The 230,686-nt window shown below is 52.2% G+C and carries 201 protein-coding genes, 2 tRNA genes, 2 pseudogenes and 2 riboswitches (2 of these 207 cut by a window edge); of the genes and pseudogenes, 51 read left to right on the top strand and 154 right to left on the bottom strand.

The window, feature by feature from the left end; all coding sequences use genetic code 11:
• Positions 1 to 424, top strand: partial view of a medium chain dehydrogenase/reductase family protein gene (locus tag PDUR_RS09565; RefSeq protein ID WP_081949455.1) — the end only. The gene continues 500 nt to the left of window position 1, outside the view; 424 of the gene's 924 nt are visible here — the last part of the coding sequence; its start codon lies beyond the left edge, outside the window; its stop codon occupies positions 422 to 424.
• A 170-nt stretch (positions 425 to 594) separates the two neighbouring features.
• On the opposite strand, the gene PDUR_RS09560 is transcribed toward PDUR_RS09565, so the two are convergent.
• The 3 genes from PDUR_RS09560 to PDUR_RS09550 form a co-directional block, all read right to left on the bottom strand.
• On the bottom strand, positions 595 to 1,050 hold the full coding sequence (locus tag PDUR_RS09560; protein ID WP_042206074.1) for a DoxX family protein: 456 nt from the start codon (positions 1,048 to 1,050) through the stop codon (positions 595 to 597).
• Positions 1,051 to 1,070: 20 nt separating this feature from the next.
• Positions 1,071 to 1,664 (bottom strand): TetR/AcrR family transcriptional regulator, encoded by a 594-nt coding sequence (locus tag PDUR_RS09555; RefSeq protein ID WP_042206073.1) that lies wholly within the window; start codon positions 1,662 to 1,664, stop codon positions 1,071 to 1,073.
• Between the two features lie 672 nt (positions 1,665 to 2,336).
• A complete protein-coding gene (locus PDUR_RS09550) occupies positions 2,337 to 2,753 on the bottom strand; it encodes a MarR family winged helix-turn-helix transcriptional regulator (RefSeq protein ID WP_042206072.1) in 417 nt (138 codons plus the stop codon).
• Positions 2,754 to 2,925: 172 nt separating this feature from the next.
• Between PDUR_RS09550 and shc the strand changes: the two genes are divergently transcribed.
• A complete protein-coding gene (gene shc, locus PDUR_RS09545) occupies positions 2,926 to 4,848 on the top strand; it encodes a squalene--hopene cyclase (RefSeq protein WP_042206071.1) in 1,923 nt (640 codons plus the stop codon).
• Positions 4,849 to 4,855: 7 nt separating this feature from the next.
• Here the strand turns inward: shc and PDUR_RS27895 are convergent, their stop codons facing one another.
• Positions 4,856 to 5,038, bottom strand: a complete 183-nt coding sequence (locus PDUR_RS27895; protein WP_081949454.1) for a hypothetical protein — start codon at positions 5,036 to 5,038, stop codon at positions 4,856 to 4,858.
• Positions 5,039 to 5,044: 6 nt separating this feature from the next.
• Here PDUR_RS27895 and PDUR_RS27890 point away from each other — a divergent pair, with 6 nt between their 5' ends.
• The 3 genes from PDUR_RS27890 to PDUR_RS09535 all read left to right on the top strand — a co-directional run bounded on the left by PDUR_RS27890 (position 5,045) and on the right by PDUR_RS09535 (position 6,903).
• Positions 5,045 to 5,239: an FMN-binding protein gene (locus tag PDUR_RS27890; protein WP_081949453.1), complete on the top strand. Its 195-nt coding sequence runs from the start codon at positions 5,045 to 5,047 to the stop codon at positions 5,237 to 5,239.
• A gap of 33 nt (positions 5,240 to 5,272) precedes the next feature.
• Positions 5,273 to 6,064, top strand: coding sequence for an EFR1 family ferrodoxin (locus tag PDUR_RS09540; protein ID WP_042206069.1), 792 nt, complete (start codon positions 5,273 to 5,275; stop codon positions 6,062 to 6,064).
• Between the two features lie 410 nt (positions 6,065 to 6,474).
• The gene (locus PDUR_RS09535; protein ID WP_052410144.1) at positions 6,475 to 6,903 is read left to right on the top strand and encodes a substrate-binding domain-containing protein; all 429 of its coding nucleotides are present in this window, start codon (positions 6,475 to 6,477) and stop codon (positions 6,901 to 6,903) included.
• Between the two features lie 723 nt (positions 6,904 to 7,626).
• Here PDUR_RS09535 and PDUR_RS09530 read toward each other — a convergent pair.
• Positions 7,627 to 7,699, bottom strand: a tRNA-Ala gene (locus PDUR_RS09530).
• Positions 7,700 to 7,893: 194 nt separating this feature from the next.
• On the bottom strand, positions 7,894 to 8,370 hold the full coding sequence (nrdR, locus tag PDUR_RS09525) for a transcriptional regulator NrdR (protein WP_042206068.1): 477 nt from the start codon (positions 8,368 to 8,370) through the stop codon (positions 7,894 to 7,896).
• Positions 8,371 to 8,496: 126 nt separating this feature from the next.
• On the opposite strand from nrdR, the gene PDUR_RS09520 reads away from it, so the two are divergent.
• Positions 8,497 to 8,727 carry an alpha/beta-type small acid-soluble spore protein gene (locus tag PDUR_RS09520; RefSeq protein ID WP_025334221.1) on the top strand — a complete coding sequence of 77 codons (231 nt, stop codon included), beginning with the start codon at positions 8,497 to 8,499 and terminating at the stop codon, positions 8,725 to 8,727.
• An 88-nt stretch (positions 8,728 to 8,815) separates the two neighbouring features.
• Here PDUR_RS09520 and PDUR_RS09515 read toward each other — a convergent pair whose 3' ends face one another.
• From PDUR_RS09515 to citZ, 20 genes are all read right to left on the bottom strand, one after another.
• Complete coding sequence (locus PDUR_RS09515) at positions 8,816 to 9,385, bottom strand: lytic transglycosylase domain-containing protein (RefSeq protein ID WP_407944293.1); 570 nt, start codon at positions 9,383 to 9,385, stop codon at positions 8,816 to 8,818.
• A complete protein-coding gene (coaE, locus tag PDUR_RS09510) occupies positions 9,379 to 9,978 on the bottom strand; it encodes a dephospho-CoA kinase (RefSeq protein WP_042206067.1) in 600 nt (199 codons plus the stop codon). Before coaE ends, PDUR_RS09515 begins: the two co-directional genes overlap by 7 nt.
• 9 nt (positions 9,979 to 9,987) lie before the next feature.
• Complete coding sequence (locus PDUR_RS09505; protein WP_052410143.1) at positions 9,988 to 10,713, bottom strand: MntP/YtaF family protein; 726 nt, start codon at positions 10,711 to 10,713, stop codon at positions 9,988 to 9,990.
• Between the two features lie 223 nt (positions 10,714 to 10,936).
• Positions 10,937 to 11,773: a DNA-formamidopyrimidine glycosylase gene (mutM, locus tag PDUR_RS09500; RefSeq protein WP_042206065.1), complete on the bottom strand. Its 837-nt coding sequence runs from the start codon at positions 11,771 to 11,773 to the stop codon at positions 10,937 to 10,939.
• Positions 11,774 to 11,826: 53 nt separating this feature from the next.
• Positions 11,827 to 14,484, bottom strand: coding sequence for a DNA polymerase I (gene polA, locus PDUR_RS09495; RefSeq protein ID WP_042206064.1), 2,658 nt, complete (start codon positions 14,482 to 14,484; stop codon positions 11,827 to 11,829).
• A 199-nt stretch (positions 14,485 to 14,683) separates the two neighbouring features.
• Positions 14,684 to 15,343: a phosphate signaling complex protein PhoU gene (gene phoU, locus PDUR_RS09490; RefSeq protein ID WP_042206062.1), complete on the bottom strand. Its 660-nt coding sequence runs from the start codon at positions 15,341 to 15,343 to the stop codon at positions 14,684 to 14,686.
• A gap of 78 nt (positions 15,344 to 15,421) precedes the next feature.
• Positions 15,422 to 16,201: a phosphate ABC transporter ATP-binding protein PstB gene (pstB, locus tag PDUR_RS09485; RefSeq protein WP_042206060.1), complete on the bottom strand. Its 780-nt coding sequence runs from the start codon at positions 16,199 to 16,201 to the stop codon at positions 15,422 to 15,424.
• 76 nt (positions 16,202 to 16,277) lie between these two features.
• The gene (locus tag PDUR_RS09480; protein ID WP_052410142.1) at positions 16,278 to 17,633 is read right to left on the bottom strand and encodes a methyl-accepting chemotaxis protein; all 1,356 of its coding nucleotides are present in this window, start codon (positions 17,631 to 17,633) and stop codon (positions 16,278 to 16,280) included.
• Between the two features lie 122 nt (positions 17,634 to 17,755).
• Positions 17,756 to 18,484, bottom strand: a complete 729-nt coding sequence (locus tag PDUR_RS09475) for a response regulator transcription factor (RefSeq protein WP_042206059.1) — start codon at positions 18,482 to 18,484, stop codon at positions 17,756 to 17,758.
• Positions 18,485 to 18,628: 144 nt separating this feature from the next.
• Complete coding sequence (gene pnpS, locus PDUR_RS09470; protein WP_042206057.1) at positions 18,629 to 20,425, bottom strand: two-component system histidine kinase PnpS; 1,797 nt, start codon at positions 20,423 to 20,425, stop codon at positions 18,629 to 18,631.
• Between the two features lie 177 nt (positions 20,426 to 20,602).
• Positions 20,603 to 22,222, bottom strand: a complete 1,620-nt coding sequence (locus PDUR_RS09465; protein ID WP_042209215.1) for a fumarate hydratase — start codon at positions 22,220 to 22,222, stop codon at positions 20,603 to 20,605.
• A gap of 144 nt (positions 22,223 to 22,366) precedes the next feature.
• Positions 22,367 to 23,485 carry a 2-iminoacetate synthase ThiH gene (thiH, locus tag PDUR_RS09460; RefSeq protein WP_052410141.1) on the bottom strand — a complete coding sequence of 373 codons (1,119 nt, stop codon included), beginning with the start codon at positions 23,483 to 23,485 and terminating at the stop codon, positions 22,367 to 22,369.
• An 18-nt stretch (positions 23,486 to 23,503) separates the two neighbouring features.
• Positions 23,504 to 24,274 (bottom strand): thiazole synthase, encoded by a 771-nt coding sequence (locus tag PDUR_RS09455; protein ID WP_042206056.1) that lies wholly within the window; start codon positions 24,272 to 24,274, stop codon positions 23,504 to 23,506.
• A 42-nt stretch (positions 24,275 to 24,316) separates the two neighbouring features.
• Positions 24,317 to 25,345, bottom strand: coding sequence for a ThiF family adenylyltransferase (locus PDUR_RS09450; protein WP_042206055.1), 1,029 nt, complete (start codon positions 25,343 to 25,345; stop codon positions 24,317 to 24,319).
• A 5-nt stretch (positions 25,346 to 25,350) separates the two neighbouring features.
• Entirely contained in the window at positions 25,351 to 25,554 is a 204-nt protein-coding gene (gene thiS, locus PDUR_RS09445; RefSeq protein ID WP_042206054.1) for a sulfur carrier protein ThiS, read from the bottom strand.
• A gap of 5 nt (positions 25,555 to 25,559) precedes the next feature.
• A complete protein-coding gene (locus tag PDUR_RS09440; protein WP_042206053.1) occupies positions 25,560 to 26,210 on the bottom strand; it encodes a thiamine phosphate synthase in 651 nt (216 codons plus the stop codon).
• Between the two features lie 113 nt (positions 26,211 to 26,323).
• A riboswitch (TPP riboswitch) is annotated at positions 26,324 to 26,425 on the bottom strand.
• Between the two features lie 138 nt (positions 26,426 to 26,563).
• Positions 26,564 to 27,436, bottom strand: a complete 873-nt coding sequence (locus PDUR_RS09435) for an SDR family oxidoreductase (RefSeq protein ID WP_042206052.1) — start codon at positions 27,434 to 27,436, stop codon at positions 26,564 to 26,566.
• Positions 27,437 to 27,581: 145 nt separating this feature from the next.
• Entirely contained in the window at positions 27,582 to 28,010 is a 429-nt protein-coding gene (locus tag PDUR_RS09430) for a hypothetical protein (protein ID WP_042206051.1), read from the bottom strand.
• A gap of 225 nt (positions 28,011 to 28,235) precedes the next feature.
• Entirely contained in the window at positions 28,236 to 29,531 is a 1,296-nt protein-coding gene (gene icd / locus PDUR_RS09425) for an NADP-dependent isocitrate dehydrogenase (RefSeq protein ID WP_042206049.1), read from the bottom strand.
• A gap of 165 nt (positions 29,532 to 29,696) precedes the next feature.
• Complete coding sequence (gene citZ / locus PDUR_RS09420; RefSeq protein ID WP_042206048.1) at positions 29,697 to 30,809, bottom strand: citrate synthase; 1,113 nt, start codon at positions 30,807 to 30,809, stop codon at positions 29,697 to 29,699.
• A 390-nt stretch (positions 30,810 to 31,199) separates the two neighbouring features.
• On the opposite strand from citZ, the gene ytvI reads away from it, so the two are divergent.
• On the top strand, positions 31,200 to 32,315 hold the full coding sequence (gene ytvI, locus PDUR_RS09415; protein ID WP_042206047.1) for a sporulation integral membrane protein YtvI: 1,116 nt from the start codon (positions 31,200 to 31,202) through the stop codon (positions 32,313 to 32,315).
• A 156-nt stretch (positions 32,316 to 32,471) separates the two neighbouring features.
• Here ytvI and PDUR_RS09410 read toward each other — a convergent pair whose 3' ends face one another.
• From PDUR_RS09410 to PDUR_RS09375, 8 genes are all read right to left on the bottom strand, one after another.
• Complete coding sequence (locus PDUR_RS09410) at positions 32,472 to 32,870, bottom strand: FxsA family protein (RefSeq protein ID WP_042206046.1); 399 nt, start codon at positions 32,868 to 32,870, stop codon at positions 32,472 to 32,474.
• The gene (locus PDUR_RS09405; RefSeq protein ID WP_042206045.1) at positions 32,867 to 33,424 is read right to left on the bottom strand and encodes an acyl-CoA thioesterase; all 558 of its coding nucleotides are present in this window, start codon (positions 33,422 to 33,424) and stop codon (positions 32,867 to 32,869) included. Before PDUR_RS09405 ends, PDUR_RS09410 begins: the two co-directional genes overlap by 4 nt.
• Before the next feature lie 257 nt (positions 33,425 to 33,681).
• Positions 33,682 to 35,103, bottom strand: coding sequence for a pyruvate kinase (gene pyk / locus PDUR_RS09400; protein ID WP_042206043.1), 1,422 nt, complete (start codon positions 35,101 to 35,103; stop codon positions 33,682 to 33,684).
• Positions 35,104 to 35,495: 392 nt separating this feature from the next.
• Positions 35,496 to 36,500: an acetyl-CoA carboxylase carboxyltransferase subunit alpha gene (locus PDUR_RS09395; protein WP_042206042.1), complete on the bottom strand. Its 1,005-nt coding sequence runs from the start codon at positions 36,498 to 36,500 to the stop codon at positions 35,496 to 35,498.
• Between the two features lie 2 nt (positions 36,501 to 36,502).
• Positions 36,503 to 37,396, bottom strand: a complete 894-nt coding sequence (gene accD, locus PDUR_RS09390; RefSeq protein ID WP_042206040.1) for an acetyl-CoA carboxylase, carboxyltransferase subunit beta — start codon at positions 37,394 to 37,396, stop codon at positions 36,503 to 36,505.
• A gap of 72 nt (positions 37,397 to 37,468) precedes the next feature.
• Complete coding sequence (locus tag PDUR_RS09385) at positions 37,469 to 37,657, bottom strand: hypothetical protein (protein ID WP_025693333.1); 189 nt, start codon at positions 37,655 to 37,657, stop codon at positions 37,469 to 37,471.
• A gap of 135 nt (positions 37,658 to 37,792) precedes the next feature.
• A complete protein-coding gene (locus PDUR_RS09380) occupies positions 37,793 to 38,305 on the bottom strand; it encodes a phosphatidylglycerophosphatase A family protein (protein WP_042206039.1) in 513 nt (170 codons plus the stop codon).
• Positions 38,306 to 38,373: 68 nt separating this feature from the next.
• Positions 38,374 to 42,021 (bottom strand): DNA polymerase III subunit alpha, encoded by a 3,648-nt coding sequence (locus PDUR_RS09375; protein WP_042206038.1) that lies wholly within the window; start codon positions 42,019 to 42,021, stop codon positions 38,374 to 38,376.
• Between the two features lie 151 nt (positions 42,022 to 42,172).
• Between PDUR_RS09375 and PDUR_RS09370 the strand changes: the two genes are divergently transcribed.
• Genes PDUR_RS09370 through PDUR_RS09360 form a run of 3 tightly spaced genes read left to right on the top strand, consistent with a single transcriptional unit; the run spans position 42,173 to position 43,438 of the window.
• On the top strand, positions 42,173 to 42,496 hold the full coding sequence (locus PDUR_RS09370) for a YtrH family sporulation protein (RefSeq protein ID WP_042209213.1): 324 nt from the start codon (positions 42,173 to 42,175) through the stop codon (positions 42,494 to 42,496).
• Positions 42,497 to 42,500: 4 nt separating this feature from the next.
• Entirely contained in the window at positions 42,501 to 43,004 is a 504-nt protein-coding gene (locus PDUR_RS09365) for a sporulation membrane protein YtrI (RefSeq protein ID WP_042206037.1), read from the top strand.
• Entirely contained in the window at positions 42,971 to 43,438 is a 468-nt protein-coding gene (locus tag PDUR_RS09360) for a YtpI family protein (protein WP_233277514.1), read from the top strand. The genes PDUR_RS09365 and PDUR_RS09360 overlap by 34 nt, the downstream gene beginning before the upstream one ends.
• Before the next feature lie 97 nt (positions 43,439 to 43,535).
• Here PDUR_RS09360 and PDUR_RS27230 read toward each other — a convergent pair whose 3' ends face one another.
• The 3 genes from PDUR_RS27230 to PDUR_RS09345 form a co-directional block, all read right to left on the bottom strand.
• Positions 43,536 to 44,822, bottom strand: a complete 1,287-nt coding sequence (locus PDUR_RS27230) for a glycosyltransferase family 2 protein (RefSeq protein WP_052410140.1) — start codon at positions 44,820 to 44,822, stop codon at positions 43,536 to 43,538.
• A gap of 65 nt (positions 44,823 to 44,887) precedes the next feature.
• Complete coding sequence (locus tag PDUR_RS09350) at positions 44,888 to 46,429, bottom strand: lipopolysaccharide biosynthesis protein (RefSeq protein ID WP_042206035.1); 1,542 nt, start codon at positions 46,427 to 46,429, stop codon at positions 44,888 to 44,890.
• A complete protein-coding gene (locus tag PDUR_RS09345; RefSeq protein ID WP_042206034.1) occupies positions 46,419 to 47,579 on the bottom strand; it encodes a polysaccharide pyruvyl transferase family protein in 1,161 nt (386 codons plus the stop codon). The genes PDUR_RS09350 and PDUR_RS09345 overlap by 11 nt, the downstream gene beginning before the upstream one ends.
• 247 nt (positions 47,580 to 47,826) lie before the next feature.
• On the opposite strand from PDUR_RS09345, the pseudogene PDUR_RS09340 reads away from it, so the two are divergent.
• Positions 47,827 to 48,258 (top strand): annotated as a pseudogene (locus PDUR_RS09340) (peptidase M28); the annotation flags it as partial.
• 737 nt (positions 48,259 to 48,995) lie between these two features.
• On the opposite strand, the gene PDUR_RS09335 reads toward PDUR_RS09340, so the two are convergent.
• The 3 genes from PDUR_RS09335 to PDUR_RS09325 form a co-directional block, all read right to left on the bottom strand.
• Complete coding sequence (locus PDUR_RS09335; protein WP_042206033.1) at positions 48,996 to 50,330, bottom strand: DRTGG domain-containing protein; 1,335 nt, start codon at positions 50,328 to 50,330, stop codon at positions 48,996 to 48,998.
• 162 nt (positions 50,331 to 50,492) lie between these two features.
• Positions 50,493 to 50,774, bottom strand: a complete 282-nt coding sequence (locus PDUR_RS09330) for a hypothetical protein (RefSeq protein WP_042206032.1) — start codon at positions 50,772 to 50,774, stop codon at positions 50,493 to 50,495.
• 155 nt (positions 50,775 to 50,929) lie between these two features.
• Positions 50,930 to 51,274 (bottom strand): YlbF/YmcA family competence regulator, encoded by a 345-nt coding sequence (locus tag PDUR_RS09325; protein ID WP_036596926.1) that lies wholly within the window; start codon positions 51,272 to 51,274, stop codon positions 50,930 to 50,932.
• A gap of 228 nt (positions 51,275 to 51,502) precedes the next feature.
• On the opposite strand from PDUR_RS09325, the gene PDUR_RS09320 reads away from it, so the two are divergent.
• The 6 genes from PDUR_RS09320 to PDUR_RS09300 are packed head-to-tail and all read left to right on the top strand — an operon-like array spanning position 51,503 to position 57,866.
• Positions 51,503 to 52,870: a YheC/YheD family endospore coat-associated protein gene (locus PDUR_RS09320; protein ID WP_042206030.1), complete on the top strand. Its 1,368-nt coding sequence runs from the start codon at positions 51,503 to 51,505 to the stop codon at positions 52,868 to 52,870.
• 10 nt (positions 52,871 to 52,880) lie between these two features.
• Positions 52,881 to 54,056, top strand: coding sequence for a YheC/YheD family endospore coat-associated protein (locus tag PDUR_RS09315; protein WP_052410139.1), 1,176 nt, complete (start codon positions 52,881 to 52,883; stop codon positions 54,054 to 54,056).
• The gene (locus PDUR_RS09310) at positions 54,057 to 55,430 is read left to right on the top strand and encodes a YheC/YheD family endospore coat-associated protein (RefSeq protein ID WP_042206028.1); all 1,374 of its coding nucleotides are present in this window, start codon (positions 54,057 to 54,059) and stop codon (positions 55,428 to 55,430) included. It begins immediately after the preceding gene.
• A complete protein-coding gene (locus PDUR_RS09305) occupies positions 55,427 to 56,539 on the top strand; it encodes a YheC/YheD family endospore coat-associated protein (protein WP_042206027.1) in 1,113 nt (370 codons plus the stop codon). Before PDUR_RS09310 ends, PDUR_RS09305 begins: the two co-directional genes overlap by 4 nt.
• Before the next feature lie 17 nt (positions 56,540 to 56,556).
• Positions 56,557 to 56,754, top strand: a complete 198-nt coding sequence (locus PDUR_RS28715; protein WP_156130394.1) for a hypothetical protein — start codon at positions 56,557 to 56,559, stop codon at positions 56,752 to 56,754.
• The gene (locus PDUR_RS09300) at positions 56,736 to 57,866 is read left to right on the top strand and encodes a YheC/YheD family endospore coat-associated protein (RefSeq protein ID WP_042206026.1); all 1,131 of its coding nucleotides are present in this window, start codon (positions 56,736 to 56,738) and stop codon (positions 57,864 to 57,866) included. Before PDUR_RS28715 ends, PDUR_RS09300 begins: the two co-directional genes overlap by 19 nt.
• 165 nt (positions 57,867 to 58,031) lie before the next feature.
• Here PDUR_RS09300 and PDUR_RS09295 read toward each other — a convergent pair whose 3' ends face one another.
• The 10 genes from PDUR_RS09295 to PDUR_RS09250 all read right to left on the bottom strand — a co-directional run bounded on the left by PDUR_RS09295 (position 58,032) and on the right by PDUR_RS09250 (position 67,594).
• Positions 58,032 to 58,292 (bottom strand): AbrB/MazE/SpoVT family DNA-binding domain-containing protein, encoded by a 261-nt coding sequence (locus PDUR_RS09295; RefSeq protein WP_042206025.1) that lies wholly within the window; start codon positions 58,290 to 58,292, stop codon positions 58,032 to 58,034.
• A gap of 285 nt (positions 58,293 to 58,577) precedes the next feature.
• Complete coding sequence (locus tag PDUR_RS09290; RefSeq protein WP_042206024.1) at positions 58,578 to 59,636, bottom strand: CapA family protein; 1,059 nt, start codon at positions 59,634 to 59,636, stop codon at positions 58,578 to 58,580.
• 198 nt (positions 59,637 to 59,834) lie between these two features.
• Complete coding sequence (locus tag PDUR_RS09285; protein WP_042206023.1) at positions 59,835 to 60,404, bottom strand: manganese catalase family protein; 570 nt, start codon at positions 60,402 to 60,404, stop codon at positions 59,835 to 59,837.
• A 36-nt stretch (positions 60,405 to 60,440) separates the two neighbouring features.
• Positions 60,441 to 60,707 (bottom strand): spore coat protein CotJB, encoded by a 267-nt coding sequence (locus tag PDUR_RS09280; protein ID WP_042206022.1) that lies wholly within the window; start codon positions 60,705 to 60,707, stop codon positions 60,441 to 60,443.
• A gap of 3 nt (positions 60,708 to 60,710) precedes the next feature.
• The gene (locus tag PDUR_RS30325; protein ID WP_169744950.1) at positions 60,711 to 60,983 is read right to left on the bottom strand and encodes a spore coat associated protein CotJA; all 273 of its coding nucleotides are present in this window, start codon (positions 60,981 to 60,983) and stop codon (positions 60,711 to 60,713) included.
• Positions 60,984 to 61,294: 311 nt separating this feature from the next.
• Positions 61,295 to 62,653 (bottom strand): hemolysin family protein, encoded by a 1,359-nt coding sequence (locus PDUR_RS09270; RefSeq protein WP_042206020.1) that lies wholly within the window; start codon positions 62,651 to 62,653, stop codon positions 61,295 to 61,297.
• Between the two features lie 18 nt (positions 62,654 to 62,671).
• On the bottom strand, positions 62,672 to 63,808 hold the full coding sequence (gene yfkAB / locus PDUR_RS09265) for a radical SAM/CxCxxxxC motif protein YfkAB (protein WP_042206019.1): 1,137 nt from the start codon (positions 63,806 to 63,808) through the stop codon (positions 62,672 to 62,674).
• 250 nt (positions 63,809 to 64,058) lie between these two features.
• On the bottom strand, positions 64,059 to 65,135 hold the full coding sequence (locus tag PDUR_RS09260; RefSeq protein ID WP_042206018.1) for an HD-GYP domain-containing protein: 1,077 nt from the start codon (positions 65,133 to 65,135) through the stop codon (positions 64,059 to 64,061).
• 138 nt (positions 65,136 to 65,273) lie between these two features.
• Positions 65,274 to 66,098 (bottom strand): undecaprenyl-diphosphate phosphatase, encoded by an 825-nt coding sequence (locus PDUR_RS09255; RefSeq protein ID WP_042206017.1) that lies wholly within the window; start codon positions 66,096 to 66,098, stop codon positions 65,274 to 65,276.
• A 56-nt stretch (positions 66,099 to 66,154) separates the two neighbouring features.
• Complete coding sequence (locus tag PDUR_RS09250; RefSeq protein WP_042206016.1) at positions 66,155 to 67,594, bottom strand: bifunctional metallophosphatase/5'-nucleotidase; 1,440 nt, start codon at positions 67,592 to 67,594, stop codon at positions 66,155 to 66,157.
• Positions 67,595 to 67,730: 136 nt separating this feature from the next.
• Here PDUR_RS09250 and PDUR_RS09245 point away from each other — a divergent pair, with 136 nt between their 5' ends.
• The 3 genes from PDUR_RS09245 to PDUR_RS09235 all read left to right on the top strand — a co-directional run bounded on the left by PDUR_RS09245 (position 67,731) and on the right by PDUR_RS09235 (position 70,415).
• Positions 67,731 to 68,453, top strand: a complete 723-nt coding sequence (locus PDUR_RS09245; protein ID WP_042206015.1) for a molybdenum cofactor biosynthesis protein — start codon at positions 67,731 to 67,733, stop codon at positions 68,451 to 68,453.
• A gap of 167 nt (positions 68,454 to 68,620) precedes the next feature.
• A complete protein-coding gene (locus tag PDUR_RS09240) occupies positions 68,621 to 69,655 on the top strand; it encodes an HD-GYP domain-containing protein (protein WP_042206013.1) in 1,035 nt (344 codons plus the stop codon).
• Between the two features lie 337 nt (positions 69,656 to 69,992).
• The gene (locus PDUR_RS09235; RefSeq protein ID WP_042206012.1) at positions 69,993 to 70,415 is read left to right on the top strand and encodes a hypothetical protein; all 423 of its coding nucleotides are present in this window, start codon (positions 69,993 to 69,995) and stop codon (positions 70,413 to 70,415) included.
• A gap of 68 nt (positions 70,416 to 70,483) precedes the next feature.
• On the opposite strand, the gene PDUR_RS09230 is transcribed toward PDUR_RS09235, so the two are convergent.
• From PDUR_RS09230 to PDUR_RS09165, 15 genes are all read right to left on the bottom strand, one after another.
• Positions 70,484 to 71,086, bottom strand: a complete 603-nt coding sequence (locus tag PDUR_RS09230; RefSeq protein ID WP_233277513.1) for a class I SAM-dependent methyltransferase — start codon at positions 71,084 to 71,086, stop codon at positions 70,484 to 70,486.
• A 121-nt stretch (positions 71,087 to 71,207) separates the two neighbouring features.
• The gene (locus PDUR_RS09225; protein ID WP_233277512.1) at positions 71,208 to 72,122 is read right to left on the bottom strand and encodes an IS200/IS605 family accessory protein TnpB-related protein; all 915 of its coding nucleotides are present in this window, start codon (positions 72,120 to 72,122) and stop codon (positions 71,208 to 71,210) included.
• A gap of 111 nt (positions 72,123 to 72,233) precedes the next feature.
• A complete protein-coding gene (locus PDUR_RS29765; RefSeq protein ID WP_233277511.1) occupies positions 72,234 to 72,545 on the bottom strand; it encodes a hypothetical protein in 312 nt (103 codons plus the stop codon).
• 191 nt (positions 72,546 to 72,736) lie between these two features.
• Positions 72,737 to 74,554 (bottom strand): ABC transporter ATP-binding protein, encoded by a 1,818-nt coding sequence (locus tag PDUR_RS09220; protein WP_042209209.1) that lies wholly within the window; start codon positions 74,552 to 74,554, stop codon positions 72,737 to 72,739.
• Between the two features lie 41 nt (positions 74,555 to 74,595).
• Positions 74,596 to 76,356: an ABC transporter ATP-binding protein gene (locus tag PDUR_RS09215; protein WP_042206011.1), complete on the bottom strand. Its 1,761-nt coding sequence runs from the start codon at positions 76,354 to 76,356 to the stop codon at positions 74,596 to 74,598.
• Between the two features lie 307 nt (positions 76,357 to 76,663).
• Complete coding sequence (locus tag PDUR_RS09210; protein ID WP_042206010.1) at positions 76,664 to 77,074, bottom strand: VOC family protein; 411 nt, start codon at positions 77,072 to 77,074, stop codon at positions 76,664 to 76,666.
• A gap of 124 nt (positions 77,075 to 77,198) precedes the next feature.
• Positions 77,199 to 77,780 carry a hypothetical protein gene (locus PDUR_RS09205; RefSeq protein WP_042206009.1) on the bottom strand — a complete coding sequence of 194 codons (582 nt, stop codon included), beginning with the start codon at positions 77,778 to 77,780 and terminating at the stop codon, positions 77,199 to 77,201.
• A gap of 143 nt (positions 77,781 to 77,923) precedes the next feature.
• Complete coding sequence (gene sufB, locus PDUR_RS09200) at positions 77,924 to 79,321, bottom strand: Fe-S cluster assembly protein SufB (RefSeq protein WP_025690805.1); 1,398 nt, start codon at positions 79,319 to 79,321, stop codon at positions 77,924 to 77,926.
• A 23-nt stretch (positions 79,322 to 79,344) separates the two neighbouring features.
• The gene (gene sufU / locus PDUR_RS09195) at positions 79,345 to 79,779 is read right to left on the bottom strand and encodes a Fe-S cluster assembly sulfur transfer protein SufU (protein WP_042206008.1); all 435 of its coding nucleotides are present in this window, start codon (positions 79,777 to 79,779) and stop codon (positions 79,345 to 79,347) included.
• Positions 79,766 to 80,989 carry a cysteine desulfurase gene (locus PDUR_RS09190; protein WP_042206007.1) on the bottom strand — a complete coding sequence of 408 codons (1,224 nt, stop codon included), beginning with the start codon at positions 80,987 to 80,989 and terminating at the stop codon, positions 79,766 to 79,768. Before PDUR_RS09190 ends, sufU begins: the two co-directional genes overlap by 14 nt.
• A complete protein-coding gene (sufD, locus tag PDUR_RS09185; protein ID WP_042206005.1) occupies positions 80,986 to 82,287 on the bottom strand; it encodes a Fe-S cluster assembly protein SufD in 1,302 nt (433 codons plus the stop codon). Before sufD ends, PDUR_RS09190 begins: the two co-directional genes overlap by 4 nt.
• Before the next feature lie 25 nt (positions 82,288 to 82,312).
• The gene (gene sufC, locus PDUR_RS09180) at positions 82,313 to 83,095 is read right to left on the bottom strand and encodes a Fe-S cluster assembly ATPase SufC (protein WP_042206004.1); all 783 of its coding nucleotides are present in this window, start codon (positions 83,093 to 83,095) and stop codon (positions 82,313 to 82,315) included.
• A gap of 226 nt (positions 83,096 to 83,321) precedes the next feature.
• Entirely contained in the window at positions 83,322 to 83,894 is a 573-nt protein-coding gene (locus PDUR_RS09175; RefSeq protein ID WP_042206003.1) for a DUF1802 family protein, read from the bottom strand.
• A gap of 320 nt (positions 83,895 to 84,214) precedes the next feature.
• Positions 84,215 to 84,676, bottom strand: a complete 462-nt coding sequence (locus tag PDUR_RS09170; RefSeq protein ID WP_042206002.1) for a Dps family protein — start codon at positions 84,674 to 84,676, stop codon at positions 84,215 to 84,217.
• 302 nt (positions 84,677 to 84,978) lie between these two features.
• Positions 84,979 to 85,281, bottom strand: a complete 303-nt coding sequence (locus tag PDUR_RS09165; RefSeq protein ID WP_042206001.1) for a YunC family protein — start codon at positions 85,279 to 85,281, stop codon at positions 84,979 to 84,981.
• Positions 85,282 to 85,484: 203 nt separating this feature from the next.
• Here PDUR_RS09165 and PDUR_RS09160 point away from each other — a divergent pair, with 203 nt between their 5' ends.
• Entirely contained in the window at positions 85,485 to 86,030 is a 546-nt protein-coding gene (locus tag PDUR_RS09160) for a hypothetical protein (RefSeq protein WP_042206000.1), read from the top strand.
• Between the two features lie 114 nt (positions 86,031 to 86,144).
• Here the strand turns inward: PDUR_RS09160 and PDUR_RS09155 are convergent, their stop codons facing one another.
• Positions 86,145 to 86,525: a DUF423 domain-containing protein gene (locus tag PDUR_RS09155; RefSeq protein ID WP_042205999.1), complete on the bottom strand. Its 381-nt coding sequence runs from the start codon at positions 86,523 to 86,525 to the stop codon at positions 86,145 to 86,147.
• Between the two features lie 161 nt (positions 86,526 to 86,686).
• On the opposite strand from PDUR_RS09155, the gene PDUR_RS09150 reads away from it, so the two are divergent.
• Positions 86,687 to 87,136, top strand: coding sequence for a hypothetical protein (locus PDUR_RS09150; protein WP_052410138.1), 450 nt, complete (start codon positions 86,687 to 86,689; stop codon positions 87,134 to 87,136).
• A gap of 136 nt (positions 87,137 to 87,272) precedes the next feature.
• On the opposite strand, the gene PDUR_RS09145 is transcribed toward PDUR_RS09150, so the two are convergent.
• Both PDUR_RS09145 and PDUR_RS09140 read right to left on the bottom strand, forming a co-directional pair.
• The gene (locus tag PDUR_RS09145; protein ID WP_042205998.1) at positions 87,273 to 88,178 is read right to left on the bottom strand and encodes a DUF8580 domain-containing lipoprotein; all 906 of its coding nucleotides are present in this window, start codon (positions 88,176 to 88,178) and stop codon (positions 87,273 to 87,275) included.
• 93 nt (positions 88,179 to 88,271) lie between these two features.
• On the bottom strand, positions 88,272 to 89,867 hold the full coding sequence (locus PDUR_RS09140; RefSeq protein ID WP_042205997.1) for an amidohydrolase: 1,596 nt from the start codon (positions 89,865 to 89,867) through the stop codon (positions 88,272 to 88,274).
• Between the two features lie 285 nt (positions 89,868 to 90,152).
• Here PDUR_RS09140 and yhbH point away from each other — a divergent pair, with 285 nt between their 5' ends.
• From yhbH to PDUR_RS09110, 6 genes are all read left to right on the top strand, one after another.
• On the top strand, positions 90,153 to 91,316 hold the full coding sequence (yhbH, locus tag PDUR_RS09135) for a sporulation protein YhbH (RefSeq protein ID WP_042205996.1): 1,164 nt from the start codon (positions 90,153 to 90,155) through the stop codon (positions 91,314 to 91,316).
• A gap of 282 nt (positions 91,317 to 91,598) precedes the next feature.
• Positions 91,599 to 92,639, top strand: a complete 1,041-nt coding sequence (locus PDUR_RS09130) for a LacI family DNA-binding transcriptional regulator (RefSeq protein WP_042205995.1) — start codon at positions 91,599 to 91,601, stop codon at positions 92,637 to 92,639.
• Positions 92,640 to 92,745: 106 nt separating this feature from the next.
• Positions 92,746 to 93,408 (top strand): beta-phosphoglucomutase, encoded by a 663-nt coding sequence (pgmB, locus tag PDUR_RS09125; RefSeq protein ID WP_042205994.1) that lies wholly within the window; start codon positions 92,746 to 92,748, stop codon positions 93,406 to 93,408.
• Between the two features lie 40 nt (positions 93,409 to 93,448).
• Positions 93,449 to 95,767, top strand: coding sequence for a glycoside hydrolase family 65 protein (locus PDUR_RS09120; protein WP_042205993.1), 2,319 nt, complete (start codon positions 93,449 to 93,451; stop codon positions 95,765 to 95,767).
• A gap of 237 nt (positions 95,768 to 96,004) precedes the next feature.
• Positions 96,005 to 96,868: an AraC family transcriptional regulator gene (locus tag PDUR_RS09115; RefSeq protein WP_042205992.1), complete on the top strand. Its 864-nt coding sequence runs from the start codon at positions 96,005 to 96,007 to the stop codon at positions 96,866 to 96,868.
• A 205-nt stretch (positions 96,869 to 97,073) separates the two neighbouring features.
• A complete protein-coding gene (locus PDUR_RS09110; RefSeq protein WP_042205991.1) occupies positions 97,074 to 97,940 on the top strand; it encodes a DegV family protein in 867 nt (288 codons plus the stop codon).
• A 60-nt stretch (positions 97,941 to 98,000) separates the two neighbouring features.
• On the opposite strand, the gene PDUR_RS09105 is transcribed toward PDUR_RS09110, so the two are convergent.
• Positions 98,001 to 99,590, bottom strand: a complete 1,590-nt coding sequence (locus PDUR_RS09105) for a PAS domain-containing hybrid sensor histidine kinase/response regulator (protein WP_052410137.1) — start codon at positions 99,588 to 99,590, stop codon at positions 98,001 to 98,003.
• 319 nt (positions 99,591 to 99,909) lie between these two features.
• Between PDUR_RS09105 and PDUR_RS09100 the strand changes: the two genes are divergently transcribed.
• Positions 99,910 to 101,298, top strand: coding sequence for a SpoVR family protein (locus PDUR_RS09100; RefSeq protein WP_042205990.1), 1,389 nt, complete (start codon positions 99,910 to 99,912; stop codon positions 101,296 to 101,298).
• 87 nt (positions 101,299 to 101,385) lie between these two features.
• On the opposite strand, the gene PDUR_RS09095 is transcribed toward PDUR_RS09100, so the two are convergent.
• Both PDUR_RS09095 and PDUR_RS09090 read right to left on the bottom strand, forming a co-directional pair.
• Positions 101,386 to 103,680, bottom strand: coding sequence for an LTA synthase family protein (locus tag PDUR_RS09095; RefSeq protein ID WP_052410136.1), 2,295 nt, complete (start codon positions 103,678 to 103,680; stop codon positions 101,386 to 101,388).
• A 163-nt stretch (positions 103,681 to 103,843) separates the two neighbouring features.
• Entirely contained in the window at positions 103,844 to 105,739 is a 1,896-nt protein-coding gene (locus PDUR_RS09090) for a PrkA family serine protein kinase (RefSeq protein WP_042205989.1), read from the bottom strand.
• A 244-nt stretch (positions 105,740 to 105,983) separates the two neighbouring features.
• On the opposite strand from PDUR_RS09090, the gene PDUR_RS09085 reads away from it, so the two are divergent.
• A complete protein-coding gene (locus tag PDUR_RS09085) occupies positions 105,984 to 106,841 on the top strand; it encodes a DUF2161 family putative PD-(D/E)XK-type phosphodiesterase (protein ID WP_042205988.1) in 858 nt (285 codons plus the stop codon).
• 82 nt (positions 106,842 to 106,923) lie between these two features.
• On the opposite strand, the gene PDUR_RS09080 is transcribed toward PDUR_RS09085, so the two are convergent.
• On the bottom strand, positions 106,924 to 108,141 hold the full coding sequence (locus tag PDUR_RS09080; RefSeq protein ID WP_042205987.1) for an aminotransferase-like domain-containing protein: 1,218 nt from the start codon (positions 108,139 to 108,141) through the stop codon (positions 106,924 to 106,926).
• 72 nt (positions 108,142 to 108,213) lie between these two features.
• Positions 108,214 to 108,870 (bottom strand): response regulator transcription factor, encoded by a 657-nt coding sequence (locus PDUR_RS09075; RefSeq protein WP_042205986.1) that lies wholly within the window; start codon positions 108,868 to 108,870, stop codon positions 108,214 to 108,216.
• A 280-nt stretch (positions 108,871 to 109,150) separates the two neighbouring features.
• On the opposite strand from PDUR_RS09075, the gene PDUR_RS09070 reads away from it, so the two are divergent.
• Positions 109,151 to 109,558: a hypothetical protein gene (locus PDUR_RS09070; RefSeq protein WP_042205985.1), complete on the top strand. Its 408-nt coding sequence runs from the start codon at positions 109,151 to 109,153 to the stop codon at positions 109,556 to 109,558.
• Positions 109,555 to 110,622 carry a phosphodiester glycosidase family protein gene (locus tag PDUR_RS09065; protein WP_042205984.1) on the top strand — a complete coding sequence of 356 codons (1,068 nt, stop codon included), beginning with the start codon at positions 109,555 to 109,557 and terminating at the stop codon, positions 110,620 to 110,622. The genes PDUR_RS09070 and PDUR_RS09065 overlap by 4 nt, the downstream gene beginning before the upstream one ends.
• Positions 110,623 to 111,012: 390 nt before the next feature.
• On the opposite strand, the gene PDUR_RS27885 is transcribed toward PDUR_RS09065, so the two are convergent.
• The 17 genes from PDUR_RS27885 to PDUR_RS08985 all read right to left on the bottom strand — a co-directional run bounded on the left by PDUR_RS27885 (position 111,013) and on the right by PDUR_RS08985 (position 129,233).
• Positions 111,013 to 111,267 (bottom strand): AbrB/MazE/SpoVT family DNA-binding domain-containing protein, encoded by a 255-nt coding sequence (locus PDUR_RS27885; protein ID WP_081949449.1) that lies wholly within the window; start codon positions 111,265 to 111,267, stop codon positions 111,013 to 111,015.
• Between the two features lie 110 nt (positions 111,268 to 111,377).
• Positions 111,378 to 111,842, bottom strand: a complete 465-nt coding sequence (trmL, locus tag PDUR_RS09055) for a tRNA (uridine(34)/cytosine(34)/5-carboxymethylaminomethyluridine(34)-2'-O)-methyltransferase TrmL (RefSeq protein ID WP_042205982.1) — start codon at positions 111,840 to 111,842, stop codon at positions 111,378 to 111,380.
• 176 nt (positions 111,843 to 112,018) lie between these two features.
• Positions 112,019 to 113,110, bottom strand: a complete 1,092-nt coding sequence (gene serC / locus PDUR_RS09050; protein ID WP_179945200.1) for a 3-phosphoserine/phosphohydroxythreonine transaminase — start codon at positions 113,108 to 113,110, stop codon at positions 112,019 to 112,021.
• Between the two features lie 390 nt (positions 113,111 to 113,500).
• Positions 113,501 to 114,925, bottom strand: a complete 1,425-nt coding sequence (gene glnA / locus PDUR_RS09045) for a type I glutamate--ammonia ligase (RefSeq protein ID WP_042205980.1) — start codon at positions 114,923 to 114,925, stop codon at positions 113,501 to 113,503.
• Between the two features lie 269 nt (positions 114,926 to 115,194).
• Positions 115,195 to 116,238, bottom strand: a complete 1,044-nt coding sequence (gene aroF / locus PDUR_RS09040; RefSeq protein ID WP_042205979.1) for a 3-deoxy-7-phosphoheptulonate synthase — start codon at positions 116,236 to 116,238, stop codon at positions 115,195 to 115,197.
• Between the two features lie 256 nt (positions 116,239 to 116,494).
• The gene (locus PDUR_RS09035) at positions 116,495 to 117,454 is read right to left on the bottom strand and encodes a 4-hydroxy-3-methylbut-2-enyl diphosphate reductase (protein ID WP_042205978.1); all 960 of its coding nucleotides are present in this window, start codon (positions 117,452 to 117,454) and stop codon (positions 116,495 to 116,497) included.
• Between the two features lie 32 nt (positions 117,455 to 117,486).
• Positions 117,487 to 118,938 carry a sensor histidine kinase gene (locus PDUR_RS09030; RefSeq protein WP_042205977.1) on the bottom strand — a complete coding sequence of 484 codons (1,452 nt, stop codon included), beginning with the start codon at positions 118,936 to 118,938 and terminating at the stop codon, positions 117,487 to 117,489.
• Between the two features lies 1 nt (position 118,939).
• Positions 118,940 to 119,629: a response regulator transcription factor gene (locus PDUR_RS09025; protein WP_025694288.1), complete on the bottom strand. Its 690-nt coding sequence runs from the start codon at positions 119,627 to 119,629 to the stop codon at positions 118,940 to 118,942.
• Positions 119,630 to 119,745: 116 nt separating this feature from the next.
• Complete coding sequence (locus PDUR_RS09020; RefSeq protein WP_042205976.1) at positions 119,746 to 121,410, bottom strand: S1C family serine protease; 1,665 nt, start codon at positions 121,408 to 121,410, stop codon at positions 119,746 to 119,748.
• Positions 121,411 to 121,676: 266 nt separating this feature from the next.
• Positions 121,677 to 122,333 carry a response regulator gene (locus PDUR_RS09015; RefSeq protein ID WP_042205975.1) on the bottom strand — a complete coding sequence of 219 codons (657 nt, stop codon included), beginning with the start codon at positions 122,331 to 122,333 and terminating at the stop codon, positions 121,677 to 121,679.
• Positions 122,330 to 123,424 carry a sensor histidine kinase gene (locus PDUR_RS09010; RefSeq protein WP_042205974.1) on the bottom strand — a complete coding sequence of 365 codons (1,095 nt, stop codon included), beginning with the start codon at positions 123,422 to 123,424 and terminating at the stop codon, positions 122,330 to 122,332. Before PDUR_RS09010 ends, PDUR_RS09015 begins: the two co-directional genes overlap by 4 nt.
• Positions 123,425 to 123,427: 3 nt before the next feature.
• The gene (gene liaF / locus PDUR_RS09005) at positions 123,428 to 124,531 is read right to left on the bottom strand and encodes a cell wall-active antibiotics response protein LiaF (RefSeq protein ID WP_042205973.1); all 1,104 of its coding nucleotides are present in this window, start codon (positions 124,529 to 124,531) and stop codon (positions 123,428 to 123,430) included.
• A gap of 229 nt (positions 124,532 to 124,760) precedes the next feature.
• Positions 124,761 to 124,895 (bottom strand): hypothetical protein, encoded by a 135-nt coding sequence (locus PDUR_RS30070; RefSeq protein ID WP_269079206.1) that lies wholly within the window; start codon positions 124,893 to 124,895, stop codon positions 124,761 to 124,763.
• Between the two features lie 151 nt (positions 124,896 to 125,046).
• Positions 125,047 to 125,559 carry a 3D domain-containing protein gene (locus tag PDUR_RS29760; RefSeq protein WP_042209205.1) on the bottom strand — a complete coding sequence of 171 codons (513 nt, stop codon included), beginning with the start codon at positions 125,557 to 125,559 and terminating at the stop codon, positions 125,047 to 125,049.
• A gap of 250 nt (positions 125,560 to 125,809) precedes the next feature.
• Complete coding sequence (gene thrS, locus PDUR_RS08995; protein ID WP_042205972.1) at positions 125,810 to 127,750, bottom strand: threonine--tRNA ligase; 1,941 nt, start codon at positions 127,748 to 127,750, stop codon at positions 125,810 to 125,812.
• A 451-nt stretch (positions 127,751 to 128,201) separates the two neighbouring features.
• A complete protein-coding gene (locus tag PDUR_RS27880; RefSeq protein ID WP_042205971.1) occupies positions 128,202 to 128,378 on the bottom strand; it encodes a type II toxin-antitoxin system antitoxin in 177 nt (58 codons plus the stop codon).
• A gap of 12 nt (positions 128,379 to 128,390) precedes the next feature.
• Positions 128,391 to 129,233 (bottom strand): SPFH domain-containing protein, encoded by an 843-nt coding sequence (locus PDUR_RS08985; RefSeq protein WP_042205970.1) that lies wholly within the window; start codon positions 129,231 to 129,233, stop codon positions 128,391 to 128,393.
• A gap of 195 nt (positions 129,234 to 129,428) precedes the next feature.
• Between PDUR_RS08985 and PDUR_RS08980 the strand changes: the two genes are divergently transcribed.
• Entirely contained in the window at positions 129,429 to 129,608 is a 180-nt protein-coding gene (locus PDUR_RS08980) for a transcriptional regulator (RefSeq protein ID WP_025690660.1), read from the top strand.
• A 199-nt stretch (positions 129,609 to 129,807) separates the two neighbouring features.
• Here the strand turns inward: PDUR_RS08980 and mqnC are convergent, their stop codons facing one another.
• The 3 genes from mqnC to metA form a co-directional block, all read right to left on the bottom strand.
• Complete coding sequence (mqnC, locus tag PDUR_RS08975) at positions 129,808 to 130,944, bottom strand: cyclic dehypoxanthinyl futalosine synthase (protein ID WP_042205969.1); 1,137 nt, start codon at positions 130,942 to 130,944, stop codon at positions 129,808 to 129,810.
• A 275-nt stretch (positions 130,945 to 131,219) separates the two neighbouring features.
• Positions 131,220 to 132,419 carry an aminotransferase class I/II-fold pyridoxal phosphate-dependent enzyme gene (locus PDUR_RS08970; RefSeq protein ID WP_042205968.1) on the bottom strand — a complete coding sequence of 400 codons (1,200 nt, stop codon included), beginning with the start codon at positions 132,417 to 132,419 and terminating at the stop codon, positions 131,220 to 131,222.
• Between the two features lie 67 nt (positions 132,420 to 132,486).
• Complete coding sequence (gene metA / locus PDUR_RS08965) at positions 132,487 to 133,404, bottom strand: homoserine O-acetyltransferase MetA (RefSeq protein WP_042205967.1); 918 nt, start codon at positions 133,402 to 133,404, stop codon at positions 132,487 to 132,489.
• A 114-nt stretch (positions 133,405 to 133,518) separates the two neighbouring features.
• Positions 133,519 to 133,649, bottom strand: a riboswitch (SAM riboswitch).
• Between the two features lie 460 nt (positions 133,650 to 134,109).
• Here metA and corA point away from each other — a divergent pair.
• Positions 134,110 to 135,045, top strand: a complete 936-nt coding sequence (gene corA / locus PDUR_RS08960) for a magnesium/cobalt transporter CorA (RefSeq protein ID WP_042205966.1) — start codon at positions 134,110 to 134,112, stop codon at positions 135,043 to 135,045.
• An 82-nt stretch (positions 135,046 to 135,127) separates the two neighbouring features.
• Here corA and PDUR_RS08955 read toward each other — a convergent pair whose 3' ends face one another.
• The gene (locus PDUR_RS08955; RefSeq protein ID WP_042205965.1) at positions 135,128 to 136,144 is read right to left on the bottom strand and encodes an HRDC domain-containing protein; all 1,017 of its coding nucleotides are present in this window, start codon (positions 136,142 to 136,144) and stop codon (positions 135,128 to 135,130) included.
• A gap of 260 nt (positions 136,145 to 136,404) precedes the next feature.
• Entirely contained in the window at positions 136,405 to 137,286 is an 882-nt protein-coding gene (locus PDUR_RS08950) for an ROK family protein (protein ID WP_042205964.1), read from the bottom strand.
• Positions 137,287 to 137,590: 304 nt separating this feature from the next.
• On the opposite strand from PDUR_RS08950, the pseudogene PDUR_RS08945 reads away from it, so the two are divergent.
• Positions 137,591 to 138,082 (top strand): annotated as a pseudogene (locus PDUR_RS08945) (SDR family NAD(P)-dependent oxidoreductase); the annotation flags it as partial.
• Between the two features lie 160 nt (positions 138,083 to 138,242).
• Here the strand turns inward: PDUR_RS08945 and PDUR_RS08940 are convergent.
• From PDUR_RS08940 to PDUR_RS08895, 10 genes are all read right to left on the bottom strand, one after another.
• A complete protein-coding gene (locus PDUR_RS08940) occupies positions 138,243 to 139,223 on the bottom strand; it encodes a 5'-3' exonuclease (protein ID WP_081949446.1) in 981 nt (326 codons plus the stop codon).
• Positions 139,224 to 139,264: 41 nt separating this feature from the next.
• The gene (locus tag PDUR_RS08935) at positions 139,265 to 139,630 is read right to left on the bottom strand and encodes an arsenate reductase family protein (RefSeq protein WP_042205963.1); all 366 of its coding nucleotides are present in this window, start codon (positions 139,628 to 139,630) and stop codon (positions 139,265 to 139,267) included.
• An 18-nt stretch (positions 139,631 to 139,648) separates the two neighbouring features.
• The gene (locus PDUR_RS08930) at positions 139,649 to 140,647 is read right to left on the bottom strand and encodes an RluA family pseudouridine synthase (RefSeq protein WP_042205962.1); all 999 of its coding nucleotides are present in this window, start codon (positions 140,645 to 140,647) and stop codon (positions 139,649 to 139,651) included.
• Positions 140,644 to 141,213, bottom strand: a complete 570-nt coding sequence (locus PDUR_RS08925) for a cob(I)yrinic acid a,c-diamide adenosyltransferase (RefSeq protein WP_042205961.1) — start codon at positions 141,211 to 141,213, stop codon at positions 140,644 to 140,646. The genes PDUR_RS08930 and PDUR_RS08925 overlap by 4 nt, the downstream gene beginning before the upstream one ends.
• A gap of 15 nt (positions 141,214 to 141,228) precedes the next feature.
• The gene (locus tag PDUR_RS08920) at positions 141,229 to 141,798 is read right to left on the bottom strand and encodes a hypothetical protein (protein ID WP_156130390.1); all 570 of its coding nucleotides are present in this window, start codon (positions 141,796 to 141,798) and stop codon (positions 141,229 to 141,231) included.
• A gap of 155 nt (positions 141,799 to 141,953) precedes the next feature.
• A complete protein-coding gene (locus PDUR_RS08915; RefSeq protein ID WP_081949445.1) occupies positions 141,954 to 142,208 on the bottom strand; it encodes an aspartyl-phosphate phosphatase Spo0E family protein in 255 nt (84 codons plus the stop codon).
• 291 nt (positions 142,209 to 142,499) lie between these two features.
• Complete coding sequence (locus tag PDUR_RS08910) at positions 142,500 to 143,726, bottom strand: aminotransferase class I/II-fold pyridoxal phosphate-dependent enzyme (protein WP_042205959.1); 1,227 nt, start codon at positions 143,724 to 143,726, stop codon at positions 142,500 to 142,502.
• Positions 143,727 to 143,744: 18 nt separating this feature from the next.
• Complete coding sequence (locus tag PDUR_RS08905; RefSeq protein WP_025691884.1) at positions 143,745 to 144,245, bottom strand: Lrp/AsnC family transcriptional regulator; 501 nt, start codon at positions 144,243 to 144,245, stop codon at positions 143,745 to 143,747.
• Between the two features lie 305 nt (positions 144,246 to 144,550).
• Entirely contained in the window at positions 144,551 to 144,937 is a 387-nt protein-coding gene (locus PDUR_RS08900) for a spore coat protein (protein WP_042205958.1), read from the bottom strand.
• A 74-nt stretch (positions 144,938 to 145,011) separates the two neighbouring features.
• Positions 145,012 to 145,245: a hypothetical protein gene (locus PDUR_RS08895; RefSeq protein ID WP_042205957.1), complete on the bottom strand. Its 234-nt coding sequence runs from the start codon at positions 145,243 to 145,245 to the stop codon at positions 145,012 to 145,014.
• Between the two features lie 174 nt (positions 145,246 to 145,419).
• Between PDUR_RS08895 and mscL the strand changes: the two genes are divergently transcribed.
• Positions 145,420 to 145,794 (top strand): large-conductance mechanosensitive channel protein MscL, encoded by a 375-nt coding sequence (gene mscL / locus PDUR_RS08890; RefSeq protein ID WP_042205956.1) that lies wholly within the window; start codon positions 145,420 to 145,422, stop codon positions 145,792 to 145,794.
• Positions 145,795 to 145,913: 119 nt separating this feature from the next.
• Here mscL and PDUR_RS08885 read toward each other — a convergent pair whose 3' ends face one another.
• The 4 genes from PDUR_RS08885 to PDUR_RS08870 form a co-directional block, all read right to left on the bottom strand.
• Positions 145,914 to 147,125, bottom strand: coding sequence for an MFS transporter (locus tag PDUR_RS08885; protein WP_042205955.1), 1,212 nt, complete (start codon positions 147,123 to 147,125; stop codon positions 145,914 to 145,916).
• A gap of 77 nt (positions 147,126 to 147,202) precedes the next feature.
• The gene (locus PDUR_RS08880; RefSeq protein ID WP_042205954.1) at positions 147,203 to 147,736 is read right to left on the bottom strand and encodes a hypothetical protein; all 534 of its coding nucleotides are present in this window, start codon (positions 147,734 to 147,736) and stop codon (positions 147,203 to 147,205) included.
• A 139-nt stretch (positions 147,737 to 147,875) separates the two neighbouring features.
• Positions 147,876 to 148,295 carry a DUF350 domain-containing protein gene (locus tag PDUR_RS08875; RefSeq protein WP_042205953.1) on the bottom strand — a complete coding sequence of 140 codons (420 nt, stop codon included), beginning with the start codon at positions 148,293 to 148,295 and terminating at the stop codon, positions 147,876 to 147,878.
• Between the two features lie 33 nt (positions 148,296 to 148,328).
• Positions 148,329 to 150,698, bottom strand: a complete 2,370-nt coding sequence (locus PDUR_RS08870; RefSeq protein ID WP_042205952.1) for an endonuclease MutS2 — start codon at positions 150,696 to 150,698, stop codon at positions 148,329 to 148,331.
• Between the two features lie 154 nt (positions 150,699 to 150,852).
• Here PDUR_RS08870 and PDUR_RS08865 point away from each other — a divergent pair, with 154 nt between their 5' ends.
• On the top strand, positions 150,853 to 151,200 hold the full coding sequence (locus tag PDUR_RS08865; RefSeq protein ID WP_042205951.1) for a phage holin family protein: 348 nt from the start codon (positions 150,853 to 150,855) through the stop codon (positions 151,198 to 151,200).
• 68 nt (positions 151,201 to 151,268) lie between these two features.
• Here the strand turns inward: PDUR_RS08865 and PDUR_RS27225 are convergent, their stop codons facing one another.
• Positions 151,269 to 152,342 carry a GGDEF domain-containing protein gene (locus tag PDUR_RS27225; protein WP_052410134.1) on the bottom strand — a complete coding sequence of 358 codons (1,074 nt, stop codon included), beginning with the start codon at positions 152,340 to 152,342 and terminating at the stop codon, positions 151,269 to 151,271.
• A 295-nt stretch (positions 152,343 to 152,637) separates the two neighbouring features.
• On the opposite strand from PDUR_RS27225, the gene PDUR_RS08855 reads away from it, so the two are divergent.
• Positions 152,638 to 153,033 (top strand): cupredoxin domain-containing protein, encoded by a 396-nt coding sequence (locus tag PDUR_RS08855; RefSeq protein ID WP_042205950.1) that lies wholly within the window; start codon positions 152,638 to 152,640, stop codon positions 153,031 to 153,033.
• Positions 153,034 to 153,110: 77 nt separating this feature from the next.
• On the opposite strand, the gene zapA is transcribed toward PDUR_RS08855, so the two are convergent.
• The 4 genes from zapA to PDUR_RS28710 form a co-directional block, all read right to left on the bottom strand.
• Entirely contained in the window at positions 153,111 to 155,129 is a 2,019-nt protein-coding gene (gene zapA, locus PDUR_RS08850; RefSeq protein WP_233277553.1) for a cell division protein ZapA, read from the bottom strand.
• 196 nt (positions 155,130 to 155,325) lie between these two features.
• Complete coding sequence (gene pheT, locus PDUR_RS08845) at positions 155,326 to 157,770, bottom strand: phenylalanine--tRNA ligase subunit beta (protein WP_042205948.1); 2,445 nt, start codon at positions 157,768 to 157,770, stop codon at positions 155,326 to 155,328.
• Between the two features lie 140 nt (positions 157,771 to 157,910).
• Positions 157,911 to 158,945 carry a phenylalanine--tRNA ligase subunit alpha gene (pheS, locus tag PDUR_RS08840; RefSeq protein WP_042205947.1) on the bottom strand — a complete coding sequence of 345 codons (1,035 nt, stop codon included), beginning with the start codon at positions 158,943 to 158,945 and terminating at the stop codon, positions 157,911 to 157,913.
• Between the two features lie 93 nt (positions 158,946 to 159,038).
• Positions 159,039 to 159,296 (bottom strand): hypothetical protein, encoded by a 258-nt coding sequence (locus tag PDUR_RS28710; RefSeq protein ID WP_156130388.1) that lies wholly within the window; start codon positions 159,294 to 159,296, stop codon positions 159,039 to 159,041.
• A gap of 391 nt (positions 159,297 to 159,687) precedes the next feature.
• On the opposite strand from PDUR_RS28710, the gene PDUR_RS27220 reads away from it, so the two are divergent.
• Complete coding sequence (locus tag PDUR_RS27220) at positions 159,688 to 161,298, top strand: diguanylate cyclase domain-containing protein (protein WP_052410133.1); 1,611 nt, start codon at positions 159,688 to 159,690, stop codon at positions 161,296 to 161,298.
• An 80-nt stretch (positions 161,299 to 161,378) separates the two neighbouring features.
• Here the strand turns inward: PDUR_RS27220 and pulA are convergent, their stop codons facing one another.
• The 7 genes from pulA to PDUR_RS08800 form a co-directional block, all read right to left on the bottom strand.
• Positions 161,379 to 163,754, bottom strand: coding sequence for a type I pullulanase (gene pulA / locus PDUR_RS08830; RefSeq protein ID WP_042205946.1), 2,376 nt, complete (start codon positions 163,752 to 163,754; stop codon positions 161,379 to 161,381).
• 450 nt (positions 163,755 to 164,204) lie between these two features.
• Positions 164,205 to 165,917 carry a phosphoenolpyruvate--protein phosphotransferase gene (ptsP, locus tag PDUR_RS08825; protein WP_042205945.1) on the bottom strand — a complete coding sequence of 571 codons (1,713 nt, stop codon included), beginning with the start codon at positions 165,915 to 165,917 and terminating at the stop codon, positions 164,205 to 164,207.
• A complete protein-coding gene (locus tag PDUR_RS08820; RefSeq protein ID WP_036598353.1) occupies positions 165,910 to 166,185 on the bottom strand; it encodes an HPr family phosphocarrier protein in 276 nt (91 codons plus the stop codon). The genes ptsP and PDUR_RS08820 overlap by 8 nt, the downstream gene beginning before the upstream one ends.
• Before the next feature lie 91 nt (positions 166,186 to 166,276).
• Positions 166,277 to 168,340 (bottom strand): glucose-specific PTS transporter subunit IIBC, encoded by a 2,064-nt coding sequence (gene ptsG, locus PDUR_RS08815; RefSeq protein ID WP_042205944.1) that lies wholly within the window; start codon positions 168,338 to 168,340, stop codon positions 166,277 to 166,279.
• A gap of 307 nt (positions 168,341 to 168,647) precedes the next feature.
• Positions 168,648 to 169,502 (bottom strand): glucose PTS transporter transcription antiterminator GlcT, encoded by an 855-nt coding sequence (glcT, locus tag PDUR_RS08810; protein ID WP_042205943.1) that lies wholly within the window; start codon positions 169,500 to 169,502, stop codon positions 168,648 to 168,650.
• Positions 169,503 to 170,338: 836 nt separating this feature from the next.
• Complete coding sequence (locus PDUR_RS08805) at positions 170,339 to 171,859, bottom strand: flotillin lipid rafts scaffold protein FloT (protein WP_042209199.1); 1,521 nt, start codon at positions 171,857 to 171,859, stop codon at positions 170,339 to 170,341.
• A 29-nt stretch (positions 171,860 to 171,888) separates the two neighbouring features.
• Positions 171,889 to 172,404: an NfeD family membrane protein gene (locus PDUR_RS08800; RefSeq protein WP_042205942.1), complete on the bottom strand. Its 516-nt coding sequence runs from the start codon at positions 172,402 to 172,404 to the stop codon at positions 171,889 to 171,891.
• A 186-nt stretch (positions 172,405 to 172,590) separates the two neighbouring features.
• Here PDUR_RS08800 and PDUR_RS08795 point away from each other — a divergent pair, with 186 nt between their 5' ends.
• The 4 genes from PDUR_RS08795 to PDUR_RS08780 all read left to right on the top strand — a co-directional run bounded on the left by PDUR_RS08795 (position 172,591) and on the right by PDUR_RS08780 (position 177,643).
• Complete coding sequence (locus tag PDUR_RS08795; RefSeq protein WP_218918452.1) at positions 172,591 to 173,277, top strand: response regulator transcription factor; 687 nt, start codon at positions 172,591 to 172,593, stop codon at positions 173,275 to 173,277.
• Complete coding sequence (locus PDUR_RS08790; RefSeq protein WP_052410132.1) at positions 173,274 to 174,302, top strand: sensor histidine kinase; 1,029 nt, start codon at positions 173,274 to 173,276, stop codon at positions 174,300 to 174,302. Before PDUR_RS08795 ends, PDUR_RS08790 begins: the two co-directional genes overlap by 4 nt.
• Positions 174,303 to 174,410: 108 nt before the next feature.
• Positions 174,411 to 175,109, top strand: a complete 699-nt coding sequence (locus tag PDUR_RS08785) for an ABC transporter ATP-binding protein (RefSeq protein WP_042205940.1) — start codon at positions 174,411 to 174,413, stop codon at positions 175,107 to 175,109.
• On the top strand, positions 175,106 to 177,643 hold the full coding sequence (locus PDUR_RS08780) for an ABC transporter permease (protein ID WP_042205939.1): 2,538 nt from the start codon (positions 175,106 to 175,108) through the stop codon (positions 177,641 to 177,643). The genes PDUR_RS08785 and PDUR_RS08780 overlap by 4 nt, the downstream gene beginning before the upstream one ends.
• Positions 177,644 to 177,743: 100 nt before the next feature.
• Here the strand turns inward: PDUR_RS08780 and PDUR_RS08775 are convergent, their stop codons facing one another.
• The 4 genes from PDUR_RS08775 to PDUR_RS08760 form a co-directional block, all read right to left on the bottom strand.
• Positions 177,744 to 178,907 (bottom strand): iron-containing alcohol dehydrogenase, encoded by a 1,164-nt coding sequence (locus PDUR_RS08775; protein ID WP_042205938.1) that lies wholly within the window; start codon positions 178,905 to 178,907, stop codon positions 177,744 to 177,746.
• Positions 178,908 to 179,064: 157 nt separating this feature from the next.
• Positions 179,065 to 180,648 carry a UDP-glucose--hexose-1-phosphate uridylyltransferase gene (locus PDUR_RS08770; protein WP_042205937.1) on the bottom strand — a complete coding sequence of 528 codons (1,584 nt, stop codon included), beginning with the start codon at positions 180,646 to 180,648 and terminating at the stop codon, positions 179,065 to 179,067.
• Between the two features lie 45 nt (positions 180,649 to 180,693).
• Positions 180,694 to 181,683, bottom strand: a complete 990-nt coding sequence (galE, locus tag PDUR_RS08765; RefSeq protein ID WP_042205936.1) for a UDP-glucose 4-epimerase GalE — start codon at positions 181,681 to 181,683, stop codon at positions 180,694 to 180,696.
• 2 nt (positions 181,684 to 181,685) lie between these two features.
• Complete coding sequence (locus PDUR_RS08760; RefSeq protein ID WP_042205935.1) at positions 181,686 to 182,864, bottom strand: galactokinase; 1,179 nt, start codon at positions 182,862 to 182,864, stop codon at positions 181,686 to 181,688.
• 161 nt (positions 182,865 to 183,025) lie between these two features.
• On the opposite strand from PDUR_RS08760, the gene PDUR_RS08755 reads away from it, so the two are divergent.
• Positions 183,026 to 183,883, top strand: coding sequence for an AraC family transcriptional regulator (locus PDUR_RS08755; protein ID WP_042205934.1), 858 nt, complete (start codon positions 183,026 to 183,028; stop codon positions 183,881 to 183,883).
• 285 nt (positions 183,884 to 184,168) lie between these two features.
• Here the strand turns inward: PDUR_RS08755 and PDUR_RS08750 are convergent, their stop codons facing one another.
• From PDUR_RS08750 to PDUR_RS08740, 3 genes are all read right to left on the bottom strand, one after another.
• Entirely contained in the window at positions 184,169 to 184,909 is a 741-nt protein-coding gene (locus tag PDUR_RS08750) for an NAD-dependent protein deacylase (RefSeq protein WP_042205933.1), read from the bottom strand.
• Positions 184,910 to 184,938: 29 nt separating this feature from the next.
• Entirely contained in the window at positions 184,939 to 185,706 is a 768-nt protein-coding gene (locus PDUR_RS08745; protein WP_042205932.1) for an HAD family hydrolase, read from the bottom strand.
• A gap of 90 nt (positions 185,707 to 185,796) precedes the next feature.
• On the bottom strand, positions 185,797 to 186,543 hold the full coding sequence (locus tag PDUR_RS08740; RefSeq protein WP_233277510.1) for an alpha/beta hydrolase: 747 nt from the start codon (positions 186,541 to 186,543) through the stop codon (positions 185,797 to 185,799).
• 347 nt (positions 186,544 to 186,890) lie between these two features.
• Between PDUR_RS08740 and ilvD the strand changes: the two genes are divergently transcribed.
• The gene (gene ilvD / locus PDUR_RS08735) at positions 186,891 to 188,576 is read left to right on the top strand and encodes a dihydroxy-acid dehydratase (protein ID WP_042205930.1); all 1,686 of its coding nucleotides are present in this window, start codon (positions 186,891 to 186,893) and stop codon (positions 188,574 to 188,576) included.
• Positions 188,577 to 188,697: 121 nt separating this feature from the next.
• Here ilvD and PDUR_RS08730 read toward each other — a convergent pair whose 3' ends face one another.
• A complete protein-coding gene (locus PDUR_RS08730) occupies positions 188,698 to 190,041 on the bottom strand; it encodes a GH1 family beta-glucosidase (protein WP_042205929.1) in 1,344 nt (447 codons plus the stop codon).
• 261 nt (positions 190,042 to 190,302) lie between these two features.
• Entirely contained in the window at positions 190,303 to 191,685 is a 1,383-nt protein-coding gene (locus PDUR_RS08725; protein ID WP_042205928.1) for a polysaccharide deacetylase family protein, read from the bottom strand.
• A 238-nt stretch (positions 191,686 to 191,923) separates the two neighbouring features.
• Here PDUR_RS08725 and PDUR_RS08720 point away from each other — a divergent pair, with 238 nt between their 5' ends.
• Positions 191,924 to 193,117, top strand: a complete 1,194-nt coding sequence (locus PDUR_RS08720; RefSeq protein ID WP_081949444.1) for an AI-2E family transporter — start codon at positions 191,924 to 191,926, stop codon at positions 193,115 to 193,117.
• Here the strand turns inward: PDUR_RS08720 and PDUR_RS08715 are convergent.
• The 12 genes from PDUR_RS08715 to PDUR_RS08660 all read right to left on the bottom strand — a co-directional run bounded on the left by PDUR_RS08715 (position 193,083) and on the right by PDUR_RS08660 (position 208,039).
• Entirely contained in the window at positions 193,083 to 194,924 is a 1,842-nt protein-coding gene (locus PDUR_RS08715; RefSeq protein WP_052410131.1) for a peptidoglycan D,D-transpeptidase FtsI family protein, read from the bottom strand. The genes PDUR_RS08720 and PDUR_RS08715 overlap by 35 nt on opposite strands.
• Positions 194,925 to 195,049: 125 nt before the next feature.
• Complete coding sequence (locus tag PDUR_RS08710) at positions 195,050 to 197,260, bottom strand: methyl-accepting chemotaxis protein (protein WP_042205927.1); 2,211 nt, start codon at positions 197,258 to 197,260, stop codon at positions 195,050 to 195,052.
• 199 nt (positions 197,261 to 197,459) lie between these two features.
• A complete protein-coding gene (locus tag PDUR_RS08705) occupies positions 197,460 to 198,785 on the bottom strand; it encodes a peptidase U32 family protein (protein WP_042205926.1) in 1,326 nt (441 codons plus the stop codon).
• Between the two features lie 45 nt (positions 198,786 to 198,830).
• The gene (locus tag PDUR_RS08700) at positions 198,831 to 199,763 is read right to left on the bottom strand and encodes a peptidase U32 family protein (RefSeq protein ID WP_042205925.1); all 933 of its coding nucleotides are present in this window, start codon (positions 199,761 to 199,763) and stop codon (positions 198,831 to 198,833) included.
• 109 nt (positions 199,764 to 199,872) lie between these two features.
• Positions 199,873 to 200,922, bottom strand: a complete 1,050-nt coding sequence (mltG, locus tag PDUR_RS08695) for an endolytic transglycosylase MltG (protein ID WP_233277509.1) — start codon at positions 200,920 to 200,922, stop codon at positions 199,873 to 199,875.
• A 173-nt stretch (positions 200,923 to 201,095) separates the two neighbouring features.
• Positions 201,096 to 201,401, bottom strand: a complete 306-nt coding sequence (locus tag PDUR_RS08690; RefSeq protein ID WP_042205924.1) for a DUF1292 domain-containing protein — start codon at positions 201,399 to 201,401, stop codon at positions 201,096 to 201,098.
• Positions 201,394 to 201,702 carry a DUF1292 domain-containing protein gene (locus PDUR_RS08685; protein ID WP_025700697.1) on the bottom strand — a complete coding sequence of 103 codons (309 nt, stop codon included), beginning with the start codon at positions 201,700 to 201,702 and terminating at the stop codon, positions 201,394 to 201,396. The genes PDUR_RS08690 and PDUR_RS08685 overlap by 8 nt, the downstream gene beginning before the upstream one ends.
• Positions 201,703 to 201,715: 13 nt before the next feature.
• Positions 201,716 to 202,132, bottom strand: coding sequence for a Holliday junction resolvase RuvX (gene ruvX, locus PDUR_RS08680; protein ID WP_042205923.1), 417 nt, complete (start codon positions 202,130 to 202,132; stop codon positions 201,716 to 201,718).
• Positions 202,129 to 202,404, bottom strand: a complete 276-nt coding sequence (locus PDUR_RS08675; RefSeq protein ID WP_025688687.1) for an IreB family regulatory phosphoprotein — start codon at positions 202,402 to 202,404, stop codon at positions 202,129 to 202,131. Before PDUR_RS08675 ends, ruvX begins: the two co-directional genes overlap by 4 nt.
• Before the next feature lie 449 nt (positions 202,405 to 202,853).
• Complete coding sequence (alaS, locus tag PDUR_RS08670) at positions 202,854 to 205,484, bottom strand: alanine--tRNA ligase (RefSeq protein ID WP_042205922.1); 2,631 nt, start codon at positions 205,482 to 205,484, stop codon at positions 202,854 to 202,856.
• Between the two features lie 393 nt (positions 205,485 to 205,877).
• Positions 205,878 to 206,660 (bottom strand): SDR family NAD(P)-dependent oxidoreductase, encoded by a 783-nt coding sequence (locus PDUR_RS08665; protein ID WP_042205921.1) that lies wholly within the window; start codon positions 206,658 to 206,660, stop codon positions 205,878 to 205,880.
• Between the two features lie 235 nt (positions 206,661 to 206,895).
• A protein-coding gene (locus PDUR_RS08660; RefSeq protein ID WP_218918414.1) for an IS3 family transposase occupies positions 206,896 to 208,039 on the bottom strand; the annotation gives its coding sequence in 2 pieces (ribosomal slippage) (positions 206,896 to 207,766 and positions 207,765 to 208,039; 1,146 coding nt in all).
• Positions 208,040 to 208,206: 167 nt separating this feature from the next.
• Between PDUR_RS08660 and PDUR_RS08650 the strand changes: the two genes are divergently transcribed.
• Both PDUR_RS08650 and PDUR_RS30320 read left to right on the top strand, forming a co-directional pair.
• Positions 208,207 to 208,280, top strand: a tRNA-Pro gene (locus tag PDUR_RS08650).
• 130 nt (positions 208,281 to 208,410) lie between these two features.
• Entirely contained in the window at positions 208,411 to 208,710 is a 300-nt protein-coding gene (locus tag PDUR_RS30320; protein WP_081949443.1) for a phage integrase SAM-like domain-containing protein, read from the top strand.
• A 13-nt stretch (positions 208,711 to 208,723) separates the two neighbouring features.
• Here PDUR_RS30320 and PDUR_RS08640 read toward each other — a convergent pair whose 3' ends face one another.
• The 8 genes from PDUR_RS08640 to PDUR_RS28685 form a co-directional block, all read right to left on the bottom strand.
• Positions 208,724 to 209,077, bottom strand: a complete 354-nt coding sequence (locus tag PDUR_RS08640; protein WP_052410130.1) for a hypothetical protein — start codon at positions 209,075 to 209,077, stop codon at positions 208,724 to 208,726.
• Complete coding sequence (locus tag PDUR_RS29750; RefSeq protein WP_052410129.1) at positions 209,077 to 210,726, bottom strand: zincin-like metallopeptidase toxin domain-containing protein; 1,650 nt, start codon at positions 210,724 to 210,726, stop codon at positions 209,077 to 209,079. Before PDUR_RS29750 ends, PDUR_RS08640 begins: the two co-directional genes overlap by 1 nt.
• On the bottom strand, positions 210,714 to 210,890 hold the full coding sequence (locus PDUR_RS28705) for a hypothetical protein (RefSeq protein WP_156130384.1): 177 nt from the start codon (positions 210,888 to 210,890) through the stop codon (positions 210,714 to 210,716). The genes PDUR_RS29750 and PDUR_RS28705 overlap by 13 nt, the downstream gene beginning before the upstream one ends.
• A gap of 27 nt (positions 210,891 to 210,917) precedes the next feature.
• On the bottom strand, positions 210,918 to 211,055 hold the full coding sequence (locus tag PDUR_RS28700) for a hypothetical protein (protein WP_156130383.1): 138 nt from the start codon (positions 211,053 to 211,055) through the stop codon (positions 210,918 to 210,920).
• A gap of 231 nt (positions 211,056 to 211,286) precedes the next feature.
• Positions 211,287 to 211,991 (bottom strand): Imm3 family immunity protein, encoded by a 705-nt coding sequence (locus tag PDUR_RS08630; RefSeq protein WP_042205919.1) that lies wholly within the window; start codon positions 211,989 to 211,991, stop codon positions 211,287 to 211,289.
• Between the two features lie 23 nt (positions 211,992 to 212,014).
• On the bottom strand, positions 212,015 to 215,056 hold the full coding sequence (locus PDUR_RS28695) for a deaminase domain-containing protein (protein ID WP_156130381.1): 3,042 nt from the start codon (positions 215,054 to 215,056) through the stop codon (positions 212,015 to 212,017).
• A gap of 24 nt (positions 215,057 to 215,080) precedes the next feature.
• Positions 215,081 to 215,221 carry a hypothetical protein gene (locus tag PDUR_RS28690; RefSeq protein WP_156130379.1) on the bottom strand — a complete coding sequence of 47 codons (141 nt, stop codon included), beginning with the start codon at positions 215,219 to 215,221 and terminating at the stop codon, positions 215,081 to 215,083.
• A gap of 135 nt (positions 215,222 to 215,356) precedes the next feature.
• Entirely contained in the window at positions 215,357 to 215,530 is a 174-nt protein-coding gene (locus PDUR_RS28685; RefSeq protein WP_156130377.1) for an ATP-binding protein, read from the bottom strand.
• Between the two features lie 612 nt (positions 215,531 to 216,142).
• Between PDUR_RS28685 and PDUR_RS29745 the strand changes: the two genes are divergently transcribed.
• From PDUR_RS29745 to PDUR_RS08615, 3 genes are all read left to right on the top strand, one after another.
• Entirely contained in the window at positions 216,143 to 216,724 is a 582-nt protein-coding gene (locus PDUR_RS29745; protein WP_081949442.1) for a transposase, read from the top strand.
• Entirely contained in the window at positions 216,667 to 216,819 is a 153-nt protein-coding gene (locus tag PDUR_RS30315) for a transposase (protein WP_269079205.1), read from the top strand. The genes PDUR_RS29745 and PDUR_RS30315 overlap by 58 nt, the downstream gene beginning before the upstream one ends.
• Before the next feature lie 433 nt (positions 216,820 to 217,252).
• Entirely contained in the window at positions 217,253 to 218,125 is an 873-nt protein-coding gene (locus PDUR_RS08615; protein ID WP_042205917.1) for a caspase family protein, read from the top strand.
• An 81-nt stretch (positions 218,126 to 218,206) separates the two neighbouring features.
• Here the strand turns inward: PDUR_RS08615 and PDUR_RS08610 are convergent, their stop codons facing one another.
• The 4 genes in view from PDUR_RS08610 to PDUR_RS08595 are tightly spaced (at most 51 nt apart) and all read right to left on the bottom strand, a layout consistent with a single transcriptional unit that may run on beyond the window.
• On the bottom strand, positions 218,207 to 219,397 hold the full coding sequence (locus tag PDUR_RS08610) for an Acg family FMN-binding oxidoreductase (RefSeq protein ID WP_042205916.1): 1,191 nt from the start codon (positions 219,395 to 219,397) through the stop codon (positions 218,207 to 218,209).
• A gap of 11 nt (positions 219,398 to 219,408) precedes the next feature.
• Complete coding sequence (locus PDUR_RS08605) at positions 219,409 to 228,564, bottom strand: type I polyketide synthase (RefSeq protein ID WP_042205915.1); 9,156 nt, start codon at positions 228,562 to 228,564, stop codon at positions 219,409 to 219,411.
• A complete protein-coding gene (locus PDUR_RS08600) occupies positions 228,561 to 229,739 on the bottom strand; it encodes an MFS transporter (RefSeq protein WP_042205914.1) in 1,179 nt (392 codons plus the stop codon). Before PDUR_RS08600 ends, PDUR_RS08605 begins: the two co-directional genes overlap by 4 nt.
• Positions 229,740 to 229,790: 51 nt before the next feature.
• A protein-coding gene (locus tag PDUR_RS08595; protein WP_233277508.1) for a non-ribosomal peptide synthetase crosses the window boundary here: on the bottom strand, positions 229,791 to 230,686 show its final stretch. 5,170 nt of this gene lie beyond the right edge of the window; only the last 896 of its 6,066 coding nucleotides appear in the window; its start codon lies off the right edge, out of view; it ends in the stop codon at positions 229,791 to 229,793.

The following is a 230,686-nucleotide window of genomic DNA, read 5'->3' as shown; positions in this document are numbered from 1 at the left end:
TGAAATGTTCGGTACTGCCTCGCAAGCCAAGCATGCTTATGTATTAAGTTTAGGCGCCACACCTATCGACTACAAAAATACAGATTTTGTTCGCGAGATAAAAAAATATCACCCTGACGGAATGGATGTTGTTTTTGACTGTATGGGCGGTATAAACTTCAAAAAATCATATCAAATTTTGCGAAAGGAAGGCCGTGTAATCGGTTATGGCTCTGGGCATCTTTTGCATACTATAATGACAATCATGTCTCGGAAATTTATACCCGATGGCAGGAGAGCCTCGCTCTATTTTCTAATTTTATCTAAAAAAACAAAACCTCATTGGTTTAAAGAAGATCTGAATACGTTATTTGAACTGCTTCGTAATCGAACTTTTCAACCAATTATAAACCAAATCTTCCCCCTATGCTCAAGCCGCACATGAAATGTTGGAGAACGGGACTGTAACAGGAAAAATCCTCTTAACGATGAACCCTTAGCAAATCCGTCATTACATAAACACAAAGCGGCCGTCCAGAATATGAAAATCATGTTCCGGACGGCTTTATTTTTCAAACACGGCAGTATAGATCGAAAATAAAATCCCTATTGGTGCTATTGAAGGCTTGATGAGATCGGGGAGGCCAACAGGACTGCTGCGATAAACAGGATCTGCAGTAAAGTCCGGACAAGCAGCTTGGGTACAGGCTTGCCGCCAATCGTCAATTTGTTTCGAGCCGCATATACATTTGCAGGGAACATCGCTATCAGTAGAAGCGTCAAGCCAATCGAAGCAGCTAGGGAAGTACGGGGGAGCATAATTCCGATAGCCCCGGCTATTTCCAGGAGTCCCGTTGCCGTCACGATCCATTCCCTCCTTGGGAAAACAGTAGGAACCATCCGAATCAGGTCAGACCGCCTTTTCCCCCAGTGAGCTGAAGCAGTGAGCAGAAACATGATAGCCACCGCCCCTTGCAGTGATGTGTGCCAATTATCGAAAAAAGACAGTCCTAACAACCCAATCAACCGGAACAATAAAAAAGAGGCAACAAGCGCAATAAATGGTGCCATATCAATCCCCCCGTATTACATTATTGGTCTTTCAAAATGCTGACCATGTATGCTGATAGATCCTGAGCAGTTGCAGAAGTGTTCTTAATGGGAAAAGAAGAACGGACGCGCAGACCCAGAGATAGCAGGACGAACATTTCCGCCGTCTTGTCCGGATCAACCGATTCCAGAATAACCCCGTGCCGCTGGCCGCTCACAATCCATTCCTTAGATAAATATACAGACCGCTCATAATAATTCTTCAGCACTTCCGCGACAGCAGGTTCATCTTCCTTACCTAGCAAGTACATCAGAACCTTGTTCGTCACATCATTTGCATCTTCCAATGCCTCAAGATTACGCGAGATTACTTGCATCGGTCCATCAAAGGTTGTCGGGGCTTGTATCACTTCGTTCATGAAATATTTGTTGATTTCTTCAAGCCGTTCTTGCAGCACCCAGGCAAAAATTTCGTCTTTACTTTTCACATAATGGAAGATAGCCCCCTTAGATAACTCTGATTTTTCCATGATGTCTTTCATTGTGATACCGTGGCAGCCTCTATCCCGCAATAGCTCCTTAGTTGCATTAAGCAGCTGCCCTATTGTTTGTTCTCGGCGTTCCTCTTGTTTCAAAGTGATTCCTCCATAATCGTTTAACAAAATTTATTGCTGCTAATAACCTCATTATATAAACCGACCATCGGTTTGTAAATATCATTATTTTCGAAGGTGATTCCGTAGGGATCGGTGATACTGTCTGAATCGCTAAAAAACGCAACCCTTACCAGGCTGCGTAGATGTTTTATCTCAATAGAAATCGTTATGGTGTTCGTAAGTAAAGGAGACATCTCCGAAGGAAGCGCCTGGTATAAAGGAATGAAATCATCAACACAGCAGCCAGGCACAACCCAAAAGGCAGGCTGAGAGATTCCGGCACAGAAAACCCAGGATAGATGGTCATGCCGATTCCCCTAATTCCAAAGGAACGAAGAACCCCTACAATGACAGCAGTCACAGAGCAAATCAGACTTCCTGCAAACCACACGCTAAGAATAGGGATACAAAATAATCCGATCAGCCCTTTATAGATGTATTTCAACGAGCTCCCTCCTATTTTTCGAGCAGTACGGCATTTTGGACATTCGAACCGCTCTCCTTTCACGCCAATTTATTTTAATAATTAAAATATATAACAACTATAAATTATATTCAATAAAATAAATTAGTTTCCTCAACAAAAAAGTACTGACACCCGTGAGTTTGGTGTGCAGTACTTTCATTTGTATTCCAATATTAGCGGTGCATTTAATGCGCGATTTCTGCCATCAGGTGATTTATTTTTTCCAGTGTCTCGGAGATTTTCATAAGTTCCGAAGCCTCGAAATCGTTGAACAGATCAAGGATCCGTTGCCCGCCTTGTTCCGTAAGCACGATCGTAACGACCCGGCGATCCTCCCTCGTCCGCATTCTTTGCAGAAGACCGAGATCTTCCAGCTTGTCACACATCGAAGAAGCAGCTCCGGGCGTAACGGCAAACCATTCGGCTACATCGGTAATCGTTAGGCTTCCCGAAAGACGAAGCTGCATAAGCAGCATAATCTGGTTTTGGGTCAGCGAACCTGGCTTAATAATCCGTTCAATGAAAGCTTGCGAATTTTGTTGAACAGCAGCCATTTGATTCATAACATTGTGAACGGCTTCTTCCCTGTCTTTGATGCTCATGACAACACTCCATTTAGTTTAGTACTTAAAATATATAGAAATTATAATTTTATTGTCAATCCTCCTTGCAGATTGTTTGTTCTCTGCGTTCCTCTTACTATCGTTAAAAATCGCAATTACCTTTTGCCGCCAAGCATATAATGGTAAAAATGATTTGGGAGGTACCACGTGAATGGGCAGCATTTTAAGCAAAATAGATGAGGCAATCGATCACCTGACATCAACCCTTATCCGGCAGCAGCATCCAGACGGGGCTTGGCATTTTTGTTTTGAGAATGGGACGGCCATAGATGCATACGTAATCATTCTCTTTCGAACGTTGAACATTCAGAGCGAAGCCCTTATTCGGCAACTGCATGATCGCATTCTCGCCGGGCAGCAGCCCGAAGGCTGTTGGAAATTGTATTCCGATGAAGAAGAAGGAAACTTATCCGCTTCGATTGAAGCCTACTACGCCCTGCTCTATTCCGGATACAGCCAACTAACGGACGAACCTATTCAGCGAGCCAAACATTTTATTCAATCCAAGGGTGGTCTTAGAAAAGTTACCAGCACCTTAACAAAGGCAATCCTCGCCGCTACCGGACAAATTAAATGGCCTGCCTCCATCTCGTCCATTCCGCTTGAGGTAATGCTCCTCCCTCCATCTGTTCCAATCAACATTTTTGAGTTTTCAGGTTATGCACGAGTCCATCTTGCCCCCATGCTGATCATGGCCGATCGCCATTTCTCTATGAAGACCGCTCAAACTCCTGAACTGCACGATCTTCATGTGAATCGGATCAACACCGGCGAACAGCATTCCCGGGAACACCAAGAGGCTCTGGACAGCATACGATCCGGACTGAACAGATTTATCGGCTCTCCCCGCTCTATCCATGACGCTGCCGTTAAAAAGGCTGAACAGTTCATTTTGCAGCGGATTGAATCGGATGGAACCTTATACAGCTATGCCAGCAGCACCATTCTGATGATCTTCTCCCTGCTTGCCCTCGGGTATGATAAGCATCATCCTCTCATCACTGATGCGACTCAAGGCATTAAAGCTATGCACTGGAGCTTTGACGGCAAAACTACAATTCAAAATTCGCCTTCTACCGTATGGGATACAGCTCTGGTAGCTTACGCCATGCAGGAATCCGGGGTCCCTGATGATCATATAGCGATCCGGCGGGCTGCTGTGTATCTGCTCTCCAGACAGCATCACAAAACAGCAGATTGGACAATTCATAATCCCGATATCCCTCCCGGGGGATGGGGATTTTCAGAAACGAATACCATCAATCCGGATGTGGATGATACAACTGCAGCTTTACGAGCAATCAAAAGCTTATCCCGTACTGATCCATCCTGCCGGGAATCATGGAACCGCGGTCTTAATTGGGTCCTGTCCATGCAAAATGAAGACGGAGGCTGGCCGGCATTCGAGAAAAACACCAACAAAGAAATACTCACTTGGCTCGCCATAGATGGCGCTAAATCTGCTGCTATAGATCCCTCGGAGGCGGACCTGACAGGGCGAACCTTGGAGTATCTTGGGAATTTTGCCGGGCTAGACAACCGGTACAAATTTATCCAACGCGGCACCCAATGGCTGATTAAGCATCAGGAGAAGGACGGCTCGTGGTATGGAAGATGGGGAATCTGTTACATCTATGGCACGTGGGCTGCGTTAACAGGCTTAAGGGCTACTGGCATTTCCTCCAACCATGAAGCTTTACAAAAAGGAGCCAAATGGCTATTAAGTATTCAAAACGCTGACGGAGGATGGGGAGAATCCTGTAGTAGCGACCGGCTGCTGCGCTATGTGCCTTTGGGAGACAGCACACCTTCTCAAACCGCATGGGCCTTAGACGCACTCATCGCTGTCCACCCACAGCCAACAGCCGAAATAAATAAAGGAATCTATAGACTTATCGCTTCATTACAAGAAGACAAGTGGATGACCACTTATCCAACAGGAGCCGGACTCCCCGGCAGCTATTATTCTCACTATCACAGCTACCGGTACATCTGGCCGCTCCTTACGCTAAGTCACTATAGAAAGAAGTACGAACCCGGGAGATTGGAAATTCAACTCCGTTACACGCCTTGAATTAGTTTCACTGCCCCAAACCATCTGCAAGGGTTTCAATGTCCTTTGCCCAGGTTCTTTTTTCAGTAAGAAAATAAAGTAAAGCTAAAAGCGGCATCACAATACCGATTAGAGATGTGAAACGCCAACCGCCATGGGCATAAGACCAACCGCCCAAAGATGAGTCAATTGCTCCGCCAATGAAGTTCAAGTTACCGTGTCTTCAGGCAAAGTCACACAAATTGCATTGTTAAAGAATACAGAAGGCAGACCTTCTGAATTCACGAATGAGTTGTATGATAAAGTAATTCAGTCACAGTCTTTACAGGTGGACACGATTAGCGGTGCTACCATTACCTCTAAAGCGTATCTTAAAGCAGTAGAAGACGCATTGCTCAAAGCGCAAAAATAGTAATAGACCTATGGATTAGAGAGGATGATAGGTATGATTTTTTATTTTTCCGGAACAGGTAACTCCCTTTATACCGCTAAAAGTATTGCTCTGCACAATAATGAAGAATTAGTTTCCATATCCGCGGCTGTTAACACCGGAAATGAATGGTTTGAATACAGCCTGAAGGACAATGAAAGGATTGGCTTTGTATTCCCAATCTATGCATGGGGGCCTCCCAAATTGGTGCTTGAATTTATAGGAAAGCTTAAGCTGAATCAATACCGCGACAACTACATCTTTTCGGTTGCGACTTGTGGAGGAAACATCGGAAATACGATGAAAATAATGGACGGTCGCTTGAAGAAAAAAGGGATGCATTTAAACGGTCGATTTAGCATTAAAATGCCAAACAACTATATTTTAATGGGTGATGTGGATTCAGAAAAAGTGGAAAAAGAAAAGCGATTGGCGGCCGAAGAAACTTTGAAAAGAATCAATCCTACCATTGAACAAAGAACATCAGGAGAATTTGGATTAGACAAAGGCTTTTTTTCATGGCTGTTAACCGGGGTTGTTAATCCAATGTTTAATAAAAATGCGATGAATACCGCAAAATTTTATGTCAATGATCATTGTACCGGCTGTGGTATTTGTGAAAAGGTTTGTAATTGCAATACGATTCATCTCGTGAATAAAAAGCCGCAGTGGGGGAAACGTTGTGCCCAATGCTTGGCGTGTATCCACTATTGTCCATCCAAAGCCATTCAATACGGAAACGGCACCGAGAAAAAAGGGAGATATACCCACCCCCAAATTAGCATTCATGAAATTTCTATGAAGTAAATTGAGCTCAACCATACCCATTTCCGGTCGTTTATCGGACCGTCTGTCTTTATGGTTTTCACGTTGAACGGGATGGTGATGTCCCTTACTCCTTTGTTCGCCAAAAGTGAGGGACCCCAACATAAATTTCTCATACACCTGATAACGACGTCGCCACTTCACGACTCTTTTAACCCCAATATATTCGATAAAAAATTTTGAAGTCCACTATCGTTAGTTCACTCCATCATTATAATATTTTAATCTAGTAATTGACAAAAAAATACCTGAATGTTATATTTTTTAACGGTACTCATAAATTACATATGTTTAGTAGGAATTAAATTGGCTAACTAGAAAGCTAGAGGCTGGATATTTATATATCCAGCCTCTTTCTTTTAAATTATTTTTTTATAAAGGAGCGTAATGAAATGAAAAAAACAATCGGCTTACTGCTTACACTTACCATCGTATTATTAACTCTCTTTCTTGCGGGCTGTGGGAATTCAACATCTTCCCCATCGAAAGACAGCGAAGAACCGAAATTTGTGAATGGAAAATTAACAAAGGAATTCGAGCTCAAAACACCGACTTTTACCGGATTCAACGAATTTATCATTGCTGACTTGAAAGGCTTTTTCAAAGAAGTGAATATCAAACCGGTATATACCGGAGTTCTGGCCCAAGGCTCAAATCTAGCCCAATCCGTTATTAAAGGAGATAATGATCTGTTTGGCTCCGGGCATCCGACCAATATCGCCGTCGCCCGTAAAGCAGGCGCAAAAATAAAAATTGTACTGCACAGTATGGTTGACAGCCCAGAAAATAATAAACTGCATATGACCTGGCTTGATGGTTGAAGTCTGCCTGAAAGTTTGCAATAAAGGGTCCATATAAAATTCGAATCCTTTAAACCAGCCAATAATCAATCCTAACGGAATCGCTATCAGCAGTCCCAACCCAAAACCTAACAATGAGCGCTGCAGACTGATCAGGATATGTTTCTCAAGCTCTCCGGATAAAATAAGTGAAATAAGGGTTGTTATCACCTTAGAAAATGGGGGAAGAAAAGATTGATCCACCCATCCCAACCGAGGTGATATTTCCCAAATCAGCAAAAACACTGCTACACCTAGTAGCCGTCTTGATTCAAATATCATCGTTTTTATTTTATTAAAGTTCACAATAAAAACTCCTTCCCTATTCTAGTTCCATTATTTAAAATTAAAGAGGCAAAGCCCTATCCACAATAGATAGTAATGCTTTGCCTCCAGTATTCTGGTCAACTTTTTTATAAAGTTTTAGATAATCTTCAGCATTATATTCTCTAAAAATATATTTATACCTAGTATTTTTATAAGTTTTATAAACTATAATTATAGTATTATAAGCTGGAATCTTTGTCAATATATACGTATAAATGGATGATGTGAACTCGACGAAGCAGATCGCTATGGTGGAATGAGACAACCGTACTCGTACGCTGGCGATTCCTGCGCCCGGGCGAACCCTTCGGGTTCGGACCCCAAAACCATGTAGATGAAGAAGAGCCCCACTCCTTGGAGTGAGACTCTTCATCTTTATGGAGCCTAGGGGGATCGAACCCCTGACCTCATCGCTGCCAGCGATGCGCTCTCCCAGCTGAGCTAAGGCCCCATGTTAATATATCCGATATGTATAAATCGGCTTCTTCTTGATGTTCCGCATCATGTTGTCCCGCAGCCGACTTCTATATCATATAAAATTACGAGACCCATGTCAACAGTTTTTTTGAAAATTGTTGGAGACCAAATAAGATTACCGTATCAATAGGAATATGCGATAGACGAAAAGGACTGTTAAGCCTGGGCTTACAGTCCTTCCGTCTCCGCCGGATTTTTGGACAAGAGCGCCTTCAGTTCCTTCATGAACATATTGATGTCCTTGAACTGGCGGTACACGGACGCGAAGCGGACGTAAGCGACTTCATCCACCGGATAGAGCTGTTCCATCACGAGTTCGCCGATCTGCTGGCTCTCGACCTCGGCTACCGCGATGCCGCGCAGCGATTTCTCAACCTCGGAGACGATCATCTCGAGCCGCTCGACGGATACGGGTCGTTTCTCGCAGGCGCGGATCAGGCCCCGAAGTATTTTGTCCCGGCTGAACTCTTCACGGCTTCCGTCTTTCTTGATAACGATCAGAGGGGTTTCTTCCACCATCTCGAAGGTGGTGAAGCGCCGGCTGCACCTCTCGCACTCCCGCCTGCGGCGGATCGATTTATTTTCATTGGCCGGACGGGAGTCAAGCACTTTAGTGTTAGTATGGTCGCAGTATGGGCATTTCATGATCCGATCACTTCCTTTGCTAAGATTATGGGTATTCCTTTTCCAGAAAACACCTTTGATAATAAGTAATGAATGCGGCAAGTCCGGCGCATAATACAGTTACCAACCGATAGGAGGTGAACAGAAATGGCACAAGCAAGCAATGGTCAATCCAGCACCAATAACCTTGTCGTACCAAGAGCGAATGCGGCTTTGGAGCAACTGAAATATGAAGTTGCCCAAGAACTTGGTATCACTCTTTCTCCGGATGGATATCAAGGCAATAAAACTTCTTATGAGAACGGTTCGATCGGGGGTTACATTACGAAACGTCTGGTAACCCTGGCTGAACAACAACTGGCAGGTCAATTCCAATAATCTGCCAACATAAGCTTGCCGAAGAAGTGCCAAACGGTCCAGACGGCCGGTCGGCACTTCTTTTCTCATGGCATCGCTTAATGTACAGCTAAAACACGCCCCCGTAGATCTCCGTATATTGATTGTAGTAATAAATGACACGCTGTACATAGTGGCGGGTCTCGCCAAACGGAATATTTTTGATATCCTCTTGGCTTCCGTTCCATGAACCATCCGCGAGCCAGCGCTGAACCGTTCCGGGTCCGGCATTATAGGCCGCAATGACCGCTGTACGGTTGCCGTCGAACTGCCCGGATAAGGAATGTAAATACCAGGCGCCCAGCTCAATGTTGGCTGAAGGCTCGTTCTTGAGACGGCTCATCGATACATCAGGGAGCTTGGCCTGTTCAAGCGCCCACTTAGCTGTATCGGGCATCAGCTGCATAAGTCCGAGTGCTCCTTTTTTCGACTCGCGTCCGGTCTTGAAATTGGTCTCCACCCGGATGATTGCCGCCACAAGATAGGGGTCGACCTGATACGTGGAGCTGTGCTTGCGAATTTCTTCCTTAAAATAAATCGGATAAAACCAGGACATCCAGTTCGTGCTGAGAAACAATATGGCGGTAAAGCCGAGAAATAACAGCAGCAGCACTCTTTTTTTCAGGAGCCATTTCAGCATGGAAGACCCAGCCTGTCCCACAAAACGGCGATCTGCCGCTCGGTATCGGCAAGATCCCCGCTGTTATCAATGATGTAGTCGGCTTTGGAGCGCTTGAGCTCAATATCCATTTGCGAGTTCAGCCGGGCCTCAGCCTGATCCTGCGTTAACCCGTTCCGTCTCTTCAGACGCTCAAGCTGTACCTCTCGCGGAGCATAAACAACCAAGATCCGTTCAAACATATCATCCAGCCCCGACTCGAAGAGCAGCGGGATATCAACGATGATCAATCGCTCAGGCGTTTCCCGTTCCATTGCCTGCATCCGCTCCCTAGTTTCCCTTCGGATTACCGGATGGGTCAGTCCATTCAGAGCCTTCAGGGCTTCAGGATCGTGAAAGACGATGTCTCCTAATTTCGTGCGGTTCAACGTCCCGTCAGGAAGAAGTATCCCCTCGCCAAAATATTCGGTAACGGCGGCCAGCACTTCGTGTCCGGGGAGCATGATCTCCCGGGCAATGGCATCGGCGTCAATGAGCCTTGCCCCCTTCTTGATGAGAAGGGCGGACACGGTGCTTTTTCCGGAGGCAATTCCCCCGGTTAAGCCCATAATCATGTTTTCACCTCATAACAGCTTCAATATTCCTATTGCAATCAAGAGCAGCGCTGGCAGCACCGAAGCGTGCTTCATCCAGGAGGTTCCGGCAAAACGCAGCCCTGTATGGAGCCCCAGAAGCAATATACTGCCGCTGAACAGGGCGATAACGAGCGACGTCCAAAGCGGATTAAATCCAAGGAGCGCAGCTCCAAGGCCTGTTCCGAAAGCGTCCAGCGATAGGGCGACGCCCAGCACAAGCGCCTCTACCGGGGAAATGCTGCCCGATTTATCCATGTCAGCCGAGGACGGAGTGCGAAGGATTTGAACAACAATCCCGAGCCGCCGCAGCTCCAGGGAAAACACCGCAGATTTCTCCGGATCTTCCTCCCGAGTTTTATCCGTTACTGCCAGGCCATCCGGGCTTTGATTTTCCGCGTTTCCCGGCATCCCGCCAGTTTCCCCTTCCGTTCTCTCATCATCCCTTTGCACTACCAGCTGTACCAGCGACCAGCAGCCCATGATAAGGATAATCACCGCCCCGATCAGGGAAGCGATATGTGGCGAGACGACTTTGGACAGCAGCACGCCAACCTGCATCGAGACGCACATCACAACTCCGGAACAGAGCGAGATAATGAGTACGGAGGGCAGAGGTATTTTCAATTTGCGCAATCCGTATGTAATGCCGACACCGAAACCGTCCAGACTCAGAGCAAATGCCAACAGCAGCAGTGAAAAAATGGGGCTGATCACCCGCAATCCCTCCCGTGAAGAACCGAAACCTCCGATGCATAAAGACGGAAGTCGTCGAGTCACAAATGTAGCATTCTTCACACAGTATATGGGCGGTATGGGCTATGGGTGTCAACCTTTATGAAAGAATGTAAAACGCGAAGAAAACCGGAGGAATTCAGCGAAAAACTCCCCCGCAAAATACGGCTTTTGCCTACAAAATCTTCATCCTAAGCAGAGGTCTTCACATTAAAAGCAGCGGCTGGCAGCTTGGACAAAAATGCGTCCCGCGTCCGCCGACTACGCTCTTCTCAACCACGGACCCGCAGGAATAACAGGCTTGATCTTTGCGGCCGTAGATCAGCAGCTTGTGCTGATAGCTTCCGCTCACTCCCTGGCCGTTCACATAAGATTTGACGGATGAGCCGCCGGCATTTACCGCTTCCGTCAGCGTGGCGACAATCGCCTGATGCAGCCGGTTCAGTTGCTCTGCAGTCAGTGATTTGGCAGCCGTCTCCGGATGAATACCGGCCCGATGCAGGGACTCATCCACATAAATATTGCCGATGCCGACCACATATGCCTGATTGAGCAGCAGAGGCTTGATTTTTGTATTTTTCCCGGCTACCAGATCCTTAAACGCTTCGGGTGTAAATTCCGGGTCCAGCGGTTCCAGTCCCAGCTTGTTCAGCGGAGGAAGGCTGAGATCATCTCCAGGCAGGAACAAATCCATGGTGCCGAACTGCCTTACGTCCGTATAGCGCAGCTCAGTCCCATCCTCAAAATGAAAAATCACATGTGTATGTTTATCTAAAGGCTCTTCCGCAGCATACAATCCGTACCGGCCTTCCATCCGCAGATGGGAGACAAGCACCAGACCGTCCAGCAGAAAGCGCAAAAATTTGCCGCGGCGCTCCACACGCTCGATCGTATGGCCTTCCAGCATAGTTTCAAATACTCGAATATCGTCCGGACGCCGGATAATACGCGGCAGCCGGACGGTGACTTTCTGTATCTTTTTTCCTTGCACCAAGGTGTTCAGTGTTCTCTTGACGGTCTCTACTTCCGGTAATTCCGGCATGATGTCTTCACCTCTACTCCATTATACCGGATAAGCAAGGCATGCGGGGGCTTTTATTTTGCTTCATACCAGTTACTTCCATAACTTACCTCCGCCTTGAGCGGAACCGACAGCTTCAGCGCGCCTTCCATAACTTCAGGCACGAGCTTTTTCATCGTTTCCAGCTCGTCCTCCGGCACCTCGAACACTAATTCGTCATGCACCTGAAGCAGCATGCGGCTCTTCAGCTTACGCTCGAACAGGGCCCGGTCCATATGGATCATCGCCAGCTTGATAATATCGGCTGCGGTTCCCTGAATCGGTGTATTCATCGCCGTCCGCTCGGCAAAAGAACGCAGATTAAAGTTGCTCGCATTGATCTCCGGCAGATAACGTCGGCGTTCCAGCAGCGTAGTGACGTAGCCCGCTTTGCGCGCTTCGCGGACAATCTCGTCCATATATCGGCGTACGCCCTGGAACACCTCGAAATACTGCTCGATGAACCTTCCGGCTTCCTTCCGCGTAATATTCAGGTTCTGGGAAAGGCCATAATCGCTGATACCGTATACGATACCGAAATTGACCGCTTTGGCAGAGCGCCGCATGTTGCCGTCGACCGCTTCGGCAGGAACGCCGAATACGTCCATGGCCGTCTTGGTATGAATATCCATATCATGCAAAAAGGCTTCCTTCAGCCTTGCGTCGTCCGAAATATGCGCAAGCACCCGCAGCTCAATCTGCGAATAGTCGGCCGCCAGAATCGACCAGCCTGGCTCGGAGGGCACGAATACTTTACGGATTTTGCGGCCTTCCTCCAGCCGGATCGGGATGTTCTGCAAGTTCGGGAACTGGCTGCTCAGCCGTCCGGTCGCCGCAATCGTCTGACGGTAGAAGGTGTGCACCTTGCCCGTCGACGGGGCAATTTCCTTCAGCAGCCCTTCCACGTAAGTGGACTGCAGCTTCGCGAGCGTGCGGTACTGCAAAATCTTTTGTACGATTTCATGGTAAGGCTCCAGCTTCTCCAGCACCTCAGCATCGGTGGAATAGCCGGTCTTTGTCTTCTTGATAACAGGAAGTCCAAGCTTATCGAATAAAATCTCACCAAGCTGCTTCGTCGAATTCAAATTGAATTCCGTGCCCGCGATTTCATAGATTTGCTCAACGAGGCCCGAGATCGTGCTCTCAAATTCCCGGCCCAGCTCCTTGAGACCGTCCATATTGACGGCAATCCCCTGTTTCTCCATGTCGGCCAAAATGCGCGAAAGCGGCATTTCCAGATCGTGGAACAGCCCGGACATGGCTGTTTCGGTCAGATCCTGCTCCTGCTTCGGTACAAGGCCAAGCACAGACGCGCTCTTCGAGGCGACATGCGCGCCCAGAATGTCCAGCTCCGGCACTTTGTATTTGGCTCCCTTGCCAAATACTTCTTCGTCCGGCGCAAGGCGCGGCAGGCCGTATTTGGCGACAAGGTCGCTGAGGTTCTGGTTGGCCTCGGTCGGGTCGAGCAGATATGCTGCGAGCTGCACATCATGCGCCGCCCCGGCGAAGGGGATGCCCTGCCAGTGCAGCGCCAAGTCCGCGCGGTGCAGGTCGTAGCCGTTCTTCGGCGCATGCTCGTCGGCCAGCCAATCGCGCAAGCCCGCCGCGGCGCCGCTCTTCAGCAGCTCGAACGGCACAAAATAATGCCGCTCCAGCAGCGATAGCGCCAGGCCGATTACCTCGGCCCGGTGCGGGTTCTCGCCGTTCGTCTCCACATGCAGCGCCTTCACATCCGTCAGCGCGGCCGTAAGCTCTTCAAGCTCCGGCTCACCAGCAATGACGATGTCAAGCTGCACCGCTTTGGAGGACGACTCTTCGTTCACGGGGGCGCTCCCGCTCAAGGAAAGGCGCTCGAGCAGTGACTTGAATTCCAGCTTCGCCAGCGCAGGTCCGGCTGTGTCTTTCTTGAGACCATGGAAAGCCAAATCCTCCCAGGAATGTGTCAGCGGAACCTCACGGTATATGGTCGCCAGCTTTTTGCTCATAATGGCGTCGTCGGCATGCGCCTCCAGCTTCTCCTTCATCTTGCCCTTCAGCTCGCCTGTTCCCGCGATCACTCCCTCTACGGAGCCGAACTGGGCAAGCAGCTTGAGGGCAGTCTTCTCGCCGACACCCGGTACGCCGGGAATATTGTCGCTCGCATCGCCCATCAGCCCTTTGAGGTCGATGATCTGCTGCGGCGTCAAATCGTACTTATCACGGATCTGCTTCGGTCCATACAGCTCGATATCGGTGACACCCTTGCGAATCAGCGCAATGGTCGTATGCTCCGACGCCAGCTGCAGCATGTCCTTATCCCCCGATACGATCATCACCTGGCGTCCCGCTTCGTCCGCCTGCCGGGAGATACTGCCGATAATATCATCCGCTTCATAGTTCTCAATCTCAAACTGCGGCACGCCCAGGTCGCTAAGCAGACCTTTGAGGAGCGGGAACTGCTCCGACAACTCGGGCGGCGTCTTCTGACGGCCCCCCTTGTACTCCTGGTAACCTTCGTGCCGGAAGGTGACCTTCCCCGCGTCGAACGCGACGATCAGATGCGTCGGTTTATGCTCCTCAATCAGCCGAAGCAGCATTGTAGTAAAGCCGTACACGGCGTTGGTCTGCTGCCCTGCTGTATTAGTCAGGGGAGGCATGGCGAAGAATGCACGGTAAATGACATTATTTCCATCTATAAGAATCAGCTTGTCCATTTTGCACCTCGTCTTTTATTGCTTATCCTTTACATCTTACCACACGGCCCGGCAAAATAGCCCATCAAAGTGCCATTAGCGGCTTCAAAGCTTACACATTCTGTGAAAAAAGAAGAAAGCGCCCTCACCGCTTAGCGGCAATGATGCGCTTTCTCTTATAAACATATTCGGCGTATTCACCAAACGGCCTGGCCGTTTACTACATATTTAAATCCGGACGTTTACCTGTTACCAAGTAAACAACGCTTTCCCCAATGTTGGTCGCATGATCGGCGATCCGCTCGATGTACCGCCCAACCAGCGTAAGCAGCATCGCCTGAGAGACCGATTCGGACTTCTCACTCATATAGGTATACAAATCATTGATCATAGAGCTGTACAAATGATCGACCTGATCGTCGTCCATTGCCATTTTATGCGCCAGATCCGTATTCTCGTCCAGATAGGCGGTAATGGCTTCACTGGTCATGAGTGTAACAATTTCAGCCATACGGGGAATGTCAACCAGCGGTTTGATCAGATCCTGGCCTTGGATACGGAGAGTCACCTTAGCCACATCCAGCGCTAAATCGCCCATCCGCTCAAGATCGCTCGATATTCTAAAAGCAACGATTATTCTGCGTAAATCCTTGGCTACCGGCTGCTGCGTGACGATTAGACGCGAACCGATATCCATAATCTTTTCTTCCAATTCATTAAGATGAACATCAGCCTGCACAATTTCTTGTGCCCTGGATGTATCAAGCTTCTGCAAGGAAAGCACGGCTCCTTCGAGCGCGTCAATGACATGCTCAGCCATCTGCCGCAGCAGATTCCGCAGTTCCTCAAGATTTTTATCTAATTCCACTCTTCGAATCATAATTAGAGCGATCCTCCTCGAATCATTAGGTCATCCGGGCAGGCCAAGCACGCACTTCCCCAAGGGAAGCCGGCTTTATTAGCCGAATCTGCCGGAAATGTAATCTTCGGTGCGCGAATCTTTAGGATTCGAGAATAACTGCTCCGTATCCGCCGCCTCGACAATCACGCCGTTCAGAAAGAACACCGTTCTGCCCGAAACTCGAGCGGCTTGATGCATATTGTGCGTAACCATCACAATCGTATACCGGTCCCGCAGTTCCTGAACAAGCTCTTCGATCTTCTGTGTCGATACCGGATCAAGCGCGGAAGTTGCTTCGTCCATCAGCAGAATATCAGGTTGCACGGCAAGGGCTCTGGCAATACAGAGCCGCTGCTGCTGTCCGCCGGACAGACTAAGCGCCGATTTCTTCAGAAAGTCCTTCACTTCGTCCCAAAGAGCTGCTTGGCGCAGACTTTGCTCCACCAGCTCGTCGAGCTCGGCTTTGGGAGGCTTGCCATGCAGTCTCGGGCCGTAAGCAACATTATCGTATATCGATTTTGGAAAAGGATTCGGCTGCTGAAAAACCATCCCCACTTGCTTGCGCAAGCTCTCCACTTCTACATCGCCGCCGTAAATATCCTTGCCGCCGATCAGAACCTTTCCTTCGATCCGCGTTCCCGGGATCATATCGTTCATCCGGTTCAAGGTGCGCAGCAGCGTCGATTTACCGCAGCCGGACGGCCCGATAAACGCGGTAACCGCCTTCTCCGGAATTTGCAAATCCATGCCTTTAAGCGCATGAAAGGACTCGTAGTAGAGATCCAGCTTTTCTATATCAATGATGGTCTTCTTCTCTATGTCAATGACGGACTTCATTATATGTGTGAGTCTCCTTCTCATCATCTTCCGTACAATCATAAGCCATAATTGTAAATACCGCTCCAGAGAATTGTTAACGCTCTGTAAAATCACTCATCGTGAGCAGCTTTCCTTTGACCTCCAGAGCCCGGTCTGCACTCTGACGGACGAGCCGGCAGGCGGCTTCGTCCGCCTTCTCCACTGTGTAAACTGCCGTTTGGAGGCTTGCGAAGAGCCGCTTCGCGGCCGCTATTTCTTCCGCACTGCCGCCAATATCGTCTGCAGCGGCTCCAGTGAGCTCTGCGGTGCGGGCAGCCTGATCCCCAATGGTTCCAAGCAGCGAAGAAATGCTTGCTGTCAACAGCCGGGTATGACGGGCAAGGTTACGCACCTCATCAGCCACGACTTGAAAGCCCCGTCCTTGTTCACCGGCGTGGGCGGCCTCAATGGAGGCGTTCAGCGCAAGCAGTTCGCTGGTTGCGGCAATTCCGTCAATCTCTCCCGTCAAAGAAGCGCTCTCCGTCACATTCTTCAGCAGCTCCTCAACCTGGCTGCGCTGCTCGGAGATTCGCTCCTCAACCCGTAAATACGAAGTATGTACATGACCCAGCTTCCCGGAGCCGGCGCCAATCCACTGCTCCATACGGCTGCACTCTGCACGGGCCGTTTCGGCAGCAGACGCGGCTTCCTGCAGCGCCGACTCCATCTCGCCGACGTGGTCGCAGCTTCCTTCTACGGCAAGGCGGCGTTCCTGCTCCGCCCGCTCCTGAAGCCGTCCGGAGAGCGCCATCAGATCTCTCACCGTCAATACGCCCTTCAGCTTCCCATTCTCGGTGACGATAACGCAGTCGTAGAATTGCTCTTCCTTCCGCCGCAAGGCCCTAGCGATCAATTCGGAAGGGGGAGCCGAAGACTCCACCACAAGCGCATCTTTATCGGCAAAACGGGCTGCCGGACGTGAATAGAACAGCTCCGCCGAGAATCTGCCTGACAGCTTGCGGTGAAAATAATCCCGCATTAGAAGACCGGCTGGCCGATCCTCTTCGTCCCTGACGACCAGGCATGGAGCATTCAAGTTGTCGCGAAATACCGCCAGCGCCTCCAGGCACTCAAGATGCAGGTCGATCTCCGGAACGCTGATGCAGTAATCCTCAAGCGATATGGCGGAAGGTGGCGCTGATGCCGCCTCCCTTGCGAACTTTGCAGTGGCCGCGGAAGGTGGGTCTTGGGTCCGTGAAGCTTTCGTCCGCGCTGCATCGGGATGTACTGCGTCTAATGACAAGGCACCCGTCTGCGCCGCCTTCCTTTTTTGCCTGAGCAGATGTTCATTCCGCCCGATTTCCTGGCGTTTTATTGTAAGCTTGTCTTTTGCCGCCGCACCTTCGCTTATGTCCGTCCCTCCTCCGCTCAGCTTGCCTCTCTCTTCCTCAACCGTTGTGAGTGAACCCAATGCACATTCCTCCTGCATGACTATTATGTCCATAGCGTATCAACCAAATGTCATAGGAATATTTTCTTACCGTTAATGAAATGTGACTAATACTTCCTAATAAAAAAGAACCCCGGGCTCGGTTAAACGACCGGAGTTCTTTTTTTGTTAACAACCAGCTTGTAGCCGACTCCTCGGATAGAGTCGATATGGACCGACTCGGGGTCCAGTTCCAGCTTCTTGCGCAGCGAACTGACATGAACATCCACCGTGCGCTGCCCGCCGATGTAATCGAACCCCCAAACGGCGTTCATCAAATCATCTCTCGTCAATACAACGCCCGGTTTGCGGGCCAAATACAGCAGCACTTCAAATTCCTTCGGACGAAGATTAATGCTCTGTCCGCCCAAAGTCACCTCGTATCGTTCAGGATAAATTTCAAGCTGACCCAAAATAATGGTGGAATCATTCTCTGCGGTTCTGGGCTGCGGTTCTTCCGATATACCCGAGATACGGCGGAGTACGGCGCTGACTCTGGCAAGCAGTTCCGATACGCCGAAAGGCTTCGTCATGTAATCATCCGCTCCCGATTTCAACCCGCGGACGACATCTTCTTCGGTATTCTTGGCCGTCAGCACGATGATGGGCGTTGTAATCCCCTGACCGCGCAGTTTATCCAAAATATCAATCCCGTTCATCCCCGGCAGCATGAGATCCAGCACAATCAAATCAAAATGCTCCCTGACTGCCCGGTCATAGCCTGCCGTTCCGTGATCCTCATGTGCCACCTCATACCCTTCCTGCGTCAGATTGTAAGACAGCAGCCGGGCCAAAGTCGGTTCGTCTTCGATGACAAGCAATCGTTGTGCCATAGTTTCCCCCGTCTTCATAATTTTTGACAAGCCCATCATATCATCGGAATGTTATCACAGTGTAAAACATTTACGTAAGTCGCCCTGTTTACCCCTAAGTTTAACTTTTCGCTTCACAAAACACTGGAAATGCTAAAAGAATGGTCAGATTTCATTCTCCTGCAGCAGCGGCAGCTCCAGGGTGAATGTGGTTCCGATACCGAGATCGCTTTCTACAGAAATAACGCCTCGATGCAAATCCATCAGATGCTTGACAATCGACAATCCGAGTCCAGTTCCGCCTGAACTCCGCGATCTCGCTTTGTCCACCCGGTAAAATCGTTCAAAAATACGCGGCAGGTCCTTGCGGGGGATTCCCATCCCGGTATCTGTGACGGTGAATACAACCGTTTCCGTTCCGTCTTTTTTCTGCCGGTTCATCGCCCTCACCTTGACATTGCCGCCTTCATGCGTGTAACTGATCGCATTCGAAAGCAGGTTGAGGAAAATCTGCCGCAGCTTGTCCTCATCGGCTTCAATGAAGAGCTCTTCCGGCACCTCCGCGCTCAGGCTGATGCTTTTCTTCTCCGCTACCTTACTCATCGTTCCAAGCAGCGAATCGAAGAAGGTTGCCAGGTGGACCGGAGAACATTCCAACTGGACTCGTTTGGACTCGATTTTGGACAATTCCAGAATATCGCCGATCAAGCGGTTCAGCCTTTCGTTCTCATCATATATGATTTGTAAAAAAGAGTTCGCCGTCTTCTCATCCTTCACCCCGCCACCAAGCAGCGTCTCCGCGAATCCCTTGACCGCCGCGACCGGCGTCTTGAGCTCATGCGAGACATTGGCAACGAACTCGCTGCGCATTCTCTCCAGCCTTCGAATTTCCGTTACCTCTTGAAGCAGGAACAGCATGCCTTGATAAGAATCGTCCTGCGTCATCGGCACCCCGTCCAGGCGCATGATTCGCTCTCCCGAATTGTAGAAGCTCCGCTCCTCATGCACCGGCTCCCGGCGGAATAATCCGTCCTCCAAAATACGGGTCAGCTCGTAGTGGCGCTTCAATTCACGGAAGGAGCGGCCGACCAAGTCCTCCGCATTCACGTCCAGCATCTTCTCAGCCGCCTTGTTGAGCAGGGCGATTTCTCCCCGATCATTCACTAGCAAGATGCCGCCGGTCATATTATCAAGCACGCTCTGCAGCAGGTTCTCATTATCGCGTATCGTGCGCAGCTGGGTCTGCAGACTGTCCGCCATCACATTGATCGCGGTCGCCAGCTGGCCGATTTCATCCCTTCGGTTCAGGGATACCCGAGCGTCGTAATCAAGATCGGTAATCCGGCGGGCCACACGGGTGATCTGCTCCAGTGGCGATGTGAAGCTGAGGGAGACACGATAGCTGACAATAGCCGCCGCTATGAACAGCAGCACAAGTCCGCCCGCCATAATCGTCCAAGCCCTGTTCACTCCTTGTTCGACACTGTCAAGGGACAGGGACAGGCGGATATATCCGTTGAAGTTTCCGTTCTGTGAGGATACCTTCTGGGCAACATATAGCATATTTTTCTTCATCGTGTCACTGTATCGGATTGCCCGGCCAATCCCGTCTTTTGCCGCAATAATCTCTTCTTGACGATTGGAGTGATTGTCCATTAACTGCGGATTCCTCTCCGAATCTCCAATTACTTTTCCCTCTTGTGTAATAAAGGTAACCCTCGAATTCGTGAGTTTACCAATACTTTTGGCCTGTCCGGTATAATAATTAATCGCATCCGGAGCGTTCATATCGCGGAATTCCATCGTGCCCACGAGCAGATTTATTTCCCGGGACATATGATCTTCAAGCGCTGCAACATGGGAATTCTTGAACAGATGCGCCATCGTGAAGCCCGCTCCAATCATGGAAATTCCGATCAAAGTCATTAGTATTAACGAAAGACGGACTCGAAATGGTTTCATTCGGCACATGCCTCTTTCTATGCTTTACTATACTGCTTTACTCTATCGTAGCCCGATTTCGGTGAAATTGCCAGTGCAAAAGCATACCATGTAAAACCAAAAATCGGAGCTCCAGACGTTAATACATCTGTGCTCCGATCTGCTACATATGATCATTATCATAGTCCATACAGCGCCTTACTTAAACACCGCTTCACGGAATAACGCCAATTTACTGGCGGAGTCTTTCTCAACGTCGGCATGCAGGCTGTTGCCGTGGGAATCCATGGTCACAATCGCCGCAAATCCGTCTATCGTCAAATGCCACATCGCCTCGGGGATGCCGAATTCGAGAAAATCGACGCCGTTCACTTTCTTGATGCATTCGGCGTAATACTGCGCCGCTCCGCCTATCGCATTCAGATAAACGCCGCCATGATCATGGAGCGCCTGTAGCGTCCCCGCCCCCATGCCGCCCTTGCCGATGACGGCCCGGATGCCGAATTTCTTGATGATGTCGCCCTGGTACGGCTCCTCGCGGATGCTCGTCGTCGGCCCGGCCGCCTTCACATGCCAGCCCTCCTCATCTTTAAGCATGACGGGACCACAGTGGTAAATGACCGCCCCGCTTAGATCAACCGGAGACTCATGGTCGATTAAATACTTATGCAGAGCGTCGCGGCCGGTGTGCATTTCGCCCGACAGGATGACCACATCGCCGACACGCAAGCGGCGTATATCTTCCTCGCTAATCGGCGTCGTCAGTCGGATCTCCCTTGCACCGCCTGCCGTATCTGCGCCAACCGCAGCAGAACTTTCGGCAGCCGCGGGTTGGACGGCCCGTTCGCCGGAGTTTTCGGCTTCCGGAGTATCCATATCTGGCGGCGTTTTCGCTGCGACCGCTCCTACGGTAATGCCGGAGCCCCGCTCATACAGCCACTCCCGGATATCCCCGGTAGCGGTGTCGATCAGTACGCCTTGGCGGCGGAACGCCCAGCAGTTGTAGGCGACAGAAACGAAGAAGCTCGCAGGAAGCCGATTCATCACCCCAACTTTACAGCCGAGCAGAGTCACTTCTCCCCCGAAGCCCATAGTGCCGATGCCGAGCTTATTGGCATTCTCCATAATATAATTTTCCAGCTCAAGCAGCTCCGGGATCGGATTCATATCATCCGCCTTGCGAAACAGCTGCTTCTTCGCCAGCTCATATCCGGAAGTCCGGTCTCCGCCAATACCTACTCCGATAAATCCCGCGCTGCAGCCCTGCCCCTGAGCCTGATAGACAGCATGAAGAATGCATTTGCGGATACCGTCAAGATCGCGTCCGGCTTTACCCAGTCCTTCCAGCTCGGCAGGAAGGCTGTACTGTATGTTCTTGTTCTCGCAGCCGCCTCCCTTGAGGATGAGCCGCACATCAACATGCTCTTCTTCCCACTGCTCGAAATGAATGACCGGTGTGCCTTCGCCAAGATTGTCGCCGCTATTCCCGCCTGTGAGCGAATCGACAGAGTTGGGCCGCAGCTTGCCGTCCCGGGTCGCCCGGACAACGGCTTGACGGATATCACGCTTCATTTCGAGCTGATTCACGCCTATCGGCGTATGTATGACAAAAGTAGGCATGCCCGTATCTTGGCATATAGGGGAGACCTGAAGCTCGGCCATGCCGATATTTTGCGCAATTGTAGCAAGGGCCAGTCCCGAACGTGTATCTTTATCTTCGAGCGCCCGTCCCGCAGCTATCGCCCGGCGAACGTCGCCAGGCAAGTTGGTGGAGGTCTCAACGATCAGATCATACACACTGTCTTCGAACTTCCGCATCATCAATACACTCCTCTTAAGTCCAGGGTTTAGATGGCTTTCATTTTGTATCTATCATATCATACCGGTACAATCCTATAAAAAAAACCAACCCTCCGCAAATAGGAAGGTTGGCTTGAACTCTTAAACTCTTGAACTCCTCCGTCAGCGCACGGAACTTTCGGCAAGAATATCCCAGTCTTTGAACACCGGCTGAAGCCCGCTGCCGTACAGCATATCCCTGATTTCCGGCACGCTTCGGCTGTCGGATATTTCAAACTGCGGCGTTCCGCCGTCACTGGTATGCCCGCCCACCTCTGTCGAGACGCCTGCCGACATTTTGGTTACCCCCAAGTGCACAAGGCGGTCCCGCAATTCAGCGGGTTCTCTTGTGGACAAAGTAATGCCGGAACGGGGCAGGAACAGCCGGTACGCCAGTATAATCTGTACCAGCGCGCGGTCGGTCACGTCCGATTCGGGGTTAAAGCTTCCGAGATAGGGACGGAAACGCGGGGGAGACAGGCTAATCTCACAGCCAGGATAACGGTCCTGAAGATAACTTGCGTGCATCGCCGTCATGAACGCTTCCTGCCGCCAATCGTACAAGCCGAGCAGCGCGCCGATGTTGACGGAGCGGAAGCCTGCTTGACAGCCGCGCTCCGGAGCATCCAGGCGGGCCCGGAAATTGCGCTTCGGGCCTTTAACATGCAGCTTGCGGTACGTCTCCTGGTGGTACACCTCCTGAAATAGAGTTAATCCGTCCACGCCCGCATCGGCCAATTCTTTGTATTCCTCCATCGACAGCGGATTGACCTCGATGCTGATGGAAGAGAAATACTTTCCGAGCACCTTTACGCAATCTTTAACGTAACCGACCGGAGAGTCTTTGCGCGATTCCCCTGTCAGCAGCAGAATATGGCGTAGTCCGCTAGAGGCAATTGCCGCCGCTTCCGCTTCAACTTCTTCCAACGACAGCTTCTTGCGCGGAAAATCATGAATGGCGCTAAAGCTGCAGTACGTACAGTGGTTGACGCAATAATCCGCTACATACATTGGCGTGAACAGCTGAACGGCATAGCCGAAATGCGAGCGGGTGATGCGCTGCGCTTTTTGCGCCATTTCTTCCAAATGGTGGCCGGCGGCCGGTGACAGCAAGGCAAGCAGATCTTCCTTATCCAGCTTCTCCTTGGCCAGCGCCCGCATGACATCGTCCTTCGTGTACTTTTTCCACAATTCCTTAAAGGGAATACGCTCCAAGTTCGTCAGCGACTCAAAAAAGCTCAACAGTCTCAGTCCCCCTTCCTATACGTTCAAGAAACCGGTCAAAGGCGAAGAAGCTTCCGCCTCCTGCTGAACCGGGCCCAGCCCGGCCAGATACGCCTGCCGGCCGGCTGCAACCGCGCCGCGAAAAGCTTCCGCCATGCCAAGCGGATCACGGGCTGTGGCAATCGCCGTGTTCAGCAGCACGGCGGCCGCGCCCATCTCCATCGCTTCCGCCGCCTCCGACGGACGGCCGATTCCGGCATCCACAATGACCGGCAGGCCGGCCTCTTCAATCAAGATGCCGATCAGCTCCTTCGTCCGGAGGCCCCGGTTGCTTCCGATAGGCGCGCCCAGCGGCATCACCGCCGCCGCGCCCGCGTCTCTCAACCGGAGAGCCGCAGACAGGTCCGGGCTCATATAGGGAAGGACGACGAAGCCTTCGGCGGCCAGAATTTCCGTAGCACGGATCGTCTCCAGATTGTCCGGCAGCAAATATCTCTGGTCGTTAATGACTTCGATCTTCACCCAGTTCCCCATCCCTGCCGCTCTGGCCAAGCGAGCGATACGCACGGCTTCTTCTGCGGTCCGCGCACCGGAAGTATTGGGCAGAAGGGTCATCTGCTGCGGAATATGGCTCAGAATGTTCTCCTCCCGCGAAGATGGGTCGACTCTTCGAAGCGCCACGGTAATTACTTCGGAGCCGGAACGGGCGATTACCTCCGGAATCAGCGTATTGCGGCTGTATTTGCCGGTTCCGATGAACAGACGGCTGGATAGGGCTTTGCCCCCGATATGTAATGCATCCTGCATAATAATAATCCTCCCCTATTCGGTTAATAGAATGCTTGATAGTTAGCCAAAATAACGGTGATACAGCGACCGGGCTTCGGCGGGATCACCCGTTCCGTGAACGAGCACCCTGCCATCGGGAAAGATCGCCATACGGTGCTGCTCCAGTGTCAAAGACAGCATAAAGGGATTCCGCTCCGCCCGGCCATAGGCGGACAGCCGCCGCTCCCACTCCTCCAGATCAAGTCTCATCTGGCTTGGCGGGCGAATCTGCACCGTATCCCGCCCGCAGAGTACGGCCGTTCTGGAATGACTGCCCGGCGATAAATAAGGATAAGTGCGTTTAGCGCCGCAGGACGGGCAGTCGGCGCGCTTCAGCTTGGACGTATCTACCGACGAGTAACGGTTCGTCCATAGATCGAAAGAGACCAGTGTCCCGCGCAGCGCGCTAACGTTCCCTGACAGCCACTTCAGCGCTTCGGCCGTCTGGTAGGCAGCCGTCATCTGCACGGCGGGACCGATTATCCCCACCGTGTCGCAGGTATCCCCTCCGGCTGGGACACTGTCCAGCAGACAGTGAAGACAGGCGCTCTGCCCCGGAACAATCGTCATTGAAATGCCGTAGCTGCCGGTGCAGGCGCCATAGATCCAGGGGATACCGTCTCGCGAGGCAATATCATTTACGATCATCCGCACCTCGAAATTGTCCGCCGCATCAAGAATTAGGTCGATCCCTCGGGTATAGAGGCCGATCTCCTCCGCAGTAATATCCGCAACGATGCCTTCAACTTCCACAGAGGAGTTAACGCTGCGAAGCCTGCGGGCGGCAGCTACCGCTTTGGGAATCCGCTCAGCCGCATCCTGCTCGCTGAACAAATTTTGACGCTGCAGGTTGCTCCACTCCACATAATCCCGGTCGACGATGGTCACCTTGCCCACACCCGAGCGCACCATCGTCTCCGCGCATGCGGAGCCAAGCGCCCCAGCGCCAATAATCAGAACCTTCGCCTGCGCCAGCTTTTTCTGGCCCTCGGCTCCAATCCCGTAAAACCGTTCCTGCCTGCTGTATCTGTCCTCTCCGGCGAAATTCACCGGCCTCAGCCTCCTCCCACAAAATGCACCAGCTCGATGCGGTCCCTGTCGGCAAGGGGGACCGTTCCGAAATCATCCCTGCCCACGATCATGCCGTTCAGTTCAACAATCATCTTCCGTTCCTTCCATTCGGGGCGGCTCAGCAGATCCGCAAGCGTAGCGCAAGCCTCGTCCAGCTCGGTCTCGTTCCCGTTGATATAGAGTTTCATTGCCCTCACCTCCTTTCATATCCGGCTTCTTGAGCGGCAGCCCGGACGGCAGCACGGTAAGACTTTGCGGCCGCCACAGGATCGGACGCGCCGCAGATGCCCGAGAGTACGGCAATGCCCGCCGCGCCGCATGAAATCACCTGTCCTGCATTGCCCGGTTCAATGCCGCCAATCGCAATGACCGGAACCCGGCAGGCACGCACGGTTTCCGCAAGCCTGTCCAGTCCCCTCCCCGGGAGACCCGGCTTGCTGGCCGAGGCGTATATATGCCCGAAGAGGCAGTAATCCGCCCCTTCGTCTGCGGCAGCAGCTGCTTCATCCGGGGAATGGACGGAACGGCCAATGCGCAGGCTCTGAGACAGCTTGCGGGCCGCAGCGGCCCGGAGGCTGTGCCCCGCAAGCTGAACGCCTCCGGCGCCAGAGGCCAGCGCAACGTCCAACCGATCGTTTACGACGATTTGTTCAGGGCGTATCCCAAGGCTGCGCATCTTCTCGACCGCTGCGTACAATTCTTCCGCTGTGCGCGTTTTTTCCCGCAAATGAATATAGTCTACAAAGGGACCTACGGCCGCAGCGATAAAGATAAAGCTGTCCATTAACGTCCCGCCGCCGGATATGAGATGAATTTCGGGGTCCTTTGACTTTGGCGGACACATAGCCCTATTCGCCTCCTGTGTTTATTTGTCATAAGCAGCACAAAAAACCGCCCTCCCGAAGGAAGGCGGCCGGAAACTGCAAATGGGATCGAGCCTTGACAGGCCCGGATGCAGATATTCACTCTCCACTTCCCTACGCTGGTATAAACCAGATCAGGTTCAAAGGGTCCGAACCTTGCGTTCGTCTCAGCCTTGCGGCACCCCTAGTGTTCACGCTATGCAACTATTGATCTTTCACAGCGTATCATAAATTTCCTTTTCATACCACCTTTTCATGAAAAAGCCCCAATCCGCGTGATTTGGATCGGGGCTTGCATATTCAGCAGAAATCCTCTGGGATACGTTAAGAGTCGTCAACCGTTAACGATTTCGCCGCCATTCACATGAATAACCTGTCCGGTTACATACGATGAATCATCGGAAGCCAGATAGACAAAAGCCGGAGCCAGTTCTTCAGGCTGTCCCGGCCGTTTCATTGGCTGTGTTCCGCCGAACTCACTGACCTTCTTCTCGTCGAAGGTGGACGGAATGAGCGGCGTCCAGATCGGACCCGGCGCGACCGCGTTGACACGGATGCCTTTATCCACCAAATTCATGGCGAGTGAACGCGAAAAGCTGAGGATCGCCCCTTTGGTGGACGAGTAGTCCAGCAGTTGAGGATTTCCTCTGTAAGCCGTAATCGACGTCGTGTTGACGATCGTCGAGCCATGTTTCAAGTAGGGCATAGCCGCTTTTGTCAAATAGAACATCGAGAAAATATTAGTGCGGAACGTCCGCTCCAGCTGCTCGGAGCTGATATCCTCGATTCTTTCTTGCGGATGCTGCTCCGCCGCATTGTTAATAAGAATATCCAGCTTGCCCAGCCCTTCCACTGTTTTGTTGATAAGATCCTGGCAGAAGACTTCGACGCCGATATCGCCGGAGACGAGAACACATTTGCGTCCTTCCTGTTCGACCTGGCGCTTCGTCTCCTCTGCATCGGAGTGCTCATTGAGATAGGAAATGACTACATCGGCCCCCTCCTTGGCAAAAGCAACAGCTACCGCGCGGCCGATGCCGCTGTCTCCGCCTGTGATCAGCGCCGCTTTACCGAGAAGCTTACCCGCCGCTTTGTATCCCGCCGGTTCGTATTTAGGCCGGGGCGTCATCTCCGATTCCAGACCGGGCCTACGATCCTGATGCTGCGGCGGCAATGTCTTTTGGGCTTGCTGATTACTCTCAGACATATTTCATTCTCCTTTCGAAAAGTTGTAAAATATAGACTTTCCTTAGGATGTCTTTGGGATGTGCAATTATTCGTTCCTGCTCACAATAACCAAACACCCGCCTCCAAATGGAGACGGGCGACGTGGGCCGGGCTTTAGCTAATTTTCAAATAATCTCATCAAAAACCATAAAGAAAACCATAACCAGCAAGCACACCGCGAGCAGCGCGCTTAACGTGCGGATTTTGCCGGTTTCGCGGGAGACGTCTCGGCTCTGCTTTATGCCTGAGGCCGCAAGCCGCAGTGGCTTGCTCATAATGCCGCCCAAAGCGAACATGGCGAGCAGCAGCAGTGTAACTATAATCATCCACGGGACCGAGTACTCGCCTTTGGTCATCATGTAGCCGCCGGTAAGCAGTTGAATGACCAAGCCATATTGGGCAACGCGATTAAACGCGCCGATTGCGCTCAGCGAACCCTCCTTGGCTGCGGAAGAAAGCTTCTCTGTCCGGCCTAGAATGAAAGGCAGCACCAGGTAGAAACCGAGTGTCAGCGTGCCAATCATATGTAAGAACATTAAAACGCTCCAGTTCATACCATATCCCTCCCGATAAATCTATGACATAAGTTATATCAATAAATATTATAAACACTAATTGCTTAATCTCAAAAGAAAAATCCCCATTTTATCATAAATAAAATGGGGATACGTTCATACTTTTGTCAATTCTGAGCGAGCATCAGAGCCGTGTTGGCGCCGGTAAAACCGGCGCCAACGACTGTAATCTTGTAACGTTTGATGCTCAATGAATCGACCTTCCTACATATGCTGGATCACTTGGTCAGCGAATTCGGAGCATTTCAGCTCTGTCGCTCCCTCCATCAACCTTGCGAAATCATAGGTTACCGTTTTGTTGTTGATGGCAGTTCCCATACCTTTGTAGATCAGATCGGCGGCTTCCTGCCAGCCCAAATGCTCCAGCATCATGACGCCGGACAGAATGACCGAACCTGGATTAACAACGTCCTTGTCCGCATATTTAGGCGCCGTACCGTGGGTGGCTTCAAAGATAGCATGCCCGGTCACGTAGTTGATGTTCGCACCCGGAGCAATGCCGATCCCGCCAATTTGCGCCGCAAGTGCGTCGGACAGATAGTCACCGTTAAGGTTCAGCGTCGCAATGACGTCAAAATCGGTCGGACGGGTCAGCACCTGCTGCAGCGCGATATCGGCGATGGCGTCCTTGATAATGATCTTGCCATCCTGCTCCGCCTGCTTCTGAGCCGCATTCGCCGCGTCGGCGCCTTCGCGCTCCTTGATTACATCGTACTGGTTCCAGGTAAACACCTTGTCACCGAACTCCTGCTCGGCCACTTCATAGCCCCAGTTCTTGAACGCGCCCTCAGTGAACTTCATAATGTTGCCTTTGTGCACAAGCGTAACGCTCTTACGGCCGTGCTTAACCGCGTATTCCACAGCGGCGCGAACGAGACGCTTCGAGCCTTCGGAGGATACCGGCTTGATGCCGATGCCCGATGTTTCCGGGAAACGGATCTTGCTTACACCCATTTCTTTTTGCAGGAACTCGATCACTTTCTTAACCTGCTCTGTCCCTTCCTGGTATTCGATGCCGGCGTAAATATCTTCCGTGTTCTCCCGGAAAATGACCATATCGACCAGCTCCGGACGCTTAACCGGGGAAGGTACCCCGTCAAAATACCGCACCGGACGCAAACATACATACAAATCGAGCTCCTGGCGCAGCGCCACATTCAAGGAACGGATGCCTCCGCCGATCGGAGTCGTCAGCGGCCCTTTGATGGCAACGATGTACTCGCGGATCGCTTCGAGCGTATCGTTCGGAAGCCATTCTCCGTATGTATTATACGCCTTTTCTCCGGCAAACACTTCATACCAGGCAATCTTCTTGGTTCCGCCGTAAGCCTTATCCACCGCCGCATCCAGCACCCGTTTGGAGGCTTTCCAAATGTCGCGGCCCGTTCCGTCGCCTTCAATGAAAGGGATAATCGGATTACTAGGAACCTGCAGCTTGCCATTGTCAATTGTGATTTGTTCGCCTTCTGTCGGCAGTTCATACTTTTCGAGTTTCAGCATTAGTGTATAATTCCTCCTTAAATGTTGGTGTGCGGCATACGCTTCTCCCAGCTTTAAGGGTGGGAAAATGAAATCAGGGCTTTAAGAAGCGTATGCCATTATAGCGGCTAATCATCTGTCGCCAGCGTCCTTCCGCTCAGGACAGGCATGCAGAAAAAAGGCTGCTTATCTTTCGTTGACCGGAACGTATTTTTGCTCCACAAGACCCGTGTATTCCGCGCGCGGACGGATAATGCGGTTGTCTTCGTACTGTTCGAGAATGTGAGCGGTCCATCCCGATACCCTGCTGATGGCGAAGATCGGCGTAAACAGCTCGCGGTCTATGCTTAATTGAGTATACACGGACGCGGAATAAAAATCGACATTGGGCTTAAGGCCTTTCTGCCCGGTTACCAATTCTTCAATCTTCACGGACATGTCGTACAGTGTCGTATCGCCCTTGATTACGCCCAACTCGCGCGACATTTTCATCAGGTGCTTCGCGCGCGGATCGCCGTTCTTGTAGACACGATGCCCGAAGCCCATAATTTTCTCCCTGCGGTCCAGCTTGGCGCGGATATAAGGCTCTACATTCTCAAAGCTGCCGATTTCCTCCAGCATTTTCATTACAGCTTCGTTCGCTCCGCCGTGCAGCGGACCTTTAAGCGCACCGATTGCCGAGGTGACTCCGGAGTAAATGTCAGACAGCGTCGCAACCGTTACCCTTGCGGTAAAGGTCGAGGCGTTCAGCTCATGGTCGGCATGCAGCACAAGCCCTGTGTCGAGAGCCTTGACCGATACCATATCGGGCTGCTCGCCCCGGAGCATATACAAAAAGTTCTCGGCAATGGAGGCGCCAGGCTTGGGAGCGACAGGCTCCAGCCCTTTGCGGATGCGCGCCAGCGCCGCCACAATCGTCGGAATTTGCGCCTGCAGCTTCACTGCCTTGATTTCATTGGCGCTGCGGCTCATATCATCGGCAGCCTCATCGTACAGCGCCAGACTCGATATGGCGGAGCGCAAGGCGGCCATCGTATTGGCATCCTTCGGATACAGCTTCATCTGCGCGATAACCTGCTCCGGAATCGCCGCAAAATCGCTCAGGTCCCGCTTCAGTTTCTCCAGCTCGGCCGTGGTAGGCAAGCTGCCGAACCAGAGCAAGAAGGCCGTCTCTTCGAAGCTGGCATTTTCGGCAAGATCATCGATATCATAACCGCGGTAAGTGAGCACGCCGTCCACAATTGAACTGATGGAGGAAGCAGCCGCAACAATGCCTTCCAGTCCCTTTATAACTGTCATTGTAAAATCTCTCCTTTTGCCAACTGAGGGTATTTAGAGGTGAAAACCTGTGAAAACATTTACAATTTAAAGTAGTTAAAAAATGATAGCGTATTAATTAAGCCTGCTGCCCAGAAGGTTGATGAAATAATAGGTCAATCCAAAAAAATAGAGCCTTTAATTATCATACCGGAAATTGTAGATTACGTGAACTATATGGAAGCTTTGCGGCGCATCAAATGATTTTATCGGAGAGATAGAAAATTGCTTCCTTGCGAGCGTTTCATGTATGCACCTTCAGTTTACACGGGCCGAAAAAAGGGATGATTTCCCTTTTACCGGAATATACATTAGGACGAGGACGAGCATTATAAGAGCCGTTCATTTCCGCATAAAGAAAGGAGAATCGGCATGGACAGCCTGACGCTGAAGAGGCTGCTGAGAGGCCTATGGGTCGTTTTGGCCGTCATTCTTGTTCTCTTCTGCCTCTATGTACTGCTTCCGCTGCTGTATCCGCTGTGCCTCGCCTGGCTGCTCGCTTACAGCATACGCCCGGTCGTAGAAGGCCTAAAGCGGCTTCGGCTGCCGTCATGGCTTGCGGTCATCCTCTCGCTTGCGCTTTATATCGGCTCCGCTGGGCTTGTGCTTACCGCGCTTGTTACCCGGCTGGTGAAAGAACTGGCCGTTCTTGCCCAATCCTTCAATCTTCACGCGCCGCAGTGGCATGAACTGCTTCAATCCTGGAGCCGCAGCGACCGCCTTCAAAATATCATTAACCAAATTAACCAGTTCTACAACAGCAATCCGGATTATCACGCCACGATCGACAGCCATATCAGCAAAACGACGGAATCGATCGGGGTTGCCGCGACCAATCTCGTTACCGGCATCTTCAATCTGATTCTTAAAATAATCGCTTCCCTCCCATCGCTCGGAACAGTCCTCATTGTCGTCGTTCTAGCTGCCTTTTTTCTCGCCACAGGATGGGAGCGGCGGAGCCGAATACTGTCAGATTGGCTGCCGGACGGATTTCGCAGCACAGCGGCGAAAATCTTCAGCGATCTGCGGAGAGCGTTCTTCGGTTATCTGCTTGCGCAGCTTGTCTTAATCTCGATTACTGGAGTCATTGTTATCGCCGGCCTGATTCTTCTGGGTGTCAAATCGGCCTTCGTTCTTGGACTGATGATCGGTCTTGTCGATCTGATGCCCTATCTTGGCGTCGGTATCGTAATGATTCCGTGGGCTCTCTATTCCTATATGACAGGTGATATGCCGCTTGGCATCGGTCTTTCCGTGTTGTATGGCATCACTTTGATTACCCGTCAGGTGCTGGAGCCCAAGCTCGTGGCCAGCAGCACAGGTCTCGACCCGCTTGCCATGCTGATCGGCATGTTCGCCGGCCTGAAGCTGCTCGGTGCAGCCGGCCTGATTCTCGGTCCGGTTGCGCTTGTGATCCTTGGCGCCTTGTGGCGGGCGGGTGTCTTCCGAAGTCTCCATTCCTATATTCTAAATGGCAGACTGCACTAAGGAGACGGCCCCGCAAGAGCTGCCTGCCGCTCTAAGCCGGCATAACGCCTCTAAATCTGTACGTGCACAAACGCGGCCATATGAAACGATAAAAAGAGCGAAAGCCGCATGATGATCAGACGGTCTTCGCTCTTTTGGGTAAAGTTTAAGTGCCGGTTATCTCTTATAATAGGTAAACGTGCCGTTCTTCATTTTTTTCTCAATCCACTTCAGCAGAAATCCGAGGTACAGAGGCCGGGTCAGGGGAAAAACCAAGGTGAAGCCAATAATGTCCGTGATAAATCCCGGTATAATCAGCAGCAGTCCCCCGAAAAAGATGCATAACCCGTCCAGCATCGTCCGGCCCGGAATCCTGCCCTCTTGCATTTGCTGCCTGCTGTCCTGCAGTACCTTGCTGCCCTCAAAACGCATCATCAGAAAACCGATGAGTGAAGTCGAGATCAGCAACAGCAGCGTCTTGGACGCTCCGAACCAGGACGATACCAGGATAAAGCCGAATAGTTCTGTAGCGGGAATAATAAACAACGCCGCCCACAGCCAATTTCTTTTAATCATATCGTCCTCTTTTCTTTGCGCAGCGCCGTTACGATTGCACCGTAAACTTCTGGCAGTGTTCTGTCCAGCCGAACGGGCCTGAGCTCCCGGTTTACCCAGGCATGGCCGGTGGAGCCGGTAACCAGCAGTTCTCCGGCAGCCGAGGCTTGAAAGCCCTCAGCAAATGACGCCTCATTATTGTTATGCAGAACAGCGGCATCCGATCCATACAAGCGGGCGCCGGTCAGTTCCGGGCCGGATACCCGCCGCACCTCATACTCGAAAGTTAGCCGAAGGGGCGTAAACGACGACATGCGGGCATAGACGGCGATTGTATCATCATATTTTGCGGACCGTTTGAATTGCAGCTCTGCCGAGGTGACCGGAAGCAGCATGCCCCGGTTCTCCAGTTCAAGATAGGAAAAGCCGAGTTCGCGCAGCATTTCGGTCCGCCCGATTTCAAACCAGTTCAAATAATTGGAATGGTATACCACACCCATCTGATCGCTCTCCTGGTAACGGACCCTCAAGGAGGCGGCATGCCAGGGGCCCGGCAAAAAATCTTGGGTTTCCACGCATGATCTCCTCCTTTCCCTTGATTTAAAATAGCTTATTCAGCCTTAGATTTCAAGTTGCGCGCTAAGTCCTTCAGCTGTCGCAGGCAGCTTTCTGTGGGAGCACCGAAGCCGAGCATCATCCGGATACTCCCATAGGTGGAAATGGTATTGAATCATTTCCAAGCAAAAAGCAATGGCATTTTCTGCCATTGCTTTTTATTTCAAATCTTATAGCTTGCAATATTGCTAGACTTCAATATGCGGGTATCAGCAAATTAGTCGGCAATTTGCTCCACTTTTACCAGGTTCGTAGAACCGGAATGTCCGAGCGGAATACCTGCAGTAATCACAACAAGGTCGCCTGCTTTGACAACACCGGAATCTTTGCCGCCTTGAACAGCGGTTTCCAGAAGCTCATCGGTGGACGAAGCCGGCGATCCCTTAACCGGAGTTACGCCCCATACGAGAGCCAGTTGACGCATTGTTCTTTCCTGAGTCGTTACCGCGATGATCGGAGATACCGGACGGTACTTCGATACTACGCGGGCGGTATGTCCGCTGACCGTGGAGGAAATGATCGCTTTGGCACTCAGATCCAGCGCCGAGATGGCTACGGATTGGCTGATTGCTTCCGTTACTGTCGTTTCTTGAGCAATTTGCTGCTTCAGGAAGATTTCACGGTGATTCAGCGCGGATTCCGCTTTTTCGGCGATACGGGACATTGTCTGTACCGATTCTACCGGGTATTTACCTGCAGCCGTTTCGCCGGACAGCATGATAGCGTCGGTTCCGTCGAAAATGGCGTTGGCCACATCACTCGCTTCTGCGCGGGTTGGACGCGGGTTGCGCTGCATGGAATCGAGCATTTGCGTAGCGGTGATTACCGGTTTGCCTGCAATGTTACATTTTTGAATCATCAGTTTCTGTGCGAGCGGCACATCTTCCGCCGGAATTTCCACGCCAAGGTCGCCACGGGCAACCATCAGGCCGTCGGACACTGCCAGAATTTCGTCAAGGTTATCGACACCCTGTTGATTTTCAATTTTGGAGATGATTTGGATATGGCTCGCGTTATGCTTCGCGAGAAGATCGCGGATTTCCTTAACATCGCTGGCTTTGCGAACGAAGGAAGCGGCGATAAAATCGATGTCCTGTTCGATCCCGAAAATGATATCATTGGTGTCTTTCTCCGTAATACCCGGCAGGGAAATGGCAACTCCAGGGACGTTAACGCCCTTCTTGCTCTTGATCGTACCGCCGTTGACAATACGGGTCTTGATTTCCGTGCCTTGAACGTCGACGACGGTAAGACCGATAAGGCCGTCGTCAATCAGAATGGTGGAGCCTACTTGAACGTCTTTTGGAAGGTCAGAGTAAGTGACGGAAATGCGATTTTTGTCGCCAAGAATCTCTTCCGTAGTCAGGGTCAGGTACTCGTCCTGCACCAGTTCAATCGGTTCCACTTCCAGCTTGCCTGTACGAATCTCAGGTCCTTTCGTATCGAGCAGGATGGCAACTGTCTTGTTCAGTTCCTTACATGCCAGACGGATGTTCTTAATCCGTGCTCCATGCTCTTCAAAGTCACCGTGGGAGAAGTTCAAGCGTGCCACATTCATTCCGGCCAGAATCAATTTCTTGAGGTTCTCCAACGATTCACTTGCAGGACCAATCGTACATACAATTTTACTTTTCCGCATTAGTTTTCCTCCGTTTTTTCGTTTCTCTGTCTACACTTTTTCCAACTACAAAATCTACTACAAAGTTGTCCAAATGAATAGGAACTATGTCATATGCAGTATTGACTGCGCCCTTATGAATATTACTTCAACCGGACAGCAAAATCAATGTTTCTGCGGCTTTTCATATAAATTAGCGGCGGTGCTGCCCAACAAGAAGAAACGGCTGCGCCGTCCTCGGAGGAGGAGGGTACCCGTTTTCTCGTAGAAATATAAGACAAAATGATAAGCGCTCAGCTTATACATTCTTATATTTTAAAAAAATAACCCCGAAGCCGATTCGGGGTTACGGATTGCAAGGTTATTTAGTAAATCGGGCCTCTTGTCGGGCCTCTTGGGTAAAGAAAATGCTGTTACTCCGGACTGAGCGCCGGTTCTTCGGTAAAGACTTCTTCGGCCGCCTTCGATTCCGCGAACTCCCCGATCTTACGGAATTTCCGGTAACGGTCTTCCCTAAGCTCGTCAGCATCCAGACTGGCCAAATCATGCAAATGCCGAATGAGGGCATCCTTAATGGACGCTGCGGTAGTCCCGTAATCGCGGTGCGCGCCGCCCTTGGGCTCGGGGATCATCTCCTCGATGACTTCCATCGCTAGCAAATCGTCGGCGGTAATCTTCATTGCTTCCGCCGCCTGGTCTGCCTTCGCGGCGTCCTTCCACAATATCGACGCGGCGCCGTTAGGTGAAATGACGGAGTAAATGGCATGCTCCAGCATCAGCACGCGGTTGCCTACGGCCATCGCCAGCGCCCCGCCGCTGCCGCCTTCACCGATAACGACGCAGACGACAGGCACGCCAAGTCCGGACATTTCACGCAGATTGCGGGCAATCGCCTCCGATTGGCCCCGTTCCTCCGCAGTGTTGCCGGGATAAGCGCCCTTCGTATCAATAAACGTAATGATCGGACGCCGGAACTTGTCCGCCTGCTGCATCAGCCGAAGCGCCTTGCGGAAGCCTTCGGGATGCGCACTGCCGAAAAATCTGGCGATGTTGTCCTTCGTATCCTTGCCGCGCTGCTGTCCAATCACAGTGACCGGTATTCCCTCCAGCTTCGCGATACCCCCGACGACCGCAAGGTCGTCGCCGAACAGCCGGTCGCCGTGCAGCTCGATAAAATCGGTAAAGATAAGCCCGATCAGATCCAGCGAGGTCGGACGGCCATGGTGCCTGGCAAGATGCATTTTCTGCGAAGGTGTGATATTAGAGTATATCTCCTCCTCCAGCACCTTGTAGCGCTCCTCCAGCCGGGCGATTTCGTCGCTGAAATCAATATCTTTTTCATGCCCAAACTGCTTTAGCTCCGTAATTTTCTTACGCATATCAACGAGAGGTTTTTCAAAAGGCAAGTCCCCCGCCATTTCTAAAATCCCCCCTTCACGTCATGCAGCTCCAAAATTTTGCTAAGCATAGAGCGCATTTCCTTTCGGTGCACCACCAGATCGAGCTGGCCGTGCTGTAAATTGAACTCCGCCGTCTGGAAGTCATCCGGCAGCTTCTGGCGGATCGTCTGTTCGATTACAATGCGGCCCGCAAAACCGAATACGGCTCCCGGCTCAGCGATGTTGATATCGCCAAGCGTCGCAAAGCTCGCGGACACGCCGCCCGTCGTCGGGTCCGTGATAACGGATATGTATAATCCTCCGGACTCGCCAAAACGCGCCAGCGCCGCGCTGGTCTTCGCCATTTGCATCAGGCTCAGGATGCTCTCCTGCATCCGGGCTCCGCCGGAAGTCGAGAATATAATCATCGGCAGCCTTCTTTCAGTCGCTTCCTCGACGGCGCGGGTAATTTTCTCCCCTACCACCGAGCCCATGCTGCCCGTAAAAAATTCAAAATTCATGACCGCCACAATAACCGGATGGCCGCCGATGCTTCCCTGTCCCGTAATAACGGCGTCAAGCTGGCCCGATTTCAGCTTCTGCTGCTCAAGCTTCGTGCTGTACCCCGGGAATTGAAGCGGGTCCACAGATACCATCCCCGCGTCGAACTCGATAAAGCTGCCCGGGTCAAGCGTTATGGCGATCCTTTCGGGAGCGTTCAGCCGCATATGATGGCCGCAGGCCGTACATACCTTGAGATTCTTCTCCAGTTCTTTGCTGTACTGGATCGAACCGCATTTGGGACACTTGCTCATCAGCCCTTCGGGAATTTCCCGCTTGGGCCGCTCCCCTTCCGCCGGTATGTTCGCTTGCTCCAGACGCTGCGAAGGAACTGTCGCATATTTCCGTTTTTTCTGAAACAAATCTTTGAACAAGGTTGCACCTCTTCAGCCGTTTATTTGCTTAGGCAGCATCTACACTTTAATGACTGCTCTAATGATGCCGATCTAGGGATGCAGAATCAGGTTAAGCACTTCCTGCACTTCATCAAGCTCGCCGGAAGGAACCAGAATCTCAAACTGCTGCTTGGACATATTGACAGGACGGCATTTTACCAGAAATCCCTCTTCTGTCAACTTGCTCTTAATCATGTCCGCCACTTTGGCGGTAGGCGCAATATAAATTACCGTCCACATGTCCTGACGAGGCCTCCCCATCTCGATTCCAAAGCCGTATCCCGTATAATGGAACCATGATAACATAGTTTTCTTTTTTACTGCAACAAAAGAGGAAGGAGGGGAACGCGGGAAAGACCGCGCCGGATTTATGCTTTACGGCTCAATTTCCGCCGGATTTACGCGGGCGGGATACACCTTCGCCCCCTCATGCCGATGTGCGATTCTTGCCGAAGCCGCAGCGGCTATGCCTGCGACCAGATCGTCCAGAAAGACATGAATTCCGTCCTTCCGCTCGTTCAGGACTCCGATGACGCCCAGTTTGATTTTGTCCAGATAACCGAATCCTGTCAGACCGATCATACCATAAACGCCTGTAATGCCAAGCGCCAATGTCTCGTCCGCCCCGTAAAGCGACTCATCGGCTTCCATAATCGCCTGAAACGGCTGCGGCAGCTGCTTCTTCTCCGCCAGCTCATCCAGCGTGATGCCCGTCATCAAGGTGTATTGCACCTCTCTTTTGCCCAGGACGGCCTTGACGCTCGCTATGCACTCATCCCCGCTTAAATTCGGATAATAGGATGATTGCAGCTTGTATACAATCTCGGCAATCGAATCGATGGAAACGCCTCTTCGCTCCAATAAATCCACCGCCAGCTCATAGGACATCATCATTCCCCTTTCCGCAAGTGAAGCCTGTGGTTCCCTAATGTATGCGAAAAAGTGGCAAAACGTTCTTATTTTATTCTTATTGTTCCTGGTCCTAGGACCGATTCGACAAGACCGAACAGCTCCGGCGACGGTTTAATCCGAAAGCTGTCGCTTAGCGCGATCAGCTTCTGCTCCCGCTCGTAGAACAGGAGCGTAGGAACCGCTCCGGGATGGCGCTGCAGCAGCTCTTTCAGCTGCGGCAGCAGGCCGCCGGCCTCCGAGGCGGCTGTGATTTTGATGTAGGCGCGCTGGCCGGCGGGTCTGTCCGCCGGCTGCGCCGCCGCCGGGCGCGCAGCCCGTGCGGGAGCCTGCGGGCCGCCCTGCGGCCCGGCGGAGCGGCTGCGGCCTGCGGCCAGGCCGTGGGCCACGGCAGGCGCAGCAGCCGCGCCTGGGCCGGCCGGTGCGGCCCGGCCGTGCCCTTGCGGCCGCGCAGCCATAGCCGCGCGCCGCTGCAGCAGGCCGCGCAGCGTCTCCGGCGACAGCTGCGCCACCTCGTCGGCCAGCAGCTTGAAGCCTTCGTCCTGCTGCTGCACCTTGGCGCGCAGAGCAAGCAGCGCGCCCTTGGCGACAAGCGCCCGGCTGCGCTTCCACACCTCGGGGAACAGCACGACCTCGCAGCGCTCGATCTGGTCTTCCCATTCGACAAAGGCCATCGCCTTGCCGGCCTTTGTCATAATTTCCTTGACGGATACGACCATTCCCGCCGTAACCGTCACGCTCTCATCGGGAGCTTCGCCGAGATCCATCAGCCGCGAAATCCCCGGTTCTTCCAGCAGCTCCGCGAAGTCGTCGAGCGGGTGGCCCGACAGATACAGGCCGAGCAGTTCGCGCTCCAGCTCCAGCTGCTGTCCCGCTGTAAACTTCGGAATATCGGGATACCGGATATCCCAGTTCGGCATTTCGACAAGGTCGTCGAATAGCTGAATTTGCAGCTCCTCACGCTCCTTGCGCCATTTGGCGGCCGCGTCCACCGTCTCGTCCAGCATGGCCAGCAGCTGCGCCCGGTGCCCGGGCAGGCCGTCAAAAGCCCCCGCCTGGATCAGCGATTCCACGACGCGCTTGTTGCAGACTCTGAGGTCAACGCGGCGGCAGAAATCGAGCAGGCTGTCAAAGGGCCGCTCCTTCCGGGCTTCGAGTATACTCTCAACGGCCAGCGTGCCGACATTCTTGATCGCCGCCAGCCCGAAGCGGATATGTCCGCCCGCGCCGCTGCCGCCGTCCACCGGCGTGAACAGAACGCCGCTGTCATTCACATCCGGCGGCAGCACGCCGATGCCCATGCGCCGGCATTCCAGCACGTACTCCGCCACCTTGCGGTGAACGCCCGTCACCGCCGTCAGCATGGAAGCCATAAACTGCACTGGATAATGGGCCTTGAGGTAAGCCGTCTGGAAGGCCAGCACGCCGTAAGCCGCGGCATGGGCGCGGGGGAAGCCGTAATCGGCAAAGCGCACGATCATGTCGTAGACCGCATTCGCGTCGGCTTCCCCGTAGCCATGCTTCAGGCTTCCCCTTACAAAATGGCCGCGCTCGCGGTCCAGCGTCTCGCGCTTCTTCTTGGATACGGCTCTGCGCAGCAGATCCGCTTCGCCAAGCGAAAATCCGGCCATCCCCGATGCGATCTGCATGATCTGCTCCTGATAGACGATGATACCGTAGGTATCGGACAGGATCGGGATCAGATCGGGATGCGGATATTCCACTTCGGCAAGCCCGTGCTTGCCTTGAATATATTTCGGAATAAATTCCATCGGACCCGGCCGGTACAGCGCCAGCACCGAAATGATATCCTCGAACACGGTCGGCTTCAGATCCTTAAGCACCCGGCGAATGCCCGCCGACTCCAATTGGAACACGCCCGTCGTCTCGCCGTGGCCCAGCATCGCATAAGTCGCTTCGTCATCATCGGGAATCTCCCGGAAATCCGGCGCGCTGCCGGTCATCTGTCCGATCCAGTTCATGCACCGCTCGATAATGGACAGCGTTCTAAGGCCAAGAAAGTCCATCTTCAGCAGCCCGATGCTCTCCAAATGCTCCATCGAATACTGGGTTAAGGCCGCCCCTTCATTGCCCTCCTGCAGCGGAACGGCATCAGTAAGCGGCCCCCGGGATATGACGACCCCGGCGGCGTGCGTCGAGGCATGCCTTGGCATGCCTTCCACCTTCATCGCCATGTCCAGCAAATCCCGGGTCTTTGGATTGCCCTGGTACAGCGCCTTGAGATCCGGGCTGCTCTCCAGCGCCCTAGCGATGCTGATGCCGAGTGTCCCGGGGATCAGCTTCGCCGCTTTGTCCACTTCCCCGTAGGGCAGGTTCAGCGCCCGTCCCACATCGCGCACTGCAGCCCGCGCCGCCAGAGTTCCGAACGTAATAATCTGGGCGACATGCTCTTCGCCGTATTTATCCGCCACATAGGATATGACCTCGTCGCGCCGCTCGTCGCTGAAATCAATGTCGATATCGGGCATCGTGATCCGCTCGGGATTCAGAAAGCGCTCGAACAGCAGGTTGTACTTCAGCGGATCGACGTCGGTAATCCGCAGGCAGTAGGCGGTGAGGCTGCCTGCGGACGAGCCTCTTCCCGGCCCTGTCGCAATGTCCTGCCTGTGGCAAAAGGCGATAAAATCCCAGACGATCAGAAAATAATCGGAGAAGCCCATCGTCTCAATAACACCAAGCTCATAGGCCAGCCGCTCCTCCGCAAGCTTCCGGCCCTCCTCCGATTCCCACCGGGGAGTGTCTTTATAGCGTTCCTGCAGGCCCGCTTCGCACAGTCGGCGCAAATAGGCGGCGGCATCCAGTCCTTCGGGCAGCGGAGAGTAGGCGGGCAGTATGTGCTTGCCAAATTCCAGCTCCAGATTGCATTGGTCAGCGATAACAGCGGTATTGGCTATCGCCTCCGGTACATGCGGAAACAGCGCGGCCATTTCCTCGCCGCTCTTTAAATAGAGCTGATCCGTGCCGATTCGCAGCCGTTCTTCATCATCCACCGTCTTGCCCGTGCCAATGCAGATCAGTACATCCTGGACCTCGGAATCCTCCCTAGACAGGTAATGCACGTCATTGGTGACGACCAGGGGGATGCCCGTCTCTTCGGCCAGAGCAATCAGCTTCGGATTCACTCTTTTTTGTTCGGGCATTCCGTGATCCTGCAGCTCCAGATAGAAATATTCGCCGAAAATCTCTTTGTACCGCAGCGCCGCCTTCTTCGCCTCCCCGTCCCGTCCGTGAAGCAGATGCTGGGGCACCTCTCCTCCAAGGCAGGAGCTTAGACAAATAAGGCCCTCCGCGTGCGCGGCAAGGGCTTCCATGTCGATTCTTGGCTTATAGTGATAGCCTTCCAGCTGGCCGATGGAGACGAGTCTCATCAGATTGCGGTATCCTTCTTCGTTCCTCGCGAGCAGAATAAGGTGGTAGATCGGCTGATCCTTGCGGCTGCCGCGCTCGCGGCGCGATCCTGCTGTCAGGTAAGCCTCACAGCCGATGATCGGCTTGATGCCGTTCTCCTTGCACGCTTTATAAAAAGGGATCACCCCGTACATCACTCCGTGATCGGTCAGCGCCAGCGACTTCATGCCGTGTTCGCCGGCCCGGCGCACCAGATCGGCAATGCGCGCCGCCCCGTCCAATAAACTGTATTCGCTGTGCACATGCAGATGCACGAAAGGACTCATGATCCCACTTCCTTTCCCGCCTCGGACAAATTGTCCAGTAATACAACTATTTTATCATATTGAAGGGAGAAAGGCCCATAGAATGAAGGGAGAGTACAGGGACAGGCGAAAAGCGCTTGAGATGGGCCGCGTCCCGGCAAAGGAGGACTATATGAACGTATTTTTAAGCAAGGCTGTCCTCGATTTCTTTATCGCCTTCGGCATCGTGCTGGGCGGCGCCATGCTGGGCGGCATCGGGGCGGTCGTATCGATCCAGCCGCCGACGCAGACAATGCTGGATGTGGCTGACCGGATCAAAATCTGGGCGCTGGCCGCCGCCGTCGGCGGCACCATCGATCCGATGCGGGTCATCGAGAGCAATATGCTGGACGGCAATCTGTCTCCGGCCATTAAGCAGATATTATATCTGGTCTTCGCTTTCCTTGGGGCGCATATGGGCAGCGAGCTGGTCAAATGGGTATGCGGCAGGGGGTAAGGCCATGAGGGTTCCGCCCTTTCAGCAGTTTCGCCGGTTCTCCCGGATGTCGGCCATTTTTGTGCTGGGGATGATCGTCGGCAGCGCGGTGTACAATGCGATTTTTCACCTCGGCTTCAATACGCTGTGGCTGGACAATCAGGATCTGCGCGTGCAGCTGGAACAGAATAAGAGGGATATTCTGACTCTGAAAAAATACAAAAACAGCTCGACGGTCATCAAGGAAATCAAAATCCGGACTGAGGACGGCGGATCACAGGGAAGCGCGAATGAGCTGGATTCGGCAACCGTAAAAGACATTGTCCGCAAAATGGGCGACGACCTCGCGCCGATGCGGGGACGCAGCGTCTTCGAGATCGACGAGGATAGTAAAATGGCCCGTCTACTGCTCAGCGGCAAGGTGTACCTCGTGCGCGACAAGGAATATGCGGTCCGCATCCGGACAATGCTTGTCATGGAAGGCGTCCTGCAGATTTGGATCGAGATCGTGCCGGGCAAGCAGCTCTGATCTTCGGGAAACGCATGGGCAGGCTCCTGAAACCGTGCTACAATATACTAAGAAACCGCTTTACCGCCGTCTTTCAGGCAGCTGCATCCCGGGCGGCAGACGAAGAGTGCAAGGAGGCGCACATGATTCTGTTTATCAAATATCTGCTGTTTCTCCTGCTGACCCTCTCCGTTCTCGGCGCCGCTTATTACAGCGCCGCATCCCGCCGCGCCGAAAGCTCCGAAGAACGGGGACTGAAGCGGGCGGTCATGAATATTTTGCTTGGATCGATGCTCGTACTGCTTGCGCTGATGTCGATGTTTCTATTTCACGGCTCCACCGTCAGTATAATTGTGGAAGCGGTGTTTCTGTTGCTTGGCGCCTTCAACATTTTTTCCGGGCTGCGCAGCTATGGCTATTACAGCGGAGCGGGCAAGTCCCGGCCACAGCGGTGAGGCGGTCATGCTGAAGCGGCGTACCTGGCTTTGAAGACGCTCAAACAGCCCTCCTCCCTTTCGGGACAGGAAGGCTGTTTGTTTCCCCTCTTTCCCATTACCGGCGAATCAGCTTCCGGATAAAGGGAACCTGGAGAATCTGCTTTTTAATCAGCCGCACGCGGAACTCCTGCTTTATTTTGCCGTAGATGTCCGGGCAGTTGCTGCGTATCCATTGATACATGTACATGAAATCGTCCTTCGTTTTGGCCGAATTCCATAGATAATACACGATCGTATCGTAAGCGGTGTTGTTGAACCAGCCGTTCATCTCCTTCTTCTGATAGCTGTACCGCTCGATAGCCAGATTGCGGATGCTGCGCTTCTCTTCCAGATTCCGTACGAGAAAATCCCGGGACAGATTGAATGTAATGTTGTTGCCGTGAATCCGGTATACGCCCACCACCGCATCAATGAATCCCGCGTCGCCGACCAGCAGGGAACGAAGATAGATGGACGCGTCGTTCACCATATTCATTTGAAGAATATCCATGCTGATCAGTGCTTCCCGCCTAAAGAGGGTGGTGAGCGTGGAAGCCGGTTTCCCATAGCCCGGGCGCTCGAAATTCAGAAAATAAGTTCGCCGATCTGTCACCTCGGATAGCCCGATTTCCTGAAGCTTCAGCCGCTGCGAGGCGGAATATTCCAGAAAGACGTTGGCGGCGACGAAGGAAAGACCGGGACGGCTTTCGTGAAAGGCTGCAGCCCGGCTGAAATATCCGCTGTCGATCAAGTAATCGTCGTCGTCCAGGAAGAGAACGTATTCTCCGTCCCCGTGCGCGGTGAAAGCCGCAAGCCGGTTCGCTCCCGGGCCCCGGTTGGTCTCATTACGCATGTAAATGACGTGTTCCTCGTCTCCGAAGCGCTCCTCCATCAGAACCTCCGTACCGTCCGTCGAGGCGTCGTCGATGACGACGATCTCTTTGTTCGGATAATCCTGGGCCAATATGCTTTCAACCGCCTGGCGCAGAAAATCCTTGCGGTTATACGTTGTAATGATGACGCTGATTTTGGGAACCGCTCCGGACCGGGCTTCGCTCTTCGAGCGGTCCCTAAGTGCCGCGAGCTTGGTTTCCAGCAGGCCGGCTTCTTTCGAATCGCCGAGTCCAAACTGGCTGTCCAGGTAGAAACGAAGAACCTCCAAGGCATCCTTACCATCAGCCTGGCGGATGATAACCTGCGACAGCGACGTCAATGCTTCCCGCGCTTCAGGCTTCTCCTGCTGAATATAGGCCTCGCATTTTTCAAGCAAATCCTTTTCCGCAACCGGACCTCCCTCGAGCTTCAAACTCACTTGGTCCAAAAACCTGCGGCAGGCCTGCCTCATGTATTCTTCTTGTTCCATTTTCACACCCCTCCAGTCTTAGCCCCGAAATGCTGCAATATTCTTATCCGATGTCAGATCTGAGGTCAGCCGCTAACCTTGACTTTCCCGGGAACGAACTTGGCCCTCATTTTTACGCCGAGACCCTTGAACAGACTGAGACTATCCATAAATACCTCGCGTTCCAGAATGGACGCCACGGCGATATAGATCGGCAGAATGATGATTCCAAGCACGAAGGCCCCCAAAATAATCGAAAGATAGGAGTCGAATGAATAGTCTACAAGACTGTTCAGATAAATGATTCCCGCAAATACGGCGATATTCGTAAGCCACCTCCGGAACGTGATCCAGGGACTTCGCTCAAGCAGCCTCCGGTTGGCGTACAAAATAATATCCGTGGAGCGGTACAGCAGCGCGGCCACCGTACCCAGCAGCACACCGTAAATGCCCAGGAACTGCACCAGAATCAGCGAAGCGGCCAGATTGATGCCGGATTCGAGCAACGAACGGGTCAGTGTATTTTTGAAATGTCCGGCGATATTGATGACATTGTTGGCGGAAGAACGCGCGTTGATCAGCAGCTTTTGCGCCACGAACAGGATCGGAATCCAGTAGAGCACATAATCGACGTCGTTAACGCCGGATGTGTACAGGGTGATAAACGGCAAAATCAGAATATAAGCGACGGTCATCAGCGAAAAGACGAATGCCATGAAATACAGCTCGTACGCATCGTACAGCTTGATGAATTTCGCCCGGCCCTCGTGATAGCTGTGCCCCAGAGCGAACCGGACGCTCGTATTGACCGTATTGACGATGTTGTCGATGATGGTAAAAATCATGTTATACATCACGTAGACGCTGACGATTTTCAGATTGGTGAAAAAGGTCAGAACCAGCACGTCGGTGTTTCGGAATATCATATAGGACAGCTCATGGACGAGCACGAAATTTTTCTGGTTGATGGCCGCAAGATCCGGCTCCTTGTTAAAATCTATCCATTTGTAATGCCGGTTCTTGTAGAAATGGAAGGCGACCATCTGAAGCAGCGTCACGGCAAAATAGGAAGCCTGCACAAGCACGATATCCACGCTTTGCAGCAGCAGCACGATCCGCACCAGGTTGTTGATGATATTCCCGATGGTGACGACTGAGGTATCCACATAGCTCTTGCCTTCGGCCAACAGGTACACCCTGAATTTGCCCTGATAGTAATAATTGATGGCGCCGCCCAGGCCGTTGAACAGGACAATGCCCATAACCTGCCACATGCCAAGCTCCGACTTTACCGCGAATGGATAAATCGCCGCTATGGCGATAACGGAGAGCAGATAATAAAACCCCGTTTTTTTGTAATACATGGCGGTGGCGGACAGGATGGAATTGATGCTTTCCCGGTTGTTCTGCGCGATCGGCTTGTACAGCGCCTGAAGTGAAGCCGCACCTACTCCCGCTTCCAGCAGGGCCAGGTAGGCAATGATCTGAACGACGGAAGATACAAGACCGTTGGCCTCCGACCCGTAGTTGACCATAATCAGCCGGGGGATGAAGATGCTTAGCACAATGGTGATGAGCTGGCTGCCCAAGCCGAAGACAAGGTTAAGAATGCTGCGTTTAGCTTTCATGGCCCCTCCTTGCAAAAACGGCCGGGGTTAGAGCCGCCGCTTCTTCCGCATTTTTGCTGTTCCCCAAATAGTGATCCAACTTTTCAAAATGTTTCTCAGCCTGTCTGGCGAGAACGGAAACGTTCAGCAGGTTCGTGTCAAAGCTGCGGACGACCGATTCAGGCTCCAGCGACTCCATTGTTTTTAGATCGGCATAGGCTCCCGTAAAATGGGCGTCGTTCATGACATTGATGGTCTTATCGCTGTAGGCGATAGGAAATACGGGTTTGCCGAAGACCCAACCGAGAATCATGGCATGGAACCGCGTCGCGACGATCATACTGGAAGAGGCTAATATTCCAACGGCTTCTTCCAGATTCGTTGTGTAAAAATACGGGGAGGCGTGATCGGCATACGGCTGCGGAATTAAGGAAAGAATCGTTTGGACCGCCTCCTCGTCCCCTTCATGTTGGCAAAAAGACATCAGCTTCACCTCATGCCCTTCCTCAATAAAGGCAACGGCGATATCTTTGATTTTGTTGTAATACAAAGAGTCGAGGCCTTTAAGGCTGTCGCGGGCCGAGGGTTTGATGACGGAAATGACGATATGCTTCCCGCTCTCCGAGTTGCCATGCTTCGGATGCTGAAAGATAATATCCGGCGCCAGTCTCACGTTGCCCAGATCCTTATACAGCTCGTGAGAATATTGGTCCCGGAAGCAGATGTCGGTATATGTGGAGAACAACTCTCTGTACTTTTCGTAGAACAGGTCATCCTTATAGGGGCCAAAATTGGCGCCAAGGACGTAGAATGGCTTTTTAGCATCAAAAACATCCAGCTTCCATGAATAGTCCTTTTTCCAGCCTGCTCCCTGCATATACATGGAACCGCCGATCTGAACGACTCCGTCACAGCGTCCGGCAAGCCTCTTCAGAAGGATCTTTTGAAAATCAATGCCTTTTAACTTTTTCAGAAGCTTTCTGACGCCGCGAACCCATAGCGATTCAATCGGGTATACGGTAAGGTTGTGCAGCGATGCTAAACACTGCTTGTACTCCTTTCGGGCGGGGAGAATAAAGCGGGTGTCCGGATATCTCTCGCAGAGCACCTTGATAAAGAGGTCATCACCCAGATTTAATTTGGCGTAAGCGTGAATCATGATTCTTTTCATTTCTTCATCCCTTCCGTTAATAAATATGGGCGTTCCATATCTTTACGTGTTCGACAACCGAAAATCGGCAACGAATAGGCTCTTCTGCAAGAGAAGGGAAAGCAGATCGGAAAATTTCTGAAAACCGTTTTAACTTTGTTCCAATTCTAAGATAAACTTTCTTACGTTGGCAATAATAATGCAGAAAATGACAACTTTCGGAGCAACGTTCTCCTCCTAAGAGACACCTTGCCACTAATCCTTTAGAGGGTTGCGGGGTGCGCAAACTTCGGTGAACCTCTTTCAGCCGGATATTTTCTTCGGACTTGACGCAAGCGCCGCCTCAGATATGACCGGGGACAAGCAGGCGTTCGGGCGGCTTGGAGAAGGCGCGCTGCTGCGCATCTTTGATCCGACCATGATTACCTATCGCGGGATGCTCTAATATGTGCAGGATACGGCGGATACGCACCGGATCAAATATCAATATTTTCTCTCCCATGGCGGTACGTATGCAGGCCAGGTTCACGTAAGGGGAATCGGCGTGCCTTCCACCGTAATCGTCGGCACCTGTTCCCGTTATATTCATACTTCCGCATCCATGATCCATGCCGATGATATCGACGCGGCTAGCGAGTTGCTGATCAAGCTGGTGGAAGGACTTGACCATACGACGCTGCAGACCCTTATTGAGCGCAGCTACGGTCATGGGGTTGGCGGCGCTGGAACACATGCCGATCTAACACCTGGAGCTGTCCTAGAAGTGAATATACCTGCGGTACGGCCACCTTCCTAAACAAGATAAGAAGCAAGTCTTTCGGTTATTGGAGACTTGCTGGCTTTTGCTTTTCTATTCGGCAATTCCTCCATCAAACCGAGTTAGGAATTCGGGCAATCGCTCTAACATCAAGGGACAGGTCAGGTGGGTGGTGATTTTAGTTCAACATCATTGCAAAACAGCTAAAATGCAGCTTTTTTCGATCAAATATGTTTTTTCTCAAAGTAAACCTGCAATTATACAGGGATTTGAGGCTGTTCTGACTGAATTTGAGGCTGAATGGGAACAAACCTGCATTTTTGCAGGCGTGTTATACAATAGGTGTTCTTAGTCGACCAAAAGATGCACAATTTCAGGTTTTCTGCATTATTTGCTTCACCACGCCCCCTAAACTGAAGAAGAATCCCCCGCTTCCATTCGGGTGGCCCCGTCCACCTACCTAAATTCCACCTACTTAAATCCCACCTAAGAACATCTGGATCGGAGTCTTCTCGAAGAAGTTGACTAATCCCTGATTAGCGGTTGTTTTTCTTGCGATTAAAGAATCGTTCAGCTCCGCTGAAAACTTATAAACTCTTTAATCTAAAAAAAAGGACCCCGTCTTAAGTAAGACGAAGTCCTTAAATGCCCCGGTTCAGTAGAGGAATTCCCTAGCTGGGCTATCCATGATCGATCGATTGCAGCATCAGCACGGATTTGGCGACCAAGCTGTCGTGGTGGGTGATCTCGATTTCCAGCTTGCAGGTCCGGCGGCTGCTCTCGAGCAGCCTTGGCGTCACGATAACGGAGTCCTCAATCTGGACCGGCCGCACAAAATAGGTGGACATATTATCGAGCACATGATCGCTCCCGGTTATATCCTTGGCCGCCTTGAATGCGGAATGCATCATCAGTGTGGAAATAACCCCTTCGGATATCGTACCTAAATCCGTCGCCATCTGCGGAGTGATAAAGCCGTGGAAGAACAGCTTGCCCTCCCCGTTCCGCTCCTCGGCGAACCCGTTCCATATGAGATGGTCGAAGGTCTCCCCGAGCTGCGGCTGATTGCGCACATCCCTCAGGCTCTGGAGCACTTCTTTGCGGGTAAGCGAGCCGACCAGCTTGCGGTTGCGGTCAATGATGGGCAGAAAATCAATGCCCTCCCACATCATGATTTGGGCCGCCGAGGCAAGCGATGTCTGCAGGCCCGCCGTAATAGGACCTCGGACCATCATCTTCTCGATGGTCTGGTCCTTCGGCAGATCCTCCACGTCACGGCGGCCGATGATGCCGATGACGCGGTTCCATTCATCCGTGACGGGAAACCGCTGTTCCCCGCTCTCCTTGGAGAGACGAAGCAGCTCGCCGGCCGTGCTGGATATTTTCAGCGTGTTGATTCGCGGCTTACGGTCGACAATATCCTCGATAAGCATAATCTTTTTCTTGATTAATCTGTCAAAAATCGCGCGGTTGATCATATAGGCCACGGTAAAGGTATCGTGGCGGGAAGAAATGACCGGAAGATCAAGCTTGTCCGCCAGTTCCTTAACCTCGCGGCTCGTCCCGAAGCCGCCGGTCACAAGCACACCCGCGCCCTGCTCCAGCGCCAGCGAATGCACATCGTCGCGGTTGCCGACGATCAGCAGGCTGTCCGCGTCAATATAGCGGATCATCGCGTCGATCTTCATCGCGCCGATTACATATTTATGCAGAGGCTTGTCCAGTCCGTTCACGCCTCCGAGCACATGTCCCTCGACAATGTCAACCACATCGCCGAACGTAAGCTGCTCTGAGATGCCCCGGGGCTTCTTTTCTACCCGGACGGTTCCAATACGCTCCTTGGTAATGACAATACCCAAGTTCTCCGCTTCCTTGACCGCCCGGTATGCCGTTCCCTCGCTGACAGCCATTTCCCTCGCCAGCTTGCGGACCGATATTTTAGAGCCCACCTTTAAGTTTTCAATATGCTGCAGCAGTTGTTCGTGCTTTGTGACTGCATCGCCTTGATTTTCCAACTGTTACACCCCCGACCCCAAAACTGTACTACACTGTATCTGTATTGTAGTCGCAATCGGGTACGAACGTCAAATGATTCCTGAGTCTCATGCCGCCGCGGTTCCGGTTCAACTCAAAAACGGCCCGCCGGATTATGCCGGACAGGCCGTATGCCAAAAGGGCTATAGTCTTTGGGCCGCTCTGCCTTTTTCGTCCCATTTTTCCTGCCACATCTTAAGCTTCGCCTTGCGCACCGCTTCCAGCCGCTTCGCCTTCTCCTCGTCCACCCCGATAATAAAATGGAGATGGGCGGCAATCACGAGCAGGGCAAAAGCGACCCACAACGCCCCGAACACGAACACCGGCGCCGGCCCGTCCGGCGACAATCTCGGCAGCGCATACAGCAGCATGACCAGCGCCAGGATCAGGTAAAGCACATGCTTGAACTTGTTTCTTTTTCTCATTTCTCCAGCCAGCTCCTTCGTAATGAATCTATACTCTACTCTATGAGCGCACGGCCGGGATTATGAGACAAGTCGTACAAAATGCCGCAGTTCGCGGACAAGGACAGGACGGGGAGTTATTGATTAGTAGTCCGCCGCCATTTTCCCGAGGTATCTTAGACGTCCGCTCCGTACAAATGCTCCAGGCTGCCGGAAATAATCTTGTTCACGTCTTCGATGACGACGCTCAGGCGGCGTTCCGCTTCGAACAGGCGGCGGATGCCAAGGTTCAGGTTCAGCACCTCGAACAGCTTCTCCATCTTCTCCATCTCTTCCGGAGCCGGCATTTCCCCGGCCATCATCCGCTCCTGAAGCTCCTGCTGGCTGCTGCGAAAATTGTTCAGCATCCTGCTGCTCTCCGGGTCGGCCTCCACCAGCTTAAGCGCGGCGGTAATGTCCGCCACCTCGCCGCTCTCCTTGATTGCCCGGGCCAATTCATGCGCCTTATCATAGATGTTCATGGCTTTCCCTCCTAAAAGTTGTGTTAGTATAACATCCCGTGTAACTTCGCAAATCCTGCTTAACAAGCCTTCGTTTAGCGCCTTAAATCTATGCCTCCCTTGTGAGTAAGGGACCTCTCGGACGATGGGGCAATCACCAAGGGGCGTATGACTCCATATGATGAATGATATGTAGACCTCAGCTGTCTAACAGCCCGCATCACGCTGCCTATCGGAAGGAGATCCACGATGTCAAAGCTAAAGATCCCGGTCCATACGGTGCACTCGGGCATTCTGCAGGAGAACGCTGTTATGCTCGGCGACCGGCTCATCAAAAAACTCAAAATCCCCGCGCACGGACCGGTCTATCTGTCCTTCGGTTCTTTCCGTCAGGAGGTCACTGTCATACCGGCCCCTAAATCCGACAGCCTGCGCGTCAGCGAAGGCTTGGCGCGAAAGACCGGGTGGAGGGCCCGGAATGTTCTGAACGCCTCCTACAGTTCAGGAAGCCGGATCCTCCGGCTCGGGCCGCTGATCGGCGTGCTCGTCAGCCGGGAGCATCCCGAGCATCCCGAGAGGCTGTTCGGTCCGATCACCCTGTTCTGCCGTGAATTGACGAACGCTTGCCGTGCGCAAGGAGCTTTTGTCTATTTCTTTACGCCCGAAGCGCTGGAAAGCACCGGTTCCACGATTTCGGGCTGGGTGTATGACGAGGGCTGGAAAAGATCGAAGCTGCCCGTCGCCGACGTCATCAATAACAGGCTTACGACGCGTAAAGCAGAGAATAAACCTAGCGTACAGCATTTTTTGGCGGAAGTAAAATCTCGGTACGGCACCCATTTCTTCAATGAAAAATTCCTCGACAAGACAGAGGTGTTCGAAGCTCTGCGGCATGATCCCGCCCTCCAGCGGTACTTGCCGGAGTCCCACTCGCTCAGCGGATTTGCGACCCTTAAGAAAATGTGCGGGCATTACCCCGTTGTGTTCCTTAAGCCCGTCCGCGGCAGCCTCGGCAAAGGCATTCTGCGGGTTTCCCGTGAAGAAGGCGGCGGCTACAGGCTGCAGTCCACAACTCCAATGGGCACCCGCAAGCAGATCTATCCGAGTCTTACCAAATTGTATCAAGCCATCGCCCCAAAGATGAAGACCACCCGCTTTCAGATCCAGCAGGGCCTGCCTCTGATGGAAATCGGACGCAGGCCGGTCGATTTCCGCGCGCTTGTGCAAAAGAACGGCACCGGGAAATGGCATGTCACCTCGATTGTCGCCCGCACCGCCGGGAACAACCACTTCGTCTCGAACCTGGCCCGGGGCGGCAGCCTCAGTACCGTCCGTGAGGCGATTGGCAAAAGCTCTATTCCGCCCGGCACCAAGGAAAGTGCGAATCTTCAGCTTCCGAAGGCGGCACTGGCCATAGCCAAAGGAGTCGAGGCCCACATTCCCGCCCATTTCGGCGAACTGGGCATCGATCTCGGAATGGATCAATCCGGACGAATCTGGCTGCTGGAAGTCAATTCCAAACCATCTAAGAACGACAACACTCCGCTGCACGAAACAAAAATCAGGCCATCCGTCAAACAGATGATCCAATACTGCCGCTACCTTGCCGGTATATAAGGAGGACGCTATGCCTGTGAGCGAACTGGGCTGTCTCGGCGTCCTAAACGGAGGGGGCGGCAAGGATTCACCGGTAGCTGAGCCCCTCTTCTGCAGCCTGCTCTGCCGGGCCGCTCCTAAATACGGTCTGCGCGTTATTATATTCACGCCGGATGGCGTGTCGGAGGATGGACGGACGGTGAGCGGGTTCATCCGGAGCGGCGAAGAATGGCATGCAGCCACATCGGCGGCGCCTGACATTGTATATAACCGGATGTTCTGCCGGAGCCCGGAAGAAAGACGCAGTACCTCCCGGGCCCTGAATGCGCTGGCGAGCAGCCTGGCATGGTCTCGGGGGCTGCCGGACAAATGGAAGGTACATGAAATATTGCAGCGAAACCGCAGAGCATCCGCACTGCTGCCCGAGACTAAACGATATGATGGCAGCCGCGGCCTGGAGCTCATGCTCGCGGAAAGAGAAGACGGGGTCTTTTTGAAACCCCGGGCAGGCACACACGGAAAGCGTACCCTGCATGCGTCGCCCTGGGCAGCGTCGCCCGGAGGACTTCTTGCAAGAGGCCGGGACGGTCAGAACCGCGAGATCATCCGAGGCTTTGAGGACCGCCGCAGGGGGCTTGAATGGATTGACCGCTTTATCGGCGGCCAAGGCTTTATCATGCAGCCGTTCCTGCAATTGAGCGGCACCGGCGGACAGCCGTTCGATGTCCGCGTGCTTATGCAGAAGGACGGCGGCGGACGCTGGACGCTCGCCGGCATGGCGGTCCGCCTTGGCCCGCGCGGGTCGCTTACCTCGAACCTTCACGGCGGAGGAACTGCGGTGCATCCCGCCTCCTTTTTGCGGAAGCAATACGGCGGGGCGGCGGCAGACATTTTAAGAGAGCTTACGCTTACGGCTGCTTTCCTTCCGCCGCTGCTGGAGGCAGGTTGCGGCCGGCTCGGCGAGCTCGGGCTTGATTTCGGCATCGATCCCGGTGGCCGGATCTGGCTGCTGGAGGCAAACTCCAAGCCGGGCCGCTCGGCCTTCACGCTGACTGGCGATCAAGAAGCAGCACGGCGCTCGGCCGAAAACCCGCTTTCTTACGCAAGGTATCTGCTGCTGACACGGCGGCGATCGCTCCGCACCGCCGCAGGCGGGTACGGATTATCCGGAAAATTGATATCTATGGTGCCTAAGGAGGATTCATAAATGGGTCTCACATTTTGCAATGTCCATTTCACCAAGCAGCCCCAAAGGGTCGTATACATCTCGGGGTCGCTGATGAAAAGCCTGAAGCTGTCCGGGAAGAAGAACATCCGGCTGCGGCTCGGCAAAGACGCCATTCCGGCGGTGGTTAAACCAATTAAGCGCGCCGGCAAGCATCTTTTTCTGGCTTCGGGCGTCCAAAATGCTATCAAAGTGCCTAAATCGGGCAGCGTCTACTTACGCAACCTTCAGAACGACGAAGTTCAGCTCGGCCCGCTCGTTGGAGTCCTGTCTGACGGTCCGTCTTCTTCGGGTCAGCCGTTCGGTTCCCGAACGGGCTTCATCAAGCAACTGCTGCGCCAAGGCAGCAACATGTGCTATATATTCGCGTTCATGCCCCGTGACATTAATTGGCAGCAGGAGCGCGTGTATGGTTATTTTCTGACGGAGAACGGCAAGTTCGAGCGCAAGATGGTGCCTCTGCCCGATGTCATCTACAACCGGCTGCCCAGCAGGCGGGCGGAAACCTCCCCGGCGATCAACCAGCTTCGGGATCGGTTTACCCGCAAGAAAATCCCTTTTTTCAACTGGAGCTTTTTTAATAAATCCGATATTTACCGGCTGCTTGAGGGCGACAGCTTCGCCAGCCAATACGTGCCCGAAACGCACAGCAGCCCGGAGCCCGACTTGATTAAGGATATGCTTGAGCGCCATCATTTTGTCTACTACAAGCCTTCGGCCGGCAGTCTAGGCCACGGCATTTACCGCCTGACTTATCTGCCCAAACGCGGCTATTTCGCCCGTTACCGCCGGGGAGGCAAAAATGTGCTGCTTCGCTTTTCCACCTTCGACAGCCTGATGCGGCAGCTGCGGTCCCGCCATGGGCGCAGCCTGCACAGCTACGTCGTTCAGCAGGGCATTCGCCTGATCGAAATCGACGGCTGTCCGATTGACTTCCGGTTCCATATGCACAAGAACGGCAGCAACCAGTGGGTCGTAGTCGGGATCGGAGCGAAAAAAGCCGGACGAGGCAGCGTAACCACCCATCTGAAGAACGGCGGCTCCCTACTTACACCGCAGCAGGCGCTCGGCCGCGTATTCGGAGCCAAATCCGACGAGGTTCTGCAGCGGGCGAAGCAGACGGCCATCCGGCTGGCGGAATCACTGGAATTCCAGCACCGTCATCTGATTGGCGAAATCGGCTTCGATCTCGGTATCGACCAGGATGAAGATATCTGGATGTTCGAGGCCAATGCCAAACCCGGACGGTCCATCTTTCGCCATCCGTCCCTGCGCGCTGAAGGCAAGGCCTCCATCGAGCATATTCTGGAGCACTGCCTATACCTCAGCAAATTCCGCAGGAGGGATGATATGTGAACATCCGGACAGACGACAGACCGGTCATCGCCATTCTGACGACCAGCGACAAGACCAGACTGTTCCGAGGCAACCATAAGAATTTTCGTGATATCATTCGTACCGGCAGAGAGCTCGGCTATCTCGCCTATGTAGTTACCGTTCGCGACCTGAAGCTGGGGAATTCCACGATTACCGGGTATGTTCCGGGTCCGGGCAAGTCATGGATCTCCGTTCAGCTGCCTTTCCCGCAAATTATTTACAACCGCATCCCAACCCGTGAGGATGAAGCCAAACCCGCAGTCGCCCGTAAAATCGCCGAATGTCTGGAGCACCCGGGCATTCGGCTGTACAATCCGTACTTTTTCAATAAATGGAGTCTGTTCGAATGGCTGAGAGGCTCTAACGCCACTTCCCGCCATGTGCCGGCTACGAGACGGCTGAGAAGCGCACGCACACTGTCGACGATGCTGAAGACCCACACCAGCCTGTATCTCAAACCGGAGACCGGCAAAGCCGGAAAAGGAATCATGCGGCTTAAATACTACGCCGAGGGTGCTCTGCCATACCGCCTGCAAATCCAAACCGGGAAAAAGAACGTAACGTACAAGGCGGCGTCGATGGAACGCCTGTGGGCCCGCATCGGGAAGGAACGCGGCAGCTCCCATTATATTGTTCAGCAGGCGATTGAGCTTGCGACCTGTAAGGGAAGACCGTTCGACCTGCGCGTGCTTCTGCAGAAAAACGGCAGAGGCGGATGGGCGGTAACGGGCATCGGCGCAAGACTGGCGGGCTCCCGCAGCATTACGACCCATGTCCCGCGCGGCGGCAGCATCGAAGATCCTTCCAAGATGCTGGAAGCGATGTTCGGCCCTGATCGGACCGCATCCATCCTGAAGAACCTCTCTTCCACCACCCTGCTGATCGCACGGCAGATAGAGCGTGCTTCCGGCTATACACTGGGGGAGATGTCCATGGATCTTGGAGCTGACGACAAAGGCGGACTCTGGTTCTTCGAAGCCAATTCCCGGCCCATGAAATTCGACGAACCGGACATCCGGAAGCTCTCGCTCGAACGGATCTTCTATTACAGCCAGCACCTGGCCCGCCAAACCGCAATCATCCCGTAAAGGACGTGACAAACCAGATGCGGATATCCTCCAATTATGCCGCCAGGTCTGCCGCAGTGGCGCTTAACCCCGTCCCCCCGTGCGCGTCGGTCATTCATCTGCAGCCTATAGAGACGGCGTTCGGAGATGACGGAGCGGCAAAGCAGGCGGCGAAGCGAAGCCTGGCTTTCATTTCGATGCAAGGAGGTGAACTCCTGTGCGAGAGCCTGTCTTAGGTATTCTTACCCTGTATCTGAACAACGCCAAGCAGCTTGAAGAAAAAAGCATATACGGCAAAATGATCACGCAGGGCAAACGGATCGGCCTTGATGTCTTCGTGTTCACACCGATGGATGTCGATAGCGGAAAGCAGCGGATTAATGCGATGGTGTTCGATCCCGGAACGGGTAAATGGAGCCGCAAATGGCGGACCTTTCCCGACATGATCTATGACCGCTGCCGCATTCAGCGCAGCGAGCGGTTCCAGCAGCTGCTGCGCTTCCGCTCGCGTTACAATCATCTTACCTTCCTGAACCGTCCGCTGCGGAACAAATGGACGATTCATCAGACATTCTCGCAAAAAGGCCGGTTCCGTCCGCATATGCCGGCTACACTGCTGTACCATTCTTCCTCAGACCTGCACCAAATGCTTAAGACCAGCCCTGTAATTTATATCAAACCGATAAACGGTACCGGCGGGAGAGGCATTCTGCGTATCGAGCGGCTGAAACAGACTCGCGGAATGTTCGATATCCAGGGCCGCCGCCAGAATCGCCGGATTATCCAGCCGCGCCAGGTGTCGCTGCTGCGGCTCGAGTCCATCGTACGCCAGTGGTGCATCGGAGGCCGTTTCCTGATCCAGCAGGGGATTCCGCTGCGCCTTCCAAGCGGCCGGTTCCACGATTACCGGATGCTCGTTCAGAAGAACAGGGAAGGCAATTGGGAGCTGACCGGAATAGCGGGCCGTGTAGGGGCTGCCAAAAGCGTGACCTCCAACCTGCACGGCGGCGGGCATGCTGTAAAAGCGGAGACACTGCTCAAAGAGTGGCTGGGCAGCGGTGAAAAAGCGGCAAAAGCCTTGCAAACGGCCGAACGGCTCGGACTGGATGCCGCTTCATTTCTGGAAGACAGCTTCGGCACTTTATGCGAGCTGGCGCTTGATCTGGCCATCGACCGGGAAGGCAGAGTCTTCGTGCTGGAGGTTAACCCCAAACCAGCCCGTGAGGTGTTCTCAAGGGCCGGCGAAAGGGACACCTACCGCAAAGCGCTTCAGCAGCCGCTTGAATATGCGCTTTGGGTGTACCGCACGAAGCTGTCGCCTTCATCCTCGAAGAAAATCGAGGAGTAACAGCCAAGCGATTTCCCAAAATCAAAAACGGCAGGCGGCCTATTCCTTCCGGAACTTGCCATCCTGCCGTTTTTCAATTCTATGCGGCCATCCCGGTGCACGGGCAGCCTCTATTGAAAGATTGTTCCCCGGCGCTGCTTAAGCGCCCAATCCTCCCGCTTCCTCTTATTTCACCTGATGATCAAAACTCTCAATCAGCTCGTCGAGAATGTCCCGGCTGACCATTTTGCCTTTGAAGTTAATCAGGTTCTCCGAGCTTCCGGAGAAAATACAAGTCGGTTCATATTTTCTGAGGATGATCTTCTCACCATCGACAAAAATTTCGAGCGGGTCCTTGATATCGATCCCCATTGTGCGGCGCAGCTCAATCGGAATAACGATACGTCCCAACTCATCCACTTTTCTTACAATTCCTGTTGCCTTCATCCCAGTATCCCCCTCGATATAACACTTTTTATAATCATTTACATATGGAAACGCTTAAGTCCCATTAAGAGTTAGAAGTGATTACACTCTAATTTGAATTGTAAAGTGCTGCCTCTTTCCTGTCAAATCATATTTCTACATCTTTTGATAGATATCGACAAAATACATAAAATATTTTTGCTATTTTCGACAAATTTCCGATAGATGGCTAGAATTTAATGTAAAATCAGTACTGTTGACAGTATATTTTCCCCCAAAAAAAGCGGCCATTAGGCCGCCGCTCCCCTACTTTGCGCTTGTATTTTTCTCGGACACATTGCCCTTTGAATCAACGGAAGCATTGTATGACAGCTTGTCCAGCATCTGAATAATCTTCTTGTTATAATTTGCATCCATAAATACCGGCTGGCCGCGCGTGATTTTGACCGGCGTTATACTGGCAGACAGCTTGTCTCCGGCAATTTGAAAATTGGCCAGCATTGAATCCAGCGTCTTCTCTCCGCCCCGCGTGGAGCGGTTGAACACAAAGTTGCCCAGTGAATAATAGATGGGCTTGTGCTTGTAATACTCGATTCCCATCAGGCAATGGCTGTGCGATCCGATAATGAGATCCGCTCCACTGTCGATCATCTGTCTGGCAAGCTTACGGGATTCTTCCAGCGGATAATCCTTGAATTCCTGGTTCCAGTGAATATATACGACTGTAAAATCATTGGCTTTGGCCGCTTGCCTGATCTTGCCAAGCAGCGGTTCCGCAGTGTAAGCCGATGCCGCCCCCGGTTTGTTCTTGCCCGCATACCACGATGGTCCGGACAGCACACGGCTTACGCCCAGCACGGCGATCTTCTTGCCGTTCACAGTCTTGGTGTAAGGCTTGAACGCTTCCTCTATATTCCGGCCCGCTCCCGTGCGGCCGATGCCATACTTGTCCAGATAGGACAAAGTGTCCAGCATCGCCGTCTGCCCGTAATCAAGAATATGATTGTTCGCCACGGTCACCCCGTCAATTCCGGCATAATTTAACCCGGCGAGCGTACCCGGCTTGGACCGGAATACGAATGTTTTATCCGATGCCTGGCCTCTTGTCGAAACGGGCGTTTCCAGATTGGCGAAGGCTACATCCGCTTGCTTCAACACGGGCGCCACTTTGAGGAAGGGGTAGTTCACCCCGTATTTTGCAATCTGGCCGCCGACATAACCGTCCAGCAAAATGTCGCCGGCGAACACCAGCTTGACGCCGCCCGAAGCTGATGCTTTGGTGGAAGCGGATGCTGCCGTTCCAATCCCTGTATTCGTAGATAGGACCAGCATAATCACAATGATAATTGCTGATAATTTTCGCAAGGTAATCCCCTCTCTATTATCACTTTCAAGGCCGGGGAGTCCCAGCACCTACCCTATTCTACTATATCAAACCAATCTATTAAAGTGCTGGAAGAATGGACCCAAAAACAGTCCCATAATCCACGACACAGTGGAATATGAGACTGTTTCTTAGGCTGATTGGGGGAATAAATCGGTCAGATCCATCTTTTTTCCGATTCAGAATACCTTCTTGTACTCCCGGTCCTCCTTAAGAATCTCGACGGCTTCCCTAAAGCGCTGCGAATGTACGACTTCCCGTTCCCTAAGGAATTTGAGACTATCCTGCAGATCCACATCGTCGGTCATGTTGATCAGCCACTGATATGTAGCCCGGGCCTTTTCCTCTGCGGCAATGTCTTCGTACAGATCGGCGATCGGGTCCCCTTTTGCCTGAATATAGGCGGCCGTCCACGGCACGCCTCCAGCATTCTCGTAATAAAGAGCGGAGTCATGGTTGGCATAATGGGCTCCGAGTCCAGCCTCCTTCAACTGCTCCACGGTCGCGTCTTTAGTCAGCTTGTAGACCATGGTTGCAATCATTTCCAAATGGGCCAGCTCTTCCGTTGAAATGTCAGTAAGTAACCCGATAATCTTATCCGGGATGGAATATCTTTGATTCATATAACGAAGAGCCGCGGCCAGCTCCCCATCCGCACCCCCGTACTGCTCGATGAGATACTTTGCCATCCGAACGTCGCACTTGCACACTCTTACCGGATACTGCAGCTTTTTTTCATACACCCACACACGCATAACCTCCCTTTTCGCTTCTTTTACGCATGCCTAGACCTGCCAGGGCCAGGGGCTCTGATTCCATTCCCAAGGACATTTCGAATATGCGCGCCCAAAATTTTGCAGCGGTCCGTACAGCTCTTGGAACTGTTTTGCCAGCCGGGTGCGCTCTTGGGTAAGCTGGTTAAACTGCTGAATGCTCTTCAGGTCGGTCGGATGGGTATCCAGGTACAGATTCAGCTCCACCAGCGCAAAATCAAGCGTCTGCAGCTGCTCGAGCAGCTCATAGTAACGGGGATCGTGAGGATTCGCATCCATCTCTTAATTCCCTCCTCTGATTTGAGGTGAATACGGACTGAACAGCGCCGGCCAGAGCGTACCAAATCTCAGCGCCTCCGGAAGACTGAACTGCGGCAGGTTGGGCGGTTGAAAGCCAAGAAACAGATGAGGCGGCACAACATAGCTCTTGCAAGGAATCGGCGGGCAGGGATCGAACGGTCCTCTGTACGGCGTATAGAAGCGTTCTTGAGATACCTGGGGATTCGGCGCCTGGGGATTCGACGCCTGGAGATTTGACGCCTGGAGATTTGACACCAGGGGGTTCGGCGCCTGGAGATTCGGCATTTGAGAGTATAATGCCTGGGGATTCGGTGCTTGTGGATATATTGCCTGGGGATTGAACGCTTGAGAATTCAACGGTTGAGTGCTCAACGGTTATTCCTCCTTCGCTTCCTTTCTGGCTCACAAAGCAAAGCCACACGGGAATATCTTCGTAACTAATTTATGAGGTCCGTGCGCCAATAAGACGTTATTCTGGAAAAATTAAAGACCCGCCCCATAAAAAGCGCCATTAGCGCGGGGCGAGTCTTGCGGGATTATAGATATGCAGGGTGTACTTTATTTCTTTATTCGTTCTCAGCCTGAGCTTCAGCCGTCTCTTGTTCAAGAGGCACAGGCTCCCGGTGAATATTGATTCGGGTAATCCTAAGCCGGGTTGATTCCTCGACCTCGAAGATAACATGATCGACGACTCTGCGTTTTCCTTTGGCCGGGTTCCCTTCCAGTTCCTTGAACAGCCAGCCGCCAATGGAATCGACCTCGTCGTCCTCGATCTGGATGCCTATGAGGTCATTGACATCCTCTATCAGCATCCGGCCGTCGACCGAGATGTAGCCTCCATCCTTATACTCCACGTCGGGACGCTCATCTTCGAATTCGTCATGCAGATCGCCGACGATTTCTTCGATTATTTCCTCCGCGGTAAGCAGACCGGCGGTGCCGCCGTATTCGTCCACGACAAGCGTCATCTGGAGATGATTCTTCTGCATAAGCCTCAGCGCATGGCTGATTTCGATCGATTCCGGCACATTCAGGATCGGACGGACCAGAGCCGCCAGATCGTCCTGCTGCTCCGGAGACGCAAGCAGAAAATCGGTAATATGCACAAAGCCGATAATCCGGTCCTTGTCCTCAAATGCAACGGGATAGCGGGAATGCTTCGTCTCCGAGACAATCCGCAAATTCTCCTCCACAGACAGGTTCGTGTATAAGCAGTCCATGTCTGTCCGGGGAAGCATCACCTCGCGGGCCAAACGGTCGGAGAACTCGAATAAATTGTCCATCAGCTTCATTTCGTCCTTATCGATCACGCCGCTCTTCGCGCTCTGATTCATCAGGATGCGGATCTCCTCCTCGGAGTGGGCGGCCTCCGCCTCACTGGCCGGCTCTACACCGACAAGCCGCAGCAGCCAGTTCGCCGACGCGTTCAGTACCCAGATAACCGGGAAGAACAGCTTGTAAAAGAAAATCAATGGAGCTGAAAGCAGCAGCGCAGAGCCCTCCGTCTTCTGGATCGCCAGGGATTTGGGCGCGAGCTCGCCAAGCACAATATGTAAGAAAGTGATGATGGAGAAGCCGATGACGACCGATACGGTGGAAATCGTGGCATGGTCGGAGACCCCCAGCTTGAACATCAATGGTTCCACGAGCAGCTCCGAAATGGCCGGCTCCCCTACCCAGCCAAGACCAAGCGAGGCCAGGGTTATACCTAACTGGGTAGCGGACAGATAAGCGTCGAGTCGGCGGTTGACTTTAAGCGCATAACCCGCCAGTTTATTGCCTTCGGTTTGAAGCTGCGTCAGCCGGGATTGGCGAACCTTTACTAACGAGAATTCCGCCGCTACAAAGACACCGTTAAAAAAGACGAGCACCAGAACAAGCAGAAGGTTAAGAATTAAACTTCCTACCTCGAATTCCGTATGCACGATAATAACGCCCCATTTCTACAAAGTGATCGCTTTCCTCGATTTAAAATCAATATCCGGGTAGTACATTTCTTTCACCAACAGATTGGGGCCGCAGCAGCCGGCGCCGGCGCAGTGGCAGTTAACCCTCTGGTTAAGTGGATGCTCATTTTGCCATTTTGCAAAAATATCGTCCAGTTTACTCTCGGCGATATTCCCGAATGCGGGTATGTCGGCAAAATCCGTAACGAACACGTCACCGGTAAACATGTTGACATTGACTCGATTGCGTCCGTCCGGATCATTCCGTACCGTTACGTTCTTCTCGGACTTCAGCCTGCGCAGCAGCTCGTGGTCCTCCTCCAAGATGCTGCATGCAAAAAAAGGCAGCGTCCCAAACAGCATCCACATCTCAGGATTCCGATGGTCGAGCAGGGAATGGATGGCGGCAGCAGTCTCCTTCAGCGGCAGAACCGGAAGCGAAGACGCGAAATTGGAAGCGTACATCGGATGAACTTCATGCCTGCGGCAGCCCATATCTCCGATCAGCCGGTGAATTTCCGGCAGCTTGCCGTGTGTCCGGTAGTTGATCATGGATTCCGCCGATATAAACATGCCTTCCTGGCTAAGCCGCTGCACATTCTCCAGCATTGTGTTATACAGGCGATATGCGGCCTCTTTTGCCACGGCATGACCGCTCCCCGCAAAACCTACCTCATGAAAATCGTCACCGTTCACATAGTTGAACGAGATATGCATAACGTCAAGATACGGAAGCAGCTTCTCATACCGGGAGTACGGCATCGTCAGATTCGAATTAATCTGTGAGCGCACCCCCCGCTCCTTCGCATATTTGAGCAGCGGCACGATGATATTGTCAACAGTATCCGCGCGGAACATCGGTTCTCCGCCGGTAATGCTGATCGTCTCCAAATGCTCCACTTGCTCCAGGCGGTTCAGCATATTCTCAAGCGGCAGCATCTCGCCTTCCCGTGTCGTCAGACTATCGCCGACCGCACAGTGCTCGCAGCGCATATTGCACAGATTCGTTACCGTCATTTCCACACTGGTGAGCACATGCTTACCGTACCTTTGCAGAGAGGAGATAGGATCCCAGGGATCGTAACTGGGCGATAATTCCTTAGTTATTGAGGCTGGCGATTGAAACCTATTCATGTACAGTAACTCCTTCAAAAGCAATGCTTATTCTCTTTATTAACCAATATCATACCATGAACTCTTAAAAAAACCGCATCTCCCCGCAACTTTTAGCCCGCTTCGCAGGGGCAGGGCCGGCCAAAAATAGAATGCAGCGGAGACGAGAGCGAAAGCCTCTCCGGCTGGAGGCGCCTTCTTCCCCGTTCCCGCTGCATGGCGGCCCGGCTCCGCATAAGACTCTCGGCATTGCTTGTGCAAGTATCTGCCGCTACTCCATTACGCTGGAAATGATTACGGACAGGTTCTTGCGCAGATCAAGTTCATACGGAGCAATCTTCTCTCTCTCCGGGCCTTCAATGACCCTAACAACGGGTCGATGGGGAAGACTCGGGTCGATCTTGACGACAACGGCGGACTCCCCGGTGCTGAGTTTGATATTCAAGCCAATCGGGTAAATCGCTACACGGTCGCGAAAAATCTCCAGCTGCTGCTGCTCGTACAGCGTACCCGAGCCGACATAAAGCGCCTCTACCGCCTGATGCGGCAGCATGGCCTTTTTGTAGACACGGCTGGAGGTCATGGCGTCATAGGAATCCGCCACGCCGATCCACTTAGCGTATTCGTGAATCTGTGGACCGAGAAGGCCCCGCGGATAGCCGGATCCGTTAATCCGCTCATGATGCTGCAATGCGCAATGGGCGACGAGCAGGGGAATGTTCGGCTCTTCCTTTAGAATCTTAAACCCGATCTCGGTATGCGCCTGCATGTGCCGAAATTCCTCATCGCTTAACATACCCGGTTTTTGCAAGATTTTGACCGGGATCTGTGTCTTGCCGATATCGTGGAGCAGAGAGCCCAGACCAAGCATGGTTAGGTCGCTGCGGCTGTAGCCGTGAGCGATTCCAAGCACCAGCGTATAAAGGCATACGTTCAGTGAATGGGTATACAGGTAATTGTCGGTAGTATGCATGTCGTGCAGCATTATCATCGGGTCTTCCTGTCCGGACATTTCGTCCAGAATGGAATCCATAACTTTGGAGAATTTCTTATCCAGATGATAAAAGCCTTTCTTAATGTCTGAAGCGCTCGATATTTCCTGAAACTGAGTGCGTATTGTCTTCAGTGCCTGATTACGAGTCTCATCCTGGAGCATGTTCGGAATTTCCACATCTTCCGTCAGCGCATCATGAATATATACATAGCCGATATCGATCTTGGACAGGCGGCTAATCAACGCACTGTTAAGCACCACACCGTCCGAGAGCAGCACCAGCCCTTCATCGTTATATATTTTTCTGCCCAGCTTCATCCCCTCTTGAAGCCGGCTGATCGGTACCAAACGCAACTTGGCTCACTCCTGCCTTCAACGGTAATTGGGTGCCCTGCTATAAATTTATGATCATTCACATATCTATACCGTCACTACTGCATACAGCAAGCGAGTCAATTATCCATTGTTATAACGTCGCCGCAGTAATAAATATCAGCGCATAACGAACAACCAGAAACAGGCGGCCAGCACAAAGCGGTAAATGGCAAAATGGGTGAGCCGGATTTTTTGGATCAAACGCATGAACAAAACAACGACGATGTAAGCTACAACGAACGAAACCAGAAATCCGATAGCAAAGATTCCGATCATATCGCCGGTAATCTCCTTGTACGAATCGAGCAGCTCATACCCTGAAGCCACGCACATAATCGGAATGGCGATCAAAAAGGAGAAGTCGGCCGAAGCCTTATAGCTGACGCCGGTCAGCATACCGCCGGAGATGGTCGAGCCGGATCGCGAGAACCCGGGCCACAGCACGGAAATAATCTGATAAAGTCCGATAGCCAGGGCCTGGCCGTAGGATATGTCGTCCATTTCTTCCGCGGTGACCCGAATTTTGCGCTTGTTAACCCATTCGGCAATGATCATCAGAATCCCGCCTGCGACAAGCGCCCACAGCACCGTACTAGCGCTAAAATGGCTCTTGATAAAATCGCGGGCGAAAAAAGCAACGGCCAGCGCGGGAATGATGCCTAGAAGGACGTGGATGAGGTTGAGCCGAGAACGGGGCATAACGCCTCCTCTATCCCTCTTGCGGCCGATTCCAAGCAGATCGAGTATACGGCGGCGGTAAACGAGCGCGATGGCGAGAATCGCCCCCAGTTGAATAACAATTTCGAACGTCTTCATCAAATCACTCTGTTCGTTAAAATGAAGCAGCCGAGAGGTCAGAATCATGTGGCCGGTAGAGGAAACAGGAATAAATTCGGTAATCCCTTCAACAATGGCTAGAATAATGGCTGTAATCGTGTCCATATTGGCCTCCTAAACAGTTCTGCGATTTGGGTAAATGAAAAAAGCCTGGCGCGCCGCTAGAAAATTCTCGGTTCCCAGCGGGCTTGCGCGCACTCGTCCAGGCTTCCAGGACGCTGCAATTCCATCCGCAGCAGGTCCCGCAGGAAATGAGGCAGCAGGAACAGAACGTCCTGTCCATTGCCTATTGACTCATATCCCGTACGAAAGGTGAACATGTCGATCGTTCCGACGGAATATTCCCTGCCGTCCTCAAGCGGATGTCCGTTGACAAAAACTGCAATATTTTTATCATACGGCATCGCATGAGGATCGTACAGAATTTTTATTCCGTCCACCGCCAGACCGCCGAGCCGTTCTCCCCGGAAGCCATAACCGTAAATGACCTTCTCACGGAACTCGGCAGCCAGACTCTGCTTCAGCGCGATGCGGATATCCCTGCCGGACAGCCGCATAACGCACGGATTGATCGGGGAAGGACAGAGCGCATGGAGCATACCTGCCGTAATCTCTCCCTTAGGGAGCGGCCCGAGCAGTTGGCCGGCATTTACCAGCGAGAACGCAGTCCCCGTGAAACGTCTCACCGACTGCGCCAGCAGATTGGCAAAGGGCGATTCTCCACGGATATCAAGCGTGAGGCTCCGGTCGGTAATGGCAACCGTCTCGCTTAATGCTTCATTTCCGCGTTCCATATGGAGCATGGCGGCAGCGAAAACCGTGAATTCGGAGAGCGAGGGATCAACGGGGAAGCTCTCACCCGTTACATACCGGAAAGAGCCGTTCTCCTCGTCGCGTTCGAATACAAGCTGCCCCAGGTATCGCCCGAATTTACCTGCGCCGCATACGGCCGTACCGCCAATGATCAGCGGCTGTTCCAGCACATGATGGGTATGTCCGCCCAGAATGGCGTGGACTCCGTCCAGCCGCTCCGCCAGCAGCTTGTCGGCAGGCAGGCCCAGATGGGAAAGGATAATCAGAATATCTACCTGAGGCGCGAGCAGCCGGCACTCCTCCCGGAGGCATTCTTCCGGCTCCAGCGCATCCCAGCCGAGCAGCGAATAGAACGGGGCAAAGGGCGCGGTTGCTCCCGTAACTCCGATCCTAACCCCTTCTCTTTCCAGAATCGTGTGGCGCTTCATCCAAAGCGGGGGATTGCCCGTGGCCGTCTCTACCAAATTGCAGCATACGACCGGACACTTGGTGCCGGCAAAGATGCCCGACAGAATCTCCTTAGAGAACGTCAGGCCTTCATTGTTCCCGATCGTAACGGCGTCATAGCCCGTAAGGTTAATCATATCGATATTCGCCTGGCCCATCGTTCCTTCGGTTGCCGCAGCGGCCCGGTCCATATGATCGCCAATATCAAAGAGCAGTACGATGCCGCCTTGAGCTTCTGTTCTCTGCCTTGTGATAGCGGCTGCGAGCGGGCTCATCATTTCGAAGTGGCTGTGAATATCATTGGTATGAAGAATCGTAAGTCGCTCTTTTTCAGGCCTCATCGTCCAAGCTCCTTCCGGCTTTATAGCCGCCCCCATAAGAGGCGGCAGGCAGTATGTCTTTAGAGCCTAGCATAACATTTTCAGTGACAATATGGTATATTGTAGTCATTACGATCATTAACGAGGTGAACCTAACATGCAAATTTCAATTCGTCTTTTCGCGGGGCTGGCCGAAGCTATCGGTTCCCAGGTCCTAGATTTCCAAGTAGCCGAGCCTCAGGTAACTGCAGGTAAACTCAAGGAGCTGCTGTCCGCTTCCTATCCCGAAGCCGCCGGTCAGATCAGCGTTTCCATGGTTGCCATTGATCGCGAATATGCTCCGGAAGACACTGTTATCTCCAGTTCCTCTGAAGTGGCGCTTATCCCTCCGGTTTCCGGGGGGGAGCCTTCCCCGGACGAGGGTAGCGCCCAGGACGTATTGTATACCGTAACGGAACAGCCGCTCTGTACGGAGGACATCCTGGATAAGGTGCTGGACAAAGATCATGGCGCTTCGCTTGTTTTTGTCGGGACAACTCGGGAAATGACCGGGGACGAGCGGACAGAGGCTCTTCACTACGAGGCTTATATTCCGATGGCCCTCTCCAAGTTTGAGGAAATCGGCCGTGAGGTTATGGAACGCTGGCAGGGGCGCTGCGCCATTTCTCATCGGATCGGACATGTAGGATTGAAGGAAGCCAGTGTTGTAATTGCCGTTTCTACCGCGCATCGCGACGCCTGTTATGAAGCAAGCCGCTTCGCGATCGAAGAGCTGAAGCGTATGGTTCCGATATGGAAAAAAGACATAGGCGCTTCGTCTGAGGAGTGGAAGGGCGCTGACAAGGCTTATCGTGACAATTGGCCTATAATTTCCCAATGATTATCATTGTGAATTTCACCTTTTCTTGTTATGCTCAAGAAGGAACGGCTGCAGCGTCTTACTTTAGACACAGCATTCGCTTCTCGTAGAATTAGAAGAAGATGTGTAAGCAGGTGTTTATACATTCTTATATTTTTAAACAATGACCGGTAGAGGTGATATTCGATTTGAAAGTGCATGTCACGGATTTAAAGCCCGGTGATCTCTTGAAGGAAGATACCTTCAGCAACCGAGGCATTCTTATATTGTCCAAAGGAGCTCAGCTTCGGGAAGATGACATTAATAAACTTTTGCTGCATGGCGTGGACTATGTTGACATTGAAGGTCCCGCACAGTTGACCCCCTCGGCCCCGTCTGTTATTCAGGCGGTAACTACGCAATTCGACCAAACCATTGAAGGCTTTGAATCCCTCTATCTGGAGGCGCTGACCAAAGGAAGCTTCAACCAGACTATGGTTGACGATATCCTGAAGCCTCTGGTGAATTCGCTCGATCAGAATAAAGATGTCGTTACTCTGCTCCTTCTGCTGGACCGTGAGGACGACTATACCTACATCCATTCCCTTCAAGTCGGTATGCTAACTTACTATATTGCTTCCTGGCTTGGTTATTCCAAGAAGGAATGCTACGAAATTTCCCGAGCGGGGTATTTGCTTGATATCGGTAAATGCCGCATTCCGGCAGCCATTCTGAAGAAGCCCGGCAAGCTGACTCCAGAGGAATATCAGGAAGTCCAGCGGCATACTACATATGGTTACGAGATTATCCGCAACTCCATGAGCGACCACAGCACGGCGCTCGTTGCTCTTCAGCACCATGAACGCGAGGACGGCTCGGGTTATCCCTCCAAGCTGGTAAATGACGAGATTCATCCGTACGCCCAGATCGCCGCGATCGCAGACGTATACAGTGCTATGACGACCTCCCGGGTGTATCAGTCGAAACAGGAACTCATCGGCGTATTGCGGGAACTGCACAATCTCGGCTTCGGCAAGTTGAACGGTAAGTCCGTACAAGCTTTTATTCAGCATCTAATGCCGAACTTTATTGGTAAAAGAGTGCTGCTTAGCTCCGGAGACATGGGCGTTATCATTTTGAATAATTCGACCGACGTCTTTCGCCCCCTTGTACAAAGCGGTGGACGCTTCATTGATCTTTCCCGTGAACGGAATTTAGCGATTGTTGAGATTTATATGGATTAAGTATTCCCGGGAGGCTCCACCCATGGGCATTTAAGGACCACACTTATGCAGTCTGACACCCAGGTAAGTATCCGAAGAAGTCAGACTGCCCTGCACCACTGTATCCATCCGCATTTATTCCTCTCATCATAGTGAACATACCCGTCATAGCTAGTCATATAAATCCCTCCTCCTCTGCTCGGGCAAAATCTTATCTCCTCTCCAAAATACAAAAACCTCCTGTCCGGTAATATAATCATTCCTTTCAGTTTGTACATACTTTTTCCATATAGTTCTATGTTCCTAGTAAATATTGGGTGTATAATTGGAAGAAAATAGACTATAAGGGAGATGCAATATGGTTAAGCAAGCGGTAAAATCAGCACTCTTGTTAATGTTGGCGTTTATCCTCTCCTCCCAGCCGCTCTTTGCGGCAGGCAAGACGGTAAAGGTTAAAGTGACCTTGGTAAGCGCGGAACTGGTTGACAATGAGCATGTGGGCAATGAGTGGTGGTGGGGCGGTTATGTAAACGGCAAGGAGCTTGAGGAAGGATCATCCGTAACGGTAAACGTGAGCTCTTCAGGTTCGATCAAGCTTCGGGTGGAAGCGCAGGAACAGGACAAATACCCTGAAGAGGGAACAGCCAATGCTACGGTCAAAGTCGCTTCCATCAAATCCTCTCTAAACAAGACTTTAAATGTTACCGTCGTAGAGAACCGCGGACGATATTCCGGAAACACGGCAAAATGGCGCTTTGTGTTCAAGATTCAAAAGCTGTGACGATTGCTCACAATTTAAACTGAGACTGCGTCTGCCGAAAAAGAAAAGACGCAGTCTCTTTTGCTGTTTCAATTCTTTTGTAGAATATAATCGACGAACCCCTGCCGGATCTTATCTCCCTGATATATCCTCTCCAATACCCTGTCCTCTTTATATAACGTATCCATATCGCTGAACAATGGGTCCGGTTCACCCTCCTCGTAATAAGAATGAATAACGGGAAGATCATCTTCGAATTGCTCGTATTGATTAACTCCAACCTTGACCCCCTGTCCGCATCGAAAATCACGGGTTGTGAGAAAATTAACAAACAGCAGTCCCCCAGGCTTTAAAACCCGCTTCATTTCGGCTATGGAAAGCTCAACTTCCGCTTTTGTCATATGGAATACGGAGTTATAGGAGTACACAAAACTTATCGTTTGGTCTCCAAAGGGCAATTTCCTCATGTCACCTTGCATTATATTTAATTCTTGGTCCTTGGCTTTGGCAAATTCCGCGGCCCGTTTCACTTGTTTGATATCGTACTCAATGCCGAACGTCGAATATCCGAATTCCGAGAACAAACTTAAAGGCGGAGCTTCGCCTCCCGCACCACAATCCAATACCACCCGATCAAGATTAACTTCATTGCAAAAGTACAGAAATCTGTATAAAGGAACTTGCTTGAACACTTCCGTCAAAGCCTCCAACCCCTTCTGTGAAATCTCCCCCACTTAGCTTACGCATGAAGTGGGGGCTTCTGTTGGCATCGATACAGGGTTGCACACGCTTGTGAGCTTCATGTTTGAAGGCTCAGCGCCTGTTGCACCCGAATGAGGGAAGCCAACGTCCAATACGTTCGTTTTGCCAATGAAGGGTCTTTTGCCTCCAAGGACAACCACATCTTTTCAGATGTGGCTTTGTATAGGTTGCGCAGCACGTATCGTGCGCCGATGTTATACGAGGCATTAAGGTCCGCGTGATACGCTTTGCCTGTTGCGAATACAGCAATATCACGCTTTGTGTTGCGTTGTACAAATCCACTGCCATAAAAGCAAGCGCACTTGTATTCGCAGGGTTGACCATGGAAACCCGCATCCCCAGGAAATGCGCCATTTCGGTCACTTTCGTTTGGATACGCCGTCTGGCCCAAAACTGGAGTTTGGCTCGAAGCCGCTTGGCTCCCCACGTTCCTTTAGGCAGACGCATCTTGCCTAAATACTCCATGACAATGACCTCTGCGCGGTGCTTTTGGGCAAAGGCGATGATTTGATGCGCGGTATCGTGGACGATATGCGTCTGTAAGCCGTTCATCCGCCGCCAGAAATTCGGCTTTGCGCCTATGCCGGATTGACGCTGGGCTTGTTTCAGTTTGCCTGTGATTTGGCGCATCCGGTCTTTTTCTTTGGCTTGGTTGATAAATGTCCTCGCCAAGACAGTGCCGCTAGCATCCATCACGGAACAGACTGCAGAATTCGTTAATCCCAAATCAACGGCACACACCCGCTGCTTGGAACGTTCCGCCTGAGTCAACTTCACCTCCCCTTCATAGGCGATATGAAGGGCATAGCGTTTTCCTTTTCGGACTAATGTGGGGCTGCATTCTTTCATGCTCCACACGTTACGTTTAAATAGGTCTTGCCCCTTAAAGGTAATGGGGAGCCATACCCAATCTCCTTGATGAAATACCTTGATGTTGGCTGCCCGATCGGAGGTTCTGATGAACATATTGCCTCTATAGAAGCAAGGGAACGCCTGATGCTGGGCTTGGAGTGTCGGCGGTTTTTTCGAAAAGCGTTTCCCTTCTTGCTGGGCATGTTGCCCCTCGGCTTGCCAAAGCTAAAAACGGGAATGATGGCTTTTCACCATGCCAAACGCTTCGGCAATGGCACTTCTGCGGAAGTACGAAGGAAACTTATAAAAGCGTTGATCAAATTCGGAGTAGAACGGATTCGGATTATGCTTGGTACGGTGAGTCAGCCGTTCTACCGCCGTCACCACCGCTTGGGTGGATAACGATTCTAAGGCCATAAACTGCTCTTGAATGACCGTAATCAAGAACGACAGCGCCTCTTGATACACAAGGAGAGTCGCATCCAGCATGCGGTGGTGGGACGTAATCGGATGTTTGAGTGTTTTAACCACCTTCATGAGACGCGCCTCTATCGCAAGTTTGATGGATCTAGTATAACACAAGAACATATGTTTGTTAAGCAGACGCCTCTAACCCCCACCTTCGCTGTTGGCTTAGAGGCGGGGGACTGCGACACTAAATCTGTTCAAGGAAAGCGAGAGCAGCCCTTTAGCGTTAGAACATTTCGAAGATGCGACTGAGCCAAGTGCTACAGAAACCGGAACTGCGCTTCAATCAGACCGTTATAAATGCCTTGTTGTTCCGTCAACTCTTGGTGAGTTCCCATTTCTTTAATTTCTCCATGGTCGAGGACGACGATTTTATCGGCATGGCGGATTGTGGACAACCGGTGGGCGACGATAAACGAAGTACGGCCTTTGAGCAGCACCTTCAGCGCCTCCTGGATTTTCAGCTCCGTTTCGGTATCGATGCTCGCCGTCGCTTCATCCAGAATCAGAATGCGCGGATTGGCCAAAAGCGCCCGGGCAAAAGACAACAGCTGACGCTGGCCCATCGACAGTGCGCTGCCGCGCTCCTCTACCTGGGTTTCGTAGCCGTCCGGCAGCTTCATAATAAAATCATGAGCATCTACCGCTTTGGCCGCTTCCTCTACTTCCAGGTCGTTTGCGTCCAGCCTTCCGAAGCGGATGTTGTCCCTGATCGTTCCGGAGAAGATGAATGTATCCTGGAGCACAATTCCAATCTGGCTTCGGAGACTATTTAGCGTGACATCTCGGATATCTTGGCCGTCTATCGTAATTCTGCCCCCTGTAATATCGTAGAAGCGCCCAATCAGATTAATAATTGTGCTCTTGCCCGAACCGGTATGACCGACAAGCGCGATCGACTGCCCGGCTGATACTTCGAGGTCAATTCCCTTCAGCGCCGCACGCCCTTTTTCATATTCGAAATAAACCCGTTCAAAAGAAATATCTCCGTGAATGGTAGGCAGCGGTTTGGCCTCTGGTTTGTCCTGAACAAGCAGCTCTTCATCTAAATACTCAAAGATCCGTTCCGAGGAAGCCATCGCTACGAGCAGTTGATTGTATGTCAGTCCTAGCCGATTGATCGGGTCCCAGAAATTGCTGACGTATGTGCTGAATGCAACGAGCACGCCGACGGTCAGATTGCCTGTCTGTATCATATACGCGCCTAACCAGAATAGAACCAGCGTTCCGAGTCCGCCCGTCACCTCAATAATCGGCCCGAATCCTTGGTTCATTGCCGATGCCTTATCCCAGGATTTCTTGCTGTCCCTGTTCATCGTGTCGAAGTAGTTCATGTTCTCAAGCTCTTGGGTATACGCCTGGGTTACCCGGATGCCCTGAATCGACTCGTTCAAATGGGAGTTGATTCGCGAGTTTTTGATCCGTACCGCCTGCCAGGCAATACGAATCGTCCGGCGATATTTAGTCGAGACGAGGAACATAATCGGAACGGTAACCATGACCGCAAGGCCTAGCTTCCAGTTCAGCGCCAATAAAATAACGACAATACCGGCAAGCTGCACGCAGTCGATAATCGAGTTCACCACACCGTTCGTGAACAGATCCTGAAGAGAGTTAATATCATTGGTGACTCTCACCAGTATAGAGCCTGCCGGACGCTTGTCGAAGAAGTTGAACGACAGCTTCTGTATATGTTTGAACAGATCGGAACGAAGATCATAAATGACTTTTTGACCGATCACATTTGTATATTTAATACGGAATACACCCGCGATCCACTGCACGATATATAGTACGATGACGCCTGCCGTGAGCGCATATAGCAATGCCTGATTTGGGCTCCCGCTCCCAGGTGCAATTGCCTTGTCGATCGCAAGACTGGTTAGAAACGGTACCATGAGCTTCGTAATCGTCCCCAGTACCATCATCAGCATGACAATCGGCAACATTTGTCTGGCATACGGCTTCATGTAGCCGAACAACCGTGTAAACTGTTTCCAGTCAAAAGCTTTATCGATGACATCGTCATCCTTGTAAATAAACCTCTCTTGTACCGGTACGTTTGTTCCTGATTTCAGAGAATCCGGAGCTTTATTCGTTCTGCTCGCCGTTACATTATTCACTGGTGTTCACCTCCGGCGGCCTTCGCCAAATAATCGGCGTATTGAATCCGGTACACATCCCGGTAAGCCCCTGGCATGCCAATCAGTTCCTCATGGGTTCCCTGCTGCACAATTCTCCCTTCGTCCATAACGATAATCTGGTCGGCGTGGCGGAGAGATGAGATCCGGTGAGCAATGATGAGCGTCGTCCGGCCGTGCATAACCTCCTGGAAGCCTGTTTGTATTTCATGTTCTGTTTCCATATCGACCGCGCTGGTGGCGTCGTCAAGAATCAATATCCGGGGATTCATCAACAGGGCTCTCGCGATGGCGATCCGCTGCTTCTGGCCTCCCGATAGACCCATGCCGCGCTCACCTACAACAGTGTCATAGCCTTCCGGCATTTCCATAATAAAATCATGCGCCTTAGCTAATTTTGCCGCCCGGATAACCTCCTCCATCGTTACCTCATTCAGCCCGTAAGCGATATTTCCCCGAATGGAGGACGAGAACAAAAAGGTTTCCTGGAACACGGCGGCGATCTGCGATCTCAGACTCCGTACTCCCAGTTCCCTAATGTCGGTGCCGTCAAGCCTAATGCTGCCTTCATCGACATCATAAGCACGCATCAGCAGCTGGATAATCGTCGATTTGCCCGACCCGGTTCCGCCCAGAAAACCGATGACCGAACCCGGTTTAGCTTCAAAATGAATGTCCGTAACTGCCGGCACCTTGTTCCCGTAGGCAAAGGTAACATGGTCAAAGACGATATGGCCCTTAACTTCGGCTGAATTCAGCTCTCTCGCTTCTGGTTTGTCCTGTACATCAATCCACTGGTTCAACACCTCCAGCACTCTCTCTCCGGATGCTTTCGACTGCGTATAGTTGTTAATATGAAAGCCAAGACCCCATACAGGCGCAATAATATACCAGATTAGACTGAAAAAAGCGACAAGCTCGCCAAGCGTCATTTGTTTGTTAATGACCAGCGTTCCGCCCACTCCAAGCAGAATTGCTACACAAGCGCAGGCCAGAAACTCCATAGCCGGGAAGAACTTGCTCCACAGTTCGGCGGCGTATATTTGATTGTTCTTGTACCGCTCATTGCGTCCGGAGAATTTATCGACCTCATACGGCTCTCTGGCAAAAGATTTGACCGTCCGCACACCGGTAACGTTCTCCTGAACCGTTGTCGTCAGCTCGCTGAGCGCTTGCCGCATCTCCTGAAAAGCAGGGTGAATTCGGCCTTCGAATTTAAAAGCAACCGCAGCCAGGAACGGCATCGTAACTAACGTCACCAGGGTGAGCTGCCAATTCAGTGAGAGCATCATGATCGATCCAAACACTACCATGAAGAAGACATTCAGCAGCTGCGCAAATCCGAAGCCGATAAAATGGCGGATTGCTTCCAGATCTCCCGTTAGCCGGGACATGAGATCGCCGGTCTTGGCGGTGTCATAATAACGGAACGACAAAAATTGCAGCTTCTCATAACACGCGTTGCGCAGACGGTAGGCCAAATAATTCCCGAGCCTTCCTCCAAAAAATCCATGAGCAAACTGCAGACACGCCTTCACACATACAACTGCCAATACCGTCAGCGCAAGCAGGGGAACTTCACCAAATTTCATGGGCAAGATAACATCGTCAATCAGCTTTCTTAGCAGGTTGGGGGTAATCAGCCCCACTGCCGTAGCGGCAGCCAAACAAACAATCGATAGAATCAGAAAGTGCAACCTCTCCCGGTAAAAAACCCGCAGTTGCCTAAGAACATCCATGTCTCTCCTCCTTTTTTCACAAGTTTCCGAACTTTAACGCTTTCAATTTCTAGAGACTTTAAGGAGTTTATCACTCCTAATTTAATGGAGCAAAGCGGAAAAACACCCAAATTTAACGTTAAACACTCGAAATCACCGCTTGACCGGGCTAAATACGCCCCCGGATTCATAGAATGCTTCCTTTTTCTCACAAATACTGGCTGCCGCAAGAAAATTGGAAACAAATAAAAAGCGTCCCCATTGCCGGAAACGCTCATCGTTATCCTTGTCATTATAAATTGTCTGACTTTAACGGCTTCGGATTACATCAAGATGGTTCAGGCACCTTCATCTCCGTCATGACTTGCCACGTCACCCCGTACTTGTCCTCAAGCTGGCCGAAGTGTGCTCCCCAAAATTGCTGCTTCAACGCATCGATTACTTTCCCGCCTTCAGCAAGCTTATCAAAAGCTGCATAAGCCTCTTCTTCGGTCGAAAATTCCAGCAAAAGAGCCATCCCATTTCCCCGCTCGATCGTCCACAAGGAATCGCACATATAGAATAGAATACCGGCCGCCTTGAAACTCAGGTGCATAACCTTGTCCTTATACTCCGGATTCGGGTCGGGACCATCCGCGAATGTCATAACATCCACAACTTCTCCGCCAAGCGCCTCTGTGTAAAACGCAGCCTGCGATCTTGCATCCTCCGAAAAAATGTAAGGGGTCAGTTTAGCCATGCCTTCAACATCCTTTCCTTCCTGAGTTTGAATTTCACTTACATCTTAACATAGAACATATGTTCCTGTCTAGTTGTTTAAGCGAAAATAAAATACCTCACCGCAAGGGTAAGGCATCCACTTATCATTTTTTTATGACCATTCTTGAAGTTTTCTTATTCACCTCAGCATCATGGTCAGCAATATAATCATTCAGCAATTTTTGGGCGGAAACGCATTCGGTGGGTGTATTCGCGCCTGTTGTTCGCAGCAGCTCTATCATTTTTCCCTTAACATTTAGATCATTTAAAGTATCCCCACTGCGCAAGAAACAAAATTTAAGATCTTCCCCTTCCGGGAAGTACCTCTCGCTCTTGTTCGTTTCTGAATCCACTGTGAAAAATTCAATATTGCCCTCAAGATTTATCCCGCCAAAAGCAATCATGACCTTAACTCCGCGTTGATTTAAATCATCGGTATTAAAAAAATCGACCAGCGCATTATGGATTACGGAGAAATCCGTCTTTACATCAAAATACGGCAGCATCTGCACCGACAACTCTTCACAGGGCCCTTGGCTGCCCGCAAAAGCAATAAACGCTTGATTCCCGATATTAATAAATCTCTGATAATCTTCTTGCAAGATTTCATGATTATCCCCTATTAATGTTCCATCGCTCATTACGCATAAAAAGTCCTTTCTGCCCAAAACAGATACAAAGCTCATAGTATTCCTCCTAATCTTGGATATGCAGTCATTCATTTATGTAAAAAAAATACGTGTCCGAGCGCCTTGGGCAAAAATGCGTCAAGATCACTGCGGACACGTATTTGCATGTTACACAAGCCGGAAAGCTTGATCAATCAAGGCTAGCCGATGCTTCCTTCCATCTCGAACTTGATAAGACGGTTCATCTCAACGGCGTATTCCATCGGCAGTTCCTTGGTGAACGGCTCGATGAAGCCCATTACGATCATCTGGGTCGCTTCCGCTTCGGTAAGGCCGCGGCTCATCAGGTAGAAGAGCTGCTCCTCGGATACCTTGGAGACGGTCGCTTCATGCTCCAGCGTAATGTTGTCGTTCATAATCTCATTATAAGGAATCGTATCCGAAGTGGATTCGTTATCCATAATGAGCGTATCGCATTTAATATTTGACTTCGCGCCTTCCGCCTGGCGGCCGAAGGAAGCGAGTCCACGGTAAGTAACTTTCCCGCCGTGCTTACTGATCGACTTCGAAATAATGGTGGACGTCGTATCCGGTGCCAAATGGATCATCTTGGCGCCGGCATCCTGGTGCTGGCCTTTACCGGCTACCGCGATAGAGAGCACGGAACCTTTCGCTCCGCGTCCTTTCAGAACGACCGCCGGGTATTTCATCGTCAGCTTGGAACCGATGTTGCCGTCAACCCATTCCATCGTCGCGTTTTCTTCCGCAACCGCGCGTTTGGTAACGAGGTTGTAGATGTTCGGCGCCCAGTTCTGAATGGTTGTGTAGCGGACACGCGCATTCTTTTTGCAGATGATTTCTACGACCGCACTGTGCAGCGAGTTCGTGCTGTATACCGGGGCGGTACAGCCTTCAACGTAATGCACGAAGCTGTCCTCATCGGCAATGATCAGCGTTCTTTCGAATTGTCCCATGTTCTCGGAGTTGATCCGGAAGTAAGCCTGCAGCGGTATCTCGCATTTAACGCCTTTTGGAACGTAGATAAAGCTTCCACCCGACCAAACGGCGCTGTTGAGCGCTGCGAATTTGTTGTCGGTCGGAGGAATTACAGTGCCGAAATACTGCTTAAAGATCTCGGGATGCTCACGCAAAGCCGTGTCCGTATCCGTAAATATTACGCCCTGCTCTTCAAGATCATGCTGCATGCTATGGTAGACAACCTCGGATTCGTATTGTGCAGATACACCTGCAAGGAACTTTTGTTCAGCTTCTGGAATGCCGAGCTTATCGAATGTTTCCTTGATTTCAGAAGGAACTTCTTCCCAGGTCTTGCCCTGCTTCTCGGATGGTCTTACATAATACTGAATGTCGTTGAAATCCAGCTCGTCAAGGTTTCCTCCCCAACGAGGCAGCGGCATTTTACCGAATTGCTCGAGCGATTTCAGACGGAAGTCCAGCATCCACTGCGGCTCATTCTTAATCGCCGAGATTTCCTTGACAATTTCCGGAGTCAGCCCTTTACCCGTTTGAAATACCGCCTTGTGCTCGTCCCGAAAACCATATTTGTACTCTTCAATTTCAGGCGCTTTTTTGGCCATGGGGTACGCCTCCTTCAGTTTATTTAGTGGTGATGCCGCTCTTCCTCGTCGATGCCTTTGCGCAGCGCATTCCAGGCCAGAGTCGCACATTTGATCCGCGCCGGAAATTTGTTAACGCCGGACAGGGCCTCTAAATCTTCGTAATCGTCGAACGTCACGTCCTCGCCCTTCATCAGTGCAGAGAACCGGCTGGCCAAATCCAGCGCCTTCTCCACTGTCTTTCCTTTAACGACTTCGGTCATCATCGAAGCGGAGGACATGCTGATCGAGCAGCCTTCGCCGACATACCGGGCTTCCTTTACGATTCCGTCTTCCACCTTAAGCTGCAGTGTAATACGGTCGCCGCAGGTAGGATTGTTCAGTTCCACCTTCATAGCATCGTCTTCGAACAAGCCGCGGTTCCGGGGATTCTTATAATGATCCATGATTACACGTCTGTACAAATCATCCAATTGCATCGGCGAAATACTCCTTTGTCCGGATTAATGCCGAGGCCAGCCGGTCAATATCTTCTTCGGTGTTATACAAGTATAGGCTGGCCCTTGCCGTAGAACTAACTTCCAGCCAGCGCATCAGTGGCTGGCAGCAGTGGTGACCCGCCCGGACCGCTATTCCTTCCGCATCAAGCACAGTGGCTACGTCATGCGGGTGAACATCCCCCAAATTGAAGGTTATGACGCCCACTTCCCGGTTACGCGGTCCGTAAATCGATATTCCTTCAACTTCGGCCAGACGCTGCTCCGCATAGTCCGCGAGCTTAATCTCATGCCGGTGAATCTCATCCAGACCGACCTCTTGAAGGAAGTCAATCGCCGCTCCCAGGCCGACTGCACCCGCGATGATCGGCGTGCCGCCCTCGAACTTCCAGGGAAGTTCCTTCCAGGTCGAATCGTAAAGACCGACGTCATCAATCATTTCCCCGCCAAATTCAATCGGGTCCATGGCTTCAAGCAGCGCTCTCTTGCCGTAAAGGGCGCCGATACCGGTTGGCCCGCACATTTTGTGGCCGGACAAGGCATAGAAGTCGCAGTCCAGATCCTGAACGTCAACCTTCATATGCGGCGTGCTCTGCGCGCCGTCGACCACCATGACCGCGCCGTGCCGGTGTGCGATGGCCGCAATTTCTTTTACCGGGCTGGTAACGCCCATTACATTGGAGACATAGGCCACGGAGACGATCTTGGTGTTGTCCGTAATCGTCTTCTCGGCGTCTTCCAGCAGAATGGTTCCATCTTTCTGAAGCGGAATGAACTTAAGAGTCGCTCCCGTCTTCTTGGCGAGCTGCTGCCACGGAATCAGGTTGCTGTGATGCTCCATCAGGGTAATCACGATCTCATCGCCCTCGCCGACGGCGGAAGGACCATAAGAGGAAGCTACCAGATTAAGAGCCGTCGTCGTACCACGGGTAAATATGATTTCTTTGGTACTATGGGCGTTAATAAATCTGGCAACCTTCTCTCTGGCTCCTTCATAAGCATCGGTTGCGCGGCTGCCCAGCGTATGGACGCCGCGATGAACGTTGGAATTATCAAGCTCGTAGTAAGCCTTGATCGCTTCAATTACCTGCCGTGGCTTCTGCGATGTCGCGGCACTATCCAGATATACGAGCGGATGGCCGTTAACATTCTGGTTCAGGATGGGGAATAGTTCCCGGATAGAGCTGTTCATTGGCCCAACTTCCTTTCCACGAGAGACTTAAGCTGATTACGCAGTCCCTCAAGTGGAATTTGCGACACTACCGGCGCAAGGAAGCCATAAATAACCAGTTTCTCCGCATCCGAACGCGAAATACCGCGGGACATCAGATAATAGATTTGTTCCGGATTAACCTGCCCTACGGAAGCGGCATGACCTGCGGTAACATCGTCCTCGTCTATAAGTAGAATCGGATTGGCGTCGCCGCGTGCCTTAGGGCTAAGCATTAGCACTTTTTCCGTCTGCTGGCCGTCAGCTCGCGTAGCGCCTTTCTCGATTTTGGTAATTCCGTTGATAATCGACGTGGCGTTCTCACGCATAACCGCACGGGTAATCATATTGCTTGGCGTGTTCTTGCCGAAATGCTGCGCCTGCGTCGTGTAGTTGAGCTTCTGCGAGCCTGAGCCTACCGCGATAACTTTTGCGTCGGAGCTTGCCCCGTTGCCCTTAAGCACCGACTTTGTGTCGCTGGCCGTATCGCCGTCGTTCATTTCGCCGACAATCCACTCGACCGTTCCGTCATTCTCCACGATCGCGCGGCGATACGTAACATCCGTGGTATCAGCACCGAATTGATGCACCGTAGCGTAGCGGACCTTCGCTCCGGCGCAGGCGAACACTTCCACTGCGCCGTTGTGAAGTCCGGCTTCGCTCTTGCCCGATACATAGTTGTCAACATAAGTTACCGAACTGTTGCTATCTGCAACGATTAGAACATGGGGAGCAAATGAAGCCTCCGCGTCATCTGTCAGGAATACAGCCTGAACCGGTGTATCGACCACTACATTTTTCGGAATGTACAGGAATACGCCACCGTTCCACAGCGCCGCGTGCAGAGCCGCAACCGAATGCTCCTCCGGTTTGACCGCGGTGTGCAAGTACCGCCGCACTAGCTCTCCGTGCTCCTTAACCGCAGTTTGCAGATCCGTGAAGATTACACCCTGTTCCGCCAGCTCCGGGGCGAGCCGTGTATAGACCGCTCCGGAATTCCGTTGGATAATAAGGCTTCCTTCCTCCGAGCTGCCTACCAGCGCGGCAATGGAGGAAGGCGCTTCGTTCAATGCGGTGATCGCCGCACTTTCTTTATAGCTGCCGTATTGATTTATATTCCAGCGATCAATCCGAGTCTTCTCCAGCTTCGGCAATTCCAGTTCTGCGGCCAGCTCAAGCGCCTTGAGACGGCTTTCTTTCAGCCATTCCGGCTCGCCGCTTCTCAGCGATAGTTCGCTCAATCGGCCGGCGTCCACCGGAAGAATGGTTTGCGTAGTCATTATGGTCTCCTCCTTCCAGGCGTTTTTAAGCTTCCTGCCCTACGGTTTCATCTTCGATCCCCAGCTCTTCCTTCACCCATTCATAGCCATCGGCTTCCAATCGCTCCGCAAGCTCAGGGCCGCCGGATTTTACAATTCTGCCTTGCATCATAATATGAACAAAGTCGGGTTTGATGTAGTTAAGCAGACGTTGGTAGTGAGTGATAACCAGGAAACCGCGGCCTTCGCTTCGCATAGAGTTTACACCCTGCGCAACAACTCTTAGCGCGTCGATATCAAGACCCGAATCGATTTCATCAAGTATCACAATTTTCGGTTCCAGCAGCAGCATTTGCAAAATTTCGTTGCGTTTCTTCTCGCCGCCGGAGAAGCCTTCATTCAAATAGCGGTGCATGAACTCCGGATTCATCTCCAAATCCTTCATCTTGCCTTCCATTTGGCGGATAAACTTGATCAGCGAAATTTCACTTCCCTCTTCGCGGCGCGCGTTGATCGCACTGCGCAGAAAGTCGGAGTTCGTTACGCCGGCGATCTCGCTGGGGTACTGCATAGCAAGGAACAAACCGGCGCGGGCGCGTTCGTCAACGGACATCTCCAGCACGTCATCACCCTCAAGAGTTACGGTTCCTTCCGTCACTTCATATTTCGGATGACCCATCAGCGAAGACGCCAGAGTACTTTTACCAGTGCCGTTCGGGCCCATGATGGCATGAACCTCGCCGCCCTTCATTTGAAGGTTAAATCCCTTCAAGATCTCTTTCCCCTCAATCGTCGCTTTCAAACCCTCAATGACAAATTCTGCTGCCATAACGTTCATCCCCTTCATTGATCGATTTGCGAAATCAGAATTATTGCAACAGGTTGCCCTGATCCCAACATCGTGTTTAGAGTGCTTATCAAATTAAAATAATTATAAAATGATTCTCAGTGATTATCAATGATTTTCACTCATTTTATTATAATAAACCCATATTTTCAAACCGAAATTTTCATTTTCATGGATTTTTCAGGTTTTGCTCATGATAATTGTCATATTATTGCCCTAAAATGAACTTAATACTTCTTCGCTTTTCTTCAAAGGCTTCTTCGCTCAAAACAGGATTTAGCGAAATATCCTCCGGGGGAACCGCAAGCTCGATCCAGGAACGGCATCCGCCGTATTCCGGAAGCATCTCGATTTCAGCAGGCTTCTCCAGCTTGTATACTTTGAGCAGCAGTACATGCAGGGGTTCCTTCGCCTTCCATTTCAGCCGTTCCTCGGCCAACTTCCCGGTCCACATATGGTAGGGATAAAGCCGTTCAAGCTGTTCAAAATCGCGCACCTCAAGATCATCGACGGCCTCAGCATAAGCGGTAATCTTCACATGACTGGCCCCCGCATCAAATTCCGAAAGTGAACGTTCCACAGAAGCCCGGTATGGGTCTTTGACCAGATGGGTCCGTTGATGCTCGTAGGTCGGAAACAAATAAAAGGAATGGCTCTTGAGTTCGAATCGCTGGGTTTCTTCCTCGATGCCTCCTTTTCGCAGAAGCATAATCTGATCTCCTCCTGCAAGAACATCAATGGCTGAGGCCCATTCTTTCAAAGCGACAGGGTTAAGATTCATCCCCTTATCTCCCCTTCCATCCCTGATTTCTAGCTGCTTATGTATCTATTATAGCGTTATTCGCTCCATTTCGACAGGCTGATGTTAAAGAACCTTCCGTCAAATCCTGGATATGCCGGATTTTTACGAAGCAAGGAATGACCCAGTTATATGCCGCGTTAAGGATTTCTTCCTTCGTCACGGCAAGTCTGCTTATAATCATGAGCTGGCCCCGGAGTTAAGTAAATTGTCTGAAAAATACTAAGAAAAAGCCTCCGCGAAGGAGGCTTCTCTTTAGTAACAAAAGATTTTCGCAGGGGGTAACACCGCCAAGCTCGATCTCAGCCGAGGAAAGAGCGCAGCATCCAGGAATGCTTCTCGAAATCACTGCGGATTTTGATGAACAGATCCGCTGTAGGCTGATCGCTGGCTTCCTCTGCCAGCTCAATGCCTTCAGTTAACTCTTCAGCTATAGTCGTAAAGTCTTCGATCAGCGATTGAAGCATGGCGCGGCTGTCTTCCTTGCCGGTTGCTTCCTGAATCGTCGCAATCTCAAGATATTCCTTCATAGTCGCCGCAGGGGTTCCCTTAATGCTCAGCAGGCGTTCAGCTACCTCGTCCATTTTCTCCGTAACTTCATCGTATAGCTTTTCGAACTTAACATGAAGGGTGAAGAATTGCTCGCCTTTTACAAACCAGTGGAAATTGTGTAATTTGACATACAATACGTTCAAGTTAGCGACATTCCGGTTTAGTACTTGCTCGATAGAGGTTGAACCCACTTTGTTCGTTGCTTTAGCCATAGTCTATCCCTTCCTTTATCCAAAATTTTAGCCGGCTTGTTATTGATGATTCGGCCCCTGCACAGCTGTCTAATGTCCAATTACCCTTATACGCGGCTTGGCGAAACTCCAAAAAAATTAATTATCCAAATTTTTGTCAAAATACAGAATATGTTCCCCTCTTGCGTAGAATGCTCGGAGAAGACCTTCCTTATCCGCCTCATTCTCTTTATAACACCGTTCACTTCTTTCATAAATATGCAACTTATACCTACACATATTAAAAAAGGGCCCTTTCGGCCCCATTCATCCGCGGTATTGAACTAAATCATCTTAAGCAGAGCTTCAGATCCCGTCATCCCGGGAACAATCCCAAGCTTTTCCGCTTCGACCGTAACCGATTCCAAAGGAGCTTCAAGCAGCTGCTCCAGCGTCCGAACCCCCACCGCTCTGCCGGCAATGATGCCCCGGTCTGCCAGACGTTCGTTAAGCAGCCCGACATCAAGCGCGCCGCACATAATATAACCTCTATCGTTGCTGATTGTCAGCAGCGTCGTTTTGGGCAGCTTCACTTCAACTCCAAGCATAATATGACCGCCAACTGCAACTGGAACCATTGTCACCATGTATAGGCACCTCCCTCATTGTCTTACCCCGCTGTATGTTTATGCCTGTCGGGAAGCTCGCGTGTGGACGATGGTCCCAAATTTTCAATAGATATCGGAGACATAAGACCTATTTTTTTCAAACTCGACTCTATAACTATTTCATAATTAATGTTATAGTTTATATACAAAGAACCATTCCTATAAGTAAAGCTGGGGGATATATGGATAATAAAACGCTGAGTGCAGACGAGCATTACTTGTTTAATGTCGACATCTTGATAAATGCCCGTACCAACCGGCTTGCACTGCAATATTTGCTCGAATTAATGAACAGCAGCGATGTTGTCGGCGACTTCAGAATTCAATCGGAACTGCCCCTGGGAAAAACCATCGACAGCCTTCTCGATCCCCTGCAAACGATATCCAAGCAGGAACAACCTCCTCCTGGAACACAGCCTGGCATTCACCGCGCTGTACTTCAGAAGTCTGCCGTGGCGGCGCAAAGTCCCGTTTCGCCAGCAAATCCCGGCAATGAACCAGGCAATGGTAAGTCGATGGATAATCCCGCCGACCCTCTCAGCCAGATTCGCGCATTTATCCGGGACAATCGGCTGGTCCGGTTAAGAGCCAACCGTCAAGGCAAGCAGATATCCATGCCGTGCCGTATTCTGAATTTCGATGAAGCGTCCGCTACGATTAACGTCTACCACGTTGACGAGAAACAGGTTTACACGTTCAGGCTGAATGAAATTGACGAGTTTTTGTAAAATCCAAAAGGGCGCCTAGGCCAAATGGTCTAAAGGCGCCCTTTTGGGGCTTATGGCTTATTGTTGGCACCGAGAGCACCCAGATACGTCGTTTCGGCGGCTTTTCTAATATAATTATGCGTGTCTGCGGGCAAAGGCCTCCAGCGCAAGCAGCAGCCAGCCTGCAATGAAGCACACTCCGCCCAGAGGGGTAATCGCTCCCAGTACTTTGATTCCGGAAATACTCAGCGCATACAGGCTGCCCGAGAACAGAACGATGCCGGCAAGCAGCAGCCAGCCCGACCATCTCAGCCGAGAACTATCCCCCCATTGCCCTGCGGCAATACCGACAATCAGAAGACCCAGCGCATGCATCATATGATAATGAACGCCCGTTTCATATACCGCCATGGCGCTCTCCCCTAGCGAGGATTTCAGGATATGGGCGCCAAAAGCGCCTATGGCTACCGCCAGCATGGCAAGCAAAGCCCCTAAGCCTATAAATTTACGCTGCAAAGAAGACAACTCCTTATTTTGTACTGAATATTTCCATCATAACGGATGGGACGGCTCCAAATCCAGTGTCTTCATATTTGTTCCTTTTGCTTGCATTTAGTGCCGCTTTATGAAAAATTGGATATATACATAACAATCCGAAAAGGAGTGCACCAAAGTTTATGAATGAACAAGATTACTCCACAAACAACGCGCCGCAAAATGCAACCACTCCCGGCGGTGGCGACCATTCCGGCTATGCCCCCTACCGGGAGGAACCACGGGTCATCAAGCATTCCGGTCCAGGCATCGCTTCTTTTGTTATTGCCATGGTTGCGCTGGGGGGATACATCGTCTCTTTCATAGTCGCCGGAACCTTAATCGCGCCGGTGTTAAATGAAACGGGTGCGCTGAAAGGCGAAACAAGCGGAGCCTTCCTGTTTCTCGGGCTGGCCATACTTGCGCTTGCGGCGCTCAATGTCATCGGTGTAGTGGTGGGCATCATCGGTCTTGCCCTGCGTGGAAGACGTAAAGTATTCGGAATCATCGGCACGATCATCAACGGGTTAGTCCTGCTTCTGTTCCTGCTGCTTATAGCAGTGGCTCTGATGAGTGCAGGCTCCCTGCACTAATCCTGGGTGCTGCCGCCGTCCTAATAGGAATGTGGACGCGAGAACGAGAGCGGCCCCTTCGCTTGTCCCAAAAGCTTCGGGAGACAAGATCGAAGGGGCCTTTTCCTGTGCGTATACGGGTGAATCTTCACACGATTTAATGGTTCACAAGCGTATTCAGCGAAGCAAAGGCATGCGGCGGAAAACCTTCCGTTGCATCCCCATACGGGATATTCATTCTGATGATGTATCCCTGTCCGTCCGTTTCGGTTACGATATATTTTCTCGTTCCGCCATTGCCGGAAGCGGTCAGAAGCAGCCGAGCGTCAGACAAATGACTGGCTCTCTCTTGACCCTTCAGCTCCTTGACTTCTCCGGTCTTGGACAATTCTTCACGACCTTCGACCAGCAGAGCATCGAGGTTAAAGTCCGAAGGAAGCTTCTCAATGTCAGCATAATAATCGGGAGCCGCCTTCAGGTAAAGTCTTCCCTTTGCCGAGTCGAACGTAAGAATGTCGAACACATACAGCGAGTATCCGTCGCCTGGTGCAAGTGTCGCGGTCTTTTCTTCACGGCTGCCCTCAAGCATAAGCTCCAGCTGCTTCGTCTGCGGCAGTCCGGTTCCCTTTCCCGTCTCGCCTTCCGAGGCGGCCAGCTTGGTGAGTATCCTCTGCTTAAGAGAAGCGTCGCCACTCACCGCTTTTTCCACGTATTCAAAGACGACTTGGTCTTCTTCATTCAATGTTTCCGGTATGCTCTCCATTCCGGCTCCGAGCTCAAAGGCAACCGGACCTTCCTCCGTCTGAATTTCTATCGAATGGCTGTCGATTTGTCCATTATAGACGCCAGTTCCCTTAATCACCTGCGTTTCCCCGCCTGCGGGCGCGCTCGGTGAGGGGGACGGTTCAGGCGCGCTCGGCTCCGGACTTATCGCAGCCGTCGGTGAGACCGTGGCGGGCGCATCAGTTGGAACAGCGGACGGCCCATTTCCCCCGCAAGCCGTTAGGGTCAGCAAGAATACGGCCATGGCTGCCGCAGCTGATATGGAATGTCGAGGTTTCATGTTCTCATGCCTCCTTAAATTTTCGTGCTGTGTACACTCACCCTACTAAACGTTCCATCCAGTGCCAAGGTTGCAAATGAATTTTCGGAGTTACTAGCGGGAAGCTCGGTATGCTATTGTGCCGTTAACTACCGTCATCCGGGCTTTGGCGGCCAGCATTTCCTCCGCGTTAACCGATATGTCACGGTCAATTACAGTGAAGTCGGCGCGCATGCCTACGGCGATGCGACCGCGTTCACGCTCTTCTCCGGCGGCAGCGGCGCTTCCTTCGATGAACAGCCGGAGCGCTTCCGCCGTCGTAAGCTTTTGTTCCGGCAAATAGCCGGCATGCGTCTCATCCGGTTTACGGCGCGTCACAGCCGCATGCAGGCCAAGAAAAGGATTCAAAGGCTCAATCGGCGCGTCGCTTCCGCCCGCACAGGTAATGCCTGCGGCCAGCAGCTTCCTCCAAGCGTATAAATATTCCTTCCTCTCCTCGCCGACTCGGTCAAGCACCCACGGAAAATCACTGGCGACAAAACGGGGCTGGATATCGGCAATCAGCCGCAAGGCCCGCATTCGTTCCACGAGTGCCGCGTCCAGCACCTGGGCATGGATGAAACGGTCCGGCAGCGGCGCGTCCTTCGGCAGCGGCACCCTTTCCATTGCGGTCAACGTCATATCGGCCGCCGCATCGCCGATTGCGTGAACGGCGGCCGGAAAGGAACTCCGGCGTGCTGCGGCAACGATCTCATTCAGCTCCTCTTGAGTATGAATAGCTATACCGGAGGTATGCGGCGCATCGCTGTAAGGCCTGACGAGCAGCGCTGTCCGTCCTCCAATCGCGCCGTCGGAGAAAAGCTTGAGCGCGCCGATGCGCAGCCATTCATCGCCATCGCCTGGGTGAAGCCCTAGCTCCTCCGCCTCCTGAAGGAACGGATAGTACAGCAGCTGATGCGTACGGAAATATACTCCCTCTTCGTGCAGCTCCCTGTGGATTCGCAGCATCGTATCCATGCTGCCGAGCAGGCGCAGGTCCTCGGTATGCGCTGCGGTCAGTCCCAGCGACAGCGCGTGCTGACATGCCCTTCGCATGGCATTTTTCAGGGCGTCATAGCTTGGCGCAGGCTGGACCGCCGTAAACGGAAGCGAGGCATCTTCATAGATCAAGCCGTTCAGGCAGCCGTCTGCGTCGCGGCCATATGCACCTGAAGGGGGATTCGGAGTCGACTCCGTCACGCCCGCCAGACGGAACGCCTCGCTATTGCCAAGATAGGCGTGAAAGCAGGTGCGTGTAAGAAATATCGGATGCTGGTCCGTAATTTCATCGAGCTCACGTTTGTGCGGAGCTTCCGCCGGTCTGAACTCATTTTCATTCCAGTTAAGTCCGAGAATCCAGCCGCCCGGGGGAGTCGTGTTCGCGCGATCCGCGATTCTTTTTAACATTTCCACCTTTGAAGCTGTGCCCGTAAAGTCCAGCATATCCAGCTTCATACCCTGCATTCCAAGATGCAGATGGGAATCGGCAAGACCCGGAAGCACATAGCCGCCGTCCCAATCTACGGTCTTATAATCCCTCCCCGCCAGTTGAAGCTTCAACTCACGCTGCGTTCCGATCGCCGCTATGATTCCATTCTCAGTATATATAGAATCCGCAGCGTCCTGAGCGCCTTGGATTCCTGTTCCGTTCGTGAACAAAATACCAGGCATCGTTACTCCCCCTCATTACCCTCTGCTGTTTGAGCGTTCGCCATCTCTTGATAATAGGCTAACATAACGCAAACTGAACTTCACCGCAATCCCGTCATTTTACATTTTCCTAACCTTCCATCTCCGCTCAGCTGAGCGCACATATCCCTTGCGTCCGTGAATATACTTTAGGTACAACTGCTGGCTTCCGGCGCCCGGCTATTATCGCACCCTATTAATAACACCGTCAACGCCGCAGCCTGCGAGTGAATTTCGTTTCTTACATTCCATGGGAGGTGGTCAACTTTGTCACAATCGTCACAGCCTTTTTCGTTTGTTGTCTCGAAAGAAGACTGGTCCCTGCACCGCAAAGGCCATCAGGATCAGGAGCGTCACCAGCAGAAGGTCAAGGAAGCGATTAAAGGCAATTTGCCCGATCTCGTTACGGAAGAGAACATTATCATGTCTGACGGAAAGCAAATCGTCAAGGTGCCGATCCGCAGTCTGGATGAGTACCGGATCATTTATAATTACCGCAAGCAGAAGCATGTCGGCCAGGGCGACGGAGACAGTCAAATCGGCGATGTGCTTGGCAGGGAGCCGGTGCAGACCGGTCCCGGCAAAGGGGACAAAGCGGGCGACCAGCCTGGCCAGGACCTGGTGGAGGCGGAGGTTGATCTGGAGGATTTGGAGGAAATCTTGTTCCAGGAATTCGAGCTGCCGCATTTGAAGCCCAAGGACAAGGAAGAAATTGAGGTTCAGTCCATCGTCTTCAACGACATCCGCAAAAAGGGCATGATGTCCAACATCGACAAAAAGCGCACCCTGCTTGAGAACCTGCGCCGCAATGGCAGAAGAGGGAATCCTGGAATCCACGGTATCAGCCCCGACGATCTGCGCTACAAGACCTGGGATGAAACGACGATTCCGCATTCCAATGCGGTCATTATCGCGATGATGGACACTTCAGGCAGTATGGGAACGTTTGAAAAATACTGCGCCCGCAGCTTCTTTTTCTGGATGACCCGCTTCCTGCGCCGCCAATACGAGAAGGTCGAAATTGTCTTTCTGGCCCATCACACAGAGGCAAAAGAGGTCAGCGAGCATGATTTCTTCACCCGCGGCGAGAGCGGCGGCACGATCTGTTCATCGGCATATCAAAAAGCGCTGGAAATTATCGACAAACGCTATCCGCCTTCCAAATACAATATCTATCCCTTCCACTTCTCGGACGGCGACAACCTGAGCTCAGACAACGAACGCTGCGTCAAATTGATCGGGGAAATGCTAAAACGGAGCAATATTTTCGGCTACGGCGAGGTCAATCAGTACAACCGCAGCAGCACCCTCATGTCCGCGTACAAACATATTAAGCAGCCGCAGTTCATGCACTATGTTATCAAGGACAAAAAAGAAGTGTATCAGGCGCTGAAGACCTTTTTCGGCAAAAAGGAACCCGCGAGACGTTAAGCAAGACCTCTTCTGGCATGAACCATAAATGGCGACTTCAGACCGTTCACATCTAAAAAAGCTTCCCTCGCACGCAGCATGCAGCAGGGGAGCTCTTTGTAATGCCGTGTACCTTACGAACCGGACATGCCTTCCGTCAAGCTTTCGGGCTGCGGATTTGTGTACGGCCGCTCATTGATAACCGCTTGTTTTTCAGCGTCTGAGGCTCGGTTTTTCTATTTACAATTGCATCCGCTTCGATTAAGATAAGCGTAAGCAAGCGTTTTCACAAGGAGGTTCTCTATGACAGTTACCATCAAGGACGTGGCCAAGAGAGCGGGCGTTTCGCCCTCCACGGTTTCCCGGGTGTTGTCGGGCCATCCAAGAATCAGCGTGGAAACCTCCCGCAAGGTCAAGAGCATTATGGAGGAAATGGGCTACCATCCGAATATCATGGCCAAGAGTCTCGTGTCGAAGACGACGAACAGCATTTGCATCATCCTGCCAAAGCCGGCTGAAGAATTATTCTCCAATCTGTTCTTTATGGAATTGATCCGCGGGATAGTCACTCAGGCAAGCCGTTCGGGCTATGATGTCCTGATCAGCTCCGGCGCGACGGAAAAGGAAGAACTGGAGGCGGTCTCCCGGCTGCTCAAGGGACGGCGCGTCGATGGTGCGATTCTGCTCTACTCGCGCAAAGATGACACCGTGATTGATTTTTTGAAAAACAACGGATATCCCTTCGTTCTGGTGGGACGCAGCGACAAGTATGATGATATTCTGTCAGTAGATACCGACAATCTGATGGCAGCCTATGATGCCACGAATCACCTCATCTCCATGGGGCATAAGCGGATCGGCTTCGTCAGCGGTCCTCCGAACCTGATTGTGTCACGGGACCGGTTAGAGGGCTACCGGAGAGCGATGGAGCATAACGGCCTGGAACTGAAGTCCGAATGGATCGTGGAAGGAGAGTTTCTGCAGGACAGCGGCTACCGCGCCATGTCATTCTTCATGAATCTGCCGAGCCGCCCTACGGCGCTTGTCGTTGTGGACGATATCGTATCCTTCGGTGTTCTCCGGGGACTGAGCGAGCTGAATTACAGCGTCCCTGCAGATTTGGCGCTAGTCAGCTTCAACAACATTCCGCTGGCCGAACTGTCCACCCCGCCGATCAGCAGCATCGATATCGGTATTTACCATCTGGGCTACACGGCTTCCCAGGTATTGATTCAGGCCATTCAGAAGCAGAACAAAGAGCCGGGCTTGACCAGACGGTTCATTATTCCTCATCGCTTGATTGTACGCGAGTCTTCCATGCTCTCACCCGCAAGAAGTGAATAAGTAAATGAAGCATTACTTCGGCGCTTCATTTATTTTTTGTAGCCCTGTACAAACGTTTGCACTCTCCATTGGAAAATATACCAAATTTATTTTAAGGAGAATGATCATGACCGAAATTAAGGCTTGCTTGTTCGATCTGGACGGTGTACTGGTTGACACCGCCAAGTATCATTACATCGCCTGGAAGGAGCTTGCGGATCAGCTCGGCTTTGAATTTACGGAGAAGGATAACGAGCGCCTGAAAGGCGTCAGCCGCGCCGCGTCACTGAACATTCTGCTGGAAATCGGCGGACTGAATCTGGACGATGCCGAAAAAGCCAAGCTGGCTGAAAGTAAAAACAACCGTTACGTAGAGTATATCTCGGCGATGGACAGCTCGGAGATTCTGCCTGGGGCGCTGGCTTTTCTGGAGGATTGCCGAAGCCAGGGTATTAAAATCGCGCTTGGCTCCGCAAGCAAGAACGCGATGACCATTCTGGACAACACCGGACTCACGCCATATTTCGATGCGATTATCGACGGAACCAAGACTTCCGCCGCCAAGCCCGATCCGGAAGTATTCCTGCTTGGAGCCGAGGCTCTGGGCATCTCCCCTGTGAACTGCGTCGTCTTTGAAGACGCCGAAGCCGGGATCGAGGCGGCCAGCCGTGCTGGAATGGTGAGCGTAGGCATCGGCTCGCCGGAGACGCTCGGGGCCGCAGCTCTTGTTGTTCCTTCCCTGCTGGAGATGAGCGTGGCCCGGCTAAAAGAAGCTTTTGCCTCCGTTTAAATTTAGGTCTTTAATTGATAATAAAAGGAGCCGATCAGTTATGAAACAATACTTGAAGGTCGATGAATGGTCAATCATTGAGGAATCCTTCGATCCGCACACCCAAGAGATTTCCGAAAGCGTATTCAGTCTGGGCAACGGCTACATGGGCGGACGCGCGAATTTTGAGGAGAAGTACAGCGGGCCCAGCCTGCAAGGCAGCTATGTGGCCGGTGTGTACTATCCCGACAAGACCCGGGTCGGATGGTGGAAGAACGGCTACCCTGAATATTTTGCCAAAGTATTGAACAGCACCAACTGGATCGGCATCGATATCGAAATTGACGAAACACCGCTGGATCTGGCCGCTTCAACCGTAACGGAATTCCGGCGGATTCTGAACATGAAAGAAGGTACGCTGTCGCGCAGCTTCACCGCCGCCCTTGAGGACGGCAAAGAGGTTAAGGTGGAAAGCATCCGCTTTGTCAGCATGACCCGGCGGGAGATCGGCGCGATCCGCTATTCCATTACACCGCTTAATTTCTCGGGAACGATCACGGTGACCCCTTATCTGGACGGCGACATCAAGAACAAGGACTCCAACTATGACGAGAAATTCTGGAACGAGGTGGAGAAGAACATCTTTCCAAGCGGAGGCTATCTGACCCTGAAGACGAAGAAGCTCGATTTTCATGTGACCACCGCCATGGCGTATGATATTGCCGTTGCCGGAGAGAAGCTGGAAGCTGAGGCCGAGTCGGTGCTTCGCGAAAAATATGTGGGTAACATCGTTCAGGTTCCTGTCAAGGAAGGCGATCAGATCGTCATCTATAAATACGCCGCAAGCGTGACTTCACGCAACTACGGTCTTGGTCAGCTTGTGGAAGCGGCGCAAAACGCTCTCCAGTCCGCCAGAGAAGCCGGTTTTGTTGCCCTGCTGACCGAGCAGGCGGATGCCTGGAAGGATAAATGGAAAGAAAGCGATATTATCATTGAGGGCGACCCCTCTGCCCAGCAGGCGATCCGCTTTAATATTTTTCAATTGAACCAGACCTATACCGGCGAGGACGACCGGCTGAACATCGGACCTAAAGGCTTCACCGGTGAAAAATACGGCGGCAGCACCTACTGGGACACGGAAGCCTACTGCGTTCCTTTCTATCTTAGCACCGCGGATTCCTCCATTGCCCGCAACCTGCTGATTTACCGCTACAAGCATCTGGAGAAGGCCAAGGAGAATGCCCGTAAGCTCGGCTTCACCAAAGGCGCATTGTATCCGATGGTGACGATGAACGGCGAGGAGTGCCATAACGAGTGGGAAATTACTTTTGAGGAAATCCATCGTAACGGGGCCATCGCCCATGCCATCTACAATTATGTGAACTATACCGGCGACAAGTCGTATCTGGGGCAATACGGCCTTGAAGTGCTTACGGAAATCTCCCGCTTCTGGGAAGAGCGCGTCCACTACGTGCAGCATAAAGACAAATACGTCATGCTCGGCGTTACCGGACCGAACGAGTACGAGAACAATGTAAATAACAACTGGTATACAAACCGGATCGCCGCCTGGACCATGGAGTATACATTGGAAGCGCTCGCTTATTTGCTGGAAAATGAAGAAACGCGCTATGCCGAGCTGGTCGACAAGCTGGGTCTTTTGGAAAGTGAAACGGATAAATGGCAGGATATTATCGCCAAAATGTACTACCCGCTCAGCGAGGAAAAAGGCATCTTCCTGCAGCAGGACGGATTCCTCGACAAGCAGATCATTCCGGTCAAGGAGCTTGCACCCGAGCACCTGCCCTTGAACCAGAAATGGTCCTGGGACCGCATTTTGCGATCCTGCTATATCAAGCAGGCGGATGTGCTTCAAGGGCTGTATTTCCTGAACGACCGCTACGACCTGGAGACGAAAAAACGGAACTATGACTTCTACGAGCCGATCACCGTCCACGAATCCTCCCTCTCTCCCTGCATCCATGCGATTCTCGCATGCGAACTCGGATACAAGGAGAAGGCCTACGAGATGTACTTGCGGACCTCCAGGCTCGATCTCGATAACTATAACAATGATACCGAGGACGGCTGCCACACTACCAGCATGGCAGGAACCTGGATGTCGATTGTGCATGGCTTCGGGGGACTTCGGGTGCTGGACGGCCGGCTTGTGCTGAAGCCGTCTAACCCCGGGCACTGGACCTCGTATTCCTTTAAAATCATGTTCCGCAGTTCCCGTCTTAAGGTTACTGTAACCGACCAGGAAATTACGGTTGCCAACGAAACCGAGATCCCTGCTGCGATTACGATCTATGATAAGGAATACACCGTGGGCGGACTTGGCACGGTAACCTCGCAGGGCGCGCCCGCAATTATCTAGGAGTGCTGCGTTCAGGCACACGCCTCTTCGGAAATCCGCAGCTTCATATCCACCGGACCGAGCCGTCTCAGTAAGGAGTTCACGCTCCTTCTTTGGCGGTTTTTTTCTGTCTCCGGCTTCTACCTGTACGCTATACTTGTGTGGATGGATATGATATATACTGTCCAAAGGCAGCACGGAAGAACAGGACCCTTGTTTGGCACCGTGATACGATAGATGCAGAGGAGATGGCTGGCAATGGAATGGCTGAACCGCATGAAGGATGCTTTGGATTATATGGAACAGCATATAACGGAACCGATGAATATGGATGAGATCGCCAAAACGGCATGCTCTTCGCCATTCCACTTTCAGCGGTTGTTCAATATGCTGACCGGAGTGACCGTCGCCGAGTACATCCGCAAGCGCCGGCTGACGCTCGCTGCGCAGGAATTGGCAATGACGCAGCCCAGGGTGCTGGATGTCGCGCTCAAATACGGCTACGACTCGCCGGAGGCATTCACCAAAGCGTTCCGCAAGGCGCACGGCATTACGCCCTCGGCGGCGCGCGAGCCGGGGACGGTCCTGAAGGCTTTCCCCCGCCTCTCCTTCCATCTATCCTTGAAGGGAGACAAAGAAATGGATTACCGTATCGTACACAAAGAAGCGTTTAACGTAGTCGGCAAAACGATGGAGACCTCCTGCCGCGATGGAGAGAATTTGCGGGAGATCCCGCGCTTCTGGCTAAAATGCAACGAGGACGGCACGTATAACAAACTGCTTGAGCTGGGAGAGGGCGTCCATGATCTGCTCGGGATATGCGCCGAAATGAATCACGAGCAGGAGACGCTCACTTATTGGATCGCCGTAGAGAACGACGCGCCCGCCCCGGACGGTTACTCCACGACCATCATTCCGGCCGCAACCTGGGCCGTCTTCACCTCCATCGGTCCCATGCCAAATGCAATTCAGAGCGTATGGGCGCGGATCTTCCAGGAATGGTTCCCCGGTACTGGCTATGAACACTCAGGTGGTCCGGAATTCGAGCTGTATCCTCCGGGAGATCCTTCTTCGGAAGATTACCGCTGCGAGATATGGATTCCGGTCATGACAAAGTCGTAATAAAGTAAAGGAACGAGAACCGGCTGGGCACATGCTATTTTTGTGTTCAGCCGGTTCTTTCGCTGTACCATTAATTCCCGTTCGCTGATAGAGACAGCCGGAGGTTTTAAGGTTTATGATTGCGCTTAAGCTTGTTATAATTGGATAGAAGCAAGGTATGTATACCGATTGAAGAGTATCCGATCATCCTGTGAAGGAGAGTTTCATGCCTAACGTAAAGATTGTTACAGACAGTACATCCGATATCCCGCAAGGCTGGAAAGAATCCTATGATATCGGCGTCGTCCCGCTGTATGTCGTCTTTGAGGACGCCACGTACAGGGACGGTGTAGATATCACGCCGGACGAGGTGTACCGGAAGGTAGCCGCAGCCGGCGCGCTGCCCAAGACGGCGGCCCCTTCGCCTGCCGACTTTATGAACGCCTTTGCTCCTGCGATTGAGGAAGGCCGCGATATCGTCTATCTTAGCCTCTCTTCAGCCCTGTCCTCCACCTATCAGAATGCTTGTCTTGCCGCAGAGGAATTTCCGCCCGGACGCGTTAAGGTAGTGGATTCTGGCACATTATGCGGAGGAATCGCTCTGCTGGCCGTGAAGGCGGCAAAGGAGGCTCTTCGCGGCCGCAGCTCCGGCGAGATTGTCTCCATGCTGGAGCAGGGCCGCGGACGGCTCCGCACCGAGTTCGTTATCGACACGCTGGACTACTTACATATGGGCGGCCGCTGTTCGGGCATGCAGAACTTTATCGGCAGTCTGCTCAAGATTCGTCCGGTACTTCGATTGGCCAACGGCAGCATTATCCCCGTGAGCAAAGTCCGCGGCAAAAAGGAAAAAGCGGTGGAGCAGATGCTCTCTCACGCCCTGTCGGACATTGATCGGATGGACAAGGAACTGCTAATCGTCGCGCATACGCAAGCTGAGAAAGACGCCAAGTTTCTGGTTGACGCCCTTAAGGAGGCTATAGGAGCGGAGGAAATTGCCGTGATCGAGGCGGGCTGCGTGATTGGCAGCCACTGCGGGCCGAATACCGTCGGGATGATGTACCTCACGAGCGACAGCCTCGATACGAAATAATTCTATGTACTAATGCCGGAAACCTCCGCTGCCTTAATCAAAGGACCGGAGGTTTCTTCATCATGTGTATAATAAGCCTGGTACTTCCGCCTCTTCTTTCACGAAGGGCAGCATGAATCTAAAGATGGAACCGCGCGCTTCCTCGCTCTCCACAAAGATCGTCCCGCCCATCAGTTCCACGAGCTGTTTGCAGATTGCGAGTCCCAAGCCCGTCCCCCCGTATTTGCGGTTAATCGATGGATGTAATTGAGAGAATGACTGGAACAGCAGGCCGAGCTTGTCCTCGGCAATGCCGACGCCGGTATCCCTTACGGAGAATTCAAGCAGATAAGTCGGTGATTCCGGAAGCAGAATGTTCTTGACAGACAGCGTCACGCTTCCTTTCTCGGTGAATTTCAGCCCATTGCCGACCAGATTAACAATAATTTGCCGAAGACGGCTCGGGTCGGCCTTGATCATCTCAGGCACACTTGTATCCGCCCACCAGCGTAGCGCCAGCCCCTTCTCCTCCGCCTTTGGAGTGAACAGGTCTATAACGGCGCCGAGCATCTCTCTGAGGTCGAACTGTTCGGGCTCCAGCGGCATCTTGCCGGCTTCAATCTTGCTGAAATCGAGAATATCGTTCAAAATATTCAGCAGACTGTAGCTGCTGCTTCGCAGAATCTCCGCATACGTCCGCTGATCTTCCCCCAGCTCGCTTTCCAGCAGCAGATCGGCCATCCCGATCATGCCGTTCATCGGCGTCCGGATTTCATGGCTGATCATGGCCAGAAACTCTGACTTTGCCCGGGAAGCCTGCTCTGCCGATTCTTTAGCCCGGATGATTTCTCTCTCGTTCGTAATATCGCTGAAGGCAACCACCACACCTTCAATATGGTCATGTTCCATGATCGGGGATACTGTGTAATTCACCCAAAAGCTGGTGCCATCCTTACGCCAAAAAATTTCCTCATTCATGCTCCGGGGAGACCCGTCCTCGATCGTCATCATAATCGGGCATTCCTTCGGACAGTAGCTGGAGCCGTCGGGCCGGGTATGGTGAATATGCGAAAGGCTGTGGATGCCGATAATCTCTTTGCTGGAGTAACCAAGCATAAGCATTGCGGTTCTATTAATGAAGATGATCTTCCCGCTTCTGTCGAGTCCGAAGATGCCTTCTGTAACCGAGTTCAAAATAAGACTTCGTGAATCCCGAAGCCCGGAATCTCTCTCTGGATGAGTGGTCCCCGCCTCGGCCGCGTCATATACTGCCGAACCGTTCACGTCCGTAATATTCCGGATAACGGCAAATATGCCGACCACTTCGCCCTCCGCTCTGACCGGAATATAAGTCAGTTCCGCCGAGGCGACGACGCCGGATTTTTTGATAAACTTTAATTGACATGAGGACTTGTCGCCCTCGCAGGCAAGAGAAAAATGGCGCCCGGCTTCGGTCCGGCTTCCGAACAAAAGCGCTTTATTCTGAATCCCCGTAACCTCCCTGAAGGAGTAACCAGTCAGCCGTTCAGCGGAACGGTTGGCGCCGATGCAGCGGCCCCGAAGATCCAGAACGTAGATGCAGTCCGGATTCTGCTCGTACAATTCTCTATACACGCCTTCTTCGGCAATTAACTGTTTTAAAACAGAAGCCTTATCCTTATCCTTATGCACAGTCCACATCCTCTCTTAACAAACCGTAACGCCTCTGCAAAGGGCATTTAAGGCGGGCACTTTGCCAGGGAACCCTGTGCGTCACTACACCCATAATCCAATTCGTAAGCGCTGCCACCGATCCGACAGTCGAGAATCGTCTAATAATGTAGAATCCGAGTAGAGGTAAGAACATTATAGCAAATATTATAGAATATTTACCGGATATTTTGTTAACTTTCATGGTAAGGCTGGCTCATATTTGCAGGGATCTCTCCATATACATCTTGTGAACGGCTCTGCCGCTAACAGGATTTACAGGTGGAAAGGAGATGGGTACATGCCCAGCGATGAGATACAGGCGCTTGAGAAGGCTATAGCCGAGATTACGGAAATCGCCTCCGGGTTCGGCCTGGATTTCTATCCCATGCGCTACGAAATTTGCCCTGCCGATATTATTTATACGTTCGGAGCTTATGGAATGCCGACCCGTTTCGGTCATTGGAGCTTCGGAAAGACGTTTCACAAAATGAAATCCCAGTATGATTTCGGGCTGAGCAAAATATACGAATTGGTCATCAACTCCAATCCGTGCTACGCCTTCCTGCTTGACGGCAACTCTCTGGTCCAGAACAAGCTGATTGTCGCCCATGTGCTGGCACACTGTGATTTTTTCAAAAATAATATGCGCTTCTCGGAGTCTAACCGCAATATGGTCGAGAGCATGTCGGCCACAGCCGATCGGATCGCCGAGTACACCGTCAAGTATGGGACGGACACGGTCGAGAGCTTCATCGACGCCGTTCTGGCCATCCAGGAGCATATCGATCCCAGCCTGATTCGGCAGAGCAAGCCGGGCAATAGCCGTCTTGTGGAGGGGCGGTTGAAGGAGCGCCGGGAATCGGCACAGGACATCCTCGATGCCAACCCTTATGAGGAGCTTTGGCAGCTCGACAAAACCGAAGCCTCCGCCGAGAAATCCGGAACCGGACACAAAGCCTTCCCTCCGGAACCGGAGAAGGATGTGGTCTGGTTCATTCAGCATTACTCCACTGCGCTGGAGGACTGGCAGCGCGACATTATGACGATGCTGCATGACGAAATGCTCTACTTCTGGCCGCAGATGGAGACGAAGATTATGAACGAAGGCTGGGCTTCCTACTGGCATCAGCGCATCATGCGGGAGCTGGATCTGACGGCGGAGGAGACGGTCGAGTATGCCAAGCTCAATTCCGCGGTCGTGCAGCCCTCCCGTCAGAGCTTGAACCCGTATTATCTGGGCTTGAAGATCTTAGAGGATATCGAGCGCCGCTGGGACCGGGACAAAATATTCGAGGTGCGCGAGCTGGATTCCGATATTTCCTTTATCCGCAGCTATCTGACCAAAGAATTGGTCGAGGATCTCGACTTGTACGTCTTCGAGAAGAAAGGCCCCGAATGGAAAATCACCGACAAGGCCTGGGAAAATGTCAGGGATCAGCTGGTACAGGCGCGGATCAACGGCGGTTCGCCCTATCTGGTCGTCCAGGACGGCAACTTTGAGCGCAACGGCGAGCTGTACATCGCACACCGCTATGAGGGCATCGAGCTGGACCTGAAGTACCTGGAGCGCACACTGCCTCATATTTACTCACTGTGGGGCAAGACCGTCCATCTGGAGACCGTCATCGAAGACAAAAAGGCCTGCTTCTCCTATGACGGCAAAAAGGTGCTGCGTAAGTTCGTCTAAAGTTCATGCGTATGCGCCGTAAAAAAGACTAATGGCCCGGGGACTCGTCGTCCTCGGGCCTTGCTTTATGGAAGCTGTTCACTGCATTTACTCGTTGCCGGCATCCATATCAATGACCTCCACGTGCTTCGGCCCGGAACTTGCGCCCGGTGACGGGCTGGGAGCCGCCCCGAAGCTTGCCCCTGGCGTGATGCCCGGAGATGAGCCGGGACTTGCAGCCGGCGATGGGCTGGCCTCCGGAACGGTTTTCGAGAATCCCACGCTGATCTTGTTGATTTTGATCGCTTTTTCGGCGCCCGAGTAATCGTTGGGATGAAGAGAGGTCTTCAGATTGAAGGCATAGCCGTAGCCTACCTTCTCATTGTAGAACCTGAACGTCATTCTTCCACGGCTAGTCTGCTTGTCGATCATTTGTACGCTTTTGTGGCCGCTGTAATCCTCGAATTTAAGAACGAGCCAATCGGCGGCGGCCATCGAAGAAGCATCATAGTCCACCTGGATGTCGACATACGATTCCTCAGGCAGCGTGATGAACTGTCCGTCGGTAACGACGATTTCCCCGCCGCCCGCAAGCGGAATTTCTTTATCTTTCGTAATCACGATTTTTTGATCCCCCGCCGAGGACTTGTCGATGTAATTTTTATAGGTCAGTATTTTCTTTTTCAGCGCACTGTCCGACAGAGAAGTTCTCTCGTACCTGCTGCTGAACATCTCCCCATTCTGGGAGGTCAGGCTGTACAGCTGTCCGCTGTTATCCACCTGATACACGGTCCCTTTCACAGTCGAGTAGAAAATATCGCCATTATAATGGGAGGCAAACAAGATCGGCGAATCTTCGGTATATTTCCGGAACACGCTTCGGCCAGTCGTATAGGCATCCAGGTCAGGGTCCGCATAATCCAGGAGCGAGAGAAGAATATCCTTCTGCCCGTAAACGCCGCCGTTGATGACTTGACCGTCAATGTCGGGCGAATACGCCGCGAAAATCCCCCAGTTCGAGCCGTAAGGCTGGTCATTCACCCCATGCGATTCGTCGGAGACGAACAGCACTAGAGTGTCTTTGGCAAAGCTTGAATGGTCGATATAATCAATGAAGCCTGACAGCGCCTCATTCAGATAAGCCACCGCCGCCGCCTTGCGGCTCGGATACTGCTTGGCGTAATCATCCGACACGGCGTAGGGATGATGCGTTCCAACCGTCAGCATCGTGGCAAACCACGGCTTGCCTTTACCATTCAGTTCATCGATATATTTTTGCGATTGCTCGAAAAAGGCTTTGTCATCGGGTCCCCATCCGAAAGGAACATATGGACTCTTGAAGTTCTCCCCTCCGATTACCGTATCGAAGCCCACAGCCGTCATAAAATCACCCTTGGACATATACTCCAGCTCCGCTGCCTGGATAAAGGCCGTATTATAGCCCCGGTGCTTTAGCAGCTTCGGGAGAAGCTCTTCCCGGTAGCTGGGGTCTTTTTGCAAATATTCATAGGCCTTGGGTGTGGACGCGTCCATCTTGGGATAGTCTCCGCTGACCAGCGAGTACATTCCTCTTATCGTCTGGTTATTGTGAGTGATGTAGTTAGGGAGAATGAGGCTGTGGTCTTTGATTTTGTCCAAGCTGGTCATCTTGATATCGTTAGGGATGTCCAAAAACTCCTGATTGACAGGCGAATAAGCCCCCGGGATGCCTTCCATGACGACCATCAGAATATTTTTGCCCCCCGTACGGTTGTTCAGCAAGTATTCGCCGTCTTTGAGCTGCTGAGACGTATTGATCTGCCGCTCGATATCCGCAGGGTAATCCGTCAGCGCTTCTTCATTAAAGGTCAGCAGAGCAACGGAATTGCGGATCGAAGCGGATACAAAATTGCCGTTCTTCCAATCTCCGCTAGAATGAATGGCAATGGCAAGATAGAGAATCGACAGCCCGCCGAATGCCAGAAGACTGTACCTTCTTTTGTTAAAGGGAACCCGCGATAGCTTCCGTAGAAAAAAAATCGAAGCCATGAGTACGGCCATCAGCAGGATGGAATAAACCGGGAAACTGATGTGAAACAACGTGCCTGTAATAAATTCCTTGTCCGACGCCATCGTAATATCGTTAAGGTTAACCACATGGTCCAGCGCATAAATGTATTCGACATTCGCCAAATGGAAAATCCCGAGCACCAGCGCCGCAAGATACGAAGCGATGAGATTCGCCTTTGAAAGCGCATATAAAATAAGCAGGACTAAAATCCCGATGCCGATATCTTTCAGGGCTCCAGCATAAAGCACGTTAAATTGCACATCGATATCCTTCTGCCGGTACAAGAGGATACGCCCATAAGAAAAGAGGAGTAAAAAAAGAATGGAGGGTATGGTGTAGAATAGCTTTTTCATAGTTTTCGCCCCTGTCAACAGTACAATGAATCTATTATATATGATATTGCGGCTGTGGAGGCGGAATTTTTAATATTGAAATGATCATATATCATCAAAAAAGGACCGCTGGCGGCAGCGGCCCTTTTTACCGATTTACGGCATTATTCGGATTGGTTTAAGCTTAGCGGTTCAGCAGGCTGCCCACGTACCGGAGCAGTTCATTGGCGCAAATCGGGCAGTAGCCATGCTCCTCGATAAGACGGCGGGACACCTCGTTGATCCGCTTCAGTTGGCTCTCATCCGGGGTTTTGGACGAGGTCGTGATCTTGACGATATCTTTGAGATCCGCGAACAGCTTCTTCTCAATCGCCTCCCGGAGGCGGTCGTGGTTGCTGTACTCGAACTTTTTACCTTTGCGGGAATAGGCGGAAATTCGGATCAGAATCTCCTCCCGGAAAGCCTTCTTGGCATTCTCCGAAATGCCGATTTGTTCCTCGATGGAACGCATCAGCCGCTCATCCGGCTCCATTTCTTCATCGGTCAGCGGATCGCGGATTTTGGCCCAGTTGCAGAACGCCTCAATGTTGTCGAGATAGTTCTCGAACAATGTCTTGGCCGATTCCTCAAAAGAGTAGACGAACGCCTTCTGCACCTCGTTCTTGGCCAAAGTATCGTATTCTTTCCGGGCAATGGAAATGAAGTTCAAATACCGCTCCCGCTCCTCCTTCGTAATCGAAGGATGCTGATCCAGACCGTCCTTGATCGCCCGCAGCACGTCAAGCGCGTTCATGCACTCCAGATCGCCCTTGATCAGCGCGCTGGAGATGCGGTTGATGACGTACCGGGGATCAATGCCGGACATGCCTTCGTCCAGATATTCGTTCTGCATCTCCTTCAGATCAGCTTCCTTGTAGCCTTCAACTTCTTCGCCGTCGTACATCCGCAGCTTCTTGATCAGATCCATGCCCTGCTTTTTGCTCTCCTTGAGCCTTGTCAAGACGGAGAAAATCGCTGCTGCGCGCAGCGCGTGGGGCGCGATATGCACATGCTTCATGTCGCTCTGGGCGATCAGCTTGGCGTAAATTTTCTCCTCTTCCGCTACCTTCAGGTTATAAGGCACAGGCATGACAATCATCCGCGACTGAAGCGCCTCATTCTTTTTGTTGGAAATGAACGCTTTGTACTCCGTTTCGTTCGTGTGGGCGACAATCAGCTCGTCGGCGCTGATCAGAGCGAACCGGCCGGCCTTGAAATTGCCCTCCTGCGTCAGCGACAGCAGGTTCCACAGAAACTTCTCGTCGCACTTGAGCATTTCCTGGAATTCCATCAGTCCACGGTTGGCCTTGTTCAGCTCGCCGTCGAACCGGTAAGCCCGGGGATCGGATTCCGATCCGTATTCGGTAATGGTCGAGAAGTCGATGCTGCCCGTCAGATCGGCGATATCCTGCGACTTCGGGTCGGACGGACTGAAGGTTCCGATGCCGATGCGCTCCTCTTCCGATAACAGCACCCGAACAACCCGTACCTTCTCAATGTCGCTGCCGTATTCATTCTTCAGCCGCATCTGGCATGAAGGGCATAGGTTGCCCTCGATACGCACGCCCAGCTCCTTCTCGATCTCCGGACGAAGCTCGCCCGGGATCAAATGCAGCGGCTCCTCGTGCATCGGGCATCCTTCAATCGCGTATACCGCCCCTTGTATCGTACGGGAGTACTGTTCCAGCCCGCGCTTCAGCAGCGTAACCAGCGTTGATTTGCCGCCGCTTACCGGACCCATCAGCAGTAGAATCCGTTTGCGAACATCCAGCCGCCGCGCGGCCGAATGAAAGTACTCCTCCACCAGCTTTTCGATGGCGCGGTCCAGTCCGAAAATCTCCTGCTCGAAAAATTTGTAACGCTTGCGGCCGTTAATTTCCTCGACACCATGCGATTTGATCATGTCATACACCCGGGAATGGGCCGTTTTGGCGGGAGTGGGATCTTTTTTTAGCAGTTCTATATATTCCTTGAAGGTTCCGCTCCACGCCATACGTTCGTTCTCTGCCCGGTACGATGCTATACGTTCAAAAATGTCCATTGCTCGCTGCCTCCTCACCTTGCGCTCTTGTGACCCTCGCGTGATGTCTGTTCGGGCTTCGCCCGGTTGCCCTAGCCTGAATATCCGCCTGCCTGCCGCCGTCCCTTCCGACGCTTCCGCCGCCCAGCGGAGTTTGCATTCGAAAAGTGTAATACATACCTATGCGAGAAGGCCGAAATACTGACCTCTTTTTTGATGTGCTATAATAGAGAATCAGCTGCAAATGTAACAAAGGAGACAAACTATGGCGGTAAGGCACGAAACAGAGCTGTATGCTCCTTTAAAAAAATTTTTTGAACAACAAGGCTATGAGATCAAGGGTGAAGTGCGTTCATGCGACCTGGTCGGCGTCCGGGGAGATGGAGAACCGCCGCTGATTGTGGAGATGAAGAAGACCTTCAACCTCGCCTTGCTGCTGCAAGGGGTGGAACGGCTGAAGCTTAGTCCGGCGGTGTATTTGGCGGTCGAGAGATGCCGGGAGAAAAAAGGGGCCGCGAGCCAGCGCTGGGGGAGCTTAAGCCATTTGTGCCGCCGCCTGGGGCTCGGTCTTGTCACCGTTGTCTTCTACAAGACGAAGGCGCCGCTGGTGGAGGTGCTGGCGGAGCCTGAGGCGCCAGCGGGTCCGGCCCGGGGCGGCGGGCGGCGGCGGGAGCGGCTGCTCTATGAGTTCCACGAGCGAAGCGGGGACTACAACACGGGCGGGAGCGCGAGCGTGAAGCTCGTCACCGCCTACCGCGAGAAGGCGCTGCGCGTAGCCGCCGCGCTGGAGGCGGCGGAGCGCGAGGCCGCTCTGGCAGCCGCCGAGGGCGCGGCGCCGGTGGATGGCGGCGGCCCGATTGCTTCCGCTGGGCCTGTCCGCGCGCCTATTGTCGGCGCGCTTCCGAAGGGCGTGACGCCGGCGGAACTGCGCCGGCGCAGCGGGGTGCCGGCCGCAGCCGCCATCCTGCAGAACAACTACTACGGCTGGTTCAAGCGCATCGTCCGCGGCCGGTATACCCTTACTGCAGATGGAAGCGCGGCGCTGCTTGAATACGCCGCCGTATCGGTCTCGCAGTCGGTGGCTGATCGCAGATCCTCAGCAGAGAAGTCCAACATGCAATGAAAGAACCCATTCTCCATAGCCGATATGGAGAATGGGTTCTTCGATTAACGCATTGTTAAGCCTGTAGCGCGTGGTCCCCGCATTAACTGCGGGCTGTAAATTCCGAAATGGCTTCGCTCATCAGATTCATTCCGAGCAGCAGCTCATCGCGGCCAGGGTGGCTGAAATTAAGGCGGATATATCGGCTGCCGCTGCCGTCCGCCGTACAGAGCGGCCCCGGAAGATAAGCCACGCCCTTGCGCAGCGCATTCTTCAGCAAGACTAAAGCATCCAGTCCGTCCGGCAGCGATACCCAGAGGAACATTCCGCCAGAGGGCAGATCATAGGTGCAGTCCTTCCAGGCGGGACGCTTGAGCAGCTCCACCATCAGCTTCAGCCTTGTATCGTATTCGCGGTTCAACATCGCAATATGCTCTCGTAAATCGAACGCGGACGCATGCAGCAGATGGTACAGCAGACGCTGGTTCAGCGAGCTTGACTGCCAATCCGCCATTCCCTTGGCGGCCGCCATTACTCCTACAAGCTCCCGGCTGCCCGCCGCCCAGCCCGTCCGAAGGGCAGGCGCAACCGTCTTGCTGAAGGAACCGATATAGAGCACATGCCCGCCCTCACCCGCGTTCTCGAGCGCATATAGAGAAGGATATTTGGACGCGATCCGACCCTGACGCTGAAAATGAAGGTCTCCGTAGGAATCGTCTTCCACAATAAGCACATTATGCGAAATGCATAGCTCCAGCACTTCTCTGCGTCTTTTCAGGCTCCAGAGGATGCCGCTCGGATTCGTGAAGCTTGGTGCGGCAAACAGCGCTTTGGGCCGGTTGCTCACGATGAGTTCCTTCAAATGCTCCGGCAGAAGTCCGTCATGGTCGCCCTCGACCGGAATAATGACCGCGCCCTGCATCCGCAGCACCTGCAGAAAGCCGGGAGACGTAGGATTCTCCACAAGCACACGGTCGCCCGGATCAATGTATACCCGGGACAGCAGGTCTACCGCCTGCTGGCTGCCTGTTGTCAACAGGACGCCGTTCTGGGGAATATGTACTCCCTTGTCTCTTAGCCAGTCGTCTTCAAGCCACTCCCGCAGGGGCCCATATCCTTCAGGATCTCCGTACTGGAGCGCCTGCGCGTCGGCCGAAATCACGGTTGAAGCCGCTTCGGCCAGCAGGGACAGCGGGAACAATTCTTCCGCCGGCAGCTCTTCAGCCAGCGAAATTATGGAACCTCTGCGTGTCTGTGTCCGAATGCTCAGAAGCGGCGAAGTCATCAGCGTGTGCGTACGAGCGGAAAAATCGTATTTCATGCGGCGCCCCCCCTTTATGCTTTCATGAATGCATATTCCGGAAGATGCCGCATTATGCCGTCCCGCCGGATACTATGCATACATGGGTCTGATCTGATGTGAATACAGCGCATATTTCTCGATCGCCTGCGCCCGGGTTGAAACTTCGAGTTTAACATAAATCTTGCGTAAGTAATTGTCAATGGACCGCCGGCTTACATCAATCTCAAGCGCGATTTTATCATAAGTGACCCCTTGAACAATTTGTTCCATAATGAATCTCTCGGTCGCAGTCAGCTTCAACACGGCATCGCCCTCCTCGGACGGATAGATCGGCGAAACCACCGTCCCCAGCCACCCGAGCGGCATGGACAGAAATCCTTCACGTAATCCTCCGATCAGCTGCAGCAGTTGGCTCGGCGACGCCCCTTTGGATAAGACGCCGCTGGCTCCCAGCTTTAAGAGCGGCTGAAACAGTTCTCTGCCTTCTCTATCGGTCATCACGACAAAATGGGAAGGCGGAGCACTTTTTTTCATTTCGGGCAGTATCGTCTCAATCAGGTCATCCGGCATGCAGTAGTCAAGAAGCACCAGTTCCGGTCGACTTTCCCGCACCCTGGCGGCTCCTTCCATCCAATCACTGTAAGTTCCAAGTACAATCAGATTTCCCGCTTCTTCCAGAATCAATTTCGTTCCCAACATACTCGTGGGATGACAGCCCATAATCACTACCTGCCAAACCTTCATCATTAAAGCCCAGACCTCCTGATACTATGTAATTTACCCAGACCAAAGCGCATGTCGGCATTCTCCGGGTAATGCAAGAAGAGAAACGATCTCGTGATGTACTCCGCCTTTTTTCCTATACGCTACTACATACATGGATGCTTTGCAGAATCTAGTCAAATTGTAACGCACCGCTTTCTAAGGATGCAATTACTTTTTTCCTGATTCTTCCTCTACCCTTTTTGCGAAACTAGCATAATTCTGGTAGAATAAGGACTCAAAAAAAGGTTCGAGGTGATTATGAATGCAGCCGTCAATGAAATCGCCGGACGCGTATAGATCCCGCGCCGCGACGAGAAACGGCTCCTCCGTCAAATGGTTCCTGCTGTTCTGGCTAGTCGTGATTGCAGCCTGCGGCTTCACCGTATACAGCTACATGAATCATTTGAAGGATCAGCTGCTGGGGCAGCTTTCCACGCAGAATCAGAAGCAGCTTTCCCTACTTCAGTCGGACTACGAGAAGAAACTGGCGGTTTTATCGAAGGAAATCAGCGAGCTGCAGGACAAAGTGCAGTCGTTCAATGAACTCCTTACTTTTACTAAGGATAACGCCAGCACCAAGACGGACAACAGCAATAAGCTGTACACCCAATTAAGCGAGGTTCGCAAGCAGCTCGACGCTTTACAGAAAGAGATGGATCTGCTGAAATGATAACACCGGTCAAAAGAGTGAACCGTTTCTTTATGCTCGTTACCGCACCGTTCATCGGCCTTCTGCTGTGCCTGTCGCTGTACAGGCCGTCTCTTACGCTGAATCTGGAGACGCAGCGGTTCTCGCCTTCCGCGGGTCCTGTGCAGCTGACATCCGGTATCAAAGACCAGTTGGGCACTGCTCAGGCCTCCGCCACCTACACGATCAAATCCGTGAGTGCGAGTGCGAAGTTGTACAAGGAAACGACCGCCGCGATGAACGCGCTTGTGGATAAGGCCATGACACAGGCAGGCCGCCCGCAGTCGATATACAATCGGCGTATTACGGCCAAGCTCGGCTTCCCGTACGATGTTATTAACAGCAGCCGGATTCGAATCGAGTTGTACCGGGTCAATCCCGGTAACTATACAGGCTACGCGATGAAAATCAAGCTCAAGGATAAGGCCGCGATGACCATGAGCCTTGGGCAGGCAGGTCCCGGCAGTTCGGAAACGACCCTTCAGGCGGTTAACCGATACGGGGCTGTCGCCGGCATTAACGCGGGAGGTTTTGCCGATCAAGACGGCAGAAGGTACCCGCTCAGCACCACGATTGTGAAAGGGCAATATGTAGCCGGCTTTGAATCCAGCTATAAGGATTTAAGCTTCGTAGGACTTAGTAAAGAAGGACGGCTGATTGGCGGGAAGTTTTACAGCCGTGAGCAGCTCGACAAGCTGGAACCGGCGTTCGGAGCTTCCTTTGTGCCTGTGCTGCTGCAGGATGGCTTCAAAACGGAGATACCCGTAAAATGGGAGACGTCGCCAAGGCGGGCGCCGCGCACTGCGATCGGCAGATACAAAGACGATCAGCTGCTTATCATCGTTGCCGATGGCTACAATGAGAGCGGCAGCTCGGGAGCCACACTGGAGGAACTTCAGGACAAGCTGTATCAGATGGGTGTAACGGATGCGTATAATCTGGATGGCGGAGGTTCCTCGTCGCTCGTATTTGACGGAAAAGTCGTGAACAGGCCGTCCGATGGCACTCTTCGGCAGGTGCCGACAAGCTTTTTGTTTTTCAAATAACAGAACCAATATTACTATCAATGCGGCATATCACAATATCATTTATTTTTATTCGTACCCCGGCTATAATGGAAGTAATGACAATATTTCCATTCGGAGGTGTCCGCATGTCGTTCTCATTGACCTTTTGGATTATCTTCCTTGTATTTCTGCTGTTTCTGACCGGGATTCTCACCGCCTCTTATAACGACGACAAGACCAAGGGCCTCTAAAGGCTAAGCTTCCTTCGGGTAACGGAGGGGGCTTTTTTTATGGACAAAAAAGCAGGAGGGGAATTCTTCACCACCGGAAATTCGCATCTGCTAAAAGAATAACGCCGCAGGGATGCGGCGCTCTGCTTCCGGCGAATACGCTTGCTACATGAAGCGTTTCGGGAAGATTCTATATTGCTCAAGCATGTCTTTGCAGTTGGGTCATTTCTCCCATACACTGTCCACAAATATAGCGATCCTTATATTCGCTAACCTCTTCCATGGAACCGCAAAATACGCATTTTGGACGATAACGCTCCAAAATAATATGGTCGCCCTGAACCAAAATTTCAACAGGGTCCCCCTCATTCATTTGATACCTTTTACGAAGGGATTTAGGCAGAACAATTCTGCCAAGCTGATCCACTTTGCGAACTACACCAGCAGGCTTCATCTAACGCACACCTTTCCTATTCAACTGATTCATGATATTTCCATTCCATTGATTATTTCGATACAAAATTGTCGAATCCTGCTGATAATAAATAAATTTCTGTAACATATTTAGGTCAGACCCGGAAAGCTCAGCTGCCGGAGCGCTTCATATACAATAATTGCCGCCGAATTAGACAAATTCAACGATCTTACATCTCCGGTCATCGGCATGCGCATCGTTGTTTCCCATCCGGCCTTTAGAATACTCTCGGGCAATCCTTTCGTCTCTTTACCAAACACAAAAAAATCGCCGTCTTGAAAAGAATAATCGCTATACCGCTTGTCCGCTTTGGTCGTTGCATAAAAGAAACGCCCCTCCGGATACATCTCCAGCACTTCTCCGAAGGAATCGTGATATTCAATGTGAACGGCATGCCAATAATCCAGCCCGGCCCGTTTCAGGGTGGCATCGTCGGTGCGAAAGCCAAGTGGCCGCACCAAATGCAGATGGGTGCCGGTTGCCGCGCAGGTGCGGGAAATATTACCCGTGTTGGCCGGAATCTCCGGCTCTACCAGTACAATGTGAAGTGCCATGCAAATATCTCCTCCTGATCCAAGTTCCAAGCGCGGGTAAGAACCCCCCAAAGCGAAGCCTACGCACAAGCGCATGCTCCTGTTACTTTGCGGGGGATTTCGAAAGATGTGTTCATTCGTTTAGAAGACCTTCCGCCGGTGGCGGAAGGTCTTTAAAATTCCTGCTAAATGGTTAATTAACCTTGAGTCTTCTGGAAGTGATTCATGAAATCGGTCAGCGCTTTGATGCTCTCATAAGGAACAGCGTTGTAGATGGAAGCCCGTAAGCCTCCAACGCTGCGGTGTCCCTTGAGGCCGACGAAGCCTTCCTGCTCCGAAGCCTTGATGAATTTCTTCTCCAGCTCTTCGGATTGCATCCGGAATGTAACGTTCATGATGGAACGGCTGCCCTGCTCCGCTACACCGCGGTAGAAACCGCCGCTGCCGTCGATAGTATTATACAGCAGTCCGGCCTTATCGCGGTTCTTCACTTCGATTCCAGCCAGTCCTCCCTGCTCTTCAATCCATTTGAGCACTTGGTTAACCATGTAGATCGAATAGGATGGCGGCGTGTTGTACAGAGAGTTATTTTTGTAATGGGTGCTGTAACGCAGGATTGTCGGAATGTTGGAAGGAGATTCGGCAATCAACTCTTCCTTAGCGAGCACGACGGTTACACCCGAAGGTCCGAGATTTTTCTGTGCACCGGCATAAATCAGTCCGAACTTGCTAACGTCGAAGCTGCGACTCAAGATATCGCTGGACATATCCGCGATCAGCGGAAGAGATCCGGTATCCGGGAATTCCTGATATTGGGTGCCTTCAATTGTTTCATTGGAAGTAATGTGCAGATAAGCAGCGTTATCGGCAGGCTTGATCGATCCAAGTTCCGGAATAGCCAGGAACTTCTTGTCTTCAGACGTTGCCGCAACATGCGCTCCGCCAGCGATCTTGGCTTCCTTGAACGCCTTGTCAGCCCAGCTACCTGTCATTACGTAGCTGCCGACTTTGCCTTCGGAGAGGAAGTTCAGCGGAAGCATAGCGAACTGAGTGGTGGCTCCGCCTTGAATGAACAATACTTTATATCCGGTCGGATTGCCCAGAAGCGAAAGCAGACGTTCCTGCGCTTCATTGTGTACGGATTCATATACGGCTCCGCGGTGCGACATTTCCATAATCGACATCCCGGTCTCACGGAAATCGACGAATTCCGCTTGTGCGCGCTCCAGCACCTCAAGAGGTAATGCTGCCGGGCCGGCGTTAAAATTATATGCTCTCTTGCTCAAAATACTCCCACCCTTTCTCTTCTATCAATATGGTTATGATAGCAATAATCTAACATGGCAGCAAGTATAATTATTCACATATCCGCGTATTTACATCTCGAACGGGCAAGAACTCCGAATTTTGCCACTTTAATGCAGTGCATTATAAAATAACAAACTGAAATCCTCGAATTACCGATACTACGGCCCCGAGAAATGAGACGGGAATCAATCGCTTTATTGCCAGAAAAGCCGGGACTTATGCACTAGACCTACTTAGGACGCTCTCCTTTGAATCGGAAACGGCGAGGAGTTTTAATATCACAAATAAAGAAGCCATCTCACATTATCCGTGAGAATGGCTTCTTGTGGAGAGCAAGCGTTCCGTCTGCACGGAATGCTTATTATTAATTCTTATACATCGAAATACAGGGAGTATTCATGCGGATGCACGCGAATAGCTACTTCTTGAGCCTCGCCGCGTTTCAGATCGATGTAGTTGTCAATGAAGTCTTTAGTGAAGACGCCGCCTTCTGTCAAGAATTCGTAGTCAGCTTCCAAAGCGTCCAGCGCTTCGTTCAGGCTGCCTGGTACGCTGCGGATTTTCGCTTTTTCTTCATTTGGCAGTTCGTAAATGTTCTTGTCGAGCGGGCCATAGCCAAGCTCAACCGGATTGATCTTCTTCTTGATTCCGTCCAGACCAGCCAGCAGCATTGCGGAGAAGGCCAGGTAAGGGTTAGCCGTGGTGTCCGGAGTACGGAACTCGATGCGGCAGCCTTTAGGTGTTACGGCAGCTACCGGGATACGGACTGCTGCGGAACGGTTACCTTTAGAGAACACCAGGTTAACCGGAGCTTCGTAACCAGGAACCAGACGTTTGAAGGAGTTCGTGCTCGGGTTGGTCAGAGCGATCAGCGCCGGAGCATGATACAGGATACCGCCGATGTAGTTCAGAGCCATTTCGCTCAGGTTGGCATATCCGCCTTTTTCATAGAACAGCGGGCTGTCGCCGTTAAAAATCGATTGGTGAACGTGCATGCCGCTACCATTGTCGCCAAAGATCGGTTTTGGCATGAAAGTTGCCACTTTGCCGTATTGACGGGCAGTGTTTTGCACGATGTATTTGTAAGTCAACAGGTTATCGGCTGTCTTCTTCAGTGTATCGAAGCGGAAGTTGATCTCAGCTTGTCCAGCTGTAGCAACTTCATGGTGATGACGCTCGATAACGAGTCCTGCTTCAGCCAGCAGTCGACACATTTCACTGCGGATGTCCTGTTGAGTATCAACCGGAGCAACCGGTACATAACCGCCTTTGATGCCGACTTTGAAGCCAAGGTTGCCGCCTTCATCTTTACGGTTCGAGTTCCAGACCGCTTCTTCGGAATCAACGAAGTAGGAAGAGCTGTTCATGCCGCTCTCGTAACGAACATCGTCAAAAATGAAGAACTCGGATTCAGGCGCGAAGAATGCCGCGGTGCCTACGCCGCTCTTTTGCAGGTATTCTTCCGCTTTAACAGCGATACCGCGCGGATCACGCTCATAACGCTCGCCGTCAGGAGTGAAAATGTCACACATAATGTTGAGCGTAGGGTGAGCAGTAAAAGGATCAACGTATGTAGTGCTTGGATCCGGCATCATAACCATGTCAGACTCTTCAATTCCGCGGAAACCGGCGATGGAAGAACCGTCAAAAGCTACACCATTTACAAAAGTCTCCTCGTCAACAGCAGCAGCCGGCAAAGCAATATGATGGGCCCGTCCACCCAAATCAACAAAGCGGAAATCTACCCATTCAATGTTGTTCTCTTTAATCGTTTGCAACACTTTTTCAACCGACATTAAATTTTTCCTCCCTAAGTTCCGAACATTAAGCCGTACCCACCATGCAAATGTCTCGGTTTAATTTTAACTGTCGTCATTATAAAACTCAAACCTTACATCGTCAATGCTTATGTAAGGTATTTTTTATGCCAATGTGAGATATTCTTACGCTTTAGTGAATTATTTATACAAGGGCGTATAAGCGACTAATTCCGCTCTGGAAATAAAGCAAACAGCCCTTCTTCCGCAGGTTAAGCTGGAAAAAGGGCTGCCTGTATAAGATTTATTTATTTAATGGTAATTGCTTCCTGTGTGGAGAATTTCTTACCGACAAGCGGTGCCAGCTTCTCCAGATCCTGCAGCAGATTGCTGAACTGATCCGGGAACAGGGACTGAACGCCGTCACCCGTCATGGAGTTGTCCGGATCGGTATGCATTTCGATAATCAGGCCGTTGGCTCCTGCGGCAACAGACGCCTTAGCCATAGGCTCTACCAGTTCGCGGCGTCCCGTTCCGTGGCTCGGGTCGGAAATGACAGGAAGGTGGCTGAGGCCCTGAAGCACCGGAATGGCCGACAGATCCAGCGTATTGCGGGTGTAGGTCTCGAAGGTGCGGATACCGCGCTCGCAGAGCATAACATCACGGTTGCCGCCAGCCAGAATGTACTCGGCCGCATTCAGCAGTTCGTCGTATGTCGCGCTGAAACCGCGTTTCAGCAGCACGGGACGGCCGCATGTTCCAAGCGCGCGAAGCAGATCAAAGTTCTGCATATTCCGCGTGCCCACTTGGAGAATGTCGGCGTATTCCGCACACACGTCAACATACTCCGGCGTCATGACCTCGGTGATGGTCAGCAGGCCGTGACGCTCTCCCGCTTCCGCCATCATCTTCAGACCTTCCACGCCGATCCCTTGGAAGCTGTAAGGGCCGGTGCGTGGCTTGAATGCCCCGCCGCGAAGAATTTGCGCTCCCGCCGCTTTCACCAGTTTTGCGATTTCGTCGATCTGCTCGGGCGATTCCACTGCGCACGGGCCGCCCATGATAGCGAGATGCTCTCCGCCGATCTTAACTCCCTTAACCTCGATGACCGTGTCGTCCGGATGAAAGTCTCTGCTCGCCAGCTTGTAGGACTTGGAGATTTTGACCACATTCTCTACACCCTTCATTTGGCGAAGGTGCTCGGCAAGCTTCGGGTTCACGCTGCCCACCAGACCGATAACCGTACGGTCCGATCCTTTGGACAGATGCACCTGGAGGCCCTCCTTCTCGATCACTGCGATAATATCGTTAATTTGTTCCTCCGGAGTTTGATTCGATGTAATAACGATCATCTGATTCCTTCCTTTCCAATCCTGTATGGTTTAATGTTTAATTGTTTGCATTCGCTATTTTACTACGACGCTTTTAAGCTTTTATGCTTTTAATCACTAAAGCAATTCTATGCGATAATCTGATTCCCGTCAACCCCTTCTGCAAAATAAATATTCCAATGGTGAAAAGTTTATCATGTAGACTACAAAAAATAAATATGTAAACGCCCTAAGCCGCCAGGGACATAAGGCGCTGAAACACGAAAAATCGAATAACTTATGTTTGAGAAGACTGCTTGGCCTTGAACGGCGGCAGCAGCTTCGCCATGTTGACCGTACGCTTGATCTCCCATGTTCCGGGATCTGCCGGGTCATACTGCTCCAGGTAGGCTATGACTTCCTTCGTGATCGGCGTTGGCGTTGACGCGCCTGAAGTGACGGCCACTTTCGAGACGCCCTTCAGCCATTCAAGTTTCAGCTCCGATACGTCAGCAATACGGTGTGCCGGAACACCGGCAATCTCCTCGGACACCTGGGCCAGCCGGTTGGAGTTGTTGCTGCGCGGGTCGCCGACGACAATGACGAGATTGGCCTGACCAGCCTGTTCCGCTACGGCCTCCTGCCGTATCTGCGTTGCCATGCAAATCTCGTTATGCACCTCGGCGCCGGGAAAAGTCTCCAGCAGTTTTTTCATAATATGCTTGATATCCCACTGGCTCATCGTCGTCTGGTTTGTAATGACAATCCGGGAATCAGCCGGCAGGGTCAGGGAGGATATCTCGTCTTCCTTTTCGATCAGATGCACATGCCCGGGAGCGATGCCCATGGCACCTTCCGGCTCAGGATGGCCTTTCTTGCCGATGTAGATGATTTCGCAGCCTTCCGAGACTTTTTCGTGGATGAGATCATACGTCTTGGTAACATCCGGACAGGTGGCGTCGACGGTCGTCAGCCCTTTCTCACGCGCTCTCCTGCGCACCTCCGGCGAAACGCCGTGAGCGGTGAAGATAACGGTGCCGCTGTCAATCTTGTCCAATATGTCCAGGCGGCTGCTGCCATCCACCGTAATAATGCCCTCATCCTCAAAAGCATGGGTAACGTGGCTGTTATGGACAATCATGCCCAGTATATAGATCGGCCGGGGAAGATCGAGATTTTTGGCGGCCTGGCGGGCCATGACCATGGCATCAACCACGCCGTAGCAGTATCCCCGGGGAGAAATTTTGATAACTTCCATTGTGCTTCACCAACCTTCTGCAACATTATATCCTATTCAAGCGGAGCAGCAAAGAGCAGAGGCAGCCATATCACGAACGTTGTGCCTTCGCCCTGGCGGGTCACTACCTCAACCGATCCTCCGTGCTCATCAATGATCCATTTGGCTATGGACAACCCGAGTCCGATGCCTTCGGTTATGCCCCGGGATTCGTCCGCCCGATAAAACCGGTCGAAAATATGCGGCACTTCGTCTTTTTCCATACCGATGCCGGTATCCTTAACCCGTATGCCTACCTGATGCTGATAAACTACCGCGTCGAACGTTACTTCTCCGGACGGCGTATATTTGAAGGCATTGTCAATAAAAATGAACAGCATCTGCTGCAAATAATCCTTGTTTCCCAGCACATATTTGCCATTGAGGCCCGACAGGTCTCCCGTAGTCCACTCCGCCTCCCGGGGGAGGAAAGCGGCGCGGCGAGCCACCTCATTCATCATCGGTTCTAGCGCTATCGGCTCCTTCTCGAAGGTGCGGCCCGTATCGGCTCTGGCCAAAGACAGCATATCGGCGACAAGCCGGCTCATGCGCTGCGCCTCGTCCGCGATATCATGTACGGATTCCACCGAAATTTGCCGTATTGCCGCTTCATCCAGCAACGGATTTTCTCCAGGCTCGAGTTCCCATACCTTTTGAAGCAGTTCGATGTTGCCGCGAATGGTCGTCAGCGGCGTGCGAAGCTCATGCGAAGCATCCGACACGAAACGGCGCTGGGCCGCGTACGAATCCTCCAGATTCTTGTAAAACCCCTCCATCCGGCCCAGCATACTGTTCACCGTCCGGATCAGCCTTCCGATTTCATCTGGTGGCCCGTCGTATTCAATCCGCACACTGAGGTCGTTGCCGGTCTGAATACCTTCAGCCGCTTCGATCACCTTGCCGATCGGGCTCATCGCCTTGCGGGCCAGAAATAAGCCAAAGGTAAAGGCGGCAATCAACGTGGCAAATGAGCCGGTGATCAGGATCGTCTTCAGCCGGTCCAGCAGCTTGTCCTGTTCCCCGGTATATGCCGCCATTTGCAGAACAGCCGCCGGATTGTTATCGTAGCCCTCGATATTGACCGCCTTTTGATAAATCAAAAAATGGTAGCCTCTGTAATAGGCATCTTTAAATTCTCCATCCTGGAGGTTCTGCTGCGCCGGAATATCGAACCGCAGATCAATTTCCTTTAAATTCAAGCTTCGAATTAAATTACTACTGTCGTAAAAGTACATTTGTCCAAACAGATTCTGGGCATCCACGCTTTTATCGAAAGCCAGATCCAACGACCCGTCGGAGTTCAGAACCTGATGTAGCGTAAGCTGTTCCGCCTGTTTGTGAAGCCTGTCTTGTAAATCCCCGTACGTATTAATATAGAAAAAACCGAAAATGGATGCTGAAAAGGCCAGCAGCATGACGGCTAATATTCCCGAATACCATGCGGTCAGCCGCAGCTTGATCGACATCTTAGTTGTCACCTCTTAGGATATAACCGGCTCCCCGGATCGTCTGAATGAGGCGTTTGCCGCCATGCTCCTCCGTCTTTTGGCGCAGCATGGCGATATAAACCTCCAGCACATTGGATTCGCCGCTGTAATCATAGCCCCAAATCTTGTCCATAATCAGGTCACGGGACAGCACCCGCTTCGGATTCTGCATAAACAAATGCAGCAGCTCGAATTCTTTTGCCGTCAGCTCCAGCCGTTTGCCGCCGCGCGTTACTTCCCGGGAATCGACATCCAGCACAACGTCCTCATAGACGACCGCCTGCTCGCTGCCCCCAATTTGTTCACTTTTGCGCCGCAGCAGCGCTCTCACCCGCGCCAGCAGTTCTTCCAGCGCGAACGGCTTTACCAGATAATCATCCGCTCCAAGGTCCAGGCCTTTGACCCTGTGCTCCACCTCATCCTTGGCCGTGAGCATCAGTACGGGAACGGTGCTGCCGCCCTCTCTAAGCCTCCGGCACACCTCAAAGCCATCCACTTGAGGCATCATGACATCGAGAACAACAACATCCGGATCGCTGTTCAGCACGGCCCGCAGGCCATCCGCCCCGTTGGACGCGGTCTTTACGTCATAACCCTCAAACGCTAGTCCCCTCCGCAGCATGGAAATGATTTTTTCATCATCGTCAATAATCAAAATATTCGGTCGCATGAAGCCGCCCCTTTGTCAATATTCTATATATCTCTATTTTAGCAGTGAATGCTGCAGCGCGCACATCTATGGCAGAAGCGGAAGGGCTTCCCCTCCCGCTTCTGGATTGTACCGCATTATTGCTGCTGAGTCTGCGTTGTGTTGAAGTCGTTCTTATTGCCGATCGTTATCGGCAAATCGAGATTTTTGCCGTCCCTGACGACATTGAGCGTAATTTTGTCTCCGACCTTTTTGGTCTTAATGAAATCAATTAATTCCTGGTTGGTCGCATATTTCGTTCCATTAGCGCCGGTAATAATATCATACGGACGCAGGTCGGCAAGATAAGCCGGGGATTTGTATATGATATCGGCTACAACGGAGCCCTCCTTGATGTCAGTGCCCATTTGCTTCGCCACTTCATCGGTAATCGTCATCAGCGAAGCTCCGATAAATGGAACCGGATCTTTCGGGATAGCCTGATTGGCTTCCAGCTTATCGACTACTTCCTTAATTTTATTAACCGGTATGGCGAAGCCGATACCCTGCGAATCCGTGCTGACGGCAACGTTCATACCGATAACCTGGCCGCTTGAGTTAAGCAGCGGTCCACCGGAGTTGCCCGGGTTGATGGAAGCGTCCGTCTGCAGCAGATCCGTATAATTGCGCGTACCGCTGCCTTGTTCTTCGTTGATGTCAATGCTCCGGTCTTTCGCGCTCAGAACCCCCGCAGTAACCGTATGGTCAAAGCCCTGCGGATTGCCGATTGCAACGACCTCCGAGCCTACTTTGATGGCGTCCGAGTCGCCGAGCGGAACGGTCGGGAAATTGTTGTCTCCTTCAATTTTCAGCACCGCGAGATCCAAATCCGCACTAGACCCAAGCAGCTTCGCTTCATACGGCTTCGAGTTGCCGTCAACGGTAACCTGAATGACGTCTGCATTCTCAATTACGTGCTGGTTGGTCAGAATGTAACCGGCTTTATCGTAAATAAACCCCGTGCCGATACCGTAAGGTGTCAGCTGTGAATCCGAACCGGAACCGCTATTGCCATTGTTCTGCTGGGACTGTCCGGACGAGTTGCCGCCAAATTGGTCACCGAAGAAGAATTGATAGAAAGGATCATTCGAGTTCGGAATGCTTTGGCTTCCGCGGGAAGCCGATTTTACGAGCGTTTCGATTTTGACAACCGCCGGCCCCGCTTCGTCTACGACACTGGAGACACCTTGTGATCCGGTCACAAGCCCGGTAGTCGAAGTTGAAGGTGTCACAGTGGCGCCCTCGTTGGCGGCCTTGCCCTGTGAACTCAAGGCCGCCGTTGCCGTTACCGCTTGATCCCCTGTGAACCAGTTCCCCCGATCAGCCATGAACATGGAACCGGAGAGCACAAGCATACCGGCGAGGAAGGAAAGGACTGCGGTTTTTACCGGTTTCTTCGGCTTCCGGTTATACTGCCAGCCGCCGTTCCCGCCGTCCGAACCGCCACCGCCGCCGTTGCCGTTGCCGTTGCCGTTTCCTCCTCCATACCCGCCGTAACCCGTGGAGCGGATCGAATTGTAAGGGACCGGTTTAATTGGCTGGGGAGGGGTGATTTCCACCCTTTCCGGTTCCCTCCGGCTATAATGCTCCACGCCATCCGTATTCTGCTCATTATGATTAAGAGATTTAAAAGGGCCGTACGAATAATAATAGGATGAATTCGATTCGGGAGACTGTCCGTCCTTGTTCCATTCCCGATCCGATGATTGTCTCTCAAAGCGATCGTCGCCATCGCCATTATATCTGTTCTTGTTCTCGTCCATGGTTTTACCCTCCCGCGCCCTGTCCCTCACGGACAAGGAGTCATTTTGCTTTCTTGGGTATATTTTGTACTTTAAACCTTAAGCCGACATTAAAAACAATTTAAGCGAAGATAAAACATTCACGAGATGATATACAAAAAAAGAAGCCCGGCGCGCTTTTAGCTTAACGCCGGACTTCATTGGACAAGCCTATTCTTGTAAAATAACTGCAAATCAATAGAGTTTAAGATTGCGCCAACATGTGTCTGGTAATCGCGATAGACGACCTATCCCTGTGTAACCCATCCCTTACGGTGCGCATAGATGGCGAGCTGTGTGCGGTCCTCCAGCTCGCATTTCATCAGCAGATTGCTGACATGCGTCTTGACTGTCTTGATGCTGATATGCAGTTCCTCGCCAATATCCTTGTTGCTCTTGCCTTCCGCAATCAGCAGCAAAACTTCTCTCTCCCGCTCGGTCAACCCGGATGAATCGTCCTGCACCGTACGCTGGCGGATACCCCGCGTCAGCGCCTGCGACACATCGCCGGTCATCACCGGCATGCCGCGATACGCCCCTTGCAGCGCGTAAATCAGCTCTTCCGCCGATACTGTCTTGAGAACGTAGCTGACCGCGCCCGCCTCAATGGCGTCCACCACAAGGTCATCCTCAAGGAAGCTGGTCAATATCACGATTTTCAGCCCCGGAAACTCTGACAGCACCGCACGGGTCGTCTCCACGCCGTTCATGATCGGCATCATCAGATCCATCAGAATCAGATCGGGAAGCCCTTCCTCTCCCCCGGAACGCAGCTGTTCAAGCGCCTCCTGTCCGTTTGACGCCTCGGATACCACCTCAAATGCCGGCTCCAGCATCAGATATGTTTTGAGCCCCATACGAACCATATCATGGTCATCGACCAGCAGTATTTTGATCGCGCTCATTCGCTGCTTGCCTCCTCTTCCCCTTCGTCTTTGCTTGCAGTCAGGCCCTTTGCAGCGGATATCTCTCTGCCGTTCCCCTGAACAAACTTCGGAATATGTACGCGGATTGTTGTGCCCGCCCCCCTGCGGCTGATAATTTCAACCTGGCCGCCAAGCTTCTCCGCGCGTTCCCGCATCGTCGTCAAGCCGTACGATCCCTGTTTGCCATGCGCGAGCTCGAATCCCTGCCCATCGTCGCTAACGCTGACCGCAACCTGCCTCGGACTCTCGCGCAGAGACAGACTGACAAGACGCGCTCCCGAGTGCTTCACGATGTTCGCCATCGCTTCCTGGATAATCAGAAACAGCTGATGCTCAATCGCCCCGGACAGCTCGCCCTGCAGTTCAAGCTCCTTAATACCCTTCAGTCCATTCTGCCGGCAGTAATCCGGGAACCATTTCTCCAGCGCTTCGAACAGGTCCCTGCCTTCAAGCTCAACCGGACGAAGCTGGGCAATCAGCGCCCGCATCTGCTTCTGAGCCATCTGCGACATGGTGATCAGTTGGTCCATCACCATCCGCCCCTGTTCTTCATTCCGCTCAAGCACTTTCGGCAGCGAAGAAGCGGACATATGAATAGCGAATAGCTGCTGGCTCACCGTATCATGCAAATCCCGGGCCATCCGCCGCCGTTCCTCAAGAACCGCGCTCTCCGCCGCCTTCTCCTTCTCAACTACCTCCTGCTCGCCCAGACGCTGAAGCAGCTTCATTTTTTTCTCGACCGCATCCATCATAAGATTGAACTCATGATAAACTCTTGCAAAAGAAGGATCATCGCTCCCCGGCATCCGAACGGAAAGGTTGCCTTTGGCTACCTTCAGCATATTGAGATCCAGGTGATCGATCCCCCGCTGGATCCGCTGCACGGCCATATAGCCGATAACGGCGGTAAACAGCACGATGCCAAGACACAGGTACACCCACATCCGGGAATCCTCGACTTCGATATAGCCCAGGCAGCTTCCGGCGTACATCAGAAGGGCCGTCACACTGCCGCAGAGCAGGAAATAAAGCAGCAGCACCCATTTCGTATTTTTAAAAATCGTCCCCATCGTCTATCCCACCGTCTTAACCTTGATGTCTCCGATAAAAGCGCTGACATTGATGCGGATTTTTTTGCCCGCTTCCTTATAATAAGGCGTCTTGTAGTGAACGGAGCTCATAAACCCGCTGCGCGAGTGGTCCAGCACTTCCATATCGCCGATAAAAGAGCTGCTGTTGACGGTAATGCCAAGATCCATGTCATCCGGTATATAGACTTTGAGATCACCGATAAAGGCGGAAAGATTGATCTTCGTCTCGCCGTACGGAATCTGCGCATTGGTCAGATCAAGCACCGTATCGCCGATAAATTGAGAGATATTCGTATTTTTGAGCTGAAAATGCTCGCGTCCCATATGGATATCACCGATAAAAGTGGAACGGTTCGTCGTTTCTTTGCTGTCGCTATGGCTCCATTCATGTCCATGAAAATGCCCGCGTTTGCGTTCAAACCGTTCCCAGCGCTCGCTATTTCTGCGTTCGTGGCGTTCCTCCCGCTCCTGGCGTCTGCGTTCATGACGATCCCTATGTTCTTTCCAGCGCGGATCGGCCTCGCGATTCTCTTCATCCTTGAGCGGATCACGGTCCCAATCAGCCGCTCCGGCTTTCCCTGCAGAACTTCCGATCGAGCCGCTCTCTTCCCTGGCTCCGCCGAATTTCCGCTCAAATTCTTCATCGAATGTCGATTCCAGCGGCCGCGGCGGATCAATGTTCTCCCCCGACTTGTCTCCCGAATAAAACTTCGGAGGGGCAGGCGGCGGTTCCGGTGGCCCGGAACGGTGCGGTCTGAAGATGACCATAAGTCCGCCGCCGATCAGTGCGACTGGAACGAGCATGGTGAAGAAATCACCAGCGGAAAGGTCGAACCAGCCCAGATTCCGTCCCAAAAAATACACGCCCATGGCTAGAAAAAACAGCGTACCGATGGAGGAAAACCCTCTCCCGCCTCCTCCCAGCAGCCGCTGACAGCCTATAATAATCAGCACAACCGGCCAGAAATTAGAGAAAAGGTAACCGATATCTATGTTGGCATATCCCATCTGCCGGAGCAAAAACAGCACGCCGATTCCGATCAGAATCAGGCCGCCGGACACTTGGCTGGCTATACGTCTTCTCATCAGTCATTTCCCCTTTAGCTTATTGTAGCTTTTTTTCCTGCCTTATGGACTTAGTTTACAACAGGCTTCACCCGGTTAACAGCGGCGAGGGAATGAAAACCTTCTCGGTCTGCAGACGGAGGGGTTGTAAGTCTGTACCCGGCACGCAGCAAAAACAAAAATGCCCCGCCTCTAACGAGGACGGGACACGGTTCGGCCATAGGCCTATGATGCTTGAGGCGAGTGCGGCTTAAGCTTGCGGTTTTTGGACCGGTTTGGCGATGCCGCCTTGCTTCGTTACTGCATCATTTTCGGCGGCAAACTCGGAGTTGAATTTTTCATTCGGTGTTTTGTAGTTTTCTTGAACCTTCGGTTTTTTAGCCACGTTGGTCACCTCCCTTTGCTCTCATCCGCGGCGCAGCAGCACCAGTCGGAGACGAATCAGAGGCTGATTTCTGTGCCCCAGTTCGTATTATGGCAAGGCAGGCCCAAGATTATACTAGCCCATGTGAAAAAAAGTTCATGAACCGTCCACATTAGATGATTTCTTCCAGCATTTCATGCGGAACGGTACCGTAAGCCCGGATAACTCTTCCTATATTCTCCAGCATAGCTTCCGTACACTTGCCGCTGCCGCGCTTAATCAATTGGACTTCCACCAACTGTTTCCCCCATTCCCTGTACACCTGCTTAGTCGTTGAAAAATAAAGATCAATCTTGTGCCCCTTGATCGCCGATCCGGTGTCCGCGACGATCGCATAGCCGTACCCCGGCACGTATAAAATGCTTCCCAGCGGCAGCACCTTGGGATCGGCGGCAATGGTCGAAACCGCGTTCTTATCTCTTCGAACCTTGACGCCTGAGTAGGTGATGCCGTATTCCGGGTGACTGGGGTGTTTGCCGGTCGACTCGAAACCTGCCGTATACCCGGTCGCCGTCATCTTGAAACTGCGGATGATCTGCTCCGGCGCCGGAGCGGCTACGGGAAAGGAAGACTGGTTATTCAGTTCTTTGGATGGCTTGTGCGAATACGTCTGCAAGACAGGCATAGCCGCAGCCACCGGCTGAATAGATGATAATGCGGGCTCCCGGTCCGCTTCGCGTCCCGACTTCGTATATATGAAGGATAGTGCAACCAAAAAAGCAAAGGTAACAACAATACAGCAAGACCTCTGCCAAACACCCATTTTGTTCATCATGAAAACCTCCCCCTTATTAGCGAAGGTTTCCCGTTTCCCAAAAATTTATACATGAAGCGCAGTTACCGCCTCACGGGATGTTGACAGAGGTCTTCAATTGTTAAAAAATGGCCTTGGTCGAAGCTTCAGAAGCCAGGCTCTCGATTACCTCGTCAAGCAGCTTTGCTCCGATATCGCCTTCGCCGCGTCTGCGGACGGAAACAGCGCCACTGTTCTTCTCGTTCTCACCGACGATGAACATGTACGGCAGCTTCTCAAGCTGGGCTTCGCGGATCTTGTAACCGAGCTTCTCATTCCGCAGATCGGCTTCGGCTCTAATGCCGCGGCGGCGCAGCTTGTCGATTACTTCGTTTGCATAGTCGTCAAAAGCGCTCGACACCGGAATAACTTTTACCTGCTGCGGAGACAGCCAAAGCGGCAGCGAGCCGGTAAAATTCTCCAGCAGGAAGGCTACGAAACGCTCCATCGTTCCCAGAATGCCGCGGTGCAGTACGACCGGACGGTGCTTCTGTCCGTCATCGCCGACGTATTCCAGCTCAAAGCGCTCCGGCAGCAGGAAGTCGATTTGTACGGTCGAGAGCGTTTCTTCCTTGCCAAGCGCAGTCTTGATCTGCACGTCCAGCTTCGGACCGTAGAACGCGGCTTCGCCTTCCGCTTCATAGAACGGCAGCCCGGCTTCTTCGACAACCTCGCGCAGCATCCGCTGAGCGGTTTCCCACATCTGGTCGTTCGGGAAGTACTTCTCGGTATCGGCAGGATCGCGGTAGGACAGGCGGAAACGGTAATCATTGATGCCGAAGTCGCTGTACACCTGTTTCACCAGTTCAAGCACACGGGTAAACTCACTCTTGATCTGATCCAGACGGCAGAAAATATGCGAGTCGTTCAACGTCATGGAACGGACGCGGTGCAGACCGGTCAGCGCACCGGACATTTCGTAGCGGTGCTGGATGCCGAGCTCGGCAATCCGGATCGGCAGGTCGCGGTAGCTGTGCATGCTGCTCTTGTACACCATCATATGATGCGGACAGTTCATCGGACGCAGCACGAATTCCTCGGTGTCGATCGTCATTTTCGGGAACATGTCTTCCTGGTAATGCTCCCAGTGGCCTGAAGTCTTGTACAGCTCGACATTGCCGAGCACCGGTGTATACACATGCTGGTAGCCAAGGTTCGCTTCAAGATCAACGATATACCGTTCCAGAATGCTGCGCAGCTTGGCGCCCTTAGGCAGCCAAATCGGCAAGCCCTGGCCTACCAGGTTATTGAACGTAAATATCTCCAATTCTTTGCCGAGCTTGCGGTGATCGCGCTTCTTCGCCTCTTCCAGCAGGCGGAGATGCTCGTCAAGCTGCGCTTTCTTGATCCAAGCGGTGCCGTATACGCGCTGCAGCATTTTGTTCTTGCTGTCGCCGCGCCAGTACGCTCCCGCAACGTTCATCAGCTTGAACACTTTGATCTTGCCGGTCGAAGGGACATGCGGCCCGCGGCACAGGTCAAAGAATTCGCCCTGCTCGTACAAAGTGATCACGCTGTCCTCGGGCAGCGCCCGGATAAGCTCAAGTTTATACGGGTCGCCAAGCTCCCCGAATATTTCAAGCGCCTCCTTGCGGCTGACTTCCTTGCGGACAATCGGCAGATTCTCCGACACGATGCGCTCCATTTCCTTCTCGATCTTCTGCAGATCTTCCGGATTGAGCGGATGCTCCAGATCCATGTCATAGTAGAATCCATCTTCAATTGTCGGCCCTACGCCGAGCTTAACCTCTTTGGCGCCGAACAGCCGCTTGACGGCCTGGGCCATCAGGTGGGCGGCGCTGTGCCGCATAACCTCAAGCCCATCCGGAGAATCAAGCGTCACGATCTCCACTAGATCTCCTTCACTCAGCTTGGCGGACAAATCAACGATTGCCCCGTTCAGCTTGCCGGCGGCGGCATTCTTGCGCAGCCCACTGCTAATGGAAGCCGCCACATCGTCGATGCTGCTGCCTTCCGGATATTCCCGGACCGAGCCGTCCGGTAATTTAATGCTTACTGCCATTGTCATTTCCTCCTTGAAATCGTGGTAAGCCTATCTCAGCGGCCGTCAGCCGCATAAAGCTTTACGGAACGGATATCTCCACGCATACAAAAAACACCCGTCCCGTATAGGGACGAGCGTCTGCACCCGTGGTTCCACCCAAATTCAATTCCGCCAGCGGAATCCTTGTTCAGCATGGGAATAACGGCCATGAACCGGCGGTTCTTACTGTTTCTTATACGGAAGAGACAACCCGGATCAACCGGGCGCTTCACTAAGAAAGTTCATAACCGCAGCTACAAAGGGGTAAACCGAACACCGGATTCCGAAGGAAATTGCAGCGAGCTTTCCTCTCTCTGGACGGACCTGGAAGTCGATTCATGTCTTTGTCAATGCTGTTCGCGTGAATAATGTGTAATTATAAATCCTGATGGCCGCTTCCGTCAAGCCACCGGGTTAACAGCAGCTCTGCTCAGAGCTGTTCATCACGCGGCTTTCGGTCAGGCAAACGGCCAGCGCGCTTCAGGCTCTCCCGCAGCAAAAACTCGATGTGTCCGTTCACACTGCGGAACTCTTCCCCCGCCCAACGCTCCAGCGCTTCATAGAGCGTGGGATCAATGCGCAGCGGAAAGTTCTTCTTGGCCGCCATATTAAGACCGCCTTAATACAACGAGCCGGCGTTAATAACCGGGTTCGCTCCGCGTTCGGATACGATGGCCACCATCAGATTGTTAATCATAGCCGCCTTCCGTTCTTCGTCCAGCTCTACAACACCGTTCTCCTTAAGCTGCTTGATCGCCATATCCACCATGCCGACCGCACCCTCCACAATGATCTGCCGGGCCGATAGAATGGCCGAAGCCTGCTGGCGTTGAAGCATGGTGCTGGCGATTTCAGTGGAATATGCAAGATGCGTCAGGCGCGCCTCCAGCACTTCGACCCCTGACAGGGATAGCCGCTCCTGCAGCTCCAAGGCCAGTTCCTTGGCGATTTCCTCGGCATTGGCACGAAGTGACATACCGCTTCCGCTGAAGCTGTCATAAGGATATTTGCTGGCCACATGGCGAAGCGCCGTCTCACTCTGAATTTCAACAAATTCCATGTATTTATCGACATCGAACAGCGCTTTTGCCGAGTTGATGACCTTAAATACGACGACAGCGGCGATCTCAATCGGATTGCCCTCAATATCGTTTACCTTCAGCTTGACGCTGTTGAAATTGCGCACTCTAAGAGAAACCGTCTTACGCTTGCTGAGCGGAATAACGGCCCACATGCCGCTGGCCGAAATCGTCCCAACATATCTGCCGAAAAAAGTGACCACGACGGACTTATTGGGCTGCACCACCGTAATGCTTGTCGCGAGCACCCCGGAAGCCATGAACAAAATAGCAGGCACTACATTATAGCCCTGGACAGCTCCGTAAAATCCACCGCCAAAGCAAATGACAATCATAGCGATAATCCAGAAGCCGTTAATGGGACGAAGCATTTTTTCTTGCATAAGGCACCTCCAAAAAAGGATATGTATTTGATATTTATATGATATCACTATTGGATATTGATGTAAATTATTATTTTCAGGTAAACGATGCATACAGACATAAATCACAGATGCATACCCGGATTTTCATATACTATGAATCTAATAAAGAATTCTTGTTTAAGCGATTACATTTTCGAGGAGGTGGATAAAACAATGAGCGTGAAGGAACAGGTGCTGGAAACGATAAAATCCGCCGGTAAACCCGTCAGCGCGGGGGAAGTGGAGAAGCTCTCCGGTCTGGACCGCAAGGAGATTGACAAGGCCTTTAACGAGCTTAAAAAAGAAAAAGCGATCGTTTCCCCGGTTCGCTGCAAATGGGAAGCCGCCGAGTAGGATCACGGAATCCGCTGGAAATACATTTGGATGCCCTTTGCGATTAGGCTCCCAGGGGCGCATTTACCGGGATATGATCCCAGTTAAATGGGCCGCTCCAAAAGGGAGATCCAATTGAGCGAATCCCGTCAATATGCAAAAGAACCTTCAGACCACTATATAAGTGGAACTGAAGGTTCTTTATTAACGCCCTATCCATTTAGTTCTGCATTACAAAATCGCGCCGTACTCCCGAGGAAGCGTCGTTGAATACTTTCAGAATATCATACTGCGTGTTGCGCTGCGCCGGGATTTTGCCTGCCTCGCGGATGATTTGCAGAATCGACTCGATGTTGACCTTATACGTCGCCCCCGCCGAGGAAACGACGTTCTCCTCAATCATCGTGCTGCCGAAATCGTTGCAGCCGTACTGCAGCGACAGCTTGCCAACCTCTGGCCCCATCGTGACCCAAGAGGATTGGAAGTTCTCGATATTGTCGAGCACGAGCCGGCTGATCGCTACCGTCTTAAGGTATTCTTCCGGAGTCTGGCGGTCGAGCTTCAGGTTCGTGTTGTCCGGCTGGAACGTCCAAGAGATGAAGGCCAGAAAGCCCTCCGAATTGTAGTTCTTGGCAATGCATTCGTCCTGAGCTTCGCGGATACGCAGAAGATGCAGCGCCCGCTCCTCCATGCTCTCTCCGAGTCCGATGACCATCGTCGCCGTCGTATTCATGCCGATTCGGTGCGCCGTCTGCATAACCTCCATCCAGTCACGCCACGGGCCCTTGAGCCGGCTGATTCTTTTCCGTGTTCGGTTGTCCAGGATTTCCGCTCCGCCTCCGGGAAGCGAGTCAAGACCCGCCGCATGAATCTCGCGCAGCGTCTCTTCCAGGGTCAACCCGGAAATCTCCTTCATTTTCATAATCTCCGCCGGGGAGAAGGAGTGCATCGTGATGCCGGGGAATCGCTCCTTGATATTCCGCAGCAGATTCGTATAATAACTGAACGGCAAATCGGGATTCGTGCCCCCTTGCATCAGGATCTCCGTTCCGTCCACGGCGATGGTCTCTCTGATTTTCTCGAAAATCGTCTCATCCGGCAGGACATAACCTTCCTCTGAACCGGGTCTGCGGTAAAAAGCGCAAAAACGGCAGTATACATCGCATACATTCGTATAATTTATATTGCGGCCGATAACGAACGTCGTCACCGGCTCGGGATGCCATCTTTTCATTATGATATCCGCCGCAGCGCCCATTTTCTCAATCTCGTTGCTCTCAAACAGTCTGACCGTATCTTCAACTCCAAGGCGTTCGCCTTGCAGCGCTTTATTCAAAATTTGATCGATCGCGCCCATCGTTTGCAGCCTCCTTTTACAACCATGCATAATCAATCCATAAAATTTGTATGACAAAGGAATATGTCCGTTAACCCATCGTATCACAATCTTCTTCGCTTAAAAACCGCTTTTTCGTCCCGCACCCTGCAAAAAGCACAAAAAAACCGCAATGCGGGGTCAATTCGAAGCATATCTGTTACTTTCCGAAATTAAAAAGACAGCGCCGCCAGATTATGGCGATGCTGTCTTGTTCAAGTAACACTATGCTCTTGCTCCTAAAGCGAATCCGCCGATTAACGTACCGGCTGGCCGGCCTGGGAGCTATCTGCCTCAAGCTCCGTCCGCGCCGCTTCCAGCGCTTGCTGCAGATCGGCAATAAGATCGTCAACATGCTCGATGCCGACCGAGAAACGCAGCAGCCGGTCATCCACGCCGACCACATCGCGGATTTCAGCCGGAATATCGGCATGTGTCTGCACTGCGGGGTAAGTCATCAGCGACTCGACTCCGCCGAGACTTTCGGCGAACGCAATCAGCTTGACGTGGCGCAAAATAGGCTCCACATATCTCGCATCCTTAACCTTGAAGGAGAAAATGCCGGTGTTGCCACTCGACTGGCGCTTCTGAATAGCAAACCCCTGATGCTCTTGAAGACCCGGATGGAATACTTCCGCAATCGCCGGATGTTCTTTGAGAAAATGAGCGATCGCCAGGGAGTTGCTCTCATGCCGCTCCATACGAAGCGCCAGCGTCTTCATGCCTTTCATTAACTGGTAGCTGTCGCTCGGGCTCAGCACGGCGCCGATCGAGTTATGCAGGATAGCCATCTCTTCCGACAGTTCCTTGCCCTTGGTTACAATCAGCCCGGCCAGCACGTCGTTATGCCCGCCCAAATATTTGGTCGCGCTGTGGACGACAATATCTGCGCCAAGCTCCAGAGGGCGCTGGAAATATGGCGTCAGCAGCGTGTTGTCCACGACCGTCAGCATTCCGTAGCGGCGGGCCCAGGTACACACGGCCTCGATATCGGTAACCATCATCAGCGGGTTGGTCGGCGTCTCGATGATGACCGCTTTCGTGTTATCCCGGCGGGCCGATTCCAGCGCGTCAAAATCATTCGTGTCCACATAGGAAGCAGAAACGCCGAATTTGGACATAATCCGTTCCAGCATCCGGTACGTGCCGCCGTACAAATCCAGCGAGACGATCAGATGGTCGCCCTGCCCAAACAGGGTGAAAATGGTCTGCAAAGCGGCCATCCCGGAGCTGCAAGCAAATCCTGCGTCGCCGGACTCCAGTTCAGCCGCCGCTTGTTCCAGCACAGAGCGTGTCGGATTCTTGGTCCGGATGTAGTCGAAGCCTGTGCTTTGTCCAAGTCTGGGATGCCGGAATGCGGTGGACTGGTATATCGGATAATTCACTGCGCCCGTCGCCGGGTCTTCCTGCGAACCGATCTGGGCCAGCCTGCTTTCAATTCTAAGTTTGTCGTTCATGATTATCCCCCCAAAGTTAGTACCTATAATCTTCAATATAATATGGCTTACCTTAAAGGTACAGCATTCATATTATAGGTCCAATATCGTATGGCGTTTCCTGGTAGACGTAATAGTTAAGCCAGTTGGAGAACAGCAGGTTCGCGTGGGCACGCCATACGGCGGGCGGCGTACGCTTCGGATCATCGTTCGGGAAGTAATGCTTCGGCAGCGCAACATCCATTCCCTTCGCAATATCCCGATCGTATTCCCCTTTCAGGGAGAACGGATCGTACTCAGAGTGTCCCGTCACAAAAATCTGCCGGCCATCATGGGTAGCGACGATATAAACGCCGGCCTCCTCCGATTCTGCCAATATTTGCAAATCTGACGTATTCAAGACATCCTCGCGGGAGATGTCTGTATGCCGGGAATGGGGCACATAGAACAGCTCGTCGAAGCCGCGCAGCAGCTTGGTATTCGGTGCAGTGGTCCAGTGCGGGAACACGCCGAAGCATTTCTCGGGCAGCCCGACCTTACGGACGCCGTAATGATAGTGAAGTCCCGCCTGAGCCGCCCAACAGATATGCATCGTCGAGGTGACGTTGTCCTTGCTCCATTCGAAGATCTCTTTCATCTCTTCCCAGTAGTTCACATCCTCAAAATCCATCTGTTCCACGGGAGCGCCCGTCACGATCAGACCGTCATAACGGCGGTGCCTAATCTCTTCGAAGGTCTTATAGAAACTCTCCAAATGCTCCGCCGATGTATTTTTCGAGGTATGGGAGCTCGGATGGAGCAGTGTGACATCCACTTGCAAAGGCGAGTTGCCGATCAGACGCAGCAGCTGCGTTTCGGTAGTTTCTTTAGTGGGCATCAGATTTAAGATAGCGATCCGCAGAGGGCGGATATCCTGGTGAAAGGCCTGGCTTTCACCCATAACGAAAATATTTTCCCCAGATAGGATCTCCTTGGCGGGTAGACTGTCGGGAATCTTGATCGGCATTGCAAGCTCACTCCTTCTAATAGTGGAAACCGCAGCAGCGGTTAAATCATGAAACAAATAAAAACCTTTCCCGAAAAAAAACGAGAAAGGTCATATTTATACACATATGATACTCTCTCATCTGTCAGACAACGCAACAAAACCGCCTACATCCAGCCTGCGTCTCTGCAAGAATTAGCACCGTGCGTTACACGCCGGTTGCCGGGTTTCATCGGGCCAGTCCCTCCACCTGCTCTTGATAAGATTTGGTCATATTCAATTAAAATTCTTATTAATCACTTTAAATCATGAACCTGTCTTTCGTCAAGTCCATATACTGTTCTTAGAGTCTTTAAGATGACAACAATTTTTCTTGAAAGAGGCATTACCCGGCGTTATACTAGACAAGTGTTTCAGAGATCGCCCCACAAAGCGGAGCCGTGGCTTCGAAGCCTATCCAGGTACTTTGCGGGGACCTCGAAATGATAAATCTTTATTAATAAAGAGGTGAGATGAAGAATGGAAGGCGACCCGAGTACGCAGCACAGCGCTGATCAGGAACAACCGTACAGGATGAATATCAGCTTGCCGGCGGCGGGAGCGCTTCTTCTTCATGCCTTCGGAATATAAAGCGGCCCATAGTTGCGACCGCCGGTCAAGCTGATTTTTCCCTGTGCTTCCATAAGCATATCCCTGGGCAAGCTAGGGAGAGAAGGAGTGAATCAGATGAAGATCCGGCTGGTTAATGCAGGCGTTTTTACACCTGTGGATGATATTGAATTGACCCTTAACCCTCCGGTAGAAGGGTTCTACTGGATTGACGCCGACGTGGAGGATTTGGAGCTGCTGCAGCCTCTGTTCAATCTTCACGATCTGGCTGTGGAAGACTGTCTCAGCGACGAGGAGCAGCGTCCCAAACTCGAAATTTACGAGAGCCATTATTTCATTGTAGTAAACAGCATTCGTTTTGACGACGAGGAAATTTTCCTGCGGGCCCTTAATATTTTTCTTGGGCGGCACTTTATTATTACCGTCACGAAGCAGAAGATTAACGAGCTGCGCGTGCTGAAGCCCATCTTGTGGGAGCAGGAGGTCGGCGCGCCTGACCGGTTCCTCTACCTGCTAATCGACCTTGTTGTGGACAATTATTTCGCCGTCGGCGACCGGATCGAGGTGCGGATCGAGAAGCTGGAAGAGGATATTCTGATGCACACCAAGAAATCGCACTTAAGTGAAATTATCGGTCTGCGAAGCGAAATTCTGTGGCTGAAGAAAATGCTCGGTCCGCAGAAGGAAGTCGTCAACACTCTTAACAAAAAAGATCTGCGGCTGATCGACGACCAGCTGCAGAAATATTTCAGCGACATCTACGAGAACGCGGTCAAAATCTCCGAGACATTCGAGACGTACCGCGATCTGATGGGCAACTTGCGAGAAGCTTATCAATCCAGTATCGCGAACCGCGCCAACGAAATCATGCGGGTGTTTACGGCGATTACGACCATATTCATGCCGCTGACCGTGATTACAGGCATATACGGGATGAACTTTGATAACATTCCTGAACTTCATACAAAATACGGCTACTACGGCGTCATTGGCGCCATGGTGACACTGGGCTGCAGCATGCTGTATATATTCCGCAAAAAAGAATGGCTATGACAGCAGACCAAGATTCCGATAGACGAAGGTCTCCTTACGCGCAGGCACAGCGCCGGGGAGACCTTCATTTGTGTTACCGGGCTTAGATTTGCTCTACTATTGCGCCCGCTCCCTCGTTCTCTCTCCGGAAACGAATCCGGATCAGCCGCAGCCGTTCGTAAACCATTTCCAGACCGCCTTCGGGCGCGGCATCTTCGCCGTATACTTTGTGCAGCACCGGCTTCAGGAATAAGTCTCCGAGCTCCATGTAAGCGTTCCAGACCGCTTCCTGCTCGCCGGGCGGCATGTCCATAAGCTCCCGCTGAATCAGCGGATCGACAATGTAGCCGTCCTTCTCAAGCTCCTCCACAACCTCCAGAATCTCTCTGCGGGAGTATTGGGTGCGCTCTTTAAGCTCCTCCAGTCCGCAGCCGTCCGCGATCCCCTCTAGAAGCTGACGCCGCAGACGAAGGCGGTCCAATTGCTTCTTGTATTTGATCTCCTTCTGCTTGTACAGCCAGGAAGCGAAAGGCTCCTCTTCGATCTCCTTGCCAACCCAGCTTAGCGGGAAGGAATGGCTGCGCTCCGCTGAGGAAGTGACGGACAATATTTCCGGACCGTACTGTTCTGCCTTGGCTTCACCCACGCCCGGAATTTGCAGCAGTTCTTCCAGCGACTGCGGCAGATAGGCGCTCAGCAGCCGCAGCAGCCGGTTGCTCGCCAGCAGATATGGCGCTTTATGCTCCAGGGACGATCTCTTCCGCCTCCATGCGCACAGCTCTTCATATACAGCCTCATTCCCATGCCGCTCGCTGTAATACTGAAGCTTCAGCTGCTCCTGATTCCGTCCGGTTACAGCCGTCTCTTCATGAAAGACGCCATCAATCAGCGGGCGGTAGCCTTCTCCCATTTTGACGGCCAACTCATGCCTGTATACCCCCAGCATCTCATTCCAGGAGCTTCCTTCATACCAGATGGTATCGGCACTTTCCGGATTTTCGCCAAAATCACGCCAGCCCAGGTGCCAGACCCCCTCCTCCTCACCGATCCACAGCTGGGCGAAATCCTCCGCGGACTCGCCGGAATTTTTGGACAATTGGTTCATGAATACGATTTGCATGTTCTTTCCCTGCCTTTTCATTTCGAAATGTTCAGTATGCCGGCTCCAAGCCGAAGCTTCGGGAGATTCAACCCAAGAAGAAACGGCTTCGCCGTCCTTTTAGGGATGGTATTGCAAAAAAAAGCGCCTCTCTCACGGCTAACGTGAAAGAGGCGCTTCCTCTACTAAACGGCTATACTGTTAATCCATACAATACCATATTTTTACGAACAGTCAATCCCCTTTGATAAAAGGCAGCTTGCCGCCGGAACCATTGGCGATTACTTCCCGGCAAGGGCCATGCTGGCCAAAGCGATTGAACCGGCCAACCCGGCATTATCGCCAAGCTGCGGAGGGACAATATAGCTGTCGATATCAGCAGTCAGCGAAGCATGCTGTACATAGCCCTTAAGCAGTTCCTGCAGCTTCGTGCGGATCATCGGGAAGAGGTGGCTCTGCTTCATGACGCCGCCGCCCATGACAATTTTCTGCGGAGACAGAATCAGAACATAGCTCATCAGAGCGTGAGCCAGATAATGAGCCTCTATCTCCCATGCCAGATCATCCGGTGCAAGCTCAACCGCCGGACGGCCCCACCGGCTTCCGATGGCAGGACCTGCGGCGAGTCCTTCTAAGCAATCTCCGTGAAAAGGGCAGGCTCCCGCGAAGGTATCTTGCTCATGGCGGCGGACATAGATATGCCCCATTTCCGGATGGGACAGGCCATGAATCAGCGTGCCGCCCACAACGGCTCCGGCTCCGATTCCCGTTCCCACGGTTATGTACAGACAGCTGTCCAAGCCCTGTGCCGCGCCCCATTTATACTCGCCAAGAGCCGCGCCGTTGACATCGGTATCAAAGCCGATAGGCACATCTATTTTTTCACGGACCGCACCTACCAGATTATACTGGCTCCAAAAAGGCTTCGGCGTTGTCGTAACATAACCGTATGTCGGACTTCCAATCACCGGATCAATCGGCCCGAACGAGCCTATGCCGATCGCTTCAACATTTTTACCTTCAAAATATTGGAATACTTGCGCCATCGTCTCTTCCGGATGGGTCGTAGGAAAGCTCACTCGGTCGATAATGCTTCCGTCCTCATGCCCGATTCCACATACAAACTTCGTTCCTCCCGCTTCAATCGCACCCAATAATTTCACTTGCACGTTTCCCCCTTTATTAATGCATACGCTTTCAGTACCTAAACAATATCCGCTCCCTATTATACTTTGTCCGCCGAATGAATGACAAGCGAATAGCATGGATAATAGGCAGCCAGCGGCCTGCCAATCCCAGCCAGCTAATAGCTCTCTTGTTCTCTATTCTATCATTACGCTCTTGATGGCGAAGGATTAGGCTGGCCCAAGACCGGCTCAAACTTCCCGCTGATACGCCATACCTGGGCACCTAGTGCACATGGATGGAATATACTGGGTGCAAAACCGGTTCAGAGAGGACTTATTTATGAATCCACAAATTCCATATTACGGGTCAGAGGTGCAGTGTAAGCAGGTGCCCCTCGCGTTCCCGCCGCAGCAGCAATACAGACAGCCGGGTCTCGAATTTTTGATGGTGCCAAGGCCCGTTTACGATAATCCGAACTACAAAGGCAGCGGCAAGCTCCAGGGTAAAGCGGCGCTGATCAGCGGAGGAGACAGCGGCATCGGCCGTGCAGTCGCGGTAGCTTTCGCCAAAGAGGGCGCGGATGTGGCAATCGCTTATCTCTGCGAGCATCAGGACGCTGTGGAGACGAGGGAGGCTGTAATGCAGCTGGGTCGCCGCTGTCTGCTGATTCCCGGGGATTTAAGGCGGAAGGAAGCCTGCCAGAGAGCCGTGAGCCTGACGCTTGAGTGCTATGGACGGCTTGATATTCTGGTTAACAATTTGGGTGTCCAGTTTGTCCGGGAAAATTACTTGGATATTACAGATGAGCAGCTTCGCATGACTTTCGATACGATGCGGGCATATGATGAATTGTGGAACCGCATCAACATGTCAGCAGGTCTCCACTGACGAAATGATCAGGACGGTGTCCCGCGTGTCCGTCCATAATAAAAAGACTGTTCCTAAGACGCTTGCGCCCTCTAAGAACAGTCTTCTTTGCTCATGAATCCGATTATGCAAACGGATCGGCCTTAATAGAGCTCGCTCCGGATCGGCGGTCCTGCCAGTCCGGAAGCTCAATCTCCACAATTCCGTCTTCCCGCTCTTCTTCCTTCGCCGCTGATATCAAGTACATCAGGCTTCCGAATTCCAGCTCCTTGAACTTACGGGATGCCGATTCCCGCCGAACTTCCCATAGACACTCGGCCAGGGTACAGGCCAGCGGGACATCGCAGCGGATCTCCGCCAGCTCCCGGGACAAGTGAAGCATATCAAGATCGGCTTCAATCTTGGCCCGCACTCCCTTGGGAAGCAGGTGCAGATTCTCTATTACGCCCTCCACCGTCCGGTATTCGGCCAGCAGCTTAAGCGCCGTCTTCTCGCCGATTCCCCGGACGCCGGGATAATTGTCGCTCGTATCACCCATAAATCCTTTCAGGTCAATGACCTGGGAAGGGGTTAGCCCTTTCTCCTCCAGCAGAGTTGCCGGATCGTACACTTTATAGTTCGACCGGCCTTTTTTCATGATAATGACACTGACCTGGTCGTTAACCAATTGAAGCATATCGTGATCTCCGGTCAAAATGCGTACCTCTGACTCCTCGCTGAAGCAGGAAGCAAGTGTGCCGATGCAGTCGTCCGCCTCGTAGCCCGGAATGCCCACGTTCGGTACGCCGAGTTCCGCGACTACCTCTTTAACCAGATCGAACTGCGGAATCAGATCCAGCGGAGGCTCCGCGCGGTTTGATTTGTAGCTGTCGAATTTTTCGGTACGGAACGTGCTCTTGCCCATATCCCAGCAGCATACGACATGGGAAGGCTCAAAGGTAGCGACGGCGTCGAAGAAATACTGCAAAAAGCCGTAGACCGCATTGGTCGGCAAACCGGTGCTCGTCTTACGAATATAGCCTCCGTAGGCGGTGGCGTAGTAGGCCCGGAACAGCAGCGCCATGCCATCCACAATCATCACGCGGCCTCTGGCTTCTGTATTCATGCGTGTTTACCTCCATTTTTAAGAACTTTCATGATAAGAACTTACTCGGTTCCCCAGATCGGGCGGAAATCCTCTTCCTTGAATCCTACAGTAACCTTGTTTCCCAATACTACAATGGGGCGCTTGATCAGCATCCCGTTCCCGGCCAGCAGCTCCAGCTGCTCGCGCTCGCTGAGGTTCGGCAGCTTCTCCTTCAGATTTTCCCGCTTGTAGACTTCACCGCTCGTATTGAAGAACTTCTTAAGCGGAAGTCCGCTTGCAGCGACCAGTTCACTTAATTCATCAACCCCCGGAGTCTGTTCTACGATATTGCGAAGCTCCAGGTCATGTCCCTGCTCTTTCAGCCATTTCAACGCATTCCGGCAGGTTCCGCACTTCGGATAGTGATATACGATCAATTGACTCATGAATCGATTCTCCTTAGATCAAGTCTGATTATTTGGGATATACTTCGTCTCTTGCGGCTTCCTGAGCTGCGCTTCCAGTTCTTCCATATCCGGAGGAAGCGGCGCTTCAAACGTCATCTCGCGGCGGAGGATCGGATGGGCGAAGGTCAGCCGCGCCGCGTGCAGCGCTTGGCGGCCGATCGCGGCATCCAGCGCCGATACACTCGCAAACTCTGCAGCAGCGGCCTGCCCTGCCGCATCGTATAATGGATGCCGGTACATCCGGTCTCCAATCAGCGGCGAGCCGATGAAGGTCATATGCACGCGGATCTGATGCGTGCGGCCGGTAAGCAGCTTCAGCTCGACCTTTGAGGCGGAAGGATACCGTTCCTTCACCTCGTACCGGGTCAGCGACGGATAACCTTCCGGCGTTACGATCCGACGATGCGGCTCAAGCGGATCACGGTCGATCGGACCGTCGATGTCACCGCGCTCCGGCGCGGGCACGCCGTGAACGAGCGCGATATAACGCTTGTCCACAGCACCGTTTAGCATCTGCTCTGAAATATGCTGATGGCTGTACGGATTTTTCGCGATAGCGAGCACGCCGGACGTTTCCTGATCCAGCCGGTGGACGGGCCGGAAGCGGTAGCGCTCTTTTTTGTGCGCCCAATAATGCACGACTCCGTTAGCCAGCGTACCGGTATAATGGCCATGGGTGGGATGAACGATCATCCCTGCCGGCTTATTGACTACGAGCAGATGCTCGTCTTCATAAAGGATATCGAACGGAATCGGCTGCGGCAAAATATCCTCCGAAGTCTCCGTCTCCATCCGAATCTCTACGAGATCGCCGGCCTGGACATGCACACTAATATAGACTCGTTCCCCGTTCAGGGTAATTCCGCGTTCGGTCAGTTTTAGGCGGGACAGCAGCTTGCGCGACACGTCCATCCGCTTTTGCAGAATGGTTTTGAGCAGCATGCCCTCTTCTTCAGCAGGAACAGTGTAGGCGATGGGCGGATAGTACGTTGTCATCTTAAGTCCCGGAACACCTTGGCGCCGCGGATATATTCCACATCGGCCACCCCCAGCCGCGTATTGACCGTGCGCGCGAGTGCGAAGAAATAATCCGAAAGCCTGTTCAAGTAAGCCACCGTCTCCCCGTTGATATCCGTGCTGCGTCCAAGCGTGACGGTCCGGCGTTCAGCGCGGCGGCACACGGTCCGGCAGACATGCAATACAGAGGCAAGACCGCTGCCTCCCGGCAAAATAAACCGCTCAATCGGCGGATTCTCCGCCTGTAAAGAATCGATCCACCGCTCCAGCCGTTCCGCCATCTCGCCTGTTACCTTGTATTTTCCTTCGTCCTGCTTTACATAAGCCAGATCGGAGCCGCAATCGAACAGCTCATGCTGAATCTCCAGCAGTTGCTCCCGCACATCGGCAAATTGTTCGCCATCCATCATACTGCGCGCCTGCCCGACAAAGCCGTTCAGCTCATCAATCGTACCGTAGGCTTCGATCCGGAGATCATCCTTGAAGACCCGGCCGCCGATGACCGAGGTCTCGCCCCTGTCGCCCGTTCGCGTATATATCGCCACTTTTGCATCCCTCCGTTATTTCATCATTGCATTTATAACTTGGACGCTCCGCTCCACATTTCCGGCGGATGCCGGTATCGTAACGAACAGGTCCTCCGGCGTGTACCCGGCGTCCTTGAACAGCTTCAGGTTCGAGACAGGGATGCCGTATAAATGCGTCTCCTGCTTCAGCTCTGTCTGTTCATCCCCGGATTTGTGCTCCACGCCTCCCTCAAACACTCCTTCAGCGTAATCACTCTTGTTAAAGTAGGCATCGAGCGGTACATTGGAGCCCTGTTTCCCGTAATCCAGCATGTCCTGCTTGGGCAAAATAATAAGATCATTCATTGCCCCTGCATATTCCAGCAGCAATTTCTGATTATTGTAGATGGGCGATACATTAAACTCCACCTTCAGGTCCTGTCCCAAACTCGCTTCCAGCTTCTCTTTTAGCTGTTCGGCCATGCCATCCGGCGCCCCATTCTGGCCCATCAAAAAGACTGTTACCGTGTTCGCGTCTTTCCCGCCGCAGCCCGAAAGCAGCGTGACCAGCGCAATCAGCGCCGCCAGCACGGTGTAACCTCGCATCTTCCGTCCTCCACTCAACCCATCGTCCCTCCTGGCTTCTAACATTTCATGTATTACTACTTTACCATATTCGCTTCGGCTTGTAAGGGTCGCGTGTTCCTTCATGCGCTCAAGTCCATGATACTGCGGCTAAACAAAAAGAGGGTCCAAAGGACCCTCGCTGCCGACTCCCGTTATTTATTGCGGGAATGTCTCTTCATATACTCGTTAATCTTCAAATCCAGCTTGCTGCTAATCTCCACTACGTTATCCGAGGTGAGTGACTTCTCCTGCATAAACAACTGCTCCATTCGTTTCCGGAGTAGGTGGATCTCCTCTTCGAGGGAGAGGCTGCACGAGACAGCATCATCTCTGGCAGAAGTTTTTCCGCTTTCCGGGAAACGCTTCGCGCCAAACCACATATAGTAATCGGAACAAAGCACCATCATCCCCCCAAAAAGTTATATGGAGCGCAGCTTCACTAATATTTCCGCCCTGGCAATATCGCTCCTAAAGTATATCCAAAATAACATTTATTGAGCTTAACTCTCAGAATAAGCTGTAAATCAAGGCTAAAATTATTGAAGCCTGCACCCGATTTTCGAAGCTCAAAATTATATTAATAAACTGTATTGAGAGTAATATTATACCATATGACAAAAATATTAGCTATCGTTTTCATTAATGTTTTCATTAATATTTTCATTCAATAACAATATTTTCAAACTTTTTTCAATTAATCAGGCCTTATTTTCTCTTTCATTCTTCAAAAGCGCCACCAACGCGCCGATCCGTTCGAGCGCTTCGTTCAATTGGCTTACGGAAGTGGCATAGGAGCAGCGCAAATAGCCTTCGCCGCCAAGTCCGAACACGCTTCCCGGCACGGCCGCCACCCTGAATTCACGGAGCAGGCGCTTTGCGAATTCATCCGAAGTCAGCCCGGTTCCGGCGATGCTCGGAAATGCATAGAACGCACCCTGCGGCTCATGGCATTCCAGTCCGGCCTCACGCAAGCCCTTGACGATTAGTCTGCGGCGCTGGTTATAGGAATCGACCATTCGGTCTTTTTCCTCCATGCCATTCGTCAACGCCTCAAGCGCCGCTACCTGGCCCATGGAAGGCGCGCACATGACAGTGTACTGGTGAATTTTGAGCATGGCCGAGATCAACTCGGGATGCCCGCAGGCATAGCCCATCCGCCAGCCCGTCATCGCGAATGCCTTGGAAAAGCCGCTGACGAGAATCGTGCGGTCCATCATTCCGGGCAGGGAGACGAAGCTGACATGATTGCTGCCGTAGGTCAGCTCAGCGTAAATTTCGTCGGAAATGACGATCAGATCGTGCTTCTCAACCACCTTGGCGATGGGTTCCCAGTCTTCCCGGCTCATGATCGCTCCCGTCGGATTGCTCGGGTAGCACAGAATCAGAATTTTGGACCGCGGTGTAATTTTTGCTTCCAGCCCTTCAGCCGTCAGCTTGAACCGGTCCTTGCCGAACGTCTCAATGCCGACGGGAATACCGCCGCCTATCGAGGTAATCGGAGAGTACGAAATATAGCAAGGCTCAGGGATCAAAATTTCGTCTCCCGGCGATATCAGCGCGCGAAGCGCCAGATCGATCGCTTCACTGCCGCCGACAGTCGTGATAATCTGGTTCGCAGGATCGTAGTCCAAGTTAAAGCGGGTATGAAGATAATTTGCAATCCCCTCGCGCAGCTCCGGCATTCCCGCGTTGGAGGTATATCCGGTGAATCCCCGTTCCAGTGAATAGACGCAGGCTTCCCTGACATGCCACGGCGTCTTGAAATCCGGCTCGCCCACCCCTAAAGAGATGATATCCTTGCTCCCTGCGGCCATATCGAAAAATCTGCGGATGCCCGAAGGCTGAATCTGCTGAACCAGCGGAGACAGATAGGAAGACATCGATTTGCTCTGTTCTCCGGACAGCTGGGTTTTATTCGTAATCATATATTCTCATCTCTTCCTTTACGGGGAGATCATCAGACGGTTGTCTTCTTCGTGATCTTCGAAAATAATCCCGTCCTGTTTATATTTTTTAAGGGTGAAATTCGTCTTGGTCGACAGTACGGAGTCAATGGGAGACAGCTTCTCGGAGACGAAGTTCGCGACCTCGCGCAAGTTGCGGCCCTCCACTTCCACCAGCAGGTCATAGGCGCCGGACATCAGATAGACCGACTTCACCTGGGGATAAAGGTAAATTCGTTCGGCGATGCCCTCAAATCCTCGTCCGCGCTCAGGGGTAATCTGCACCTCAATCAGAGCCGTAACCCGCTCGTCGTCCACTTTATCCCAATTGACCACGGTCGCGTATTTAACGATAACATGATCCTTCTCCATCTGCTCGATCGCAGTCTTCACTTCTTCTTCTTCCGCTCCAAGCAGCGTCGCCAAAAGCTCCGGGGTTCTTCTGGCATCCTCTTTGAGCAGTTCCAGCACTTTTCTCTTCAGCTCATTCACTTGTTCCATGACTTCCCTCCGGGATCTTCGCCGGAATGCGCCGCTGCTGCGTGGCGCTCCGGCGAAAGAATTGGTTTCATAAAGAGTTTAATATTAATATGACATGAAAAGGTCATATCTGCAAACAAAAATAACCCCGCCAATCAGCGGGGAGTAATGGGTTTATTCGAATATGGGCCGAACGGGAAGCCTCTTATCTCTCACATAGCAAAAACGCATCGTTCTTTCGCTGAAAGCCGCACAGAACAAACGCTTTCTACGGCAACACAGACAGGCGTGCAGCCGCTGCAACGCTTCAAACTGTATGGGCAGAGTTACATATAGTAAGGGTTATGCACGTTAGCTTGATGCTGCGATACATTTGGCGCTTGGGCATATGCGCCTTGGCCGCTCATTTTTTGCTGAATGAACTGCTGCGATTTTTGCTGAGTCTGATGCGCATTCTGAATTTCTTTATCCAGCTCCTGGCGCAGCGCCTTGGAAGGAGCCTGGTACATATTCATCTGCGACATCTGCGTGAACAGCTCGCCATGAAGGCGGAGCGTATCCATGGTCAGATCACTGAAGGTGCGGCGAACGGTCGGACATGCGGATTCAGTCGTGGCTGTCGTATATTCTCCGACCGTCCGTTTCAAATCTGCCAGGATGATATTCAGCAAATCCTCGTCCTGCATAAATGCATTTCCAGTTTGTGAGTACACGTCATTTGACCTCCTAAAAGTATTGTGATAATCGGCCTTGGAAGCATGCGCTTAATTTGTGCGGAGCAGTTCCTTTATTGCGGCTGGTTGGGTGCGTACTGCTGATGCTGCTGAAGCAGTTGAATCAGCGCCCCCAGATGTTGGCTGTGGTTATGGATTTGCTGCTCACAAATTTGGCGGACCGTTTGATTTTGCGTAGTTCCGGCAGTGGCCGCATACTGCTTGATCAGCAGGTCTTCATTGGAAATGGAGTCGGAAATATACTCCAGTTCTTTACTGCTCAAAGGTTGCATTTGTGTGGATTGCATTGTGTGTTCATTCCTTTCCTGGAATAGTTCAACCACACTTAGTATGCCGCTTCGCCTGCAGTTTATGTGCTAAATTTCGCAAGAGGTTCCCGAACCTTGGGTATTGATGCTTCCCTCTATGTTTGTCATAATGGAGCAAACGGTTATCCAAACGGAAGGAGAGATTACCCTACAATGTGGAAAGAGTTCAAAAGCTTTGCGCTGAAAGGAAATGTGCTTGATCTCGCTTTCGCCGTTGTGATCGGGGCTGCCTTTGGCAAAATCGTGTCTTCACTGGTGAACGACATTATCATGCCGGTGATCGGACTCTTGATCGGCGGCATTGATCTGAAAAGTCTGGAATATCCATACCGCGATACGGTGCTAAAATACGGCGTTTTCCTCCAAAGCGTGCTCGACTTTTTTATCATCGCCTTTTCGCTGTTTCTGCTCGTCAAGCTGGCCGGGAAGTTTAAACGGAAACGGGAGGAAGCGGATAAAGCCGAGCCCGCTCCGACGCGTGAGGAGCTGCTGCTGACCGAAATCCGCGATCTTCTGAAGGACAGATAGGCACTTTACTCTGTGAAAAGTTAAATGAAAATCAAACAGCCGTCTCTCCTGCCGCATTGCCCAGGGAGACGGCTGTTCGTTCATGCTGATGAATCGGGTATGGCACAGGCCGGCTTCCGTCATGAACGTTCCGGCAAAGATTCCCTGCGCAGCATCCGGTGCAGAAACAGCCAGCTTCCAAGCGGCGCGGCTCCAAGCCCCAGCATTAGCAGAGTAACGGTGCGGGGTGCGGCGCTGACCGACAGAATACCGATAAAAACAAACGTTCCCGCCAGCCGCCCGGTCATCAGGCATAGCTCACGCAGCACAACCAGTTCGACACGCTTGCCGGCGCTCTCCTCGCTTTCCCCCATCAGATCAAAGCTGGTGGAAACCATCGGCAGCATGTACAGCGGGATGAACAGAGATGTCCCGATCCCCATAACGAGCAGCATGCCGTAGCTTACCGCCCATAGCATAGGTAATATCACCGCCACGAGCAGGAGCGCTCCGCAGAGCATACCGGCCGACCGGAATTTGGGCCTCAGCCATTTGCCTGCTGCCCAGTAGCTGACGAGCGACACCGCAGAGGTAATCAGCGTGAACTGCCCCAGCTTGCTCTCCTCCTTCGCCGCTATGTATACCAGGAGGCCAATCAGAAAGGAAAATACACCTTCGCGGAGGCCTTGAAAAAATAGCGCAGCCGCCGTCACGCGCCAATCTCCGTCTCCGGAACGGAGGCGGTGCCAAGGCTCCAGCCATTCGTAGCTGCCGGAGGTTTTGCGTTTTTTCAGAAAAAAGCTCAGCACCGCCGCCGTAGCGTAAACACAAAGCGAAATAATAAAAACAATCCGGTAGCCCCGGTTTCCATGCAGCGCAGAGATCAGCCAACCGGACAGCCACGGCCCGACGATGCCGGTCAGCGAACCAAGAAGCCCGACCCAACCGTTAAATGCATCGCGGTTCTCGCGTTCCGTAATTTCAAAATAAACGATGTTGAAGGCCAGCCAGAACAGGCCGGAAGCAATGCCAAGCACAATGCCAAGCGGCCAGACGTACTGGGTCACCTTGCTCTCCAGCCACAGCACCAGAAGATAAAAAAGGCCCGAAACGGCGATGCCAAGCCGCAGGGCGTTCATTTTATTATGTTCCTTCACCCACTTGCCGCCCAGCCAAAAGCTGAGACCCAGAGCCAGCTGCTGGGCTACAGTAAACCAGCCGATCATGGCGTAATCCTGACGGTTTTTCCATAAGTAGACATTCAGAAAAGTTCCCGCGAGCGCGCCCGAAAGCACGAATAACCCGTTAACCGCCAGCAGCAGCGCCGCCTGTCCCCGCAGCGAGACCTTCATGGTATTCCTCCTTAACCTTTGAGACATGCACCTGTTTAACATGCCCCAAACCGGAGGATCTTAGCGGAGGAACTTATTTATTTGCGAAGGCCCCCGATATTGCGCACCCACTGCTCCCGGTCCTCTTCGGCCAGGCTGTACTGAATCTGGAAACATGAGGGGCAGACATACATATTTAGGGAGAACGGAGCATTTAACAGCGGTACGCCAAGAAAAGCCGGCGCGGCGGATTTGAAATCACTCACCCCTACCGTACCGGCAAGCAGCATATATTCATGACACTGCGGACATTCCGGCACTTCAGCCTGCTCGTCAAGAACGGCGGCTACGGTGCTGTCATAACGCTCCAGATCATAAGTGTCCCGGTAAGCATCGAGTGTGTTGAATACAGGAACAACTCCGTCCGGCTCGTCTTCTCCCCATAGATCGCCGCCATGTTCATGCTCATGCTCGTCATCGTCTTCCAATTCGTCATTCAGGTCTTCCCTGCTGATATTTACCGTACGGTAAGCGCTGAGATCGTTGCCGCAATGCGGGCAGGCTTCCTCCGGTCCGAGTTCTTCGTCCCATACAATTTCCGTATGGCACCAAGGGCAGATGGTTGTATCCATTTTTCCAGTCTCCTTCGTCAATTCATCATTAGATAGATAATTCCGGCTGCCATAAACAAGACCGCCGCAACAAACAGCACACGAACCAGAATTTTCATTCGGCTTCAGCGTCTCCTTTTGCGCCGTTCGATTTTCTTCGCTACAGAATAGAAGCCCCGATCACATAGGACAATGACACGGAAATGAGCATTGCCGTCAGTCCGACCGCCCGGTTATCCGCCGCAATCTCCTTGTCGATCGAAAAGACGGGCGTCAGAAATTCAAACATAAAGTAAGCAATCAGCAGCAAAACAAAACCGATCACGGACCATTTCATGGTTTCGTAAATCGAAGCCTCCGCCTGAATACTGAAGCGCAGCACGTTGCAGATGCCGAATATTTTGCCGCCCGTCGCCATTGAAGCCGCCACATTGCCTCTGCGGATTTCATCCCAGCAGTTGTATTTGGTCACCATTTCGAATATGGAAAGAAAGACAACCAGCTCCAAAATGGCAACCGCAAAGTAGCCGAGCAGGCCTCCCAGCGGATGGCTCAGCCAAGCATCGATTACATGTTCCATAGGTTTTCTCCTTCTTTCCGCGGGGAAAGCCCGTCATTTCAGCTCCGCAACCGTAACGCCCGCGCCGCCCTCGTTGTAGTTGCCGAGACGGTAACTCTTGACATGCTTATGCTTGCGCAAATATTCCTGAATTCCCGAGCGCAGGACACCGGTTCCTTTGCCGTGGATAATAAAAATCTGGCCAAGATTGCCAAGAAACGCTTCATCAATAAAACGGTCCGTCTCCATCAGCGCCTCTTCTAGATTCGCTCCCCGCAAATCCAGCTCGCTGCGGATATTCTCGTCCCGTGTGCGCTTGACTGTGGTGGCCTGGCGCAGCGGCTGCGGCGCAGCCGGCTTAGCGGCCGATAGCAGCTCCAGATCGTCCAGCCGCACCTTCATTTTCATGATGCCGAGCTGCACGACGGCTTCCTTGGTTCCGCTCAGCTCGACGACATGGCCCTTCTGATTCAGGCTGTGTACAGCCACTTCATCACCGGGCCCGATTTGCCGGGCCTGCTTGTTCTTCGCCCCTCGTGCGGGCTCCTTCTTGCGGGGCGAAGGCTCCGCTTCATCGAGCCGCCGCCGGGCTTCGATCAGCTTATGCTCCTTGACTGACGCCCCTTCCTCCAGAGCCAGACGCCGCAGATCGCTGATAATCTGCTCAGCTTCCTTGCGAGCCTTGTCGACAATCGCGGCAGCATCCTTCTCCGCCTTCTCAAGCCACCTGTCGCGCTGGCTCTCCAGCTTCTCCAGTTCCTGGCGCTGCTTGCCGCGCAGTTCCTCCGCCTCGCGCCGGAGATTCTCCGCCCGCTCGCGCTCGTTCTCCGCGCCGAGACGGTTCTCTTCCAGCGAAGCGATCATATGCTCAACGCGCAGATCCTCTTCCTTCACCTCGCCGCGCGCATGCTCCAGAACGGCGGCCGGCAGTCCCAGCCGCTCGGCGATCGCGAAGGCATTGCTTCGGCCCGGAACACCGACCAGCAGGCGGTATGTCGGCCGCAGACTCTGTACATCGAATTCCATGCTGGCATTGATAACACCCTTGCGTTCATAGGCATAAGCCTTAAGTTCGCTGTAGTGCGTCGTTGCCACCATCCGGCATCCCGTCCGGTGGATATGCTCCAGGATGGCGATTGCAAGCGCCGAGCCTTCTGCCGGGTCCGTTCCCGCTCCGACTTCGTCGAGCAGGACCAGGCTTTTGGGAGTCATACGCTTCAGAATGGAGATAATATTGGTCATATGGCTGGAGAATGTGCTCAGGCTCTGCTCGATGCTCTGCTCATCTCCGATGTCGGCATAAATGGCGTCGAATACGCACATTTGGCTGCCTTCCTCGGCCGGAATGAAGAGACCGGACATCGACATCAGGCTAAGCAGCCCGATTGTCTTCAGCGTAACGGTCTTCCCCCCCGTATTTGGGCCTGTCACGATAATGGAGCTGTACTGGTTGCCGAGCTCCACATCCAGGGGAACAACGGACTCCGCGGAAATCAGCGGGTGTCTTCCCTTGCGAATTTTCAGATAGCCGCGGTCATTCATCCGCGGACGGGCAGCTTTCATTTCCCGCGCCAGGCGGGCCTTAGCGAATATAAAATCAAGCTGGCCGAGAATATCGACGTCATACGCCGTCTCCTCGGCAATTTCACCAACAAGCGCGGTCAGCTTCCGCAGGATGATCTCAATTTCCCGCTCTTCGCGCAGCCGCGTCTCCCGGAGCTTGTTGTTCATCGCTACAATCGATTCGGGCTCGATGAACAGCGTTGCTCCCGAACCGGACTGGTCGTGAACGATTCCTCCGAAGTGGGAGCGGTATTCCGCCTTCACCGGAATGACGAACCGGTCGCCGCGGATGGTGATTAGCTGATCCTGAAGCATCTTCGAGACCGAAGAGGAACGGATCATCGAATCCAGCTTCTCGCGGATTCTCGTCTCGCCGTTCCTAAGCTCCCTGCGGACCTGGGACAGCTCGGCGCTAGCCGTATCGAGCACCTCCGCGTTCTCGTCGATGGCAGAGCGGATAGCGTCCTCAACGGGCTTCTGCTCCGATACCAGATCGCTCAGGTCGAAGAGCATCTGGATCGGTTCTTCTTCATGCATAGCGGCCAGAAAGCGCTTGACCCGGCGTCCGCCGCCAATGGTATTTCCCACGGCCAGCAGCTCGTGCGGGCCGAGCATTCCGCCGATGGAGGCCCGCTTCAGCGAAGATTTGATGTCGGTTATCCCGCCGAAGGACGGCACGCCTTTTAGACGATCAACCGTAGCCGCCTCGTCCGTCGCCTGCAGCAGCAGCTTGACACCTTCGAAATCGCCGGAGGGCTTTAGGTTCTCGGCCATCATCAGTCCCATCGGAGTTTGTATATATTGCATCAATTTATTTATAATCTTTTGATACTCAAGCGTATGCAAAATCTTGTCGTCCAATTACGGTCACAGCTCCCTTCATATAGAAATCATTATACCGAATGTGGCTCATTTTCGCTATTTGGGTACGTTTTACCAACATAACGGAGAATGTTTCTGTGTACAATAACCCTTGCACGTATCCTTAAGGCTAAAAGCAAAGGAGGCTTGTACAGTGAGATTTTTGGGTCATGTTGTCCGCTTTATCGTGTCCGCGATTGTCCTTCTTGTGGTTGGCTGGATTGTTCCGAACTTCAGCATCGGCGGCTTCTGGAGCGCCCTTATGCTTGCTCTGGTGATCGCACTGCTGGGCTGGATCGCCGAAGGCATTTTCGGTCGCAAAACAACACCGTTCGGGCGCGGTATCGTAGGGTTTCTGGTAAGCGCACTGGTCATCTGGCTGGCACAGTTCATTGTAGCGGGCGTTAGCGTATCTATTATTGGCGCTCTTCTCGCGGCTCTGGTCATCGGGATTATTGACTTGTTCCTGCCTGTCTCTACCCCGTTTGAAGCCGGTAAATAACCGGACTTTCGAAGCCCAAAAAAAGCCGTTCCCGACACGATGAGTGAAAGGGCGGCTTCTTTTGCGGATCAGACCAGCATGAGCTGTTTATCCTCGGAGGTCATGACCTGGTTTTTACCGCTGTGTTTGGCCAAGTATAAGGCTTCGTCTGTTTTACGGAACAACTGTTCCTTTCCGTTGCCAGTGCAGTAGCGGCATAAGCCGATGCTGACGGTAATCCGTCTTCCTCCCGCATAAGGATGATCCATTCCGGCTATGTCGGACCGGAGCTCTTCGGCCAGCGCATACGCTTCCTCCGGATCTTTATCCGTAAAAATAATCGCGAACTCCTCTCCTCCATACCTTGCGGCAAAATCGTTCGGGCCGATCATTCCGCCGATTTTTCCCGCGACCTCCTTCAGCACAATGTCTCCAATCCAATGGCCGTATGTATCGTTCACCTGCTTAAAATTGTCAATATCAAATAGGGCAAGCTGCAGCCGCAGCCCGTTCGTCTCGCACTGCTCCAGCAGCGAATCCAAATATTCGTGAAAGGTCTTGTGGTTATAAAGTCCGGTTAGCGCATCGATCTTCAAAAGCTTGTCGGCTATCGCCCGTTCAACCAGCAGACCCTGCTCCGATTGGGTCACCTGCTCCAGATATTCGCTCGTTTCATGCGCACGCACGATAACTCCATGCGCCAAGACCACAAATACGATAAAAATGCATTCCATCATCAAAAACTCAGACAGCGGTTTATTCAGCAGTCCCCGTTCAAGCATGAAATAAATGCCGGCGTAATCGAAGATACTGAGCAGTCCGAGAACGTAAAGCATTCTGCGGTCAAAGTAAACAAGCGAAGTCATTGCCGGCATCATCAGCGCCATCTGCGCGCCGTCAACATAGGGCACGCTAACAAAATACAGCAGGCAAGACATAACGAACCCGCAGCCGACCACCATTTGCTTTTGAAATCTGAAGTCGGAGCGCAGCCAGATCTCGGCTAAAATTACGCTCAGCAAAATAATCAGATAGCAGAAGAATAATAAATATCCAATCTGTGATGAAATGGTGCGATAAGGTTCCGGATTATAGCCGCTCAGCGCACAGTAAGCCTGCCCGATAAGAGCAATGGCGGCCAATGTCCAGTATACATTCAACATTCTTCGGTGCCAGACTTCGGTATTCAGTAAAACAGCAGCTCCACTAATGAGAATCCCCTACTTTTAACCTATGTATTTTAAACACTCCGCCATCTGTAAAGCGGGAAATTTCAGATGACTGAAATTCCCTTTTATAATAGCACATACGTTCGGTTTTGAACACATCGCATCCCCTCCCCCTCCTAATGAGGTGGAAGTCTTCTAGCTAATGATGATAAAATATTGCCGTAGTATATTGATTTTCATTATAATAAATTTGAAAGGCTTTTGCATCCTTTAACTTAAGGAGGACAAAATGAAGAACACGCCTTTGTCTTTGTTATCCATCGCCTTATTGCTCGTTCTGGCCGCTTGCGGCGGGAATTCGGGGAACGGCGGAAATGCCGCAGATAGCGGGAAAGAGAGTGCGGTTAGCTCGGCAGCGGCGGAGGAGGAAGTTGTCATCAAAGCTACCAATTTCAGTTTCGACAAAAAAGAATACCATTTGAAAAAAGGGGTTCCCGTCCAAATTGTATTTAAGAACGAGAGCGGCAATCATGGTATACTGGTCCCCGAGCTTAATCTTCAATTGGACGAAAACAACAACTCCCAAGTCATTATCCCTGAACAAACAGGCACATTCCGAATGACCTGCGCTGTATTTTGCGGTGCCGGCCACAGTCAAATGAGCGCCGACATCATCGTTGAATGATATTCACATAATTACCCGGTTAAAAGGGCAGCCTCCGGATTTCTCCGCGAGTCTGCCCTTTTATCATGCGCCGCCATTCAACTATCCTGTTCGATAAGTTGAATCCATTCATTATATTCATTTTGCAGCTTGGCATATTCCGCCTGCAGCTTCTGATGCTCCTGCGTAACGCGTTCCAGCTCGCTATGCCGCAGTTCGAATTCGGCTTGGAGCAGCCGGAGTTGACCCTGGACCAGCTCGTAGCTTTCTCCAACCTCGCCAAGCTTCTGGAGAGCGTCACTACGCTCCTGGCTGAGCGAATCGCGCACCCGCTCGCCCTCTTCGGCCTCCTGCTGCCACAGGTCGATCTCCTCGCGCAGCTTCGTTTCCGTCTCCGCCCACCGCTGCTGCGCCTGTTTCAGCTCTTCATAGCTCGCTTTCCATGATTCGCCGTAATTCTGCGCTTCGCTCAATTGCTCGCGCTGCAGTTCTGCGGCAGCCGCAGCCTCTCTGCCCGCTTCGGACAATTCTTCCAGGCGATGCGAGGTCTGTTCGGCTTCTTCTTCGAGCAGACGGCAGCGCTCCTGCTGCCGTTCTCCCTCCTGCAGCACTTCATCGTACTGCACAATCAATTCCTCATACCGTTCCCGCAAGCTGACATGAGCAGTCTCCAGCTCCGTTTCTTTAACCTTCAGCGCTTCTCCGGCGCTTTCAGCCTCCTGCCGGAGAGCCCGCTCCCGTTTCAGTGACGCCGACAGCCCTTCGGTTTCGCCTCGAAGTCCGTGAAGCTCTCCTTTCACGGCTTCGAGCTTCTCCTCGGCTTCCAACAAGCTGATCTCCAGTTCGGCGATTTCCTCCTGGCGCTTGCCTGCCGCCGCCTTCCACTCAGCATGCTCTGCCGTTATCCGTGCAAGCTCATCCCGGGTACGGGCAAGGTCTTCGGAAGTCTCGCCATAAGACTTCCGAAGCTCTTCCGCCTGGCTCTTCGACAGTTCATAGACTTGACGCAGCTCGGCCAGCTCCTGCTGGAGCAGATCGCCGAGACTTGCAGCAGCCTGCAGCTCACCTTCTAGCTGCTGTTCACGCAGAAGGGCCTCATTATGCTGATTTTGCAGAGCGGACCGGGCTTCCCGTTCCGTCTTCAGACCCGCCTCCTCGGCGCGCAGCTTCGCCTGCAGCTGGCTGATTGTGCCGCGCTGTTCGCCAATCTGCTTCTCGAACTCCTGCGTGCTCTGCTTATGCCGATGCTCCTGGTTCCCTAAGGTCTGCCGGAGATCCTTGTTCTTCGCCAGTTCACGCTGCAGCAGTTCCCGTTCCCCGCTCAGTTCCTTATTCAGCGCCGAAACGGCCTCCTCCCGCTCACGGGTCATCATGCTTTTCGTTTCCGAGAGTTCTCTGCTTAGCGCAGCTTTCGTCTCCGCAAGCTCCTGTGCCAGCCGCGCTTTAACTTCTGTCAGCTCCGCCATGTGTGAAGCCCGAAGTTCATCAAGCTCCAGACGGTGCGCCGCCGTCAATTCATCCACCTGCTTCAGGCGAAGCGCTTCAGCTTGTCCAAGCTCCCGCAGATTGCTGTCCCGGCTCTCCGCCAGATCGCGTTCATGTCTTTCTCGCAGATCCTGCTGCTCCAGTTCCCGCCGCTTCAGTTCTTCCTCAAGTCCCTGCCGAACCGCCGCGGCCGTCTCCTCCGCCTTCTGCAGCAGTTCTTCATGCATCCTGCGCTCCAGCTCTTCGGCCTCCTGATGCCGTTTGCGCTCCTCCTCAGCCTCGGTAAATAGCCTGCTCGATTCCTGCCGGGCCTCGGAAACCACCCTTTCCAGCTCTTCCTGATGCTGCCGCTGCGCTTCCAGCAGCCGGGCGACTTCGGTGCGCAGCGAGCTGCGTTCTCCGGTCAGCACATTCAATTCATTCTTGAGATCCTGCGCCTGTATTGCCTGTTCTGCCATATGCACAGCGGCAAGCACCGCTATGCGCGGCGTGTCCAGCCGATTATGGGATTTGGAAATCGTACGCATATGCTCGTCCACATATTGGGCGACCTGCTTCATATATTCAATGCTGCTTCCAACCAGTCTATAGGAAGTACCATAAATCTCCACGGCGACACGGGTCCGGTCCATTGCCACAGTTGTGCCCTCCTTTATGTGTATGCGGATTCTAAGCTGTTTCTCTGTTCTATTGTAACTTTACCCACTATCGTTTGGCAAAAAAGCGCTCTTGTCTTACCTTCCACCTGAGGCTACATTTTCTCAAGAAAGAAAAACCGCAGCGATTCCAGGTTTCTAAATGGATTCGCTGCGGCTTTACAAATTCCTGCTATTTTCTTAAGTTCGCGCCAAAACTTTGCTGAAGCGCGGCCAGAACCTTGTCGTGAACCTCTGAGACTTCCTCGTCGGTCAGCGTATGCTCCGTATGGCGGTACAGCAGCGAGATGGCGATACTCTTCTTGCCGCTCTCCAGCTTGCCGCCGGTATATACGTCAAATACCTGCGCCAATTGCAGCAGGCTTCCTCCCTGCTCACGAATGGCATCCAGCAGCCGGCTCGCCGGAACTTCCGAATCCACGACGAGCGCAATATCCCGTTCCATGCCAGGGTAACGGGGAAGCTCGCTGTATTGCAGCGATGTCCGCGCCGCTTCATAGAGCGGCGACAGCAAAATCTCAGCCGCATACGTATCCTCCAGATCCTGCTTGCGCTGCAAGTCGGGATGAATCTGTCCCAGGGTACCCAGCTTCACCCGTTCTCCCTCTACGTTCAGATACAGGGAGGCCGAGCGGCCGGGATGATAGCCATGCGGAGAGTCGCCTTCAAAAACAACGTCGTTCTCCAGTCCGAGGTATGCGAATACGGATTCCAGCGCTCCCTTCAGATCGAAGAAGTCGACAGGCTCGGCAGCGATATTCCACTGCTTCGCCGCACGGCTGCCCGTCAGCAGCAGGCCCAGCGTCTGAAACTCGCGCGGCTCACGGGTCAGCTGTTCCTCATCGGTCACGAACACGGTACCGATTTCGAACAGCGCCAGATCGCTCTGCCGGCGGTTCATGTTGTACTGAGCGATATCCAGCAGCTGCGGCAGGAGACTTGTCCGCAGCACGCTGCGGTCCTCGCTCATTGGCATGGCCAGCTTGACCGCAAGCCCCCCCTCTGTCAGTGCAGGGAACAGCGCAGTCTGCTCAGGCTGAATGAAGGAATACCCGAGCACCTCCTGATAGCCGCCGTCCGCCAGCAGTCGGCGCAGCGCGCGGCGAAGCGCCTGCGGTCCGGTCAATCCTCCTGGTGTAGTCGGACCTTCAATCGCCGTAGTCGGAATGTTGTCATAACCGTACAGGCGGGCGATCTCTTCAAAGAGATCCACGTCCCAGCTGATATCACCGCGTCTGGTAGGCACGCTAACCTCGATCATTCCCTGCTCCGCATCCCCGCAGGAAAAATGCAGCCGCGCAAATAGCGTCTTCACTTCCAGCAGCGAAAGGTCCGTGCCGAGTCGCCGGTTCAGCTTATCGAGCGACAGCTTAATTACTCTTTCCTGCACTTCGTCGGTCCCGGCTTGAATAATTCCTTCATGCACAGAGCCGCCGGCATAGGTGCTAAGAAGCGCAGCCGCGCGGTTCAGCGCGGGAATGACGGAGCGCGGGTCCACTTCCTTCTCGAACCGCAGCGAAGCTTCCGAGCGGAGACCGAGCTGGCGGGACGTCTTGCGGATCGTTCCGCCGTCGAATCTGGCCGACTCCAGCACAATATTCACCGTCTGATCGGTTACTTCCGAATTTAGACCGCCCATCACTCCGGCGAGCGCCACCGCTTTTGCGGCGTCCGCAATCACCAGCATGTGCGGCTCCAGCTTGCGCTCCTGGCCGTCCAGCGTGGTCAGGAGCTCGCCTTCACGGGCAAGGCGGACGCCGAGTGTGCCGCCCTCCAGCCGGTCGGCATCGAATGCATGCAGCGGCTGTCCATACTCCAGCATGACGTAGTTGGTGATGTCCACAATATTGTTAATTGGACGCACACCCGCCGCCATGAGACGGTTCTGCATCCACAGCGGAGAAGAAGCGGGCTTCACGCCGGCAATATAGCGGACCGCGTAATGCTTGCAGTGCTCTTCGTTCTCAATACTGACGGATATGGCGTCCGATGCGGGAACGGCAACTTCAATAATATCCCGACCGGGGTTCGGCAGCGACAACTCGCGTCCCAGAATGGCGCTGGTCTCGTAAGCCGCGCCAATCATGCTCAGACAGTCAGACCGGTTCGGAGTCAGATCAAATTCCAGAATTTCGTCGTTCAGGCCGAGCACCTTCGTAATGTCTTGCCCGATTTCCGTATCTTTAGGCAGCACCAGGATGCCTTCCTGGAGCTCTTTCGGCAGCAGCTTGTCATTCAGCCCCAACTCTTTGGCGGAGCAGATCATGCCCTGGGACACAACACCACGCAGCTTCGCCTTCTTGATCTCAAGACCCGGAAGCTTCGCGCCGACAAGCGCCACGGGAACCTTTTGGCCGGCGGCCACGTTCTTCGCGCCGCAGACGATCTGCAGGTCCTCTTCCTGACCAGCGTCGACAATGCACACATTCAGCTTGTCGGCATCCGGATGCTTTTCCTTGGATTTGACAAATCCGGTGACGATTCCGGACAGCCCTTTATTGCGGCGCTCAACGCCGTCGATTTCAATGCCCGCGTCCGTAATTTTATCCGCCAGTTCCTCGGCGGTCACGCCCTCCAGCGTTATATAATCAGCCAGCCAGCCGGTTGATACTTTCATGTCCGCTCACTTCCTTATTCAATGTTGATTTCCGCACGGCGAAGCCGTTTCTCTTACGATATGAAGAATTTCCATCCTTTCGGGGTCCCCGCAAAGTACCTGATTATACTTCGAAGTCAAGCTTCACTTTGTGGGGGGGGCTACACGCCTCTGAACTGTTTGACAAAGCCCATATCGTTGATGTAGAAATTACGGATGTCATCAATACCGTATTTCAGCAACGCGATTCGCTCCGCGCCCATGCCAAAGGCGAATCCGCTGTATTTTTCAGGGTCGTAACCGCCCATTTCCAGAACCTTCGGATGCACCATGCCGGCGCCCAGAATTTCCAGCCAGCCCGATTGCTTACATAATCTGCAGCCATGTCCGCCGCATTTGAAGCAGCTTACGTCGACCTCCACACTTGGTTCGGTGAAAGGGAAGAAGCTCGGACGAAGCCGAATGCCCGTGTTCGGTCCGAACATTTCCTTAACGAACTGCTGAAGCGTACCCTTCAAGTCGCTCATGCGGATATTCGGCCCGATGACCAGTCCTTCAATTTGATGGAACTGGAAAGAGTGGGTTGCGTCGTCGTCATCACGCCGGAATACTTTGCCCGGGCAGATGATTTTGACCGGAACCTCGCCGCCCATCGACTGCATGGTGCGGACCTGTACCGGAGACGTCTGGGTGCGCATCAGCAGCTCCTCTGTCAAATAGAAAGAATCCTGCATATCGCGGGCCGGATGATTCTTGGGCAGATTCAGCGCCTCGAAATTGAAATAATCCGTCTCCACCTCGGGGCCTTCAGCCACACGGTAGCCCATGCCAATGAAGATATCCTCAATTTCCTGAATCACTCTGTTCAGCGGATGAATGCCGCCCTGAGGCAGACGGCGTCCCGGCAGCGTAACGTCCACCTTCTCCGCCTGCAGGCGCTTCAGCGTTTCCTGCTCTTGAAAAGCTTCCTGCTTCGAGCCGATAATCTCCTCGATCGCGCTTCTCACCGCATTCGCCACCTGTCCGATGACCGGACGCTCCTCCGCGCTGAGTGAACCCATGCCGCGCAGGACCTCCGTAAGCTCGCCTTTTTTACCGAGATATTTTACCCGCAGGTCATTCAGCGTCTGAGCGTCCTGCACCTCCTGCAGCTTCGCCAACGCTTCAACCTTCAATGCTTCCAACTTTTCCTTCATAGCCTTTAAGCAGCCTCCTTCACTTCAGGTATTAATGCACAAAAAAAGCCTTTTCTCCCGGTAAGGGACGAAAAGACCGTGGTACCACCCTTGTTAGACGCTATAAGCCAGCCGCTTCCCAAAACGGGACAACCGCCCTATAAACTGCCTCACTTTATACAGAAATAACGGTCTGCGGCCGGTATCCTCTACTGACTGTTCCGCCTTTAAATAGCGGGCAAAGTTCAAGGAACTGCTCCGGAGCGAACTTCGACAGCCCTGCTTCCCGGTCACGCTCTCAATCTCCGGCGTTTCCTCCCTGTGGGTCAGATGCTGTGTACTCTTCTCCATCGTCGCGTTGTTTATAGTCAACAATGTAACATCAACTTATTATAGGCAATACGGGCAACTTTGGCAAGCTGTAAGATGACGGCAAGAATGCGGCATCCGTAGGAAGCACAGTTTGAGATATCGGCCGGATTAGGCACAAAAATGTATCGAATGGGCATAAGCTGGGTAATAAGTCTCATCGGTCTGTTCCGGTACAAGTAAAAGCTCCCCGTACTTCGCCTTGAACAATCCAACCCTAATGAGAAAAACTCCTACCGGAGTCTTTCTGAAGAAGTAGTCGAATCCTTCATTAGCTGTCTATACATAATCAATTCATGGATTACATCTTTACTTAAAATACATAATTCCGTACGGCTTTTGACAAATACATAGGCTTATTCCCAATTATGTTTTTGGCGAGGAGAGGAAGACATTGGCTGGGTTTACCGAAGCAAAAAAGACTCGTAAACTAATTGTATTATTCACTGCTATAACGTTTCTCTTAATTACGATCAGTATCGGTTCCCTGCTGTATTTGAACCATTCGATCAACCGGTTCTCGGATACTCTATACAAGGACATTTACCGGAATACGAATCTTATTTTGAGAGCAGACCGCGATTTATATCAATCTTCGCTGCTCCTTCAGAACGCCCTTAATCCTTCTCTAACCGGACTTCAGCGCTCTCATTTCCGTCAGGAGTTCGGGGACAGCTTGGCCGAGACCGAGAAGAGCATCAATACCATTGTGCGAAATCTAGCCAACGTAGAGTCTTATCAGAACCTCGACAGCAGCAGGAAGCTGCTGAGTGAAATCCGGCAGGAGCTTGCTAATTTCGCTGGCCCCTTTGGTCAATGGCGGGAAGCCGCGGGATTGGTTCTCTCGGCAGGCTCGCTGAACGGAGGTGGAAATCAAGGCTCCTCTCCCGCAGTTTACAGCGAACAGTTGAACGATGCTCACCGGAGTCTCGATCAGGCGGAGCAATTGATGGGTATCTATGCAGAACGGGTAACCGCCGATTTTCAAACCCAGAAAAGCACGATATTCGCACTCTACTCGCTTCTGCTGTTCATGCTTGTTCTGGTCATCATCTATCTCGTCCAAAGAATTGTCTGGCTCCAAAGCGAGATGCGGGAGGACAAGGTGCTGTACCAGCTTATCGGGGAGACCATGTCCGACTTTATTCTGTTAACTGATGTGAACGGCCAGATTTTATACGCGTCTCCGTCGCATTCATCCGCACTTGGCTACATCCCCAAGAAAGGCGAGCCTCTCTCGAATTACATCAGAGAATCGGAAATTGCCTGGGTCAAGCTGAAGAGCATTGTCCAAGCGACGCCGCGAATGGCGGAACTGAGGATGAAAAGCGCCGACGGTCACTGGATTTGGCTTGAGACAAAGGTGTCACCCGTAAAAGGCAACCTGTCATTTCCAGCGCAGTTCATGCTTGTTTCCCGGGAAATAACGCAGCGCAAGCAATATGAAGAGCGGCTGCATAAACTGGCGTTCTACGACCATTTGACGTCGATACCCAATCGTGCGCATTTTAAAATGTATATGGAAAATCTGCTCACCAATCCCGATGACCGCAGACAAAAGTTTGCACTCGCCCTGCTGGATTGCGACAGGTTCAAGCAGCTTAATGACACATTGGGGCATCTGGCCGGTGATGAATTTCTGCAGCTGCTGTCCCGTGAGCTTCAGCAGAGCGTTAAAGGCTCAGGACAGGCATTTCGAATCGGAGGCGATGAATTCGCCGTCATCCTTCACCTTGGCTTCACTCACGAAGCACTCCATGATATATTGGGCCGGCTGCTTCAGCTGTTTAACAAGCAGTGGTCGGCAAACAACGGATCCAGCTTCTGCACTTCGGCGAGTATTGGAGTCGCACTGCATCCTCAGCACGGAAGCACGATTAATGAACTTCTGCGCGCTGCCGATTTGGCCATGTACCGTTCCAAAAGCCATGGCGGGAATGAATTCAATCTGTATGACAAGGAAATAGATGAGGACTATCCGGAACAAGAAAGCTCCAGAAATTGAAATGGACATGCAAAAGGCTGCTCGGCATCGCGGAATTACAGCGGACAGAGCAGCCTTTTTTATACGGTTTATTGAATCATTTAACTTGTCATTGAGAATTTCTGTGCAACGACGGTGTTGTCATCACTGTCCTTAATCAACACCTTGATCACTTCTTCATTTACCGAACAATCGATGAAGCGGTCTGTGCTTCCGTCCCTGGCCTCCCAATCATTCACCCGCAGAATATAACCAAAGGAACGGGTCTCCGGCACGACCTCGACTGTGGCAACAGCCCTGCCGTCTTCCATATACCGGAAATCACATTGGCCATCCTGTATCCCGGTACCCCATACCCATAAATTCCAGCCTCTGTAGTCCCCGTCGGAGCGCTCATAATGCACCTCGACTGTCTTGGCCTGCTGTGGCGGCGTTCCGCATTCATCGTAGAGCACCATCATCGACAGCCCTTCCAGCTGCACCTCGGCACCTTCCACTTTCCGAAAAGGCGCTACTTCCGCCCGGGTATGATCGACAACCACATTCCATTGCTCGGAACAGGCAGGCAGGCCTGTCGTTACCTCCCAAGGATTGGCGTTAAACAGAACGACGATATTCTTCCAGGAGTCACCGCCGGCATGATTTTTCAGGACATAGGACACCACCCCGCCATCGCAGCGGAAAATCTCCAAGGAGCGCTCAATTTCCTGACGTCCATGCAGCCGAAAAGCCGGGTGGTTTCTGCGCAGCGCGATCAAATTCTTATAATACTGGAACACAGGAAGGAATTTAGCCTTATTGCTCCAACGAATCGCGTTGATGGCATCGCCGCTCCGATAGCTGTTATGATCGCCATATTTACTGCGAAGCAGCTCATCTCCCGCATGCAAGAAAGGAATGCCCTGAGAGGTCAGCACAATCCCAGCCGCCAGCAGTGATCGCCGCACCGTTTCATTTTCCAAAAGGATTTCTTCCGTAATTCCGACATACGGATCGGCGTTCGCCACAGCCTCTTCCAGGCTGCCTCCATTTTTCAGCCTTCCATTATCCAGATCCGGAAACCGCGCATCCCGGCGAAGACCCTGCGTCGCGAGCAGCTTATCCCATAGATTCAGGTTATCGTGAGCAGTCGTATAATTAACCGTCTCGGCCGGAGATTCCGTAAAATCGTGAACGGCACCTATAATGCCTGCGGCGACCGCCCCTTCCTTGCCGAGTTCTCCCGTAACAAAGCCTCTGCCCCAGCCGTCGCTGTCTCCTTTGATGGCGGATCGGAAGTTATCGTTGAAGACGGCATAACCTTTTCCGCGCTGTGCACCTTTCAGCGTCTTGGAAGCCAGCGGAGAATCGCCGCCGGTCCACGGCTCCCCGTAAAAGATCAGATTACGATTGACCTCAAGGCGCAGTTCCTCGACAACTTCACGCATCGTTACCGTATCGATAAGACCCATAAGATCAAATCGGAATCCGTCGATATGGTACTCTGTCGCCCAATGGCGAAGCGAATCCTTGATGAACTTCCGCACCATTGGCCGTTCTGTAGCCAGCTCATTGCCGACGCCGGAACCGTTGGAAAGGCGGCCTGCATAATCATGTCTATAGAAGTACCCAGGCACAAAGGCTTCAAAGGGGCCTCCGTCCACAGAGTACGTATGATTGTATACCACATCCATCACGACAGAAATTCCCCGCCGATGCAGCGCCTGAACCATTTCTTTAAACTCCCGGATACGCGCTGCGGGATCAGCAGCATCCGTGCTGTAAGAACCTTCCGGAGCGTTATAGTGCTGAGGGTCGTACCCCCAGTTATAGTTGCTTTCTCCCGGGAATCTATCCTTTATCTGCAGCTCATCCACCGTCTGAAAATCGAAAACAGGCAGCAAATGGACATGCGTAATACCCAGCTCGCTTAAATGGTCGATTCCGAGTGTATTGCCTTCGGGATCACGCAGATCTGTCTCGGTGAACGCTTTATATTTTCCCTTTTCGCTAATGCCCGAGCTTTCGTGAATCGAGAAATCGCGAACATGGAGCTCGTAGAGCACTGCATCCACAGGATGCTGCAAGTGCGGAGATACATCCTGGTCCCAGTCTTCGGGATCGGTATCCCGCATATCGATAATAGCTGAACGAAGTCCGTTCGCAGAAACGGCTGCCGAATACGGATCGGCTGACTCACGGATCATCCCATCTGCGAAAACGACCCGGTACATATAAAATTTACCTTTCAGGTCACCCGCGACTTTCACCTGCCAGACGCCTCCGTCCCGGCGAAGCATATAAGTCAAGCGTGCATCCTCCGAACCTTCCGCATTTCCAATCTCTTCTCCTCCGGAATCGTACAGGACAAGCGATACGGCAAATGCCGTGGGCGCCCAAACCTTGAATATGCTGCTTTCCGGCGTGTAGCTTAATCCTAAATCCATGCCATTGTATATTTCCGATGCGGGTTCCGCATTTATATAGTTGCTTTTCATTAAATCCACCATCCTATTGCTTCCGCACACAATCTCCGCCGGAAGTTTTTAGATCCATATATGCCCCTTCTTAGATGTCTTATACATTGGCAATGAACAAGGATAAGGCTCATTGCTAATATATAATATGTAACAATATGTTCACAGGCTTGGGTTTTTTTCAGTTTCACGGGCACCACTTACTTATTATCGGCTGAAGATAGCTTTTCCTAAATAATAATAATCTAATTACTTTTAATTTTAAAGATTATAACCCGCATTACAATACATTTCACTAACAATTATATGAAAATAACACTAATTAATGGCATTTTTATGAACATCGTCGCCATTTTGCCACGGATTTCGTCAAACACATTAAAAAGCCGATCCTTAAAGGACCGGCTAAGCAATTATTTTTGGAAAAGTGATCAAAGTTAAAACGAAGGGCTTTCCCTGTAAAAAACAGGTTTAGTTGCCGATGGAGCGCACCAAAGCGACTACCTCTTCGGCCGTGCCAAGATTCAGTGCTTTTGCAGCCAGAGTCTTCATTTCTTCGGCTGACAGCTTGGAGATTTGACTGCGAGCCGGCAAAATCGAAGTTGCGCTCATACTGAACTCGTCGAGCCCAAGACCAAGCAGCAGCGGAATGGCTGTTGCGTCCCCGGCCATCTCGCCGCACATGCCTGTCCATTTACCCTGGGCATGGGCAGCGTCGATTACGTTCTTGATTAGACGCAGAATAGCGGGATTGTACGGCTGATACAAATAGGATACCCGTTCATTCATACGGTCGGCAGCCATTGTATATTGAATAAGGTCATTCGTACCGATACTGAAGAAATCAACTTCTTTGGCGAACTGATCCGCAAGCACGGCCGTGGATGGAATCTCCACCATAATGCCGAGCTGGATGCTCTCCGATACTTCCTGGCCTTCAGCCTGCAGCTTGGCTTTCTCTTCAAGCAGCAGATCGCGGGCAGCGCGGAATTCCGTAAGCGTCGCGATCATCGGGAACATGATGCGCAGGTTGCCATGAACGCTTGCTCTCAGCAGAGCACGCAGCTGTGTGCGGAAAATGTCCTGGCGTTCCAAACAGAGACGAACTGCACGGAAGCCCAAGAATGGATTCATTTCCTTTGGCAGATCCAGGTAAGGCAGTTCTTTGTCGCCGCCAATATCCAGCGTACGGACGACGACCGGCTTGCCATTCATATTTTCTAGAACGGTCCGGTAAGCATTGTACTGGATTTCCTCGGAAGGCAGTTTGTCTCTACCCATGTACAGGAACTCGGTGCGGTATAGGCCGACGCCCTCGCCCCCGTTCTCGATTACGCCCGTAACGTCGTTAGGCGTACCGATGTTGGCTGCCAGTTCCACATGCTTGCCATCCACGGATACCGTCGGCTCGTCGCGAAGCTTTCTCCACTCTGCAATTTGCAGAGCATAGGCTTCGCTCTTGGCGCTGTACTCAGCCACTTCGGCTTCGCTCGGGTTAATGAGCACGTCACCGCTCAAGCCGTCGACAATGACGAGATCGCCCGATTTGACTTGGGTGAGCACATTCTTGGTGCCAACCACCGCCGGAATCTCCAAGGAACGGGCCATGATTGCCGAGTGGGATGTACGGCCGCCAATGTTGGTTGTAAAGCCTTTTACATACTGCCGGTTGAGCTGAGCCGTATCGGACGGAGTCAAGTCTTCCGCAATAACGACAACCTCTTCGCTGATTTCAGCAGGGCTCACATAGTGAATGCCGAGCAGATGGTTCAGCACGCGCTTGGTTACGTCGCGCATATCGGCAGCGCGCTCTTGAAGATATGCGCTCTTCATATTCTCAAACATGGCGATGAACTGAGTCGCCACTTCATTCAATGCATAGTCTGCATTTACGGCTTCCTCACGGATTTTATCCTTAACAGGACTAATCAGCTCCGGATCGTCCAAGATGAGCAAGTGAGATTCGAAAATCTCCGCTTTCTTCTCGCCCAGCTCCGCCAAAGTGCGTTCTTTAATCTTCTGCAGTTCCGCTTTCGATTTATCGAGCGCTTCTTCCAGCTTAACAACTTCCGCTTCTACATCCGTTACCGTAGTCTTCTTGATGGTGTAGTCGGGGTGTTCCAGGATAAAGGCTCGTGCGATCGCAATCCCTGCCGAAGCCGCGATTCCTGAAATTTTAGTCATTCAGTTCTCCCAGCCCTTCCTTAATCATCACGTCCTGAAGCGCGCTCAGCGCTTCAGTTTCTTCGCTGCCGTCTGTAATCAGCGTCAGCGTGTCGCCAGGTTCCAGTCCCAGGGACAGAACGCCGAGGATAGATTTCAAGGTTACTTTTTTACCTTTAGCTTCTGCAAATGCTTCAGTGCCTTTGAATTTAGTTGCCGTGTTTACCAGGGCCGTAGCCGGGCGTGCGTGAATTCCGTCTTCATCGATAATTTTGAATGTTTTTTGCATAATAATCCAACTCGCTTTCTAAAATTTGTAGGTTTAGTTTAACAGCTTTCGCTTCCATTTATTATAAAGGAAGCGTAGCCAGTTTGCACTTTTACTTAATACTAACAATATCTTTGTCGCCGATGGATACCTTACCCGGCTTCTTCAGGGTGACTGCAGAGCCTTCAGGCAGATTCGAGAAAATAACCGGCGAAATGACCGAAGGCGCATGGGCCTTCACATATTCCAGATCAACCTCCATAATCGGTTGCCCGGCGGCGACGAGATCGCCTTCTTCCACCAATACGGTGAAGCCTTGGCCTTTCAGCTTAACCGTGTTGACGCCGATATGCACCAGCACTTCCTTGCCTCCGTCGGACATAATGCCGATTGCATGCTTGCTCGGGAATACATTAAATACTTTACCATAGACCGGAGAAGCAATCTTGCCGTCGGAGGATAGGAACGCGAATCCGTCGCCAGTCATCTTCTGCGAGAATACCGCATCCGGAACCTGTGTGATATCCAGCAATTCCCCGTTTACAGGTGATACGATATCTTCGGGAATAATCGTCTCGCCCGCTTGCTGCTCTAATTCAGGCTGCGGAGCAGCATCCACTGGAGCGGCCGCCGGAGTTCTGCCGGCGATAACATCCTCAATTTGCGATTTGATTGTATCGGATCGGGTACCGAAAATGGCCTGTATATTATTACCCACTTCCAGTACGCCGGAAGCTCCCAGCTTCTTCAGCCGGTTCTTGTCGACATTCGTCTTCTCTTTGACCTCTACCCGCAGACGGGTAATGCAGGCGTCCAGATGAACGATGTTCTGCTGACCTCCAAGAGCGGCAAGAATATTACGCGGAAGGTCGTCCCCTGCGGTGGATACCGCCGCCGCATTTGAATCCTTACCATCGGCGTCATCATCTACTACATCTTCGCGCCCAGGCGTCTTCAGATTGAACTTACGGATAACGAAACGGAATCCGAAGTAGTAGATGACGGCCATGGCAAGACCGACCGGAATAACGAGCCACCAAGAGGTGCGGTTCGGAATAATGCCGAACAGCGTATAGTCAATGAAACCTCCGGAGAAGGTCATACCGATCTTTACGCCGAGAATTTGCATGGTCATGAAGGACAGACCCGCGAAAACGACATGAACGGCGAACAGCAGCGGAGCTACGAACAGGAACGAGAATTCCAGAGGCTCGGTAATACCCGTAAGGAACGAGGTCAGAGCCGCGGATACCATCAGGGAGCCGACAACCTTCTTGTTCTCCGGTCTGGACTCATGATAGATGGCCAGAGCGGCGGCAGGCAGTCCGAACATCATGAACGGATACTTACCGGTTGTAAAAGTACCGGCTGTAAAGGGTACGCCGTCACGGAGCTGCTGCATGAAGATGCGTTGGTCGCCCCGAACCAGATCGCCAGCCTTATCGACATAGCTTCCGAACTCGTACCAGAACGGTGAATAGAAAATATGATGCAGGCCGAACGGAATCAGCGAGCGTTCGATCAGGCCGAAGATGAACGCCGACAGCGTCAGGTTCGTATTAATCATATTCTCGGATAAGTAGTTCAGTCCGTGCTGGATTGGAGGCCAGATCACAGTCAGAGCCAAGCCCAAAATCAGGGAAGTAACGGCTGTCATAATCGGCACAAAGCGTTTGCCGGCGAAGAAGCCAAGATAGGAAGGAAGCTCGATTTTGAAATAGCGCTTGTACATGGATGATGCGAGTATACCGACGAGAATACCCCCGAACACCCCGGTTTGCAGCGTTGGAATCCCGAGCACGCTGGAGTAGGCGAAATCCCCCTTACTCAGTACGTAGCTGTTGATTCCGAGCACCGTTCCCATCGTCACGTTCATGACGAGAAAACCGATGATGGCCGCAAGGCCTGCAACGCCCTCGCCTCCGGCAAGCCCGATGGCTACACCTACAGCGAACAGCAGTGACAGGTTGCTGAACACGATTTGGCCCGAGTTCATCAATACGTTGGCGATGGCCTGAACCGTATCGTTCTCCAAAGCCGGAACGTATTGCAGGAAGTCCGGGTTGACCAGCATGTTGCCGATACCCAGCAGCAAACCTGCAGCCGGAAGAATGGCAACCGGAAGCATTAGCGCTTTACCGACTCTTTGTAAGACGCCGAAAAGCTTTTTAAACATAAAGTTTCACTTCCTTTGGACAATTATGGACTACAAGCAAAACAGAGAACAAAAAAGGCATGAGTATATACAGCACACCTGTTGTTCTCTAACCCTAAAGTTAGATTACCCCGACTAAGGGGAATACAACCAAGATACTGTAAATCACTCATGCCTGATCGAATCAGTTACACGTTAGTATTCTGTTTTGCTTATTGACAGTTTTTATTCTAGCACCAATTATTTTAACTTGCAATATATGCCTTAAAAATGCCACATTTGGCCAAACGTGTGAAGGATACCAGACAGACACTGCCCTTAAGACTGTTCATCCGGCTTCGTCCTCTTTTTTCTGGGCAAGACGCTGTAAATGAACGGTCAGGTAACTGACTTCCGCCGGATATACAGTCAGGTGCATTCGCCGCTCCATCACCTTCGTCAGCTTCCAAGCGAGCGCATACATTTCCGGATATTCGCGTTTCATCAAGCTGTCAAGCGAAGAGGTCTCCTTGACCGCCTCGCCTCGGCGCAGCCGTTCCAGCACAAACCGCAGGTGGGTAACAAGCCTGGAGTAATCCAAAGAATCTCTGGGAACACGGTACTCGAGACTGATCTCGACAAGGTTGACCAAATCGCCGATCAGCTGGGAATGCTGCTTGAGCTCCGATATACTGCTGTTGCTGAGCGCACTATGAATGTGCAGAGCGACAAACCCGATCTCGTCGACAGGCATCGTTACGCCCATAGCCTTGTTGATTTTAGCGATAGCGTACTCGGCCATGGCATATTCCTCGGGATAAATCTCTTTGGTCTCATACAAAAAAGGATTATGAAGGGCTACGTCCTGCTCGTACCGCCGCATGGCGAAAGAGATATGATCTGTAAGCGCAATATGGATATGCTCGTTGACCGGCTGCCGGCTCCGCTGCATAATGTACAGTACAATTTCCTGAATGATTTCAATCAGCTTCTCATCGACCTGTGGTACAAGCTCTTTATATTGTTCCTGCTCTTGTTGGTCTCGGAGAATGAACATCTTTTCCACGGCAGATAAATTGATCTGATCGCGGCTTTTACGATTAAACCCGATTCCCTTGCCAATCACGACGACTTCGGCATATTGGGGATGGTCGGCGATGATAACATTGTTATTCAGCACCTTGGCCACAGTTATGCTGCTCACGTGTACACCTCTTTATTATCCATATCCTTATTTCTGACAGCAGCCAAAATGGAAACGGCACGGTTAAATTATACTTGCGCCGTCCCCCAACATCAAGGAATCTATTGATAAAGAGATCAAATTATGAAGCAAGATGTGTCCATTCATCATCACACCCTAAAACGCCGGCAGGCACCCAGATTGCTTTAGTCTAAAAAACACCGGCCTGCAGCTTGTTCAGATGCTCAAAATAAGCTGCCCCATATCCGTCTCACCCAGGAAATCCAGCTACAGGAAAAATCCGCCTTCAACGTACTGCCTCATGTAGCCGAGCTGCTTGAAATGATCGCTTCCCAGCACATTTTCAAGGATCGTATCCACGCTTTTGAGAACTTCTGCCGCCAGTATTACCGCGAACAGCTGGAAGTCCCGAATCTGGTTCAATATCTAACGGATAAAATTCTTGCCATCCAGGGAACGGTGCAAATCTGTGAGCTATCCACGGAAATTGGATACTCCACAAGGTACATGCACAAAACTTCGACTGGTATGTCGGAGTCTCTCCAAAGCTGTTCAGACGCATTATCCGGTTTCAACATGTGGTGCTGAAAGCTCTGGAAGATCCCGAGCAAAGAGAAGATGTTCGGACGCATTCTGGAACTCGGATACTTCGATCAGAATCATTTCATTAAGGAGTTCAAGGAATCAGCGCCGTTACGCCTTAAAAATACATTCAGCAATCTTCGGGGCGACTGCTGATCTAAGTTAATGTACATTCGTATATTCTGAAAAAGAGCTGTTCCGGCAAGATCCAATGCGGACCTTGCAGAACAGCTCTGATATGAAATTGCTGCCGGCTACTCTTGCGGTTTCACTACGGCAGGCGCGGCCTGCGCCGGAACAGCCGCCGGCGCTCCTCCGGAGGGTTGCGTGCCGGTCTTCGTCAGCCCTTTGATCAACCCTTCCACATCAATGCCTGAGACGCTCTTCAGCATTTCCGGCGCTGTCGCCATCAGTCCGGTCACATAATTGCTGACACGGGCTGCGCCCTCGCCATTCCCCGTATCGACTACCGTCAGTTTATCGATGGACGACAACGGCTCCGCAATGCGGCCCGCCAGCTCCGGCAGCATCTTGACGATAATGTCCAGCACAGCCGCCTCGCCGAATTTCTGGAACGCCTCCGCCAGCTTCTCCTTCGCTTCCGCTTCGGCAAGACCGCGCAGACGGATAACCTCGGCGTCCGCCGTACCTTTAGCACGCTCGGCGTCCGCGATGGCCTGGCCTTCGAGCCGCTTCTGTTCCGCGGTCGCTTTGGCCTGCGTCTCGATGCTGTACTGCTGCGCATCGGCTTCCCGCATCTTCCGCGCCTTCTCGGCTTCCGCCGCCTGCTCCACCGCATAGCGGTCCGCTTCGGCTTTCTTCTTCACTTCCGCATCGTACTGCTTCTCGCGGATCTGGATTTCCTTCTCCTGCAGATCGATTTCCCGCATCTTGCGGACGAGCTCGACCTTCATCTGCTCCTCAACCGCCGTCTGCTTGGCACGTGCTTCCTGAATATGATAGGCCTGATCGGCGTCCGCCTTGGCCGTATCCTGGTCCCGCTTGAAAGCGGCGATCTTCAGCTGATTGTCGCGGGAAGCCTCCGCGATATTCGTATCGCGCAAGAGCTCCGCCTTCTGTCCCTGCTCCTCGGCGCTGGCCTTCTGAATTCTCGCATCGCGCAGCGCTTCCGCCTCGGCGATCTCCGCATCCCGCTTGACGGCGGCGATCCGCGGCTTGCCGAGCGCTTCCAGATAGCCGTGCTTGTCCCGCACATCCTTGATCGTGAACGAGACGATCTGGAGCCCCATCTTCTTCAGATCGCGCGCCGCAACGCCCTGCACCTCCTGGGCGAACCGGTCGCGGTTTCTATATACTTCCTCCACCGTCATCGTTCCCAGAATGGCGCGCAAGTGGCCTTCGAGCACCTCCTGCGCCTCCGCCTTCAGCGATTCAATCGGCTTGCCCATAAATTGCTCGGCCGCTGTTGCGACATCCTCCACCGAACTCCCTACTTTGATGATAGCCACGCCGTCTGCGATTACAGGGACCCCTTGCTCCGTATAGACCTCCGGTGTCGTTACATCGAGCTTATGGGACAGCAGCGACATGAATTCGGCTTTCTGAAATACCGGTAAGATAAATGCCCCTCCGCCGCGAACAATTTTGATCTTCCTGCCAGAGCCGTCGTCGGAAATATGGTTGCTGCCCAGGAAAGAGCCAGTCACGATCATCGCCTCGTCCGGACCGACCGTTCTGTAGCGCGCCCAGAAGGCCAGGCCAAGAACAATCAAGACAGCAATGACTACCACAGGAATTAATAAAAAATCAGGCAAACCAAACAATACAAATCCTCTCCTCTTCGTTATTCTAGTTCGGATACGAACGCGACGCCTTCGCTGACTTCCACGACAACCACTTTGGTTCCAGCAGTTAGCGGGCGGCGGTCAAAGCTTGCAGCCGTATGCAGGGTATTCGCGGCGCCGAATCTCACCATAACCTCGCCGAAGCCCTGCGCGGGAACGGGAACGCTGATTTCGCCAATTTTGCCGGGAAGCTCTCTCATGGAGAAGCCGGTGGACACTTCGCTTTTGTCCATCGGCTTCACAAAACCCATATACAGCAGCACGCTCATAAAGGCGGATATCAGAAGAGACAGGACAAGAACTGCCCCGTCCGCAAGCCCGCTGTACCTGGTCAGCAGAATACCCGCGCCGCCAAAAACGGTTATTCCTCCGGCCAGAACCGAGGGGCTGAGCAAATCGAAGGAAAGAAAATCCAGCATTCCTCCAAGCGCATGCCCGATCAAATCACCTGCCAGCAAACTGACGAAGGCAAACAATATTCCCAGCACCAGACAGCTTAAGTACAGTGTGTACATATCCTTCTCCTCCCGCCCAGGCTAATCCTTACTAAAATAAACGTGATTAAAGACCGTTTGGTTTCAAAAATCTGGATTTTCATCCGTCACATACTAATTCCTGTATTCTCCAGTATGATGTTTGTTGTATATGCTATCATTGGACAGGAAAATATTTTGTGAGACAAAAAGATGAAGGAGGTCACCGTGAAAACCTTATTAATCGTCGAAGATGACCGCAGCTTAAACAAAGGAATTGCGCTCACCCTTTCCCAGAATGATCTAACCATCCATCAGGCTTACGATTTAGCTGCGGCCAAGCAGATTATGACATCACATAAAATCGATCTCATTATTCTGGACATCAACCTGCCGGACGGCAGCGGACTGGATTACTGCGAGCAGCTCCGCAGGACCTCACAGGTGCCTGTTATTTTCCTCACCTCCAACGATATGGAGTCCGACATTGTGACCGGCTTCGGGCTGGGTGGCGATGATTATATCACCAAGCCGTTCAGCCTGATGGTGCTGCGGGCCAGGGTGATGGCCGTTCTGAGACGGACCGATCCCTACAGGAAAGATACGGTGGCGATAGGTCCATTTTTTTTGGATTTTGGGAAAATGGAGTACTACAAACATGGCCGCCCTTTGATCCTCAGCAAAACGGAGCAAAAACTGTTGAGAGTTTTGGTCGCTAACACGGGCAACATTTTGACCAGAGAGCAGTTAATAGACAAAACGTGGTCTCAAGATGCTGAATTTGTCGATGAAAATGCATTGACGGTGGCAATCAAACGGCTTCGATCCAAACTTGAAGACGAGCCTTCTTCTCCAAGATATATTAAAACAGTCTACGGATTGGGCTACATGTGGACAGAAGGACAACACCCATGATGACAATGAAACAGGCCAAGTATTTCAAACAAATCAACCTTATATTCTCCATCCTTGTTATATTTCTTGTATCCGTGTATACCGGCAGAATTATCATTATTAAAGGAATTGACCCTGCGCTGCTGGGACTCTCTGTTCTTTTCATAATCTGTATGCTGGCACTTGGAGCCGCGTGGGTATGGTTATGGACCCGCCGTATTGCAAAGTATATTCAGACAGTGGATGCAGTAATTGATGCGGCGATTCAGGGCCGGGGGCCTGTCACCAATTATGAAGAGACGGCTCTTTCTTCCATGGAACATAAACTCCTGCGATACATAAGCGTCTCCAAAGCAAATGAGCAAACTATTCAAATCGAGAAAAATAAAATCAAAACGCTGATTTCCGACATTTCCCATCAGGCCAAGACTCCCCTCTCCAATATCATAGTCTACAGCCAGTTGCTGGAGGAACTACCGGGGCTGGACGAGGAGGCGCGGCATTATGTAAAGGACATAAAAGTACAATCGGACAAGTTGGATTGGCTTATCCAGTCTTTGATCAAGCTGTCACGGCTGGAAACCGGGATGATCTCGCTGCAGATCGAAGCAAAGCCGCTCTTGCAGACCATCACTAAGGCGCTGTCTCAAGTGTATGTTCTGGCGGAAAGCAAACAAATCGAGATTCGGATTGACTGCACTGCGCAACTCACCGCCCGTCACGATGCCAAGTGGACAAGCGAAGCGCTTTTCAACTTGTTAGAGAATGCCGTGAAATACACAAAGCCAACCGGAAGCATTCAAATCACCGCTGAGAGCAATGAAATGTTCACCCGCGTGGATATCTCCGATACGGGAATCGGAATCGGCAAGGAGGAACTGCCTCATATTTTCAAACGGTTTTATCGGGGACAACAGGCGCGTGAAGCCGAAGGCGTCGGGATCGGGCTGTTTCTGGCGCGGGAGATTATTACAGCACAAGGCGGTCATATCAAAGTAACCTCGGAGTCTGGTAAAGGCACAGTGTTCTCACTCTTTTTCCCCTAGCTGTGAACCGAAATGTGTCATTACCGTCAGATTACAGACACGCTCCGGTTAGATTGATTTGGTACCCTTAGACGGTGAACAGATAAATCTCATTGGGGGAGAAAAGTTATGCCTATTTTACAAATTGAACATTTGAAAAAGCATTATGGAAAAGGCTCCACTACCGTTAAGGCTCTGGACGGCATATCACTAACCGTGGAAAAGGGGGAATTTGTCGCCATCGTCGGCACCAGCGGCAGCGGCAAAAGCACGCTCCTGCATATACTTGGCGGACTGGACCGGGCCACTGAAGGCAAGGTTTATGTGGACGGGAACGATATTTTTGCGATGAGTGACGAGAAGCTGACCATTTTCCGGCGCAGATCGGTAGGTTTCGTCTTTCAGAACTACAATCTGGTTCCCATTCTGAATGTACGGGAGAACATCGTATTACCCATCGAGCTGGACGGAGGCAAAATAGACGAAGCCTATCTCGATCTGGTCATCCGCACTTTGGGCCTGCAGGAAAAGGTGAACAATCTGCCTTCGAATCTGTCCGGCGGCCAGCAGCAGCGGGTTGCGATCGCCAGAGCTTTGGCTACCAAACCATTCATTATCCTGGCGGACGAGCCGACAGGCAATCTGGACAGCAAAACAAGCCAGGAAGTACTTATTCTGCTAAAACAGATGAGCGAAAGATTCAATCAAACCATCGTGATGATTACGCATAATGAACAAATTGCCCAGACCGCGGACCGGATTATCCGTATTGAAGACGGCACCATCGTCTCTGGCCATGCCCAAAGCTCCGAGGTGAGCCAGCCATGATCAGCACGAACAATCGCAAGGCCATCTCCCATCTCGCCAAAAAAAGCCTCAAAGCCAACCCCGCCCGTAATCTCACAATCATTTGTGCCATCATACTGACTACACTTTTGATTACCGCCGTATTCACTATGGCCCTAAGTATCAACAAATCGATGGAGCGTGAGCGGATGCAAACGACCGGGGGTGATTATCACGGGAGCTTCAAATATTTAAACCCTGCTGAATTGGAGAAACTAAAGATACACCCCTCTATCAAGGAATATGCAGTCTCTCTTCAGGCAGGTGAAATAAGCACCCCTATTTTCAAGAACAATCGCGTAGAGGTTCTGCGTATTGATGAAAACTATGTCAAACATTCATTCATCCATTTTATAGAAGGCGGGCTGCCTGTCCGCGAGGACGAAATTGTCCTGAATACCTGGGAACTCGATTTGCTTGGGGCCAAACATCAGCTAGGCCAGGTTGTAAAGCTGGATATCGATATTGGGGACAATAAGGTCATTAGCCAAAACTTCAAAATCTCAGGTTACTATGAAGCGGACAAAAATTTGGCAATGTCTGGTTTAGCGTTTGTTTCAGAGGCGTTCACAGATAAACATATTTCCCGGATTAATCCGGAACTCTCTATGGTAAAGGGCTCTTATGTAAATACCTCTCAGTTGTTGGTTCTATTCAACAATTCATTTGACATTGAAAAAAAATTAAAAGGGATTTTGACTGACACCGGATTAGATGTGGAATATGGCGTAAATCCTGCCTACACCAGTGTAACTCTGTCCGAAAACCTGATAAATATCGTTCCTTATGCAGTGGTCATTCTTATTACGATGCTCAGCGGCTACTTACTAATCAATAATATCTTTTATATTTCTGTCGTGCGTGATGTGAAATTTTACGGGCTGCTGAAGACCATTGGCACTACACCCAGACAGTTGAAAAGGATCATCTTGATTCAGGCCCGCCGACTCTATCTCATCGCTCTGCCATTCGGGCTAGGGGCAGGATATTTACTGGGCCGCCTGGTTACCCCCATGGTCAATTCCTTTTCGAGCAGTTCTGCGAATACTTCCTATTCCGCCAGCCCGTGGATTTTCGCAGGAGCGGCGGCGTTCTCGTACATAACCGTCTGGATGGCGTCAAGCAAACCGGGCCGGATGGCCTCGCGGATCTCGCCGGTAGAGGCCGTGAAATTTGCTGGAATCAGCAATGTCAGAAAGAAGAAATCCAAAAAATCGAAGCATGGTGCAAAGCTTCATAATATGGCATTGTCTAATCTGTTCAGAAGTAAAAAAAAGCTGGTGCTGATGCTCTCTTCGCTTTCGCTAAGTATCGTCTTGTTCAGTACGATCTATACCGTCATCTCTTCTTTGGATGTTAATAAATATCTGGGAGCTTTTATATCCGGTGATTTTGTGGTTCAGAATGAAGTATTGGTCAGTATTACAGGAACGCGCAACGGCGACCCGTATAAATTATCGCCAGAGTTTTGCCGGAAATTGGGTGAGATTAATGGAGTAAAGAGCGTGGATCAAGTTTACTATCGACGTGAATTTACGCCATTGAATAACAACATCCGAGCCATTCTGAAGCCGTTGGCTACGTCTTCCAATCCAGACCCCTCGATCCCCTGGACTTTAAAGGAAGGAAAGATTCCTATTAAACTCTATGGATTAGACTCCGGTTGGTATGATCTAATGAATAAGGATGTTGTCGAAGGACTTTTTGATAAACAGAAATTCGACTCTGGAAACTATGTGTTAATTACAGAGGCTATTACACCGGATGGATCAAATCCGGCAACCTATTATCACCCGGGAGACAAAATTTCATATCATGATTTGGGTAAAAGTTATGAAGTGATGGCGGTGTTAAAGCAATACGCTCTGTATGCCGCAACAACAAAAGGCTATCCTGTGAACGGCTACAATGCCTTCCTCCCTGCTTCCGAGCTACAGAAGGAGTTACCACAAGGCAGCCAACCATCCATGAACGTTTCCGCCACGCTGCATGCCGATCCGGACAAGCTGGATGCGGTGGAGCAAGCCGCCAGGACTTTGACCGATGCCACAAATGAGCTGACTTTAAAATCAAGGGAAGATTACAAAGCAGAGCTCGGCGGATTCATCCGCATTTTTCAAACATTAGGCTACGGTCTTAGCTTTGTCATTGCCCTCATCGGTATCCTTAATTATGTGAATACGGTGCTCACCGGGGTGATCTCACGCAGGAATGAGATTGCCGTTCTGGAAAGCATCGGCATGACCAAAAAGCAGCTAAAACGCATGCTAATTTATGAGGGACTCTACAACGTGTTCTTTACCGTCCTCATCACTTCAACACTCGGGCTGCTGCTGACATATAACATTTCCAAAAGCATCACAGACGCGCTGGCCTTTATGGTATTCCGAATGAGCTGGCTGCCGTTTATCCTGCCCGTTCCTGTTTTGTTAATCATCGCTTACACGGTGACGCTAAGAGCGTACAAAACACTATCCCGGGCGACTATTGTGGAACGGCTGAGAGAAATTGAATAGCGCAGGACCAATGGTTTAAAAAAGGGCGCGGCTAAGCCACGGCTTAGCCGCTGCCCTTTTTTGCCTGCCTCCTTACTGTACTGCTAAGCTTCTTACTCCGTTACAACGACATGGTGTAGATTTCAACCGCATCTTCCCGCTGAAGCTTGCGGAAGTTCCCGAACGGACCGAATCGTATCGCCTTGTCGGCCATTGCGTCGATATGGCTTGCGTCGATATCGTAATCCGCCAAACGGCTTGGAGCGCCGATGGAATCCCAGAAGCGCCGCAGGGCTTCGATGCCTTCGAGGCCAACCTCACGGTCGCTTTTGCCGGAAGGATCTACGCCGAACACGTTCACCGCAAGCTGGCGGAACCGCTCAGGGCCTGCATCCAGGTTATACTTCATCCACTGCGGGAACAGAATCGCCAGGCCGCCGCCATGCGGGATATCATACACAGCTGACACGGCATGCTCAATATTATGCGTGGCCCAGTCTCCGGCAAAGCCCATGCTCACCATTCCGTTCAGAGCCATCGTGCCGCAGTACAGAATCGTCTCGCGCAGCTTGTAATTCTCAAGATCGTTCACCAGCTTAGAGCCGGCATCCATCATCGTCCGCAGCAGCGCTTCACAGAAGCCGTCCTGAACGGGCGTGTTGCCATCTGTGTGGAAATAATGCTCCAGGACATGCACCATCATGTCCACAACACCGTACACGGTCTGGTCACGCGGCAGAGAGAAGGTCAGCTCGGGATCGAGAATGGAGAATGCCGGGTAAGCGTAGGGGCTGCTCCAGCCTATTTTTTCCATCGTCGCTTCATTTGTGATTACCGAGTTGCTGTTCATCTCCGAGCCTGTCGCTGCGATCGTCAGAATGGTGCCGAGCGGCAGCGCTCCCTGCGGAGCCGCCTTGCGCACTGCGAAATCCCACATATCGCCTTCGTATTTCGCGCCCACAGCGATTGCCTTGGCACAGTCCAGCACGCTGCCCCCGCCGACGGCCAGAACCAGATCGATACCTTGACTGCGGCATAGATCGACGCCTTTATGTACGGTAGACAGGCGCGGATTCGGCTCTACTCCAGGGAGTTCCGTTACATTCGCGCCGATGCGTTGAAGCAGCGCGGTTACCTTATCGTATAAACCGCTTCGTTTAATGCTGCCTCCTCCATAGATAAGGAGTACACTTTTTCCGTATTTAGGAATTTCGGTGGTCAGCGCTTCAAGCGTTCCTTTCCCAAAAATCAGCCGGGTTGGATTATAAAATTGGAAATTACGCATTGGTTATGCCTCCATTATTTAGGATTAGTGCTGCATCTCTATATTATAAACCCCTAACTTTTTCCATTCAAACAAGCGGAGAGTATGTCCTGATTCCAAGCAAAAAGCCGGCTTCTCCCTAAAGAGAAACCGGCCACTCCGAGCCTGCCTTACTTATTCAATCCGCGCCAAAGCTATTGATGAAGCGTCGGAAAGCCTCCCGGCCTTCGGACGAGCATTTAAACACGCCCGCATGCTCCAGAATTTGTGTAAATTTGATGCCGACCTCGTTCCGGACAGTGCGGACGGCCTCCTCGCGATCCATTGCCGTGCCGAAGCGCCCGGTCAGCTCCGCTATCCAGTCCGCATGCTGGGCAAGCGGATGATCCGCGCCGCTGTTCAACGCTTCTAGCTCCGCCGTGTTGCCGGCGAGAATATCTGCGACTCCATCCAGCTCATTCTTCAGCCGTCCCGGTAAAATCGCCAAGCCCATGACTTCGATCAGACCGATATTTTCTTTCTTGATGTGGTGCATCTCGCGGTGCGGGTGGAAAATGCCTTCGGGATGCTCCTCGCTGGTCCGGTTGTTGCGCAGCACGAGATCCATCTCATAGCCGCCGCCTTCGCTTCGCCGAACGATGGGAGTGATCGTATTGTGGGGCTGCCGCTCGCCGCCGGCTTCGGTGAAGGCCAGAATATCGGCTGCAGGGTCGCTGTAGCTTTTCCATATTTCGTAAAGGTCGTTGGCGCATTCCAGAAGGATATCCGGATTCTCCCCATTCAGACGGATCACCGACATCGGCCAATTAACCAGCCCCAGAGTGACTCCCGCATAGTTCGGATGCTTAAAGGTCTGCAGGATAGGGGCCTTTTGAAGCGCAAAGGTATGGCGGCCTCCCTGAAAATGGTCATGCGTCAAAATGGAGCCGCCCACAATCGGAAGATCCGCATTGGAGCCGATAAAATAGTGCGGGAACTCGCTAACGAATCCCAGCAGCCGCTTCAGCGTATCCTTCGTCAGCTTCATCGGCACATGGTCGTGATGGAACACGATGCAGTGCTCGTTGTAATACACATATGGCGAGTATTGAAAGAACCATTTCTCGTTATTCAGTTCAATCGGGATCGCCCGAAGATTCTGGCGGGCCGGATGATTAAGACGTCCGGCATAGCCGATATTCTCCCGGCAGAGCAGGCATTTCGGGTACACGGGCGGCGGAAGCAGCCGCGCCATGGCGATTTCCTTCGGATTCTTCTCCGGCTTGGACAGATTGATTGTCATCTCCAGATCGCCGTATGGCGAAGGCTGCAGCCAGTAGACGTTCTTCGAAATGCGGTCCATGCGGATATAGTTGGAATCAATGCTGAGCTGATAGAACCGGTCAGTTGCGGCAGCAACGCCTTGCTCGGCGCTCAGCCGGTAAAACTCCCCGTTCACTTCCGATGGACGGGCCAGAAGAAGCCCCATGATCTTGGCATCCAGCAAGTCCCGGTACGTGTCGCTGTTCTCCGGAATCAGCCCGATTTCAAAGCCGTAATCGATCAGAACATCCAGCGGAGCCTGTGGGCCTTGCAGTTCCGTATCATCGACTTTCCCGGTATAAGGCTCGCTGAATCTGAACTGCTCCAGCAGGAGATTGCGGCTGTAATCGGTGTCGGCCGGTTCGATCAGGCGCCGGCGCGCTGCGAACAGGACGAGCTGCTCTATGGCATGAAGCGCCAGATCGGCCCCGGAAGCCGTTGTATTTTTTTCGATAACCATGATGTTGTTCTCCTTTATACCGGCTGTCATCTCTATAGGCTTCATTCAGGCTTCCCCGTACCCTTGCGGATGAGACGAATGCCAGTTCCAGGCGCTGCGGATAATCTCCTTCAGATCGGCACGCGACGGATTCCAGCCCAGCACGCTGCGGGCTTTATCGGAGGAGGCCACAAGCACGGCGGGATCGCCCGCGCGCCGCTCCTGAATGGCAACCGGAATGTCAAGGCCGGTCACTTCCTTGGCCGTCTCAATCACTTCCTTGACGGAGAATCCCAGGCCGTTGCCGAGGTTGAATACGTTGCTCCCGCTTCCGCTGCGCAGATAGGTTACAGCCCGGACATGGGCGTCCGCCAGATCGGTGACATGGATATAGTCGCGTATGCACGTACCGTCCTTGGTCGGGTAGTCGTCGCCGAAGACAGCGATGCTTTCGCGCTGCTTCAGCGCGGTCTGAAGAACGAGCGGAATCAGATGGCTCTCTGGCCGGTGATCCTCGCCGATCTTACCGCTGGCATGCGCCCCGGCGGCATTGAAGTAGCGCAGCGCCACATATTTGATGCCAAGCACCTTGTCGAACCACGACATCATCCGCTCCATCGTCAGCTTCGTTTCCCCATAGACATTGGATGGCTGGGTGCGGTCCGTCTCTTCGATCGGCACCTTCTCCGGTTCGCCGTAAGTCGCTGCGGTAGAGGAGAACACGATCTTGTTCACGCCAGCCTTCTGCATGCCTTCCAGCAGACACTGCGTGCCGTATACGTTGTTGTCGTAATATTTTACCGGGTCCTTCATGCTCTCTCCGACAAGGGAGCTCGCGGCAAAGTGAATGACCGCTTCAATCTCGTTCTCGGCAAACAGCTTGGCCAGCAGCTCCTTGTCCCGTAAATCACCCACGTACAGCTTGCCTCCCAGCAGGGATTCCCGGTGTCCTGTTACCAAATTATCCAGCACCACAACTTCCTCACCGAGGTCAAGCAGTTCCGCTACTGTGTGGGAACCGATATATCCCGCTCCGCCGGTCACCAATATAGCCATCTTTACTTCACTCCTTCCAGTTCTCTAACCCCATTACCGATGCCGCATACGTAAAATTCGCCCGTAAGACCCGTTCTATCTTTATAAGCTTTGCCCACTTCGGCGATAAACCGTTCGATATCGTCTTCATGCACCAGCGAAACGGTACAGCCGCCGAAGCCCGCGCCCGTCATCCGCGAGCCGAGCGTGCCGGGAATGCGCTGTGCTTCCTCAACCATAACGTCCAGTTCAGTGCAGCTTACCTCATACAAATCGCGCAGCGAGACGTGAGAGTCGTTCATAAGCTGTCCGAACTGTTTCAGATCATTATTTTTAAGCACCTGGACAGAGTCAAGCACGCGCTGGTTCTCTTCAACGACATGGCTCGCGCGCCGTCTGACCGTTTCATCGGCGATCTTGCCTGCATGCTGTTCGAATTCGTCCGGCTTCAATTGCGCCAGGAAACCAAGGGAAGGGATTTCTTCACGCAGCGCGGCGAGCGCCTCGTCGCACTGCTGGCGGCGTTCATTGTATTTGGAATCCACCAGCCCCCGGCGTTTGTTCGTATTGCCGATAACGAGCTTATAAGAACCGGTTATGAAAGGCACCAGATCGTATTCCAGCGTATCGCACATAAGCAGAATGGCATGATCCTCTCTGCCGTTGGCGACAGCGAACTGATCCATGATGCCGGAGTTTACGCCGACGTATTGATTCTCCGCACGCTGGGACAGCAGCGCAATTTCCACCGTATCGGTATCGCCGCCCTCCAGCGTCAGGAAAGCGAACGCCGTAACAACCTCAATGGAAGCCGATGACGACAACCCGGCGCCATTAGGGATATCTCCATGGAAGAGAAGGTCGTATCCCTGCGATACGGGATGCCCTTTTTTCTTCAACTCGACCATTACGCCAATCGGATAGTCCACCCATTCGCCGGTCTTTTCCTTGCCGATTTCGGTATAATCAATGGATAATTCATATGGAAAATTAGTTGAAGCGAACGTTACTTTACTGTCGGCTCGCGGCCGTACGATCAGTGTCGTGCCGAATTCCAGCGCCGCTGGCAGAACATATCCCCCGTTATAATCGAGGTGCTCTCCGATCAGATTGACCCTGCCCGGCGCATAGAACACTTTCTCCTCCAGGCCGCTTGTCCCGTATTTTTCAATGAATGCCGCGTTAAGCTCTTGTATACTCATTGATTCGCCCCACCCTTTCGCCCTTATCCTGCTTGGACTGAATATTCAGATGCTTCATGCTTATAGTATAATAAAATGGTTCTTTGCCAGTAATGCAATCATGTGTGTAATGTATGGATAAATGTGACTTTACCCCAGCATCAGAAAGAAAGGGATTTAGGATGGAACAAACCTATTCCGTGGCTTCCAACCCGGTCTATTACGAAGAGCAGAGCCTTCATGTACTATTCGCCGGAGAAAGCCAGACGCCGCCGCTGCACCAAGTCGGACCGAAAATCTACGATTATTTCCTGCTGCACTGCATTGAAACGGGAGCAGGCGCATTCCGCACGGAGCAGCGCACCTATGAGCTTGGACCCGGGGACTGCTTTCTCATTCAGCCCGGCCAGCTGGTCAGCTATGTATCCGACCTTGCGCAGCCGTGGAAATATAGATGGGCGGCCTTTTCCGGCACGGATGCGGGCAGGCTTGTACGCGAAGCCGGCTTCTCGCCCGAGCAGCCGGTGGCGGCGTGCGGCGACAGAAGCGTCATTCCAGAAGCGCTTGCCGGAATCATGAAGACATTCTACGCAGGCCGGGAGAGCGGTCACTTGACCTCGCTTGGGCTGCTGTATCTGACACTGGGAGAAGCGTCCGAGATGCTGAAGGACCATTCGCGCCTGCCGGGAAAGGATTCGCAGGTGAAGCGGACGGTCAAGCAGATGATTCACTATATGTCCTCCCAGTACGCCCATCCTATCTCTATTGAACAGATGTGCAAAGGGCTCGGCTATAACCGGGCTTATCTGTCGCGCATCTTCAAAGAGGACACGGGGCTGTCACCCGTTACCTATCTGCTCAAGCTGAGGATCGACAAATCACGCCAGCTGCTGCGCGAGCGGCCGGAGCTGTCGGTGGAGCAGGTAGCGGCATCGGTCGGATTAACGGACGCTCTATACTTCTCCCGCCAGTTCAAGCGCTTCTGCGGCCAGTCGCCGACGGCTTACCGCGCCGTCACGGCACGGCAGCAGGATCACTAGCCGCTGCTAGACCGGTTAACTATCGTTCCCGGTCTTCAAAATAATCTCGATCCGGTCCAGCTCCTCGTCCGTGAATTCGAGATTGGACAGCACCGCCACGTTCTCATCAATCTGGCTGACCCGGCGCCCTGAAATCGCCCGGAATGCCGTTCAGATATTTATTCGTCAGCAACCTTGCCCGAGCGGCGTAAAAGCGATGGTTCCATTCGGAGCGGTCCGAATATTTATTTTTAAACTGCCGCAGGACATTGTAATCACCGGCATGAGCGAAGACGGGGGAAACCGTCAGCCCAGCATCTCGCTTATTCTGTCCATCGCCCACCCGATCCGATCGGTAATGATCAGGTCAGCACGTGAATCGTAAGACGTCGGTTCGCCGTTGAGCAGCACGGTATGCTTGCCTTGAAAATATTGAATAAGACTGGCTGCGGGCTGCACGGTCAGCGAAGTTCCCCCGATGATGAGCAGATCGGCGTTTGCAATCGCCTGGACGGAATCAGTCAGCACCTTGTGGTCCAGTTCTTCCTCGTAAAGTACAACATCCGGCTTAATGATGCCGCCGCATTCCGGGCAGCGGGGAACGGTCTCTTCACTGCCAGTAATTGCATCCAGTCCGTAATAACGGGAGCAGCTCATACAGTGGTTGCGGTGCACGGACCCGTGAAGCTCCAGCACGCGCCGGCTGCCCGCTTTCTGGTGAAGCCCGTCGATATTCTGCGTCACGACCGCGCTCAGGCGTCCATCCTGCTCGAGGCGCGCCAGAAGCTGGTGGGCGCCGTTCGGCTGGGCATCCGGATGAAGCATCTTGCCCCGGTAAAAATCAAAAAAAATGTCCGGCTTTGATATGAAGAAGCTGTAACTTAGCATTTGCTCGGGCGGATATGGCGAGGATTTCTCCGACAGATACAGCCCCGCCGCGGAACGAAAATCGGGGATTCCGCTTTCCGTGGATGTTCCAGCTCCTCCGAAAAAGACGATACGGCTGCTTTCCTGTATCCAGGAAGCCAAGGTTTGCAATGAATCCATAGCTTGTAACCATCCTTTCTGGTGTAAAGTCATACTGAAACGGTAAGCTCGGTAAAATCGCGGACGACGGTATCGGCGTCCGCCAAATGCTCCGCCGTTCCCGCCGCCGATGAAATCCCGATGGCTAGGCGAAGACCCGCTCCCCTGCCCATCTGCATATCGGCGTTGCTGTCACCGATGACGACGGTCTCTTCAGGCAGCGTCCCCAGCTCCCGGCAGGCGGCTTCCGCCATTTCCGGAGCAGGCTTGCCTTTGACGACTCTGTCCCTTGTCACCACCGCGCCGAAATAACTGGAAATGCCGAGCCATTCCAGATGCTCGGCCGTCGTATGCGATTCATCCGACGTTACCACTCCCAGCCGAAGCGAAGCCTGCGCGCACTGCGCAAGAAAGGGCAGCAGCCCGGGCAGGGGCTTTGCGGCTCGGCGCTCGCGCAGCTCGTTCATCGCATCTTTGGCAATGCCCATCACCCGCACTATCGCGTCATTCCAGGGAACGCCCGCAGCATAGAGCTGCCAGGCCAGAATGCCGTAGGTCTGCTCCACCGTGGCCATCGGGAGCGGCCCGCCGGGATCGTACCCTGTGATCCGGCCTTTCGCATCCTGCACGGTGCCGAGCAGCAGGTTCTTATCGCCTGTAAAGCCGGCGCCAATCAGCGCCATGTGGGTCTCCATATCCCGAAGCACGGACTCCGCCCATGTTCCCCACATTTCCATCAGATCAAGCAGCGTGCCGTCCTTGTCGAACAGGATGGCTTTGCAGGGCACCGATATGCCGTTCACATGCAGTAGAGGCACTTTCGCTTCTCCCTTCCGTCCTTATGTAATTCAACCTTGCGTCCGTCCCGGCTGCTGCACAGCAGCCGAAGCTGCCGGGCCGCCTTAGGACTAACGGAGATTGTTCATCCAATCAAGCAGCGCCCGTACCGTTTCGGCCTGCTGCTGATCCTCGGAAATCGTCGCCTCTCCGTCTCCCTTTTGCGATCCATAGCTGCCGAACTGGGCGTGATTGCCTCCTTCAAGCGAATAGTACACGGTGTTGTCCGGCAGATAGGCTCTGCCCTCAAGATATTTCTTTCTGTCCAGTACCTTGTCCTCGGTGCCCAGTACCGACAGCGCCGCCAGAGTCGTCGACTTCAGACTCCCTTTCGCGTCCGGATAGGAAGCCAGAAAGAACACGCCGGCCAATTCGTCCGGGTGGCTCGCGGCAAACCGCGAAGCCATGACGCCTCCGAGCGAATGACCGCCAAGGACAAAGGACAGCTTGGGATGCACACGGATAATATCCTCCGCCGCGTCACTCCGGGTCACCGCGAGATTGAGCGGCATGCGGGCGATATAGACCGGATGTCCGGCTGCTGCCAGCCGTCTGGCCAGCGGCGCATAGGCTTCGGCCTCGACCAGATCCCCCGGATAAAATATGATGCCTGTCCCGCTCGCAGTAGAGGGCTCGAAGGAAATCCAGTTGTCATTCCGCTCCACGAGGATTCCCCTGCCGGAAATGAGGGCACTCTCGGCCTGGCCTTCCGGGGTGTAAGGCTTCAAATAGAACCAGAGAGTCCCCGCAGCAGCCGCGCCAAACGCTAACAATATAATGAGACCGCGCTTCGTACGTTTTTTAATCAAGATGTCCACTCCCAGGTATACCGCATATGCCGCTTAATTCTTAAGGAAAATTATAGAGGAATCGATACACGCAAACAACCTTCGGCCCTTGACGCATCTGGCCTTAACGGCAGTGCTCTCTTGCGCTTATTTGTGATAAACTTAACATCGCCCGGTAGAAAAAACCGGCTCTTTGTGATAGACTCTACTAATAGGAAAAACCGCTATTATTATAGAAACGGCGCCGGCCACCCTCTTTCTCATAGAGCTGGACCCTGTTCTTTCTATAACCGCGGCTTCGCGGCTCTTCAGAGAGCAGTGCGTTAATGCGGCAAAATATTGGAATTGCAATTGAATAAAGGGGGAAATTTTTAAGTATGGCAGCCAAGAAAATGCGTTCAGACATGATCACAAAAGGCTTCGACCGGGCTCCGCACCGCAGTCTGCTGCGGGCAGCCGGCGTTAAAGATGAGGATTTCGGCAAACCGTTTATCGCGGTCTGCAATTCCTATATCGATATTGTACCAGGTCATGTGCATCTCCAGGAATTTGGCAAAATCGTCAAGGAAGCGATCCGCGAAGCGGGCGGCGTTCCTTTCGAATTTAATACGATCGGCGTTGACGACGGCATTGCGATGGGACATATCGGCATGCGCTACTCGCTTCCGAGCCGCGAGATTATCGCCGACTCCCTGGAAACGGTCGTATCCGCGCATTGGTTCGACGGTATGGTCTGCATCCCGAACTGCGACAAGATTACGCCGGGTATGATGATGGGCGCGCTGCGCGTCAACATCCCGACCATCTTCGTCAGCGGCGGACCGATGAAGGCCGGCGTTGACAGCAAAGGCCGCAAGCTGTCGCTGACTTCCGTATTTGAAGGCGTAGGCGCCCACCAGGTCGGCAAAATCAACGACGCGGAGCTGCTCGAACTCGAACAATACGGTTGTCCGACCTGCGGTTCCTGTTCCGGCATGTTCACCGCCAATTCCATGAACTGTCTGGCCGAAGCGCTGGGCCTCGCCCTGCCGGGCAACGGCACAATACTGGCCGTGGCGGAAGAGCGCAAGGAATTCGTGCGGCAGTCCGCCAAGCAGCTCATGGAACTGATCAAGCTTGATCTGAAACCGCGCGACATCGTGACGAAGGAATCGATCGACAATGCGTTTGCGCTCGATATGGCGATGGGCGGTTCCACCAACACCGTGCTGCACACACTGGCGTTGGCGCAGGAAGCCGGCATCGAATATCCGCTGGAGCGGATCAACGAAGTGGCCAATCGCGTACCGTACCTGGCCAAGCTGGCCCCTGCCTCGGACATCTTCATCGAGGATGTGGACCGCGCAGGCGGCGTCAGCGCCGTGCTGAACGAGCTGCTGAAGAAGCCGGGCACGCTGTTTGGCGATTGCATGACCGTTAGCGGCAAGACGCTGGCCGAGAATGTCAGCGGACATGAAATTCAGGATACAAGCGTTATTCATACGCTTGATAATCCTTATTCCAAGGTCGGCGGATTGTCCGTCCTGTACGGCAACCTCGCTCCGGAAGGCTCGATCATCAAGGTCGGCGCGGTTGACCCGTCCGTGGGCGGCTACCATAAAGGGCCGGCAATCTGCTTTGACTCCCAAGATCAAGCGCTGGAAGGCATCGCGGGCGGCAAGGTCAAAGAAGGCCACGTTGTCGTTATCCGCTATGAAGGTCCAAAAGGCGGACCGGGCATGCCGGAAATGCTCGCCCCGACCTCGCAGATCGCCGGCATGGGCCTTGGCGCCAAGGTCGGCCTGATCACCGACGGCCGCTTCTCGGGCGCTTCCCGCGGCATCAGCATCGGACATATCTCGCCGGAGGCGGCGGAAGGCGGACCGATCGCTTTTGTCCGGGACGGCGACATCATCGAGCTGGACCTGAACAACCGGAAGATCGAGCTGCATGTCAGCGATGAGGAGCTGGAGGAACGCCGCAAAGACTGGAAAGAGTTCGAACCGAAGGTGAAGACAGGCTACCTCGCCCGGTACTCCAAGCTTGTAACGAACGCCAGCAAAGGCGGTGTGTTGAAAATCTAGTTCGAATTCTAGTTCGAATACAGCCAAAAACCTAAGACCGTGCAATAACAGCAATAAGCCCGAAGGGCGATTCGTCGATTGACGATGCCTTCCGGGCTTTTTTGTCCGCAGATTGATGTGATCAGCTCTCAACCTCACCGGTTGCGATTACATCCTGATACCAATAAAAGCTGTCTTTCGGCGTACGGGCAAGCGTATCATAATCCGTATGAACGAGACCGAACCGCATGCTGTACCCATAGGCCCATTCGAAATTGTCAAGCAGTGACCAGGCAAAATACCCTTTAACCGGAATGCCATTCGAGATGCAGCGGTGAAGCTGAAGCAGATGCTTGTGCAGATAACCGACCCGCTTCGTATCCGCTACGATTCCGTTGTCCGGCCCGTCGTTGTAGCAGGCCCCGTTCTCGGTAATGTAGATTGGAATGTCGCCGTACCGGTTCTGAATATAGCTTAGCACTTTGTAAAAGCCTTCCGGATAAATCGGCCAGCCGATATCCGTCCGGTCATACCCCATCTCCACCGGCCCGCATGCCGTAAGACCGGCGTCTTCATCGTACCTTGCCAATGAACCGGAATAATAGTTGATGCCCAGGATATCGATCTTCTCATGAATGAGCTCCATATCCCCTTTCAGGATCGGCACCTCCGCTCCCTTCTCACGGAACCATTTCACCAGAAAAGACGGATACTCGCCCTTAAACACCGGGTCCATGAACCACTCCACATACCAGCCGTTCTCCCGTTTGCAGGCTTCGATATCCTTCTTTCGGCTGCTGTACGGCTCCATCCAGGTTACATTGGGCGCATAACCGATCTCTCCCGGAAGCCCCGATTCTCTAAATTTTCGTACCGCGCTGCCGTGAGCGAGAAGCAGATGGTGGGCGACGGTAACAGCAGTCTGCAAATCCTTATTGCCTGGCGCGTGTGTTCCCTGGTAGTTGGAAAGAAACGACACGCACCAAGGCTCGTTAATCGTCAACCATTTCTTGATTTTTCCTCCCAGGCTGCGGAACAGCGTCTCGGCATAGGCGGCAAATGCATCCACCGTCTCCCTGTTCTCCCATCCCCCCGAATCCTGAAGAGATTGCGGCAGGTCCCAATGATACAGCGTGCATACAGGTTCGATTCCATTCTCAAGCAGAGCGTCAACGAAAGCATGATAGAACTCAAGTCCTTTGGCGTTAACCTCTCCCGTGCCTGCCGGAAAAATACGCGGCCATGCGATGGAGAACCGGTATGATGTGATTCCGAGTTCCTTCATCAGGGCGATATCCTCAAGGTACAGATGATAACTGTTGCAGGCGACATCCCCATTGTCCATGTTGTCTACCTTGCCTGGAATGCGGGAAAACGTATCCCAAATCGACATCCCTCTTCCATCTTCATTGTAAGCCCCTTCAATTTGATATGCAGCGGTTGCCGCTCCCCAGACAAAATCTTGTGGAAACTGTACGGTTCTCATTGGTATGACCTCCTATTGGAATTAGGCTGACAAATAATACGCCGACACTTCTATATTACATTTTTGGAGAGTCGATGAGAATGATATTTATTTGTTTTTTGAAACAAGTCCATGAATCGGCCGTACAAAATGTTTAAATGCCGGTGGTCGCGGTCTCGTCCGGGACAAAAGAAGGCCCTCCTCCGGCAAAGCGCCGCCGGCTCCGCCGCAGCGGACCGGATCAACGTCTGCAAGAAAGGGCCTGTTGTGGCGAAAATGGAATCAATGGGCGTGAGCGCCGGGAAATTCCTCTGCCGCCATATCATCCTCAAGTACCGCAGCGGCATCTTGCCGCTTGCGCAGCTTCGTCCCGGTACACTTTTGTCCATAGTGATCGAGCAGTTGCGACACCGGCATCAGGATCATTTTGGGGACGAGCGCCTCGCTCCGTTCTTTCAGCCTCGCACCGCCAGCCGGGTGAATGACGCTGAGAAGGACGCTAAGATAGAACTTCGTAAGCCGGGCAAACAGCCCCTCCGGCAGATCCTTGACGGTAAAGCCGAACTTCTCCGGCCCCCGGTTAATCATGGTGACACCGTACAATGCCTTCACTTCCGCAAGCGACTCGTCGCCGGCGATAATCTCGGCGAGAACCGGCAGATCCTGATCCATCCGCCGGATCATCCGGATGGCGAGCTGCGCTGCGGAACGGGACTGTATGCCGAGCTCAAAGAGCTGCCGGTTGTCGACATGAATCTCAATGATGCTGTCGCCCTTGCTCAGCGTCATTCCGCGGTCCAGCGAAATCGCCTGTCCCTGGTATTCCCGAAGACGGTAATGCAGAAACGGCAGGTTTGGCGTTACGGTCCGCAGGCGGAACATGAGCCGGAAGCACCGCTCCCAAGTTAGCCATGCTCCGACGAGCAGCCGCTTGCCAAAGGACAACCGGAGGAGCGGAGATTTCTCCGCAGCCTTAATCATATCGTCGACCCGGATGCTGCGCAGCCCCCGTCTCTTGGCTTCTTCCAGAGTTCGTTCCAGTGCGATAAGCATTTGCTCCGGCGCCTCGGGATCGGCCCCCAGCGTCAAGCCGCAGTCATGCAGCAGCATGACTTCGCCGGGACCCAGGCGTGCCAGCATTTTTTCCGTCAGCCGCTCCGTCCCAAGATTTTGGCGCCAATCGCCGAACATCGCCGACCATAGCACGATTTTGACATGACGGCGCTTCGAGAAATCGAACAAATTGACGATACCCCAAGGCGGACGGTAGTACGTGCTGCGCTCGCCGGTAACTCCGTAAATAATATCGTTGGTGCGCTGAATTTGCTTGCGGACGGTGCTCGGGCGCATCAGCCAGTTGCTCTTGTGGATGTAGTTATGAATACCGATAAGATGGCCCTCGTCATGCATGCGCCGAATCAGCTCAGGATGCCTCTCCGCATGGGAACCGACCACAAAAAAAGTAGCCTTGGCACCATACTTACTGAGCAGATCAAGCAGTCTTGGCGTATACTTCGGGTCGGGCCCGTCATCGAATGTGAGGGCAAACTCCTGTACCCCGGATCCTTTTCGGAAGACGCGGTAACCGAAGAGCCGGCTGATAATGCCGGGAATAAAAGCATAAAATGTCGAGATGTAGAACAACCAGAGCAGCAAAGTCTCCATTTTTCTTCCCCGCTTTTCTCCAGAGTTGACTTTAGAGCCGCTCTTACGTCTGCCAGCTGCCAGGCGGAATGCGGCTAAAGTGAGTATCTCCCGCCTAAGTGCGGACGTGAAATCAAAACATCACTCCCTATTTTACCACAGCTGTCAAAGAAAAAGACGGTTTTTTGGTAAAATCGTGTACAATGGAATACAGGTCAGTGCAAGAATGAATTCAAACTGTAAAGGAGTCGTTAAATCCATGCTGCCTCTGTACAAAAAATACTGGCGTACCTTTTTCGATATCGGGCTGCTCGTGCTAACCGTCTACCTGGTCATGCTCGCCTTCAGCAAGCTGTACCAGTTGGCCGCTCCCGTGTTCCTCTCCTTCTTCGTGTTCATGCTCATCGAGCCGCTGGCGCGTTTCTTGAACCGTAAGGGGCTGCCCAAGTCGTTCGCCTCCGCGATCTCCGTGCTGCTGTTCCTGATCCTGCTGCTGGGGACGCTGTTCGGCGCGGGGCTGCTGATCGCATCGCAGGCGCTGCAGTTTCAGGATAACCTTCCCCATTATACATATGTAGTGCAGCAGCATTTTATGGAGCTCACCACCTGGCTTCAGCAGAAAATCGAGAATCTCCCGCCCAATATGACTGAGAAGCTGAACGGCTATTTCAAAAGCGCCACTAATCTTCTGTCGGGCTGGCTTATTGTTTTCTTCAAATATATGATCGGCGTTCTCGGTACGTTCTCTTCGTTTATGGCCAATTTCGGAGTCGCCATCATTCTCGCATTCTTTCTCAGCATGGAGATCAAGGATTGGCGGCGGATCGCCCATGACAAAATGCCGAAGACGTTCAAGACGGCCTACCATTTCCTGCAGGGCAACGTCTTTAAAGCTATCGGCTCCTATTTGAAGGCGCAGCTGATCCTGATTTCGATTACGTTCGTCATAGTACTGGTTGGCCTCTTCATCCTGCGGTCCGGAAACGAACTCACAATGGCGCTCGTCTGTGCGGTGTTCGACGTGCTGCCGCTGCTCGGCGTGTCGTCGATTCTGATCCCCTGGATCATCTATCTGTTCATCATCGGCAACACCTCGCTTGCAGTCGGGCTTATCATCCTGCTGGCCGTCGTCCTGATCGTCCGCCAGCTGCTGGAGCCGAAAATCACCGGCAACTCCATCGGTGTCTCCTCGGCATTCCTCATGCTGTCCTTTGTTATCCTGTCGACCTCGGCCTTCGGTATGGCGGGACTGATTCTGTCGCCCATCCTGCTTATTCTGATTAAAGAGCTGCTGCAGCAGGGCTATCTTCAGCAGTGGATTTCCCTTCCGCAGGAGGAATTCATCGTGTCTCCGTTCGCTTATAGCGACGGGAACGGAGCTGCGGAAGATGTTTCTGCCGCGAAAGGCGATGCAGATATCAAGCATGAGGGGACTCGGCCAGCAGGTCCATGACTTCGCCGAACAATCGGGTCGCGGTGTGGGAGCTTCCCGGAGCCGCGTTCTTGACCAGCACCGCAACCGCATATTTGGGCAGCTCCGCCGGACCGAAGCCGATGAACCATTGATTGTTGCGCGAAAGACCATTGACCATAGTCTGCGCCGTGCCGGACTTGCCCGCAAGCGCCCAGCGCGCGCCGTGCAGCGGCTGTCCGGTGCCTTCCGTCACTACCCGGCGCATCCAGGACCGCAGCAGCTTCGCGGTTCGCTCCGAGATGCGCCCTTCGGCGGCGGGCGCCAGATGCGGGGGCAGGTCCATCAGCTTCTGCCCATTGGCAAAATCGACTTCGTGCAGGATTCGCGGCGCGCGAACCTCACCGCCATGCAGCAGCGTGACGGCCAGGTTGGCGGCCTGCAGCGGCGTCACCCTGGAGTCGCGCTGGCCGATGGCCGTCTGCACCCTGGCTCCCCCGTCACCCGGGAGCAGCGTCCGAAAGACGGTTCCGCGCTGTTCGCCGTGAAGCGGCTGCAGCATCGGCAGGCCGAGAACCTTCTCCTGCCTCCAACCGATGTCCCTGCCGATGCCCAGCGAGAGCGCCGCCGCCTGAAGCTGACTCGCGGTCAGCCGCTCCGCAAGCGTGGCGAATACGGTGTTGCAGGACAAGGCGAAGCCTTGTTCCAGCGTCACTGCGCCATGCCCGGCCTCTTTATGGCAGGACAGTCCGTATCTGCCGTAGGCTCCGTGGCAGTGGAACACCTCGCCGGGCGAAGTCACCCCAGCTTCCAGCGCGGCGGCGGCGGTGACGATTTTGAAGATCGAACCGGGAGCCGCCGCTTGCAGCGCCCGGTTGTTCCATTCTCCGCCCTGCGGAGAAATGTCCTCCGGATCGTAGAACGGCAGCGACACCATCGCCGTTACATCGGCGGATTCCGCGTCCAGCACGACGACTGCGCCTTCCTTCACCCCGTCCCCCTGCGCCAGCTTTTCGATGGCTTCCTGAAGACGGCGGTCGATGGTTGTGCGGATCGACAGCGGATAATAAGGATTGGACGGTGTCCGCACCGTCAGCCCGCTGCCGGGCAGACGCTTCCCTTTCGCATCGACTCTAGCATATACTTCGGTATGTCCGATCCCGCGCAGCAGGGGCTCCAGTGTCTTCTCAAGTCCAGTCGTTCCTTCCAGCGGCACCCTGAGTTCTGAAGGCTCATTCTTTGGGGCGAATGCTTCCTCATCGCCATCCACTCCTGCCGCTTTCTTCGGTACAGCTTCGGACAAATGGCCGAGCCACTGCCGCCCCGTAAGGCTGCCGCCCGGCCTGCGGGCAAACGGCATCACCCGCACGCCGTCAATGCCAAGCCTGCTGATTTCGTCCGCCTGCTGCTGCGAAAGCGCAAGCGGTCCCCCACCGGACTTTGCGGGCCACAGGAAAGGCTGTGCCAGCTTCTCTCTTTTTGCCTCAAGCTGTTCATAAGGTACGCCGAGGACCTTTGCCAACCGGCGAAGTGAAGCGGTATCCCCGTCTTCGTCCGTCATAGGCTGTCCACCCTCCTGCGGAAAAAAAGCCGCCGTCCAGACCGTTTCTCCGGCCAGCGGCAGACCATGGCGGTCATACAACCGCCCCCGCCCGGTATCGAGCACAATCTCCCGTTCGCTCTGAATCTGTGACATTTTGGCAAGAGGGTACTCCCCTCCCGGAACCTGGCGCCCGCTAGTAACGAACTGCAGCCAGGCTAGCCGCAGCGCAAGCAGAGCAAAAGCGGCGGCTAGAAAATAGATAGCGGCATACATTCGCTTCTTACGTTGATGACGTTTATTCTGCATCTTTCTGCCTCCGGACCCGGAATTTTTCCTATTATGCCCAGTGCGCGAAATAAGATGCTTAATTGGCGGATGATATGCGCAAAAGAGCCCTTCGCGGCGGCGAAAGGCTCCTCCAGATCGACTATTTATATCTTGAACAGCGCCAGCTTGTCCTTCAGATTTCCGGAGACGCTCTCCAGGTTAGCTGACAGCGTTACGAGCTGATCGCTCACGTTCTGCTGCTCGCTGCTGAGCGAAGCCACCTCTTCCGAAGTCGCGGATGATTCCTCGGCTACGGCGCTGACATTGCCCATCGCTTCCGACAGCTCAATCTGCGCATCCTTCAAGCTGTCGATAGACACGGTTACCGATTGAAGACTGGACACAAAGCTGTCCATTTGCCCGCGCACCGATACAAAGATTTCTCCAGTGCTCTTCACAGAGCTCATCTGCTCGGCGAACAGCGGCGTCACCTCGGAAAGCACGTTCATCGTCTCATTCATTTCGTTCATAATCTTGTCGGTGATGCCCGCTACCAAAGCGATAGATTCCCTGGTCTGATCCGCCAATCCGCGAATTTCGTCAGCTACCACCATGAAGCCCCGTCCGGCCTCACCCGCCCGCGCCGCCTCAATCGTTGCGTTGAGCGATAAAATATTCGTCTGCTGCGTAATATTTTTCATCACATCGAGCACCTTCAACACGGACATGGCGGTTTCCTTCAGATTGTCCACTTTCTCTACGAGCGCTTTGGTCATATCACCGGTGCGGCCGGTCTGCTTCATCAGCTCTTCAAGCTGCTCCGCACCCCTGCCGCTCGACTCGCCCACCATCCGAGCTGCTGTATCCATTTCCTTGTTGGCAAGGATGACGTGCTCCATCTGGCGCGACAATACGGCGGTGAGATCATTGCCTTTTTCGGCTTCTATGGCCAAGCTGCCGGCGCCTTCCGCGATTTCTTCGGTAGCGACCGCAATATCTCTGGCGGAATCCGCCGTCTTGCGGGATGCTTCCCCGAGCTCACATGCCGTCTCCAGTACCTCACGGGCCGTTTCCGTTGTCTGGGAGACCAGCTCCGTAATGCGTTCCATCATCAGATTAAAAGAAGCCGACAACTGGCCGATCTCATCCGAGGATGTATAGGGTGTCCGTACCGTCAAGTCTCCCTTGGCGCCTACGCCCATCAGATCCTTAAGCCGCGCGAGCGGGCGGGCAATCATGCGCACCATCCATACGCCAAGCAGCAGCGCCAGCAGAGCAGCTGCACCGGCGGCGAGATAAGTAGTGAAGAGAATCGGCTTCGCGTCCTGTACAAGCTCGTTGGTCGGAATGATGCCTGTTAGCTTCCAGTCGGCTTTCGCAAGCGGGCTGAAGACAGCCAACAGACCATTGCTGCTGGCGTCTTCGGCTTCTATGCTGTTGTTATTGGCTTTGCTGTCCTTGATAAATGCGTACTGTGATGCTTTTCCGTCCTCCTCTTTGACCGAGGAAGCAATAACGGTCCCTTCCGGAGAAACAAGCTGAACGTGTGAGCCGTTCCCCAGCTTGACGCTTTGAAAAGCGTCTTCAAACAAGTCCTTTTTAAGCTCGATCAGAATAACGTAACCCGCCTGGCCATTCATATCCTTGATTCTGCGGACAACAGCGACATTGGTGCTGCCTTTCACGCCGGCACTCATCGGGAACCAGAAGAACTGCTGGTTGGCTGATTCTTTGGCAAACCACGGTTGATAGCTGTCGGTATTAGCAACGGCTTGTTTATACCAGTCCGCAGTCCGTATGTCGTTCTTGACCAGATCGCGATTGCCGCTTGAGATAATCTGCAGTTTTTCGTTTTCTGGAATCAGGGAAAAGCTTACAATATTGGAATCCGAGGTCGTCTGGTTGCTCAGCTTTTTGCCGATATCATCATTTGCCACAAACTGCTCATAATTGGATGAAGCGTTTTCAAGAGTGGTAAGCTGCTCCTGAATTTGCGGATCGAAGAATACTTGCAATGCAAGCGTCTCATACTGGTTCAAAATAATGTCAAGCTTCTCGGCATTTTGGATAATCGTCTGGCGGTTGGCTTCGGATACGTTATCTTTAATGGTGTCCCTGGCCTTGGTATAAGACATCAGTCCCAGACCCAGCACCACGACGACAATGGAAGATAGAAAAATAAGAAACAGCTTTACGCCGACCGACTTGGCGGGATTTACCTTTTTGAATTGCCGGACGGTTCTCTGCAGCCATTGTTTTAAGTTCGTCTTCGCTGTCTCCATCCGGTTCTGCACGGATTCGCTGCTGTCCATCTGACCTGCTTTTACCCGTTCTTGACGCCCATTTCTCTTTCTCTCCTGTTTAGGAGCTCCCATTCAGATCACCTGCCCGATGAATTTGCAAAACGTTATGTAAGCGATGTCTTTTATATCGGCAGGCTGGCGGAAATATCTTATACCTGTTCCAAATTTTTTATGTCTTTAGTCCTAATCCTCATAGGGCGGCAAAAAAAACCGGGCGCTTCCCCTGATTACAGGAACACGCCCGATTCAATCATATAAACGCGGCCATAGCTTATTTCTTTTTCCGCATCATATCAAAATAAGCCACCGGCTGTTCAACCTTCATCCGAATATGCTGCAAGGGATGGCGGGCTGCATCTAGCGGAACGCCCTGTTCATCCTGAAGCTCGCCCACAATTTGCTTGAACGGAAGGCGGTCCGGTCCGAAGAACTCCACCTCCTGGCCGGGTTTGAAATGATTGCGCTGCTGAATCAGCGCCATACCTGTCTCTGCGTCATAGTCCAGCACGAGGCCGGCAAAATCATACGGCGCGGCTTTTTCTTCCGGCTCGTAAATATGATCCTCATGATCCGGCGTATCATAGAAAAATCCCGTGTTCAGCGGACGGTTGGCTGCTTTGTTCAGCTCGTCCAGCCACTCCTGCTTCAGCTCGTAATGCTCGGGATCGGCCATATAGGCGTCGATTGCCTTGCGGTAAGCATTGACCACGGTAGCAACATAGTGGATCGACTTCATCCGTCCCTCGATTTTAAAGCTGTCTATGCCAGCCTCGATCAGGTCGGGAATGCTCTCCAGCATGCAGAGATCCTTGGCGCCCATCGAGAACGGATTGTCCTCCGGCTGATGCAGCGGAAGCTGCGTAACGCCGAGCTCCAGACGCTGCGGAGACTCTCCGGCACTTTGCTCCTCGGAGACCCAGACTTCCCCTGGACGGGCATCCTCGAACAAATCATATTTCCACCGGCATGACTGGCAGCATCCCCCGCGGTTCGAGTCACGATCCGTAAAGTGGTTGGACAGTACGCAGCGGCCGGAATACGAAGAGCACATCGCTCCATGGATAAAAGCCTCGATTTCGATATCGACATGCTCCTTGATCTCGGCAATCTCCTGAAGGCTCGTTTCGCGGCCCAGCACGACGCGCGGCAGCCCCTCTTCCTTCCAGAAGGCTACGGCCTGCCAATTCAGCGTGGACTGCTGGGTGCTGAGATGCACCTCAAGACCCGGGACGGTCCGCAGGGCGATGTCCACAATCGCAGGGTCTGCCACAATGATTGCAGCTATTCCGACCTCGTACAGATTGCGCAGGTACTCTTCGATCCCGGCGATATCTTCGTTATGGGCGTAAATATTGGTCGCCACAAATACTTTGGCGCCGTATTTCTTGGCGAATTCCACGCCTTCACGCATTTCCTCAAAGCTGAAGTTGTCCGCATTCGAGCGCAGGCCGTACTTCTGCCCGCCGATATATACCGCATCCGCGCCATAATGCACGGCGAATTTCAATTTTTCCAAATTTCCAGCCGGAGCCAGGAGCTCCGGTTTGTCCAAGCGGTAACGCTTGCCTTTATATTGCGGCTTGGCCACAGTGTTCATACCTTTTCTCCCGTCCTCTTCATTTAAGAAAGAATTTCATTCCAATCAATAAACCTGCTCTTTATAAAAGAAACCGAAGGTCAGCTCCCGCTCCGGGTCCTGCAGCGCCCGTACGGTATCCAGCCACTCCTCTTGAAACGCGTAACCCGCAGGGTCTTGGGCATACGCGTCGATCGCCTGGCGGTAAGCCTTGATTGCCGCAACATTGTAAGCGGCCGGCTTGAGCAGCCCTTCAATTTTGAAGCTGTGAACCCCCGCCTCCATCAGTATATGCAGATCTTCCAGTATGCAAAGATCATCCGAGCTCATGATATGTGTGCCGTTCACATCTTCATAGATCGGGAATTTCTCATCGGGACGCTCCGCCTCGACCAGAAACAGACCGCGTTCTTTGCCCATGCTTCCGCCATCTACCGGACGCCCCTGATGGGCCATATAACTCTCCACCAGTTTACGCTTGGAGTGATAAATATTGGTCATTCCATGCACTTGAACCTGGGCCTCCACTTCGAGGCTAGGGACCATTTCCGTGATCTCGTCCATATTCAGCTCTCGGGCCAGAACTACACGGGAAGCGCCTTTGCGCCCCCAATAATTGGCCGTCGCGTAATTAGTGGACGTCATCTCCGCGTTCCAGTGAAGCTTAAGGCCGGGCGCTTCACGCCGAGCCGCGGCCAGTACGGCCGGATCACCGAACTCGGCAGCATCCACGCCGATCTCCGCTATGGCCTTGATATAGGCCGGAAGCTCACCCAGCAGCCGGTTCGGCATCAGCCCTCCGAGCCCGGCATATATTTTGCGGCCGCGTTCATGGGCCATTGCCACTACCGCCGCCGTATCCTCCAGACTGAAATGTCCGGCCAGCCGCATGCCGAACCGGTCATCGCCGATCAGAAGCGCATCGGCTCCGGCATCCAGCAGCGCGGCTGCTTCCGTAAGGGAAGCGGCCGTCGCCAGCAGCTCCGGTTTGCTCTTCATCATGTATCCTCCTGTGGGCGCATCCGGCACAATCAGGCGCCGGACGGCATCTCAATTATAACGAAATCACTGCATCGTTTTTTCTAAAATATGAACGGATAAGGACGGCTTATTTCGCTGCTGCCTGGCTTTTTTTGATATTGGCTAAATGCTCCTTGTACGTCTTAGCGAATAAATGGGCCTGGCTTCCGTCCTTCTTCGTGACGTAATAATAATAATCCGAGGTCTCCGGCTCAAGCGCCGCCTTAATGGAGGCTAGACCCGGGCTGCAGATCGGTCCTGGCGGCAGGCCGGTATTCCGGTACGTATTATATGGGCTCTCGACTTCGAGATCCTTATACAGCAGTCTTTCCTTAGGCTGGGCAAGCAGATACTGGACGGTAGCGTCGATCTCAAGCTTTTGTCCTTTATTAAGCCTGTTGTAAATAACTCCGGCCACAAGCGGACGCTCGCTGTCCACAACGACTTCACGCTCCACCAGGGAAGCGACGGTCAGCAGTTCATGCAGAGTTAATCCGCGATCTTTAAGACGGGTCTGCCAACCCGAAATGCTGTCCAGCCTCTTCTGCAGCTCCTCCATCATCTTCTCGACAATTTGCTGCGGCGTGCTGTCTTTGACAAGCTCATACGTCTCCGGGAACATATAGCCCTCCAGCCGGTGGCGAATATCCTTTTCCTGCGGAATGCTTAAAATGTCTGTCTCCTTCAGCTCCGCCCCCGTATCTATCTGCGACAAAAAAAGAGAGGCGTCCTTGCCCCAGGCCTGAGCGAGCCTGTCCGCAATCTGCTTCGCCGTATACCCTTCAGGAATGGTAAAGACGACGGTTTCCTTCTTCACCACATCTCCCGCGTTCAAGCGGGTGATCAGATTGTCATAAGTTGCGCCGGGAGCGGCGCTGTAAGTCCCTGCCTTGAACTGCGATCCTTCGTTCGTCCACTTCAAATAGCCTTTAAACAAAAGAGCGCTGCGGATAATCCCCTTACTCTCCAAAAGGTCGGCAATTTCCAAGCTGCCCATGCCTTTTTCAATGGTAATGTTTACAGCGGGCCCTGACGGTTCCACCGGTTTCATACCATTCCATATATACCAAATTCCTGCACCCGCCACAGCGATAAGCAGCAGCAGGACAATCAACAGATTGCGGATGACGGACTTCAAACATTCTCCTCACTTTCCGACTATAAATATAAAATTGTATTCATTTAAATTCAATAGATATTTTGAAAATCGCTTATTTTTTTCAAGCAAAAAGAGCGCGGAATGCTCCGCCCTCCCCTGCTTGTGGCTGCGTTCAACCGGCCCGAGGGCCGAAAGCGGCTAGCCGTATATGCTTACACTTCGTCGTCCGGAAAAGTCAGCTCGTCATACAGCTCCGAGATATCTTCCCATTCGTCGTCGTCTTCAATACTCTCCAGCTCTGGCGGACCGCCTTGGGAAACAACGATGCGCAGGATTTCCCGCTCCCCATCCCTTTCCGAATCTTGCAGCACCGCGTAGCCGCGGCCTTGCACTTCAAATTCGGCGATGATTTGATGCACGGAAGCCTTACCGTTCTCGTCTTCCAGTTCCACGGTCTCTCCATAGGCGTCTTTCAGCCTGGAAGTCCATACCGCTTGGCCGGCAGAAAACTCAGTCATTCCCTGCTCCTCCATCCAGCTCGTCAACCAGAGTGTTGAAGGTCTCCTCGACAATCGCCCACTCCTCATCATCTTCGATCATGAAGAGCTGCAGGTCTTCTCCGTCTTCTTCATAGCGGAATGCGTATACCTCGTCGGCTTCCTCGTCCTCGGAATCGAGCGGCACCACCATCATATACTTGGAATCGGAGCCGTCGACCTCGAACTTCATGATAACCTCGAATTCCTCTTCGTTGCCTTCATCATCGGGAATATAAATAATCTCCGGTTCCTCATCCATGCCGATCTGCTCGTTTGCCATCTGTGCGCACCCCTCACCTTTTACTGTTAGCATCCAAAAAATTTTGCAAAATCAGAACTGCGGCCATCTTATCCACAATTCCTTTGCGCTTCTTGCGGCTGACATCGCCTTCAATCAGCACCCGCTCAGCAGATACCGTCGTCAGGCGTTCATCCCAAAGGTGTACGGGCAAACTCAGCGTCTCCCGCAGCTCGTTTGCAAATTCAATGCAAATCTCGCCGCGGGGGCCCACTGTGCCGTTCATATTCTTGGGCAGGCCGACTACAATCTCGGATACTTCGTATTCCTCGATCAAGCGACGGATTCGCTCCATCTCACTTCCGTCCCGGCGGCGTTCGATGGTCTCCAGTCCTTGAGCGGTCCAGCCAAAAGCATCGCTTACGGCTGCGCCGATCCGGCGATCCCCGTAATCCAGACCGAGTTTCCTCATTTGACCTTATCCGCCGGCTGATTGGCAAGGTAGAACCGGACCAGTTCCTCAATCAGCTCGTCACGTTCTTTCCTCCGGACCAAACTTCTCGCATTGTTGTGGCGCGGGATGTAAGCCGGATCACCGGAAAGAAGGTAGCCAACAATCTGGTTGATCGGATTATAATCCTTCTCCACCAGGGCGTTGTGAACGGTAAGCAGGATCTCGCGGGGAGATGCCTCTTTCTCGTCGCCCTTCACATTGAATTTGACCGTTTTGTCCATGGAGTCCATTTGTGACACCTTCCTTCTGCGCAGTCAATGCTTGACGGGGCCTTCGCAAAGTTGCTGCATTACTATATATTTGTATCTCACCCCATCATAACATATTCACGATCAAACAAGAAAATCCTGCCGGAATATAGCGCTTTTTTGAGCTTATGCTCATGAATAACGCCAAAATAAAGGATTGTATGCAGAGAAGGCGCGAAAAAAGGCAGGGCCTGTCCGCTTAAGGGCGGCAAAGTCCCATACCACTTGCACAGCCCACTCTGTCCACCGACAGGAGCGTCACCATTGAAGAGGCCCTGCAAACGATCAGGCCCGTAACCGGAGCCTTAGACTGTCGCCTGCCGGAACCCAGGCGGGAGCCCAGCTGCTGGCTAAGCGCCCGCGAGAAATATTTCCCGGAGCGGCAGATTCCAGGCCGGACCCGCTTGCGGGCTTTCTGCTTAACCGGCTAATCAGCCCTGGGCGGCCACCAGCTCTTCCGCTTTCGCCAGCGCGGCCGCGAGCTTGGAAGCGTCCTTGCCGCCAGCCTGCGCCATATCCGGGCGGCCGCCCCCGCCGCCGCCGCATACCGCTGCGACTTCCTTCACCAGCTTGCCGGCATGATAGCCCTGCTTCACCAGCGTCTGCGGAACCGCGACGACAAAGTTCACTTTGTCATCCATGGCGGCGCCCAGCACGATGACCGCCGCAGGCAGCTTCGCCTTCAGCTCGTCGGCCATCGACCGCAGCGCGTCCATGCTGCCGGCCTGTACGGAAGCCGTCAGCACCTGTACTCCGCTGCCGACCGTCTTCACGCTGCTCGTCAACTCGGCCGCGGCAGCGGCGCTGAGCTTCGATTGCAGCGACTCGTTCTCGCGTGCAAGCTCGCGCACCTGGCCGCTCAAAGCCTCGATCCGCTTCGGCACGTCCGGAAGCGACGATTTCAGCAGCGCGGCAGCCTGCTTCAGCACGTCGAGCTGGCTCTCCGTGTACTGGTAAGCGTAACGGCCGGTCACTGCTTCGATCCGGCGCACGCCGGAGCCGATGCCGCTCTCGCTGACCAGCTTGAAAATGCCAATCTGCGACGTATTGCTCACATGGCAGCCGCCGCACAGCTCAAGGCTGTAATCGCCGACCTGCACTACGCGGACGATATCGCCGTACTTCTCGCCAAAGAGTGCCATTGCGCCCATCGCTTTGGCTTCGTCAATCGGTTTGTTTTCGATCACGACGTCTAATCCGCGCCAGATCTGCTCATTGACCTTATGCTCGATTTGCGTCAACTCTTCCGGCGTAATCGCGCCGAAATGCGAGAAGTCGAAACGCAGGCGCTGCCCTTCCACAAGCGAGCCCGCCTGATTAACGTGACTGCCAAGCACTTCCTTGAGCGCTTTATGCAGCAGGTGGGTAGCCGTGTGGTTCTTCACGACATCCTCGCGTTCCGAACGGTTCACTTCGGCGCGGATCGTATCGCCCACTTTCAGCTCGCCGGATTCCACCGTCACCAGATGAACATGCTGGCCGCGCGGCGCTTTAAACAGTCCGTTAACCTTCGCGGTAACGGAGCTGCCCGTCAGTACGCCATGATCGCTTACTTGGCCGCCGCTTTCAGCATAGAACGGAGTCGACTCCAGAATAACCTGTGCTTCCGCACCCTCGCCTGCGATGTCCACCAGTTCGTCGCCGACGACAATCGCGGCGATTTTCGTTTCGGCTACGAGGTCATTATATCCAACAAACTGGCTTTTAACCGTCAGTTCGGACAACGCGCCGCCCTGCACCTTCATGCTGCCGCTGTCGTGGCGGGCTGCTCTTGCCCGGTCGCGCTGCTCCTGCATCGCCGCGTCGAACCCTTCACGGTCGACTTTCAGCCCCTGCTCGGCAGCATAGTCTTCCGTCAGGTCGAACGGGAAACCATAGGTGTCATACAGCTTGAAAGCATCCGCTCCGCTGATCACGTTCACACCGTCTGCCTTCGCCCGGTCGCTGATTTCGCCGAGGATCTCCAGGCCGTCGGACAGCGTTTCATGGAAGCGATCTTCCTCCATACGAATGATTTTGGCAATATATTCGCGGTTCTCCACCACAGTCGGATAGTAGACGCCCATAATGTCGCCCACAACGGTCGTCAGCTCATACATGAACGGACGGTCGAGGCCCAGCGTCTTGCCGTAGCGCACCGCGCGGCGCAGCAGACGGCGGATAATATAGCCGCGGCCTTCATTGGAAGGCAGCACGCCGTCGCCTACCGCGAAAGTCACGGTACGGATATGGTCGGAGATGACTTTCAGCGCAATATCCTGCTCCAGGTTATCCTTGTAGTTTACGCCTGCAAGCTTGGCCGTCGTTTGAATGATCGGCTGGAACAGATCGGTGTCGAAATTCGAATCCACGTCCTGGAGGATGGAAGCGAAACGTTCAAGACCCGCGCCGGTATCGATGTTCTTGTTCGGAAGCGGCGTATAGCTGCCGTCCTTGTTATGGTTGAACTGCGAGAATACGAGGTTCCACACTTCAAGGTAGCGTTCGTTCTCGCCGCCCGGATACATTTCCGGGTCCGACATGTCGCTGCCGTAGGCTTCGCCGCGGTCATAGAAAATTTCCGTGCAAGGTCCGCAAGGCCCTTCGCCGATATCCCAGAAGTTGTCTTCCAGCTTGATGATGCGCTCTGCGGGCAGTCCGATTTTTTCATTCCAGAACTTGAACGCTTCTTCATCCTCGGGATAGACGGTAACCGCAAGCCGATCCGGATCGAAGCCGATCCACTCCTTGCCCGTCAGGAATTCCCAGGCCCAAGTAATCGCTTCTTCCTTGAAATAGTCGCCGATGGAGAAGTTCCCCAGCATTTCAAAAAACGTATGATGCCGGCGCGTCTTGCCGACGTTCTCAATGTCGTTCGTGCGGATACACTTCTGTGAGTTTGCAAGACGCGGATTTTCCGGCTTCACGCGTCCGTCGAAATAAGCTTTAAGCGGCGCCATGCCCGCATTGATCCACAAGAGGGATGGGTCATTGTGAGGGACGAGCGACGCGCTAGGCTCGATTTTATGGCCTTTGCCTGCAAAAAACTCCAGCCATTTGGAACGGATTTCACTTGCTTTCATCTAAATACAGCTCCTGTCAGTTAAAATTAGAACAAAAAAACGCCCCTGAATGATTCAGGGACGATTGATATCGCGGTACCACCCTGGTTATCGCCCGTTAGCGTCTTTGGCATCTTGTAAAGATACTTCAGACACGCTGACAGCGAGCGATCGCCTTGTTACGGCCGTTAACGGGACCATCCGGCGGGCTTGTACCCGCACTCCGAAATCAGCTTTCCGCCGGCCCGTCTTCCGGATTCTCGCAGCCGCCTGCGTCACTCGCAAGGGAATCCGTTCTCTGGTGAAGCCTAGTTTCCGGCGTACTTCATTTCATCACTGTATTCATAGCTATGAAGTTAACGCATTTTAACATTATCAGTATATCCATGCCCTTCGTTCCTGTCAATTGCCTTGTTACAGCACCGCTGAAGAGCCTCCGTCAATGTTCACCGACGTTCCGGTAACATATGACGCCGCATCGGATACCAGGAACGCGATCACCTTAGCTGCCTCTTCCGCATCGCCGATTCTCCCCAGAGGGATACCGTGGCGCGGATCGGCTGAGAACTCCTCCCAGATTAAGTTAGGAGCGGCCTGCTTCCATTTCCGCTCGATTTGGTCGCTTCGGATAAGGCCGATGCATACCGCATTGACGCGAATGCCCGCCCCGGCCAAATCCTTGCTCATCGCTTTGGTCAGCGCAAGTCCCGCGGCGCGGCTTACGGACGTTGGCAGAGAAGCAGCGGACGGAGCCTTGCCTTTAACGGCGGTGACATTAACTACGGCTCCGCTGCCGGCCTTCCGCATATATGATATTGCCGCCCGCGCGCAGTGCACCGCGCCCAGCAGCTTCAGATCGAGGTCGGCGTCCCAGCCTTCACCGTCCACTTCCTCGAACGGCTTGGCGGCGGAGGTTCCGGCATTATTAATCAGAATATCGACGCCTCCGAAATGCTCACCGGCCGTCTCGACCGCCCGCCGGGCGCCCTCCTCCGACGAGATATCCGCCTGAATGACCAGCGGCTCCTTACCAGTCACTTCATATATATGGCGCGCGGCTGCCTGAAGCGGCTCCAGCGTTCGGGCGATGATCGCCACATCCGCACCTTCATTGGCCAGAACGATTGCCGTAGCCAGGCCGATTCCTTTGCTGCCGCCGGTTATAACCACCTTTTTCCCTTTCAAACCCAGATCCATAATCTAACTCCTCCCTTAGCGGTGTTCCGCACCGTCCTGCTAAAATTTCTCATATGTACATTATACATACTCATGACTGATATAAATACTATGGTGCTACAAGATGTCAAGACAGAGATTTGAATATATTTAAGGTGTGAAAAAAAGTGCAAAGTGAAAAGTAGAGCTGTTGTAGGTGGAGGACAAGGCCCAAGCGAAGGCGCGGGAGGGGAACAAAGTTCCCTTCACCTTATTCCTATGTGGATGAAAGCATGACCTCCTGGTTATACACAGCAGCCGGCGTATGGTTTTGCAGGGACTGATGAGGCAGGTAGTGATTATGCAAATGGATATATCCTCCTACACCCTGCCGGGTCTCTCTTGGACTGCCATACTCGTTGATGTAAATTTCGTTGTACTTTAGGCTGCGCCAAAAGCGCTCAATGACAATATTGTCTGTCGCTCGGCCCTTCCCGTCCATGCTGATCCGAATCTCCTTTTCCTTGAGCAGATCAATGTACTTGGGACTGGTGAAGTGGCTGCCCTGGTCGCTGTTCACGATGGACGGAACACGACGGGCCAAGGCGCGTTTCATGGTTTCCAGGACAAAGTCAATTTCCAGACTTTGATCCAGTTGCCAGTCCACAATGAAGCGCGAATACCAGTCCATGACGGCATACAGATACATCCAGCCCTGTTTCATGCGGATATAGGTAATATCGACACTCCAGACCTGATCCGGCGCTGTAATCGGCAGCTTACGCAGCAGGTACGGGTAGATCCGGTGCTGTAGGTCTCGCTTACTCAGGTTAGGACCGGGGAAGATCGCCATGATCCCCATTTCCCGCATATACCGCCGTACGGTGTTGGGATGAATAGCATCCCCTTCCCGGTTCATGATGGCCGCAATCGTCCGGTAACCCATAAACGAATGGCGGGTGTAAAGCTCGTCAATCCGGTGCTTGAGGCGAATTTCCTCCGGGGAGGGAGGGACCGGCTTGTAATACAGGCTGGAACGATTCAGGCTGAGCAAGTCCGCCTGCGTTTGAATGGAAAGTTCAGCGTTCCCATACTCGACGAGGAGCAACCGTTCGGCACGGCTGAGATTATCGGCCAGATTTTTTTTTGAGCCACGACAATTGGGTGGTCAGTTTACCCACTTCGGCGTAGAGGTCTTCGATCTGCTGCTCGTATTCTTTTTTCATCTTCGTGATCCCTTTCCGGTCGTCTACAAAGAGCTGAGCCAGATTTTGAGTCGCTTCATTCTTCCAGCGATTTAACACATTGGGATGGATTCCTTCTTCCGAAGCCAGCTGCGAAATGGACTTTTCTTCTCTTAGAATCTCCAGTACAATTCGTGCTTTTTCTTCCGGCGTGAATGTTCGTCTTGATGTTGGCACAACTAAGAATCTCCTTTTTTGCTGTCTAGATTCTATGTAGCATTATATACTGTGGCCGACCGCGTAACCACTACTTCACATTCTAAAAACATATCTTTACATTAATCGCAAACAGGCGTATAATCTCTAATTGTTCGAGCGCAATATTTCCTAGTAAACTCCAATAACGAGACGTGGCTCAGCTTGGTAGAGCGCTTGCTTCGGGAGCAAGAGGTCGCAGGTTCAAATCCTGTCGTCTCGATTTCCTTTACACAACAAAGTTTCCTCCCCTTTTCACGATCACCGTGTTTTGTGGTCACGGGCAGACACCGTTTCAGACGAAGAGACAACAACTTAACGGGTTGCAAATCCGGGAGGGAGTTGTCTCTTTTATGTTGCTTAAATTTGCGATCAAGAACTTTATTGAAGAAAAGAAGCTCAACAATGTGTCCGCGGCGACGATGGAGCGGTATGTGGGAACCACCAGCGAATTTCACGCCTTCTGCGTGGAAGAGAAAATTGTCAATGTCGAGGAAGTAACCACGACCATGATCAAGAAGTATTTTCTGCATTGTTCTCGACAACAGATAACAAGTAACTCACCGAAAATATATTATGGTTTATTTATTTGTGTTGTACGATTAGGCTGGAATAATATTTCTCCGTTACATTTTACAATAGATGAGTATTAAACCTATTTTTCATTTATTCATCATTCTCGTCGTCAAAAATAGCCTCGAACTCTTCGTCGCTATAATCTCTGTTACTAGGAATATGATAACGTTGGGGTATCCCATTATGGTCCAATACATGGTCCACAACACCTTCTTCATCTGAAACTACAAAGGTAATTTCATCATCACCTTCATAATCTTTTGGCGTTATATCCGCTAATACAAGCCAAGCACTCCCCTTAATTCTATAAAACTCATCATAAAATCTGACCGACTTTTGAACGTCATCATGTATAACTCCATATAGATTATACTTTTTCTGATAATCTCGTGCTATTTTTATAGCTTGGCTAGCTGTTAGATTGGTATTCATTTTTTTCCCCATTACTCTTCAAATCCTTTCCAATTCGGTGGAGGCCATTCTCCGTTTCTTAGCTTGAATATATATCTTTGTGCTTCATATATTTCTTCAACACTAAATTTATCTTTATTTCTCATGATTTCTTTATAAACGTATTCTTCTTTTTCTAAAGTCGATAACTTCATATATTTTTCTTTTCCAAGTTCTCCAAAATGCTTGGCGTGATAAGATTCATGAACCGCACTTAAGTAAGAAGCATCAGGTCTTAATACAATCTGTCCAGTATTAGGATCAAAACCTCCAACAGCCTTTTCAGGTAAAATAGTTCCCTTCTTATCAACAATAACTTTTATATTTTTTGCTTTCATTTCACTTTTAAACTTCTTCATATCTCGTATACTTATAATTCTTAGTCCATCTGGTGTTAATCTAACCTGACCACTTGTACGCATTTCTTCCCATAACTTAAAATCTAAATCTTCCACAACAATCCCCGACTTATTCCTCCAAGCCTTCAAAGCATCTTCCAGCTCATCCAGCGCTACAATATTCCTGCCATTCGCTAATTTATCCGCCGCCTTGTACAAGCCGTGCTTCATCAAGAACGCCAGATTCACAAACGCGATAGCGAGCCCCATATTATCCAGCATCGACTGGTCTATACCGAGGAGGTTCGGATTCGTATTTCCATTTCCGTTCTTGAGATCGATTAGCTTCTCAATGTTGACGGCAACCATGCCTGCGCCTATGACCCCATCTGCGAGCGCCAGGAGATATAACGATCCCCCTCCTGTCGCAAACGCCCCGATGATCGCCACCGCTCCAAATAAGAGATTGATCTCCGCGATCAGAACTTGGGGATCGAGCACGCCCTTCTCGCTCCCGCTCCCCAGCTCCATCCGGTTGCCTGCGACCAGCAACAGATCCTCGCTTGCATTCACCGTAATGTTCCCGCCATCCAGATGCAGGCTGACCGTCCCTTTCTCGAACAGCACCCCGTCGTCTCCCAGCTGCATTTTGGCCGCTCCCGGCATCTCGAACACTTTCGTCGTGGGCTTCTGGAACACCGTCCGGCTCTTCATCTCCTCGCTTCCGCCGCGAACCGAGTTAATCGCGATCGCCTGCTTCTCGGTACCGCTTGGAAAATACACCTTAATCCGCGCGCCTTCCTCCGGCAGACAGTGAAAGATATTGTTCCCTTCCCCCGAATAGGGGAACCACCAGTTCCCTTGCGCGTCATGCTCCGCATCAATGTCCAGATGAACCTTCACCATATTGTTCGCCCGTTTCACGACCCGGCCTTCGAGGGAGACGCCTTGAATCCGCTCATTCCGCCGCAGCTTCATTCTCAGCGTCTGACGCTTCACCAGCACATATTCATATTGCAGCAGCCCCGATGCATAGCTGATGACCGATTCAGACACGACCCACATCTGGTTTTTAAACAGGACATCATCTCCGACCTCGCAATATTGCTCGCTGATGACCCGGTAATGGACAAAATCCGCCTCATGAAGCGAATCCCCTTCGTTTCCTTCCGCATGTGCCTTCAGCTCTTCATAGGTAGCCCGGTCCTTTACGGCTGTGTAACGCTTGGACTTCAGCCCCTCTCCCCATGACAAATCCGGCACACCGAAATAGACGCGAGGCGCATCCAGAGCTACATTCGGCAAAATAGCTGTACATTCTGGTAGAACCGGTCAAACAGCGGGACGAACTGGGCTAAAATCTGCTCTTTATGCCGGACATAATAGTTATGTAAAGATTTAATCTGCTGTTTTCGCTGCGGCATCACATCTTCTTCGATAAAATTGTTCCATATCTCCATGTCGTGCATCCCACGCGCTCCTCTCTCTGGTGTGATTTATTGATTCATCAGCACTTCGACCTTTCGCATGGTCTTGAGCTTGTGAATAGGTGGGCTGGGTTTGACGCTCACTTTTCCGCTGCTTGTGCCTGTTTTGCCATTGTTTTTCTTGACTTTCTTCTGAGTTTTGGGCATGAAAAAAAGCTCATTCCTAACTCATAGTTCAAGTTGGAATAAGCTTTTGAAAGGTTATCAAGTGTTTGTTTAAGTTGTTTAGTGTTTGGTTTGTTGGTTGTTTTGTACGATCTTGTTGTTCGGGTTGTAAAGTGAGTTTACACAGAAATCTTGACAGACCCACAGACCCGTTGATCGTATTCTATGTTCTTGTCGTTAGAGTGGTTATAATAATCACAAGTTTTACAGCTACTAACCTATATTGTTTAATTGCTCTAATGTGTTATCAATTCTAACTACTAGCTTCTTTCGTTCCTCTTCTATTAGTTGCTCCTCACGAACATCTTCCACATTGAATAGTTGCAACTCCTCTTTAATCCTCTGTAACCCTTCTATTTTTGTGTAACCAAGTTTCAACAGATTTTCAGCTAGCGTTGTATACACGATTATTTTTTCACTTAGTGTATTCTTACAATCTCGTTCAAAACGTTGAAATACGCTAGTAACTATTTCATCCTTATTTATGTTGCCTGTGTTGATTTGATCAAAGAATTTATTAACTTCATCTGTCAATTCTTCATAGTACCAACATACCCTCGGATAATAATCCAAAGGTTTATTTTCTAATTGTTTAAGCACTTGCTCCTTACGTGAAAGTAAATCAATGTATTGTTCACGTGTTAATTTATTCTCTTGTTCAATTAATTTAAAATTTAGTTCGGATATCGTTTCTATCATGTAATCCTTGAAAGTGTTCAGAATCCTCAAATGAGAAACTAAAATTTCTGCAATTGTTACACCAATAACTGCTTTATCTGTCTCACTTTTTTTCATTGACATATCATATTCATTAAATGTCCTTGCAATCGCCTCCTTATTACTCATTTTTTCGTCTTCTTTAAATTCATTATACGTCTCATTTATATATTCTGAGTACTCTTCATAACTATGGGCCATTTTATAGAAACCTCCGAAAATTATTATTTTGAAGTCTTAGGTGGAATAGGAACATCGCCATTATGAACTACTTCAATTGTAATATTAGGATACTTTTCATTAAATTGTTGAATAATTTTATTGCAGCTAGCACACGTGTCCTTTTCAGTAAACAATTTGATTTTTCCTGTTGCATTTGGATTATCGCCTATTCTCTTTGCTAGATCATTTAAAATTTTATACTCTGTATCTCCGTCCCTCAAGTAAATATTTCCTGCTTTATCAGGAGCTTCAGTTGCCTTAAATATTGGCTCTTCAGGTTTGAATGAAAACTCCCCAGTTCCAGGAATTTTTTTGCTTGCGTCATGAATTCCGCTATGCGCATAGAAGTCTGTCTTATCGACACCTGTAACATTTACTTCAGCGTAAGCAAAATTACCATCTTCTTTATATCTATTAGATAATCCTCCCCTTGCTTCGGCTACTTTATCTATAATATGTTTATCCGCTATTGGATCAATTAATTTAGTAGGAAATCCCTCTGTTTGTCTCTGAGCAGCTTGTCCAATCCCCCACTTACTCTTCCATGCCTTCCAAAAATCATCCAGCGCCGCAATATTCCTGCCATTCGCTAGTTTATCCGCCGCCTTGTACAAGCCGTGCTTCATCAAAAACGCCAGATTCACAAACGCGATAGCGAGCCCCATTTTATCCAGCATCGCCTGGTCTATACCGAGGAGGTTCGGATTCGTATTTCCATTTCCGTTCTTGAGATCGATTAGCTTCTCAATGTTGACGGCAACCATGCCTGCGCCTATAACCCCATCTGCGAGCGCCAGGAGATATAGCGATCCCCCTCCTGTCGCAAACGCCCCGATGATCGCCACCGCTCCAAATAAGAGATTGATCTCCGCGATCAGAACTTGAGGATCGATGACTAATACTTGGAACGTATAACGGGATAAGTATACCTTTTTTTCTGTATGCTTGCTGAGATAGTCCGGCTTCTGCGGGATGACATGCTCCAGCTGCCACGCGTCTAGAGCAGGACCCATCTTTTCTAACAGTTTCCCGATCCCCGTAAAATCCAGCATCTGCTCGATTATACCCGGCTCATGGCTTTCCTGCGGCGCCCTTCGCGTAGGTACAGGCTGTGGGGGAAGCATCGCCCGGATCTCCGCTGGCGACTTGCCTTCCCGTGCTCCTTGCTCCATGATCTTCTTCGCGCTTTGATTCCACTCATATACCGCAGTCCGGTCCCGGTCTTCCTGCTCATATTCCTTCTGACTCTCTGCTAGCTCGGCTTGTTTCTCTTTCTTACTCTTCTTCTTCGGTTCGCTTGCCGGCTGGGCGTAGCTCTTCTGGTAGGTGCTCTGCTGCTCTTCCGCCGATTTCCCGCTCATCCAGCTTCGCGCCGCAGCGATTCCATTCGGATTGCTGTTCACTTCGGCTGCCACTTTCGCACGAATGTCCGCCTTATTGCCTTCCGGCAAGGGTACGGTCACAGGCATTCCGGACATCGGAACGGGGACATTCTTGTTGAAATCCAGTTCTTCTTGCCAAATTTTCGCTTCGGCCTGTTCATCGATATACATCTGCTTGAGTTCTTCATCCGTCAGCAGCTCCATGAAATCCGCTTCGACTTTCTGGAAATCCAGCTTGCTGCTCTTGATGCCCACCCGGTTGTCTTGGATGACCATATAATGGGCAGCGTTCGTTTGCAGCGCAATCTGCTGCGCAGCGCGCATGCGGATGGACTCGAGCACTCCCTTCTCGCTCCCGCTTCCCAGCTCCATCCGGTTGCCTGCGACCAGCAGCAGATCCTCGCTTGCATTAACCGTAATGTTCCCGCCATCCAGATGCAGGCTGACCGTCCCTTTCTCGAACAGGACGCCGTCGTCTCCCAGCTGCATTTTAGCCGCTCCCGGCATCTCGAACACTTTCGTCGTGGGCTTCTGGAACACCGTCCGGCTCTTCATCTCCTCGCTTCCGCCGCGAACCGAGTTGATCGCCATCGCCTGCTTCTCGGTACCACTTGGAAAATACACCTTAATCCGCGCGCCTTCCTCCGGCAGACAGTGAAAGATATTGTTCCCTTCCCCCGAATAGGGGAACCACCAGTTCCCTTGCGCGTCATGCTCCGCATCGATGTCCAGATGAACCTTCACCATATTGTTCGCCCGTTTTACGACCCGGCCTTCGAGGGAGACGCCTTGAATTCCCTCATTCCGCCGCAGCTTCATTCTCAGCGTCTGCCGTTTCACCAGTACATATTCATATTGCAGCAGCCCCGATGCATAGCTGATCACCGATTCGGATACGACCCACATCTGATTTTTAAAAAGAACATCATCTCCGACCTCGCAATATTGCTCGCTGATGACCCGGTAATGGACAAAATCCGCCTCGTGAAGCGAATCCCCTTCGTTTCCTTCCGCATGCGCCTTCAGCTCTTCATAGGCGGCCCGGTCCTTTACGGCCGTGTAACGCTTGGACTTCAGCTCCTCGCCCCATGACAAATCCGGCACGCCGAAATAGACGCGAGGCGCATCCAGCGCCACATCCGGCAAAATAACGGTCCCGACCCGGGAGGCCAGCCGCTTCATAAACTGCCAGTCGGTCTCTCCAAATTGGACCATTAACGCGCCGATCGCCGCCTCCTCGCTTGTCGCCATATTTTGCGCAGCCCCTCCGGGGTAATCAGCGACGAGCTGCTCTATGGCGTCCGAATAGGTCAAATGCTTGTTCTGATACGACCGGCTTTTCGGCTCCATATCCATCGCATACGTGCGCGAGATCGCCTCGACTTGCACATGCGGAATTCCGTCTTCCATATGAATATCGATACCCGTAATGCCCCCGGCGAACCACCTCTCCGCTTTCGGCTCGGCAGGCCTCCAGAGGACCACACTGTCCTCAAAGCTGCTTCGTTGGATGCAGAGTTCCGCTTCCTCTTCCGTCATGACCGCCGTAAAGGTACACCGCGCATGTGTATTAAATTTCCGTTCAATCCGAAAACTGCGAATGGCTTTCAGCCCATACGGCCACTGCAGCTCATAGCCATCCCCTTGATACCCTGCTCCCATGCCTTCACCCTTGACCTCCCTTCTTTATCTCTCGGAAAACTCGGGAGGCGCCGGGTCCATTCCATTCGTGAGCAACCGGATCTTTCCCCCCATACTGGCAAAATGCAACCTGATTTCAAAGGGAAGTATTTTCAATTGTTCATAGTCAACCGTAGATATTGTCATTCAGTCATCTCCTTCATTCAATCTCTTCTTCAAGCAGAATGTTCAACTTATTTAAATCCATTAATTTACTATATATCGACTTTTTTCGATAGTTTTTTAATATAACACCTTAATTTCAAAATAAAGTATGTTAACTTAATAGGTCGGTTGATGGAAAAGTACTTTTTCAATCAGGTCTGGATTAATACCCTCTCCTTTATCACTGACGATGAAGCCATTATCCTCACACTTGGTTAAATCGCAATCTCCGGTTATGTCCAGCACATTGTCAACCAATTTTTTTTGATGTGTATCCTCTTCCCTGTTCATCAGAACAAAAGATCTCCTTCATTGCTGCAATAATGATTAAGTATCCTACTGACTTTACCTATATTATCCACCTTATTCTGTCTCGGTTCTTGGCATCATTATAAAACCCATTTGAAATTCTCTATTAATCATTTGAAATAAATGCATTTTTTCACACGCTTTTCATCTGCTCACAAGCGATATTTATGCATATGATCCAATGTGTAAAAGAGATAACCCGTTACCGATAGTATGGATAGATTTGGTATAAGTAAAAACCTTCCTATGCTCCTAAGGGCCTATCATTATCCATTTATATTGGATTAACTACAGAAATTTACGAGTACTGCCCGAATTATTCCTAATTAAACTTTAGTGAGATAACACGTCTGTTGATTAACCACTAAATGGTAGAAAAAGAGTCGCCAACTCGGTAAAATGTTTGTACCCCTACAAACAACCGAAAGGTGGCGACTCCATGAAAAAGTCTACCCCGATCCTGTCCATCCTTCAATCCATGCTGACTTCAGAAGAAGTTCAATCTGTAATTAGGCTTGCCAAGTACGAAGACAATGCTTGTAAGTTTACCGTGTATCATCTATTACACTATTGGTGTATGGCTACTTTTGAGCAATGGATAGCTATCGGTCTGGAGCCGATCATGCCGCTTCTATCGGGTTGCTACAGGTTCATTATTCGAGTTTTTCGGGTAAAGCTACAGCCGTGCCTTTTCCTGTATTCAAGGCGTTATTTCATCTGCTTGTTCGTAAATGTAGTAGAATAGCCCGTCGTAAACTGGCGTTTCCGAAAGAGCTGCTTCTCATTGATTCCACAACGATGACCGTCGGTAAAACCGTTTGCCTTGGGCACCGTATCACGGTGAACGAGCGGGAATTAAACTGCATATTGCCTTGCAGGCTGAAAAACTTACAACCCCTGAAGGTCATTGAAACGGTAGGCTCTAGGCATGACGGACCGATCAGCGAGGATCTGGCCCATATAGACTACATTATGGTAATGGACTGGGCGTATGGAAAGCTCGAACGTCTTGATCGCTACAAAGAAGAGGGACAGTCATTTGTGATTCGACTCCGAGACAATGTCCATCTTGAAAAGCCGCGTGCGTTACGTCATCAAAAAGAGCCTGAATCTTCGAGATGTACAAGGTTCGTTGGCAAATCGAGGTCTTCTTTCGCTGGATTAAGCAACATTTGAACATCCCTACCTTGTTTGATACCACCCAAAATGCCGTGTATGGCCAAACTCTTTTCGGCTTTGATCGTCTATGTTTTGCTCAAATGGCTGTTTGACGCCACACATGCAAGGGTGCCCCGGATGGTGTGCCTTTCTTTTGTCCGTTTTTCACGCTTATTCACTTTGAACAAGCTACCAGTTGAATGGACGATAAGGATTCAGCAATATGTTCGTTTATATAATCTAAATAAATTTTTAACTCTCTAATTCCAAAATTCCGCGCCAGATAAGGCTTTTTCAAACAGTGCAATGCCTAGTAATATTTACTACGCCTACTTTGGGAGCAGAAGTCGCAGGTTCAAATCCTGTCGTCTCGACCATACTTAAATGACAGAACCCTTGATATACAAGAGTTTTTTTGTTTGGGAATTTTTGAGGCTTCGCTGATTCGATGAACATCTAATTTCGTGCCTTTAAATGGAATTTATATAAATTTTAAAACCAGGACAAATTAATTTCGATTTTAAATCGTGATCAGGAGGCTAGAATATGTCAAATGGATATTCATTACACATCGGTTTAAATGCAGTAGATCCCGCACACTATGCAGGATGGGATGGTAAATTAAAGGGCTGCGAAAATGATGCAAAAGACATGTTGGCGATTGCTCAATATAGAAATTACAACAACTCGACTTTGCTATTAACCAAAGATGCAACCATACGCAATGTAACAAATGAAATTAAAAAGGCAGCAGAAAAATTAAAGAGCGGTGATATCTTTTTCCTGTCTTACTCCGGACATGGGGGAAGCGTGGCAGACACAAATAATGATGAATTAGATCATAAAGATGAAACATGGTGCCTATATGATGGACAATTCCTGGACGATGAACTTTACGATTTGTGGTTTCAGTTCAAGGAAAATGTCAGAATAATTGTTTTATCGGATTCTTGTCATAGTGGAACAATTTTAAGAGCTCGTTATTACGGACTTAGTACGACATCCAATCAAAACAACAAAACCTACAGATTTATGCCGCTCGAAATTGTTGATAAAGTGTTTGAACAAAATCGAGAATTTTATATGAATAAAAAGCGTAAAAATAATGAACGTGATTTATCAGGCTTAAAAAGCTCAATAAAATTAATTTCAGGATGTCAGGATAATCAGTATTCACAAGACGGTGAAGTTAATGGATTGTTTACAGAAAAATTGTTAAAGGTATGGAATAATGGTCAATTTAGTGGTAAATACTTAGACTTCTATAAGTCAATCACTATACAAATGCCGCCTGACCAAACGCCTAATTATTATAACATTGGTGTGATAAATGACGTATTCAACAATCAGTCTCCATTTTCCATCAATAATATGCGTGCAAACGAAGAACTTAAAAAGGAAGTAAGTTTCACTGTTTAACAATAAATACAGGGAGACGAGCTATCCGTCTCCCTGTTCCAACTTAATATTTTTTAGCTAACCAGCTCTTCTATCCCCTTCTCACTCCGCAATCAAGTCCGTAACCTCCTGCCTCATGCTGAGCGGAGTATCTTGTGTCGGTCTGCCCAAGCGGATCAGGAACTGGATCGTTTCACCCGCCGGAGCGTATTCCCTATGAATTTCGCTATAAGCCTTCCACATTTCAGGATATTCCTCCAACACTTGGCTCAGCGGCTGCATCACGAGTCCTTCCTCATGCGCGGTAAGTATGAGCCTGCTGTACAGCATTCCCGCCTTAACCTGGCTGGTCCGGCTGTTATCCTTGCTAAGGATCAAGGCATACGCCGGTGTATGGTCGACCGCAGTCTGGGTTGCTTGGACAGCCAGCTTGGTCGCTGCCTCCTCATTATTAAAAGATGGAATAATCGTGATCATTCCTTGCAGCAGATGCTTTTTTAATCCCATGATTCCTTGTCCTTCAAAAGAAAATCCATAGCGATATTTATTCTTCTGATATTCATTGGTACGGAAGATGCCGGCCGACTCGTCATTCATGCGCTTCAGACCGGTTTCAATGTCCGTGCCTTCCACACCGAAGGCTCCAAACTTTTCGATATCCGCTTTATCGTTCAGAATGGATAGGACCAAGTCTTCGTCCGTGTTGGTTTGTTTCAGCTTCTGAATTTGGGCTGGTGTTATTTCATCCGGCTGATAGGCCATTCTGTTCGTATCCGGCAAGAACATGAACTCGTACAGCGGATTATCTTGCGGTTTCGCCTTGGATAACGTAATCTTCGCCACCGGCTTTCGCTCCATGCTCTCTTTTAAATTCTGTTCATCATACTCCCCATCCGGAAAAAGCTTGATGTCGGCGAAATATCCCAGCTGCTCACCGGTTACTCGCATATATTCCAAAAAGGTACCTTGTGAAACCAGCGTTTGCCTGGTTAAGGGGTCTGATTCCAGCGCGAGCCGTTCGTTATCGGTGTAAAGGTACAGCAGCAGCGGGTTTTGTTTATCCAAGCGGATCTTCCATGGCTGCAAATTGTGGCTGTTCGCGGCCAATAATCCATGAGCCATAAGCTGCACTCGCGGATCCTCAAACTGCTTGGCATAATCCGGTTTCCAGGGATCGAGATACTTGGCCTTCTTCAGCGCGCCGCTGGCTGTGAATAAGGTCAAGGCCAGCACGGCGAGCAGAACAACTACAGATAGGATAACGATTTTCGTTATTTTGCAGCCCTTGCTCATGTTTCTCTCCCTTATACCTCTATTTTTTTGAGTCCCGTTTTAACTACCGGTTCCTTATGCGGAGCGATAACCGTTCTAATCTCCCCCTCTTCATCCTCAAATGACGCCTTATAGGTTTCATTAGCGAATGGATAGGTCGGCAAGAGAACCTTGCTCTCATGGGAATTAGACAGTTCGGCCGGGTCAAACGGAACTCCTAGGACATACAGCTTGGCCATCCCCCGCAGCATGTTCTCCACAGCATCTAAATCCATAGAGAGGTCAACGGCTTGAAATTCATTGCTGCTTATAGGCAGGTTAATGAAACGAAGATGACTTCCTGCGTAGAGCAGCACATCTCCCGTGCTCAAAGCTTCCTTATAGTCTTTTTCCTCCAATGTATGACCAAAAGCTTTCGTAACAAGCGGCCACAGACCGCCCGTGAGATGCCGGTTAATTGCTCCTGAAGCGGTGATAACAGGACACTTCACAAGCTCTTCACCACCGGTTGGAGTCTCGCTTGGCTGCTCTTTTCCATCCCGTATGAATAATGCGGCCTGCCGCAGTGAAAGTTGACCCGTTAGGACTAGTGCTGCGAGGATGCCGGTACCTTCAGCCAAGATACCCGCAGGACGAATACCTAAATCTATCAGCAGGCGGCAGGCCGCATATTGCACGGCAAAGCGTTCAATCCCCTCGCCTCCATCACCCGGTTCTTGCTTCGCCTTCCGGTAGGCAGATTCAAAGCCTGGGAAACGTGCACTGAACGCTTCCAGCTCATTGCCGCTCACTGTCATCTTGCCGTCCAGCATGAGATGGACCGGGGTAGACCTGTTCGGGTTGGAGCGTCCTCTGCTAATCTCCGTGAAGGTCTCGCCGTTCTCCACCGCAGAGAGAATGCTGGCCAGATGCTCCTTGGATTTAATGACGGCCGCCGCTTTCACTGACAGCTCCTTCTGTGAGAGATTCATAGTATAGCAGACAGAAGCTGCGCTAATATCAGTCTGCTCCGCAAGATGCGCTCTGAGCTCTCCCGCAACTTGTCTGATGCCCTGTTCATTTCTGCCTGTAAGCAGCAGCAGGTGCGGCCCGTTGTCCGCCGAGGCCTGGACAGATACCGGAACCGGCGGCGCCTGCTCCAGAATGACATGGGCATTGGTTCCTCCAAATCCGAAGGCATTCACACTTGCCCGGAGCGGAGCGGTTCCTTCCGCCTTCCACGGTCTTGGGTGCTTATCGACAACATAGAACGGCGAATGCTCAAAATCAATATTCGAATTCGGCTGCTCATAATTCACCGTATGCGGCTGAGTCTCATTCTTCAAAGCAAGAACTACCTTGATCAAACTCGTCACACCCGCAGCGGAGAGCATATGCCCGACGGAGGATTTGACCGAGCCGATTCCGCAGAATTGCTTTTTGGACGTAAAGGTATTGAACGCTTGGGTCATTCCCTCAATTTCAATGGGATCACCCAGCGGAGTGGCTGTGCCGTGCGTCTCAATATAGGAAATCGTTTCAGGATGAATTCCCGTACGGAGAAAAGCTTCCCGGATTACTTCGGCCTGGCCTTGCGGCCTTGGCGCCGTAATTCCCTGGGAGCGGCCGTCATTGTTAATGGCCGAGCCTTTAATCACCGCATGGATGTGATCGCCATCCCTTAGCGCTGCTTTAAGCGGCTTCAGCAGCACAGCGCCCGCCCCTTCACCCAGTACCATCCCGTTTGCTCTCTTGTCGAACGGATAGCAGACTCCGGTCGGCGACAGCGCGGTTACCCGGCTTAGGGAAACGAACGGGGTCGGGCTTAAGTTCAGATTCACGCCGCCGGCAATCGCCATTTCCGATTGGCCGGTCCGCAGGCTCTCGCAGGCCATGTGGATCGCCACCAGAGACGAGGAGCAGGCGGAATTTACAATCAGGCTGGGGCCTGTAAGATTCAAGCAGTGGCTTACCCGTGCCGCAACCTCATTAAGACCATTGCCGGCAACGGCATCGGGAACCAGACGGGCCGGCTCCAGCACACCGGATATTCCGGCGAGAATCTCCCGGCGGTCATCGGGATGCATCCGGCTGAAGGCCGGGCTGCCCGCCAAGCGGTTTTTGATCAGCATGTAGGAGCGGTAATTGGCAAAGTGCTCCATGTAGGTGTTCTGCTCGCAGCCTACAAATACCCCTATTTTGCGGGTGCGGTATTTTCCGCCATACCCCGCCTGCTGCAAGGCTTCCCAGGCAATCTGCAGGAAGATTCTTTGCTGGGGATCGGCAGCTTCCGCTTCCTTTGGCGACATTCCAAAAAACAACGGATCAAAGTCATAAGGAGCATCAATAAAGCCTCCCCGGCTGGAGTAAGTAGTGTGAAGCATATTTCCATCCGCATTCACATGCCCATCCTTGGACCATCTTCCGGCAGCGACCTCGCGAATAGCACTTCTGCCGTTACTCAGCAGCTCCCAATATTCCTCCTGGTTATTCGCTCCCGGTATGCGCAGGCCCATTCCGATGATAGCGATATCTTGCAGCTCTTCTTCCTTCCAGCTTTCCTTAGCTTCGCTGGCCCCTTCCTGAACAGTCACTTCCGCAGGGTCCATCGTCAGTATCTCTTCAATGTGCGCAGATAGGGCTTCCGGCGTCTGATATTCAAAAATAAGCGTCGGATACAGCTCCGTGTTCAATCTGCTGCCAAGCTCGGCAATAACCTTGGTCGCTCCTACAGAATCAAGTCCAAGCTCCATGAAATTCATGCCTACCTCCAAGCTGCGGACCGAAATCTGCAACTGCTCGGCAATGGCTTGGTACACGATCTCTCTGATTTCTCTCGCTGAACGGTAGACGGAAGCCTGGCGGCGAGGACCAACCGCTACGGTAGTCCGTTCCGTTCTCGGCGCAGTGAAAGACTCCTTCTTCTCTTCGGCCTTCAGCAGATCCAGGATATGAATGATATCAGGTCCGGTAGAAGCCAGGGCTCTCAGGAATGCGGCGGCGGCTTCCTCATGGGCAAGCGGCTTTAGTCCCTGTGCCTTGAGCGTAAGCTGAAGGAGATCTCCAAACTCCGTTCCCGCTCCCGTATCTTTCCAGAGGGAGTAGTTGATCGACAAGGAACGCCCCGGAGCATTGTCATTCGCCCGATAGCAGCTATAACCGTTCAAGAATGCGTTGGCCGCAGCATAATCTCCAAGTCCAGAGGCCCATGCTTTGCGGGAGGCCGAAACGGAAGACAAGGTTACGAAGAAGCGCAGCGGCTCCTGCCGGGTCACCAGATCGGTAATGACCGTACCGTTCAATTTTGGAGCCAACATGTTGTCAATATCGCCAAGGCTTCGGGTCAAAAGCTTATGCGGAGCGTATTCCAGCTGACCGGCAGCATGGATAACGCCGTGCAGGGGACCATAGGCGTCATGGATCTTGCGCAGCAGATCCTCCATTTGCGCCTGATCGGTAACATCCACGGCCGCATATATCACTTGTGCGCCCAGCTCTTCCAGCTCCGGAATGAGCCCGTTGTCCGGCGGAAGCTTTCTTCTGCCGGTAAGCACCACATTAATCCGCGCCTGCCGGGCAAGCGCTGCGGCAATCCGGCCGCCGACCAGTCCAGTGCCTCCGGTAATCAGATAGGTTTCGCCATCATGCAGTTCAATGCTTTCTCTGTCCGCTTGTACGGACATTTTCTCCAAGGCGCGCACATAGCGTGCTCCACTGCGGATAGCAGCGATTGACTCCGTATCCGTCTGCTGCTTCATCGCATTTGACAAGGCTGCGGCAAAATCCCGGTCTGACGGATATTCATCCCGGTCCATATCAATCGCCGAGACGCGGATTCCTTCATTCTCAAGATCAATCACCTGGCCCAGCGTTACGGCAGCCGCTTGCACTGGATTGCCCGCTCCCTGATCTCCTTCCAGCATAAAAGCTTTGTTGGTTACGATCACAAGCTGGACATTGCTCAGTTCATGGCGGACAATCGCTTGGCTCAAGTGAAACAGGCTATAGAAACTTTCGTTCAAGACGCTGCTGTCATTTAAAAGCGCGCTGGCCGGAAGCTTATCCTGTGAATAGTTCGATAAATGAATAACAGCCGCTAAATTTCCCGGCACCTGCTGCAGCAAAGCGCTATAATCCTCTGCCTGGTCCACCCGGACTGTAAAGCTGCGCTCTCCATCGTATTGCAGCTTATCACCAAAGCTCAAATAGTAGACAGGGTTTCGTTCAGGGTCCAGCAAGCTCTCCAGTTCCCTGCCGATGTCCGGGCTAACATTCCATACCAGCACTGCCCCTTCAGGCAGACGGTAGTCATCAGCGAAGGGTTCAGACTTCCACACCCATTCATGGAACAAACTCCGGCCGTATGCATCATGCGAGCCTCCAGACGATTCTCCAAAATCAGGCTTGAACGTTTTACGCTCAAAAGGATAGACCGGCAGCGCCACTTTATGGTAGGGATTGCCTTGCTCCATAGCCGTCCAGTTGATCTTGGCTCCAAGGGAATACAATTGACCGAGCAGGCCAAGCCAAGTGTCCCAGTTATCTTTCTTGCGGCTAAGTGTATGGAGCACCTGCGGTTTGCCAGGGTGCCGCAATCCCCCTGCCATCCCCGCAAGGATAGAATTCGGTCCGCATTCGACCAGAATCGAGACATCCTGATTTAGAGCATAGGTGATGCTTTGCTCAAACTTTACAGCATCCAGAATATGCTGCATCCAATACTCCGCAGTAATCGGCCCTTCGATCACTTCGGCGGTCACATTGGAAATGACCGGAATCAGCGGAGCGTGGAATTCCGTTATCTCCAGTTCCTTCTTGAACGCCTCCAGCATAGGCTTCATCAGCGGAGTGTGGAAGGCCTGGGAAACGTTCAGCTTTTTCGTCCCGATTCCGTGTTGCTGCAGCACGGATAAAAATTCTTCAAGCGCCTCCGAGGTTCCCGATACAACTTGATGTGTGACATTGTATCCGGCAATCCACAAGGACTCTGCGAATGGTTGCAGCAAGGCATCAAGCTTGCTGGCTGAAGTAAATACGGCGGCCATCGCTCCCGCTGCCGGCAGCTCACTCATTAATCTGCCTCTTGCGGCTACCAATCTTGCCGCATCCGTAAGGTTAACGACGCCCGCGAGACAGGCGGCGGCCCATTCCCCGATACTATGTCCGAGCAGGTAAGCGGGCCGTATGCCCAAATCCAGCAGCAGCCTGCCAAATGCATAGTCCATCGTAAAGACGGCCGGTTGAGTGATGTTGGTCTGGGCAAGAGAGTTGCCATCGGCATCCTCGCCATAAATCAGGTCTGTCAGCTTCAAGCCCAGATGCGGATAAAACGCGTCGGAGCATTCATCCACTTGTTTCCGGAAGGCGGGGAACTGATCGTACAAGGCTCTGCCCATGCCCGCATACTGCGACCCTTGTCCGGTAAACATCAGCGTAATTTTAGGCGAGATTAAGGCGGGTGCCGCTGCCGGCGGACTGGTTCTCAGTTTCTTGGTAAGATCCTGGGCGGAGTCCGTTACGGCATAGAAACGGTGCTGCAGCGCGGTACGCGTAACATTTTCCGTATAGCAAATGTCCCCGAGCGAGTACTCCCCTTGCTGTTCAAGGAATGCTGCTAGATCAGCCATTTTATGCTCCAGCGCCGCATGGGTATGAGCGGATAGCCCAATGACATGCTTCGGCCGTTCCGGATGGGCCTCGCTGCTTGACGGACCGCTCTGCGGCGCTTCTTCGACAACCATATGACTGTTGGTTCCGCCAAATCCGAACGAATTGATCGCCGCCCGTCTGGCTGCGCCTTCGCTTACCTGCCATTCTTTGGCTTCAGAGAGCAGATAGAACGGTGTCTTCTCGAATCTAAGCATCGGATTCGGAGTGGATACATTCACCTGCGGAGGCATGGTCTTGTTGCGTAATGCCATGACGATTTTAATAAAGCTGGCGATTCCGGCTGCGCCCAGAAGATGACCGATATTGGACTTTACCGAGCCAATGGCAATCGATTGCTTCGGCAGCCCCCAGCGCTTGAAGGCATTGTCGAGCGCTCTAACTTCACTGGGATCACCGATTTTCGTGCCCGTTCCGTGAGCTTCCACATACTGAATATCCCCGGGACTCAGCTCATGCCGGACGTAGAGGGCTTCGATTAATTCTCTTTGCCCATCAGGGTTGGGAGCCATCACGCCGATCGAGTGCCCGTCATTATTGATTCCGCTGGCCCTCAGCACCGCCAGCACCGGATCGCCGTCCCTGAGCGCTTGTTCAAGGGGCTTAAGCATCACCAGTCCGCCCCCTTCACCCGGCACGAACCCGTCCGCTTCGGCATCAAAGACACTGATGCGCCCGCTGGAGGATAAAGCGCCCGCGCTGCTGAAGTATTGATAAGAAGTTGGCGTCAGCAAGAGACTGATGCCCCCGGCAATAGCGGATTCACATTCCCCTCTGCGGATGGAATCGGCGGCCAGATGCAGCGTTACCAGCGACGAGGAGCAAGCGGTATCCACAGCCATGCTCGGACCCTTGAAGTTGAATTCCTGGGAGGTCCGGGCCGGAATCATGTTGATGATATTATCAACGAGAATGTTGGGATGGGCTTCTGTGAATCCCAGCTTCCGCTTCCATTCTTCCATGATTTGCTCCTGCTGCTCGGTACTGAGCATGGAAAAGCTGTCAAACCTTTGCAGATTCATCCGGTTCAAGGTATTCAGATGGTATTCGAAGTAAGAATTTCCTCCCGCGCCGACGAATAGCCCGACGTTCTTCCCGCTCATCTGCTGCCGGGAATACCCGGCCCGTTCAATCAGCTCATATACAAGCTCCATCACCATTCGCTGCTGCGGGTCCATCACTGCCGCTTCGTCCTCAGAGATGCCAAACAGGCTGGCGTCGAAGCCATAGGGATTGTCAAGAAAACCGCCGGTACGGCAATAGGTCTTGCCGAATTCAGGGGCAGGACTGTAATAATCATCAATGTTCCAGTGGTCCCTCGGCACTTCGCCGATGGAACTCTCTCCTTGCACCAGGTTATTCCAGAATTCTTCCGGACTTGAAGCCCCCGGGAACCGGCAGGCCATGGCAATCACGGCAATATCCCCATCACCCGCCTTCCCCTGTCCTGAAGCAGGCTGTGCCTTCTGTGCTTGGGATGGGCTGCCATTTGTGTTAACCCAGTTTACAAGGTACTCATCCATCTCAAGCACGGTGCGGCACTTGATCAGCAGATCGTGGGTCAGCTCAATCTTCAGCTCATCCTCAAGGGCGCCCAAAATTTGCATCGCCTTAAGAGAGGTACCGCCTAAAGACAAGAAGGATTGGTCGTAAGGTATAGTTTCAGCGGGTCTTTCCAGAACGGCAGCCCATATCTCTCTAATCTTCTCCAGATATGCCCCGGAAGCGGCTGCGAGGGCCGGCTTTCGCAGGGGCTCTACAGTTTTACCTTCAGCCGAGAAATAAGCGGCAGGATAAGTTTTGTCCTTAAATTCACCCTTTTTGAAGGATTCCACAAGCATGAACCGCTGCACTTTGCCGCTTGTAGTCTTGGGTATGGAACGTATGGACGAGACATAATCGACAGGAATGCCAATAACCTCGTTGATATGGCGCAGGATTCTGGAATAGAGCAGCTTCGCGTCCTTCTCCTTCAGGCGAAGCGTCGAGAACAAACCGACCTTTTCTTTTCCCTCTTGTTCATCATGCCAGCCGCAGACGGCGATTTTTCCAGGTTCGATCTCGTCCAGCTCTTCGATTACCGCTTCAATATCATGGGCGAAAAAGTTCTGGCCATTGACGAAGATGATGTCCTTGATTCTTCCGCTGACCGTTAAACGTCCGTTCAAAATAAAGCCGGTATCTCCGGTCTTGAGCCAACCGTCTTGAAATGACTTGGCCGTGGCCTCCGGGTTGTTGATATATCCGGAAGTGACATTTCGGCCGCAAATCTGAATTTCGCCCACTGTCCCTTCGGGAACGACAGCGCCGGATTCTTCCTCCACAATCCTGATTTCCATGCCATTTACAGGGTAACCTTCATCGGCCATTAAAGAGGCCCGCTTTTCGGTTTCGGGGATTGCTTCAATCAGCGATTCACTTACCAGCTTCTCACGGTTGACGGAATGGACTAGCGGCTCTTCGCCGACTATGGGGAAACTTACCGCCAGGCAGGCTTCCGCCATTCCGTATACCGGATACATCGCATTTTTTCTCAGCCCGCTTTGTGCGAATTTATCCATGAATTCCCGCATCGTCTTGACCGATATGGGCTCGGCGCCATTATAGAGCAGGCGTAGAGAGCTTAAGTCCCAAGACTTTAGCTGCTCCTCCTTCACTCTGCCATGAACCAGCCTAAGTCCGAAATTGGGGCATCCGGTGAAGGTAATCCGGTGCTTGTCGATCATATCGAGCCACATGGTTGGCCTTTTCACGAATTTCATGGGCGTCATATTGAACTGGTTAATTCCGCAGACCAAGGTGGAGAGGTGGAAGCCGATCAGTCCCATATCGTGGTGGTACGGCATCCAGCCGAGGGAACGGTCTTCATCCGACATTCCCATGCTGGATATAATGGCTTCCAAATTTGTTAGCAGGTTATCATGGGTCAAAATGGTTCCCTTCGGTATATTGGTACTTCCGGAGCTGAATTGGATAAATGCGGGGGTATGGGCATCGGCCAACATAATGTTCCCTGCTTGTTGAACCAAATCCAGACTGGAGGCCTCGAGAATCTGCATGCCGCTGATGCCGAGCGTGGTTTCCATTTCTTCACGCACCTCTACCAAACTGTGATCCGAGATGATCCGCGGACGCTCCAGCACCTCCCAAACCGCCTGCAGCTTGCTAAGCGAGGTATTGATCACTTTGGAAGAGGCCGGATAGGAAGCCGGAACAGGAATGATCCCGCCCAGGATACATGCCCAGAAGGTAAGAATGAACTCCCTGCTGTTCTCAAGCAAAATCAGCGCAAACTGACCCGGCTTAAAGCCTTCTTCCTGCAAGCCGCCCAGACGGCGGGTAGCCCCTTCAAGAAGCTCCAAATAGGAAAGAAAGACTTCCGAATTATCATTTTGCACAAATGTAATCCCTCTGTCCGGGTTGCCTGTCACTTGAGCCAGCGCATTGGCCAGATTGCCGAGTTCGGCATATTTACCGGTTATGGGCTTTCCTTTAATGATAGAGAGGTTGATTTCTTGCTTCTTCCTTTTAGAGCTGCTCACAATATTTCCTCCTTAGTTATCCGTACTTTGGAATCTTTTCTTGTCATTGCCATATAGGTAAGGAACAAGCAGAACAGCAGCAGACTTGCAGTGAATATATGCCCATTGCCCCATATATTCATGGCTACGGAGGAGAAGAACGGACCCGCCGCTGAACCGAAGCCGTAGAAGGTAGTGAATAAGGCATTTCCCGAAGACCTTTCGCCTGCCGATAAATCCTGAACCGCAAACGCCATCGAGAGAGGATACAAGGGGCCGATCATGAACCCTGCGGCAAAGGAGAGCAGCAATTTAAGAGACATGCTGGCAGCAGTCACTATTCCCAAAACAGCAAATATAGAGATAAACACACATAAGGCCAGACATCTCTTCCGTCCGATCCGGTCGGCCAGATAGGTTAGAGGAAGAAGGCCGATGATGCTGCCGACTGCAAAGATGCTTAATCCATAGCCCGTCTGGGACACGGCGACATGCTCCCTGATCAGGTAGAGAGGATACAAGGAAACTACTATCGTTTCACTGAACCCGTACACGAAAGCGCCGAACAGAGGCAGTGTAATTTTGGATAGAACCTTTTCCCTGGCGCGTTCGGGAATGACCAATACATCGGCCAGTTTGAAATGAATAATTCCCGAGGCAAGAACCAGGCATAGACTGCTGAATGCAAACGGCAGCCATGTCACATAACCATACACCTGCGGGGCCACCGCCGCACTGGCAATTAGTCCGAGGGCATAACATAAGCTGTAAATTCCGCTGACCATCCCCAGGCTTTTCTCATTGGAGAGATTATGAAGCGCCGTCTGAAGACCCACCATATTACAGCTGATGCCGATCCCCATTAATGACATGAGAAGCAGCCAGACCGCATTCGCTGTAAATAGGGGAAAAAGGGCTGAGCATACCGCAGTCAGCAGCAGACCGGCCGTAATGACCGTCTTCACACTGCTTCCTCTCATCGTTCTGTCCACAAATACGGAGCCCAGAGCCATAAAGAAAAAATAAGAGGAGGAAATAACTCCAATCCATATTCCCCCCCCATGGTTCGTGGTCATGTGCGTGGTAGAGAGCGGGTTAATAACGCCCATGGAAGTACCCACCAAGAGTGCAATGCCGTAAATAATGGCTCTCCCGTTGCCAAACAGGTCATGAAATTTGCCTGTCTTTTGATCCATGTCCGCAGTGCCCCTTAATTAAGAATAGTCCGGTCCCTTTCAATGGGGGCGTTATGATTGCTTGCGCATGACGGCCTGCAGCATCTGCATCTGCTGTGCCCCGAACCAGTGCATATCTTGTCTGCCGTAAATTTGTACAGCCTCGCCGGTAATATAATCCGAACGGGAAGAAGCCAGGAACACCGCCGAGTCCGCAACCCCTGATGGAGGGATTGCCCGTCCCTTGAACGCCGCCGGCGCCATATCGGTGTCCACGAGTGCCGGACATAGCGCGTTCACCTGAATATTGCTGTTTTTCAGCTCTTCCGACAGCGCCCGGGTCAGCCCGAGAACCCCATGCTTCGATGCCGCATAGGCGCTCATCATCGGATAACCGATAAACGAGGAATCTGATCCAATGTTGATGATTTTGCCCCGCTTCTGTTTAATCAGATGCGGTATGACCGCATAGCAGAAGTGATACGTTCCCATCAGATTCACCTGAATGATCGACTCCCACGCTCCGGGATTCATGTCCGTCATCGCGGCCATCCCGGTAATTCCGGCACTGTTGACGAGAATATCAATATGTCCGAAACGCTCCATCACCTGGTCAACTGCCTTCTGAACCCCAGGTCCGTCACTGACATCCATCGATATCGCCAGAACATCAGCGCCGAGCCTGCGGATTTCATCGGCCGTCTCCTGAAGCTGCTTCACGGATCTGGATACCAGGACAATGTCAGCCCCTTCCCGGGCCATGGACAGCGCGATGCTCCTGCCGATGCCTCTACTGCCGCCAGTAACAATTGCCACCTTTTTGGATAGCTGTCCTTCTCTTACACTAAAAGGCTGGGCCGGTATTTCCTGAATGGACGAAATAAGCTTAAGCATATTTTCCGTGTAATGTTCAGCCAGGCGATTGATTGTGGCGGCAGCATGAAGATTCGCTGAGTACTCGATTTCGA

Origin of the sequence: Paenibacillus durus (assembly GCF_000756615.1) — a bacterium.
GTDB lineage: Bacteria > Bacillota > Bacilli > Paenibacillales > Paenibacillaceae > Paenibacillus_AQ > Paenibacillus_AQ durus.
The sequence above is the reverse complement of the archived record's forward strand: the minus strand, read 5'-3'. Positions and strand labels throughout refer to the sequence as shown.

Excerpts from the sequence above, each read along its gene's own strand:
- PDUR_RS09030 (WP_042205977.1), bottom strand. The coding sequence starts at position 118,938 with ATGTCGATCAAGCTGCGGCTGACCGCATGGTATTCGGGAATATTAGCC.
- PDUR_RS09065 (WP_042205984.1), top strand. The coding sequence starts at position 109,555 with ATGATAACACCGGTCAAAAGAGTGAACCGTTTCTTTATGCTCGTTACC.
- ptsG (WP_042205944.1), bottom strand. The coding sequence starts at position 168,340 with ATGTTTAAAAAGCTTTTCGGCGTCTTACAAAGAGTCGGTAAAGCGCTA.
- PDUR_RS28695 (WP_156130381.1), bottom strand. The coding sequence starts at position 215,056 with ATGGGAGCAGGGTATCAAGGGGATGGCTATGAGCTGCAGTGGCCGTAT.
- PDUR_RS28715 (WP_156130394.1), top strand. The coding sequence starts at position 56,557 with ATGCGGATATCCTCCAATTATGCCGCCAGGTCTGCCGCAGTGGCGCTT.
- sufC (WP_042206004.1), bottom strand. The coding sequence starts at position 83,095 with ATGGCAGCAGAATTTGTCATTGAGGGTTTGAAAGCGACGATTGAGGGG.
- PDUR_RS09330 (WP_042206032.1), bottom strand. The coding sequence starts at position 50,774 with ATGAGAAAAAGAAACAAGTTCAAGCATGTGCTTTACCTGATCCTGGCG.
- PDUR_RS08665 (WP_042205921.1), bottom strand. The coding sequence starts at position 206,660 with ATGGATCTGGGTTTGAAAGGGAAAAAGGTGGTTATAACCGGCGGCAGC.
- PDUR_RS29765 (WP_233277511.1), bottom strand. The coding sequence starts at position 72,545 with ATGAAGGTGGTTAAAACACTCAAACATCCGATTACGTCCCACCACCGC.
- icd (WP_042206049.1), bottom strand. The coding sequence starts at position 29,531 with ATGCTGAAACTCGAAAAGTATGAACTGCCGACAGAAGGCGAACAAATC.
- PDUR_RS09175 (WP_042206003.1), bottom strand. The coding sequence starts at position 83,894 with ATGAATCTTAACCCTGTCGCTTTGAAAGAATGGGCCTCAGCCATTGAT.
- PDUR_RS08905 (WP_025691884.1), bottom strand. The coding sequence starts at position 144,245 with ATGGAACAAGTGAATGAGCTGAAGAGAAAAGTGCTGGAACTGCTCAAA.
- corA (WP_042205966.1), top strand. The coding sequence starts at position 134,110 with ATGAAGATCCGGCTGGTTAATGCAGGCGTTTTTACACCTGTGGATGAT.
- pstB (WP_042206060.1), bottom strand. The coding sequence starts at position 16,201 with ATGAAGTCCGTCATTGACATAGAGAAGAAGACCATCATTGATATAGAA.
- PDUR_RS08930 (WP_042205962.1), bottom strand. The coding sequence starts at position 140,647 with ATGACAACGTACTATCCGCCCATCGCCTACACTGTTCCTGCTGAAGAA.
- PDUR_RS08855 (WP_042205950.1), top strand. The coding sequence starts at position 152,638 with ATGAAGAACACGCCTTTGTCTTTGTTATCCATCGCCTTATTGCTCGTT.
- PDUR_RS09410 (WP_042206046.1), bottom strand. The coding sequence starts at position 32,870 with ATGATTAAAAGAAATTGGCTGTGGGCGGCGTTGTTTATTATTCCCGCT.
- PDUR_RS09130 (WP_042205995.1), top strand. The coding sequence starts at position 91,599 with ATGACAGTTACCATCAAGGACGTGGCCAAGAGAGCGGGCGTTTCGCCC.
- PDUR_RS08725 (WP_042205928.1), bottom strand. The coding sequence starts at position 191,685 with ATGGAGACTTTGCTGCTCTGGTTGTTCTACATCTCGACATTTTATGCT.
- PDUR_RS08600 (WP_042205914.1), bottom strand. The coding sequence starts at position 229,739 with ATGGATCAAAAGACAGGCAAATTTCATGACCTGTTTGGCAACGGGAGA.
- polA (WP_042206064.1), bottom strand. The coding sequence starts at position 14,484 with ATGGACAAGCTGATTCTTATAGATGGAAATAATGTCATTTACCGTGCA.
- PDUR_RS08790 (WP_052410132.1), top strand. The coding sequence starts at position 173,274 with ATGATGACAATGAAACAGGCCAAGTATTTCAAACAAATCAACCTTATA.
- PDUR_RS08630 (WP_042205919.1), bottom strand. The coding sequence starts at position 211,991 with ATGGCCCATAGTTATGAAGAGTACTCAGAATATATAAATGAGACGTAT.
- PDUR_RS09010 (WP_042205974.1), bottom strand. The coding sequence starts at position 123,424 with ATGGGGACGATTTTTAAAAATACGAAATGGGTGCTGCTGCTTTATTTC.
- PDUR_RS08700 (WP_042205925.1), bottom strand. The coding sequence starts at position 199,763 with ATGAAGAGCAAACCGGAGCTGCTGGCGACGGCCGCTTCCCTTACGGAA.
- ytvI (WP_042206047.1), top strand. The coding sequence starts at position 31,200 with ATGGACAGCCTGACGCTGAAGAGGCTGCTGAGAGGCCTATGGGTCGTT.
- ptsP (WP_042205945.1), bottom strand. The coding sequence starts at position 165,917 with ATGACTAAAATTTCAGGAATCGCGGCTTCGGCAGGGATTGCGATCGCA.
- PDUR_RS08940 (WP_081949446.1), bottom strand. The coding sequence starts at position 139,223 with ATGAATACAGAAGCCAGAGGCCGCGTGATGATTGTGGATGGCATGGCG.
- PDUR_RS08820 (WP_036598353.1), bottom strand. The coding sequence starts at position 166,185 with ATGCAAAAAACATTCAAAATTATCGATGAAGACGGAATTCACGCACGC.
- PDUR_RS09235 (WP_042206012.1), top strand. The coding sequence starts at position 69,993 with ATGGTTAAGCAAGCGGTAAAATCAGCACTCTTGTTAATGTTGGCGTTT.
- coaE (WP_042206067.1), bottom strand. The coding sequence starts at position 9,978 with ATGATTATGGGCTTAACCGGGGGAATTGCCTCCGGAAAAAGCACCGTG.
- pheT (WP_042205948.1), bottom strand. The coding sequence starts at position 157,770 with ATGAAAGTATCAACCGGCTGGCTGGCTGATTATATAACGCTGGAGGGC.
- PDUR_RS09035 (WP_042205978.1), bottom strand. The coding sequence starts at position 117,454 with ATGGAAGTTATCAAAATTTCTCCCCGGGGATACTGCTACGGCGTGGTT.
- pgmB (WP_042205994.1), top strand. The coding sequence starts at position 92,746 with ATGACCGAAATTAAGGCTTGCTTGTTCGATCTGGACGGTGTACTGGTT.
- PDUR_RS09120 (WP_042205993.1), top strand. The coding sequence starts at position 93,449 with ATGAAACAATACTTGAAGGTCGATGAATGGTCAATCATTGAGGAATCC.
- PDUR_RS09090 (WP_042205989.1), bottom strand. The coding sequence starts at position 105,739 with ATGGACATTTTTGAACGTATAGCATCGTACCGGGCAGAGAACGAACGT.
- PDUR_RS09115 (WP_042205992.1), top strand. The coding sequence starts at position 96,005 with ATGGAATGGCTGAACCGCATGAAGGATGCTTTGGATTATATGGAACAG.
- PDUR_RS08685 (WP_025700697.1), bottom strand. The coding sequence starts at position 201,702 with ATGGCAAACGAGCAGATCGGCATGGATGAGGAACCGGAGATTATTTAT.
- PDUR_RS09070 (WP_042205985.1), top strand. The coding sequence starts at position 109,151 with ATGCAGCCGTCAATGAAATCGCCGGACGCGTATAGATCCCGCGCCGCG.
- PDUR_RS09080 (WP_042205987.1), bottom strand. The coding sequence starts at position 108,141 with ATGAAATACGATTTTTCCGCTCGTACGCACACGCTGATGACTTCGCCG.
- galE (WP_042205936.1), bottom strand. The coding sequence starts at position 181,683 with ATGGCTATATTGGTGACCGGCGGAGCGGGATATATCGGTTCCCACACA.
- PDUR_RS08610 (WP_042205916.1), bottom strand. The coding sequence starts at position 219,397 with ATGAGCAAGGGCTGCAAAATAACGAAAATCGTTATCCTATCTGTAGTT.
- PDUR_RS08675 (WP_025688687.1), bottom strand. The coding sequence starts at position 202,404 with ATGGACTCCATGGACAAAACGGTCAAATTCAATGTGAAGGGCGACGAG.
- PDUR_RS08800 (WP_042205942.1), bottom strand. The coding sequence starts at position 172,404 with ATGTACACACTGTACTTAAGCTGTCTGGTGCTGGGAATATTGTTTGCC.
- PDUR_RS08730 (WP_042205929.1), bottom strand. The coding sequence starts at position 190,041 with ATGAGAACCGTACAGTTTCCACAAGATTTTGTCTGGGGAGCGGCAACC.
- zapA (WP_233277553.1), bottom strand. The coding sequence starts at position 155,129 with ATGGACCGGACCCGTGTCGCCGTGGAGATTTATGGTACTTCCTATAGA.
- PDUR_RS09025 (WP_025694288.1), bottom strand. The coding sequence starts at position 119,629 with ATGCGACCGAATATTTTGATTATTGACGATGATGAAAAAATCATTTCC.
- PDUR_RS27885 (WP_081949449.1), bottom strand. The coding sequence starts at position 111,267 with ATGAAGCCTGCTGGTGTAGTTCGCAAAGTGGATCAGCTTGGCAGAATT.
- PDUR_RS08715 (WP_052410131.1), bottom strand. The coding sequence starts at position 194,924 with ATGCAGAATAAACGTCATCAACGTAAGAAGCGAATGTATGCCGCTATC.
- PDUR_RS09255 (WP_042206017.1), bottom strand. The coding sequence starts at position 66,098 with ATGGACACGATTACAGCCATTATTCTAGCCATTGTTGAAGGGATTACC.
- PDUR_RS09385 (WP_025693333.1), bottom strand. The coding sequence starts at position 37,657 with ATGTGGACGGTAATTTATATTGCGCCTACCGCCAAAGTGGCGGACATG.
- thiS (WP_042206054.1), bottom strand. The coding sequence starts at position 25,554 with ATGAAACTCTATATCAACGGGAACGAGACCGAGCTGGACGAGGCTTGC.
- PDUR_RS09245 (WP_042206015.1), top strand. The coding sequence starts at position 67,731 with ATGCAAATTTCAATTCGTCTTTTCGCGGGGCTGGCCGAAGCTATCGGT.
- PDUR_RS30315 (WP_269079205.1), top strand. The coding sequence starts at position 216,667 with ATGTACAAGGTTCGTTGGCAAATCGAGGTCTTCTTTCGCTGGATTAAG.
- sufD (WP_042206005.1), bottom strand. The coding sequence starts at position 82,287 with ATGACTACGCAAACCATTCTTCCGGTGGACGCCGGCCGATTGAGCGAA.
- PDUR_RS09095 (WP_052410136.1), bottom strand. The coding sequence starts at position 103,680 with ATGAAAAAGCTATTCTACACCATACCCTCCATTCTTTTTTTACTCCTC.
- PDUR_RS09370 (WP_042209213.1), top strand. The coding sequence starts at position 42,173 with ATGAACGTATTTTTAAGCAAGGCTGTCCTCGATTTCTTTATCGCCTTC.
- PDUR_RS09215 (WP_042206011.1), bottom strand. The coding sequence starts at position 76,356 with ATGGATGTTCTTAGGCAACTGCGGGTTTTTTACCGGGAGAGGTTGCAC.
- pheS (WP_042205947.1), bottom strand. The coding sequence starts at position 158,945 with ATGAAGGAAAAGTTGGAAGCATTGAAGGTTGAAGCGTTGGCGAAGCTG.
- PDUR_RS27225 (WP_052410134.1), bottom strand. The coding sequence starts at position 152,342 with ATGTTGAATGTATACTGGACATTGGCCGCCATTGCTCTTATCGGGCAG.
- PDUR_RS28685 (WP_156130377.1), bottom strand. The coding sequence starts at position 215,530 with ATGAACAGGGAAGAGGATACACATCAAAAAAAATTGGTTGACAATGTG.
- phoU (WP_042206062.1), bottom strand. The coding sequence starts at position 15,343 with ATGATTCGAAGAGTGGAATTAGATAAAAATCTTGAGGAACTGCGGAAT.
- PDUR_RS09380 (WP_042206039.1), bottom strand. The coding sequence starts at position 38,305 with ATGTCCTATGAGCTGGCGGTGGATTTATTGGAGCGAAGAGGCGTTTCC.
- PDUR_RS08760 (WP_042205935.1), bottom strand. The coding sequence starts at position 182,864 with ATGAGTATACAAGAGCTTAACGCGGCATTCATTGAAAAATACGGGACA.
- sufU (WP_042206008.1), bottom strand. The coding sequence starts at position 79,779 with ATGCAATTGGATGATTTGTACAGACGTGTAATCATGGATCATTATAAG.
- PDUR_RS29760 (WP_042209205.1), bottom strand. The coding sequence starts at position 125,559 with ATGCCTGTCTTGCAGACGTATTCGCACAAGCCATCCAAAGAACTGAAT.
- PDUR_RS08615 (WP_042205917.1), top strand. The coding sequence starts at position 217,253 with ATGTCAAATGGATATTCATTACACATCGGTTTAAATGCAGTAGATCCC.
- pnpS (WP_042206057.1), bottom strand. The coding sequence starts at position 20,425 with ATGAAACCATTTCGAGTCCGTCTTTCGTTAATACTAATGACTTTGATC.
- pulA (WP_042205946.1), bottom strand. The coding sequence starts at position 163,754 with ATGAAAAGCAACTATATAAATGCGGAACCCGCATCGGAAATATACAAT.
- aroF (WP_042205979.1), bottom strand. The coding sequence starts at position 116,238 with ATGATCGTTATTACATCGAATCAAACTCCGGAGGAACAAATTAACGAT.
- PDUR_RS09110 (WP_042205991.1), top strand. The coding sequence starts at position 97,074 with ATGCCTAACGTAAAGATTGTTACAGACAGTACATCCGATATCCCGCAA.
- PDUR_RS09540 (WP_042206069.1), top strand. The coding sequence starts at position 5,273 with ATGATTTTTTATTTTTCCGGAACAGGTAACTCCCTTTATACCGCTAAA.
- PDUR_RS27880 (WP_042205971.1), bottom strand. The coding sequence starts at position 128,378 with ATGGCGGCCAAGAAGAACTTTCCGCTGCGCATTGATCCCACGCTCTAT.
- PDUR_RS09375 (WP_042206038.1), bottom strand. The coding sequence starts at position 42,021 with ATGAGTCCTTTCGTGCATCTGCATGTGCACAGCGAATACAGTTTATTG.
- mutM (WP_042206065.1), bottom strand. The coding sequence starts at position 11,773 with ATGCCGGAATTACCGGAAGTAGAGACCGTCAAGAGAACACTGAACACC.
- PDUR_RS08755 (WP_042205934.1), top strand. The coding sequence starts at position 183,026 with ATGGAACAAACCTATTCCGTGGCTTCCAACCCGGTCTATTACGAAGAG.
- PDUR_RS08970 (WP_042205968.1), bottom strand. The coding sequence starts at position 132,419 with ATGAACGACAAACTTAGAATTGAAAGCAGGCTGGCCCAGATCGGTTCG.
- PDUR_RS09350 (WP_042206035.1), bottom strand. The coding sequence starts at position 46,429 with ATGAAAGCTAAACGCAGCATTCTTAACCTTGTCTTCGGCTTGGGCAGC.
- PDUR_RS08770 (WP_042205937.1), bottom strand. The coding sequence starts at position 180,648 with ATGGTTATCGAAAAAAATACAACGGCTTCCGGGGCCGATCTGGCGCTT.
- sufB (WP_025690805.1), bottom strand. The coding sequence starts at position 79,321 with ATGGCCAAAAAAGCGCCTGAAATTGAAGAGTACAAATATGGTTTTCGG.
- PDUR_RS09455 (WP_042206056.1), bottom strand. The coding sequence starts at position 24,274 with ATGCAGGATGCATTACATATCGGGGGCAAAGCCCTATCCAGCCGTCTG.
- trmL (WP_042205982.1), bottom strand. The coding sequence starts at position 111,842 with ATGGCACTTCACATTGTACTGGTAGAGCCGGAGATTCCGGCCAACACG.
- PDUR_RS08895 (WP_042205957.1), bottom strand. The coding sequence starts at position 145,245 with ATGCAATCCACACAAATGCAACCTTTGAGCAGTAAAGAACTGGAGTAT.
- shc (WP_042206071.1), top strand. The coding sequence starts at position 2,926 with ATGGGCAGCATTTTAAGCAAAATAGATGAGGCAATCGATCACCTGACA.
- PDUR_RS08750 (WP_042205933.1), bottom strand. The coding sequence starts at position 184,909 with ATGGATTCATTGCAAACCTTGGCTTCCTGGATACAGGAAAGCAGCCGT.
- PDUR_RS09560 (WP_042206074.1), bottom strand. The coding sequence starts at position 1,050 with ATGGCACCATTTATTGCGCTTGTTGCCTCTTTTTTATTGTTCCGGTTG.
- PDUR_RS09475 (WP_042206059.1), bottom strand. The coding sequence starts at position 18,484 with ATGGCACAACGATTGCTTGTCATCGAAGACGAACCGACTTTGGCCCGG.
- PDUR_RS09210 (WP_042206010.1), bottom strand. The coding sequence starts at position 77,074 with ATGGCTAAACTGACCCCTTACATTTTTTCGGAGGATGCAAGATCGCAG.
- PDUR_RS09535 (WP_052410144.1), top strand. The coding sequence starts at position 6,475 with ATGAAAAAAACAATCGGCTTACTGCTTACACTTACCATCGTATTATTA.
- PDUR_RS30320 (WP_081949443.1), top strand. The coding sequence starts at position 208,411 with ATGTTGCTTAAATTTGCGATCAAGAACTTTATTGAAGAAAAGAAGCTC.
- PDUR_RS27230 (WP_052410140.1), bottom strand. The coding sequence starts at position 44,822 with ATGGAACAAGAAGAATACATGAGGCAGGCCTGCCGCAGGTTTTTGGAC.
- PDUR_RS09395 (WP_042206042.1), bottom strand. The coding sequence starts at position 36,500 with ATGGCGGGGGACTTGCCTTTTGAAAAACCTCTCGTTGATATGCGTAAG.
- PDUR_RS09075 (WP_042205986.1), bottom strand. The coding sequence starts at position 108,870 with ATGATGAAGGTTTGGCAGGTAGTGATTATGGGCTGTCATCCCACGAGT.
- PDUR_RS09160 (WP_042206000.1), top strand. The coding sequence starts at position 85,485 with ATGGATAATAAAACGCTGAGTGCAGACGAGCATTACTTGTTTAATGTC.
- ruvX (WP_042205923.1), bottom strand. The coding sequence starts at position 202,132 with ATGAGGAAACTCGGTCTGGATTACGGGGATCGCCGGATCGGCGCAGCC.
- PDUR_RS08980 (WP_025690660.1), top strand. The coding sequence starts at position 129,429 with ATGAGCGTGAAGGAACAGGTGCTGGAAACGATAAAATCCGCCGGTAAA.
- PDUR_RS08880 (WP_042205954.1), bottom strand. The coding sequence starts at position 147,736 with ATGGATACAACCATCTGCCCTTGGTGCCATACGGAAATTGTATGGGAC.
- PDUR_RS28700 (WP_156130383.1), bottom strand. The coding sequence starts at position 211,055 with ATGCCCAAAACTCAGAAGAAAGTCAAGAAAAACAATGGCAAAACAGGC.
- PDUR_RS09295 (WP_042206025.1), bottom strand. The coding sequence starts at position 58,292 with ATGAAGGCAACAGGAATTGTAAGAAAAGTGGATGAGTTGGGACGTATC.
- mscL (WP_042205956.1), top strand. The coding sequence starts at position 145,420 with ATGTGGAAAGAGTTCAAAAGCTTTGCGCTGAAAGGAAATGTGCTTGAT.
- mqnC (WP_042205969.1), bottom strand. The coding sequence starts at position 130,944 with ATGGGCGCGATCGATCAAATTTTGAATAAAGCGCTGCAAGGCGAACGC.
- PDUR_RS09430 (WP_042206051.1), bottom strand. The coding sequence starts at position 28,010 with ATGAACTGGAGCGTTTTAATGTTCTTACATATGATTGGCACGCTGACA.
- PDUR_RS09310 (WP_042206028.1), top strand. The coding sequence starts at position 54,057 with ATGGGTCTCACATTTTGCAATGTCCATTTCACCAAGCAGCCCCAAAGG.
- PDUR_RS09325 (WP_036596926.1), bottom strand. The coding sequence starts at position 51,274 with ATGAACATCTATGATAAGGCGCATGAATTGGCCCGGGCAATCAAGGAG.
- PDUR_RS08785 (WP_042205940.1), top strand. The coding sequence starts at position 174,411 with ATGCCTATTTTACAAATTGAACATTTGAAAAAGCATTATGGAAAAGGC.
- thrS (WP_042205972.1), bottom strand. The coding sequence starts at position 127,750 with ATGGCAGTAAGCATTAAATTACCGGACGGCTCGGTCCGGGAATATCCG.
- PDUR_RS09140 (WP_042205997.1), bottom strand. The coding sequence starts at position 89,867 with ATGCCTGGTATTTTGTTCACGAACGGAACAGGAATCCAAGGCGCTCAG.
- PDUR_RS08720 (WP_081949444.1), top strand. The coding sequence starts at position 191,924 with ATGCTGCCTCTGTACAAAAAATACTGGCGTACCTTTTTCGATATCGGG.
- PDUR_RS09345 (WP_042206034.1), bottom strand. The coding sequence starts at position 47,579 with ATGAAAAGAATCATGATTCACGCTTACGCCAAATTAAATCTGGGTGAT.
- PDUR_RS09190 (WP_042206007.1), bottom strand. The coding sequence starts at position 80,989 with ATGAACAGCTCTATCCGGGAACTATTCCCCATCCTGAACCAGAATGTT.
- PDUR_RS08910 (WP_042205959.1), bottom strand. The coding sequence starts at position 143,726 with ATGATTACGAATAAAACCCAGCTGTCCGGAGAACAGAGCAAATCGATG.
- PDUR_RS09205 (WP_042206009.1), bottom strand. The coding sequence starts at position 77,780 with ATGAGCTTTGTATCTGTTTTGGGCAGAAAGGACTTTTTATGCGTAATG.
- alaS (WP_042205922.1), bottom strand. The coding sequence starts at position 205,484 with ATGAAAGCAAGTGAAATCCGTTCCAAATGGCTGGAGTTTTTTGCAGGC.
- PDUR_RS29745 (WP_081949442.1), top strand. The coding sequence starts at position 216,143 with ATGGATAGCTATCGGTCTGGAGCCGATCATGCCGCTTCTATCGGGTTG.
- PDUR_RS08885 (WP_042205955.1), bottom strand. The coding sequence starts at position 147,125 with ATGAAGGTCTCGCTGCGGGGACAGGCGGCGCTGCTGCTGGCGGTTAAC.
- PDUR_RS08875 (WP_042205953.1), bottom strand. The coding sequence starts at position 148,295 with ATGGAACATGTAATCGATGCTTGGCTGAGCCATCCGCTGGGAGGCCTG.
- PDUR_RS09315 (WP_052410139.1), top strand. The coding sequence starts at position 52,881 with ATGCCTGTGAGCGAACTGGGCTGTCTCGGCGTCCTAAACGGAGGGGGC.
- liaF (WP_042205973.1), bottom strand. The coding sequence starts at position 124,531 with ATGAGAAGACGTATAGCCAGCCAAGTGTCCGGCGGCCTGATTCTGATC.
- PDUR_RS09250 (WP_042206016.1), bottom strand. The coding sequence starts at position 67,594 with ATGAGGCCTGAAAAAGAGCGACTTACGATTCTTCATACCAATGATATT.
- PDUR_RS28705 (WP_156130384.1), bottom strand. The coding sequence starts at position 210,890 with ATGCACGACATGGAGATATGGAACAATTTTATCGAAGAAGATGTGATG.
- PDUR_RS08985 (WP_042205970.1), bottom strand. The coding sequence starts at position 129,233 with ATGCAAGAAAAAATGCTTCGTCCCATTAACGGCTTCTGGATTATCGCT.
- PDUR_RS09440 (WP_042206053.1), bottom strand. The coding sequence starts at position 26,210 with ATGTGTCCGCCAAAGTCAAAGGACCCCGAAATTCATCTCATATCCGGC.
- PDUR_RS09085 (WP_042205988.1), top strand. The coding sequence starts at position 105,984 with ATGGCGGTAAGGCACGAAACAGAGCTGTATGCTCCTTTAAAAAAATTT.
- ilvD (WP_042205930.1), top strand. The coding sequence starts at position 186,891 with ATGGCAGCCAAGAAAATGCGTTCAGACATGATCACAAAAGGCTTCGAC.
- PDUR_RS08775 (WP_042205938.1), bottom strand. The coding sequence starts at position 178,907 with ATGCGTAATTTCCAATTTTATAATCCAACCCGGCTGATTTTTGGGAAA.
- PDUR_RS08705 (WP_042205926.1), bottom strand. The coding sequence starts at position 198,785 with ATGAACACTGTGGCCAAGCCGCAATATAAAGGCAAGCGTTACCGCTTG.
- PDUR_RS09020 (WP_042205976.1), bottom strand. The coding sequence starts at position 121,410 with ATGGACGAGAACAAGAACAGATATAATGGCGATGGCGACGATCGCTTT.
- yfkAB (WP_042206019.1), bottom strand. The coding sequence starts at position 63,808 with ATGAATAGGTTTCAATCGCCAGCCTCAATAACTAAGGAATTATCGCCC.
- PDUR_RS08640 (WP_052410130.1), bottom strand. The coding sequence starts at position 209,077 with ATGGGGAAAAAAATGAATACCAATCTAACAGCTAGCCAAGCTATAAAA.
- PDUR_RS08935 (WP_042205963.1), bottom strand. The coding sequence starts at position 139,630 with ATGAGTCAATTGATCGTATATCACTATCCGAAGTGCGGAACCTGCCGG.
- PDUR_RS08780 (WP_042205939.1), top strand. The coding sequence starts at position 175,106 with ATGATCAGCACGAACAATCGCAAGGCCATCTCCCATCTCGCCAAAAAA.
- PDUR_RS09465 (WP_042209215.1), bottom strand. The coding sequence starts at position 22,222 with ATGCGGAAGTTCGAAGACAGTGTGTATGATCTGATCGTTGAGACCTCC.
- PDUR_RS09225 (WP_233277512.1), bottom strand. The coding sequence starts at position 72,122 with ATGTTCATCAGAACCTCCGATCGGGCAGCCAACATCAAGGTATTTCAT.
- nrdR (WP_042206068.1), bottom strand. The coding sequence starts at position 8,370 with ATGAAATGCCCATACTGCGACCATACTAACACTAAAGTGCTTGACTCC.
- PDUR_RS08690 (WP_042205924.1), bottom strand. The coding sequence starts at position 201,401 with ATGACTGAGTTTTCTGCCGGCCAAGCGGTATGGACTTCCAGGCTGAAA.
- PDUR_RS09100 (WP_042205990.1), top strand. The coding sequence starts at position 99,910 with ATGCCCAGCGATGAGATACAGGCGCTTGAGAAGGCTATAGCCGAGATT.
- PDUR_RS08955 (WP_042205965.1), bottom strand. The coding sequence starts at position 136,144 with ATGCAAATCGTATTCATGAACCAATTGTCCAAAAATTCCGGCGAGTCC.
- PDUR_RS09145 (WP_042205998.1), bottom strand. The coding sequence starts at position 88,178 with ATGAAACCTCGACATTCCATATCAGCTGCGGCAGCCATGGCCGTATTC.
- PDUR_RS08915 (WP_081949445.1), bottom strand. The coding sequence starts at position 142,208 with ATGATGGTGCTTTGTTCCGATTACTATATGTGGTTTGGCGCGAAGCGT.
- PDUR_RS28690 (WP_156130379.1), bottom strand. The coding sequence starts at position 215,221 with ATGACAATATCTACGGTTGACTATGAACAATTGAAAATACTTCCCTTT.
- PDUR_RS08710 (WP_042205927.1), bottom strand. The coding sequence starts at position 197,260 with ATGGGAGCTCCTAAACAGGAGAGAAAGAGAAATGGGCGTCAAGAACGG.
- PDUR_RS09520 (WP_025334221.1), top strand. The coding sequence starts at position 8,497 with ATGGCACAAGCAAGCAATGGTCAATCCAGCACCAATAACCTTGTCGTA.
- PDUR_RS09435 (WP_042206052.1), bottom strand. The coding sequence starts at position 27,436 with ATGTCTGAGAGTAATCAGCAAGCCCAAAAGACATTGCCGCCGCAGCAT.
- metA (WP_042205967.1), bottom strand. The coding sequence starts at position 133,404 with ATGCCGATCAAGATTCCCGACAGTCTACCCGCCAAGGAGATCCTATCT.
- PDUR_RS09015 (WP_042205975.1), bottom strand. The coding sequence starts at position 122,333 with ATGAGCGCGATCAAAATACTGCTGGTCGATGACCATGATATGGTTCGT.
- PDUR_RS09150 (WP_052410138.1), top strand. The coding sequence starts at position 86,687 with ATGAATGAACAAGATTACTCCACAAACAACGCGCCGCAAAATGCAACC.
- pyk (WP_042206043.1), bottom strand. The coding sequence starts at position 35,103 with ATGCGGAAAAGTAAAATTGTATGTACGATTGGTCCTGCAAGTGAATCG.
- PDUR_RS09280 (WP_042206022.1), bottom strand. The coding sequence starts at position 60,707 with ATGGATGCGAATCCTCACGATCCCCGTTACTATGAGCTGCTCGAGCAG.
- glnA (WP_042205980.1), bottom strand. The coding sequence starts at position 114,925 with ATGTCGGTTGAAAAAGTGTTGCAAACGATTAAAGAGAACAACATTGAA.
- citZ (WP_042206048.1), bottom strand. The coding sequence starts at position 30,809 with ATGACAGTTATAAAGGGACTGGAAGGCATTGTTGCGGCTGCTTCCTCC.
- PDUR_RS09320 (WP_042206030.1), top strand. The coding sequence starts at position 51,503 with ATGTCAAAGCTAAAGATCCCGGTCCATACGGTGCACTCGGGCATTCTG.
- PDUR_RS09365 (WP_042206037.1), top strand. The coding sequence starts at position 42,501 with ATGAGGGTTCCGCCCTTTCAGCAGTTTCGCCGGTTCTCCCGGATGTCG.
- PDUR_RS09170 (WP_042206002.1), bottom strand. The coding sequence starts at position 84,676 with ATGGCTAAAGCAACGAACAAAGTGGGTTCAACCTCTATCGAGCAAGTA.
- PDUR_RS09550 (WP_042206072.1), bottom strand. The coding sequence starts at position 2,753 with ATGAGCATCAAAGACAGGGAAGAAGCCGTTCACAATGTTATGAATCAA.
- PDUR_RS09515 (WP_407944293.1), bottom strand. The coding sequence starts at position 9,385 with ATGCTGAAATGGCTCCTGAAAAAAAGAGTGCTGCTGCTGTTATTTCTC.
- PDUR_RS09165 (WP_042206001.1), bottom strand. The coding sequence starts at position 85,281 with ATGGTGACAATGGTTCCAGTTGCAGTTGGCGGTCATATTATGCTTGGA.